Source organism: Myroides oncorhynchi (genome assembly GCF_020905415.1).
Taxonomy (GTDB): Bacteria; Bacteroidota; Bacteroidia; order Flavobacteriales; family Flavobacteriaceae; genus Flavobacterium; species Flavobacterium oncorhynchi_A.
In genome coordinates this window covers 1473529-1704214 of sequence record NZ_JAJJMP010000001.1, presented here as the reverse complement: position 1 = coordinate 1704214, position 230686 = coordinate 1473529, and the positions used below count along the sequence as shown (strand labels likewise).

The window sequence follows — 230686 nt, the reverse complement described above, 5'->3', positions numbered from 1 at the left end:
TGTTATGGAAGCTGCTATCAAAGCATGTGAGGCAGTTGATCAGTGTGTCAAAGAAGTAATTACTACTGCTCTTGATAACGGTTACACCACTATCGTACTTGCTGACCATGGTAACTGTGAGGTAATGATTAATCCTGATGGTACACCGAACACAGCTCATACAACTAACCCTGTGCCGATTATCATCGTAGATAATGACATCAAAGAAGTAAACCATGGAGTGCTCGGAGATTTAGCTCCAACAATACTTAAATTAATTGGAATACCTCAACCAGAAGAAATGACTAGACACTCGTTAGTCTAACATATATTTAAACCCAGATTACGCATTAGCCAAATACTGCAAAGCAATTCTACTTAATAGCTCTTTCATTAGCTCTAAAACCATACTATAGTATGCTTGTATCACTAATTCAGACCTACCTTGTACAATTACTTTTCGTTTATATGCCTATCGCGTAATTTGGGTTAAAAAGCCACTCGATGAGTGGCTTTTTCTATTTACCTACTTTCCAGTAAGCATCTTTTTTTTCATCTTACTAAAAAACTCAGGAGTAACCCCTAGATACGATGCTATTTGCTTCTGTGGCAAACAATATTTAATCTCAGGAAAACGCTCTAAAAAACGAGTATAACGCTCTTCTGCTGGTAAAGATAAGTTATCCATCAGACGTTGCTGAGTAGCTACTAACGATCGCTCTATAAGAATCCTAAAATATCTCTCTATCTTAGGCACCCTATCAAATAGAGCTAACTGATGATCTCTACTTATAGTCATCACTATAGCATCCTCTACAACCTCTAAGTAAGAATTACCAGGTTTCTGTGATAAAAAACTATACATATCTGCAATCCACCATCCTTGTGCTGCGAAACTTACCGTATGGTCTACTACCTGATCATCTAGACAGTAATTACGTACAATACCTGATAATACAAAAGAAGAATTAATGCATACCTCTCCTGCTTCTAATAATTTTGTTTTTGCTGGATAACGAGTAACCGTAAAAGAATCTAATATGATCTGTTGCTCCTCTTTAGTTAGAGATACATGCTTTGCTATACTTTGTAATAATATATCCACAGTAATGAGTTTTTGGAAATATAAAAATAAGGAATAAAGCCAAAAAAAGCCTTATAAATAAGGCTTTTTTAACTTTTATGTTTATGCTAATGCTTCTTTAATACGCTTAAATGCTTCGATTAACTGATCCTCACTTGTCGCATAAGACATACGAATACAATTAGGATTTCCAAATGCATCACCTGTCACAGTAGCTACATGTGCCTTCTCTAATAAATACAGAGATAAATCATCTGCGTTATTAATCTTTACTCCCTGAAGGGTTTTCCCAAAAAAAGAAGCAATATTTGGAAACACATAAAATGCTCCCTCTGGTACATTAATTCTAACACCTGGTATATCATTTAACAATCCTACCACCAAATCTCTTCTACTCTTAAATGCAGCCACCATTTCTTTTAAAACACTTGGATCAGCTTCTACTGCAGTGATTGTAGCACGTTGCGCTATACTATTTGCTCCTGAAGTAACTTGTCCTTGCATCTTTGTACAAGCCTTAGCTATAAACTCAGGTGCTCCTATGTATCCTATACGGTATCCAGTCATTGCAAAAGCTTTAGCTATACCATTTACAGTAATAGTGCGATCTATTAAATTACCTATGGTACCAATGCTGCAATGATTACCAGTAAAATTAATATGTTCATATATCTCATCAGAAAGAATATATACATTAGGATATTTTTCTAATATCTTAGCGATAGCTTCGAATTCCTCTTTACTATATACTGATCCACTTGGATTACATGGTGAACAAAACCAAATCATCTTGGTCTTAGGTGTTATAGCAGCTTCTAATTGCTCAGGAGTAATTTTAAAATCCGAATCAATTGTAGTTGGTACTTCTACTGGAATCCCCTCAGCAATCTTAACAATCTCAGCATAACTTACCCAATATGGAGCTGGTATTACTACCTCATCTCCAGGATTTATCATTACTTGTGCTACATTGTATAATGATTGTTTGGCTCCTGTAGACACAACTATTTGACTAGGTGAGTAATTTAGGTTATTATCTCTTTTAAACTTTTTGCTTATAGCTTCTTTTAACTCCTTATACCCATCCACTGGAGGATACTTGCTATAATTATCTTTAATTGCTTGAATAGCTGCTTCTTTAATAAACTCAGGAGCATTAAAATCCGGTTCACCAAGACTTAAACTAATAACGTCTATGCCTTGTTCTTTTAATTCTCTAGCTTTCGCAGCCATAGCTAATGTCTGCGAAGTAGTTAAACTGTTTATTCTATCAGATAGAAATTGGTTGCTCATGTGTTAACTATTTTAATGAAACTTTAATTCCAAAGATAATTATTAAATCTCTATTAATCCGTGTTACCTTTTATTTATTAACAATAAAAAGCCTACTTTTGTCAAAATTTACGACATGGAAGAAATCTTAAAATATTTCCCTAATTTGACTCCTGAACAGATCGCTCAATTTGAGAAATTGGAAGAAGTATATACGGATTGGAATGCTAAAATTAACGTTATTTCACGTAAAGACATTCACGAATTATACACTAAGCACGTACTACACTCTTTAGGCATCGCTAAAGTAATGGAGTTCTTACCTGGTGCTAATATATTAGATGTAGGTACTGGTGGAGGATTTCCTGGAATTCCCTTAGCTATTCTATATCCAGAAACGAACTTCTACCTAGTAGACATCATCGCTAAGAAAATACGCGTGGTGAATGAAGTAGTTAATGCATTAGACATTAAGAATGTCAAAGCGGAGCAGAAACGAGCTGATACAATTAAGGAGAAGTTTGACTTTATCGTGAGTAGAGCAGTGACTAATATGCCTGACTTTGTAGAATGGATTAGAACTAAAACGAAAAAAGAAAACAAACACGAGTTTGACAATGGTATTCTATACCTAAAAGGAGGTGACCTTACTGAAGAACTAAAAGACTTTCCTAAAGCCGTTCAGTTTGATCTAGCAAATATCTTCTCAGACGAATTCTTTGAAACCAAAAAGGTAGTTTATCTTCCTCTGAAATATAAAGCATAATAATAAGGCTGTCTAAAAGGACAGCCTTATTTACTTTTACTTACCTAGTTTACTCTGTTTGACGAATAATAAACAGGTACGAGTAGGTCGATGTAGTAAGTGATTTGCCACACTACCTAAGAATATTTCCTTAAACCCTGTCGTTCCCTTTACCCCTAATATCAATAAATCCGCATCCTTGTTTCGAACATACTCTATAAGTGAAGCAGAAATATTACGTTCCCCAGCAGGTACTATATCAATATCAGAATAAGTCGCATAGCGTTTATTCCATTTCTCTTGTTTCTCTTTTATATCTTCTTTTGTTACTTTTTCTAATTCTTTGTTAGTCATTGTAGGATAGAACCCCATATATGACTTAGAAATATGAACAGCAGAATGCGCTATCTTTTGTCCTTTCGAATTGTTCTTAAATCGATCTGCCCAATTCATTATATCTACAGTATATTTTGAAAAATCAATAGCATCTATAATAGTTGTAATAGGCACTTTATAAGTATCGGGTACTAAAAGAATAGCGGATGGAAATATACGAACTAACTTATCTGCCAAAGCACCTGTCCCTTCCAATTCTTGCTTATTACCCAATACTAATAAATCATAAACTGATTTTTTAGATAAGTTCATAAATGCCAATTCTGTATAACCTTCAACTGTAACAACAATATCAAAATCATAACTCACTCCCGCTTCCTTAAAATACTGGCTTAACTTACTTGTAATCTTTTCTTTGATCAGATATATTCTATCGGGTTGTAACAATTCTTTAGGTAACTCTCCCAATTTTAGATTGTGAATATAAGTAACTTTATTAATATCTAATATTTGATCTAAAACTTGCATATATTGCAATAGATATTGATCCATTGTAGATAAATCAAGTCCTACTGCGATATTTAATTTTTGATTCTTTTCCATCATTACTTATTTATAGGTTCATCTAATAACTCAGCTATAATCTCTTTATAACTCTTCTCCTCCTTTGACTTTGCCTTCTTAGTTGTTTTTGCCAATTCTTCTCTAAGTCCTTTCTGTAGACTATAACACATAATCAACAGAATAACAGCAAAGGGAAGTCCCGTAATAATCACCGCTGTCTGAAGCGCATCTAATCCTCCACCCCACAACAGTACAATAGCAATAATCCCTTGTGCAAAAGACCAAAATACTCTTTGCCACACTGGCGATTCTCCATTACTACCTGAAGTAATATTATCGACTACTAATGATCCGGAATCTGATGAAGTAATGAAGAAAGAAAATATCAATATAATAGCTATAACTGATAAAAACTTAGAAAAAGGAAAGTTCTCTAAAAACACAAACAGCGCAGTAGACACGTCTTCCTTCACAGCAGCTATCATAGTTACATCTCCTGATAAAATAGTATGTAATGCACTTCCTCCGAAGACATTCATCCATAGCAAAGTAATCAATCCTGGAACAATAAGTACTCCTAAAATAAACTCTTTAATAGTTCGTCCTTTTGAAATACGCGCTATAAAACTTCCTACAAAAGGTGACCATGCAATCCACCATGCCCAATAGAAAATAGTCCAAATATTTTGCCAACCTGAACCAACATAAGTATCATTCCATGTACTAATATCAATAAAGTTAGCCAAATAAGCACCCGTATTTTCTACATATCCTTTCATGATAAATAAGGTAGGTCCTAAGATAAAGATTAACAACATAAAACTCGCAGCTATATACATATTAGCATTACTCAGGAATTTCACACCTTTATCTAACCCTGAGAATACAGATATAGTAGCAATACTTATCACAAATAAGATAATACCCGCTTGCATCATAGGGGTAATCTCCCACCCATATAAATATTGTAACCCTGCTGTGATCTGTATTACACCTAATCCCAGTGAAGTAGAAAGACCAAATACAGTAGCTAAGGCAGATAAAATGTCTATGATATGTCCCCACCATCCATGTATCTTCTCACCCCAAAATGGATAAAAAAGGGATCTGAATGTCATAGGTAATTTACGATTAAAACCAAAGAATGCTAACGCTAATCCTACCATCGCATAAATACCCCATGCATGTAATCCCCAGTGAAGACTAGTAAACTCCATAGCTTGTACAGCAGCTTCTATATTGCCATCTACTGCTCGTGGTGTATTAAAAAAGTGAGAAACAGGCTCTGCAATACTAAAGAACATAATACCAATTCCCATTCCCGTACTAAAAAGCATAGCAAACCAAGAAGCTTTTGTAAATTCTGGTTCTGCATCATCTCCTCCTAATCGAATCTTACCGAATTTACTAAAAGCAAGATAAATAGCAAAGACTAGGATTACATTAACGGTTAGTACAAAAAACCAACCGAAATTAGCTGTTACTGCCAATTGTGCTTTAGGAAACCAAATACTTACTTTTTCTGGAAAAAGTATGCAACTAAGGATTAAAGCAACTATTAATACTATTGAAGTGATAAAGACTGGTGGATTAATTACCAAATTTTTATTGTCAAGTAATTTTTTAAACATGAGTTATACTATTTATAATTAATAATTATAACCCAGTACTTTAAAGATAAAAAAGGATCATTTTTCAGTAATCGAAAAATAATAAAAGCAAAAAAGATAATAGTTTTTACTCAGTCGTTTATAAGTGTACTATGAAAATCATGTTCTCTTAAAAAACGATCCTAATAAAAAGGGACTTTTTTCTATTGTCGAAAAAAGATAAAAGCAAAATAGATAGTGTATTCTTACTTAGTAGTATACCTAGACAACGTAACTATGTTGTCTTAAAATCGGTCATACATCCCCAATAAAAAGCACTGAATTGTATTCAAGTGTAAATTAAAAAAGGTGGTTAGCTCTTTTGCAACCACCTTTTCTATATAATTTTTTATCCTAAGAAAGGATATTTATAATCAGTTGCTGGAATGAACGTTTCTTTAATCGTTCTAGGTGATACCCAACGAAGTAAGTTCAAGATAGAACCTGCTTTATCATTCGTACCAGAAGCTCTTGCCCCACCGAATGGTTGTTGACCTACTACTGCTCCTGTTGGTTTATCATTGATATAGAAGTTACCAGCAGCATTAACTAATGCCTCGGTAGCCTCTGCGATAGCGTAACGACATCCAGAGAAGATAGCTCCTGTTAATGCATAGATAGAAGTTTCATCTACTAATTTTAATGTTTCAGCCCATTTAGCATCTTCATATACATAGATAGTTAATACAGGTCCAAATAACTCAGTCTCCATAGTAGTGTACTTAGGATTAGTAGTTAAGATAACTGTAGGCTCAATAAAGTATCCAACAGATTTATCATACTTACCACCTAAGATTACTTCTGCATCAGCATCAGCTTTCGCTTGATCGATAGCTTTCGCTAATTTATCAAATGAACCTTCTGAGATAACTGAAGATACATAGTTAGTAGGATCTTCTGGAGATCCCATCTTAATAGTAGCCAAATCAGCAGTCATATACTCTCTAACTTGGTTCCACATAGAAGCAGGAACATACGCTCTAGATGCAGCAGAACACTTCTGACCTTGGTACTCAAAAGACCCTCTAGTAAGTGCTACAGCTACTTCTTTAGCGTTAGCAGAAGGATGAGCTAATACGAAATCTTTACCACCAGTCTCACCTACGATACGAGGGTAAGTTTTATAATTACTGATATTTTGACCGATTTGAGCCCACATGCTGTTAAATACACCTGTAGATCCAGTGAAGTGGATACCTGCAAAGTCAGGACTAGCTAACAATGTATCAGTGATCATACCTGAGTTACCATACACTACGTTGATAACACCATCAGGAAGACCAGCTTCTTTAAACACCTCAACAATAACTCTAGCAGAGTATATTTGCGTTGCAGCTGGTTTCCATACCACTACATTCCCCATCATAGCAGGGGCAGAAGGTAAGTTACCAGAGATAGCTGTAAAGTTAAAAGGGGTAATCGCGTAAATAAATCCTTCTAATGGACGGTGCTCTAATCTATTCCAGATACCATTCTCAGAAGCTGGTTGCTCAGAATAGATTTGAGTCATATATTGTACGTTAAAACGTAGGAAATCAATAAACTCACATGCAGAGTCAATCTCAGCTTGGTGTAATGTTTTAGCTTGAGCGATCATTGTTGCAGCGTTAATCTTAGCACGGTAAGGACCAGCTAATAATTCAGCAGCTTTTAAAAAGATAGATGCTCTGTGTTCCCATGGCATTGCAGCCCATTTAGTTTTAGCTTCTAAAGCAGTAGCTACTGCTTTCTCTACTAAAGCTTTATCAGCCTCATGGTAAACACCTAATTTATGTTTGTGATCAAATGGAGGGAATAAATCTTTCGTGTTTCCAGTTCTGATTTCTTCTCCACCAATATATAATGGAATATCAACTGTTGTGTTGTATTGTTCTTTGAACGAGTTCAAAGTCAATTCTCTTTCTGTTGTTCCAGGCGCATAAGACTTAACTGGCTCATTGTACGCAGTCGGAACTTGATAGAATCCTTTTGACATATTACGTTTATAATTTATGTAGTTTCTAAATGAATAATTACAAATATAATCAAAAAAATCGGAAACACTTTTGACCTATTTCTTAAAAACAATCATTTAACACAAATAAAACATTGAATATCAACCCTCTATTTAATTAATAACTATATTTTCTAATTTAGAACAAATAACTAATCAACATACAAAAGTTTATACTGTCTAATAGTTATAAATAACGCACTGTGATTTTACAATAATTAAAGAGATTAAAAAACAAATACTACTTCAACGCTATATCCTTGCTGAAAACATGAGGTATCTCTGCATATTTCCTCTAAAAACGGCTATTTATTCGAAACATTGTTCTTCCATTCTCCTACCAATATTCAATCATTTTTTGCCCTAGATAAATTCATATCTTAACAAGTTAAGAAAAGAAGTCTTCAAATAATCTTATCCTCTTAGGCAACTCTCTCAACAGCAATTATAAAAAAACCTATCAAGCTGCCTTAGCACACTTGATAGGTAATTCAACATCTCAAATATAAATATCGCCTATGAAAGCGAATGAATCTCTTACTCTAATTCAGCACAAAGGGAGTTGATAGTTTAAAACTTGGTATTTCTACTGTAAAAAACTTATTATCACTTAAATTCATTATCTCATAATACCCTTTCATTGCACCTAATGGAGAATTAAGTAAACATCCACTACTATATGAATACTTTGCCCCTGGTTCTATAATAGGTTGCTCGCCTACAACACCTGCTCCCTGTACTATTTTGGTACTATTAAGAGCATCATATATCTCCCAAAATCGACTCCATACTTGAACATAATTAGTCGTATTGTTTTCAATAGTAATAGTATATGAAAAAGTATAGCAAACTTTCTTTGCTCTAAAAAAGCTTCCTTCATATTCAGTATTCACTGTGATTTTTATTCCCTTTGTTGTTTGTGAAACCATCTTCTCCATCTTATTATTAACTATTAAAACATTTTAATTAATATATACCAAAAATAATCTACCTACTAGTAAACAATGTTCTCAGCACTTGCTTCTCCGATACCTATTACTCTATCATATAGATCGTTATTGCCACGATAATATACCAATACTTGATACTTATTAGTCGTTAATGCAAAATTACCGTCTGGAGCTAACTCTGGACTTACTACTCCTTTTTGCAAAACAGTATAACTAAAATTAGTAAACCCTTGTTTTACTAAAATCGTCTGTTCATAAGTTCCTTTTTCCTCATTATACTTCATCTTATTCTCGGGAATCAAGGCATAATCATTGAACATTCCTGTGACATAATAGTCTAAGCCACTTACTGTATCTTCAGCTGGTTTATAACTAAAATAAATCCAACTATACTCTGCCTCGGTTTGAGAATTTCTTCCATTGATAGTTCTAGGATAAAAACTTCCATTGATATCTGGGAAGTATGTATATCCTTTATTCTTTCTACTTTCATTAGTATAGAGATAAGTATTATAAATCCCGTTATCAGTAGTGATAGATCCTATCATATTATTAACCTGTTTAATATCACTATTATCAAAGTTTAGAAACTGGTTACCCGCCCAAAACTGTGTCTGTTCTTCATATTTATAAATAAGATCATTCCCCATGGTATATTGCGGTTTGATATTATTCAGGAAAGAGTCCCATCTACCATTTTGGAATATTGCAATTTTAATATTCTGAACAGGGTTCTGATATATTGCATCTCCTAAAGCTACAGTAAGCTCCACATTCTGTTTGGTCTCAAAATAATCTAAATTACGCGTCCTTTTAATCTGTATGGGAACATTCACTACATTCTCATAAAGAACGAACTTGCGTCTAATGACAACCTCATTACTTTGGTTATAAATCTCTAAAACATAATTTCCACTTTTCAATATGCGATATCTACTGCTAGGCAATGTCAATTTATAATGTGTGTAATTCTGTAAAGTATTAAAAGAATTTTCATAATCCAACATTCTTTGTCTATCAAGACCATCTATATACTCTATTTGCTTCAGTTTAGAAGGCGTCCAATCATAATTATAAGCCTTAACACGATAATAATAATCACTATCATCACCATACAAATCATCAAACTCAAGTGTAAAGCTATCCCCTAACTGAAAGAAAGGGTTAACAGCTCTATTGCTACTCATAAAGCCAACAGTCTTGATATAATCCGCTGTAAAGTTCTGCGGTGCCTGCGCTTTTACGCTGAAAACCCCAATCAAACATAGGATCAAAAAAACGATCTTACTTCGCATAATTACTGTTTTTAAACTTTGCTAAACTATCTCCTTTATATTACTGCAAAAAAGATACAATTTTTTCATTTAATAAAACCATACTCTTCAATTTAAAGTCTGTAATATCAAACCTCTCTTGATCGTATTGTTCCTTATCGGGAATAGCGATGACTATCATATTCGCATTCTTACCAGCTGTAGCTCCTGTAAACGAATCTTCAATAACAATACATTCACTAGGCTGACTACCTAGATTAGATGCTGCTTTTAGATATACATCTGGCGCTGGTTTACCCTTCTCAACGTGTTCTACAGATACAATAGTCTGAAAGAAATCACGAATACCAAGACGTTCAAGTGCTGCATTAATTAAAACTTCTGGTGAATTAGTTGCTAATCCTATCTTGACACCTCTTCCTTTTAAGAATGTTAAGGTCTGTACTACTCCTTCTTTAATCTGCCCCTCAGCGCGAATTAATTCTTCTACTCTATCTATGACTGCTTGCTCTACTTCTTCAATAGTCTTACCTTTCCAAGGAAACAGTTCATACCACAGTTCAGTCACCGCTCTAGTTGTCTTCCCTTGTGTCTGAAGTGCAATTTCCTCATCCCATATAGCTCCAACCGAAGTAAATACTTCCTCCTCTGCTTGTTGCCAAAATCCCTCCGAGTCAATTAAGACTCCATCCATATCAAAAAGTACTGTTGTTATCACTTTATTCTCCATAATATTTCTTAATAAGTACGAAGATAACCATTCGTCTACAGATAGAAAAAGAGTTTTTAAGACGAAATACCTATTCTACTAAATATGTTCAAACAAAAAAAATACCTATATTTATATTTTTAACTAAATATGCAAAAATAAAACATATTCACTTTTAAAAAACACATATATTCACACAAACCAACTAAGTTTGTTCACTATAGAAACATTTATTGCTATATGACAAGTATAAGGTATGTCAATATTGGCAGTTAAATGTATAAATATTGGCAAGTGTACCTAGTTATCTATTTTATTAAGGAAGTGCTTTAACTAAAACTCTTATAAGTCAGTGAATACAAACACTTACTTAAAACACACAGGTATAATCTCTCCTTCTGCTAGACAGTATTTAGTTACTTCTTCAGGAGTAAGTTTATGTATGAAGTCTTCTTCTATAACGGTAAATCCGACTGCTCTAAGCTTGTCAAAATAGTCACGACCGTAGACACGCACGTGGTCATACTGACCGAAGATAAGCGTGCGCTCTTTAGGATCTGTGATAGAATCATCTTGAAAGGTTACTGCTCTAGACATATCTTGTGGAATCTGGAATATCCCCATACCACCAGGTCTAAGGATACGATACAGTTCTTGCATCGCTTTCGTATCATTTGGGATATGCTCTAAAACGTGATTACAAAGAATCATATCAAAGCTATTATCTTCAAAAGGCAGATTACAGATATCTGCTTTAACATCAGCTAAAGGAGATTCTAAGTCTGTAGTAGTATAGTCAAGGTTAGGTTGTTTCTTGAAGCGCTTATAGAACGCCTGTTCAGGTGCGAAGTGTAGTACTTTCTTAGGCGTACTAAAAAAGTCTGTCTCACGCTGTAAATAAAGCCATAAGAGGCGGTGTCTCTCTAGTGAAAGTGTACTAGGAGAAAGAACGTTATTGCGTTGCTTAGCATATCCATAAGGTAAGAAGGTCTTAAAACTCTTCCCATCAATAGGATCCGTAAAGGTATCTCCCTTTAGGTACCATGCCATCATAGGACGAACAACGTAACTCAACCGAATTAATATCGGTCGAGGTACTATGTTCAATATTGTTTTGAATAACTTCTTCATTAATAAGAATGAGTGATTAAAGAACTAATGCTTTAGCTCTAAACTCATCTTCTTCATTACTAGTGATACCTAATGCTTGATAGATATACTGGAATGTAGAAAGTAACTCAGGTTTACCATTCACTAATGCCACATCGTGTTCGAAGTGTGCAGATGGTTTTCCATCACGTGTTACGATAGTCCATCCGTCATTAAGTTGCTTGATATTACGAGTACCTAAGTTGATCATAGGCTCTATAGCTACCACCATACCTTCTACGAATCTTTTACCATTACCAGGCTTACCATAGTTAGGCATTTCAGGATCTTCATGCATTTTAGTACCTAATCCGTGACCTACTAGCTCGCGAACTACAGTGTACCCTTCTTTCTCACAAAAGCGTTGGATAGCACTACCTACGTCTTCTACTCTATTTCCTAATTTGAATTGTCTGATACCTACGTATAGCGATTCTTTTGTAATCTGTAATAACTTCTTAGTAGCTGGATCTACATCTCCAATCTCGAATGTATAAGCGTGATCTCCATAAAATCCGTTCATCACTGTACCGCAGTCTACAGATACTATATCACCCTCTTCTAAAGGACGATTAGTAGGTAATCCGTGTACAATCTGTTCGTTCACACTAGTTAACAACGTAGAAGGACAACCGTAAAGGCCTTTAAATCCTGGTACCGCTCCGTGATCTCTAATAAATTCTTCAGCTTTTGCATCAAGCTCTAAAGTTGTTACTCCTGGTTTTAGCTCTGTAGCTATCATTCCTAATGTTTTAGAAACAAGCAATGCGCTCTGTCTCATCAACTCGATTTCTTCAAGAGTTTTTGGAATTATCATACCTTAAAATTTTATATCCTACAAAATTACACTATTACAACCAATGAAAAAATGATTATACATACTTTTTGTTTGCCTTGTAGATAGTAATGCTGTACATTTAATGAATAATAACGTGTTGCTAAACAAAAAACACACAAAGAAATGAATTACACAACTGCACAAGAAGCCGCTAAGCTTATCAAATCTGGTGACCGAATCTATGTACATGCTGTAGCATGTACTCCTAACCACTTAATAGACGCTATAGTAGAACGGGCGCACGAATTAAGAAAAGTAGAGTTCTGTCATATTCACACATTAGGTAAAGCTCCTTATGCAGATCCTAAATACAGAGAAAGCTTCTTTGTAAATTCTTTCTTTACAGGTGGTAATGTTAGGCATACTATTAAAGAGGGTAATGGTACATATACACCGATATTCTTAGGTTCATTACCAGAAGCTTTTGACAGTGGTCTGGTACATCTAGATGTAACTCTAATACAAGTATCACCACCAGATGAGCACGGATTCTGTTCTTTAGGTACTTCTGTAGAAGCAACACCTGCAGCGATACGCTCCTCTAAGATTGTGATTGCGCAAGTGAATAAATACATCCCCCGTACTTTCGGTGATGCTGCTTTACATATCTCTAAGATAGATGTACTTGTAGAACATCATACTCCTTTATTAACAGAATACAGTGATAGCTATGATGATATCGAAGATAAAATAGGTGGATATATTGCCGAATTAATAGAAGATGGTAGTACTTTACAGATGGGGATTGGATCTATCCCTGAAGCTGTATTACAAAAACTAAAAAATCACAAGCACTTAGGATTACACACAGAGATGTTCGCTGACGGAGTGATCGACTTAATTGAAGCAGGAGCATTAGATTGTTCTCAACAGACGTCTTCTAACAATAAAGCTGTCTCAACATTCTGTGTTGGTACAGAACGTATATACAAGTACTTAGACAACAATCCTTTCTTCGAATTTAAAGAGTGTTCTTATACGAATGATCCTTTCATTATTCGCCAAAATCCTAAGACCATAGCGATTAACTCTGCTGTAGAGATAGACCTAACAGGGCAGATATGCGCTGACTCTATCGGTCCTAATATTTACTCGGGAGTAGGTGGGCAAGTAGATTTTATGCGTGGAGCTACTCGTAGTAAAGGAGGGAAAGCGATTATAGCAATGTCTGCTACAACCAAAAAAGGTGGTAATAAAATAGTACCCTTCCTAAAACACGGTGCTGGAGTAGTGACCTCTCGCGCCCATGCACAATTTATCGTGACAGAATATGGAGTCGCTGATCTTAGAGCCAAGTCTATAGTAGATCGAGTACATGCACTAGCGAATATCGCTCATCCTGATTTTAGAGAAGAGATACTACGAGAATACTTTGACACTACTAGAAATAAGCAGTAAAGTACTAGTACATAGCATTCTTAACCTACATTAAGGATAATAGCACATGGTGTAACTTATCTTTGTAACACAAAATAATAAAGCTATGAACACAAAAATATTATACACAGCAGACAGTAGAGGTTACGCTAATCACGGATGGTTAAAATCTCATCATACCTTTAGTTTCGCTAACTATAGAAATAACGATAGAGTACACTTCGGTGTACTTCGAGTATTGAATGATGACAATGTAGCTGCTGGAATGGGATTCGGCACTCACCCTCATGATAATATGGAGATTATCTCTATTCCGTTATCGGGGAGCTTATCTCACAAGGACAGTATGGGAAATGGAACAATCATTAATGAAGGAGAAATCCAAATAATGAGTGCAGGTACAGGTGTACAACATAGTGAGTTTAATCCTAACGAAAATCAAGAAAGTCAGTTCTTACAGATTTGGATATTCCCTGATAAGCTAAATGTAAAACCACGTTATGATCAGCTAAAATTAAACAAAGAAGATAGAGCAAATCAATGGGATCAAATTCTTTCTCCTAATCCAGATGATAAAGGGGTGTGGATACATCAGAATGCTTGGTTTCACATGGCAGATTTAGAACAAGGCAAAGAGCTTAGCTATGAACTAAAAGACAAGTCAAATGGGGTGTTTATGTTTATCCTAGAAGGTGATATCACATTAGGAAGCGATGTCTTACACAGAAGAGATGCTATAGGCTTCGATGGCGAAGATACTTTCACTATTAAGGCTAATGAAAACAGCCAAGTGTTACTTATGGAGATTCCTATGGAACTTCCAAGCTACTTACAATAATAAGATAACTACAATAAATACATGGAAGTGAACAGATAAGTTTCTGTTCACTTTTTTTATAATTATAAGGCAGACTCACATTTCCCCCTCATTTAACCCGGATTCCGCGATAGACATATAAACGAAAAGTAATTATACAAAATAGCTCTGAATTAGTGAGTAAAGCATACTATAGTATGGTTTTAGAACTAATGAAAGAGATATGAAGTAGAATTGCTTTGTAGTATTTGGCTAATGTGGAATCAGAGTTAATATTAATTATCTTTACTAAAAAAGAAATGACTAGAGGAACACTACTATTGAGTCTACTATTAATGTTAGCTCTTTCTTGTAAAATGGAAGAAAAGGAATACAAAATAGAAGATAACATAGTTACTAATACTGATAAGGAGGTTAAGAAAGAAGAGGATTTACCTCCCGTTTCAAAACTATCCAAAGAAAACAAACACAGTAATGAGGAAATTCAAAAAGCAGAATACCCCGGAGGTATGTCAGCTTTTAATAACCAGTTTATCTCTAAGTTTAGAGTGCCTAATATAGGTTCGCATAGTATACAAATAATCATACAATTCACAATCGAAGCAGATGGTAGTATTACAGATATAGAAGTAGTTAAAGATCCAGGATATGGCGCAGGTAAAGAAGCGATTAGAGTCCTTAACAACATGTCTAGATGGATACCTGCAGAACTTAACGATAAAAGAGTTAGGTCACAATTTACTCTACCTATAGTGATACAAGTACAATAAACACCAATAAAAAAGCTCGCTATCATCTAGCGAGCTTTACATTTATATTGTAGTCTTATTTACTATTCTTAAGGTTTCTTACTTCCTCATCCGTTAGGTGTCTCCATTTACCTCTAGGAAGGTTCCATTTAGTTAATTGACCATACATTACACGGTCTAACTTAATAACATTATATCCTAAAGACTCAAAGATAGCACGTACCAACTTAACGTTAGATGCTTTTAATTTAATACCAATCTCAGTCTTAGGTTGATCATCTACATAAGATACCTCTTCAGCAAATACACGACGCTCGTCGATATACACACCTTTTTGAACTTTTTCTAAGTCTTCGTACTTTAAGTTTTTATCTAAAGATACATGGTATAACTTAGAAGAACGTTGTTCTGTAGAATTCAATTTTTGAAGTAAATTAGTGTCATTTGTGAATAACAATAAACCAATAGTTGTCTTATCCATTCTTCCGATAGGTACTAATGGATATTTAGAAGCTCCTTTAATTAATGACAATACGTTCTCTTCAGTAACAACAGGCTCATTAATTGTAGCAAAACCTTTTGGTTTGTTTAATAACACATAAGTAAGTTTCTCAGGAGTAAGAATAGTCCCGTCAAAGTTAACTACATCCGTCTTCTTTACCCTATATCCTAGCTCAGTGATAACCTCACCATTTACTTTTACATTCCCTGATACGATATAGATATCAGCCTCACGTCGTGAACATACACCTGAGTTACCAATATATTTATTTAAACGCAATTCATCAGAATCCTTAGGAGTATTTTTTACTCTTGGTTTACTATCGTATTTTTTAGTAGTATTAGCGCTAAAAGGTTTTTTGACTTCTTTATTAGCGACAGACTTCTTGTTTGTATCATTATCTCCATACGTCTTTTTTGGTCCTTCTTTAGGTCCAAAAGACTTCTTATTACTATCATTCCCACCATACGTCTTCTTTGCTCCGTCTTTAGAACCAAAAGACTTCTTACCCGCTGTATTTCTACTTCCTGAGCGATTCGATTTATTATTTCCTGAACTCGACTTACCGTTATTCATATCAAAAGATTTTTGCAAAGATAGTTTTATTCTAAGCATTAATTATTAAAACTCTAAAAGTTTACACAACTTTTAGGACTTATAAGTTTTCCTCCAATAGAGTTTTACCATTTATCAACACCTCAGGGTCAATTAAAACAATAGAAAACACTCCTAACAAAATTAATAACTTCAGGCTAATATGTAAACTATGATATTGCATGACTGTCTTAGAAGTCCACAATCTATATAAGAAGAGAATCAGTACTATAATACTGAGATAGAAGTAATAAGTCATATATCCTAAATTCAGATTATTTACCAAAAGAAAGATAGGTATTAAAGTTAGCAGCGTGACCAAAGTAATTAATTCCTTTGCTTTCTTCTCTCCAAATCTCACAGGAATAGTCTGATAATTATTTGCAAAATCGCCTTTAATATTCTCCATATCTTTTATTAGCTCTCTAATTAAAATGATTAGATACAAAAAGGATGCATGCAAAAAAATAGATGGATAATAAAACCTAAAATACATCAGAATACTAAAAAAAGGCAATATAGCTAAAAGAGATGCTGTTAGATTCCCGATAATAGGATACTTCTTTAATTTATGAGAATAAAACCATAATAAAAATATGTATCCCGAGAAAAATAGAGAGGCATGCCATGACACAGGAAATACAATTCCTACAGCTAAAAAATTAAGTGCAAAATAAACACGTAACTTCGTAGTTTGACTAACTAACCGATCTAACATTGACTTAAGTGGTCTGTTAATTAGATCTTTTTCTGCATCGTAAAAATTATTAATTATATATCCTCCAGCAATAGCTAACGAAGATCCAAAGATGATTAGAAACAGCTTCCAATCCAAAATAACATCTAATGCCCTAAGATCAGGAGCAAATATAAAGATAGATGCTAGGTACTGTGCTAGTACTATAATAAAAATGTTATAACCTCTCACTACTGAGAACAAGCTAAATATTTTTGCTAAGAGCAACTTATTTTTCCTAGACAACATTATTCTTGTTTCAATTTTGTTTCGCAAAAGCGAAAGGTTATAACATTTACATATTTTTGATTAGAACTGATAAACCACTTCTAATTTATAATCCTTTAATGACTCTTTAGCCTTGTCAATATCAGGAGTAAATCCTAAGATATATCCCCCTCCACCTGAACCACATAGTTTCAAGTAGTAATCATTTGTTTCGATACCTTTTTGCCAAATACTATGAAATTGCTCAGGAATCATCGGTTTGAAGTGATTTAAAACAACATTAGACAATAACTTTGTGTTACTAAACAACGACTTTACATCGCCCTTAAGGAAGTTCTCAACACATGCATCCGTATACTTTACAAACTGATCTTTCAACATCTGACGGAAACCTTGGTCTTTTAAACTCTCCATAAAAATCGTAATCATTGGTGCTGTCTCTCCTACGATTCCAGAATCAAGTAAAAACACAGCTCCCTTACCATCTACACTTTGAGAAGGAATACCTGCAGGTTCAATATTGTCTTTTGAATTGATTAAAATAGGTAAACTTAAGTAGCTATTTAGTGGGTCTAAACCTGAACTAGTCCCATGGAAGAAAGCTTCCATTTTTCCAAAAATACCTTTAAGCACAAGAAGCTTGTCTTTTGTTAGGTTCTCAAGAACAGTTATCTTATTGTAAGCATATTGATCATAAATAGCCGCTACAAGTGCCCCACTACTTCCCACTCCATATCCTTGAGGAATACTTGAATCAAAGTAAAGTCCTTGTTCTATTTCAGAATCTAATCGCTCTATATCAAACTTCACTAATGAAGGCTCTTGCTCCTGCATATCACTTAGATAAGCTGCAAAGTTTTTTAAACTTTGATTAGATTTTAAAGCTACTCCTTCTAAATGTTCAGACATCTTTAATGCTCCCTTATAAAAATTATAAGGAATAGATAGTCCTTTAGAGTCCTTAATAATTCCATACTCACCGAATAAAAGAATTTTTGAATAAAATAATGGTCCTTTCATAGCTGTTATTATAAATTCACGATGCAAAAATACACATTATATCTGCACACACTCTTTTTTACCTCTTAATTTTTATAAATATCTGTTTTTAAAGCCATAAACGCAATGTCTACATCCGTTTTGGCAGCATTGCCCTTTCAACATGTGATATAGCTCTGTAAAGACAAAATACTCATTCTCCATATAATAATGCAATCCTTCTTCCATCTCACTTCTTCGCTTTGGCAATTCTTTTCCTTGACATGAAGATATCATCTGGTCAAACTTAACCAAACACTCATTACACAAACACTTGTGAAAAGACCCTGCCAAAAAAATACGTGTTTCATTAGATATATTAACATTAGAACAATCACAGTTTTGAATATCTACTGTATTACACAGTATTGGCCCTTTACAATGCGTACAGACTCTATCTTTACTCATAATCTCTTTTTAATTCATTGTAGCAAAGTTATAGAATTTCATTCCTCCTGCTCCCTCTATATCTACATTATGTTCTACACGTTGACCATTTGGACGTTGCATAGTAATCTTTAGTTTATTTTGTCCTAACTGTAGTGGTACTCTTGTATAATTAATTTGAGCAGGAAGTGTTTGCCAATTTCGCGTATCTGCTTTCTCAGAAAACAAATTAAATAACTGAACTCCTAAACCGATTCCTTCTAAAACTGCATTATTCTCACCATTTTTACCATTTGATTTAGCTGCAGCTTTGACTGCGTATTCAGCAGCTTTTTTTACAGCCATTCTAGTCAGTATTTGCCCCAATTCTTTACCTGCCCTTTCTTTTAAAGTTAGCACAGCTAATGCATCAATATCTTCAACTTTCTCAAAACTATTATTATGTGAATCATTGGCTAATACAGTTGCATTTGTATAAGGTACTGGTTGAACTATATATTTAGGATAAGCTATATTAACACTGTGAACATCACTTAAATTAGTCTTCCCTGCTATCCCAAAATCAAGTGGAATCATAATACCTAACGCATTAGTAAAAACTAAACTTCCTGATTCTCCTTTCACTAATGAAAAGAACAAATCCTCTTGTTCCTTAATTGGAGCACGGCCATTCTCCCAAAAGATAACAACTTCACCACCTGGTCCAGCAGGTTGATCTTTTAATTTTAGCTTAAAGTCACGTTCGTATTTTGACAACTCACTATTAAAACCATTCTTTGCAGCCATACGCATTACATCATACTTTAAACTCGCAGGCATAGTTACACCGTAGTAAGTCAAATCTTTAGAAGACTGATAGGTCTCTACTGCATTTCTGTATGAAATAAAAGAATCATTATAATTACCACTATACTCATAAATTAAACCTTGAAGGTTTAACGAGAAAGCATCCTTAGAGTAGCGTGTAGTTTTATCTTTGTACTTATCACCCTGAGCGTAATTTTGCAGAGATATACGTCTAGCCTCTACTATAGCCTCATTAGTCTTTCCAAGATACATATAATTCAAAGCCTTATAATAATGTAGCATAAAAATTTCAAACTCTTCTCCCTTGTAATTTTGAGACATTGAGTTCAAAAACAATCCTACAGCTAAATCACCTGTAGTATTTAATCCATCTTCTACTAATAAATCAGCTTGATTTAAATACTTATTACTTTCTTCGTATGCTCCTTTTAAATGTGCTACTCTTCCTTTCTCCATATAAAAAAGAAGAAGGTTCCTAGGTTTCTGCAATAGTGCATTTTTGTCTAAAGCTTTCTCAGCCTCATCAAATTCTGAAGCCCCTAACTTCTGATAATAATCTGTTATTCTATCGTGATAAGTAGCACATCCAAACACGAAAAACATCACCGCAAAAAGCAGTGATGTTTTTATAACAGAATATATGGCTCTATTTGAAACCATCTATTTCCTTTTAAATTAGTTCTTTACGTACTTAGCGATTTTCTTTTCACCTATCCATACCACTTCACTTGTTTGGATATTTGTCAACTCTAAGTTAACTTGGTAATAAACCACTTTTTGTTTTTTATGCGCATCTACAATAGAATTAATAGAACCTTGCAACATAAAGTCAGCTCCTTGCTCTAAACCGAATTTTTTCATAGACGATTCTGATGCATTTGTTTGCTGATCAGCACGTTCTCCACGTAATTCGTCACGTTTTTTTCCACCTTGTACTAAACGTACTCTTTGCGATTGAATAAAAGCTTGTTCTACATCCTTAGTGAATGTTTCTGCTTCAATATGTTCATGGCTTTTATTATAAACCATTCCAACAATCACTACAGGCTTTTTACCTTCATTTTCTTCACGGAAATTAAAAATCCAAGGCTCTTCTAATATTTGTTTTGTCATGGCTTGAGCCACTTCTCTAGAATCAGAATTATTCCATCTCCCACTAAGGTCAATAGTTTCTTCTGTACTTACACGTGTCACTTGACGTCCACATGATGTAATTGCCAATCCAGATACAGCTAATACTATAGCTAATGCTATTCTTTTAATTTGCATAATTCTATTTTTTTTTCATATTATTTTTTTCGTACTAGATAGAGAACCACCAATTACCAGTTTTAAAACCTATTTGCGGTCTCCAATTATTCCAATTACCCCAACCTGAATTATATCTATTGTAGTAATTTCCATAATAGCCATTGTCATAGCTAGAATATGATCTACCATGTTTAGCACGTTCCATGCGCTCTTCATGCTTCCATTGTTTTTTCTGAGCCTTGCGTTCCATTTTTGCTTCGTACCAATCGTAAGCTTTATAAGTATCTTGAACTGTTGTTCCTAATGTACTTGTCAACGAATCTTTAGCTGCCATATACTTAACCATACTTACCCTATAATTAGGATTCTGATCCGGCGCTAAATCTTGTGCATAAGTTGCTTGAGTAATAAACAAACTACTTAATACTAAACCAAAAATTGTTATTAACTGTTTCATGTCTTTAAATTTTAAGTTCTCAATATGCAATTAACATACCGTTATATAAAATTACAAAAAATTATTTGATTATTAACGATCCCTCTCCTATTTCATCATCTATATATTGTCCATTTTGACAGTACTCTACTAATTCCTGTCTTATAAATGTCTGAACAAAATCCTTATCTCCGACTGGGTAAAGAACGTGGACATTTGCCCCAGCATCTAAAGTAAAGCACACTGGTATAGAAGTTTTTTCTCTAAATGCCCATATTTTTTCAATTATTTCAAGAGTATTGGGTTTCATCAATATAAAATAGGGCATTGATGTCATCATCATTGAATGCAGTGTCAGAGCTTCACTCTCTACTAACGCGACAAAGTCTACTAAATTCCCTTCACTCAATATATTTTTCAACTTAGCCAAATTCTCATGTGCTTGACTAAAGCGTTGCTCAGCATAAGGATGATTGTGCATCAGATCATGTCCTACAGTACTTGATACTTTCTTCTCTCCTTTATCGACAAGCAATATTGTATCACAGTAATTCTTAAACATAGGATGTACCTCATATGGAAATTCTATACCGTATAAATTCGAGCTACCTGTAATATCAGCTTGTTCTCCCCACACCACTACACTACCTGTAATACTTCTACACGCACTTCCAGAGCCCAAACGCGCTAAGAAAGAAGCCTTCTGATTAAAGTATTCAACAGTCATATCTGCGTTTAACAACTTTTCTAATGACATAATATTTACAGCCATAGCCCCCATACCAGAAGCAGAAGATGCTATACCTGAACTATGTGGAAAAGTATTCTTAGTATCTATAACAAAGTGGTAATTCTCTATATAAGGACAGTATTTTACTATTCTCTCGAAAAACTTCTGAATCTTTGGTTTAAAATCTTCCTTAGGCTTTCCCTCAAATAAAAGATCAAAACTTATCCCTTTATCAGATTTTGCCTTATATGTTAACGAAGTCTCTGTCTTACAATTCTTCAACGTAAAACTTAATGAAGGATTCGCAGGTATCTGATTATCTTTCTTTCCCCAATATTTAACTAATGCTATATTACTAGGTGTACTCCATGAGAAACCACCCTCCATAGTCAAATTAACATCTACTACTTGGTCAAAAATAAAGTCTTCTATATTCATCATTCTGTTATTTCTATGACACAAAAATAACATCTTTTATTGATAGCTACTCCATTCTTTAAGAAAGTTATTATTTTTAAAACTGACTGAATACAAAAAAAGCTACTCCCTCCTATAAAAGATAGTTTGGCTGCATACTTAATCTTATCTAACATCGTTTACTAAATCACACTTGATATTATCTAGTAAAAAGGATAACCCCTATCACTATCCAATGATAAACTATTATGGTCCAAAAAAACTGTGAAGATGGTGCAGCAAATTCCTTAATCACATCTAATACTCTTGTTTTAATTTCAGAGCGCACATTAAACTTAGGATCATCAAAAGGGATGTCTTCTAACTTTAATTTAGAGAATCCTAACACCAAGAGATACCTCAGCCATCTATTACTTGTCTCTTGCTTCACATTATTAATCGTCTGAAGCTTCAATACAGAATAATCTATACCGCGTTGTACCATATTTTGTTTTTCAGCATCATTTATTTTCCCCATTGTTTTGTCCATCGCCTTATCCATAATAGGTTCTAAGAATGACTCTGCCCTATCATCTAAAATACGACTTGCTACCTTTCTCATAGCATATTGACTAGAAAAAGAAAAAAGAAAAAAGATACTAATTAAAGTCAAAAAAAGCAAAATAGACTGATATGGATAATCGCTTATAAACGTACTAAAAGAACTTTTGTAGACATTACCATGTTTATCAACCAATAAACCTTTAGACAAAAGAACTATACCAGCAATCAAACTGATAACAGCACTGCCAATCCCTACAAAAGCAAGTTTCATAAAGTTAAAAACCCCAAAACCTGAGAGCTTTAATCCATACTTTACATTATCTATCATAAAAAGTAATTTTTAAATAAATATAATACATTATATAAACATATTTAACAATAAAACGAAACAAATACATAAAACAATGCATTCCTACCTATCCCTATAATTACTATAAGTATAAATACAGCAATATAAATGGTCTTCAACTCTCATTAATGACCTTTTATGTTTTCTCACTTTTATGAATAATTACTTCGCATAAACAAGTGTACCCGGATTATACGTCTTACTGAAGTTGTCTAGACTTCTATAAAAGAACTCTTTTTAAGTCTAACTCCTTCTTATACATTCTTTTCAAATTCGTAACTTAGTCTCAGACTCCAATTTCTATCTAACTAGAAATCAACAACTTTAATTCGCCTAAGAATTATTCATTTATCTCAATAAAAAAGTAACCTCCTTATTTAGCAGTTCCAGCCCAAGAAGCTACTACATGACTTTGTATGAAAGTATATTGATAACATCGTGTATCCATATTGAGAGCATTAAAAATGCCTTTTTAATGGACTGGCTATGGACTCACTATGGACTCACTCGAACCAAAACTGCATAAAAATGCCTATTTCATCCTATTCACGTAAGTTCTGATTATTTTCAAATATTAGCCTCGAAGATTGGCCTAAAAAAAGTATTAAATTCTAATATTCAACACTTTGCAAGTATACAAAATAAAAACTGACTATTTTGCTACTCTTTTGTTTTTTACTGTAGTTTTAAATTTATACAACAAGGTTCAGTTAGAGATCCTAATATCTGGGTTACATTCTATTTTTTATGTAGAGACAAATTTAAGAAGTAAAGTTGGCATCATTTTATAAATCCTTAATCACAAATACCAAAAAAAGGTAGTAAAACTTGAGTTCTACTACCTTTTTTAATATTGTTAATCTTGCTTAACGATACTTTTCTATTGCTTGTTTTATACTTGGTCGAAACTGTACACTAATGTAATCTTCTCCTGTTGGTGCACTAAACATAAACATCGGATTCTCAGGAAAACCTTCTGTAGTTCTAAATAAAACAAAATAACTCTTGCCCGCCTTACCTGCTTCCATCCATTCGTTGAATTTATAATAATCAGGAAGTGAACGACGCTCACGTACCACAATCAATACATCCTTCACCTCATCCCAATTAAGATGCTTATTTTTTAGAGGGCTAACATAGGTAATCCCCGATTTATCAATATTTACTTTGATAAAAAAACATTTGTAAATAAACACAATGAGTAAGAAAATCATAATCACACTCAGTGAAATCGCCAATACATTACCAACCTGCATAAAGAATATAATCATCCCAAGGAATGGCAATAAACAGAATACTGACAGTAAGATCTTACTTGTCAAATTATAATAACTAAACCTCATCTTATTTACTTTCTATTTTAGCAGTAATAGCTTGAGAAGCTATATACCCATTTGTCCATGCATTTTGGAAGTTAAAACCTCCTGTAATCGCATCAATATTTAATATCTCTCCAGCAAAATACAAGTTGTCTTTTACTTTGCTTTCCATCGTTTTAAAGTTTATCTCCTTTAGATCAATACCTCCCGCTGTCACAAATTCATCTTTAAATGTACTCTTTCCATTCACTTGGTACTCTCCTTGAGTCAATTCTCCGCATAAAGCATCCAACTGCTTATTCGTTACATCTGCCCACTTTGTATCTTCTGCTATACCTGACACCACAACCATACGCTCCCATAAACGGTTAGGCAACTCTAGTTCTATACGCTTAATTGCATTCTTCTTAGCGTGTTCCTTTCTGATATGCTGAAGTTCTTCTTTAAGGGATGCAAAGCTGTGCTGTGGCATCCAATTTACTGTGATATGAAACTGATAATTCTTCTCTGCTAAGATTCTCGCTCCCCATGCAGATAGACGTAATATACCAGGTCCACTCATCCCCCAGTGTGTGATCAGTAAAGGACCTGCCGCCTCTAGCTTAGTCCCCTTAACACTTACCTCAGCAGGAGTAGCAACTCCCATTAAATCCTTAATACGCTTGTCATTAATATTAAACGTAAATAAGGATGGTACAGGTTCTATGATCCTATGTCCTAAATCAGACATCATATTCCACATCTTCGGATTACTACCTGTAGTCATTATTAGGTATTCACACTCATAGTTACCTGTAGTAGTATCTAACTTCCAACTATTCTCTTTCTTAAAAATCCCCTGTACACTACTACTCGTGATAACATCTATCTTTAGTTCACGTACAGCTTTCATAAAACAGTCTATAATCGTCTGTGATGAATCTGTATCAGGAAACATCCTTCCATCTTCTTCTATCTTTAACGTCACTCCATGGCGATCAAACCACTCTATTGTATCCCCTGAGCAGAACTGATGAAAAGGGCCTAATAATTCTTTAGCTCCTCTAGGGTAAAACTGTGTCAACTCCTTCGGATCAAAGCATGCGTGTGTAACATTACATCTCCCTCCTCCTGATATTTTCACTTTAGACAATACCTCTTTTCCTCGTTCTATAATAGCTACTTTTAGCCCTTTATTCTGTTCGACTAAATTAATAGCAGTAAAAAAACCTGCCGCTCCACCACCTACTAATATGACATCATAATTCATTGAAAAACCTATTTTAACGTTTAAGACTCTCTCTTACAGTTTTTTTATTGGCTGTAAAAATTTATCTTTACGGCAACAAAGATACTTACTTACGATCGCATCCCTATCATTGTTAAATTAAGAATATGAAAAAATTACCTTTCTTAGCTTTAATCGTCTTATTCTCCATGTGTAAATCTGCTTCACATGTAGCAACTATTACACCACCTAAGGAATTGACTGTTGATGAGCGAATCGAAAAAATCAAAGAGGAAGAAAGACTTCCTGAAGAAAAAGACGTAATCGACTTACCTGATTATGCACAAGTGAGAGATGACTTTAGATCTGTAACAGATAAAACGAAAGATAACTATCTCAAAAACATTAAAGCTACAGGAGATAATTACTCTGTAGTGATCTTAACCAAAGGCTTTAAAGGAGAGAATATCTCTGTTAAAGGAGAGAATAAATCCTACTACTACGGTATGACAATGAGCGACCTTAGAACTGGTATTGCTAAATCTATCCGTGTAGAGAATAGCCAAGACATCCTATTAAAAGACAGTTATACGGGGGGATCACTGACGATAGAAAGTGATCATGCCAAGATGTTCAAATTCATCTATGTGATGAAAAACAACGGAAACAAAACAACTCCTTTTAAAGTTACATTTAGTAATACCTTACGACCAGTACGCTAATTAATTTTTATGGAAAGAAGAGATCTCGTACTTAGAATGATACAACAAACGGCTCAATTACTAAGAGCCGTTTTTAATTCACTTCCTATTGATGACTTCGAAACGGAGCAACAGGTACAAGACTTCACTTCTTCCCTTAAAGAGAGTTTTAATATAGATAAATTTATCCTGCTTACAGATGAAGAAGCTCTAGTATCTTTATTAACCATAGAGGGAATGGATATCGAAAATATAGAATTACTGGCTGACATCCTAAGACTACTAGCTCTCAAAACTCAAGATTCTTTAAACGAAAAAAGTGCTCTCCTGAATAGCAAAGCACTCCTGTTATTTCAATATGTATCAGATACATCTAAGACGTATGATTGGGGTAGAGAGAATAAAATCAGTTCTCTACAGAATCGCCTAGCTTAGTTCTTAGAAGCCCTCTTTTCTTTTATGCCGATTACTAATGCAAAAAGCAAGACCACGACTGCCGAAATAAGTAGAAACAATCCTATTTGAACATTTTTCATTGATATTAAACTTGTCCCTATTGATATCATAAATAGCCCAATGTATAATAGTACTTTTCCTTTTTTCATATTCTTTTATATTTAATAACTAACTATCTCTACCCCTCCTAACACTTCATTACTTGATTCTAAATGGAAATCAACATTATCTTTTGATTTACCAACTCGAACCTTTACATCATTCATTCCAACAAAACTAGCAACTAAAGTTAGTCGTTTAGTATCATATTTTTCAGGAACAACTAATTCATACTCTCCTTGAAGATTGGTTTGAGTACCTATATCAGTCCCTTTTATCATAATTGTTGTCCCAGGTAATTCTAATCCTCCTTCATAAACCTTTCCTCTGATCACTCTAGTATTTTCATTCTTAGCATCATTCTGAACAACTGTTGCTATAGGAGTACTCGCCTTAGCATCTTTACATACAGTTTCTACTTTAGGTTTTTCTTGTGCTACAGCCGTACTTATAGTCGTTAGTGCTAATAAATTCACCATCGTAGCAACCATCCCATTTAGTCCAAAAGACTTTCTGATCTTCTCTTCTTCTAAGTCCACACCTACATACTGAAAAGGTACTCTACCACATATCTTTCCTTCTTTCTTGATATGATTAATGATATCTCGCTTACTATATTTACTAAAGTCTACTACCACTTTATCACATACATCACAGTGCCTCCCCTTATCCTGAGGAGTCATCTTATTCCAGTCTTCATGACAAGGTTCTTGTATCTCGATTCTGTATTTCATAGGTATTAAGGAATATGATTGTTATCAAATATAAACAAATTTAAAAACTACTGACTAAAATACTCTTTCTATAAAAAAAACCTCAGAGCATACACTACGAGGTTTTTCAGTTATTTAAAATTCTTCGCTATTTTCTTCCAGCCCTCTTCTACTGTTTTAGAGAATACTTTTTTCATCTTATCATCACGTTCAATCACGGGTTTATCTATTTTACCCTCATTTGGAATAAGTTGCCCCTTTGCTACTACACTCTCATTGCCATTATATAAGACTACCTTGAGGTCATATTCTCCTTCCTCCCCATCATTACAACTGGAGATATAAGAAACAATAACTTCTGTAACACCGTCATTATCAAGATCTGTAACTACAGTCCCTTGAGGAACATACCCAATATATGAGCCAGTACTTTTTTCTCCACAAGCAACGTGATCATACATCTTAAGTGTCATAATATAGTCTTCTTCAGCGCTTTTCTTCATGAACATATAGGTGTAAATCTCACCTTTAGTCCCTGAAGAGTATTGCCCAAATCCTTTATTAGCAAAGTCTCTATATGGAAAATATCCTGTAGTGGTAAGAATCAAGATCTTCTCACCTTCTTTATCCTCCCATTTGATAGCCTCCATCACTGTTCCTTTAAAATCAAGAGTCTTGGGAATCTCATTATAAAGTAAGTTCTTTGCTTTTATTGGAGATTCTTTATCATAAACTACCATCTTCCACTTAGGCTGTATCGTGCGTTCTATAGAACGTGTATTTTGTGCCACTATTACTGTACTGAACAATAAAGCAAGGCAAGCGAACCAAAAAATATTATTTCTCATTATAAGTATTCCTGTTATACACGTGTTATCTTTTCTTTATCCCAAGATACGACTATCACACCGTCTGAATATTGAGATGCGATTACATCTGCTTCTGTCAAGTGTAGATTTCCTATCTTATACTCTAACTCCAGATTCTCAAATAATATTGCCTTAACAGGCCATTCTTTATGATGTATTTCATATCTAAACAATTCCTCATTAACATATACATAAAGACAGTAACGTTCCGTTAACCATTTTTCTAAAGTGGTTTTAGATTGTACTAAATCGCCTACATTAAACTTTAAACGCAAGAAGAACTTCTTCTTTTCGTTTAAAGACAAATAAGTATCTGCTGTCCTCTTCATCTCAGCCTTTTCATAAGGAAGTCCTGATACCGTACGCGAGACAAAAGCGGAAAGACTCTTCCCTACTTCAATGTTTAAAAAATACACACCTGGTTTGTCATTTATTTTGACATAAGTACGCACATTAAGTTCATCAAAGTCTGATATCATACTAACTGCTGGTAATTGACGAGGACGAATATTCTCCATCGTGAATGGCACTATAGATACATAACACTTACCTTCTAACTGATCTAATTCGATTTCCTCAGGTACTAAAGGTCTTAGTACATCATACGGAACCTCAAAATGAAGAAAGATAGCTCTGTTCCACTCTTGATAAAACATCCATTGCCCTTCAGGTAATTCCCAAGGTCTGTGAGATACCGATTGTAATACATCTTCTACACTATTCATATCGTAATTTTAAAAGCAATTTACGCAATTAATTATTCAATATAAATATACTCTATCGCTTTTTCAATCGTTGCCAGAACTATCTTCTTAACTTATCAATTAGCCTCAACAGTCCACTGTAGTCCACTCACATCTATAAGCCGAATGACAACACCTTTGCTTGGGCGTTCTACAGTTGGAATAAAAGTGACATCTGCTTTTGCTCCTAATGGAATCACAAGACTGTGTTTACCAGGGCCAATTTTAGCAACATAATGATTACTAATATTCGCTTTATCCATTTTAGCTAATGCATCACCGTCCCACTTCTGAAGTACTTCTCCATCGTTAGTTTCTAATTGTATTCCGATAAGGAAAGAGCCATATACATCTGCTCCCTCTACGCGATATACTTCAAAAGCAACTTTTCCATCACGCCAAGTGGCATTAGATAATTCAAGTTTTGGCTTAACAGATTTATTGTGTAACGTGCCCAATACCCCTCCATGAAACACTTGATTAGTATATAAAGTCAATAATAGCACTCCAAAAGATCCAATGAATACGATAGGCTTCAAATTCTTAATTGGCAGCTCACCTGATCCTATGAATCTAAACCATTTTTTCGTTGTAAACGTCTTCTCTTTTTTAATGAAGTAATAATCTAAAGAGCCATAACCTCCACCTGTCAAGAACAACATAAAACCAGTAGATACACCAAGCACACCGATCTGCCACTCATCAAGACAAGTAGTACCTATCCATCCTGACCCTAATAATATTCCCATCGCTAACATAAATACCCCTACTGACATCAGTCTAGTAAAGAGCCCTAGCATAATAAATAACCCTACGATTGCTTCAACAATAGTGAAGATAACCATCGACCACCATAATGCCTCTGGATGAGTAACGAGATATTCGATCAATGGTTTTATTCCCAAAGCATTAGGCAGAAAGTGATTGAACTTCACCCCTATATATCCAGCTTCAGTTTCGATAAGTTTGTTTTCTAAAATAAGTCTGCGCCAAAAAGCCGAAAAGTAAGTCCACCCCACTACTAGTCGAAGTCCTAGAGTAAAGAACCCAGCCGTAGTATACGACTGTTTATTAAATAATTGCATAGTTTTAAATTAAAATAGTGTAATCAATTTGTTTTAGACCGATACACTTTCAGAGTGTATTGAATATTTCAAATCAATTATATAATAGCTAATTTAAACTGCTGATATAACACATATTTAGGAGGATCAGTACCAGCTACATTAAGAATATAATCTCGCTGTACATCACTAATATAATAATATCGTGCCAAGTCTACTTTACTTGAGTAAAATAAAGATGGTAAGGCAAGTCCTTTTACACGTTGTTTTAATTGTCTTGAAGATACTGTTGTAGAAGAAGATTCTATTTCACAGGTAATAGAAGTATTGCTTCCTAACGCTTTGTTAGCGTTTAAAGGTCGCTCTGTAGTCATACCTGATACTTCAAAGAAAGCTTTCTTCGCAGAACAGCCCACTGTTGTGAACATCAACAGAGCTATCCATAGATAACATTGTATTTGTACCGCTAACTTTCTTTTTAAAGTTGACATTTTACTTTTACTTTTCCTTTTTCTTTTAAAGGTTCAAAAATAGTTCTTTAAGTTCAATTTTAACAATTCCAATTGACAAAGTATTGTTAAGTTCGCATTATCTTGCAAATTATCGCCCCCTAATCAACACCAAATCTAGTGCAAAAAAAAGAGGTTTCTTGTTACAGAAACCTCCCTAATTGTCTTTCTCTCCAATTTGCTCATCAAGATTCAGACACTCTTTACTTAAACCTACATTAAGCATTAGTACAATCTAATAAATCACTTCATTAGACAAATACTCAAAACATAGCACTATGCCTTTTCTCTAACTTATGACAATCGCTCTTTACTTCCTAGTTAAACAATACTAATGAATACAGTAAGTTTGTTTAAAAAAACATTATATTATGAATGTCTAAAGGTAAGGCATTTACTCAACACTTAGTAGTAAAACTTCTAAAAAAGCAACATATCTTTGAATCTTATAAGTATTTTATATCCTCTTGAGATAAAATAGTCGTTTGGATCTACTGTTGTAGCTACCATCACAAAGTCTCCACCCCATCCTCCAAGACTCTTAATCGAACCCTCGAAGTCACTAAACAACTCTTGTTTTACTGTAGGTACATCTAAGACATCACTCATAATTTGTTCATGTTCATTCATAAGCGACATAAAATCAACTAAATTCGAACACTCACTCATTTCTTGGCTAATCACAGAGATACGCTTCACTTGTTCATTAATCAAAGGTTTCTTGCTTTTAAAGTTCGCTATTGCCTCCTTACTACTCTTCTTTTGATTGAGATAAACGAAATAGATATCATCCACAAAAGCAGGAGTAAAATCAACCAACTCTACTTTTGGATTATATTTATCCGTTAAGGTATAGAATACTCCTCTGTCATATTGCGCACAAGCAATATCATATCCACTTCCTCCAAAAGAGTCTTGAAGCAATTGATATGGATTAATAGCGAACCACTGTGCTACGTTATTAATCCAAGTAGATGAAGTTCCCAATCCCCAAAGTCTAGGAAAGGTTAACTTACACGTTACTTCATATCCTTTACCACTTTCAAACACATTAGGATTCTGAGAATGTGCAGCACGTAGTACCTGCACTAATGTTTTACAATACTCACTACCTTCAGGTATAGCATCCCTATCAATAATATCAACCAAAGCAACTTCTTCTTCCATCCACACCTTTCCATCTACATCATAGCTAATCCATGAGATACGATCATCTTCTGTTTCGCTTACAATCATAGATTGCCCAAATTTAGTGGGCATAGCGAATGCTTTAGCACCATTTAGTACGACATATTCTCCAGATAAGAGAAGTTTACCATTGCTATAATACTCTTTTATCATTATTGACGTAAACTTTCTAATAACTCAACTACCGCGCTATGTGATACTACATTCTTTTCGAAATGTGCTACTACTTTTACACGTTCAGCATCTGTTGCTTTAAATTGGTTTAGAATATTCATCAAGTGCATCTTCATATGTCCTTGTTGAATCCCCGTTGTAGTAAGTGATTTAACAGCAGCGAAGTTTTGTGCTAATCCAGCTACTGCCACGATCTGCATTAACTCAGTTGCTGATGGGCTTTGAAGCATCTTTAACGCTACTTTTACCATTGGATGAAGAGAAGTAAGTCCACCAACAGTTCCCAGTGCTAATGGCAAGTCTATCCAAAACTTGAATATTCCATTCTCAATACTAGCATGAGATAAACTACTGTATTTACCATTACGTGCTGCATAAGCGTGCACTCCAGCTTCTACAGCTCTAAAGTCATTACCCGTCGCTAATACTACTGCATCCACTCCATTCATCACCCCTTTATTATGTGTTACCGCTCTAAATGGCTCTACCTCTGCAATACGTACAGCCTGTACAAACTTCTCAGCGAATAACTGAGGTTCTTTGATATCTTTTCCTTTTAAGTCAGCTATTGGACAGCTAACTTCGGCTCTCACGACACAGTTAGGTACATAATTAGACAGAATACTCATAATTACATCGATTACCTTCTCTTCGTCAGTAAACTCAGCGTATATAAGCGCTTCTGATTTAAGTGTCTTTGCTATTATCTCAAGACACGAATTGATGAAGTTTGCCCCCATACTATCCTTCGTTTCAAATGTCACGTGTAGCTGATAGTAGTTGTCTACTTCAGTAGTTTTATCTCTAAGTTCTATAGCAGAGATACCTCCACCGCGCTTTTCCATATTTTGAGTGATAATACTAGTATCCTCATAGAATCGTCTATTTTTCTTATTAATAAAAGAAACTAACCTATCTTTATCTCCTTTGTATATAAAATGTACCTGTCCTATCTTCTCTGTCCCTAAGATTGTAGTTTTAAACCCGCCTCTTTCAGACCAGAATTTAGCTGCTTTAGAAGCTGCAGCTACTACAGAACTTTCTTCAATAACCATTGGTATAGTATACCACTTCTCGTTTATCTTGAAGTTAGGTGCAACACCTAAAGGCAAATAAAAATTCGTAATTGTATTCTCAATAAACTCATCGTGTAGCTTCTGTAATTCTTCATCAGAATTCCAGTATTGTTCTATCATTTCTACAGTATCTGCAGAATTAGAAAAATAGGTTTGTGCTATCCAATTGATTTTGTCACGTTTACTCAGCTTAGAGAATCCATTAATATTACTTTCCATCTTTATTTTTGTTTATGCCACAAAGATAACTCATTCTTTCAAGGTTAAAAAAACTAAAAAAACAGCTATTAGTACTTTTTGTTTATCTAATTATGAAAAACATTATCAATATAGCGTCAATAGAATTAAGCTTTTTTTGGCTTATTCGAAAAATAAATTGGTGTAAATCATATTTTTTCATTAAAATTGGAAGTTTTTTCGATTAAATATATAATGAAACACCTTAACCTAACCTTACTATTTTGTATCATCGCTACTCAATTTGGAGTTGCGCAGAAACAAATCGCTCAAGAAGAAATCTGGAACGGTACATTTAGAACCAAAGCTATGCAATCTGTCAATTCGATGGAGAAGTCTAATCAATACTCACGTATTGAACGCATTGGCAAAGACCACCAAGAGATTAATCTGTATAATTTTGAAACACTTGAAAAATCCAAAACGATCTTCTCTACTAGTGTTTTCGAAAATATCAAATCGATAGATACTTATGTTTTTGACCACAAAGAAGAGCAAATCTTAATTGGGACAAACTCAACTGCTATCTTTCGTCGTTCGGCTTTAGCTGATTTTTACTTGTTCAACCCAACTAAAAATAAGCTGACTAAAATAGCTGATCACAAGATAATGGAGCCTACTTTTTCTAACGATGGTTCTAAAATAGCTTATGCTTATCAAAACAACCTTTATCTTTATGATATCGCTTCTGCAAAAACACAACAAATTACTAATGATGGTAAGAAAAATCATATCATCAACGGTATATCTGATTGGGTATATGAAGAAGAGTTTGGTATCGTACGTATGTTCGACTGGAACAAGGATGGTGATAAACTAGCTTACGTAAAATTTGACGAAACTGAAGTGCCAGAATATTCTATGGATATATACGGTACTGGACTATATCCTACACAAGACAAGTTTAAATATCCGAAGGCTGGTGAGAAAAATTCTCTAGTGTCTATCCATATTTATGACTTAAAGTCTACTAAAACGAGTAAGGTCAACCTTAGCGAGTTTAATGACTTCTATATCCCAAGAATCAAATGGACAAATGACAGCAAGTACTTAAGTGCCCAAGTAATCAATAGACATCAAAACGATCTTAAAGTATTCTTTATCGATGGTACCACATTAGATAAGAAGCTTATCCTTAATGAAACGGATAAAGCTTATGTAGATGTCAATACATTGTCTTTCCTAGATAACAACGACTTCGTATGGCAGAGTGAAAGAGATGGTTACAACCACCTTTACTACTATAACAAAGAAGGGAAGTTAGTAAACCAAATAACATCAGGAAAATGGGAAGTATCTGACTACTACGGTATAGATACTAAAACTAAGAAGTTATACTTCCAATCTGTAGAAGAAGGTTCTATCTATAGAGGTATTTACTCAATAGACTTAACAGGTAAAAACAAACAAAAGTTATCTGATAAATTAGGAACAAATAGCGCTATCTTCAGCCCTAACTTCCAACAATTTATCAACATATACTCTTCTAATAAGGTAGCTCCTACTTATACACTTAAGAATTCTAAGACTGGTAAAGTCGTAAAAGAGATCTTAAACAATCAAGAACTACAAGACAAATTAGTAGACTATAACATACCTACTAAAGAATTTATTCAAATCCCAACAGTTGACGGTTTACAATTAAATGCGTGGATGATGAAGCCTAAGAACTTTGATCCTGCTAAGAAATATCCTGTATTTATGTATCAATACAGTGGTCCAGGTTCACAATCTGTAGCTGATAAATGGTTAGATTCTAACGATTATTGGCACGCTATGCTTACACAAAAAGGGTATATAGTAGTGACTGTCGATGGTAGAGGAACAGGATTTAAAGGAGCTGAATTTAAAAAAGTAACCCAAAATAAACTTGGTAGATATGAAGTAGATGATCAAATCATCGCTGCTAAATACTTAGGTAGCCAGTCTTATGTAGATGCTAGTAGAATAGGTATCTGGGGATGGAGCTACGGAGGTTTTATGTCTTCTAATGCTTTACTACAAGGAAGCGATGTGTTTAAAATGGCTATCGCAGTAGCTCCTGTTATCAACTGGAGATACTATGACAGTATATACACAGAGCGTTATATGACTACTCCACAAGAGAATGCTACAGGATATGATGATAACTCACCTATCACATATGCAGATAACTTAAAAGGACGTTACCTACTTATTCATGGTACTGCAGATGATAATGTACACGTACAGAATGCAATGGCAATGATACAGTCATTAGTACAAAAGAATAAAGATTTCGACTGGTTAATCTACCCAGATAAGAACCATGGTATCTCAGGAGGAAACACTAGATTACAACTATACACTAAGATGACAAACTTCATCTTAAACAACTTATAAGCCAAAAAACCTTACACCTATCAACCAATCAAAGTACTATATCACCAACAGTACGAACTAAAACAACTAATATTTACTTAAATGTCAGCAGAAACAGCTAACTCAGACTTGTTTAAATCAAAGGTGCTTGGTCACCCAGCAGGTCTTTTCGTTCTGTTCTTTACAGAAATGTGGGAACGTTTCTCTTTCTACGGAATGAGAGTCTTATTGATCCAATTCTTAACAGCTAAAGTTATCTTTGGAGATGCTTTCTCAGGATGGGGATGGTCAGCAGAACAAGCAGGTGCTTTATATGGTACTTATGCTATGTTATTATATCTTACACCTATTCTAGGAGGAGTTATTGCAGATAAATACATCGGTTCACGTTGGGCCGTTATTGTGGGAGCTATCATCATGACTTTAGGTCACGCATCGATGGCAGCTGAGGGGATCTCTAAACTATGGTTCTTTGTTGGACTTGCATGTCTTGTGATTGGTACAGGTTTCTTTAAACCGAATATGCCTTCAATCTTAGGAGAAATGTACAAAACCTTACCTGACAAAAAAGATGGTGCTTATACTATTTTCTACATGGGAGTTAACTCTGGTGCATTCTTCGGAATGATGCTTTGTGGATATTTAGCAGAAACACAAGGATGGCATTTTGGATTTGGATTAGCTGGTATTTTTATGCTTCTAGGTACTATCCAATTTTGGTTAGCTAAGCCATTATTAGGGGACCTTGGAGAACTTAAGAAAGTAGATACAACAATAACTAAAACTCCAGAACAACTAAAAGAGGATGAGGACACTAAAAACCCTTATACATTAATCGATTATATCCTAATTGGAGTAGTATCTGTAATTGGTTTACTATATGCATTCAATGACCCGTTATCTAAAAATGGAGTATTTGACTTATTTGCACCACTTGACACAGCAGCATTAAGAGGTCAAAACATAATGGCTATTATAGCGCTTATTACCTTCCTATACTTAGTTATTTCTCGTATTCTACGTTATGGTAAAATCATTAGAGATAGAATGTTTGCAGTTATTCTGTTAGCATTTTTCTTAATGTTCTTCTTCATGAGTTTTGAACAAGGTGCCACTTCACTTGTGTTAGTCGCAAGAGATTACGTAGATAGATCATTAGAAGGAACAGCATTAATGGCTTTCAACATTATCAATACATGTCTAACAATTATCCCATTGCTTATTATATCATGGGTTCTAATCAAGTTAGCTAAAGTTACATGGTCTAAGATAGCGATGTCAAATATTATATTATTCATTTGTTTTGCAGGTATTTGGGCAATGGCAATCTATATGCTAAATGCAGAATTTAATAAAGAAGTATCAGAAATTACGGTTTCATGGTTCTCTATCTTAAACTCATTCTTTATTATTTCATTAGCATCTACAGTGTCTAAATTATGGGACTCTAAATACAATCCACCAGCAGCATTCAAATATGGTATTGGATTAATATTTGTAGCTATAGGATTCTTAATCTTAGGGTTAGGATCTATGGGAGCTACTGACGGGGTAAAAATGTCGATTATATTCTTAATATTAACGTACTTATTCCATACCTTAGGAGAATTATTTATCTCACCTGTAGGGCTGTCTTATGTTTCTAAATTAGTACCAGGTAAGATGCTTGCATTTATGTTTGGTATGTGGTATTTAGCGTTAGCTATTGCACAGAAATTTGCAGCTATCCTTGGGGGACAAATTGAAAACATTAAAGAAGAGTACTCTCTTAGTCACTTCTTCTTCTTATTTACATTAATACCAGCTGCTGCTGCAATCCTGGTAATGTTAGTAAACCCATTATTGAAAAAACTAATGCACGGTGTTCGATAAGAACACGGTGCATTGCACAATAATAAATTAATAAAAAAATGAGTCAAACACAGACATTAGAAGAGATTCAGAATTTCTCCGGTAAATATCCGAAGCAAATATGGAGCTTATTCTTCTCAGAAATGTGGGAGCGTTTTAGCTTCTATGGAATGAGAGGTATGTTGGTTTTCTTTATGATTGACCAACTAAATTTTGGAGAAGCACAAGCTAACTTACAGTACGGAGCAACACAAGCATTTGTTTACGCATTTACATTCCTAGGAGGGATTTTTGCAGACAAAATATTAGGTTTCCGTAAATCTCTATTCTGGGGAGGCTCAATGATGATCTTAGGTAGTATTATTCTTGCTATAAACCCTCATGATTACTTCTTTATAGGTATTGCATTTACTGTAATAGGTACAGGTTTCTTTAAACCAAATATCTCTACTATGGTAGGGTATTTATACAAAAAAGGGGATGAACGCACGGATGCTGGATTTTCACTATTTTACGCAGGTATTAACCTAGGAGCTCTAATCGGAGGCTACTTATGTATTGCTATTGGTAAAGGTCATCTATTCCAAGATTCTATTGGCGAGGCACACCGTTGGAGTGTTGCTTTCGGATTAGCAGCATTCGTGATGTTAATCAGTTTAATCAACTTTATCTTTACGAAGAGACATCTAGGTCCTATCGGGCTACAACCAATGGAAGTTGCTAAAGATGGAACTGAATCTAAAATGCCTCTGTGGAAAGAAGTAGGAACTTATATCTTGACTTTTGCCATGGTTCCTGTAATTGTCTTTATGATTGACAATACAGACTATACTGCATACTTTATGTACACAGTAGGACCATTAGCATTAATCTATCTATTTTATGAGATGACAAAATTGACTAGTGCTGAGCGTAAGAAAATTATCGCTGCTCTAGTATTTATATTCTTCTCTATTCTATTCTTTGGTATCTATGAGCAGGCTGGTGGATCACTAAGTATCTTCGCTGCTAAGAACTTAAACTCTGATTTATTAGGGATGCATTTAGACCCAAATGGTGTGAATAACTCAGGAGGTGCATTCTTTATTATCTTCATTGCTCCGATATTAGGTCTACTATGGATCTGGATGGCTAAAAAGAAAATAGAACCAAATACAGTAATGAAGTTCGGTTTAGGTTTTATCTTACTTGGAGCTGGATATTATGCTTTATTTGCTACTAGACTATTTGCTAATGCTGCAGGTATGACTTCTTTAGACTTCTTTACATTTGCCTTATTAATCATTACTCTTGGAGAACTGTGTTTGTCACCTATTGGTCTATCAATCATGACTAAACTATCGACAGCTAACTTACAAGGAATGATGATGGGTATGTGGTTCCTTGCTAGTGCTTACGGACAATATGTAGCAGGTATTTTAGGAGCTGCTATGGCTAAAGATCGTTCAGAAATAGCTACTGGTAACCATCCTAACTATGATGCATTACTATCTTATACAGATGGATATAAAGACTTAGGTCTATATGCAGTAATCGCAGGGGTAGTGTTAATCGCACTTTCTCCATTAATGAAAAAACTAATGCAAGAAGTTAGATAGTCCACTATCTACACTACTATACAGAAGCGTCTTAGGTAACTAAGGCGCTTTTTAATTTAAAGAAAACTATCTATATAGATTTATACTTGATTAGCTATAAAAACAATAAAAAAACATTGGCTAAATAAATTATACAGACTACCTTACGCTACTCAATTTAAATTATCCTTAAAACTATGTCTGAGAATAATAAATCATTCGTACAAACCTTAACTTCATTTAACAAAAACTTCTGGATAGCCAGCTTTATGGAGCTGATGGAACGCTGGGCTTGGTATGGAATATACACCCTATTAGGTCTATATCTAGTAGGTTCTACAGATACTGGAGGTCTTGGTTTTGACCACGTACAGAAAGGAAATATTATGGGGAACATTGTAGGTATTCTATACTTTCTTCCATTAGTATTTGGGGTTATTGCTGACCGTATCGGATATAAAGTATCGTTAACTATCGCCTTTATCATTATGATTACGGGATACTATCTCCTAGGAGAAGTAAGTAGTTACTGGAGTGTATATATGGTATTCTTACTTGTAGCCATTGGAGCTGCATTCTTTAAGCCTGTTGCTTCTGCTATCGTAGCTCGTAACACAGACGAATCCACTGGTACACTAGGTTTCGGTATTTTCTATATGATGGTAAACATCGGAGGATTTATTGGCCCAGCTATGTCATCAGGACTTCGTACTACCTATGGATGGAAGATTATCTTTATACAGGCAGCAGTAGTTATCGCTATAAACCTAGTGATTTTACTTTTATTCTATAAAGAACCGAAGGTAGAGAAACCGAAAGATTCTATTGGTAAAGCAATCAAAGACTCTATAGTTGGTATTTTTGAAGCATTAAAAGACGTTCGTTTAGGTATATTATTATTATTAATGGTTGGTTTCTGGACGATGTTTAACCAACTATTCAATACGTTACCTAACTTCATCGAAGATTGGGTTAACTCATCAGCTATCAGTAATTGGCTTAACAACAACATTCCTTTATTAGGAACATTAATGACACAAGATGGACAAGTGAAACCAGAGTGGTTCACTAATATTGATTCATTTATGATCATTATTTGTCAGATTAGTATCTCATATTTTGTAACTAAAATGAGACATATTAATGCAGTAATCAGAGGAGCTGTAATTGCAAGTATTGGTATTGCTCTAACATTCTACACACATAACCCTATCTTCACCATCGTAGGTACAATGGTGTTCTCTGTAGGAGAGATGATGTCTAGCCCCACTGTATCTTCATTCATTGCATTAATTACACCTAAAGGAAAAGAAGGGCTATACCAAGGTACATATTTCTTACCTGTAGCAGCAAGTTATTTTGTGACGAGTGTTATCTCTGGAAGTTTATACCAATCTTGGTCTGATAAACTATCGTTACTAAAACGTGAGATGGGTACTCGTAATATTGAGATGCCTGAAGTAGTAACACATGAACAGTTTATGGAACAAGGAGCTAAAATACTAAACATGTCATTATCTGCTTTTGAAAAACAGTTTAATCTAAAAGCAAACTCAGTAGACTGGCAACAAGTTGCTATATCGTTTAAAGAGTATGCTTCTACAAAAAGTATTGACATTAGTCAAGTTCACTTTCCTTTTTCTAAGAACGAATATTTTGCTTTAGCAGAACAGAAACTAGGGATGTCTCACTGGGATATGGTCGATATGTTATGGAACACTTACAATCCAAATAAAATATGGTATATTATTTTTGGAATCGGTATGTTCTCTGTCATCACATTGATAGCTTATGACAGATTAGTTATCCGTCCATTAGAAAGAAAAAAATTATAACAATACACTTATAATATAACAAAAGCGTCTTAGGAAACTAAGGCGCTTTTGTTATATTAATACTACTGTTTCTGAACAGCTGTCTTTTTTGAAAGCTTCCCTACCTTCTTCTCTATTTTAAGAATTAAATATCTCCTTTTTCCAAATTAGATTCAATTACACTTTAAGCCGAATTCTAAGGTAGTCGTAAGTCACCTATCAATACTACATAAATTCTACGTTAATAATTTCTCTAGTGAACTAATTTACAGTTAATACACGAGAAGTTTTCGAGTACCTGAGAGTAGAGGCTGAATATCATAGGGATTGAGAAGACACAAGCTAATATAGCCTTTTTGACAAAAAATTAAATACCTAAAAATAAATACATAGTTGTTGTTTATAGACATGTATTCTAAAGTGGCCAAGAATTTTCATAGCGAAATACCGTTTATGCATAGCTCCACTACTTTGATAATAAAAAAATCACACTTAGAAATTTATACGAATAACAATCTAAAAAGCCTCATTGTATATTTATTCCACAAAAAAACCATAAAGAACAAATCTACTACTGATAATATTCAAACAAAACGCATTCCTATTACTATTCTTCTAATAGAATTAAGCTATTTTTTTTGTACAAGCAAAGAAACTTAACTTTATTTTACTATTTTTAGCCTTTATGATTTTGTTGTTATCATAATTTCAACAAATTAAACCACTAACTAGACATTAATTACAATTATGGAAAACACTACTTCTGCCCAGCCGAATTTCTTCGACAGCAAAGTTCTAGGGCATCCTTCAGGACTCTTCGTTCTATTCTTTACAGAGATGTGGGAAAGATTCTCTTTTTATGGGATGCGCGTATTACTTATACAGTTCTTAACAATGTCCGTAATTGGACTTAACCCTGGTTGGGAAATGAGTGTAGTAGATGCTGGAGCTATCTTCGCTACCTATGCTATGTTATTATATATAACACCTATTTTCGGAGGAATATTAGCGGATAAATATATCGGATACCGCTGGGCAGTAGTGATAGGATCACTAATCATGACTCTAGGTCACGCTTCTATGACATTCGAGACAGAGTTCTTTATGTACTTAGGTTTAATATTATTAGTAGTAGGTACAGGATTCTTTAAACCTAATATGACTTCTATCCTCTCAGAAATGTATAAGTCATTTCCAGAAAAAAAAGATGGTGCTTATACAATTTTCTATATGGGAGTTAATGCTGGTGCATTCTTCGGTATGATGTTATGTGGATATATAGGTGAACGCATCGGATGGCACTACGGATTCGGACTAGCAGGTATCTTTATGTTATTAGGAACATTGCAATTTTGGTTTGCTAAACCTATCTTCGGAGCTATCGGTGATGTACCTAATAAAAGCACTGAAGTTAAAGTAGAAGACACTGTTAACCCTAAAGATTTAACAGAGGAAGAAAAAGAAGATCTTAAGCGCAATCCATTTACTACAGTAGATTATATTCTTATAGTGATTACGTCTATCATTGGCTTTCTATATGCTTTTAGTGATGCTTTTTATATTGTAGGTAAAATCAGATTATTCCCAGAGCAGATCTTTGGAGTGGATGGAAAAAGTGTTGTTGTTGTAGCAGGACTATTAATCTTATTATGGTTAATTATCTCTCGAATCCTAAGATATACAAAAGTAATTAGAGATCGTATGATCGCTGTTATCATATTTGCGTTCTTCACAATCTTCTTTTGGATGTCGTTTGAGCAAGGAGCTACTTCATTAATTATTTTCGCTCGCGATAATACTCAGAGAGTTCTATCGGGAGATAAGGCATTATTATTTAATATCTTCAATACATTGCTAACAGTAGTACCATTACTAATTATATCATGGGTACTGATACTTCTTGCAAAACAAACAATCAAGAAAGCTTTATTCTCTAATATCATCCTAGCGATCACATTCGTAGGAGTATGGGGTGCAGCCATCTGGATGCTAAACAGAGACTGGTCATCACATGCTTATGAATTAACGTATGAAGCTATCCAAATCCAAAAAGTAGATAAAGAAGGAAAGCCTATTTTAGACAAACATAATGAGCCGACTTATGATTATAAAGCAATACATGCAGCCAACTTACCTAAAGAGGGAGACAATGTCGTAAAACATACAGCCATTGTATCGCAATTAGATGTATTAGCAAAAGGTGATAAAGTAGAAATCTATGAAGAGTTAGGTAATTTTAATATTCTAGATACTAAGAAAAAAGAATATTTAATAGCTGAGTTTTCTAAAGCAGAAAAACAACCTGAGATAGTACAAGCTGAAATCACGGAGATCAAGGATAATCAAGTAGAAATCACGGCATCGTGGTTTTCTATACTTAACTCATTCTTTATTATCGCATTAGCCTCTATTGTTTCTAAACTATGGGACTCTAGATTTAATCCTCCAGCCTCAATAAAATATGGATTGGGATTAATCATTATGGCTATTGGATTTGGAGTTCTAGCGTATGGTTCTCATGGTATTACAGAAGGAACAAGAGTTTCTATGATGTGGTTAGTTTTTGCTTATTTCTTCCATACATTAGGAGAATTATTCTCTTCTCCTGTGGGATTATCGTATGTTTCTAAATTAGTTCCAGCTAGAATGATTGCACTAATGTTTGGAATGTGGTATCTTGCCATCGCAATTGGAAACAATTTAGCTGCAAAATTAGGAGGTCAGATCGAGACCATCACTGAGCAATACTCATTATCAGTATTCTTTTTGATATTCACTGTAGTACCTATTGTAGCTGGCTTGTTAGTTATTGCTTTAAATCCGGTGCTTAAAAAACTGATGCACGGGGTCAAATAACATCAATATTAAAAGACGTATGAAAAAACTGTTTTTATTACTTACCATTACTTTCTTAGGATTAACAGCTAATGCTCAAGAAATAAAATGGATGACATTTAATGAAGCTATAGCCGCACAAAAAAAAGAGGCTAAACCTATCTTTATGGATGCTTTCACTGATTGGTGTGGCCCTTGTAAAATGCTTGACCAGAATACCTTCAGCGATGCTAAAGTAATCGAGCATATCAACAAGAACTACTATGCAGTTAAATTTGATGCTGAGGGTAATGAGGAAATAAACTATAAAGGTACGAAGTACACTAATCCTGGATACAACAGTGAAAGAAAAGGCAGAAATGCTACACATGACTTCACTATGTACTTAAGAGTCCCAGGATATCCTTCTATGATTATCTTCAACACTAAAAGTGATACACCTAAGGTAATCGTAGGATATCAGACTCCTCAACAGCTATTAAGCAAAATATAACTTAGTCTGTATTCAACTATAATAAAGAAGACCAATATCCCTTTTCATATATATCGTGAAAAGGGATATTATTTTTAAGACATAGAGTGATACACTTCTTTTTAAACCAAAAAGGGACAGAGTTGTGAAAAATAACAAGCTCTGGTTTGTTCATAATAAGCATTCTCTCAAAGTTTATCTTAGGATGTTGTGCTATTAAAACAATCTCAGTACTAAATGGTAAAATATAATCAATATAGTCAGAGTTAAGAATTAATAGTGTCTTATTCTGCATAGGAATAATTCCTTCTACTTGATGATATCTCGATTTACTAATAGCATATTCGTCCTTATACTTATTAAGGTCATAAATAGATCTACTCACTGTATCCCATTGATTACTTATTATATTTAGATCCTGACCTTCCCTAAGCCACACAGTCATTCTATTTCTACTAGAAGATTGATAAGGCACAATTACTTCTCGATCAATATTGGTCGTTTTTTCTTCTTGAAACAAAATCGTCAATTGAAAACCAACTAATAATAGTAGGGCAATTACTACATACCTCACCTTTTTCTGATAGTAAGCTAGTGTCATCAATACTATAATACCTATAATAGTTGAGAACAAGCTATCACTTAGTTTAACTTGGTTAAATGAAAAGTAATCTCTCCTACTAATATACTCTACACACAAATAAATAATATCCGTAAAAAAATTAAAAATCCTTCCTATCCAAACAGAGACAAAAGAAACTCCTAATGACATTAAATATACAATCCCTAAAACAACTAACACAGTGATTAAAGGGATTACCACAAGATTAGCAACTAGAAAAAGAAAAGAAAACTGATGAAAATAATATAACTGAAGTGGCACAAGACCAATCTGTACACTTATCGAAACATATAGAATCCCTTGTATATATTTCATTATTATATTCTTAGCATAAAGGTTTTTAAACAAAGGAAGAAAATAAACAATACTAATAACAGCTAAATAACTAAGTTGAAAACCAATATCATATACCCAATAAGGGTAAATACATAAACTAAAAAAAAGAGCTAATCCAATATTGTGCTCTAAGGTTTGATCTCTTCCTATAAGTTTACAAATAGTAAACATACTAAACATAAATACAGCTCTAAATACAGAAGGCGAAAATCCAGAAATAAAAACAAAAAGCCATAGAGAAACTATTACCACTGCCCATCTAAAGCGTCTAGGTATAAAAAAGAACACTTTCACCAGCACCAAATAGATAAGCCCGACATGCAAACCTGAGATAGCTAGTACATGCATAACTCCAACTTCTTTAAACTGACTTATTCTATCATCCTCTATAAAAGATTTCTCTCCTAACAATAAAGCCGTTAAAAGTGCCTTAGAAGGCTCATGGAGCGATGAATCCTGAGCATGAATCTTCTCCATAAGTTTTCTTCTCCAATCTAACACCTTAGATCGCCAATTAGAAGTTGTACCTATAAAAACATATTCATTGACATAACTCTGTACATAGACCTCCTTCCCTTTCATATATTTTTGGTAATCAAACTGCCCAATATTCTTAGGAGGAGTTATTCTTTTAATAGTACTATAATACGTTATAACATCACCTACTTTTAGTTCATATTGACTAGAATTAAAATAAAGTGAAATCTTACCATTAATAAGTGAATCATTAACTCTAACTAAGTCAGCCAAAAAACGTTTACTTTCTTTAGTTTTTACTATTTCAGTTATCACGGCATCTACCGTCACTTTCTTTTGTTCTACAACATAGGTTTCCAACTTCTCTAATACTTCATTATGTTGTACTTCCACAATACCTTTAAAACTAATTCCTACAAAAAAGAAAAGAATTCCAAATACTGCTACATCTTTTAAGAATAGAAATAAAGTAGGATAGATAAAGAACTTCTTCACAGCACTTCCTAGTAGTACTGTCAATAAAATAATTATAATACCTACTGCAACACAATAGCGAATAGGATAATCTATATATATTCCTATAAATAAGAATACTGAATAGAATAGAAAGGAGATTTTAAGTGGCTTCATATAAAAACTAAACAACAATATGCTTACCACTAATTGTCAAATTATGAATAATAACCTTATCTTAATATAGCCAACTCACAACTATACAATAAAAAAAATCTGCTTAAGCTATATTATATAACTTAAGCAGATTTTTTATTAAGACGAACTATCTATCTCTTGATATTTGATACTGTTTAGTTCAAACTTTCAGTATCAGTAAAAACTCTATTGATTTGAGCAAATGTTCTACTATAGTAATTTTCTTTTGTAGAAGAAACTATTACCCCTCTACTCGTTGATGAATGAATGAACTTTATTTCATCACTAAGAACTTCCGTGATAATACCTACATGACTAATCCTATTGCCACGTGTTTTAAAGAATATTAAATCTCCTATTTGAGCTTCAGATTTTCTTACAGTCTCACCTACTTGAGCCATTTCACTTGAACTACGAGGAAGTTTAATGTTCGTGTCTCCGAACGCATTAGAAACTAAACCAGAACAATCTATTCCACTTCTACTCATTCCTCCATATCTATAACGTACACCTTGATAATCAAATGCCGTGCTAAGTACTTGGCTTGTCAAATCACTTGACTCAACCTTAATAGCTCTGTTTTCTTCTGGTATATCTGTACCTAACAGCGCATCTATATCACTCTGAATGTCAGCATCTACACTTCTACTCTCAGCTATAACTGTGACTGGTTTCTTCTTTACAGGTTTCTTAGCAACACTATGTGTTTTTGACTTACTCGGTTTTGCTTGTACCGCCTGCACACTGGTCAGCCCCAGAATGGCGATTAATAAAAATGTAAACTTCTTCATAATTTCTGTTTTGGTGGTCGTTGGGTAATCTAGTTTTTTACATGATTGTTTATTATTTCAGTGGCAGTATGATCACTCGCCCCTTCACCGCCCAAATTACGAATTAATTTGTTATATTTTAACAAAATGTCATTTCTTTTTTTGCCTTCTATGATTTTTGCGAATTCTTCTTCTATCCTTTTAGCATTACAATCACCTTGTATAAGCTCTACAACCACATCATCATCCATAATTAAGTTGACTAAAGAAATATACTTTAACTTAATGATTCTCTTTGCTATCTCGTATGAAATCTGGTTTCCTTTATACAACACAACCTGTGGAACATTAAACAATGCTGTCTCTAAGGTAGCTGTACCAGATGTCACTAATGCTGCATGCGCAATATTCAATAAAGCATACGTTTCATTGAAAACAAATGAAATATTCTGATCTTTTATAAAAGATTCGTAAAAAGTAGCTTCTTGTCCAGGAGCACCTGCAATGACAAATTGATATTGTGGATAGTGGTGAACCACAGATAACATCTCATTTAATAGCTTACTTATCTCTTGTTTTCTACTTCCAGGCAGCAGGGCAATCACTGGTCTCTCGTCTAAATTATACTTTAACTTAAAGTCTATTTGTTCTTGAACACGATAATTCTCAATAGCATCTATTAATGGATGACCTACAAATGTAACGGGGAAGTTATGCTTACCTTCATAAAAGTCTTTTTCAAAAGGAAGAATAACATACATAAAGTCAATATCTCGCTTAATATCATTAATACGACTCTCTTTCCAAGCCCAAATTTGAGGAGAGATATAATAATGAGTTTGTATTCCCATTCTTTTTGCCCACTTAGCTATACGCATATTAAACCCTGGATAATCAATAAAGATCAATACATCGGGTTTAAAAGTCGCTATATCTTTCTTACATTGCTTAATATTACGCAGAATAGTGCCTAGATTTTGTACCACTTCTACAAACCCCATGAATGCAAGATCCTTATAATGCTTGACAAGTTTACCTCCCACATTTTGCATTAAATCTCCACCCCAAAAACGGATATTAGCTTCAGGATCTTTTTTATATAAAGAACGCATCAAATTAGATCCATGTAAATCTCCCGACGCTTCACCTGCTATTATGTAATATTTCATCTACACTATTTGTGTTACTATAGTTAAAATTATAACCGCTAAAATACAACCTATCGCTAACAAATCTAACTTGCGATTAATAAAATAAGTAAATAATAACAAATTAAATAGGCTCCCAATTGCTGTAAGTCTACCTATCAATCCGATAGATGCAATAAACTCATAGTCTCCTACTAATTCATAATTAGTAAATAACAAAAGATAAAACTCTATACCTATGATAGTAGCAATAATTCCTGCTATAAATCCTAAAGAGACGTTCAGTACTTTATCTTTCATCTCTATAGATCCCATCTATTTATTCTTTCTAATACTTGATGTGCTGTCAAATCAAACTGAACAGGAACAATAGAAATATAGTCATTTCTCAATGCCCACTCATCTGTATCCTCTCCTTTATCTTGATTGACGAATTCTCCTACTAACCAGTAGTACTCTTTGCCATGAGGACTTACACGTTTATCAAAGTTCTCTACCCATGTAGCTTTAGCTTGTCTACATACTTTTATACCTTTTATATCCTGAGTTAATAATTTGGGGAAGTTTACATTTAAGACAACATCTTTTGGGATACCGTGTTTTAAAGCTTCTATCGTTATTTTTTTAATATACGGTTTTATTTGTTCAAAATCAGCACTCCAGCTAAAATCTAATAGGGAGAACCCTATGGCTGGTATACCACTCATACCCGCCTCCAAAGCTGCGCTCATGGTTCCTGAATAAATAACATTAATAGAAGAATTTGATCCGTGATTTACACCCGAAACACATAAATCAGGTGTGCGATCCAATATTTGTCCTAGAGCAATTTTCACACAGTCTACTGGTGTACCTGAACACGCATATTCAATCTCTATTTCTGGATCTATATTAACCTTTTCTAAAGTCAAAGTATTATTTATTGTAACTGCGTGCCCCATTCCTGATTGTGCACTATCAGGAGCCACTACTACTACTTCTCCAATCTCTTTCATCACGCTGATAAGTGCTCTCATACCTGGAGCCGTTATACCATCATCATTGGTAACAAGTATCAAAGGTTTTTGCATCGTTTATTTTTTTTAATTACATTCGCTAATGTAAGGATTATATGTCATTTAGTCAGTAATATTACCTGTTAATCATGAGTAAACAATTGCGTTTTTTTTGCTAATTATGTGTTTTAACAAATAATTATCGACTTGCCTATACAAATACCTACTTTTTTAACTACTTTAGTTCAAAACTAATTAATGAATACTTTTAAGCTATTTATGAAAAGAAATTATAAGGTTATACTTCTACTTATCGGAGTGTCGGCTCTTCTATGGAGTTTTATGCCTAAGCAAGAGAAAGAAACCCCTGAGAAAGACCAACTCTTATTAGAGTTAATAACGTATATATTAGAAAACACACACTACTCACCAGCGAAGATAGATGATAAGTTCTCGGCTACTGTCTATAAAGAGTACTTGAAGGCACTAGACCCAATGAAGAGATATTTCTTGCAGTCTGACATAGAAGAGTTCTCTAAATACGAATATCTGATAGACGACATGATACAATTAAAAGAACTTTCTTTTTTTAATTTGACTTATGAACGTATCACTCAACGTATGAAAGAAGCTAAAGGAATTTATTCTGAAGTTTTAGACAAGCCTTTTGAATTCAAGTCAGAGGATACATTCGACGCTGATTATGATAATCTTGGATACGCTAAAGACACTGCTGAATTAAAAGAACGTTGGGCAAAGCAATTAAAGCTAAATGTACTTTCTACAGTGACAGACAACCTAAAAATTCAAGAAGGTAAAGATACTGTTGAAGAAGAAGTTGATGAGTTTGGTGACCCTATCATTACTGAAGATAAAAAAGATAGCAAAAAGAAAAAAGACAAAAAACCTATTGAGAAAAAGTCTTTTGAACAGCTAGAAAAAGAAGCTCGTGAGAGTGCTTTAAAATCACTTGACGAATACTTCGACGTACTAAATGATCTAGAACGAAAAGACTGGTTCTCTATCTATCTTAACTCTATTGTAGAACGTTTTGACCCACATACATTTTACTTTGCTCCAGAGGACAAAGAGAAGTTTGATGCTAGCATGAGTGGTAGCTTCGAAGGCATAGGTGCGGTATTAAGAAAGAAACCTGAAGGAGTCGAAATCAATGAACTTGTACCAGGGGGTCCAGCATGGAGAGGTAAAGAAATTGAGACAGGAGATATCATTCTTAAAGTAGCTCAATCTAAAGATGAAGAACCTATTGACATAGTAGGTATGCGCCTTGATAATGTAGTTAAGTTAATTAAAGGTAAAAAGAACACAACGGTTTACTTAACAATGAAAAAAATAGACGGAACTATTAAAGTTGTGCCTATTATGCGTGAAGTTATCGAAATGGAAGAGACGTATGCTAAATCTAGCGTTATCGAAAATGGCGATAAAAAATATGGTATTATACACTTACCTAAATTTTACATCGATTTTGAGAACAAAGATAGTCGTAATGCTTTTACTGACGTAGAGAAGGAAATCAAAGAACTTAAAAAACAGAATATCGATGGTATCATCATGGACCTTAGAAACAATGGTGGTGGATCACTAGAAACTGTTATTAAGATGGTAGGTCTATTCTCTAAAGAAGGCCCTGTAGTACAGGTGAAATCTTCTAGAGGCAAACAAAAAGTATTAGATGATAAAGATACGCCTATCGTATGGGAAGGTCCATTAGTAGTACTAGTAAATAACTTCTCTGCTTCTGCTTCTGAAATATTTGCTGCTGCTATTCAAGATTATAAACGCGGAGTAATAATCGGTAGTAAACACACTTATGGTAAAGGAACGGTTCAAAACTTAATAACGCTAAACGACTTATTGAGAAAACAACCTTATGGCGATCTAGGTGCACTAAAAGTAACATTACAGAAGTTCTACCGTATTAATGGGGGATCTACTCAGCGTGAAGGAGTATTGAGCGACATCATATTACCGGACAGATACTCTTATATCGATATGGGAGAGAGAGATATGGACAACGCTATGCCTTGGGATAAAATAGACAGAGCTGTATATACTCCATACAACAATGATTTCTCTAGTATAATCAAGTCTAGTAAAGAGCGTATCGCTATTAACGAGCAGTTCAAATTAATAGATGAAAATGCAAAGTGGATTAACGAAAGAAAAGACGAAAAGCAATTCTCTTTAAACCTTGAAAAATATCAAGCCAGACAAAAAGAAGTAGAAGAAAAAGCGAAGAAATTCAAAGCTATTTCAAAATATAAAAATAGTCTTAAATTCTCTTCTCTTCCTAGTGAATTAGCACGTATAGAAAAAGACACTTTACTTAAGAGCAAGAGAGACAGCTGGCATGAAATGCTAAACAGTGATATCTACATCGAGGAAGGTGTTAAAATCTTGAAAGACTTAGACACTAAGAAAATTCACAAAGTAAGTGGTGATAAAAACACCTTGAATTCTAAATTATAGAATGTCTCATTCAAGCAAATCATATACGCAAATTGCGCTCCAAAGATTCAAAAAAGATTTTTGGGGCGTTTTGTGTTTTTGGATAATAATCTGTATGACTGTAATTGCTACATTTGCCTACTACTTCATACCTGACGATTCTAAGAATGCAAATGCAGGAGATCTAGCACTCCGATCACAGTCTCCTGGTTTCAAAGTTACTTCTATAGTTATGCCAACTACTATTAATAGGACGTGGAGTGAACTATGGTTCGGAAAGGAAGAAGCTACTAAGTTTATACCTATCTCAACCTACAAGATAGAGAATGACACTATTTATTATATAAACTATAGTAGCCAACCGCAATTAGAAGATGTGAAGAAAATTGCCTTAAGTCAATTTGGCAATACTAAAGAATCTAATATCATTAAAGAGAAAAAATACTGGTTAGGGACAGATAACCAAGGAAGAGATTATCTAAGTCGCCTAGTTATAGGGGCACGTGTATCATTATCTATCGGCTTTGTAGCTGTAATGATATCACTTGCTATAGGAATAACATTAGGGGCAATAGCAGGCTACTTTGGTGGTAGAATAGACGCCTTTATTCTATGGTTAATTAATGTGTTTTGGTCTATACCAACTCTCCTATTAGTAATAGCCATTACACTAGCGTTAGGAAAAGGCTTCTGGCAAGTATTCATTGCTGTAGGACTAACCATGTGGGTAGAAGTCGCACGTGTAGTAAGAGGTCAAGTAATCAGTGTAAAAGAACAACAATATGTTACAGCAGCACATGCTTTAGGCTATTCTAACTTTAGAATTATCACTAAACATATCCTTCCTAACTGTATGGCTCCTGTTATTGTAATATCAGCAGCTAATTTTGCTTCAGCAATACTAGTCGAAAGTGGCTTGAGCTTCTTAGGATTAGGAACACAAGTACCTACTCCAAGCTGGGGAGCCATGATTAAAGAAAACTATAATTACATACTATTAGGTAAACCATATCTAGCCCTTTTACCAGGTTTCGCTATGTTTATTCTAGTAATAAGTTTTATGTTAATAGGAAATGCTCTTAGAGACGCACTAGACGTAAGAAAATAATTATTGATATTTTTATAAAAGGAATGTTCACACTAAGAATATTCCTTTTATAAAAATATCAACACACACACTTCAGTGCGCTTAAAAAAGCTTATTATTGTACTTAAATTTAATTATTAGCTAAGGAACATATAATTAGTCTAAAATACTTCTTTATCTTATTTTCTCTAAATTGAGTCAAAAATGTTTATGAACGACAAAATAGCGTTTGGCTTGCGCTTTCTAGGGGAGTGTTAGCGGGTTCCTAGGGATTTACTTGCCAAGAAGAGGTTTTTCACCAAGAAAGGTGCAAAAAAAGTGCAAGTAAACCACAAGAAAAGGCGTGTCCCCCCTCTTCTCTACAGATATATTCCTAAAAGAATAGATTTCATAATTTGTTATTTATATAAGCGGCAGGATATCCTGCTATTTAAGGATTATCCTGTGCATTTTATCTCAAATGTCTTTTTAAATAATCACATTAAGATAACAGCTATTTTATGGCACTAATAGATCTCGTATATCAGCTTTGCTTCCATTGTAAATATTCAAATCCACTTTACCGTCAATTCCTTCGATTATTCCTTTCTCAGTAAATTGCCAAAAATGCCACTCGGGTTTAATCTCTTCTACAAAAAAATTATAATTAGCAATCCATAAAACATAATCAGGAAACCATTCCTTAAGATGATGGGTATAAAAATTCTCTCCAGAATAAAGTATAGGCTTTACCTTATAATGAGTCTCAACAAGTTTAATCCAGTTCTGAAGACCTTTTCTAAGATTTTCCATAGACTGCTCTTTAGGCATATCTTCGATATCTAAAACAGGAGGAAAATCACCCTCAGATATTTTGACATTTTTTATAAAGTTCTCAGCTTGTTCAGTAGAGTTTTCGTCAGGACGGTAATAGTGATATGCCCCACGTATAAAATGATTTGCTCTAGCTCCTTTCCAATTTAATTTAAACGCTTTATCCCTTCCATCTTTCCCCATAGTAGCGCGAATAAATACAAAATCTAATGATGCTTTACCAGCAACTGAATCAACAACTTTCCAATCTATCACTCCTTGGTAATGAGAAACATCAAACCCAACTAACATATCATTATGTCTATTCAAGACTTCAACTGTCCGCACATCAAAAAGAGACTTACCTTCAATCTTACTATCTCCATTAAAAAAATAGCGAATACCCTCTTTAAAACTAATACCAAACCAAATACCTATTCCTACAAAAAAAGTTATAATAACGACCCACTTGATCTGATTCCAAGTATTAGTATTACCTTCATTTTTCTTTGTAGGTTTACGTTTAATAGGAGTTTTCCTCTTAGGTCTAGCTCCCACAGCTGACATAGGATTTGAGTTTGATTTATTAGATGCCATTTGACGATATAAAGCAACAAAAATAATTCTTTTATTGACTTATCAGATGAATACACACAGATAAGTTATATCAAATTATTCTATCTTATTTAACTTCAATACAGGTACAGGTAGTTCAATACTATTAAGTTTAAACTTCTTATCTATCTCAAAGCGAATACTACTCGCTATACGATCATTGTCGAATGCATTATCTATAAAATAATACAAGTAGAAACGAATAGATGATTCTCCAAAGCTATCAATAAACACAATTGGATGAGGATCTTTTAATACTTCTTCATTATTCTCTACACAAGATAGCAATACAGATTTAACCAACTCTACGTCTGTCCCTATAAAAGCTCCGACTTCAATCTTTGCACGTACAACAGGATCTTCATGAGTCCAGTTACTCATAATATCATCAATCAATTTTCTATTAGGAATAACTATTGATTTTAGATTACGTGTCTCCACAATAGTACATCTAAGATTAATCGCTCTAACTCTTCCAACTTCACCTTTAACATCAATTACATCACCCACATTAAGCGTCTTATCAAATAAGATATAAATGCCAGCAATTAAATCTCTAAAGATATCTTGCAATGCAAAACCAAGACCAACAAATAAAGCAGCAGAAGTAGTTAAAAACATACTTATATTAATCCCTACTACGTTCAAAATAAAAAAGAACATAATAAGATAAATGAAGTAATTTATAAAGTTAAATACACTCCTTAAACGAGCTGCTACATCAGGAGTAGCTGTTCGAATAAATGCTTTTCTTAACAATCTTAATCCTACATTAGTAATCATTAACGTAAAAGCGATAAACAACAGTGTACCAATAGTGATAGTTATAGACTTACTAGCATATAACTCATATTCTAATACAGTAGAAAAAAGGTTTTTTAAATCCATTATTAAATATTAATTAATATAAGATACCACAGTTTAGACCTTTAATATCTCAAAAGTCACATCACTATAAGATATCCTTGATACAAGTATGTAATTTAATACAAAAACAAGACTATTCAACAATATTCAAATTAGGAAACTTTTCTCCAAAATATTTAAGATCTCTATCGCTCATATCATTTTTCTCAATAATACCATTATTCGTATCTAGATATATTTCTCCAAAATAAGTCACTTTTCCTTTCTTTATTTCGAATGGAAAATCCAATGTCTTCTCAAATGACTTTAAGTAAATTGGAGCTGCATTATCATTAAATTTGACCAAAGAAAATTGATAATTTCCAGCAAATTCTTTTACAGAGAATAGATAAACAGCTTTACTGCCGTCTACATAATCTGCATCATGCTTCTTTTTTATCATTTGGTTAGGATAAATCCAAATTCTACTTTCATAAACATCGAAGCTATCTTCTAACACTTTATTATAATGGAAAAAATAGCTATTATAAATAGGAGATTTCATCTCAACGCTAATAGTACCCACAATTATACCTTCTGTAGAATTAGGAAGTAAATTTGTAATCACATTTTTAGAAGGTTTACTAGCACAAGAACTAATAACCATAACAACTAGGGTGGTCAATACTAAGGATCTCATACTTAAGAATTTTAAAGACATAAAAAAAGCCTCTTCAATCGAAGAGGCTTACTGTGCGGGTAAAAGGACTCGAACCTTCACACCTTGCGGCACCAGATCCTAAGTCTGGCGTGTCTACCAATTTCACCATACCCGCGTATTTGGTAAGAGATATGATAACTACCTCTTTAAGACGTGCAAATATAATGCTTTTTATTATTTAATTACAAGCTCTATGATAAAAAAAGACCAATAATTATTTTATCTATTTCCCTCAGTTGCTCAATAAAACATAATTTATTAATACTAAATATTTTAAGATCCACTCGTGAATTTTAGAATTAGTATAAACAAATAAACCTTAACTAATGTTAAGGTTTATGCAGAGCGGAAGACGAGGCTCGAACTCGCGACAACCAGCTTGGAAGGCTGGAGCTCTACCAACTGAGCTACTTCCGCAATTGATGTGCTTTTAAAACCTACATCAGGTTTATATAGAGCGGAAGACGAGGCTCGAACTCGCGACAACCAGCTTGGAAGGCTGGAGCTCTACCAACTGAGCTACTTCCGCAATTGATGTGCTTTTAAAACCTACATCAGGTTTATACAGAGCGGAAGACGAGGCTCGAACTCGCGACAACCAGCTTGGAAGGCTGGAGCTCTACCAACTGAGCTACTTCCGCAATTGATGTGCTTTTAAAACCTACATCAGGTTTATGCAGAGCGGAAGACGAGGCTCGAACTCGCGACAACCAGCTTGGAAGGCTGGAGCTCTACCAACTGAGCTACTTCCGCTTTTGTGGATGCAAATATAATGCTATTTTCAAACTATACGCAAGCATTTTTTGTGTTTTTTTTTCAAACAGCATAGGATACTCCATTTTCTATCAGATAATCAAATAGATGGAAAAAACAACAAGTTTAAAAACTTATTATATAGATGCCATCTAAATAATTAAGAAACTTTTAAGTTTGGTTGGTTCGGTAATTACAAAACTAACCGTATATTTGCTTCATTAAAATTTTAACATATAATGCAATACGACCAAGATTTAGTAGATTTATTCCAAGACTTCTGTGCACATCATGAGCTTGTTTACCATCTGTCACCTCTCACAGCACAGATATATACATACATCATGTTTAATAATAACAGAGATGGCGTGACTTTTGATGAGTTAGTTGAAAGATTAAATGCAAGTAAGAGTTCAGTTTCTACTAGTTTGAATCTGCTAATATCAAATAATCAGATTGAGCATTTCAATAAAATTGATGAAAGAAAAAGGTTTTTTAGGTTAAACCCTAATTATATGACTTTAAGATTACAAATAATACGAGATGTCTTAGAACGAGAACATGCTTTAAGCCTAAGACTAATCAAATGTGTTGATGAAGGTACCTTAAAAGCAAACAACTGCAATAATAAAATGGAACTATACATAAACCATTTAGAAAAAAGCAAGAATCACATCGGAGATACAATAGAAAAATTAAAAAGTACAAATTAAGTAATTATATGAAACGTTATTTACAATCGATCACTTTCGCTGCAATCGCTATCACTGTAGCGTCATGCGGAAACAAAGATCAACAACAAGGAGGGCCTCAAGCATTACCTTACAAAGTAATCGAAGTACCTACTCAAAATGTAACAGGTTATAAAAACTACCCTACTACTATTCAAGGGAAAGTTGCTAGTAGCGTTCGTGCTAAAATAGCGGGGTACATTCAAGAAGTTTATGTAGACGAAGGTGCAATCGTTAGAAAGGGACAACCTCTATTTAGACTTGAGACCAACACTTTAAACGAAAGTGCTGATGCGGCTAAGGCAGCAATCAGAACAGCTGAAGCTCAAGTAAATGTTGCTCAAGTAAACGTTGATAAGTTGGTACCTCTTGTAACTAAAGGGATTATCAGTAAAATCCAGTTAGAGACTGCTGAAGCGAATTTAGCTAGTGCAAAAAGTCAAGTAGCTAATGCTAAAGCGCAACACAAAAGTATAGTTGCTAATATTGACTACGCTGTAGTAAAAAGTCCTATCGATGGTATTGTAGGTCAAATTAACTTCCGTGAAGGAGCTTTAGTAAGCCCTAGTGACCCACAACCATTAACAGTGGTGTCTGATGACAGTGATGTATTTGCTTACTTTACTCTTAACGAAAAAGAATACTTCGATTTCTTAGAAAAAATAGATGGAAAGTCTTTAAAAGAGAAATTAAGTCACTTACCTACTGTAAAACTACAGTTAGCTAATGGACAAGTGTATGATGAGTCTGGTAAAATCGAGACTATCTCAGGTCAGATTAACCCTACGACAGGTACAGTACAGTTAAGAGCAGCTTTTAACAATCCTAACAGATTGCTAGCAAATGGTAATAGTGGTACATTATTACTTCCTAACGAATATACTAATGTATTAGTCGTTCCAGAATCAGCTACATTCGAACAACAAGGTCAAGTATATGTATATACTGTAGCAAACGATACAGCTAAAGCTACTAAGATCGAAGTAATCGATAGAATCAACAAGTTGGCAATCGTAAAAGAAGGTGTCAAAAAAGGTGAAAAAATCATTGGTACAGGATTAGGTACACTACGTAGTGGATCACCTATAACTCCAGTACCTGAGAAATTTGAAAAAATTAACGAAGACATCAAATCAACATTCTAAAGTATGTTAAAAACATTTATTGAAAGACCTGTATTATCTACAGTTATTTCTATACTTATAGTAATACTAGGGGTACTGGGGTTAACAGTACTTCCAGTGACGCAATATCCAGATATTGCACCTCCTACCGTACAGATTGCTGCTTCATATCCTGGGGCAAATGCTGAGACAGTAATGCAATCTGTTGTTATTCCTATCGAAGAACAGGTGAATGGGGTAGAAAACATGGACTATATTACATCTACTGCATCGAATGATGGTAGTGCTAGTATACAAGTTGTATTCAAACAAGGTGTTGACCCAGATATCGCTGCTGTAAACGTACAAAACCGTGTGGCACGTGCTACACCTCTTTTACCAGCAGAGGTTACACGTTCAGGAGTAACTACACAGAAACAACAAACAAGTGCATTAATGTTCTTGTCTTTCTATTCGACAAGTCCTAACTACGATGCTATTTACATCCAGAACTACATGAATATTAACGTTATTCCTGTACTTAAACGTGTAAGTGGTGTTGGAGATGCATCTGCTTTTGGTTCTCGTAACTATTCAATGCGTATCTGGATTGATCCAGCTAAGATGAAAGCTTATGGTTTAGTACCATCTGACGTAGTTAGAGTATTAAACGAACAGAGTTTGGAAGCTGCTGCAGGTCAGTTAGGTGAAAACAACGCTGAAGCATTCCAATATGTAATTAAATATAGTGGTAAATACAAAACTCAAGACCAATACGAAAACATCGTAGTAAAATCTTTGGGTAATGGTCAAGTATTGTACTTAAAAGATGTGGCTAAAATAGAGTTAGGCGCTATGTCTTATGTAGGTAGTTCTGAACAGGACGGATATCCAGGAGTAGCAATGGCGATTTACCAAACTCCAGGTTCTAATGCGCAAGAAATTATTCAGAACTTGCATACTGAACTTGAGAAAATGAAGGTGACTTTCCCAGAAGGTGTTAATTATACTGTATTAATGGACACTAACGAGTTCTTAGATGCTTCTATTAGTAAAGTAATTCACACCCTTATAGAAGCTTTCTTACTAGTATTCGTAGTAGTTTATATCTTCTTACAAGATTTCCGTTCTACATTAATTCCATTGATTGCTGTACCAGTTGCCATTGTAGGAACATTCTTCTTCTTGAGTGTATTTGGATTCTCAATTAACTTGTTAACATTGTTCGCACTAGTATTAGCTATTGGTATTGTGGTGGATGATGCCATAGTTGTAGTAGAAGCTGTACATGCTAAAATGGAAGAAACTGGGCAAGATGCGAAAGAAGCGAGTTTAAATACCATGAATGAAATATCAGGGGCTATTATCTCCATTACTCTTGTAATGTCTGCCGTTTTTATTCCAGTAACATTTATACCTGGTCCAACAGGGGTATTCTATAAACAGTTTGGTATCACACTTATTGTAGCAATTTTAATTTCTGCTGTTAATGCCTTGACTTTGAGTCCTGCACTATGTGCGTTATTTTTAACACAACATGATCATAACGAAGAAAAGAAAAGAAACTTTGTTCAACGTTTCTTTGATGCTTTTAATGCAGGATTTAATAGTTTAACGAATAAATATGGTAACTCATTTAAGTTCTTATTAAAACACAAATGGGTAACATTCTTAATCTTAATTGCTTGTTTAGGAATAACTTATTATTCATCTAAAACAATGCCTAGTGGATTCGTTCCAAATGAAGACCGTGGATTTATTATGGGTAATATTGAATTACCTGCTGGGGCTTCTCAAGATCGTGTAACAAGTTTACAAAAAGAGTTCTCTAAAGTAGTTAAACAAATCCCAGGAGTAGAAGGAGTAACTATCGTATCTGGATTCTCATTCATCAATGGACAAGGTTCTAACTATGGTATGGCGATGATCAAATTAAAAGACTTCGCAGAAAGAACTACCCCAGAATTAGCTACAGATGCTATTATTGGAAACTTATTTGGTATCGCAGCAACTCAATTCCAAGATGCTAGAATGATTTTCTTCCAACCTCCAAGTATACCAGGTTTTGGTATGTCTTCAGGTTTTGAGATGAAATTATTAGACAAAACAGGAGGTGCGCTTACTGACTTTGACCAAAAATCAAAAGAATATCTTGGAGCATTAATGCAACGTCCTGAGATTATGTATGCACAGTCTTCGTTTAATACAAACTATGCACAATACGAACTAGATCTTAATATTCCTAGAGCAAAAGAATCAGGAGTATTAGTAAGTGATATATTCTCTGCTTTACAAGGTTACATTGGAGGTATATATGCAGCTGACTTTACTCGTTTTGGTAAACAATACCGTGTAATGGTTCAAGCACTACCAGAATACAGATCTGACAAAAACAGTCTAAACGAAATCTATGTTAGAACAGCTTCTGGAGAAATGGCACCAGTAACTCAGTTTGTAGATTTGAAAAAAGTATATGGTCCACAATCAGTAAACCGTTACAACTTATTTACATCTTCTAACATCGCTGGAGCACCTAAACCAGGATTCAGTTCTGGGGATGCAATTAAAGCAGTGCAAGAAGTAGCTGCACAAACCTTAAGTGCAGACTATGGAATTGACTTTACAGGTCTATCTCGTGAAGAAATTAGTTCTGGTAACCAAACTGTAATGATCTTTGCTTTATGTATTATTTTCGTTTACTTCTTATTATCTGCACAATACGAAAGTTATTTATTGCCTTTAGCAGTAATCTTATCATTGCCTACAGGTATCATGGGAGCTTTCATTGCACAGAAATATGCGGGATTAGAAAATAATATTTACTTCCAGATTGCACTGGTCATGTTGGTAGGACTTCTTGCCAAGAATGCTATTCTTATTGTAGAGTTCGCCTTACAAAGACGTCAACATGGAGAATCAATAGCAGAGTCTGCTATAAACGGTGCTAAAGCTCGTTTAAGACCAATCTTAATGACATCTTTTGCCTTTATTCTAGGTATGATGCCATTAGTATTTGCTAAAGGTGTTGGAGATGTTGGTAACAGATCTATCGGTACTGGTGCTGCATTTGGACTATTGATTGGTACAATATTAGGAGTATTCGTAATTCCTGTACTTTATGCTATCTTCCAGTACTTACAAGAAAAAATTAAACCGATTAAATTCGTAGAGCACAAGTCAGAATAATATGAAAAAACAAACTTTATATAGAGCTTTACCTATTGCCGCTTTAGCAATTACAATGCAATCTTGTATAGTTTCAAAAAACTATGACAGACCAGAAGTAACAAACGAAGCGCAATTCCGTACTGATAAAATATCTCAAGATACTCTTTCTATGGCAGCAATGTCATGGAAAGAGCTTTTCTCTGATCAGATCCTTATTCAGCATATCGAAAAAGGTCTTGAGAATAACCTAGATATCAGAATCGCATTACAAAACATTAATGCAGCTCAAGCTTATATGCAACAAGGTAAATGGGGATACGCTCCTACATTAAACCTAGGTGCAAACTATACACATTCTGTATTATCTAAAAACGGTTCACAAGGGCAAGCTTTTGGAGATACTAGAGTGAAAAATGACATGTATGATATTACAGGACAATTCTCTTGGGAACTAGATGTGTGGGGTAAAATCAGAAGTGACAAAAGAGCTTTTAGTGCAAGTTACTTACAAACCCTTTCTGCTCACCAAGCTGTAAAAACTCAACTAATATCTACTATCGCTACTACGTATTTCCAACTAGTTGCTTTAGATGAACAAAAAAGAGTGACTGAACAAACTATAGTCAACAGAACAAATAGTTTAGAAACCATTGAAGCTTTAAAAGATTCAGGACAAGTTAATGAAGTTGCTGTTAAACAAACACAAGCTCAATTATTAAATGCAAAAGCTCTTCTAGTTGATATCCAAAATAATATCAAACTAACTGAAAATGCTTTTAGTATTTTGTTAGGGGATAACCCTACAGCTATTAATAGAGGTGATCTTAAAACACAAAAATTAAATGCAGATTTAACAGTAGGTGTACCTCTTCAACTTCTTAGCAATAGACCTGATGTAAGAGCTGCTGAATACAGCTTAATCAACGCATTTGAAATGACAAACGTTGCACGTGCAAACTTTTATCCTTCTTTTAGATTAACAGCTAATGGAGGTCTGCAAAGTTTAGATTTTGATAACTTATTCAATACTAGTTCTCTTTTTGCAAATTTCATTGGAGGTTTGACTCAACCTATCTTAAATGGTAGAAAGATCAAAACTGCCCACGAAGTAGCCAAAGCAAAACAAGAGTCGGCATTACTAAGTTATAAAAAGTCGATTTTAACAGCTTCTAAAGAAGTTTCAGATGCTTTATATACATACCAAAGCTCAACAGATAAACTAGTGCTTAAAAAACAAGAGTATGAAGCATATAATTTAGCTACTGAATATTCAGAAGAGTTATTAATCCAAGGTATGGCTAACTACCTAGATGTATTAACAGCTAGAGAAAGTGCTCTTGCAGCTGAATTAAGTTATATTAATACTGAATTAGCTCAACTTACTTCTGTTGTTCAGCTTTACAGAGCTGTCGGAGGTGGTATAAAATAATATTATAGTTAATTGTTATTCATTAAAAAAGAGTAGTTAACTTAATAACTACTCTTTTTTTATACATTTGAGTTATGAATATATCTAAAATCATACTTCCTTTCTTATTTCCAAAATATACTTGGAAGCGCAAGACGAATCAGAAGACAGTTTATCTAACTTTTGACGATGGTCCTATTCCCGATGTTACAGAATGGGTATTAGACATACTAAAACAGTATGATGTTAAAGCTACTTTTTTTTGCATTGCAGATAACGTACGTAAACACCCTCATATATTCAAAAGAATCATCAACGATGGGCACCAGATAGGCAACCATACTTTTAACCACTTAAACGGTTGGAAGAATGAAAATGAATACTATTTAAACAATATTCAATTAGCAAAAGAAGAAATGTCTAAACACTTATCTATAGATAGACAGACATTACTGTATAGACCTCCTTATGGCAAAATAAAGAAATCTCAAGCTAATAAAGTACTTAATAAGGGACATGAAATTATTATGTGGTCACATCTAACGAAAGATTATGACAAGACTATAACACCAGAAGAGTGTTATAAAAGAGCCATAGCAAGTATGGCTCCAGGAAGTATCATTGTATTCCACGATAGTATTAAAGCTAGTCATAATCTATATTATGCACTTCCCAAGACTATCGAACTTTTATTATCACAAGGTTATTCCTTAGATATATTATAACGTATTTGCTACATTAATAAGAGAGTTAGCATCCATGACACCACTTTGACGCCAGATCATACTTCCCTTTTTATACAACATCATGGTAGGCACCTGTTTGATACGAAGCGCTTCTACTAATTCACTATTTTTCTCTACATCGATTTTCACTATACACAACTTATCACCCATAGCCGCTGCAACATCGATTAAAACTGGGGTCATAGTAGCACATGCTTCATTCCATTGAGCATAAAAGTGAACTAAAACTGGGATATCCGCCGTTACTAAATCTCCAAATTTTGACATATATTAAAAATTATCTTTTATTAAATTTACTTTATTAAACCTTCAAAATATGAGTAATACATTTACATGGATCATAATAAAAGTCATCTTATAGAACATCTATAATTAACATTGAATATCCTTCCATATTGATTTATAGGTTTAATATACAAAAATATTAATTTAATACAATATTTCTTGTTTTTTTTAGCATTAATCGTTCTTTTTTCTCCTCAATTCGATTACTGTAATCTCTGGCCAAATCCCTGTTCTTCCCTGATAAGCATGATACCCAAATCCTCTATTCACATAAATATATTTTCCTAACTTCTCATATAGTCCTGCCCATTGCTTATATACGTATTGTATAGGACTCCATTTGATCAATCCTGGTATCTCTATACCAAACTGACTACCATGTGTGTGACCTGATAAAGTAAGCTGAAAGTTCTTTGGATGATCTAATACTTTTGCTTCCCAATGTGAAGGATCATGACTCATTAATATCTTAAAATCCTTAGTTTCTATACCTTCTGTTGATTTGTCTAAATCACCAAACTTTTGGAAGTGACCTCTCACACCCCAGTTCTCGACTCCCACCACAGCTATGCGTTGTCCATCTTTCTCAAACCATACGTGCTCATTACGCAATAACCTAAACCCTAACTTAGAACTAATGTCGCAAATACCTTCAAAATTAGCCTCTCTATCTTCCTCATTATCCCAACGCGCATAATCACCATAATCGTGATTACCTAATATAGAATATTTACCATATTTATACTTGCGTATTTTACCAAATACATCATACCAAGGCATCATCTCATCCGCTAGACTATTTACAATGTCTCCTGTAAATAATAAGGCATCAGACTCCTGACTATTGATTAAATCAACTGCATATCTGATTTTTTCCTCATTGTCAAAACTCCCACTGTGTATATCAGAGATTTGTGTAAACTTAAATCCGTTGAAAGCCTCTGGTAAGTCTTCGTATTCTATAATCTGCTTTCGTACTTCAAATTTATATCTGCCGATAGTTATCCCATGAAGAACAGAAATAAAAGGTATAGATGCCACACCAAAAGCGACTGTCGAAACAAACTTTCTTCTACCTGGCACATAGCTTTCTCTATCATCCTTCTTGATTGTAATGCCTTTCGCGTAATTAACAACCCCTCTAACAATCCTAACAATATCCTCCACCATTAGCAATAAAGTAATAATGACTTTTGGTAGATAAAATAATATAACCAATGCTCCAGCTACTAATGCCTGATGATTTTTACCATGATTACGATCAAACTGTGAAAATCCATAAATCATGTATACTATACCTAAAATGGACACGATAACATATCCCCATCTTAATATTCTATTTTTGGTTACCTGACGAACTGCTTGAAAACAATAAAACTCTGATAAAACAACTACTAACAGTAACACTATAAGTCCCCCCATTTCAATAATCTATAAACAACAAATTTAATTTTTTATAAAAGCATTCAAAGTATCTTTAACAATATTTATTGATATTTTCAATAATCGCATCATATAAAACTTAGTAACCTCTCAACTCCCCTACTACAAAATCACTATCTTTGAGCATCAGTAAATAATTACCTTTAATAAAAAATCAAAGTATAAATGGCTAATAAAAATCGTCTTTTCTTACTTGATGCATATGCTCTGATCTTCAGAGGATACTATGCATTCATTAAAAACCCTCGAATTAACTCTAAAGGACTTGACACTTCTGCTATTCTAGGTTTTATGAACTCCTTGATAGACGTTATTAAAAGAGAATCACCTGATCACTTAGCTGTTGCATTTGATAGAGGTGGTAGTACATTAAGACTAGATCTATTCCCTGAATACAAGGCTAACAGAGATGCTACTCCTGAAGCCATCAAAATAGCTATACCTTACATCAAGCAAATCCTTGAAGCCATGCATATTCCTATCGTTGAAGTGAGTGGCTTTGAAGCTGATGACTTAATAGGAACATTGTCTAAACAAGCTGAAAAAGAAGGTTTCCAAGTATATATGGTAACTCCTGATAAAGATTATGCTCAGTTAGTATCTGAGAATATCTTCATGTACAGACCTGCTCGTATGGGTAATGGAATAGAGATATGGGGAGTTGATCAAGTAAAAGAAAAGTTTGAAGTAGACTACCCTGAGCAAGTGATAGACTTCTTAGGTATGATGGGTGATGCCGTTGATAATATCCCTGGATTACCGGGTGTAGGAGAGAAAACAGCAAAGAAATTTATCAAAGAATACGGCTCTATGGAAAATCTATTAGCACATACTCATGAGCTAAAAGGAAAAATGAAAGAGAATATTGAAGCCAATAAAGAAAAGGGATTACTATCTAAAAAGTTAGCTACTATTATATTAGACTGCCCTGTGCAGTTTAATGAGAAAGACTATGTACTAGAATGTCCAGATATTGAGAAATCAGAAGCTTTATTTATCGAACTTGAATTCAGAAGAATGAAAGAGCAATTCGATAAACTTTTTAACAAAGGTAAAGAAGTCATCCCTACCACTAGTACGCCAACGGCTACTACAACAGGTAGTGATGAACAGTTCTCATTATTTGGAGATGCTTCAAACAACACTGATTCTCCATCAGAACAATACTTTGGTACATTAAGTACAACTAACCACGTATACCAACTGTGTACTAGCGGCATGGCAGTGCGTCTATTAATACAAAATTTACTCAATCAAAAATCTGTATGTTTTGACACAGAGACTACTGGCCTAGATCCTTTCACTGCAGAACTTGTGGGTATCGCATTCTCATTTGAAAAAGGAACAGCATTCTATGTACCTGTGCCAGAAAATCAAGAAGAAGCCAAAGTATTCGTACAGCAATTCAAACCATTCTTTGAAGCGCAAAATATAGAAAAGATAGGGCAAAACCTTAAATATGATATCAAAATATTAAAACAATACGATATTCAAGTACAAGGTCCAATGTTTGATACAATGATAGCCCATTATCTAATCAATCCAGATATGCGCCATAATATGGATGTTTTAGCAGAGACCTATCTTAGATATACACCTCAACCAATAGAAGACCTAATCGGTAAAAAGGGGAAGAACCAAAAGACAATGCGTGACATTGATGTAGAACTAGTGAAAGAATATGCTGGTGAAGATGCTGACATCACGTTCCAACTTAAGGAGAACTTTGCCCCTCAATTAGTTGAAACACATACACAAGAACTATTTGACACGATTGAAATACCATTAGTAAATGTACTTGCAGATATGGAAACAGAAGGTATTCGACTTGATACAGATTATCTAAAGACATTATCTGAGACACTCTCTGTAGATATCAAATTGTTAGAGGAAAGAATATTCCTTGAAGCTGGAGAAATTTTTAACCTAGCCTCTCCAAAACAATTAGGAGACATCTTATTTGAAAAGCTTAAAATAGGAGGTGCTAAACCTAAGAAAACAAAGACAGGGCAATACGCTACAGGTGAAGAAATACTAAGTGATCTAGCTCCTAAACATGAGATTGTACGTGATATTCTAGACTGGAGACAGATGGTCAAGCTACAAAACACGTATGTAGATGCATTACCAGATCAAGTAAATATAAAGACTAATCGAGTACATACAGAATATATGCAGGCAGTAGCTGCTACAGGACGTCTAAGTTCTAATAATCCTAACCTACAGAATATTCCTATCCGCACAGAGAGAGGTCGCCAAGTAAGAAAAGCTTTTGTAGCACGTGATGAAAACTACGTACTATTAGCAGCCGATTATTCGCAGATAGAACTTCGTATCATAGCAGCACTAAGTCAAGAACCTAATATGATGGAGTCATTCCAGCGTGGAGAAGATATTCACCGTTCTACTGCCGCTAAGGTATTTAATGTACCACTAGACGAAGTAACTAAAGAACAGCGTAGCCATGCCAAGACTGTTAACTTTGGTATTATCTATGGGGTATCAGCATTTGGACTGAGTAACCAGACTAATCTATCTCGTTCAGAAAGTAAAGAGCTTATCGATGCTTACTACGAGACATATCCTAAACTAAAAAGCTATATCGCTACTCAGGTAGACTTCGCACGAGAACATGGATATGTACAGACTATCTTAGGACGCAGAAGATACCTTAAAGATATTCACTCACATAATGCAGTAGTAAAAGGAGCTGCTGAGCGCAACGCTGTCAATGCGCCGATACAAGGTAGCGCAGCTGATATCATTAAAATAGCAATGATTAATATCAACAAAAAACTGAAAGCTGAGAACTGGAAGTCTAAGATGTTACTACAAGTACACGATGAGCTTGTCTTTGATGCATATAGAGAAGAACTTGATGCACTGAAGACAATGGTTAAATCTGAAATGGAGAACGCTTATAAGCTAGATGTACCATTAATAGTAGATCTAGGTACCGGTGAGAATTGGCTAGAAGCACATTAATTAAAACATATAAACACATCCAGTTAAATATTCGTTTAACTGGATGTGTTTTTAAATAAAGAGAATAATACAAGATGTAAACTCTAAAATATTATTTACATTTACTACAAGCCAGCATAAATATCATTGATTAAGAGACCGCCATAAACACAAAACGTTCTTCATACTTATCATAAGGACAATAAAGATCTCTATACTTCCTAAATTCCACTTCAGTTAGTATGCCATTATATCTAAATGATTCTTCTCCTTTATAATTATAAACAATAATCTCTTTACTTTCCTTAGAATCTAAGCTTTCTAAGAACAAGACTTGTTCAGTAGTCATATACTTACTATGACTACGTAGTGTTGCTTTGTAATTATCCCAATATTCAGCTAACTCAATCTGTTCAATTGGAACCTCTATTTCACTCAGATCATAAAGTATACGTATAAAGATATATTCATTAAGATTCTTTGCTAAATAAACACCTTCATCTTCTACATTCTCAATGTATACTATAGGAATATCTTCACCAACCTGTCCATTAAAATAAAAACAATACAAATCATGTGCTCCAGTCATACCAAATGGCACTATCTTTATATCTGATAGTACATGGCGATACTTATCTTCACGATAGAACATTTCTAATTCTTCTTCAATAATTTCAGTTGAAAAATGTAATTCCAAATCATAACAATGTAAAAATAACGGAGGATAATCTTTAATTGCAGGGTATACAACTGTATTCCACCCCTCTGAAAGATCGCCATAACTAAACATTCCATCTTCCCACAATTGGTTAAAAATGTGAGGATACTTAAAGCCCCATTTCTTCTCTATATCAGTTAAAGTCATAATCATTCTCTTTGTTATATTGTGTTTTTATCTATGAAGACATCTTCAACTTACTGTTGAATAGCCCCAATATTTCTCAATTTCTATGATGTTTTGGAGCTTTTTACTATCTACTGTTTACAGATCGGTTCTATCTTTTACTTTTGTATTTCTTTTAGCTCTACTAGAGCCTTTCTCTTCTATAGACCATTCCGTATTTTTATCTTGATACATCTTATAATCTATGTTCTCAAAAGTAGGCGCATCAGCACCTGCTAGTATCGCATAATCCTCTCTTTCAGTAGCTCTAGCATTATCAGACTCTACATTTCTAGTTAAATAATACACATGAGCTGAATCTTTAGCGACACTGTTATCAACCAGTTCAAAAGTAGCGACATCTATATCTGTACAAGGCCTTACATCCTCCCAGCTTAAAAAATATACTCGATTCTTATCTTTAGCCCAATTAGAATTCAAAACCTCAAATGATGCGACATCTAAGTCTTTTACTTTTACTTTAAATAAAGGTGTCCCTTTATCACTTGAAGACACTTTAAAGTGATAAAGATTATTAACATCTTTAAACAAAGTAGCATTACCTAATGCTTTAAAAGTAGCTTTATCATAATCTCCTTCCAAGGGTCTAATCTCATGTTTACTAAACCACCCTTGTGATTCATAATAAATACCATTCTTATCTTTATAAAACAACCTGTCTAAACTACCAAAAGTAGGTCGATCTACCCCTTCTAACACCCTACCTTTATAATAGACATGAGTAGAATCTATAAGAATATTCATATCTAGTATACGGCACGAATCGGGGATTACACCTACTAATTCTATATCACTATAATACATCTTATCTTCTCGCTGTTCATAACGCCCTTTTTTATTAATCAAAAAAGGAATAATAGCAAAGGCTATTAATGCGGCAAAGGCTCCTATACAAGCAAGAACAATCTTCCACTTAGTTCTAGATTCTATTTGTTTAGCTATTTTAAATGCTAATTCATTAGATTGAACAATATCTTTATTGTGATATTCTGTCCACCTCTGCCCCATTTTACCATCTCTTTGCACTATCGTATACTCCTGGTTTTGTTCTAATGTTCTTATCAGAGTATTAATCAAAGTACTATCAGCAGATCCAAAATCAATAATAGGCTCAAACTTACCTACTAAATAGACTGAGATAAACTCCTCACGCACACCGAAAAGCCTCTTCACCATTACAACATCTTTTAACAATATCTTCTTCGTTTTACCCTTATATTCTACTTTAATTGAACTTCCATCTATGCTAACAATAAATTCATATCTTAGCTTTGCCTTCAAAAAGATAATTAGCAAGACAGCTCCTACTACCACACCTAAATACACATAAGCCATCATACTCCAATTATTGAAAGCTGTTACAACTTCCAACAGATTAGCGAAACTTATAATACCTATCAAACCAAACAGGCTAATGACAATACTCATATAAACTTTCTTATCGAGCACCCTAAACTTTAATGTATTCATTTATAAAAATCTATTATTAATATTTATTCTAACACCCTTAGGATTACCAACTTATGAAGTAGTAGAAGTCTATAGTGTATATAGAGCTAACATTTGTTACACTACTAACTGTTCTACCCTTTTTTACTAAACATTGTTACTTCATCACTATAATTCTCAGGCTTAGTGAGAAGTGAAATCTCACCTTGTTGCACTATTTACATATTTTGTTTTACACATAAAGTATAACCTTCGTTTTCAACAATATACATAGAGGTTTTATCTACTTTATCTAACTCCTAGAAAATAGACTTCCTATAAACATATTTCTTATATCGTCTATCCTCTAATTTGAAATGACTTATTATCATCAGTGTTATACTAATCAGTGCAATCAATCCTAGCATACCGAACCCTCTAAAACTAATTCAGTGAAATGACGCTTTCTCAGCCTCATCTAATATTTCTAAGAGGACATTAACTCGTTTGACAAACTAAACATCTTACGTCAACACTCTTCTTATTGCTATAAAGAGGAACATACATAGCATGACACTTCATCCTAGACACATATACCTAGATAGAAGCATTACATTTATGACATACATAATGTACCTTCAAAAAATATCCCTTATAATATGATAATTATAAGCACTAATAAAATTGCTTACTTCCTTTTTCAAACTCCACAAGACAAAAACAATTATAGTAAAACTAAAACAAAATATTAACACAATATGAGTATTATTTTAATTATAATTACAAAAAAACATAACTTCACAACAACAAAAGCTTGAACAAAAACAATACTATCTACATAAAGATTAGTTTAATAACACTAATCTAATAATTTGTACACGATTAATACAGTACTGATATGGTTTTAATAAACAACTTATCCGTTTTATTCTATCTTTGTCACTGATATTTAAAGAATAGCAAGATGAAAAAATTACTAGGAAAAATAATGTTAGGTGTTACAGGATGGAAGTACGTTCCTAACAACTTTGACCCTAAGCAAGAGAGAAAGACTGTGTTGATATGTGTACCTCACACTTCTAATTGGGACTTTTTCTATGCAGTAGCTTGCTTCTGGATAATGGGGATGCCTATCCGTATGTTCATTAAAGACTACTATACAAAAGGTTTGTTCGGATTCTTCTTTAGAGGATTGGGATGTATCGGTGTAGATAGAACTAAAAGACAAAATCTAGTAGAATATGCAGTCAATGTCATTAATACAACTGACGATATCGCTATTATTAACACACCTGAGGGTACGCGTGGATATTCTGACAAATGGAAACAAGGGTTTTATCACATCGCCAAATCTGCTAATGTACCCATCGTTCTTGCTTACGCAGATTATAAGAAAAAAGCATGTGGAATTATCAAACTTGTCAATGTAGAGGATAAAACCTTTGAACAAGTACTAGATGAAATAGCACCTTACTATAGTCCTGAGATGGCAAAGTTCCCAGAAAACTACAATCCAAAACTATACTAGACCAAAATACTAAAATAAACAAGCATCCTGATAGGGTGCTTTTTTTGTTGCCTCCATAACAAAAACTCAAGTCATAAAAATAAAGTAACCTCAACTCTAGATGATAGAGCACTACTAAAGTACCTAGTCATACATATAGTCTTGCTCTCTATTACCTTCCTAGAAGAATACTACGTCAATGATAAGACCATTCATGGACAAACATCCCCTTAGCTCCACCATTCTCCCGGAATTGTCCATGAATTGTCCAACAAACCACGCATAAGCCTTGTATTTACTAGTATCAAGAGGTGTACTAGACACTAACAAAAATAGACGAACTACACACTAACTATTGAATACCAGTGAATTATAAAATATATTAATTTAAAAAAAGGGTTTCTTTTTAGCGAAAAGAGCTGTAAAAAAGAATTTAAAGGTATTTAAGAGAAAAAAATCGTTTTTTTTCGCTATAAAATAATTATTTGAATCTATTTTTTATCTTTCAGAGTAAAAAACAGGTGAAATTTTTAAGCAAAAATAAGAATGAGATGAGAATGCTTCTATGTAAAATCCTTTTCTTTTGTAAAGAATTACTTTACAAAAGAAAAGCATTTATATATATTGAAATGAAGTGAACCAAAGAAGCATGTAATATTAACGAATTAAAATAATCTTTGAGAATACTGTGTTTATAGCTGGATTAGAACATAATATACAATAGCAGTCCTTAGAATATTGTCTTATCGCAGTAATCTTTACTATTTACAGAATTCACTATCTTTTAATATTAGTTTAAAGCATTCAGAGCTCAGTTTAGAGGTGTAAGAGATATTGATTTCTTTTTATACAGATTGACTAAGCTTTATGCATAAACACAACTTTTGAGATTGATCCGTTTATTCTTGAACAATTCGTAGAAATTAGAAGTATAAAAAAAGCCTCTTCGATTGAAGAGGCTTTGTGCGGGTAAAAGGACTCGAACCTTCACACCTTGCGGCACCAGATCCTAAGTCTGGCGTGTCTACCAATTTCACCATACCCGCGTAATCAGTGGAACATCCTGTTCCTTTAAGACGTTGCAAATATACAATAGGTTTTTTTATCTGCAAGAAAAAAATTGTATTTTTTTATTCTTAGCTTTGTGAGTAACAAAATCAATGTATCCTTTTATATTATGAAAGATTCAAAACAATTTGTTCAAGGAAACAAGCAACGTCTTTTAGATGAGCTAATTGAACTATTAAAAATGCCTTCTATCAGTGCTGATAGTGCGTATTCACAAGATGTAATCAATACTGCTGAAGCAGTTAAAAAAAGTTTAGAAGTAGCTGGATGTGATATAGTAGAATTATGCGAAACACCAGGTTACCCTATTATTTATGGTGAAAAAATCATTGATCCTTCATTACCTACGGTATTAGTATATGGTCATTATGATGTACAACCAGCTGATCCTATTGAGCTTTGGACATCTCCTCCGTTCGAACCAGTTATTAAAACAACAGAATTACACCCTGAAGGTGCTATCTTCGCTCGTGGTGCATGTGATGACAAAGGTCAAATGTTTATGCATGTGAAAGCTTTCGAATACATGGTGGCTAATAATACGCTTCCTTGTAACGTGAAATTTATGATCGAAGGTGAAGAAGAAGTAGGTTCTGTAAGTTTAGGTTGGTTCGTTAAGAGAAACCAAGAAAAACTTAAGAATGATGTTATCCTAATCTCTGATACAGGTATGATCTCTAATGAGCAACCTTCTATCACAACAGGATTAAGAGGATTAAGTTATGTAGAAGTAGAAGTTACTGGTCCTAACCGTGACCTACACTCAGGTTTATATGGAGGTGCTGTAGCTAACCCAATCAATGTACTGACTAAAATGATCGCTTCTCTACACGATGAGAATAACCATATCACTGTACCAGGTTTCTACGATAAAGTAGAAGAATTATCTCGTGAAGAAAGAGACGAAATGGCTAAACGTCCATTCTCGTTAGATAATTACAAAAAAGCTTTAGATATCGACGAGGTATACGGAGAAGCAGGATACACTACGAATGAGCGCAACTCTATCCGTCCTACATTAGACGTTAACGGTATCTGGGGTGGTTATACAGGTGAAGGGGCTAAAACAGTTATCGCAAGTAAAGCATTCGCTAAAATATCTATGCGTTTAGTACCTAACCAAGAGTGGGAAGAAATCACTGAACTATTCAAAAAACACTTCGAAAGCATCGCTCCTGCAGGAGTACGCGTAGAGGTAAAACCTCACCATGGAGGTCAAGGATATGTGACTCCTATCGACTCTATCGGATACCAAGCAGCTGCTAAAGCCTACACTGATACATTTGGAGTAGCACCTATTCCTGTTCGTTCAGGAGGAAGTATTCCTATTGTAGCTTTATTCGAAGAAGAATTAGGATCTAAATCAGTGATGATGGGATTCGGATTAGATACCGACGCAATCCACTCTCCTAATGAGCATTTCGGAGTATTCAATTATCTTAAAGGTATTGAGACTATTCCATTGTTCTACAAACACTATACAGAAATGATGAAATAATCATCTTCTCATGCATATAAAAGCGGGTAAGTATTTACTCGCTTTTTTTCATTAATCCAAAATTGTGGGTTGACTACTTATTTTTCTCTTGTATCCACATTCCAAAAAACTTACTACTCTGGGTAGTATGGTGTTTTAGTATTTCTCCTAAGAAATTCACTCTACGAGTAGCTTTTAAGTCTTTAGCTAAACTCAACACAGTTTGTAACAATACCTCAGCATAATATGTATAATCATAGTTAGTAATCATCAGTTGGATACCGTATCGCTGTTTCTCTTCCCACAATGCTTCATTAGTATACACGACAATTGCTTTATCTATAAAATCAGCCACCTCATCAGCAACAAAACCACACCACTCTAACTCCCCTTTCATTGATTCGACACCTACTGACGAAGATACAGACGGTGTTCCTACACGCATAGCATCTACAAACTTCCCTTTAATACCTGCACCGAATGGTATAGGTGCCAAAAGCACTCTTGCTTTACCAAGTACTTCTAAGGCATCGTCTGCTCTCCCGTGAACTAAGAACCGCTCACGATCATTGTTTAACTGCATTACTTTAGGTGAAGGATAAGCACCATAGATATGCATATTTACTTGTGGTAATCGTTTGCGCAATAGAGGCCATATTTCTTTCTTTAAATACAACACCGTTTGCCAATTTGGCTCGTGAATAAAGTTCCCAATAAACACAAAGTCAGCTCTATCCTCATAACTTCTCCACTTCCTAACTTCCTCTTCACTAATACCATGCTCCATAAAAGGCAGAAATAACAGGCTATTGGGATGAATATGGAATGTATCTGTTAGCAACTTAAACTCGTATTCAGAAATAATCAACGTCAAATCACAACGCAATATACTTGCTAATTCGCGCTTAGTACGCTCTGTATATAGATACTCGGCAATATCCTCTCCTCCTTTTTTCTGCATCTCTTGACGTGCGAAACGCAAGAAATGCAAATCCTCTGTATCTAATATAGTCAATGCATTAGGACACTGTTCCGTCACGCGCCAACCAAACTGTTCCTCTATTATAAAACGATCATACATCACCATATCAGGCATTAAGCCAGATAATACCTCATCAGTACGGATATCATTAAGCCAAAGCTCTACTTCCTGTACATCATAAATAGCTAGATTATCACTTACATCTGACTTCTTCGCTGTACTACCAAAATAGAGCTGCATACCCCAATCCTTAAAACATTGGAGTAGTTGAAGCATACGTTTGCCTGCTGCTGAGGATTTAGACTCTGGCCATACGGAGCCTATTACTAATATTTTCTTTCCTGATAGATTCTGTCCCATTGTACAAAAATAGATTATAATATCAATACATAAGCCAATCATCATCATCGACAACGATTTTTTATCTATCTAATAATTACTACTTTTGTATCAAACGAAAAGGAATTATGTTAGGATTAAAATTATTAACTGACCCACGCTGGGCGAATATCGCTGAGGCTAACTTAGAAGAGATATTAACGGATCACTGCTGGTGTGAACAAAAGGCAGCTACGAACGCTATAACTATTATCGCATATAATTCGGAACACGAAGACTTAGTTACTGAAATGACAGAGATTGCTATAGAAGAGATGCAACACTTCCAAATGGTACATAACATCATTAAGGAGCGTGGATATACTTTAGGTAGAGAGCGCAAAGACGACTATGTAGGTCAACTGTATAAGTTCTCTAAAAAGGACGGTAGTCGCAACGAATGCTTTATAGATAAACTTCTATTTGCTGCAATGATTGAAGCAAGAAGCTGTGAGCGTTTTAGAACACTATCTCAGAATATCAAAGATGAAGAACTTGCTAAGTTTTACCACGAACTAATGATATCAGAAGCGAATCATTATACAACTTTTCTAAAGTTCGCACGTAAATACACAGAACGTGTAGATGTAGATAAGCGCTGGCAAGAATGGCTTGAATTCGAAGGAGAACTTATTCAGTCTTATGGTAATAAAGAACATATACATGGGTAATTATAAAGAGTTTCAGTTGATTTGCTGAAACTCTTTTTCATGTTTCACAATATTCTAGAAGCCTATTTTTAACTTTGGATATACATTATCATTACCACTAATACGTATTTTTATATTCAAATTAAAACCCTTAATTAAAGGGGCTTTATCATTACTAAAAGGAATAGCATACCCCAGACCAATATCTATCAGATTTAATAAAGATACTCCCACTTGTGGTTGTACATGTCGCGTAGAAGCTTTTGCCCCATAGGACAGTAGACCATTTCCTTTTGTGATATCCACATACGGTAACCAATGCCATTCTTTGTGATAAGGAGTTGTCATCACACCTCCACCAAGAAATAACCAGTGTTTATCTGTATTAATCACATCATATTCCATTCCTACCTGTAACATACTATGTGTTCCTTGAGTATATCCAACATTAAATATTGGCTTATAACTCGAATCCCTAGTTTGTCCCCATCCTATCATAGTGATAAAACAAAAATACAACGTAATTATCTTATAATTATTCAAAACTCTAAACACAGGCATAGTGAACAAGATGTTATTTTTAACTTTCTCCCTATCAACACTCAATACCTTTTTAAGAAAATAAAAGATTCCCATATATTCAAAGTTTAAAACCTTATACTAAGATAATTTAAATAACGTGAAATTATACGTTTTCAAATTTTAATAAATAGCCTCTTACATATATTCTATACTTTAACCCAGTATTATTGGTAGACAGATAAGCGATTAGCTCTAATGCAAGATAGATCTGTATTTGATAAAAATACATCCTAGTATAACTATAGAGTTAATAAAAGAACTGTGAAGTAGATTTCTTTATAGTATTTAGCTACTGATGATTCTAGGATTAAACCTTTCGGTCAACAAAAATAAATCTAGTACTCAGCTATAGCCTACAACATTTAGATTCCCTAACGCCCTACTATTTCATCTCTTACAAAATGAACCTCTTTATGTTAAAAACGAACATTACAAAACACATATTTATTAACCATAACTCATAAAAATCTTGTGCATTAAATGTTAATTATCCGTACATTTACTCAATAAAACAATACTAATTTACTCACCTATGAAGTTTATCCCTCTTGCAGAGATAAAGCACTTATTACCAAATGATTGTTGGTATAAAAATGAGACTACTGATTTACCAATACTGTACTATGAGGGACACCAACATTGGGACACCCCTCTAGATCTAGACACTATCGCATCGGAGCAATATCCAAATGACATTATACCTTTTATTCTTATAAATGGCAATCTTACAGTGCCTCAAATTTTTAATGGGGAAATAGATGGCTCTACTGGGTTAGTAGTGCTCGGTCATCTTACAACAAATAATATGGTTGTAGGAGGACAAGAAATTTATGTAAAAAGAGATTTGACTGTCTCTGAATTATTTTGGGGAGATTATAACCATGGTTCTTTAGTTGTAAACGGGACTATACGCAGCCGTTTGTTTATTAATACTGATTATGGTGTTGACGACTATCGTTTTAGTATGAGGGATCGTATAGATGTAGATTTTTTATTAAATCATGATTTAGAACGAGATGTAGCAGAGCCAATAGTACTCTTTCATTTGATTAAACCTGAATTTCTATATACTAGAGAAGAACTTGACGATACTATATACTCTTGGAAAGACTGGTTACACACACCTGCAATACTAAGAGCATTAGCAAATAATCAATCTATTCTATTAGAAACTCCTAACTCTACTTATGCAGATAGAGCTTATCCTTTCGTTTTCCCTAATAAGGAACTCACAGTAGATAACCTTATCAAAATGAGTAGTGGTAACACCTTTGATCAACATCTTCTTCCTAAAGGAGAAGAGATAAGTATTGAATATTGGGAAGGAAAGATGTTTAAACGTATCTACTTTGTCAACGGAGATCCATACAGCACTATTTTATATTTCCAATATGAAGAATTATATGCTATGCTTATTAATATAGATAAAAAGAAATCATTACTTCCTTTCTCTAAAGACTATATTATTAATACGCAATACTGTTACCCAACAGAAACAGATAACTCTTGGAAACCAATGGTTAATACAAGTATAACTGAATCACTTGCGTATGAATGGGAAACTATGCTAACGCACTACAGTGAGATGATAGGTATAGCAAATAGGAAAAGAGAAGTTCTTACTCCAAAAAACTTTAATGCTATCATGCAACAACCGATAGTACAGAAACTAGGAAAAAGATACTATGAGGACGAAGATTCTACTATATTTTACTGTGGTCAACAGTGGCAATTCAGAGTAGAAAACAAAGAACTAGGTCATACCCCTCGTATAACGATTCTTAATTATCTAGGTAAAGATGAACATGATGAGATACAATATGAGTATTTTCATTATGAACTAGAACTTGATACTAAAGGTGTACCATTCGTACAACTATACTACCAACGTGAAAGTGGCTATGATGCAGATGTGTATTTCTTAGAAGTATGTACTCGCCAACGAATGCTTAAAGCAATTAACTACTTTATCTACCTACAAAAATACATAGAACGCGTCTACATCAAAGAAGAAGCTATCTTAACAGAAGAGGAAATCAAACTCCAAGAGGCTATCGATAAAGGAAATTCGTATCTAAAAGGAATACTAGGACATAGATAATTAATTACGAATTATAAACCTAAACTTATAAAGACATATAACTAAAAACGAGATCTAACAGTCTCGTTTTTTTTATCTCTAACAACACACCATCACTCACCTACCCTCACCTTGAGTGTATAATCCTTCTGTACTTGCTTACCATTAACAGAAGCAGGAATCCAAGCATTCATCGTTACCTTATCTATAAACTGAAGAAAATGAATAGTATACTCCTCATTAAAGTCACTACGAATGACCTCTATATGTGAAGCTGTCCCATCAGCATCTATCACAAAATAAAATATGACTGTTCGCTCATAAGGCACTATTCGATTAGGAAACTTTTCATTAAATAACTTCATAAAGTTACGAGAGAGCTGAACGATGCTGATACGAGAACGTACAGCAGTAGCATCCTCGCTATAAACATTAACTGCTTTCTCTTTCTCCTGTTCTTGCCCATACAACTGCACTATACTAGTCAGTGATAATGCTACTAATAGCGATAACAACCTATTTCTCATTATACCTTAATCAATAATCTTAACTATATAAAATATTAGCTTTTTTATCCACGATATTAACAACCTAAATTTCAATACAATATACAAAAATACCAGAAGAATTCTTCAAGTTCTATCTGATTCTTTAGCATACCTCTTATCACGTACACTTTAAGTACGAACTTTAAACTGAGTAAATCACTGGCACTATACTGACAAATAAAGGTTCTAATCTGCGTCACAGCCCATCCTACAACATCAATAGAGATTAGCTCTAGGAAACGAATTTGCAAAACACTACAACCACACCTCAAGTACATTCATAAAAAAGCGTGATATACTAAGTATATCACGCTCATACATGTTTTAATACATTTATTTTTTCAGTACTAATGTTGCTTTCTTAGTTTCTTTATGATCTTTAAACTTCAAGTCATATTCTATATAAGGATCACGCACTCCATCTAGTTTAAAGCCATACTTTCTAGAAGTTCCATAACGAGTATCTTCTAATTCGTTATTCTCAAATATTACTTTGCCTTCTTTACTAAATACACGTACTCGTGTAACCTGAAACCAATTAGGATTAGTATAAACAAAACCAGCATTAATACTATTATCTTTAATCTCCAATGTAGCATGACCATTAGCTGCTCCATCTACATAATTTAATCCACTTACTGTAGTAGAAACTGTTATTTTGTCAAAAGGAGCCATAATGTTCAGCTTAGATTCAGCATTTATATTTGGATCTTTTTTGCTAGAGGCTGTGATAGTCACATTTCCTTTTTTATTAGCAAATGTAGTTACTACACCTTTCTCGTCTACCGTAGCGATAGAAGGATTACTAGAAGTAAACACTAACATACCAGGTTCTATTCTCTCTGGAGTAGTTATTACTTCTAATTCGAAATTAGTACCATATATAACATCATATTCTTTCGGTAACATAGCAATAAGCGTAATATCAGGTTTTATAACCTCTACTTCAACGGTAGCCTCTTTTCCATTAGGAGATTTTACACTTATCAAAACACTTCCTAATGCTACTGGCTCTGCTAATCCCGTTTGACTAACCTTAACAATCTTCTCATTAGAACTACTCCATATTAATCCAACAAGTTCAGCATCTTGAGGATATGCAGCTGCTTTTAGTTGTTCTTTTTTATTTAGTAATAATACTCCTCCAAGCCCTACAATCTGTAACTCACTTATCTCAGCTGGTTTAACAACAACCTTGATAGTTGCTTTGACTTGTTTATTAGTTGCAGCCGCAGTAATGTTCACTTCCCCTTTAGCAAAACCTGTTACTACTCCATCTTTTATTTTAGCAAAGTCATTATTATCCATTGACCATGTCAACTCATCTTTCGCCACATTCTCTAAGGTTAATAATTCGTTTAGGTCAATAGTATTTCCTCTATGAATCTCTACTTTCTCTTGTTTAAAAACGACCTTAACATCCGCTACTATCAACTTTAGGCTAGCTTTCTTATCACTGTTCTTTACAGACGCAATAAGCGTGGTCTCTCCTTTAGCTGTTGCTTTAATCGTTGTACCTGATAGGGTAACAATTTTATCATTATATCCAGTCCATTGAATAGTCTTAGTATCGATATTCTCTAATATGAGTTCATCTAAAAGATTAAAACTCTCGTTAACCAAAAGCTGTTTTTCTTTTGTCTTGAATTCTATTTTACTCGGCTTAACTGGTGTACCTCCGTTGTCATCACTAGAAGAGCAATTAAACAGAAATAATGAACAAGCTACAAATAGTATACTCTTTAATTTCATAATAATAGTGGTGTTTTATATTTAATGTAAATTAACATAAATAAATCAAGGTTATAAAATAAAGTTTTCATTATTTAATCGCTAATCCAAACAATATTATCACCAACAAAAACATCACTTTAAAAAAGTACTATACCCTCCAATATTTACTAATTCGTTCCAAGAAAAATATCTTATAAAATTCTATCACCACTTTATAGAAACACCATTATTCCATCATATTAAAATCTCTATGCAAAATAGCTACCGCATTCAAGAAGATTAAACAAAGAATAAAAAGACTATTCTTGGAAAAGAATTACTTTCATTATCTATATTATCTTAAATAAAAGACGATAACGCTAAAAAAGCACAAGTGTTTATTTTAATTTTTAGGGATGAAATTAAGCAGTTAAATAAAATACCTGATCGGCAAATTCTAATAAGAAGAAATAAACTACTAATCTATCTCACGAAACTAAATATTAATTCCCTATAAAAATTGTTACTTTGTGATTCATATAAAAACCAATAGTAAAAATGATGGGAAACAAACCTCGTATAGCCTTATTTATAGGAATCATCTGTATATCTATCTTCCCAGTGATAGTGAAGTTAAATCTAACACCTAGTTTGATATCAGCATTTTATAGAATGGCGATAGCTGCAGTGTTCGTAGTTCCTTATGCTATCTTTACGAGACAGATCAAGTTATATGATACTAAAACAATGGGATTGATCGTGCTATGTGGAATATTCTTTGGATCTGATATCGCTGTATGGAACTACGCAATCCAGGGTTCTTCTGCTACTCAAGCTACTTTACTAACTAATCTAGCACCAGTATGGGTGGGTATAGGAAGTTATCTATTCTTAAGTACTAAGCCTACGTCTAACTTCTGGATTGGAACGGTATTCGCTATTCTAGGAATGGTCGTTCTTATTGGAGTAGAGGTATTTATGGATTTCTCTTTTGATCTACCTTTTGCATTTGGGATATTGTCAGGGATATTGTATGCGTGTTATATCTTGATGAGTAAAAAGGTTCTTTCTACAGTAGGGGTTATCCCTTTTATGACGTATAGCTTACTAGTCTCTTCTGTGTTCTTAGCCATAGTGAATCTAATAGCGGGTTCGCCTTTTACAGGATGGCCTGCAGAGGGATGGGTGACGCTAGTGATACAAGGTATTATCTGTCAATTATTAGCTTGGTTATTAATCAGCTACTCTACTCAGCATATGCGAGCAACTCGTGTATCACTAAGTCTTCTTAGTCAGGCTCTACTAGCAGCTATACTTGCTTGGGCATTCTTAGATGAACAAATCACGATGCAAATGATCATTGGCGGGATGATTATCTTAATAGGAATAGCTATTACATTTAGAGAGAAACCATTATTAGGAAGTAAAAAATAATTAAATAAATAGATATTATATGTTGTGTCGTAGACGCAATGAGTTGCCTCTACTGTTATGTCGTGAATGATACAGTATATCACCTTGACGATAGGAAAGGTCTCATTCGAGAGTCCTTATAGTATGGGATGCTTCCTTCGTCAGCATGACATTGTTTTTGGATAAATAGTTAACAATTATCCTAGAGCCACACTGAGGCGTTGTTCCAAATAATCTTTATCCCTAAGCCTATGAAAATAATAGAGACTACTACTTTCATAAAGGTCGATGCTAAGAATCCTATTAGAGAACCTGTTGCAGCTTTAAGCGCTCTACGCTGATCACTACTATTATAGATTAGTTCTCCTACTAATGCTCCTACAAATGGTCCAATTATGAAACCAAATGGAATAGGTGCAAAAATACCAACTACTAATCCGATATTAGTCCCCCATACACCGTATTTACTTCCACCGAACTTCTTCGTTCCTTGTGATGGAATGACATAGTCTAAAATAGAGACAGCTATCATCACTATAAAACTCACCCATAGAATAGTATGATTCATCTCTACGCCTTTAGTCAAGTATAGACATAGAATTCCCAACCAACTAACTGGGAGTCCTGGCAAGGCAGGAAGAACACTACCAACTAGCCCTCCGATTAATAAAAACATACTGAGCATTAATAATATATATTCCATCTCTATTTTTCGTATTTTTGATGATTCAAGATTCAATAATCTAAGTTATGAAAAAATTGCTTTTGTTTGTCTTCCTATCTGTCTTTATCTTAAGCTGTCAATCTAAGGCTAGCCAACGATTAGACGAGGAGGTTCTGTTACAAGAAGAGTTAGAAAAGATAGACTGGTCTAAGGTGGATACGTATCCTACGGTAGATTCGTGTGACACCATTGCAGATGAAAAGCTAAAGAAAGATTGTTTCTTTGAGTATGTCACTCAAAACCTACAACTGAGATTAAATCAAGATACTATAACTGGTAACTTTGATAACCTAGAAACATTGAAAATATTAGTGACTGTGCAGCCTGATGCAAAAGTAAACTTTCAGCTTTATGAGATACCTGATAGTTTACAAGGGATGACTAAGGCTATTGATGAATTTCTAATTAAACAAAGTAAAGACTTTTCAGTAGTTCATCCTGCTCTTAAAAGAGGGGTACCTGTAAAGAGTCAATTTGTAGTTCCTGTACAGCTGAATAAACAGTAGACGCTACGCTTTAATTAAGAATTTAAAATTGTTGCCTTTCAGGCATGATATACTTGGATTATGTGATGTACTAGTGGGGTCCTTCCTTCGTCAGGATGACATATTTTGAGGGACGTGTTTTGCGTGACGTAGGGTGATGTGGACTGTAGTTACCTATTGTGTCTCTACTTTTGTTTCTTGTTCCCTGTTCCTTGTTTATCCTTTATTTTTCCCTTTATCTACTTTAAAAGTCAGTACAAAATAGCTTCCTATACTGATGGGCAATACGATATTTAGTATCCATATTAAAGTAGCTACTAATGCTACAGCCCACTGATTAACGCCTAAAGCAGTGAAGATAAACATAGCTATACTCCCTTTGACAGCGAACTCTAAAAACTGAAAGTTAGGCAGTGAGGATGCCATCAAATAAATGGCGGATACAGCACATAACAACTCAAAATAAGGTATCTCTACTCCCAATAAATAGTATAAAATCACATACTGATGGGTAAAAGAGGCATAGCGAAGTAATGCTAAAAAAAGATTCTTACGATGCTTCTTCTTTGGTATTTCATTAAGCAAGTTAATTATCGTCTGTATAGAATATCCCTTGATAGCGAAGTTTCTGACAGTAAATAACAGGGTTAGCACCACTGCTATAACGCCATACACGATATATAAATAAGTGTTAGGAATAATCTCGTGGAATTGGTTAAGAATAGATAACCCGATTAGCCCAAATACAATTGCATAGATGACTTGGACACCATTACAAACCATATTCAGAAAGATTACTCTAGGAGCATCTTTTTTATCAAAGTAAAGCGCTTTACCTGCGTACTCACCAATTCCATTAGGCGTAAATATCCCTAGTGTTAATGCGCTTAATACTTGCTTAGTCGCCTGCCCTACTGAAACTGGCTTGATAAGAGAAGATAGATTTTGCCATTTGAGTATCTCGACAAAACGGTTAGAAAAAGTCAAACACAACAGGGCAAAAATAGCTAGGTAGTTCTCTGGTTTAGAGATTACCTCACTTAGGATATGAAAGTCTAGTGTCTCATCATTAGACAACTGGTTATAGATATAATAAAAAGCAGCACTTACAACCAATATTTTAATTAGAAGTACGAGATATTGCTTAATTTTGTCTGATAGTATCTTCATCAGTGCAAAGTAAATGAATATTTTTACCTGATAGAAGCTTTACAAAAAAAATAAGAATAGTTTGACAATAGAAAAAATCATATTAGGTATAGATCCAGGAACTACTGTAATGGGATTTGGGGTAATCAAAGTAGTAAATAAGAAGATGGAGTTTCTTCAACTTAATGAATTGCTACTGGCTAAATATGAGGATCGTTATACTCGTCTGAGGTTGATATTTGATAGAACAATAGAATTGATAGAAACATTTCATCCTGATGAAATTGCTATAGAGGCGCCATTCTTGGGTAAAAATCCTCAGTCTATGCTAAAACTAGGACGTGCTCAAGGGGTAGCAATGGCGGCTGCCTTATCTCGTGATATCCCTGTGACAGAATATGAACCTAAGAAAATCAAGATGGCTATCACTGGTAGTGGTAATGCGAGTAAAGAACAAGTGGCTAAGATGCTACAACAGTTACTCCCAGGACTAAAAGAGCTTCCTAAAAACCTAGATAGTACAGACGGATTAGCTGCTGCGGTATGTCACTACTTTAATAGTGGTAGAATAACGACTACCAAGAGTTACAGCGGATGGGATGCATTCGTCAAACAAAATCAAGAAAGAGTAAAGAAATAATGGCAGGTATCTATATACATATTCCGTTCTGCAAGCAGGCGTGTCACTACTGTGACTTTCACTTCTCGACTTCCTTAAAGAAGAAAGAAGATATGCTCGACAGTATTAAACGAGAGCTATACTTGCGCAAGGACGAATTAGCAGGTGAGATCATCGAAACTATCTACTTCGGTGGTGGTACACCTAGTATATTAGAAGTCAGTGAAATTAATGATTTGATCCAAACGGTATACAACTTGTTTGAAGTCATTGATTCCCCTGAGATAACGTTAGAAGCCAATCCTGATGATTTGGATAAATCAACTATATACAAACTAGCCGAGTCTAAAGTAAATAGATTAAGCATTGGTATTCAGTCATTCTATGAAGAGGATTTGAAGATGATGAATAGAGCTCATAACTCTACTGAGGCTATCGAATGTCTAGAGTTAGCAACTACGCTGTTTGACAATATTTCGATTGACTTGATATACGGTATTCCCAATATGACCAATGAGCGCTGGTTATCTAATGTACAGCGCATCTTAGATCTTGGTATTTCACATATATCGTGCTATGCATTGACTGTAGAGGAACGCACTGCATTAAATAAGTTGATTAAAAAAGGGGTTATCCCTAGCCCTGAGGAAGAGGTGGCACATCAGCACTTTATGCTACTTATAAAAACCTTGAAAGCTAATGGATATATTCATTATGAGCTATCTAACTTCGCTAAACCTGGTTACTTCTCTAAGAATAACTCAGCATATTGGCTTGGGAAGAAATATCTAGGTATAGGTCCATCAGCACATAGCTTTGATGGGGTATACCGCAGTTGGAATATCGCTAATAACAGTCTTTATATCAAAGATATCTCTGAGGATAAACTTCCTCTAGAGTTAGAAAAGCTAAGTGTCACAGACCGCTATAATGAATATATTATGACTGGGCTACGCACCATCTGGGGAGTAGATCTATCGCGTGTAGAACAGGAATTCGGGACAGTATATCACGATTACTTGGTCAAATTATCTGCTGGATTTATAGGGGATGAATTGATGAGAAATGAGCATAATATACTTACGATTACAGATAAAGGAAAGTTCTTAAGTGATGGTATTGCCTCTGATTTGTTTTATATCGCTTAAGCAATAGCTATAATTCGGAGCAATAAATTTCAATTATTTTATTTAGCTTTGAAATAAAACAATGAGAGCTACGATAACCTATACTGGTAAGGAGTACCTAATCGACTTAAATAAAGCAATAGATATCTCTATACCTCTAGTCAATACAGAGGCTAATCCTATCGCGTGGTATCTCGATACTCCTGAGATATCTCCTGTAGTGATGGATGACTGGATAGGAAAAGTCAGTGAAGGAAAGTCTTCAACTAACTTTAATAATATCGCGTTTAACCCTCACGCACATGGTACGCATACAGAATGCTTAGGACATATCACCTATGACTTCTATAGTGTAAATGATAGCCTGAAGAATTACTTCTTCTTCGCTCAGTTAATCACAATCAGCCCAGAACTTCAAGAGAAGGGAGATTATATAATCACACTAGAACAGGTGAAAAAAATATGGACTGCTAATAATCAAAAAGCTGTTATCATCCGTACTATTCCTAATGAAATAGCTAAGACACATACCAAGTACTCTCATACTAATCCACCTTATCTAGAGGCTCAGGCAGCTACATTCTTCAGAGAACAGGGTGTAGATCATCTGCTTATAGATTTACCTAGTGTAGATAGAGAACAAGATGAGGGACAACTACTAGCTCATAAGGCATTCTGGAATGTAAAAGACACTCACCATCTTAATGAGGATGCTCGATTAGAAGCTACAATCACAGAGATGATCTACGTGCCAAATGAGATAAAGGACGGGATGTACTTCTTAAATATTCAGTTGGCTTCTTTTGTAAATGATGCTAGCCCTAGTAAGCCTGTATTATACCAAATCATCTAGCTATGGAACTAGACGAGTTATACGAATATTGCTCTACATTACTACATGTAGATAGTGGATTCCCCTTTGATAAGAACTTACTTACTTTTCAAATAGGAGGAAAGATATTTGCTATGATTGCATTACACTATTGGGAACAAGGAGACAGAAATATAATTCTTAAATGTCCTCCTGATTTAGCAATAGAACTACGTGAACAATATGAAGATATCACTTATGGCTATACAATGAACAAAAAGCACTGGAATACTGTCTATATGCGAGGAGGTTTCACTCCTACGCAAATCAAAGAATGGATAGACCTCTCGTATGACCTAATATATGATATGTTCACAAGAAAAGAGCTTTTAAACTTACCTAAAAAGAATTTGTAATATGGATATAAATGTGATATATGATTACTGTCTAAGCAAAAAAGGAACAACAGAGGAATTTCCTTTCGATGAAGAAACACTAACCTTTAAGATAGGAGGTAAGATATACTTGCTTTTAAACTTGACAAAGTGGGAACAAGGGAATCGTTTTATCAATCTTAAGTGCAATCCCGAACGTGCGGAAGAGTTACGTGCAGACTATAACGAGATATTACCTGGATACCATATGAGTAAGAAACACTGGAACAGTGTGATATTAGGAGGTTCGGTACAATGGGGACTATTAAAAGAACTGATAGATCATTCGTATGAATTGGTATTTAATAGCCTAACCAAAAAACTAAAAGAGGAGATTAACGCTCAACAATAAACACAAACAAAGAAGATGAAAGTATTTATAGAAACAGATAGATTATTAATACGCCAATATAAAGACAGTGATTTGCCTGCTATGATAGCAATGAATCAAGATGATCAGGTGATGGAGTTCTTCTTAGGTAAGAGAACTGCTGAAGAATCTACAACTACTTTTCACAGTTTTAAAAACAAGATAGATAAACAAGGATACGCATTCTTCGCTGTAGAAGAAAAGAGCAGTGGCGAGTTTATAGGGTTTGTTGGGTTATTAGATATTACTTTTGATGTAGACTTCGCTCCCGGAGTAGAGATAGGATGGCGTATACTACCACAATATTGGGGTAAAGGATATGCTACTGAGGCTGCTAAAGCCTGCTTAGTATTTGCGAAAGAGACTTTAGGTTTAAATAAAGTATACTCATTCACTACGACTACGAACATTCGCTCTTCTAATGTAATGCAAAAAATAGGAATGAAGTATATAAAGGATTTTAACCATCCCTTAGTTCCTATAGATCACCCTTACTGTACACACGTGCTATATGAAATAGAATTATAAAAGCAGAGAGTGAGTTAAGATAAGCACTTTCTATTTTTGTTGTTACTTCTAAAGAGTAACTTGATATAGCAACTAACTATAGAAGCCTATTCTTTACTTTTCTTGCTTGCTTTCTTCTAATAACTTATTTGAATTAATAATAAAATCACTTCCCTTAATAGAGAATGGAATAGTCACTTGAGACTTAACAGATTGCCCTTCTTTTATTTGAGGAGTCCAGGTACCTAAACTTTTTGCAATAGTCTTCATTCTCTCCTTTACATTACTATTATCAATACCTAGTACAATCACCTCATCTATGTCCCCTGTATCGCTTAACACAAGACTAAGAACAAACCTCAGTTCTGATCCATTATACACAATCTTACCACTCTCCTTAAAAAAGGTTTTTAAAAATTCTATTTTAAAATCTCCTTGATAAATAGCTACCGTATCGTGAAGTGGTGTGATAACTTCTGTTACCTCCTTACTCTGCATCCTTTTATTTTTTCTCTGTGCTAGGTTGTCCTGAGTACCTAATGTAAACAAGAGAAAAACAAATATTAATCTTACGATTCTATGTATCATTCTATTTTCTTTTTTAGCAAGCTCAAGATAAACAAAAAAAGAGAGCCTATAGCTCTCTTTTTTGATTTCGTTATACTTCTAATATCGATACATTATTTGTAAATGTAAAACTCATCTTGCTACGAATCGGTTTACTATCATACATAGCTGGGAACCATTTGGTCATCTTTTCTATTATTTCCATAAATTCTGCTAATACCCTCTGCTGATGTCTATCATTGTCAATTCCTTTTACTTGAGGACTAGTCAGCGTACCGTCTTTCTCGATAGTCACTGTAATTGTATATTTTAGTCTATCTCCAACAAAATTAGCTTCTCCACTAGGGCCTCTTTTCTTATTATATTCGTTCCAAAACGCATCTATACCACCTGGATAAGTTGCCATCTGATATAAACTATCCTCTTTCTTCGCATAATATACAGGCTTACTATTTCCTGATTTAACATCTGATAAATTGATATAAAAAGGCACAGAATACCTCGCTGCTACTGTTTTACCATCTTCTGTAGCCGGTTTCCATTTTTTTAAAGACTTAATAAGTGTTGTACTCTGTTCCACTATTGTAGAATCATCGATACCAGGTAATGTAATATTATCAATTATACCTGACTCAGTAATGGTAAAGTTAATTGTAAAAGTAAGTTCTACCTCTGTTGTACTATTGTTTTTAAACTGTTTATAAAAACCTTTTACGAAATCATTCATAAAGTGACCAGGATACTTAGCAGGTACTTTATTTGCTACTTGCTGGAGTTCGATTACTTCTCTATTCACTTTAGCAAAAGTTTCTGTTGAAAGCGACACAAAAGAATTGAAGATCAAAGCTGATACTAATAGCTTTTTGTTAATTATATTTAGCATTTGTAGGGTGTGTGTTTTAAAGTAGGACAAATTATTACTTATAATCCATTTAAAAAAGCACTGCTAAACATTGACATTAAATATCATTAACCTCTGTCAATAGTATAATCGGCAATGTATATTGTGATGTAATCTTCTCTCCGTTATAAGAAGCAGGAATCCAAATATCTACTGTTATATGATAAAGAATCTCTTTTAGTTTATCGTTCTCTCCAGATGTGAAATTACTGCGCAATACACTAATCCCATTAATAGATCCGTCTTTCTCAATGGTTAATTCAAAAACAAGGCTAATATTACTATTCACCTTTTTATCAGGAAAAGCTTGATAAAAATGCTTAGAAAAGTTAATAGATAATTGATTAGAGCTTAAACGTGCCTTAGCTGGTCTAAACTGTTTATTATAAGTAAATTCAATAGTATCCGTATTAGACCTAGCACAGATCAAGGCAGACTTAGCTGTATGCTCATGAATAACTACTCTTTCTTGTGCAAACGAGTCAATAACTAATATAGCTATACAAATAGTGAAGAGGTATTTAAAATAATTAGTTCTCATTTTTTGTTTTAAAAATACAAATTATTCAAGTGGTAGTATAAAAAAACCTGTCTTTTAAAGACAGGTTCGATATGAATTTATTCTTACTACGAAGAGAGTACAAAAGGCAGTACATCTTTATTCTGCTCATATTCATCTTCTAATAGCTTCATCAGTTTATCACTCTGAAGCATCTGTATAAAAAGGGCACCCAGAGCACGGAGTAATCTTTCGTCTTTATCAACACCTAGATTTAACTTATAAATACTCCTTATTGAATCTATAAAGTAATTATATACATCATACTGTTCATTTCTCAGATTCTTCATAATAGCATGGAAAGCAAAAGCTTCTACAAAGGGCATGCGTATATCCTCTGTATTTTTAATACTATTTAGTCCTACACATATCCTCGCCGAGTACTCTCCCTTTGGTGTAATCTTCTCTATACTAAAGAACTTAACTGCAATATTAAGTACTTCATCCATAGAGATAGTATCCTTTGTACTATTCCTCTTTACCACTTGTGAGCTATATCTTTCTACTAGGGGACTAAAAATAGTATCCGATACCATCATAGATAGAAAGCTATCCTGTGATAAACTAATCTCTTTATTCGGGGAAAATGTATTCTCCTCTAAAGGCTCAGAAAAATTCACTACAAGATAGTCCCAAAACAAACGATGTTTATTAATATACTCTGCTCCTTTAATATTAGAGTCCACTTCTTTTACCGTTTTTAAAAAACGCACTTTACCTGAAGATAGCTCAACTTTTTCAAGTGCTAGAAAGTTATTATAATCCTCTAATACCTCTTGTCCCATACTTGTTAGCATACCTCCTAATAGAGTAGCTACACAGGTAAAATAAAGTCTAGATGATGAAAAAATTGTTGCTATTGATCTCATGGTGCTGTTCTTTTAAAAGTTATTGGCAAAGTAAATATCGTACTGACTACCTCTCCATTATGTTGTGCAGGAAACCATTTGGGCATACTCTTTAAGGTCTTAACTATCTCTTCTCCTACTCCAAGTGGGTCTCTTAAAACCTTTATATTCTCTAATGACCCATCTATCTCAACGGTAAACTGCACTACTATTTTAGCTTCGTCCTCTTCTGAATATGGATATGGATCTGTAAACTTCAAAACAAAATCATTCACGAACTTATTCATTCCTCCTGGATATTGAGCTCGCGTATCCGTCACCTGAAAAGGTCTACTAGCTGTATCTGATGCCACTTTCTGATTAGTTGTCTTAGCATGAATAGCAAGTGTACTAACTAGTAAAAAAAGAATGCAAGACATACTAATACCTACTGTATTTCTCCATGGTCTATTCGTTTTTGTAATCATGATGAAACGCTTCTTTGTCAAATTGAAATTAAAAGAGCTTGTTACATGTAACTCATGTTGTTTATACGTCTGAGTTAATAATAACTGTAAATATGCCCCTACCTCTTCTTCTGAAGAAACGCTCAAGCCATCTGCTAAAAACTCGTGATTTAAAGAAATACAAGTCTTATAATAATAGAATATAGGGTGAAACCAAAAGAAAGATTTTAGTACTTCTATCAATATAATATCTAAACTATGTCTTTGCTGTATGTGTACTATCTCATGTAGTAATATTTTGTTCTCTTCTGACAACTCCTCTGTTGTAGGAAAGTATACTGTATTTCCAAAAGAGAAAGCATTGGTGATTTGGCTAGACAAAAGTATAGTCACATCATTGAAATCTATAATTGTTCCATTTCTCTTTAATCTTTTAATTTTGATAGTCTCAACAGCTAACTTAGATAATGAAAACAATATACCTATCAGATATACCACTACTATTCCATAAGACCAATCTATAGTAGAATTATCAATCACTTCATCTTTATGAGATTTAATAATAACTTCATTTAACTCTTCTAAAGTTTGATTCCATGATACAATTTCCACATCTGTAGAAATAGTAACAAAAGGTAAAAAAAGTCCGATAATCAATGTTCCTAGTAGATAATATCTCTTAAAGTAATGTGCTTTACTATTCTCTAGAAACAGCTTATATATCCCAATTGAAGCAATGAGAATGAGTGTGATTTTGGTTAAGTATAATAACATGGCTATCTAGTCTTTAACTGTTCATCTACTATCTTTTTTAATTCTTCTAACTCGTGTTTAGTCATCTTACTTTTTCTAGTGAAAAAAGAAGCAAATCGCAAAGCAGAATTATCAAAGAAATTCTCAACCATATTATTAATATGTTTCTCAAAATAATCCTCTTTCTGTACTAATGGATAATACTCTCTAGAATTACCATATACTTGATAGTTTATAAACTCCTTATCCACAAGTCTCTTTAACAGCGTTGCTAAAGTAGTTTGAGCTGGTTTAGGTTCAGAGTATTTTTCCATAATATCTTTAGCAAAAGCCTTTTCTAACTCCCATATATACTCCATTATTTGTTCTTCTGTCTGCGGTAATTTTATCATTTTCTAACTAATGTATAATGTTCTAATACTCCTTCTTTATAATGCTTGACTTCTATTAAATCACCTTTGCGATTATAAACAAACCAAACTCCCGTATAGTAATAATGTAATCCTTTTTCTCTTTTTGTAAAAACAATCTGTCCCAGTGATTCTATCTTTCTATTGGGATAATAATATGTTACTTCTGCTAAAGAATCCCTAAACACCTCCTTTTTATACAGTTTGCCGTTTTTCTTATATCTCCAAGTTCCCTTCTGAAAACCATCTTTCCTATACCTACCACGATGTACTTCCTCTATGCCTTCTACAGTGTTTTTATAAACCCATCTTCCTACTTTCTCTCCATCTATTTTCTGATTCACTTTACATGAACTTGTAAAGAGTAGCAATATTATAAACGCGATTAATTTAGTGTATCTCATATAGACAATTGTAGATGTTGTTCTACAAATATAGAACAATAAATATAACAACCAAATAAACAGTCATTTAATCCTAATAAAAACTAACTTTTATTTATCCCGAAAACCATTCATATAACCACAACAACAAACATAAAACAACTAATAGCCTTTATAGAAGTTATTGATAATTTGAATACAGTGGAATCATATACCGATGATCAGTACAACTATCCTACTAAGGAATGCCTATTAATATAACACTGCTCTATATTAACACTACCTCTTTCGATATTATGTATTACCATAAACAAGTCACTATATAAAAACAGGAATGCCTCATCTGTTGATGAGGCATTCCTGTTTATTTAAAACTTGGCAAATGAATAACCAATAGTAAACGACATACTATTAAATGAAGAATCCCAGTAACTATAGTTCTTCGTTAACGAACGTTTTGTATTTATACGATACTCAAAACTAAATCGATTATACTTATATCCAACTCCAAAGAAAGCATTATTCCCTGACTTGACATCTAATTCTTTAGTCTGACTAAGTTTTAAGGTGGAACTCATATCAAAGCTAAATTGAACACCTACATTAATAAACAATTTAGACTTATCGCTGATAAACATATAATACCTTGCTCCAATAGGAAGTTCTAGCATATTATATTTCAATTCTTGTACTAGAGTTTCATTTACAACAGTTTGAGATTTACTAAAACTATAGTGTTTATAAGTAGGTTCTATAAACATTCCCCACTTCTTATTATTAAAAGGAAATGTATATTCTATTTCTAAACCTAATCCATATCCTACAGCTGAACCTAAGTCATAATTTGCATTTGATATCTCACTATTATCAAATTTAAAATTAGCAGATGATAGCTGTCCTTTTAATGCCAGTGCAACACTCTTATAGGAACCTTTAGAATAGACTTCCACTGTAGTTTCACCTTCACACTCATTATAATTTTTAAAATACTTAACAAGATCCTTCTCGTTATATTCTAAGCTTTTAATCTTATTTCTTGATTGTATATCACAATTAAACTCTGTCCAAATCTGTCTTTTATACATTTCATTCTTTGCCGTATTACCATCATTCTTCCCTCTTTTAGTATTAGTCTTCATATACTTTTTAAAAACTAATGGTTCAATACTGTTATCCTTCAGATAAAAGAAACGATGTCCTATTGCACTACTGTATCTAAATAAAGTAGCCTTACCTTCTACCAATACTTTTAAGAAAACTGTCTCTTCTTTATATTCAGGCAATGAGTCAGTACTCATATTCTGTAAGTATTCACTAGACATATCTACTTTAACTTTTCCTCTTAAGTATTTTGCTTTTCCACTTATATAGAATTCCTTAGCATCAGCTAATACTACATCACGGACTTCTCCTTCCTCACTATTTTTAAAAGCGAAGCGGACAGGATTATTCTTCCAGTCCATATCTCGAATTAACCCACCTACTTTGTTACCATTATTATCTATATAATATCCTACATCAAACTTATTCTGAGAAAAAGACAAAGAACAAATACAAAAAACTAAAAAACACAAAAATATACGCATAAACATCTATATATTAAAAACAACATAAACTTAATATAGTTAATTTTAACATAAAAATATTTAATAAAAATAATAACCCTTACACAATATAAAAACACATCTGTACTATTTAGCATAATATACAGATCTCACCAATCAGTATTCAAAAAAGGCCCCCATAATAATGGAAGCCTAATATAAATTAACTATTTTGAAACAACTAAATCTTTCACTGTAAAATATGCCGGAGTATTTACTCCCCATTGTCCTTTATCTGATGAATCAACATAGAACACTAAATACTTTACTTTACCTAGTACTTTCAAACTAACCTTTTTCCAATTAGTATCAACCTTCACAACACCATTTCGATAATCAATCAGATAATGTTCTACAGGTGAATTAATAATAACTTTATTCTCATCTAATCCAAAAACTACAACTTTAAAGAAGTCTCCTTTCTCAAATTTCTTTGACATCCCAGGGTCACCTCGTTGAGTAGAATGATAGGTATAAGAGCTTAACGCCAATTCTACTGCTACTGGAGAATAATTATCCTCTAAAGTAACTACTGTATATGCTTCTTTAATATCAATACTCTTACCCTTAACCAAGACATCAGAAACTCCTTCGGTAAAAGCCACTAAGAATGGCATATTATTAGTCGTCTCGGCCATAGTCCCATACATCAACTTGTTAAAAGCACTGCCTTGATCTTTTTTATCAGTACTATTTGAAACTGTAAATCCTCTCCAATATTTATCTGCCCCAAAAGTAGATACATTATGACTAAATGTATATGGAGCAGTTATTAAAGGTGTATTCTCTTTAAATGTCTCACTCCATATCTTTCCTCCTTCTGTAGGAATCTCTAAAGAAATCTTAGATAAGTCTAATGATAACTCATTAGAAGAGTCTGAACTATTATCATCACTAGAACAGCTAGTGAACACAGATGTTGTTAATAAGGCTAATCCTAATATGGCATAGCTACTTATTCTTGTAATTGTTTTTTTCATTGTTAGTTTTATTTTCTTGTAGTAATAGACGTCCCCTCTATGTGCAAATCAACTGCTCCTGCTACCTCAGTAGAGACTTCACCTAGCCAACCTGATTCTTGATTTATACCTGTATACACTTTTATAAAATCAACTCCAGGCAAATTCACCTTATTTCCAGTTTTATCAACAGCCCAATTTATATCAATAGCTGACTCATCATCATTATTAGGTGCATTGTCAGCATATCCCCAAGGATAAGAATAAAGAACCCAATAAGATCCTGTACCACTTTCATCTTTTGAATTGTTAGCTAACCTAGTCCCTTTAAATGTAATTTTATCGCCGTTATACCACTCTGGAAAATAGCTTTGTCTATGAAAGGTATTCTTAGGTTTCCATCCCTTATCTCCTTGATTATCTTCCCATCTGATATATTCTAAATCTGTAGCCCAACTTAGTTTAGGATCTACTACAGGAGCCTTCTTAGGATCTGGTCTGTAATAAGTAATTCCATAATCCTTAATTGTTTCTTTCTTATAATATTCACTACCTGCTATTTCATACCATTCATCATCATCTGGTTTTCCATTTTTATTCTTATCATAAGCAACCATAATAATACCAGGTTCACAACTACCTCCTCGACCTGGCGCATCTGGATTTGGATTTGCAGCCGCCCAAAAAGCATTACCTAAAACCCTAAAATCCCTCTTGCCTGGAACATTAGCTATAGTATGATCAAAGCCAAATACTACATATCCACCAAACCCTCCTAATGAAATCATACCAGCTTTTTCTTTTGCTATTGCTGCTTCAGCTTTTGCAATCATTTTCTCTCTTGTATCTCCTACTACATATTTTGGCAAGTCATTAGTAAACTGTCCATAAGATGGCATAAAATCAAATACTTTGGTAATAAACTTCTTATATGCATTTTCTTCTTTTGCTACTTGAACATCAAATTCATAATTAGTTTTATAAACCTTATCTTTTATATCAACAGAAATTCTATAGACACCTTCTTTCAATGAAATAAAGTCTAAATACTGTGCTGTACTTAATAATGAGTCTTTATCGATATTATTTGCTTTGACAATTTTCCACTCTAAACTTGGATTAGTAAATTTTGCCAATTCAGGAGCCACAGTAACTACCCTACTTCTATCCACATTATAGCTTGACTGTATTTTTAAGTCAGTATCAATTTGCACTAGCTCAACTGGTATAGTGTATGGCACACTATCATCACTAGAACACCCAGTAAACAGTGTCCCCGTAATTAAAGTAATTCCAAAGAGTAAGAAAGTACTTACTCTTATTAAACTTTTTTTCATAATAGATAATTTTGGTTAATTAATCGGTTGTTAGTTTTGGAGGGTAGTGGGGATTGATTAGTTTGAGTATATTATCTAGTTGGTATGTTTACTTTGGCTTTATGAAGATCTATAATACCCATTACCTCAGTAGAAGTCTCTCCTAGCCTTCCTGCGTCCTGATCCATACTAGTATATATCTTAATGAAGTGGATCTTATCTAACTTCACTTTATTTCCTTTGCTATCTACAGCCCAGTCAATATCCATAGCTGCATCTGCCTCACCATTAATATGGTTATCCGCATACCCATATCCTAAAGCAGGTAATTCCCATAATTCACTAGTGCTATTTATAAAAGCATTGTTTGGCAACCTCACTCCCTTAAATACTAACGAGTCTTCCTTAATCCACATAGGATAATAGCTTTGATCGTGAAACTGATTCTTAGGTTTATACCCTTCCTCGCCTTGGTTATTCTTATACTTGATATAGTTTTTTATATTACCTAAAGGTTCACTAGTTGGTCTAAAGAAGGTCATCTCATAATCACGTACTGTCTTAGCATTCTTATACTCACTACCAGCTATCTCATACCATTCATCATTAGGTAATCCGTCTCCATTTTTATCAAAAGACACTAATATTATACCTGGTTCTGAGCTATTAGTAAACGCATTACCTAATACAGAGAAGTCACGTTGTCCTTTGACATTATTTATAGGCTCTGCAAACCCCATCACGATATACCCTCCAAATCCTCCTAACGATATTACATCCGGTTTTTTACCCGAGATAGCCTTAAGAGCTTTGCCCTTCATCGTCTCTTGTGTATCTCCTTCTTCATATTTAGGTAATATATTAACGAACTGACCTGGAGCAGGATGGAAGTCAAACACCTTAGTTACATCACTATAATCATAACTTATAGATCCTCCCTCACCTTCCGGTTCCTTTACATCAGAGCTACTATCACTAGAACATCCGATAAATGTAATCGCAGATAAGCATAATGTCGCCATTAAGCTTAATCTAATTTTTGTTGTCTTCATTATTTAGTTGTTGGTATTATTTCTTTATAAATGCTATATGAGCAGGAATATTCCCACCAGTTGTTTTCCATTTCAACATCCCCTCAGGAGAGAAACAGTACACAAAACCTGTCCCAACATAATCCTGAGCATCTGTCATAAATATCTCCTTTGTCTCAGGATTCACAGCTATACCATAAGGTATCTGTATCTTCTTATCTGTACCGTCTTTAATGATATTGTCTGTAATCACTTTTTTAGTCAGTGTATTCAGTATTCCATAGGTAACCCTATTAGCACCTGTATTGTGTTTATAAGACGTAGCATAGTAATAAAGCTTATCATCATCCATCGTCATGTTAGATACTGGTATATCGAGCTGTTGCTTCACCTTATCTGTATTCGAGTCTATCACATATAGATTAGGTTCTGCATTATAATAATCCCCCCTTGATGACACATAAATATCTCCTGCCTTATCTATCTGCATACGATGTAAGTTTATCGCTACATCAATCTTCTTTGTCTCTGTGAAGCTAGGTATATCTATCACGGACACGGTCGTATCATAGTTTGGCACGCGATATCCTCCCGAATTAGCTACATAAAGTTTATTGCCTTTAATAACAATCTCTTCAGGTTGATAACCTACAGTTACTCTTCTCGTAACTTCTAAGGATAAAGTATCTATCTCAGCAACGAATCCCTTCTCTGCATTCGGATTTATCTCTACCTTACCTGCATACGAACTCACATAAGCCTTACCATCCTTGAAAGCCAAGTAACGACAGTTAGGCACGTGTATTTGCTTAATATGTTTACCTGTCTCTACATCGAATACCTCGATGAAGTTAGACACATTGATAGTCGCATATACTTTCTTACCGTAGATCTTGATATCATTACCTACATCTCCTAGTTCTTTTGTTATATTGGGATTGCGCTCTGAGAATATATCCCTCGTATACGTTCCTGTATGATATTCAAACATATCTATAGAAGCTCTGTTCATACCCATATTCCCTTCATTCAACAAATAGAATCCACTGTATCTCTCAGTGCTAACAGGGATAGACACATCAGAACTATCTGATAAGAATATCATCTCATCTTTTCGACAACTTACCACTGCTAACAAAACAGTAGTGAGCATAATTATATTTTTAAATCTCATATATCAAAGCTTAAAGTGAAACGGAAGTTGCGCCCAGGCATAGGGAAGTTGCTCACTACCTCATAGTACTGATTAGCGATATTGTTAGCTTCTACACTAGCCTTAAATCTATAATCACGCCATTTGAAACTTTTTAATAATGACACATCGTGTGTGTACCAAGGTTGTATTTCGTTTCGCTTAATATTATTTTTATTACCATTATAACGTTCCCCTACATAGATAAAACTATAGTTAAGAGACCAATCTTTATAATCTAAACTCACGATAGAAGAACCAGAATGCCAAGGAGCATAGGGTATTTGATCTCCATAGTATGATGGCTTACCATATAGCGTTTCGCTCTTGTCTTTCGCTACTGTGTATTCATACGTCAGATTAACACCTAATCGCAAGTCTTCCATTAACCTCACAGTAGTTCCTACATTTGTCTCTATCCCATAGTTCTCCACCTTACCTAGATTAGTCATCATCCATCTCATCATACTAGAAGTAGGTGTAGCGATAATCTTATCCGTTATATTAGCGAAGTAAGATTCTAATGACAAATGCACCTCTTCAAACAAAGCATTGTTAAACTGTTTATTATAAGTGAATCCTAAGTTTATCTGCTTAGAAGCCTCTGGTTTTAAGTTAGCAGTACCTAGCTGTGTGTAGTACAAATCATTAAACGTAGGTAATCTATAGATGTACTTATAAAATGAGTGAACCACAAAGTTCTCATCATCCCACGGCTTATAACTCAAGAAGATAGATGGCGCCCAAAATTGACGATCTGGCGCTTCATAATTATAACGTACCTTCTCTTTAGTAAATGTTCCTAAGATATTAGCCTGAGCTTTCACCTTACCTAGATTCACAGAAGTCGCTAACGAAGTTAAAAAGGTATAACGTTCAGGATAAGTAAACGGAGTTCCTTGTCCTATACGAGTAGCATTAAGTTTATTGTATTGTAAGTCCGTAGCTAGAGCCACATCCCATATATCAGTTATCTTATACAGATGTGCAGCTGAGACATAATACTCTTGTTGGAAGTAAGTGTTATCAAATTGAGGATTATAGGTAACCACTTCTCCTTCGAAAGCCACTGTCTTACGAGACAGATAGTGCATCTCATCATAAGCATACTTCCCTTTCAGTTGAAACTGATATCGATCAGAAACAAATCTAGTCCACTCTCCCTGCGCCATAAAGTTCTTATCACTCTGACGTTCATTGATATTTTCAGTCTCTAAAGTGACATCACTCTTCTTAATTACAGCACCTGGAAGACCTCTATCTGATTGATAGTAATAAAGGTTAGCCTGCCAAGTATCTTTATCTGTCTTACCGAACCAACTATTCTCTACACGATAAGCTTTTATATCACTATTCTGCCTGTGACCTATAGTATCATAAGCCACTGTACCATCTATATTATGACGTTTTTGCCTAAACTTATAATCACCATTCGAATAGATATATTCAGCACTGATAGATGTACTAACATTGTCATTAACTTTAATATCTGTACGTACAGATGGATTGACTAACTGTATAGACCCTGCCTTGTATTTAGCTGATACATTTATATCTTTCCCTTCTTCGAATATAGGTTTCTTTGTTTGTAGATAAACTGTAGATGCAGAAGCAAACTCTCTTGCTGATTGGAAGATAGCACTGCGTTGACCATTATATAGTTTTACCGTTTCTATATTATCTAGAGAAAACTTTCCTAAGTCTACTATACCATTCTGAGCATTGCCCACTTGTACCCCATTATAAAACACCCCTACATGATGCGTCCCCATATTACGGACATCTACTGTCTTAAGTCCTCCCATACCACCATAATCTTTAATCTTAACTCCAGCGAAGTATCTAAGAGCATCAGCTACACTATGGCTATTTAAGCGCTCTAGTTTAGCACCATCTAAAGTTTGTACAGGGATTAAATCTTTAAAAACCTCTTTCTGTATCACGATTTCTTTAAGAGAAGTGATACTGTCTTTAGGGCTCTGAGCATATACAGCATAGCTAGCTACACACATCAGAGTAGTTATTGATAGTAATTGCGTTTTGGTCATAATTGTTTTTGGCTTGTTAATCTTGACGATCCAAGAAAACATAAACGCACCAAAACACACTGTCACCAATGTCTAACCTTTTGAACGCTTAATGTCTTATTCCTCGAAAACATCAAAACTTATTGTAGATTGGCGGGTATCCTGACTTGCTCTTAACGAACTTCCTCCTCTCCATAACGACAGAGGATGACTTGATTCATTACATTTATAAGCTTACAGTAGCGGGTCTGTCTAGGATTCTCACCTAATTCCCCCTTAATATCAATTTGATAACCAGTCTTATTGCAAATATATAAAAAAAGGTTAATGGAAAGTATTTAATCTGTTAATGTGTTTTTATTGAAGATAATTTAAACTTTATAGAAAAAAGACATTTGAGATTGATAAGTTTTCAATGCTTGCTTATTCATCCCTTCTTCTAGATTAGGATAGATACGCATTCCACGCTTACCCTCCTTTGTCTCGGTAGAGATAATACCAAGATTCACTAATATCACCTTCGGAAATAAGAAATAGCCCAAATCAGTATCTGTCTTCACACCGATCATCATATAGTCAAACTCATCCCCCACATGATAAGGCACTGTTACTCCTATCTCATTGCGTTGCCAAATAGCAACGAAAAATCCAATCTTCTTAGAAGTAACCTTTGCTTCCCTATAGATAATTCGCTTATCTCCTAATATAAAGCTACACGCACTATACTCATTCTTTTCAGACATCATCTGAACTGAACTAATTATAGTATCATTGCTATAACAGAATACTTTATTTAATGAAGTAATAAGTGATCTGACAAACATATCAAGATATTTATTAATTATTACAAATCTAAATAATCTAAGACTTAATCAATCTCAAAAAGTTTTAGAATAGACTTATTTTCAGAAATGCTATAAAAATAAAAAAGCTCCCCTGCACTAGGAAAGCTTTTCATTGGTCTAACTACTAAACCTTTAGTGCTTGCGCACTTAACAACACAACTACTTTTAGATCCTCTAATTGATGAACATTTAGAGGCCAAAAAAAACCTCCCAACTACATGAGAGGTTCTCTTCTTATTGGCGGTCTGGACGGGACTCGAACCCGCGACCCCATGCGTGACAGGCATGTATTCTAACCAACTGAACTACCAAACCAATAATTTCTTTTCTGTATCGCGTTTATTAGTTAAAACCATCAATCTTGACAATTTTTTAAAAAAAGCTCTCCCGCACTAGGAAAGCTTTTCATTGGTCTAACTACTAAACCTTTAGTGCTTGCGCACTTAACAACACAACTACTTTTCAACCCTCTTTTACAAAATTTTAGAGGGCAAAAAAAGCCATCCCACGTTGTGAGAGGCTCCTTTTAACTGGCGGTCTGGACGGGACTCGAACCCGCGACCCCATGCGTGACAGGCATGTATTCTAACCAACTGAACTACCAAACCAGTATTTTATTCTTAAAAGCATTAATTCTTTAACGGCGACAAAGGTAACTCTTTTTTCTAAACCTCCAAACTTTTTAAAGTTTTTCTTTTTTAAGAGTAGATAAATTAGCGCCTATTTAATCAAGACGCTAATCTCTCTTTTGCGGTCTGGACGGGACTCGAACCCGCGACCCCATGCGTGACAGGCATGTATTCTAACCAACTGAACTACCAAACCTTCGTCATTATTGCTCTAATGCGATGCAAATATACAACCATTTTCTACAGTACCAAATCCACACAATAAAAAAAACAATCTTTTTCTAGCCAATTCCTTTACTAAACTAAAAATCAACCATCTAAAAAGTGATTTATTTTTAATTATTTTTTCACCCTAATCACACAAGTACGCTTTTCACTCAAAAAACCCCCTGATTCCACAAAACCAACTCTCCAAAAAAAACCGTTTCACTAGTAAATTCAATACTTGCACATATTTTATATTACAAAATACACCTTCAAATGTTATAAATAAGCTATATCTCCCTTCGAACTTAATTTATGCCGTCCACTTCTACATACTAACACAACTTTTTTATTGCATATCTCTTCTAATAATTAGATATTTAACTAAATATTGCAAACAATGAATAAAGTACATTGGAAGAAAATAGAGGAGTTTCAATTAGATAAATGGACTGACGAATATGGTTTTACACTCCGACTAGCAAAAGAAAATAAGTGGACCAAAAACTTCACCACTCAAGCTATATTAGAATATAAGAAGTTTATGTACCTCGCTGCAACTTCTGATAAGATGGTATCACCCTCTGATGTCGTTGATGTCGTTTGGCACGAACATTTAGTCTTTACTAAGTCATATAAAAACTTCTGTCTTATACTTGGCAAAACCATAGAGCATATCCCTTCAACACATAATCGTGAAGAATATGATATATTCAAGCAAGCCAAAGAGCATACTACACTAATATATAGCCAAGTCTTCGGTGAACAACCTAAAGAGATATGGGAATACCAATCTATGTATGACAGTTTACACTTGCCTAAAACCAAATATAAAATGAGTACTAAACTACTTATAGGAATATTTGTAAGTCTAGCTGCCATCCCCTTTCTTCATTATCCCTTAACCCTTATATACAGTAATATTAGTAGTAGTGCATTCCTATTCGGACTAACGCTCATATTTATTGGCACTATTGCATTCTTAAATGAATACAATAAAAGTGTACTACATGACATAATCAGAAACAGTAGTGAGAACAGCTTTATCCGCAACCTTCATCCTTATGAGATGATGTACTTAAAAAACAAGAATGTAAAAGATGGTATCATTGGTACTTTTAATGAACTTATCGAACAACATAATATCAAGACAGGGCCTAACTATACACTAGAGCTGATCCAAGATACTTATATAAAAAACCGAGAACAAGCTTATATCTTACGTAAGTTAAAACAATTCAAAACAAGAAAATTCACAGAGCTAATACCAAAACTTATAGGTAGACCACTCTTTACTAACCAAGTAACTACTATCCAAGGCATAAATAAATACATCAACAGATCTGCTAAGTTTAACAAGCTCTTTATAACGAACTACGCCATCCTATTAAGTATAGTATTCTTTGCTTTTATGCGCATAATCACTGGAAGTGAACGTCATAAGCCTGTTTTATTCATCACTATATTAACCTTAGTCATCGTCATTAGCTCACTATTTTTCTTACAGAGACTAGCATCAGAAAGTATCCATAAGACGATAATCAGATATTACACACAGCGAGTTAAATTCTCTAAACTGAAAGAAGACAACTGGCAGTGGTCTTACTTTCTGACAGGTAATGCGGCTTTAGGAGCAGCACTCACTACGATGGTGATATTAGCTAACACTCCAATCCCACACATATCATCTAGCTCAAACAACAGTAGCTGTAGTAGTGACGGTAGTAGTTCTAATAGTAGCTGTGGAAGCTCTAACAGCAATTCTTGCGGTAGCTCATGTGGTGGTGGAGGCTGCGGAGGTTGTGGTGGAGACTAAATAATTACGAATTAGGACCACATGCCGTCTATATCCACAATACACTTCCATCCATTAAAAGAATAACATATCCCCTAATGCCGAAGGCAACAATTCTGAATTCCCAATTAAAAAAGGCTCCCATTACTGAGAGCCTTCATATATACATATATTTATTCTTGTGATTACAATAGAGCATCTATTGCCTCAGCATAAGTTTTCTTTGGTGCTACACCTACTTGACGTCCTACTACTTCCCCGTCTTTAAAAATTAATACAGTCGGGATATTTCTTACACCATATTTAGCAGCGAATTCTTGATTTGCATCAACGTCTACTTTACCAACTACAGCTTTACCATCGTATTCTGCACTTAATTCTTCAACTACTGGCCCTAACATTTTACAAGGTCCACACCATACTGCCCAAAAGTCAACCACTACTGGTTTGTCTGATTTTAATACTACTTCTTCAAAAGTAGCATCTGTTATTTCTAATGCCATTATTCTTTGCTTTTTATATTATATCAACAAACTTAATAAATTTATTATACTTTATTATATAGTAGTAATTTTTTTTATCTATAAAACCATTACCAAAAAGTATCACATTGATTAGTTTAATTTAAAATCTACTTGTAACCCTTCTAATTCCTCTAATAATTCCGCTGTAATATTCACTCTACTACTGCGACTAGACATCTCTAATCTATTTACAACTCTAAACTCAGGCACATCTACAGTCGTCATATCTTCTTCAGCAAAACCTTCTATTTCACTTTCTTCATCCTCTGGTTCTCTAAGGGTAATTTGAGATGTACTCAGTGACAATTCCTTCTGTATACGCTCTATTTCTAGTATCTCAAAATTCACAAAACTATCACCTTGATATCGACTAAACGCATCTTTTATTAACTCTACCTGTCTAGAAGCAATATCCTTCACATTCATAACTACTGTCAACTTCTTCGCAAAAGTAGGAATAACCTCATGTAGCAATTTCATTTCCATAAATTGTATACGTGGTTCAGTCTTTTCTCCCGTCTCTTTCTTTATCCATCCTTCTTTAACCAAGATCTTAATAAAGACAAACGTATTATTCAACAAGAAATGTCTAAATTTTAGAAACTCTTCATTAAACATTCTAAACTCAAAACTCTCATCATACCCCTCAACAGTAAACATAGCCCAATCTTTTCCTTTTGCTGATGTGCGAAATTGCACATCACTAATCATACCTCCAAACATAACACTACGTCCTGTAAATGGTACTAGATTAACTAACTCTTCTACTTTTACATTACAGAAGTATTTCATCTCAAATCTAAAGTCATCTAATGGATGTCCTGAAATATAGATTCCAACCACCTCTTTTTCTTTTGCTAACTTTTCCATTGTACTCCATTCCTCACAGATAGGTAATAATGGTTCTGCAATCTGCACTTCACTACTCTCTCCAAACAAACTAAACTGTGATGAATTATCATTTTCCTGAGATTTTGCCCCAAAGCGAATCGCTTTTTCTAAAAACACTATATTATCACTTGGATCCATGTGGAAATACTGAGCTCGATGTGTATTTTTAAAGCAATCAAATCCCCCAGCTAATGCTAAGTTTTCAAAGGCTTTCTTATTCGCTGATCTCAAATCTATACGTTTAGACAAATCAAATACAGAGGTATATAATCCATCTTTTCTATTCTCTACGATAGTATTCACAGCCCCCTGACCTACTCCTTTAATAGCTCCCATACCGAAACGCAAATCATAGTTGTCATTTACTGTAAACTTATAGAATGACTCATTTACATCTGGGCCTAATACCTGTAACCCCATTCGCTTACACTCTTCCATAAAGAAGGAAACAGATTTTATATCATTCATATTATTAGACAATACGGCAGCCATATATTCAGCAGGGTAATGCGCTTTAAGATAAGCTGTCTGATAGGCTATCCACGCATAACAGGTTGAGTGAGATTTGTTAAATGCATAAGAAGCAAATGCCTCCCAGTCTTTCCATATCTTCTCTAACATTGGTTCTGCATGACCTTTCGCCGAAGCTTGTGCTACGAACTGCGGTTTCATCTTATCTAGTACCTCCTTCTGTTTCTTACCCATTGCCTTACGCAGTACATCGGCCTCACCTTTAGTAAATCCAGCCAACTTCTGTGACAGAAGCATTACCTGCTCTTGATATACTGTAATACCGTATGTTTCTTTTAAATACTCCTCACAAGCATCTAAGTCATAAACGATAGGTTCCTCACCGTTCTTACGGCGAATAAACGATGGAATATACTCTAAAGGTCCTGGACGATATAAGGCATTCATTGCAATCAAATCGGCAAACACAGTAGGTTTTAGCTCTCGCATATACTTCTGCATACCTGCAGATTCATACTGAAACACCCCTATAGTCTCTCCTCTTTGGAACAATTCATAAGTCTTCACATCATCAATAGGTATCTTATCAGGATCTATCTCAATTCCTGTACGATACTTAACTAATTTGATAGTATCTTTAATCAGAGTCAATGTTTTCAACCCTAAAAAGTCCATCTTCAGCAGTCCTGCACTTTCCGCTACTGAATTATCAAACTGAGTAACATACAAGTCTGAATCTTTAGCTAACGTCACGGGTACAAACTTCGTAATATCATCTGGAGTAATAATAACCCCACAGGCATGTATACCTGTATTACGCATCGAACCTTCTAATATTTTAGCTTGCTGAATGGTCTCTGCTGCTAGCGAACCATCCTGAGCTAGAGCAATTAATTCTTTTACTTTATCAAACTCCTCTGAACGCAACACTGCTTTCACAGCATTCTCATCTTCTGTTAAGAACCTATTTAAGTTCCACTTAGAAGGCATCATACCAGGGATAAGCTTAGCTATTCTATCTGCTTCGAACAATGGTAAATCCAATACCCTAGCTGTATCTCGAATAGCAGACTTAGTCGCCATCTTACCATAAGTAATGATCTGCGCTACTTGACTAGCCCCATACTTATTGATCACATAATCCATCACTCGGCCTCTCCCTTCGTCATCAAAGTCAATATCAATATCGGGCATCGATACACGGTCAGGATTAAGAAAACGCTCAAAAAGAAGGTCATACTCAATAGGGTCAAGGTTAGTGATCCACAAACAATAAGCTACTGCTGATCCCGCTGCTGATCCACGACCTGGTCCTACAGACACGCCCATATCTCTAGCTGCGGCAATAAAATCTTGTACAATCAAGAAGTAACCAGGGTACCCCGTTTTCTCAATAGTTGCCAACTCAAAATCTAAACGCTCACGGATCTCATCTGTTATCACTGGATATCTCTTCTCTGCACCAATATAAGTAAGGTGCTTTAAGAAATTATTCTCTCCTCTCTTTCCACTTCCATCACCTTCTAAATCTCGTGCATCTTGAAACTCCTCAGGTATGTCAAATTTAGGAAGTAATACATCACGGTGAAGCACGAATGGCTCTACCTTATCCACTATTTCCTGTATATTATAAATTGCATCCGGCAAGTCTTCAAACAACTCCTTCATCTCGTCAGTAGACTTGAAATAGTACTCCTGATTAGGAAGTCCATATCTATATCCCCGACCTCGACCTATAGGAGTTGATTGTTTCTCACCCTCTTTTACACATAACAAAATGTCGTGTGCATTTGCATCTTTTTTATCTAAATAATAAGCATTATTAGTCGCTATTAATTTCACATTATGTTTACGAGCTAACTCAACTAATGCCTTGTTCACGCGATTCTCATCTTCTTGATTATGTCGCATTAATTCTACGTATAGATCTTCACCGAACTGCTCTTTCCACCACATTAAGGCTTCTTCAGCTTGGCGTTCTCCTACGTTTAATATCTTCCCAGGCACTTCTCCATATAAGTTACCTGTTAACACAATAACATCTTCTTTATACTGCTCCACTACTCCCTTATCAATACGAGGTACATAGTAAAAACCATCTGTATAAGCGATAGATGCCATCTTTGCTAAATTGTGATATCCAGCCTTATTTTTAGCAAGTAATACCACTTGATATCCATTGTCCTTTTTGGTTTTATCTGTATGGTTTTCGCAAACAAAGAACTCACAACCTACAATAGGCGTAAGTGTCTGTAATGGTTCTTCACCATTCTCAATACGTTCTTTATTCTTTGCTTCAACTCCTTTATTATGATTATTCACAGCCATAACGAAGTGGAATGCCCCCATCATATTACCGTGGTCTGTCATCGCTACAGCAGACATATCGAAGTCACCTGCTTTCTTTACTAAATTATTAATCGCTATTGTAGACTGTAAAATAGAAAATTGAGTATGCACATGTAGATGGGCAAACTTAGCATTATCAAGTAATTCTCTAGCATGGTCTGATACTTCTACTGAAGCACCACTCTCTTGTTTAGCTAACTTCTTTCTAATCTCTTCAGAAGCTTTCTGTAAATTGATATGTTTAAGCCCTACTAACTGAAATGGTTCAGGATTAACCTCGCGATAACGTTTTACATAATCTTCATCTTGGTGCAATTCTTGAGCAGAAAATGTACCATGCTTAATCAATTCTAAGAAACAACGTGTTGTTGCCTCCACATCAGCAGTAGCATTATGTGCTTCTCCAAATGGTACTCCAAATAAAAATGTATGCAACTCAGTAAGCGTAGGAAGTTTAAAACGCCCCCCTCTACCTCCAGGTAGCTTAAGCATCTCTGCTGTCACTTCTGTACAAGTATCTAGTACAGGTAGTTGATCCATGATACTATCCACGCCTTTACGGTAAAACTCACATCCCATAATATTCAAGTCAAAACCAAGGTTCTGACCTACGATGAATTTCGTCTTGGACAGTGCAATGTTGAATTGTGCTAAAGCTTCTTCTAACGCCACACCTTGCTGCTCCGCTAACTCAGTAGAAATACCGTGTATACGTTCAGCATCATAGGGAATATTATATCCTTCAGGCTTAATCAAATAATCTTGATGCTCTATCAAGTTCCCATACTCATCGTGTAACTGCCAAGCGATTTGTACACATCGAGGCCAGTTATCAGTATCAGTAATAGGTGCTTGCCAACTTTTAGGAAGTCCCGTTGTTTCGGTATCAAAAATTAAATACATGCTTGATTATATGAATGTTAACCTAAATAAAGGTAGAATAGTCTAAAACACAAAGTTACAAAACTTTTATGATTCTGTTCTTTTGTTCTTCTGTGAAGTTGTGATATCATAAAGTTGTTGTTGGCTTGTTGTGATATCACTCTTTTGTTTTGTGAATAAAAAAAAGACCACCCGTAAACGAGTAGTCTTCATATATTTTATTCCTTCAAAACGCTGTCGCAGATTTGAAATCTGTGACTTCATGCCGAAGGCAAAAAATTCGTAATTAAATTATTTTCCAGCACTCACTGGCATTCTATAAATCATACCATCTTGGAATGATTTCATAGGTTGAAGTTTTTCATAAAACTCTTTCTGTTTATCGCTTAATTTATCAAAGCCTTCGGGTTTCCCCTTCTCCATATTAGCGTAAAAACTAGCCGTAATAGTTCCTGGTACCTGCTTTGTATCATCAATATACTTGAATCTACCAGTATTAGTAATACTTTCAGCAGTTCTATAAACAGCTATTTGAACTTTAGTATTCATATCAAAAACTATATATTGCGCAAAAGCAAGAGTATCTCTTACACCACTCTCCTCAAATTGCTTAACATCTCCAAAATAAAAATCCCTTTTTGGCTGATTCTCAAATAGTGTATAAGGTACACGCAAAGCAAACATAGTAGTATCAGTCTCAGCCTTCATGAAAAAAACATTTTCATTAGCTACTTTCAAATCCTCATATTGAGGTCTCCATGTTTCAAACTTTACACCACTCGCACCAGATTGTATTGTATATTGTTCATTATTAACCATAGCAATAATACTAGGATCCCCTGTCTTCGTCTCATTCTCACAAGCGATGAAGCACAATCCTAAAATCAATAAAAATATACCTATTATCTTTTTCATATTTCTTAACTATCTTCTTTAATAACAGCGTTTACAAAAATATAGTATTTTACTCACACAAAAAAGCTTTATTTTAATATAATATTAACTTTTAATAATTACTGAATAACCTAGAAATACAACAAACTATACTTAACATTCTAACTAGTATACAGAAACAAACTTCCTTTTAGTCTATCACTTTCTATATCTACAATTTAAATTTGTATCTTTATAAGTATATATTTATTTCAATTTCACTAGAAATCAAGGATCCTATCTCTTAAGAATTAAATCTATTTTACTCTTTCCAAATCCAAAACCACTTTAGCAATAACTACTTTTAAAGATGTTCTTATCTCCGTTCACATGACTGTATACTGACAACATAGTAAGGCCATAGTGAATCTATTAAAAAGGCTGTTTTAATGGAGTCACTATGGACTCACATGAACCAAAACAGCATAAAAACGCCTAAATTATCTTTACTTATATCTAATCTGATTATTTTGAAAATTGACCTCGAAAATTGGTCTAAAAACATACTAAATATTGACATTCAATACTTTCCAAATATACATATTAAAAACCAACTATTTTTACTACATCTTTATATTTTGTTATCAAGTAAATAACCTCACAATAAGCTTACTGAATTCTCATTATTCAACCAATTAGTAATCTAACTAATAATTAGAGTAAATAATAACTTAAAATGACTTCATTCAATAGATCTAATGTACTCGAATTTTGAAGATAAAAAACAGTACAGTTTTGCAGTTACGCAACTAATGAAAACCAATACTTATGACAGTAGTCTAAGTACTATCTACCAAAAAACAAACATAGCAAAAGTGACATCCACAGAAAAGAACACATAATCAACACAATAGAAGTTTAAAAAAGTTATTATTATCTCTCATTACATCAAAATAAATATTACCTTTGCCGGAATTATAAAACCGAGGTCGGGTACCTCAACTAATTAAATTAATTATGTCTGTAAAAATTAGATTACAAAGACACGGTAAAAAAGGAAAACCTTTTTACTGGGTAGTAGCTGCTGACGCACGCGCTAAAAGAGATGGTAAATTCTTAGAGAAAATCGGAACTTACAATCCTAACACTAACCCTGCAACTGTAGAATTAAATGTTGATGCTGCTGTTAAATGGTTATTCAACGGTGCTCAACCTACAGATACTGCTAGAACATTACTTTCTTACAAAGGAGCAATGTTAAAACACCACTTACAAGGTGGAGTTAACAAAGGAGCTTTAACTCAAGAGCAAGCTGACGCGAAATTCGCTGCTTGGTTAGAAGAAAAAGCTGCTAAAATCAACGCTAAGAAAGATGGTTTATCATCTAACAAAGCTGCTGACAAAGCTGCAAGATTAGCTGCTGAGAAAGAAGTAAACGCAAAACGTGCTGCTGCTGCTCAAGCTAAAGCTGCTGCTGCTGTTGCTCCTGCAGAAGAAACTGCTGAAGTAGCTGCTGAAGAAAGCAACGAAGAAACTCAAGCATAATTTATTAGCGAGATGCGTAAAAAGGATTGTTTCTATTTAGGCAAAATCGCAAAAAAATTTAGCTTTAAAGGGGAGGTACTTATTTATTTAGATACCGATGAACCTGAGTTATACGAAAACTTGGAATCAGTGTTCGTCGACTTCGACGGACAACTGGTTCCTTTTTTTATGGAACAAGCTTCATTACATAAAAGCGATTTTCTAAGAGTTAAATTTGAAGAATCTAACTCAGAAGTAGATGCTGACCGACTAGTCGGATCAGAGATTTACCTACCTTTAACGATGCTTCCTAAATTAGAAGGAAACAAATTCTACTACCACGAGATCACTGACTTCGATGTAATAGATACTACTGAAGGAAATATAGGTACATTAAAAAGAGTAAATGATAGTAACTACCAACCGATATTCGAAATAGACTTTAACGGAACTGAAATATTAGTACCGATGATCGATGAGCTTATACATAAAGTGGATCGTGAAAATAAAAAGCTATATCTACATGTACCTGTTGGACTATTAGATATCTACTTAAAAAGATAATATCTATCTTAATATACAAAACCTCGAATCAACAGATTCGAGGTTCTTTTATTTTTATATTTGTCGATTATGGTAGCACTACATCACTTAGGTAATCGCATCTGCATCATTGGGCTTAGCTCTTCTGGCAAGTCTACTCTAGCACAAGCTTTAGGGAAGAAACTGAATCTAAATATCCTTCATTTAGATCAGATAGCTCATATCCCTAATACAGACTGGGCACCTCGTGATAAAGCACTTATGACAGCTGATCATCAGGCATTCTTAACGGATCATACATACTGGGTGATAGAAGGTAACTATAGCTTCTTAATGCCTGAGCGATTTAAAGAGGCTACGTGCATTATCTGGCTAGACTTCTCTCCTATCGGAGCACTGTATAGATATATAAAGCGCAGTATCACGCATAGAGATACTCGCCCTGGCAACTTAGATGGTGCCAAGGGTCAATTTAGCATGAAGATGGTCAAGTATATCTTATTCGAAGCTCCTAAGAAAAGTACTAAATATCTAGAAATGATTAACAATAGCTCAGCTACCTTCATCCATATCAGAAGCTTTAAAGAGTTGATAAGGTGGTATAGGGTGTGGGAGATATAATATTTTATAAACACAATCTTGAAATAAAATCAGTATATTAGATAAGTTATTAACTTAATTTATCCCAAACAACCATCCTTATGACTAAGTATTTGTTCTTTTTATTTCTAGTATTCACAACTCCTCTAGTAGCACAAACGCCCCACATAGAAATAATGCGATATAATTATAAGATTAGTGTGGCTAATGGTGCAAAGAAACTTGTACGTGATGGTGTAGCTATCTTAGATGTAAATGAGAATAAGAGTCGTTTTACTGATTTGAAAAACTATGAGTACTTAGAATCACTGAATACAGATACTCCACAGAAAAACAATCAATCTATTATTAAATGGACTGTCTTTACAGATGGTAAGAACACAACATTCTACGATAAGATAGGGCTAGATTTAAGCTATTATGAAGAAGATAAGAATGTAATAAAATGGACAATACAACCAGAAGTAAAAACTTGGAATGACTATAAAGTACAAGAAGCAACTGCATCTTATAAAGGCAGAGAGTGGACAGTACTGTTCACACAAGATATACCTGGGCAAAATGGTCCGTATAAATTCGTTAATCTACCAGGGTTTGTTGTTAAAGCTTGGGATAGCGAGAATCACTTTATTGAGTTATCTATTTAGTTTCCGCTAATCATATTTAAAGTGGTTGGTTTCGCTTTAACCATCTTTACAATTGTGTTATGAAAAATAGTTTCCTTAAATAAGGATCTATTTAATCTATATACGAACTCATTAAAGTAAGCTTGGATGTATTTCTTATTGATATGTGAAGGTACAGTCCTAATCCAGGATTTAAGTTGGTGAATTATCACGTGTAATTCTTTAAAATTAGCACCTTTATCACTTTCTTTTTGAGTGATGTTATACTTTTTTTTCAAGGGATTGTATCCCCTCCATTTATCTGTAACTACATTAGCATCTTCTGAAATGTGTTGTTCGAATATAGTAGTTAATGACTTAGCAGAGTAATCGTCAATACACTTAACATAGGCTCTTTTTACTTTTCTTTCAGTATTTAACTCTACAGCTATCACTGCTTTAGCTTTTTTGGTGTCGTAACTTCTTCCTGGTTTTCCTTGTTCGTATCCCCCTACAACAAACTCATCAACATGGACTGTCTCAGTCATAGGAGATTGCTCGCTACTTTGCATAGCTAAACGAACTTTATGCATAAAGCCCCACGCTGTTGGCTGGCTTATACCATAGCGTTTACCCATTTGAATACTAGATATGCTTTTGGTAGAAGTTGTCATTTCAAACACAATCATAAATGCTTTATGTAAACCAAATTTGACTTTGTGAAATAAGGTATTAGCTGTTGAGCTTTCAACATGTTCACAGTTATAGCAATAGTATGAATGATTAGATTTTAAGCAACCTTTTTTGTGTCCACATTTTACACAAGTAAAACCGTTTGACCACTTTATTTTACTTAGATAAGCTTTACAAGATTCGTCATCTGGTAGTTCTTTTACTAAGTTAAGAATGTTTTGACCCTTAAAAATTTCCATACTGTTGATTTTAAGATACTAATATACGGATGTTAAATTAATAACTCAATCACTTTATATTCGAACTCTAAGTACACGACAAAAAACAAAATACATTGATATTTAGTTGATTAACTTTAGAATGAAATAGTCTAGCCAAGTAATCAAGGCCTAATTTTACTACACTAATACTTCTATTTCTATGTTTTTTGAAGGATATAGGTTTAATGTATGTATCGATATAATCTCCAATTTTATAGCACCAAACAAGTGCAAGCATTACTAGCATAATGAGCTGTTCAAGTTTTTTCATACACTTTAAATGCGTGTCTTCAATATTAAAACCACTTGACTTCATTGCTCTAAATAATGTTTCTATTTGCCATCTTTCTTTATATTTTTCAGAAGCATTTTCGGGTTTATTAAAACTTACAATTATACAATAATCAGTTTTGCCATCTGTCATTATCTTTGTGGCTGACAGATAACATAGTTGTCCATGTAGATACACAATTTTTTCATAAGCTCTAAACTCTCCAACTTTTAAATTGTAAAACAGATGATATGCATATTTATCTTCTTGCTTATGAGGTAGATAAACTTTAAAATTGTTTCGAATACGTATATAATACCTAATTCTTTCGTTATTCAAATATTCTATCCAACGTTCTCCAATAAACTCTCTATCAGCTAATAAGCACTCTATACAATCTTTTCCAAACCATTCTATAAAATCATTAATGAGTTCTTTTCTCTCATTGGTATTTGAGTTTCCTTTTTTATCTAACATCTTAAATATTAAAGGGAAAGCAACATTTTTGTAACAAACACCAAGCATCAGTATGTTGATGTTTTGATTTCCAAACTTCCAGTTTGTACGATCTATAACAAGGGTATATTTATCTTGTTTAGGAAGAATAGCAAAGATGAACTTAGCTACAAGTTCAGATGTTAACTTAGCATCATAAACAAAACGTTGAATACGCCTACAGTTACTTTCTGCTTTAACTGAGTTGTCAAATGCTATAGATATATTTGTAAAATTGACTGACTTTACTTTGCATAGAGCCACGATAAATAAGGAAATAAAACTGATCCTAGCTAAATTGAGTTTATCCTTAAAACCTCCTTTTAATATCGTTAAAAGTTCTGTACTTTTGTAATCTAGGCTGTTGTTCGTTTCTAAAGGCATTACGTGAGAATTTTTCCTTTAAGATACTGAATATCAGCCTTTTTTACAAATATATGTCTCGCCTATTTTGTTGTAAATCAGATATTTAACATTTTTGTCGGGTACTAAGATTCGAACTAACTAATAGTCAAAAAAAAACTACAAATTGGGATATACTTGCCAATGAGAAATATACTAAGTACACTAAAGACCAAACCACCAAAGCTCGTAAAATAGCAGCTAACAAAACCTATGCACAATTATTAGAAGAAAAGGGAACTGTCTTAAACCAAACTACTGCTGAATACTTCAATAAAAAAGTAGGTGATAGTAAGAACGCTATTGAACGTGATTTTAAAAAAAAAACAAGTAATCTAATAACATCACTATCAGTAGTTTATTTTTTATTATTATCTTTGCATAGAATCTTTAATACAACGATATGATGACTAATACTCTCAAAGTAATAGACCCTAATATCATAAAAGCAGAAGACAATACTTCTGTTGATAGTTCATGTATTGTTGATAATATAGCAGACTCTCTACTTTCCCCGTCAGAGTTAAATAAAACTATAGATCTAATTTCTATTAAAGCTTTTGCTAAAGAGTGGGAGCAGGAAAATGATGAATATTGGAATAGTTATTAATTCTATATAATAATGAATTACAAGCAGCGTGACTTAGTTCTTGTGAAGTTTCCTTTTACTGACCTAACCTGCTTTAATAATTTCTAATAGTTCAGTCCACAAAAGTAAAGACTATATCATTATGATGGTGACTACTCAGGTAATAGGAGGTTCTTTTGGAATAGCTTTTGACAATACTGACTTAATTACCCCACTGAAACCACCTGTGACTAAAGGATATATTTACACTAAGAAACTTGCAGTATTAGATGAATCACTTATTTATAAAAAGATATCAGAGTTTAATAACATAGTTAAGTTTCAGAGTATATTAGATCAGCACATTAATAGCATCGCTTTAGAAGAATAATTTTTACTCACTGAACAACATAGATAAAACCATAAATTTCTGCACCTTCCTCTATTAGGTCACTACATCTCCTTTTTGTACTTTTGTAAAAAGAATAAACAAGATGTTTGAGTTTAAACAGTTCACAATACAGCAGGATAAATGCGCGATGAAAGTAGGTACAGATGGAGTGCTATTAGGCGCTTGGACACCTGTAGATCACAATCCTTATAGTGTATTAGACATTGGGTCAGGCACAGGACTATTAGCCTTAATGATGGCTCAGCGTACTTATGCTGAACAAATAGATGGAGTAGAAATAGATGAGAGTGCACATGAACAAGCGATAGACAACTTTGAGAACAGCCCTTGGGGAGATAGACTATTCTGCTACCATGCTGACTTAGAGACTTTCGCTAATGAGATGGAAGAAGAGTATGACTTGATTATCTCTAATCCTCCATTCTATAGTGAAGACTATCAAACAAATGATAAACAGAGAGACATGGCACGCTTTCAGGATGCTATGCCTTTTGACTTATTAGTTGAAGCTGTAGAATACTTCTTGTCTGAGAAAGGGGTATTTAGTGTGATTATTCCAGCTAAGGAAGAAGACACTATGATCCGTTTAGCAGCTGAATTTGGTATCTATCCGTTTAAGGTAACTCGCGTTCGAGGGAACGAACAAGCCGAAATCAAGCGTAGCTTAATTGCTTTTTCACGTCAATTAGTAGATAAAATACCGTTAGACGAGCTAACTATCGAAGTACAGAGACATCAGTACACCCCAGCATTTGAGGCACTTGTAAAGGATTTTTACTTAAAATTATAAAAAAAGTTATTTTTATTTTGTTTATTCCAAAATAAATTACTGATATTTGTAACAACAAAAACAAAGAAGAAATAATGAATACAGTTTATACAATGATGATGACAATGATGATGTGGAGAAATCCGCAGGGCTTGTTATTTGCATAAACTTAAATTCAAAATAACATATATAAAGCCCTTGCAATAGCGAGGGCTTTTTTTTTACACCAATTTCAACAGTATATAATTAGAATAAAAACAATACCATGATTTACAATACTAACACAATGATGATGGCAATGATGATGATGAACATGATGATGTTCACACCGCCCTATTGCCTAAAGTCTACGAGTTAGTCATAATCTAAAAACAAGATTAGAATACTTGAAGTCCTTTCGGCAGTGCCGAAGGGACTTTTTTTATGCCCACAAATTAGTAACCAAAACATTTAAAATATAATCAACCATGAGCAATTTAAACTTTTCAACACAAGCATTACACGCAGGACACAATGTACAAGCAACAGCAGGAACAAGAGCAGTGCCTATCTATCAGACTTCATCATATGTATTCGAAAATGCGGATCATGCAGCAGGTGCATTTAACCTATCTATCCCTGCATATATCTATACAAGATTAAACAATCCTACTAACGATATCTTAGAACAACGCTTAGCAGCACTTGAAGGAGGTATCGGAGCAGTAGTAACAGCTTCAGGAGCATCAGCTATCTCTACAGCGTTCTTAACATTGCTAAAAGCAGGTGATCATATCTTATCATCTAATAGCTTATACGGTGGAACATATAACTTATTCAATGTGACGCTTCCACGTTTTGGTATCAACACTACATTCGTTGATCCCTCTAACATAGACAACTTCAGAAACAATATTCAAGACAATACAAAAGCAATATTCGTAGAGAGTTTAGGTAATCCGAAGTTAGACATCATTAACCTTAAAGCAGTAGCAAAGATCGCTAAGGAGTTTAACATACCGTTTATCGTAGATAACACAGTAGCGTCACCTGCTCTTCTTAATCCAATACAACACGGTGCTAATATCGTTATTCACTCACTTACGAAATACATCACAGGAAATGGTACTTCATTAGGAGGAGCAATAATTGATGCAGGAACATTCGATTGGTCAAGTGGTAAGTTCCCAGAGTTTACAGAGCCATCACCAGGATATCATGGTCTTGTTTACCACGAAGCTTTAGGTAATGCAGCATTCATAGCTAAGGTAAGAGTAGAAGGATTAAGAGATTTAGGCGCGGCACTTAGCCCACTTAATGCTTTCCAAATCATCCAAGGATTAGAGACATTGCCTATTAGAATCCAAAAACACAGTGAGAACGCGCTTGCATTAGCAGAGTGGTTAGAGAAGCAAGACACTGTAGCATGGGTTAATTATCCAGGTCTAAAGTCAAGTGCTTACTACGATTTAGCAAAAGAGTACTTACCTAAAGGACAAAGTGGTGTAGTTACATTCGGATTGAAGAAAGGGTTTGAAGCAGCGAAGACTGTTGCTAACGACACCAAGCTTTTCTCTTTAGTAGCAAACATCGGAGATACCAAGTCATTAATCATCCACCCTGCTTCTACTACACATCAACAATTAAGCGTAGCAGAACAAAAAGCAACAGGAGTAGCACCTGACTTAATCAGATTATCAGTAGGAATAGAAAACATCGAGGACTTAAAAGCAGATTTAGCTAACGTATTTAAAACATTATAAAATGAGTACCCAAACAGATATACTAAAACACATTCCGATAGACCCACATACAGGAGCTATAGCAGTGCCAATCTATCAGACCTCAACGTTCGGTCAAGAAGCACCAGGTGTTAATAAGGGATTTGATTACGGCCGTACTAATAACCCTACACGCCAAGTACTTGAAGATTTAATCGCTTCTTTAGAAAACGGAGCAAAGGGATTTGCTTTTGGAAGTGGGCTTGCAGCGATAGATGCAGTGTTTAAAACATTAAGTCAAGGAGATGAAGTCATTGCAGTAGCCAATATTTATGGTGGGACTTACAGACTGTTGAATGAGGTATATGCAAAGTTTGGGATCAAGACACATTATGTAGATACAACAGTGGTAGAGAATATAGAAAAGGCAATCAATAATAAAACCAAGTTGATTTGGATAGAAAGCCCTACTAACCCAACCCTGCGAATATCAGATATTCAAGCCATCGCTACTATTGCTAAAGAACACAAGGTTTGGCTATGCGTTGATAATACTTTCGCTACCCCAATAGCACAGAAGCCATTAGACTTAGGAGCTGACCTTGTCGTACACAGTGCCACTAAGTATATCGCAGGGCACTCAGACGTAGTAGCAGGCTTAGTTATCACCAAGACAGAAGAGATTGGTAAGATTATTAAGTTTCATCAGAACTCTACAGGAGCAATCCTTAGTCCTTTTGATAGCTTTCTTACCATAAGAGGGATTGAAACACTGCTGTTAAGATATAAGGGATATTCAGAGAATGCCTTACAGATAGCAGAATACCTCAGCACACATCCTAGGATAAACAAGATATATTATCCAGGATTAAAAAGCCACGAAGGACATGAGTTGGCTAAGAAGCAACAGAAGTACTATGGAGGAGTCATCAGTTTTGACTTAAAAGACAATACTAAAGAAGCTGCCTTAAAGTTCATTCAAGGATTAGAACTATTCATACTGACTGAGGGCTTAGGAGGAATAAAGAGTTTAAGCAACTACCCTTTTGAGATGTCACATGGATCAGTTCCTAAGGAAACAAAAATACAAGCAGGTATATCAGAAAGTCTAATACGACTATCTATAGGATTAGAAGAAACAGAAGATTTAATAGAAGATATCAAACAAGCATTAGCACAATAAATAACAATAGAATACCATGAGTCGCTTACAAGAAATAACAATCACTAATCACACACTACCAAACGGAACTACACATACTTTTCACTTCACCTATCAGGTGGTGGGACAACCCTTACACAGTGCTCCAATTGTGTTGGTGAACCACGCCTTGACAGGAAATAGTCAAGTGGCAGGAGACAACGGATGGTGGAATAGCTTAGTGGGTTATGATAAAGTAATCGACCTTAATAAATACACTGTTATCGCTTTTGACATTCCAGGAAATGGATACAACAAACAAGAGACTCACCTCATCCAAGATTATAAAGCAATAACTACTAAGGTTATCGCAGAAGTGTTTTGGAAAGCGTTAGACAGACTACACGTTAGTCACTTATACGCTGTCATCGGTGGAAGTTTAGGAGGAAGTATCGCTTGGGAATTAGCCTTCTTAAGACCAACAGCTGTAGATCATTTAATCCCTATCGCTACAAGTTGTAAAGCATCAGATTGGTTAATAGGAAATGCCTTAGTACAAGATAGCATTCTGAATAATTCGACTCGACCTATAGAAGATGCACGTATGCATGCTATGCTACTCTACCGTACTCCTGCATCGCTCCAGCAGAAGTTCGCCAATGGTTTTAAAGAAAGTGAAAACCAATACGCTATAGAGAGTTGGCTAAAGTACCATGGGCAGAGTTTAGAAGATCGCTTTAAACTACCCGCTTATAAGTTGATGAATCACCTTCTGAAAACAATAGGCCAAGAACAAACACAAGATAGTTTAAAGGCTTTTGCTCAACAAACAAGTGCACAAATACACTGTATAGCAGTAGATACAGATTATATGTTCACAAACAAAGAACAAGAGCACACAGTAGCCTTATTAAAAGACTGTTGTAAACACATTACATACCAAGAGATTCAATCAATACACGGCCACGATGCCTTTTTAATTGAATACGAACAATTAAACAATTTACTAAAACCATTATTCTAAAATCAGCACATCATGAAAGTATTAAAGTTTGGAGGAAAATCTCTTGCATCAGGACAAGCTTTTGAAAACGTTATAAACATTGTCAAAAATAAAATAAGTGAAGGACCTATCACTATCGTTGTTTCTGCTATCGGAGACACAACAGATACCCTTGAAAACATATTAGACTTAGCTAAGACTAAACAAGATTACACAACTGCTTTTGAGGCATTCAAAAACAGAACATACCACAATGAGGCAGATATACTTACTGAAATAGAAGTATTGAGCAAATTATATGAAGGAGTTTCTTTAATTGAAGACTATGGAGTAAAAATTAAAGACCAAGTATTAGCACAGGGGGAATTAATATCGAGCAAGATATTAGCTGCTCAGTTAAATGCAAAAGGCATTAAAGCAACTTCAGTAGATAGCCGTCAATTCTTTATCACAGACAACAACTTCGGTAGCGCACAAGCGATAGATGAAATATCAAAACAAAAAACTAAAGCTTACTTTGACAACTTAGACAAAGGAACAATAGCTGTAGTGACAGGTTTTATTGGGGCAACTGATAAAGGAGAAACTACTACACTTGGACGCAATGGTAGCAACTACTCAGCGGCTTTATTAGCAAACTTCATTCAAGCAGATGAATTGCAAAACTATACACACGTTGATGGTATTTATACTGCTAACCCTGATTGGGTAAAGAACGCACAGAAGATAGAAGAACTTCACTTTGACGAAGCTAATGAGTTGGCAAACTTCGGAGCATCTATCTTACATGCTAAAACGATATTGCCTTTAGTAGAGAATAATATTCCGCTTCGAATCTTAAACACACTAAACCCTGAGAACAAAGGAACATTGATATCTAATAAATCAACAGCTAAGGGAATCAAGTCACTTTCTGTTCAGTCTAATGTTGCTTTAATACAATTCGAAGGACGTGGATTATTAGGTATCGTAGGGATTGATGCCCGTGTATTCACAGCTTTAGCTAACGAAGGAATTAGCATAGGAGTTATCTCTCAAGGTTCTTCAGAGCGTGGTTTAGGATTTATAGTTGAAGACAAAGACGCTGATAAAGCAGCTGATGCTTTAAATAGAGAATTCTCTAATGACTTCTATACTCGTGATGTAAACAGTATCTCTATTATCAGAGACTTAGCTGTTATCTCGATCATCGGACAGAACTTAAGCACTTTTGACAAACCTTATGCTGCATTGGTAAAGAATAAGATCGTCCCTATCCTATTCAACAATACAGTAACAGGTAAAAACGTAAGCTTAGTTGTTCGAAAAGAAGAAGCTAAAAAAGCACTAAACGTTATACACGGACAGATATTCGGTATTGCTAAGAAGATAAATATCGCTGTGTTCGGACATGGATTAGTTGGTGGAACATTGATAGATCAAATCTTACACTCTGCTCAATCAATCGAAGACAAGAAGAACATATCACTGAACATCTTCGCTATTGGAAACTCTAAAAAAGTACTCCTTAACGATGGCGGTATTAACTGTAACTGGAGAGATGACTTAAAAGAGAAGAGTGTAGCGTATTCTATACAAGAAGTAATAGACTATGCAAATGCAAATCACTTAGAGAATCTAATTGCAATTGATAATACAGCTTCGGGCGAGTTTATCAAGAACTATATCCCATTAGTAGAGAATGGTTTTGACCTTATCTCTTCTAACAAAATAGCGAATACAATATCATATAGCTTCTACAATGAACTTCGTCAAACACTAAAAGCGAATCACAAAGAGTATCTGTATGAAACGAACGTAGGTGCAGGTTTACCCTTGATTGATACGATTAAACTTCTTCACTTATCAGGAGAGAATATCACGAAGATCAAAGGAGTGTTTTCAGGAAGCTTAAGCTACATCTTCAACAACTATTCTATTCAAGATAGGCCCTTTAATGAAGTGCTAAAAGAAGCAATAGAAAAAGGATATACAGAACCTGATCCACGTGAAGACTTATCAGGTAATGACGTAGGGCGTAAGTTATTAATCCTTGCACGTGAGTTAGACTTGCAGAATGAGTTCGAAGAAATAAACATACAGAACCTTATTCCTACAGAATTACAAACAGTAGATACACCGACATTCTTAAACAGCTTAGAGAAGTTAAACCCTTACTTCGACAAGATAAAACAAAGCTTAGCACCTGACACTGTACTTCGCTATGTAGGAGAACTATCAGGAGACTTACAAAAGGACAAAGGTGTATTAGAAACCAAACTAATTGAAGTACCTACTAGCTCTGCCTTAGGACAGTTAAAAGGCTCAGATAGTATATTCGAAATATACACAGAGAGCTACGGAGACAATCCTATCATTATTCAAGGAGCAGGAGCAGGAGCATCTGTTACAGCACGTGGAGTGTTTGGAGATATCTTAAGATTAGCTGATAAATAATAAAATAGTTTACAGTGAACAGCTTACAGTTAACGGACTAACCAACGTAACTGTAAAAGTGACACAAAATATTGTGTCAAACACACTGTTAACCGCTGTCGCGGATTTGCAATCCGTGACGAGATTAATTTATAAAAACCAAAAACAAGATGAGTACAACTAACAATGAAGAAGGATGTTGTTTTGAGACACAAGCCATAAGAACACAGACAGAGCGCTCCCAATACAATGAGCATTCTACACCACTTTACCTAACCTCAAGCTTTGTCTTTGACGATGCTGAGAATATGCGTGCCGTATTCGCAGAAGAAGTAGACCAATATTCTTACTCTCGCTTTACTAATCCTAATCAGACAGAACTTGTAGAGAAGATAAGACTATTTGAACACGCAGAAGCAGGATACGCATTTGCAACAGGTATGGCAGCTGTGTACTGTAGCTTGTTCCCTTTATTAAAAGCCGGTGACCACATTGTTTCTTGTTCTAACATCTTTGGTTCTACGAGGGGGTTGTTTAGTACTATGTTTCCTGAGTGGGGAGTTGATACAAGTTACTTTGATCTAAACCAGGTTTACGATGTAGAGCAATTGATTCAACCCAACACGAAGATACTCTTTGCAGAAAGTCCGACTAATCCAGGGGTTGATATATTAGACTTAGCCCACTTAGGAGAGATAGCGAAGAAGCACAACCTTATTTTTATTGTTGACAACACCTTTGCTACACCCTACCTACAGAACCCTATTCTCTTAGGAGCACACGTAGTGATACACTCAGCGACTAAGTTAATCGATGGTCAAGGTAGAGCTTGCGGAGGAGTGACAGTAGGTAATAAAGAATATCTAAATAAGATATACCTATTTGGTCGTACCATCGGCTCGAGCATCTCTCCCTTTAACGCATGGGTGTTATCGAAGAGCCTTGAGACTTTAGCTGTGCGAGTAGATAGACATTGTGAAAATGCCTTGACCATAGCGGAGTATTTAGAACAACACCCAGCGGTAGAGTTTACTAAATACCCTTTCTTACCAAGTCATCCACAATACGAAATAGCAAAAAAACAGATGAAACAAGGAGGTAACATCATTGCCTTTGGTATCAAAGGAGGACTTGATGCAGGTAGAGCATTCTTAAATGCCTTACAGCTATGTAGTCGTTCTGCGAACCTTGGAGATAGTAGAACTATCGTTACACACCCTGCTTCAACAACACATAGTAAAGTTCCTGCAGAAGAAAAACTTGCCACAGGTATTACAGACAACCTGATTCGTCTATCTGTAGGCTTAGAGAATACAAAAGATATTATCCGTGACTTAGAACAAGCATTAGCTGCTGCACAGTAAAATGTACGTAAAGACACTTCAAAACAAATTGATTAAAAGAGAAAATTATGTCAACAACACTTATACAGACTGATATCAGAAGCCTATTAAAAGAACGCACTTTAGTACTCGATGGAGCCATGGGTACTATGCTTCAGGCTTACCGATTCTCAGAAGAAGACTTTAGGGGTGAGCGCTTTGCTGATTGTGCTCATTCACTAAAGGGAAATAACGACTTGTTGTCAATCACTCAACCTGAAGCTGTTAAAGAAGTTCACAGACAATATCTTTTAGCAGGAGCTGATATTTTATCGACTAATACCTTCTCAAGTACTACCATAGCTATGGCTGATTACCACCTTGAAGATATAGTATATGAATTAAACTACCAATCGGCTAAAATAGCAAGAGAAGTAGCAGATGAAGTAGAAGCATTAAATCCAGATAGACCCCGCTATGTAGCAGGAGCTATCGGACCGACTAATAAGACTGCAAGTTTATCTCCTGATGTTAATAACCCAGGATATAGAGCTATTACTTTTGAAGAACTTCGCAAAGCTTATAAACAGCAAGCTGAAGCCTTACTAGACGGAGGATGTGATTTACTTTTAGTAGAGACCATATTCGACACGCTAAATGCTAAAGCAGCTTTATTTGCCATAGACGAAATACAAGCAGAGCGAGGGATAGATATTCCGATAATGATATCAGGGACTATTACTGACGCATCAGGACGTACCTTATCAGGGCAAACAGTAGAGGCATTTCTTATTTCTATTGCACATATTCCTTTATTGAGTATTGGATTTAACTGTGCCTTAGGAGCGGAGCAATTAGAGCCGTATATCAAACAGCTAAGTCAACATGCTGCTGTCAACATCTCTGCTCATCCTAATGCAGGTTTGCCTAATGCCTTTGGTGAATATGATCAAACGCCTACGGAGATGAAGCAACTTATCGATAGCTTCCTTAGTCAAAACTTAGTGCAAATCATCGGTGGGTGCTGTGGTACTACACCAGAGCACATCAGGTTGATTGCTGACGCAGTAGAGAATAATAAAGCTGCGAGAAAGACACACCCTCGTAGCACACCTAAACCTGTGCTTGCCTTATCAGGATTAGAACCGCTTTACGTGACTGCCGAAGCTAATTTTATAAACATCGGTGAGCGTACTAACGTTACGGGTTCTCGTAAGTTCCTTCGTTTGATTAAAGAAGAACTATTCGACGAAGCACTTGCCATCGCAAGAGAGCAAGTAGAAGGAGGGGCTCAGGTTATCGATATCAATATGGACGAGGGACTGTTAGACGGTGTACACTGTATGACTAACTTCCTAAACTTGATCGCATCAGAACCAGACATTTCTAAAGTGCCTATTATGATTGATAGTTCTAAATGGGAAATTATAGAAGCCGGTCTTCGCGTTGTACAGGGTAAGGCTATCGTTAACTCTATTAGCCTTAAAGAAGGAGAAGAGTTATTTATCGAACACGCTAAACTTATCAAACGCTATGGCGCTGCTACAGTAGTGATGGCATTTGACGAGAATGGACAAGCGGATTCCTTAGAACGAAGAATAGAGATATGCAGACGCTCTTATGATATATTAGTTAACCAAGTAAATTTCGCACCTCAGGACATCATCTTTGACCCTAACATATTTCCTGTTGCTACAGGGATGGAAGAGCATAATAACAATGCTTTAGACTTTTTTAATGGAACCAAATGGATTAGAGAGAACCTTCCTTATGCCAATGTAAGTGGTGGTGTAAGTAATGTCTCTTTCTCCTTTAGAGGGAACAATAAAGTACGTGAAGCAATGCATGCTGCCTTCCTTTACCACGCTATACAGCACGGTATGAATATGGGGATAGTGAATCCTGAGATGTTAGAAGTCTACGATGAGGTGGATAAGGATCTAATGATACATGTAGAAGACGTTCTTTTAAATAGACGACCTGATGCGACGGAGCGATTACTTGACTTTGCGGAGAGCATTAAGAACGAGAATAATCCTCAAATAACAGAAGCTAAGATACAAGAATGGCGCTCAGGTAGTATCCAAGACCGTTTGACTCACGCTTTAGTGAAGGGTATCGAGGCACATGTAATCGAAGATACTGAAGAAGCCCGCCTTAGCGTACCTCAACCTATCCAAGTGATAGAACAATATCTAATGAATGGGATGAACGTAGTCGGTGACTTATTTGGCGCAGGAAAGATGTTCTTACCTCAGGTAGTAAAGTCTGCCCGTGTGATGAAGAAAGCCGTAGCATATCTGTTGCCTTATATTGAAGAGAGCAAAAAGCAGAATGCAGAAGCACACATCGGTAACGCAGGCAAAATACTAATGGCTACCGTTAGAGGGGATGTACACGATATCGGTAAGAATATAGTAGCGGTAGTATTAGCGTGTAATAACTATGAGATTATCGACCTTGGCGTAATGGTGTCTCCTGAGAAGATCATTGAAACAGCTATTAAGGAGCAAGTAGATATCATCGGATTAAGTGGGCTTATCACACCGTCATTAGATGAGATGGTTCACTTAGCTAAAGAGTTAGACAAGGTCAACTGTACTATCCCGATTATGATCGGTGGGGCAACTACTTCACGTGTTCACACTGCTGTGAAGATAGCACCCGAGTATAAGAACTGTGTCGTACATGTACACGATGCTTCCCGTTCTGTAACTATTGCTAACCAACTTTTACAAAAAGAAGTAGAAGCTACGTTTAAGGGCAATATCAGAGCAGAGTATGATCAGCTGAAACGTGATTACTTAGGAAGAGCAAGAGACAAAAGTTACATCACTATTGACCAAGCTCGTGCTAATAAAGTCAAGGTAGAATGGGATGCTAAGGACATTGTCAAACCTAATTTTATAGGAACTAAAACAGTCACTGTAGAGTTAGACGAGTTATTGCCTTTTATCGACTGGGCACCTTATTTCCGCTCATGGCAGTTATATGGTAAGTTTCCAGAGATATTGACAGATGAGGTAGTCGGACAGACAGCTACACAGGTTTACGACGATGCACTTATTATGTTAGACAAGATTATAAACGAGCGTTGGTTTGAAGCAAGAGGTATCTTAGGTATTTTCCCTGCAAATCAAGTTAACGATGACGACATCGAAGTCTATAACGAACAAGGTGAGGCATTAGACAAGTTACTAACACTGCGTCAACAGTCATTAAAGAATGTAAAAGCACCGAATATAGCACTTGCAGACTTCGTAGCACCTAAAGACAGTGGATTAGAAGACTACATCGGACTGTTCTGTGTAAGCACAGGCTTCGGTGTAGATGAGAAAGCTAAGCTATACGAAGACGACCTTGACGATTACAGTGCGATTATGGTTAAGGTATTAGCAGACCGCTTAGTAGAAGCCTTTGCAGAGTACCTACATCACCGTGTCCGTAAAGAGATTTGGGGATATGCATCAGATGAACGTCTTAGCAATGCAGAATTAATCAAAGAAGAATACCAAGGTATCAGACCTGCACCAGGATATCCAGCTTGTCCTGATCATTTAGAGAAAGGTACAATATGGAAAGTACTACAAGTAGAAGAACGCATCGGTGTAAGCTTAACAGAAAGCTATGCGATGTACCCTGCCTCGTCTGTATCAGGTTATTATTTTGCTCATCCACAAAGTAGATACTTTGGATTGGGAAAAATAGAACAAGACCAATTAGCAGACTATGCAGAAAGAAGAAATATAACGACAGAAGAAGCAGAGCGTTGGTTATCACCCAACTTAGCTCAAAACAATAAATTAACGACTAACGAATCATGAAAGTAACAGAACATATCCAAAAAGCAAATGGTAAAACTCAATTCTCATTTGAGATATTACCTCCGTTAAAAGGGCAAAACATTCAAGGAATATTTGACTCTATCGAACCGCTAATGGAGTTTGAACCTCCTTTCATAGACGTGACGTATCACCGCGAAGAATATGAGTACAAAGAAGCAGGCAACGGACTGTGGGAAAAAAGAGTTGTCAGAAAAAGACCAGGAACTGTCGGCATTTGTTCGGCTATCCAAAATAGATTCAAGTTGGACGCCATACCGCACATCTTGTGCGGAGGCTTCACCAAAGAAGACACCGAAAATTTCCTTATAGACCTTGACTTCTTAGGCATTGACAACGTCGTTGCCCTAAGAGGAGATGCTGTAAAGAACGAAACTTACTTTAAACCTGAACATAAAGGAAACAAGTACGCCTCTGAATTAGTAACCCAAATAAACGAACTAAACCAAGGTATCTACTTAGACCCAGAACTTGAGAATACCAGTAAGACGGACTTTTGTATAGGAGTAGCGGGCTACCCTGAGAAACATATGGAAGCTCCTAACTTTGACACTGACCTAAAGTACTTAAAGCAGAAAATAGACAATGGTGCAGAGTATATCGTTACTCAAATGTTTTTTGACAACAGTAAGTTCTTTGCCTTTGTGGACAAGTGTAGAGCCATCGGTATTAATGTACCTATTCTACCCGGACTTAAACCATTAGCTACACTAAGTCAACTAAATCTATTACCTCAACGCTTTAAAGTTGACCTACCAGACGACTTAGTGGCTGAGGTCTTAAAAGCAAAAGACAATGTAGCCATCCGTGAGATCGGTATTGAGTGGTGCGCTCAGCAGTCAAAAGAACTAATAGAAGCAGGCATCCCTATCGTACACTACTACTCTATGGGTAAATCTGATAATATAAAAAAGATTATCAAGATTGCTACTGCTTAGTTAACAGTGATGAGTAATGAGTGAGCAGTGATGAGTAATCAGACAGTAATAAGCTGTCATTATTTATAAATTGGTTGTAATCAGAAACCTCTTGTCTATATAGCAAGGGGTTTTATGTTTTTATACAGGTTATAATTCCATACAGTAATCACCATCTACATCCACCATCCATGTCATGCTGAAGGATGAAGCATCTCACATATAACTCCACACAGCATAAAACATCTAAAGATATTTTATGTGGGCGTAAAGTGTTACGCCCCTACCGTAGTGCGCAAACATAACGCAATCATTATCGACAATCTGCATCCGCAATAGTACAGGCGTATTACTATACGCCGCGCAACGTACATCCACCATCTATGTCATGCTGAAGAATGAAGCATCTCACATATAACTCCACACAGTAACCACAATACTTGCGTTGGCGCAGACTTGTAATCCGTGCCGTGTATGTCCACACAGTAACTACCATCATTATCGACAATCTACATCGACAATAGTACGGGCGTATTACTATACGCCCCCCAATGTACGCCTACACATCAAAACACCTTGTCAATCAAAAACAACCCTTTTTGATTGACAAATAAGATTATTGTTTACCTCTCTCTCCACATAAACAAATATTTAAACCTCTACTACATTATATACCTAACATCTATTACATTTGTCTATAAAAACATCAAATACTATGAAAAAGACACTTAATCTATTAACCTTAATGCTATTTATAGCCGTAGCCTCTTGTGCTAAATCAGGAGAGCTTAGCGAGGCGTCTGTCGCATCCCTTCAAGACATTAGTACAACAGATGCTGCTGCTGAATCTGCAAGTGACAACACTACGGAAGTTAAACAAAATCAAGATACAGCTGAAGAAGTAACAGCTCCTGAACGCATGATCGTGAAGCAAGGAAGCATACGCTTTGAAACTTCTAATGCACAAGAAACGAGAAAAAACATTGCTACAAGCATTAAAAAACTAAACGGATACCTATCACAAGATAGCTCTACAGTATATGGCAATCAAACAGAATATACTATAGAAATACGTATCCCTACTAAGAACTTCGAAACCTTATTAGAAGGTGTAACTGCCACTGCAACTAAAGTAGATAATAAGAATATCAGTGCCTTAGATGTAACAGAAGAGTTCATCGATGTAGAAGCGAGAATCAAAACAAAAAAGGAAATAGAAGAACGCTATAAAGAGTTGCTAAAACGAGCGAATTCTATTGAGGATATTCTTAAAATAGAAAGTGAATTAGGAACTTTAAGAGCTGATATAGAATCGTTCGAAGGACGTTTAAAATACCTAAAGAGTAGAGTTTCACTAAGCACACTCTCTGTTACTTTTTACGAAAAAGGAGAATCTACCACAGGCTTTGGATACGAGATCTCATCAGCCTTTGGCTCAGGTTGGGAAAATCTATTGTCATTTGTCATCGGAATATTCTATATATGGCCATTCATCCTTATCGGTACAGGACTATTCTTTGTGATAAGACGCATCCGAAAACGCAGAAAACAGAATAAAGTAAATTAGTATAAAGCAAACGCCCTTCCATACAGAAGGGCGTTGGTTTTTTATAACTATAGATAGAAACAAAACTCTACTTCATCAACGCTCTCAACTGTTCTTCGAAGTCATCTTCTAACCCTTGATCAAATATCTTTAGCACTCTGCCTTCTAGATTAAATAACACATAATAAGGAGTTCCTCTCATCCTATATTTAGCTATGGTTGAGCTCATCATTCCTTTTTTATCCCAAACAATTACTCCCTTATCTCCTTTTAAATCTTTATACTGTTTTGCACTAACTAAATCATTATCTATACAATAAGTCACATGTACTAGCTTATCCTCTAATGCTTCCGTTATCTTAGTCGTTATAGGAACAGCCTGACGACAAAACCAACAATATGGAGAAGAAAAGTCAAGTAACACATACTTACCTTTAAAATTGTCACTAAACTTACTCTCTTTTTGGTTTAAATCTAAAGCTATAAAATCATAATACTTATCTCCTTTCACTAATGGTTCTTTATCTAACAAGGTTTTTAAAAATACCACAGCATCAGTATTTAGATATTGATTATCGACTAAATTATACAGTTCTTTATGATGATTAGTATTGTCATCATTAATTATAAATCCCAATATATAACGTCCATAATCAGTATTAATATTTTTCTTTAGAAACTCATAATCTAAGTCTTTGATATTTTGCTCCATACGTAAATATTCCTCCTTGTAAGAAGCCATAACACTATCTTGAGACATCCCCTCTTCTACAAGTTTAGATATTTTACTTTCTATTACATCTCGTGCTATTCTAACATCTTTAGTTAACAACTCACTCTCATATCTTAAACCATCATAAGCAGACCCCTCCGCTTGTAGATATTTTAAATTATTTACATTACCTTCAATAGTAACAGACTCATTCCCCAAGAAAAAAGAAGTGTACTTAAAATCTTCTCCATTCTTGATAAACAAATAGACGGAAGTAGGTGCTTTAATAATCTGAGTTTCTACTTCAAATACTCCATCTACTGCTTTAAACTCTATTTCTTGCTTATCATAAGAAAGACTCAAAGTAGCCTCATTAGGTATCCCTTCTATCTTACCCTTTATTCTAAGTTTATCTTGTGCTATTACTCCTATTGAACAAAACAATAAAAGCATATATAGTAACTTATTAGTCATAATCTACTCCATTTAGCTAGCTAAGATAACAAAACATTAGAAAAATAAATATCATAAATCAAACGGTTATAACGGCATCACATTAAACCTAAAATCTACATAGTGCTTTTTGTACTGACCCGGCCTGAAATAGGGGTGGTCGGCTTGTGATCGGCATATGATAGGCAGGTGGTCGCCTTAAAATATGCTATTTTAAGCCTATCATATACCGATAACTTAACTACCACTTACTGACCATTACCTAATTAAATCAATAAGAACAATATTTTTTACGATGCTGTAAATAGAGTTTTTATGAATACAGTGTTCGTAAAAAGAAAGGATAATCAGAATTAAATTATCTAAAAATTGGTCAATTCGAAATATTGTCTATTTTTGTTATACAACCAAAAAAAAGATATTGATATATGAAACCAGATTTATTTCAGGCACCTGATTATTACCTATTAGACGACTTGCTTACAGACGAGCATAAGTTGATTAGAGATACAGCTAGAGCATGGGTAAAGAGAGAGGTAAGCCCTATCATCGAAGACTTCGCTCAACGTGCAGAATTTCCAAAACAGTTAGTACCAGGGTTAGCCGAGATAGGTGGATTCGGTCCATATATCCCTACAGAATATGGAGGTGCAGGCTTAGATCAAATTTCGTATGGTCTAATCATGCAAGAGATCGAAAGAGGTGATTCAGGTATCCGTTCTACCTCTTCTGTTCAATCTTCATTAGTGATGTATCCGATATGGAAATACGGAAATGAAGCACAACGCATGAAATATCTGCCTAAGTTAGCGAGTGGAGAGTTTATCGGATGTTTTGGATTGACAGAACCAGATCACGGATCTAATCCAGCAGGTATGTTGACTAACTTTAAAGATATGGGAGACCACTACCTACTTAACGGAGCGAAGATGTGGATCTCTAATGCACCATTTGCTGACATCGCTGTTGTATGGGCAAAGAATGAAGAAGGACGTATCCATGGGCTTATCGTAGAGCGTGGTATGGCAGGCTTCACTACTCCTGAAACACATAACAAATGGTCACTGAGAGCTTCAGCTACAGGTGAACTAATATTTGATAATGTAAAAGTTCCTAAAGAAAACTTACTTCCTAATAAATCAGGATTAGGTGCCCCACTAGGGTGTCTTGATTCGGCTAGATATGGTATCGCTTGGGGTGCTATAGGGGCAGCAATGGACTGTTATGACACTGCGCTGCGCTACTCTAAAGAGCGCATACAGTTTGACAAACCAATCGGGGCTACTCAACTTCAACAAAAGAAATTAGCAGAGATGATCACAGAGATTACTAAAGCACAGTTACTAACATGGAGATTAGGAGTACTTCGAAATGAAGGAAGAGCTACGTCTGCCCAAATCTCTATGGCAAAGCGTAATAATGTAGCTATGGCATTAGACATCGCTCGCGATGCTCGTCAGATGCTAGGTGGTATGGGAATCACTGGAGAATATTCTATCATGCGTCATATGATGAACTTAGAATCTGTAGTAACGTATGAAGGCACACATGATATTCACCTGTTAATCACAGGTATGGATGTAACAGGATTTGCAGCATTTAAGTAATAAATACATCAATAGATAAACTTTATATAAAGAGCTTCGCCTTTCGGTGAAGCTTTTTTACTTTTGCACCAAATTAAGTAGATATGACTATTCAAGAAATCAATGTACAAATCGCTGAAGAAAGAAATGCTTTACTTCAACACCCACTTTATAATAAGATAAAGACAATACCAGACTTATGTGCTTTTATGGAAGGGCATGTATATGCGGTTTGGGATTTTATGTCCTTACTTAAAGCGTTACAACAGCAATTAACTTGCACAACGACTCCTTGGTTTGCATCCCCATATCCACAGACACGTTATTTGATAAATGAAATCGTCTTGGCAGAGGAATCAGACTTGGCTTATGATGGTCAACGTCTTAGTCACTTCGAAATGTATCTAGATGCAATGTTAACAGCTAATGCTGATACTACAGGTATCACAGCTTTAATCAACAATCTAAAAGGAGGTACACCTATCTTCGAAGCAATTGCAAAAACAGATCTAGATACAGGAATTAAAGAATTTCTAGACTTTACGTTTAAAACTATCGAGACAGGTAAATCACACGAGATAGCAGCGGCCTTTACTTTCGGACGTGAAGACTTAATTCCGTCGATGTTTAAAGAGATTCTAAAAGGGTTTCAACAGAACTTCCCTGAAACAGACTTAACAAAACTAGTATATTACTTCGAACGCCATATCGAATTAGATGGAGATGAACATGGCCCAATGGCTATGAAAATGATTTCTGAGCTATGTGGTGAAGATGAACAGAAGTGGAATGACGTAGTGGTAATCTCAAAACAAGCGCTAATAAAACGCTATAATTTGTGGAATTCTATCAAAAAGTTTATAGATAAGAATTAAATTTAACATTAGGGAAACACTAATTTTCTAATAAATTACATATCTTTACATTAAAGCATTAAAAACATGAAATTGAAAGGTAAAAACGCAATTATCACAGGTGGTGGAAGAGGATTAGGTAAAGCAACAGCAATCGCTTTTGCTCAAGAAGGGATAAACGTAGCTATTACTGGTAGAAACGAAAAAACATTGCAAGCGACAGTTACAGAATTAGAATCATTAGGAGTGAAAGCTACTTATGCAGCATTTGATGTAACTGACAAGGCAAAAGTAAAAATAAAGATAGCAAATATTATAAATACATTAGGAGGAGTAGATATATTAGTGAATAATGCTGGTATATCAGAGTTCGGAAAGTTTACAGATATGTCCGCTGAGCGTTGGGAAGAGATTCTATTAACTAACGTAATGGGAGTATATAATGTTACTAAAGAAGTACTACCTCATCTAATCGACCAGAACGAAGGAGATATCTTTAACGTAGCTTCTACAGCTGGTCTTAACGGAAATGCAACTACGTCTGCATACTCTGCATCTAAATTTGCAGTGATTGGAATGTCTGAATCACTGATGAAAGAAGTACGTAAGAATAATATCAGAGTGTGTACACTAACACCAAGTACTATCGCTTCAGATATGTCGATAGATTTAGGTCTTACCGATGGTAATCCTGATCATATCTTACAACCTGAAGACTTCGCCGAACTTATCGTAGCTACATTAAGATTACCTAGAAGAGCCATGGTTAAAACAGTATCCCTGTGGACAACTAACCCTCAATAAATTAAGGGAAGAGACGTATGTCTAATTTCTTATTACTTATTATGATTACAACCTAAACTCGCTACTATGGCGAGTTTTTTATTTAAATAGTATAGGCTAACCAAATAAACAGACATTAATACAAACAAATTATGTATCAACCAATTAACAACCTTTAATCAGTATATTTAATATTCTATTAATCAAGAAATACATTAAATCTATTTTTTGAAAAATGAACCATTATTTTAATTACTTTTGCTCCGTTTTTTAACCCTCTTCTTTCGTTATGATAAGAAAAATAACACGATTTATCTTTAAGGCTATTCTAGCTTTTTTCATATTGAGTTTAACTTCAGTAATTTTCTTTCGCTTTGTGCCGATTCCTTATACTCCGTTAATGTTCATCAGATTATATGAACAAGTTAAGGATGATAACCCCATGACACTCCAACATAGCTGGGTACCGATGGAAAACATCAGTACTAACTTACAGAAAGCCGTTATCACTAGTGAAGATGGTACATTTCTTCAACACAATGGATTTGACTTTAAAGCCATTGAAAAGGCAATGAAAAATAACGAGAAAGGAAAGAAAATAAAAGGTGGAAGTACAATATCACAACAAACGGCTAAAAATGTATTCTTATGGCCTGGTCGTAGTTATATCCGAAAAGGATTTGAAGCATACTTTACTGTTTTAATAGAATTAATTTGGCCAAAAGAAAGGATACTAGAAGTATATCTTAATAGTATAGAAATGGGTGATGGAATATACGGTGCCCAAGCAGCAGCTCAACATTGGTATAAGAAAGATGCTAAAAACTTAACTGCAAGAGAAGCAGCTGGTATTGCAGTAATCTTACCAAACCCACGTAGATATAAAGCTAATAACTCTGGTCCATATATCAACAGAAGGAAAAACACAATAACACAATACATAAACGGGTTTGGCTCTTTAAATTTCAAAAAAGAGGATTCATTACAAAAGAAGAAAGATAAAAAATAACATTTTATAAGTGAAAAACACAATTGTATATTTATTTTTTCTAACTTTGATATGAACTAAAATAGAATTACTATGAAAAAAGTATTGTTATCATTCGCTGTTGTAGGACTATTATTCGCTACATCATGTAAGGACAAAGTAGAAGGAGAACCTTCTACTGAATCAGTAGAAACTACTACAGAAACACCTGTTGAAACAACAGAAGCTACTGCTGAATTCGAAAAAGCTAAAACTGACGCTGAGACTAAATTAGCTGAAGCAAAAGCTGCAGTAGAAGAAGCAATCAAAAAAGGAGATAAAAAAGCAGAAGAACAAGCTAAAAAAGCTTTAGAAACTGCTCAAAAAACTTGGGATGATGCTAAAGCCAAGGTAGAAGAAGTAGCAGGTAAGACAGGTAAAGCTGTAGAAGACGTTACTGAAGCTACTAAAGAAAAAGCAGCTGAGGTAAAAGAATCTGTTAAAGAAGCAACTGAAGCTACTAAAGAAAAAGCGGCTGAAGTAAAAGGTAAAGCTGAAGCTATATCTGATATAATAAAAAAATAATATCAAAATGGTATGTAAAAGGAGTTCTTAGGAACTCCTTTTTTTATACATTTTAACCAATTAATCATCCCAAGTCAATAATAGTTTTCAATAGTCACATAAACACAAACAATTGTTTATCAATATAATTCACACAGATACTTAGTAAATTTACATTGTAATAAAAACTAATTAAGTATCAAAAAAAATAGAACTATGAAAACAAATATTGGACTTACAGACAAAGCTAGACAATTCAATGCAGGAGTATTATCTCAATTATTGGCAGATGAATTTATCTTATATACAAAAGTTAGAAACGCTCATTATAATGTAACAGGAGTTGACTTTCATTCTAAACATGTGTATTTTGAAGAGCTATATACTGAATTAGCAGTAAATGTAGATGCCATAGCTGAGCGTATCAAAACATTAGGACACTATGCTCCATCTTCTCTAAAAGATTACTTAAAACTTACTCATCTAACCGAAGAGAGATCTACTACTAATACAGATAGTAAGTCTTGGATTAGTGAATTATTAATAGATTATGAAATCATTGTTAGTTTTATTAGAGAGAACATCGATGCTATCGAAGAGTCTAATGACAAAAGTACAGCTGACTTTTTAATTGGGTTGATGGAAGCACACGAGAAAACAGCATGGATGCTACGTGCTCACTTAGGATAATAACACATTACCATAATAAAATGATAAAAGACTTGCCATTGTGATGGCAAGTCTTTTATTTTATACCTATTAAACAAATTATAAGACATGAAGAAACTTATTGCCCTTGCATTCATTGCTTTTTTAGGTATAAGCTGTAATAATACACCAGCTAATGAAGCAGAAAAAGCTGTAGTATTTCAAAAAAATCTTAATAAAGAATTTAGCGATATGGAGAGTTCACCACTTCCTAAAGATGCAATTAAGAAGTTTAAAGGTCTAGATTTTTTCCCTATAAGTAACGATTTCGTCATACAAGGTAAATTAGAACGTACACCTAACGAAAAACCTTTTGAGATGCCTACTACAACTGCAAGAAGACCAACTTATATAAAATACGGCGTAATAACTTTCTCCTTAAAAGATAAAGAGTATAAAGTCGATGTGTTTCAAGATTTGACTGTTAGAGAGAAAGAAGAATATGTAAATCATTTGTTCCTACCCTTCACAGATTTGACATCAGGAGTTACTTCGTATGGTGGTGGTAGATATTTAGATCTACAAATACCTGATGGAGATAGTATAACGATTAACTTTAATCTAGCTTATAACCCTTACTGTGTGTATAACCCAAAATTCTCATGTCCTATTCCACCAGAACAAAACTTTATAGATGCAGAGATAAACGCAGGTGTCAAAGATTATAAATACGAATAATACCAAAAACTAATAAATACAAAAAGGCGAGCCAACTCATTGACTCGCCTTTTTTACTATCTAGAATAAGCTATTCTTATTTTAATTTCTTGATTCCCATATTGTATAATGTGAACGCTTGTAAGTCTACATGCTCTTGAATTTGTTGAGCGATAGATTTACCTGCACCATGTCCAGCATTTGTTTCGATACGGATAAGCATAGGGTTCTTACCTGTATTTTTAGCTTGTAACTCAGCAGCAAATTTAAAGCTGTGAGCTGGTACTACTCTATCATCATGATCACCTGTAGTAACCATCGTAGCAGGATATGCTACAGCTTTTACATTGTGTAATGGTGAATATCCTTTTAAGTACTCGAACATCTCTTTACTATCTTCTGAAGTACCATAGTCATACGCCCATCCAGCTCCAGCTGTAAAAGTATGGTAACGAAGCATATCTAATACTCCTACTGCTGGTAAAGCTACTTTCATAAGATCAGGACGTTGAGTCATTGTCGCACCTACTAATAAACCACCATTAGAGCCTCCTTTAATAGCTAAGAAATCAGATGAAGTATATTTATTATCAATTAAATACTGACCTGCTGCGATAAAGTCATCAAATACATTTTGTTTTTGTAATTGAGTACCTGCTACGTGCCATTCTTTACCATACTCTCCACCACCTCTAAGGTTAGGCACAGCATATACACCACCATTCTCTAACCAAATAGCATTAGCAATACTAAATGAAGGAGTCAAGCTAATATTAAACCCTCCGTAAGCATAAAGCATAGTAGGATTCTTACCATCTAACTTAAGGCCTTTTTTATGTGTGATAATCATTGGTACTTTAGTTCCATCTTTAGAAGTATAGAATACTTGTTTAGACTCATACTTAGACGAGTCAAACTTCACCTTAGGTTGTTCATATACTTTAGACGTTCCATCTACTGGATTGAATGCATAGATACTACCTGCTGTAATATAGTTAGTGAAAGAATAGTAAATAGTAGTATCCTCTTTCTTTCCTCCAAAACCACTCACTGTACCAATACCTGGTAGTTCAACTACTCTTACTTTCTTACCAGTGTAATCATACTGCTCTACATAAGCTACCGCATCCTTTAAGTAATTAGCATAGATATATCCTGCACCTGTAGAAGGCGTTAATACATCTTTTGTCTCAGGAATAAAATCAACCCAATTCGCCTGTGCAGCATTCTTAACGTCTGCTGTAACCACCTTCATATTAGGTGCTTTATAATCAGTAGCAATAAATAACTTACCGTCTTTACTATCTAATATACCATTACTGCTATCGAAGTTATTAACTAACATCACGATAGGGCTGTTCGCTACTGAAAGATCTTTTAAGTAAAGTTCATTTCCATACGTAGAGTTAGCTGCTGTGATAACTAAATATTTGTTATCAGCAGTTACTGATCCTCCTACATAACGTCTCTTTTGATCTTTACCAAAGATAAGAGTATCCTCTTTTTGAGCTGTCCCTAACTTGTGGTAATATAACTTGTGTTGATCTGTCTTAGCAGATAGCTCACTTCCTGTAGGTTTATCATAACTAGAATAATAGAATCCATCATTCCCAAACCAAGAAACACCACTAAACTTTATATCTACTAATGTATCTCCTATTACTTTCTTTGTTTCCGCATCTAATACAATAACCTTTCTCCAGTCACTACCCCCTTCTGAGATTGCATAAGCTACTTTAGATCCATCTTCTGAGAAGTCTACACTACCTAACGAAGTAGTACCATCTTTAGAGAATGTATTAGGATCTAAGAATACTTCTTCTTTCCCTGCAGCATCTTTGCGATATAAGATAGATTGGTTTTGCAACCCGTCATTCTTAAAGAAATAAGTGTACTTACCTTCTTTAAAAGGAGCTCCTATTTTCTCATAATTCCATGCTTCTTCCATTTGTTTCTTTAGGTCATCTCTAAAAGGTATTTGCCCTAAATAATCAAAAGTAACTTGGTTCTCAGCTTTTACCCAAGCAGCAGTTTCCTCAGATCTATCATCTTCTAACCATCTATATGGGTCAGCTACTTCCACACCGAAGTAAGTGTCTTTTACATCACCCTGCTTCGTTTCAGGGTATTTTAAGTCTACCACTGCTTCCTCAGTAGTTCCTTGTTTACAAGAAACAATGATCGTAGCAACGAGTAAGGTCATAAGTGTTTTTTTCATAAATGTTAAGTTAGTTATTCTTACTTTAAATAATAAGATAGTAAATATATCTATTAAATAACAAAGAGCAAGGAGGAATCCCCTTACTCTCTATTAATTAACATTATTTCCTATTATTAATGTTTGTGTTCATGGTCTCCCTCTCCAGGGTTTACAATATTCACAGTTCTAAATTCCATAGCTTGGTTACCCGCTTTATCTAATACTTTTACAACAAAGTGGTATTCACCTCTCTTAGCATCTTTATCTATTACGATTTCATGGTGATGTATATGTGCATTACGCTGTCCATAGATATCATCCCAACTGTTTTTATACTTGAATGATTTGCGGTGTGCATTCTCTGGATCTTCCTCATGATCATGATCATGGTCTACCTCTTTAATAGTTACGCCATGAGTATGCGAATGTCCTTCAGCAGAATGTATATCTATATCATAAGATCCTAAAGCGATATTATCTGATAAATCCATATCAAAATGAATGTCTTTCCCTGCTTCTAATTTTGCACCTTCTACTGGTGCATTAAGTTTTATTACTGGCTTTTCAGTATCTATATCCCCATCACTTTTTAAACATGATGTGAACAATACGCTACTTAATAATGATATGCTTAATATAAATTTTAATTGTTTCATTTTCTTAATGTGTTAAACCCACAATCCGCATTAGTCAAATACTGCAAAGCAATTCTACTTCATAGCTCTTTCATTAGTTTTAGAACCTACTATAGTATGTTGATATCACTAATTCCTACCTATCTTATATCATTACTTTTGGTTCATATATCTATTGCGTATTTTAGGTAAAACTAGATTGTGCTGTACTAAATACCATCCACAATCTAGTTGTTTAATAATTTGTCTTTGTTTCTTCCTCTTGCAAAATGAGTATTGGGGGTACTAATTAGCAGGAGGACCTCTTAACCAATAAAAGGGAAATAGACATTCTTTATAGCTGGCTACTACTTCGACTAATATTACATCACATAATCTCTCTATCCAAAAGTCTATAGGTTCTACTAGGTTTTCTATAGATGAAGAGAGTTTACACAGATACTGCTCACAATAGTGAATAGTACTACTATCAACAAATTCTAATGCATTGGATTTATTTCCAAAATGATGATCAATGATGACATAGTGAAGAGTATTGTTCAGTAATGGTACTAAAAATAAAGTGCACCATAATGAACATACTATAGCACGTATGTTCTTATCTGTCATATTAGAAAGGTACTTGGATCATTAATTGTATTGAACGTCCTAGCTCAGGTATGCCTAACGGTCTATAGAAACTAGTGTGATTAAGTATCTTCGTATCGAACATATTAGTAACAGAAAGCGTTGTACGCGCTTTCACTTTACCTAACTGCATTGTAGATGACACCCCTGCACCAAAACTCTGGCTACTAGGTGTAATTTCTTCTCCTTGTGCGATACGCTCTTGTTTAGCATACCATTTACCATTAAAATAAATATCAGACTCTTTAAACAGATTAGTATCTCCGAAAGTATATCTCACCTCTCCGAATACATTCATCGGAGGTGTAAATGGCAGTGGGTAAGCCCCATTCTGTCCATTCGATACCTGTTGATTATAGATATACTCTAATACCGCTGATACATTTAAGCGTTCGAAGAAACGCTTCTCTACTTTCCATTCAAAACCACCGATGACAGCCTCTGACTGTGTGTACTCGTATATCTGCCCACTATCCGGTAATATAGAGAACTTCCCTGATGGTTTAAGATATATATAGTTAGAGAAGTAATACAGATATGGACTAAAAGTAGTGTTAAACGTCTCTGTCTTAAACTCTGCTCTAAAGTCAAATGCGATACCTTTCTCTGGATCTAAATCAGGGTTTCCTTTCTCATGTCTAAAAGCTCCGTGGTGTACACCATTAGATGCTAACTCGATAGCAGTGGGGAATCTAAAGTTAGTACCCACGGTAGCTCCAAAATTAAACTTATTATTAAGAGCGTACTTCGCTCCTATCATTCCATTGACACTTGTAAAATCTCTATTAGTAGTTGTACTTCTCTGTGCATATTTATTAGCTAACTGATCAGCATATCCCTGCTCTTTTAAATAGTCAAAAAGAAACTGATCATAGAAAGGCTTAATATGTACACTTGCATAATCAAAACGAGCTCCTCCTTCTATTGTTAGCTTATCATTTACAAAGTATTCATATAACCCGAATACTCCCGTACCCTGCTTATTATACTTTGGCAATAAGAAACCATATCCATCAATGATGTTATTTTGAAAATTCTGTTGAACTCCTAAAGTCAACTTGTGATTGTTATCAAACAGGTGTTCATACTTTACAGAAGCATCTACTGTGTTTAACACAAATTGCAATTCAAGATTTGGATTTGAAATAGGTGGAGTCTGATCATCAAAGTGAGAATGAAACAGACTGTGCTCTTGTCTTCTATTATTTTGATACGCTACCATAAACGTCCACTTATCTTGCAGTGAACTATCCCAAGTAGTAGTATTTACTACTTTAAAGTGATTTACATTTTGACGTGGATATTCTATATTGCGGTGATTTCCATCAGCTGCTACAGCTGCTACATTAGGCAACCCGTGCGATCCAGGGAAAAAACCACTCTTATCATACACATTGCTAATACTCAGTATATTCTTAAAATTGTCATCCACATAGCCTATCTGCCCATATAACGCAAAGTTCTTAGAGGCCGTATTCTTCATTCTATTCCCATAGATAGGGATAATTGTATTTAGGTAGTCTATCTCAGATACTGGTACACGATAGTCACCAGCGTCCTGTCCCGTAGCTTTAAACTTATAGAAGAACTTCTCTCCTCTACCCTTTATTTGTACTGAAGCACCATAAGAATCATTTACAGTCTTGCCAAACATCGTAGCACTACCACTAAATGAGTGTACTTCAGGTACTTTCTCGTTATTGATCTTGATCACGCCACCGATAGCATCACTACCGTACTCGATAGTACCTACCCCCTTAATCACCTCAACTTCCTCAGTACTAAATGCATCTATCTCTAGACCGTGATCAGCACCCCATTGTTGTCCTTCTTGTTTAGCTCCGTTCTCAGCCACTGCCACACGGTTAAATCCAAGACCGCGAATGATCGGTTTAGAAGCTCCAGCTCCTATTTCCATAGCGTTTACTCCAGGCACAGATGTCAAAGTCTTGGCAAATGATCCTGAGAAATTCTCTACTAGTTTTTTATTGGTAACTACTTCTGTGTTAGCTACAGTTTTTAAGCCATGAGTAGACACTACTACTTGATCTAGTAGCGTGTTATCTGACTTTAAATGCAAGTCTAAATACAGATCTGACTTAACATTAAGTAACGTATCCACAGATACATACCCTAAGTATTCTACTAATAAACGGTGTTGTCCTGCTGATACAGGTGTAGATATAAATTGTCCTTTCAGGTCAGTTCCAGACTGTAATCCTGCAAAAGAAATATTACTCCCTACTAACGCTTCTCCATAAACATCTGATACTTTAGCTTTCACAACATACTGCTGTGCATAAGTACCAATAGAAGTCATCAGTGAAAGTACAAGAATAGTAATTCTCATATAATCGCTAAATTTTAATTGCACATAAATAATCTATCTCACTACGAATAATGTAGAAGATTTTATCGATAGTTTATGCCAATGTAGGGGGTGCCCTAAGCGAAAAGAATATTTGAGATAGAGGAACAACTGATAGTGACACAACGTCCTGTACACCTTTAACTATATCAAAAGGCATAAAGTCTAATGATAAAATATCAGTACTAATAGCTGGATTAAGTATTGTATCACATACAAAGCACTTGTCTAGTTGACTATGTGCTTCCGCAAAAGTAACTTGCCTTGTATGATCTCCTCTTTTTTCTGTGAAGTGAGCATGTGTGCTATGTTCTTTCTCATATTCGAAAGAAGCAGAGATATGCTCATAACTATGTACAAACTGAAAAACAATGGTAAATAGAATGGCTACCACCAATAGTATTCTCGCTATGTTTTTCTTTGCTTGCATATTGCAAATATAGACAAGAATTAAAGATATTGACAAAAGTGATAAAATAATTTAATGATTAGTTCACATTACAAAACTTTCTTTAATAACCAAACAATGACAGTAACTAACACTTTTACTACTAATTATCAAATAAGAATACAAGTTTAAAATAGAATACAAAATAAAACAAAAGACTTAAAACTTCCACTTAAGGTAACTTTCACTATCATACAACTACCTGTCTACTTCAAATTTTAGAAAACTTTTTTTAGTTTACCATTCATAAATTCCCCTAAAAATGAAATAATACAGTTATAAAGACTCCTTTTTCTTCCAAAATCCTTCAAACAAACTTGATAACAAACTCAAACTGCATTTTTTTATACATCTTTTTTTAATCAGTTTTACAACAAAACACTATTATTCAGTACTTTATACTAATAACATAAAATATGCACTATATCTAATACCATGCTTCAAGCCAATAAATACGGGCATTGCTTTGTGATCCTTGGACAATTCTTGGAGAATAATAGGACTATAATTGGGTAAAACGGACTTTTGTCCAAGAGTACTCCTTTTATTCATCCGCCATTCTTCTTCTTTCAAACAATAAAACTCAAATTGCTTTCACATAGATTATAATGAAAACTCACTAAAACTGAAGTGAGTTCACTTATTTACTTTCTTTGATAATGGAGTGAGTACTGAACTACTATTAATCGTATTTTATCCTTGATTTAACCCAGATACTACTAGCCAAATACTACAAAGTAATTCTACTTCATATCTCTTTCATTAGTTCTTAAACCATACTATAATATGCTTTACTCACTAATTCACAGCTATTTTATATAATTACTTTTCGTTTTTATGTCTATCGGGAATCTGGGTTTAAAAAGTATAAGAGGTATATTCTTGACCTTTATATATTACTACAATTCTACACCTCGTTATATATGTCACAAATAATCAATTGTGTTTTTGTTACCTTTGTTCTTCTAAAAACAGACAAATGAATAGCAGACTATTAGGAAGTATATTGATTATAGCAGGTTCTTCTATAGGAGGGGGGATGTTAGCTATGCCTATTACCTCAGCTGGAGTAGGGTTCTTAGGAGCCACTCTACTGTTATTTGTTATTTGGTTTGCCATGTGTTATACAGCATTACTAATGGTTCGTATTTACGATTTTAATAGTTCTAAAGATGGGTTTGACACATTGACTAAAAAGTATGCTGGATTATTAGTCAATAGAATAGCTGGTCTAAGTCTTATGTTTTTAATTTATGGGCTTACTGCTGCTTATATGTCTGGAGGAGGTACTATTCTTAAAACCAATATTGACCTACTATTCGACACTAATATAGATGACAGGTTAACTGTGTTAGCCTTCTCTCTAGTCTTTAGCGCCGTGGTTATTATTGGAACGAGATGGGTAGATTGGTTCACACGTATCTTATTTGGTGCTAAAGTAGTCTTCTTAGTACTATTAGTGATTTTAATGACCCCGTTAATCAAGTGGGCTAATCTACTTCATATGCCGTTATCACAAGGAATAGTGATTATGTCTATCCCAGCTATATTTACCTCTTTTGGTTTTCACGGTAGTATCCCTAGTATAGTAGATTATCTAGATGGAAATAAGAAGATGCTTAGAAAAGCATTTATACTAGGCAGTCTACTTCCCTTAGTTATCTATTTAATTTGGCAAATAGTTATTTTAGGAAGCCTAGATCAGACTGTGTTTATGCAAATTCTAAACGAGCATTCTGAAGTAAAAGGATTATTATTAAGCATTAGAGAATTATCTCATTCTACATCTATAGAAACCTTGTTTAGTTTCTTCGCTGCGACAGCTTTAGGTACTTCATTCTTAGGAGTGAGTATCGGTCTATTCGATTACTACCGAGATTTATTTAAAGATAGAAAAAAAAGCACTATAAGACCACTAGCAACTATCTGCACATTTGTACCCCCTTTGATGTTTGCATTATTTTATCCAGAAGGTTTTATTCTTGCTTTAGGATATGCCGCTATAGCAGGTGTAATCTTAGCTCTCGTTATCCCAATCATCCTGTATCTAAAAGCGATGAAATTTCACAATATTAGGATTTCTTCACTTCAATATTTTATTATAAGCTTTATATTACTACTTTCTTTATTAATCGTTTACGCGCAACTATTAGTCGTTAGCAACAAGTAAAGCTTAAGGAAAGGTAAAACTTTCTAAAAGTTAGTTAATAAACGCTTAATCTCATTGTTTATTAATGTAGTTCAAGTCTCTTAAAGACGTAAATTATGTAAATTTGCATCCTTAGAACATAATATGATAAAACACTACTCACTAACAATATTAAGCATTATCTTTTTGATAACAAGCCAGATAACACTTGCTCAAGAACGTGCAGGTGATTTACCTAATGAAGAATCGCGGGATAGTACAGCAGCAAAAAAGAAATTCTTTGACCGTGTAGTTTCTTACTTTGAAGAAGCTAAAAAAGACAAATCACAAAGCAAGTTTGACTTATCTTTTATAGGAGGACCAAGTTACTCTGTAGACACTAGGCTTGGCTTAGGCATCGTCTCTTCAGGATTATACAGAATAGATAAAGAAGATTTAAGTTTACCTCCTTCTGATGTAGCTATTTATACTAACTTTACTACTAGTGGATTCTTTTCTATTGGAGTAGAAAACACTACTATATTCCCAAATGATAATTATCGCTTTCACTATGACATGGCTTTTAAGTTTATGCCTAGTAAATTCTACGGAATAGGATATGAAGCTGGAGATTTAGGAGAATACACTAAATATGATGAATACCATCTAGGTCTAAAATTTGATGTACTGAGAAAAGTATTGCCTAATACTTATGTTGGATTAGTATTCTCCGCACAAAATATTCAGAGCAGAAATTTTCAGACAGACGAAATAAGACCTAATACTGACAACAAGAATACTGCTGTAGGTGGAGGTTTTATTCTTTCTTATGACAGTAGAGACTTTATCCCGAACCCTAGTAAAGGATTATTTGTGCAATATGAACAAACATTTTACCCGAAGACATTAGGTAGTAATAAGCATTTTGGAAATATTAAATTTACTACACGTGCTTATCAGGAGATATGGAAAGATGGATTGATTGCTTTTGATTTGAATGGGGAGTTTAACAATGGTGAAGTACCTTGGACTATGCTATCTAAGATAGGTGGTTCTAGGCAAATGAGAGGATACTTTATGGGTCAATATAGGGATAGAAAACAGCTAAACACTCAAGTAGAATTAAGACAAAAAATCTATAACCGCCATGGTATAGCGGTATGGGGTGGGGCTGGAAATGTATTCAAGAATATGAAAGAATTTGATTGGTCGCACACATTACCTACCTACGGTATAGGATATAGATGGGAGTTTAAAAACAGGGTGAATGTACGCCTTGACTATGGATTTGGTAAGGGGCAGAGCGGATTCTACTTTAATATATATGAATCGTTTTAATTAGAACTATGGAAAACAATATCCAGACTAAGGGATTATTCAGCAAAATTATTACTAATCCGATAGCATTATTTTGGTTCTATATTCTAGTGAATATGGTACCTAGCTTTTATTTCGCCTTTACACAACCAGTAGATCTACTAGGTAAAATAGTTGTAATCTTATTCCCATTAGGATTATTTATGACTATTTTCTCTGCATTTAAGAATTCAGGAGCGTGGCTATTGTTGTGTTTCCCTCTAATGTTCTTACACGCATTCCAGATTGTACTGTTCTATCTATTTGGAGAAGATGTTATTGCAGCCGATATGTTCTTAAATGTCGCTACAACAAATACCTCTGAGATTAATGAACTATTAGGTAGCTTATTACCTTCTATTGCATTCGTATGTTTTTTATACATCCCACCTATCATATTGGCTATTCGTCAATGGAAACAAAAGAATTACTTAGATTGGAGTTTTAGAAGACAAACATTGTTACCAGCTGTATTGCTATTAATAGCATCACTAGTTTTGTCTTTCTTTAGTGCAAATAAGAATACGAATACCTTTGCTTTTAATCAAGATGTTTATCCTATAAATGCATTACACAACTTCGGTTTCGCAGTTAACAAATGGGACAAAATAAAACGCTATCCCGAAACTTCAAAAGACTTCTCTTTTAAAGCTTATAGAGATAGTATACCAAGTAAGGAGAGACAAATATATGTACTAATCATAGGAGAAACAAGTAGAGCAGATAACTGGTCCTTATATGGCTATGACAGAGAAACTAATCCTAACTTAAAAAATCAAGAGAATCTAGTTGTATTTAAAGATGCATTGACTCAGTCCAATACGACTCATAAGAGTGTATCTATGATACTCTCAGATGCAGAAGCAGAAAACTATAATTCTATCTATCGCAAAAAAGGTATTGTACACGCTTTTAAAGAAGCAGGATTCAAAACAATCTGCCTTTCTAATCAAGCAGAGAACTCTTCATTCATCGAATTCTTTACTAAAGAAGCTGATGTGTATAAGACGATACGATCTACAGATAGTAAAACACGGATGACTGAGAATCACTATGACGAGGAACTTGTAACATTAATGCAACAAGAAATAAAGCAAAGTGCTGGAGATTTATTCATACTTCTACACACCTATGGTTCGCACTTTAATTATATGGAACGCTATCCAGAACAGTTTAGAAAGTTTACTCCTGACAATGTAGGTGGGGTGAAAAAGTCTGAGAAACAACAACTGGTAAATGCTTATGATAATACCATTGTTTACACAGATTATTTCTTATCACAAACGATTAAAGCACTAGAGCAGACTAATGCAGAAATAGCGATGTTATATACATCTGATCACGGTGAAGATCTGTTCGATGACAATAGAAATAGATTCTTACATGCCTCACCTAGTCCTACCTATTATCAGCTGAGAGTACCGTTCATCATGTGGTTTTCTAATCAATATATAGCTAACAATGAAAAGAGAATGAAGGCTATCTACGATAATAAAAATAAGCCTATCGCTACGAATGCAGTATTTCACACTATGATCAACGCAGCACATATCCGCACAGCTTATCTAGAGAAAGACTTATCATTAGTCAATAGAGCATTCAATGTAGAAGCGCGTATGTATCTTAATGACCATGATATAGCTGTACCATATACAAAGATGAACTTGAAGAAAGAAGACTTCGAGATGCTTAAAAAGAACAATATTAAAGACTAACAAAACAACAATATGACAACAAAGCCAAAACTTAACATACTTACTTTACTACTACTTGCCTTGCCTTTCGCAGCAACAGCTCAAAGTGAAAAAATAGAATCCATTCGCTTAGGTAATATGGATCATTGGATGGTACGCGAGATAAAAGAATCTTTCGTGATCGGTGGTAAAACACAGTATCTATATGAGATAACAGAAACAAAAGATACTTTAAAAGACAACACTCCTTATAAAAACAAAAAATCTCCATGGGCTACCTCGTCTGTACTCGCTACAGTAAGTGGTATTACCAAAGGTAGCGTAACAGTGTTTCCAGAGAAAAGAGACAATGGATATGCTGCTCGTTTAGAAACTCGTATTGAAAAAGTAAAAGTATTAGGAGTTATCAACATCAATGTATTAGCAAGTGGTACTATCTTTTTAGGAGAAATGCTAGAACCAATTACAGATACTAAAAATCCACAAAGCAAATTAGTAACAGGTATTGCTTTTACCAAAAAACCTAAAGCACTCCAGTTTGATTACAAAGTTATCACTGGTGGTCAATCCAAGCATGTAAATGGTATGGGAAGCGGAACCGATGCCAAGAGAACAGATAAAGCAGAGGTACAGATTTTACTCCAAAAAAGATGGGAAGACAAAGATGGGAACATACATGCTAAACGCATAGGTACAGGATGGGAACTTATGGACAAATCTATTAAAACATGGCAAAACAAGCATCGCTTAACTGTAAACTATGGAGATATCTCTAAACAGGGTTACTATGCTTCACACATGGCATTAAGAAGTGGAAGTAATGCCTACTACGCTAGAAACAGTAAAGGTAAAATGGTGCCAATCAAAGAAGAAGGATGGGGGACAGCAGATGATGAAGTCACACACTTAATCGTACAGTTCTCTTCTAGTAATGGAGGTGCGTACATCGGTAATACAGATAGCCGACTATGGGTAGATAATGTGGGATTGGTATACTAATATATATAAAAAGGTGCTTAAGACAAAAACTTAAGCACCTTTTTATATTACCCACTTAAAGTAAACTATTTCACTCGTGTACTATCATGACTATGCGTCTCTATACCATCATTCCACAGTGTAAGAATATCTGTAGCGACTGCAGCTCCACTACCAGCAGCTATAGCTAACTGACTTCTATGTCCAGCCAATGTCCCTACTACATAAATTCCATCTACTACTAGATGATCATTATTCTTAAGTTGTATTCGATTCTTACTAGCCAATGATTTTTTATGAGGCTCTACGAATTCTAGCAAACCTCCTATATCAAAAGTAGGACTAGAATTAACAGCCACGACTACTAATCTAGTAGTGAATATCTCTTTATTCGTATGTACTTCATACAATTCATTTGTTCTATTAATAGAGGTTACTTTCACTCCAAAGATTTGAGTCAAATGATCATAATAATTCAAGTCTTCTATAGACTGAGCTAACAAATCACTCCCTAATGTTCCCTGTTTAATACCATAAGCATTATAAAAAATTGCATCTTGGAGCATAGAAGCCTTTTGGTGCATGATTATTCCTACTTTCTTATCTGCTACAAATGGCTTTTTTACAGCACTACCAAGTACTTGCGCACATGATACTCCCGAAACGCCCCCTCCAATAATAAGAACATCAAATACTTCCATCTGATTTATTTTGTCTTATCGTTTATCATTTTTGACGTACGATAGATCAGTATAATACACACTGCACAAAGCACTGCCACAATACCAATCAATGCTATAAGACTATCTCCTTGAAAAAGGTTATTAAAGTCTAATTTAGTGGCGTTTAACACGACTAATGCTACAGCAAATACAATAATTATGTAACTAAATATTTTCATTTCTAATGATAAAGAATTTGATTTCACCTCCCGAAAGTACAAAAAAACCATCACTAGGGCAATCCTTTAACATACATGCTAATTATTTTAACAGCACTAATATCAACCACTAAATTCCATTATCAGATAAATATTATAAGGAACCCAGACTTATAATTACAATACTTTAATTCTAAACAAGGTAAATAGGCTTATTTAGAATCAAAACATTAACACTATAAACAAATTTATAATTAACAATTAGAGTCATCAAATAAACAACTAACTCGCTTCAAGTGTTTTATATTGAAACTAAATAGTAGTTCTAAAAGGTTAAACTAAAAGCAAAAGAAATTATTTGATTAAAGATTCGTAATTTTGCACCCAATTATATATAATATTCAGATGTTTCAAATAGGAAAAACAATAGTATCAGAAGAAGTTCTTGAAAAAGAATTCGTGTGTAACCTATCAGCTTGTAAAGGAGAGTGCTGTATTGATGGAGATGCAGGTGCTCCTGTGGAAGACGGTGAAGTAGAAATACTTAGATCTGTATATGATAAAGTAAAACCCTTCTTACGTCCAGAAGGTATTGCTGCTATCGAAGAACAAGGTACCTCAATATATAGTGATGATGAAGAATATGAAACTCCATTAATAGAAGGAGGAGAATGTGCTTATGTAATCTATGAAAACGAAATGGCACTTTGTGGTATTGAGAAAGCTTATAATGAAGGATTAATTGATTGGAAAAAACCAATCTCTTGTCACTTATACCCTATTCGAATTAAAGAATTCTCTTCATTTTCTGCTGTTAACTATCATAAATGGCATATCTGTAGTGATGCATGTACATTAGGTCAAGAGCTAAGTGTACCTGTATATAAATTCCTTAAAGCCCCGCTAATTCGCAAGTATGGAGAAGACTGGTATAAAGAGCTAGAACTAGTAGCTGAAGAATGGAGTAAGTCTAAGCGATAATCACTTATTGTAGATAGAGAATTTGCTCTTTATAATCTATAATAGCATTTCCATTAAGTAACACATCAGAGCCTATAATACCATGTACAGTTTTGACCTTATACTCTACTAAGGCCACATTGACATGCGTAAGATCTAGTATTACTAAATTAAATGACATACTAGACCAGCGACTCATTTGTAATTCGTTGTGATAGGCTACTTGAGTGTGCATCCCATTCGCACCTGCACCAGATGCTTTAGTAGAAGAATGCTCAGGACTAATCTTAAAAAAATCGACATAACTAAAGTCAATACAACTATTAGAAGCTCCTGTATCAATGATAAAATCTCCAGACACACCATTTATCTTTGCAGAGACAAAAAGGTGATTTGTTTTTGATACTTTAAACCTAATTTTCTTATATCTCTTCTTTTTTAATATTTCCTTCATGTTTTCCATCAATCAAATGTAGTTTAAATTCTTTTTAAAAGGTACTTTTGTACCATTAATCTAGCAATTTAGAAAAACACACTATTCAAAATGATTTTTACTGATACGCATACACACTTATATTCAGATGCTTTTGCAGATGATCGTAAAGAAACAATAAATCGGGCAATATCTAGTGGCGTTACACGTTTTTTTATACCAGCTATAGATTCGAGTTATGCAAAAGCAATGTTCGAATTAGAACAGGAATTTCCTGACAATATTTTCCTTATGATGGGATTACATCCAACAGATGTAAAACTAGACAGCTATAAGCAAGAACTTGCCTTCGTAGAAACAGAACTTACACGAAGAAGATATTATGCAGTAGGAGAAATAGGAATAGACCTATACTGGGATAAAAGTACATTGTCAATACAACAAGAAGCTTTTCAGTATCAAATACAGTTGGCTAAGAAACATAAACTTCCTATTAACATCCATTGTAGAGATGCATTTGATGAAGTGTTCGAAGTACTAGAAAGAGAAAAAGGAGATGATCTAAGAGGTATTTTCCACTGCTTTTCAGGGAATGAAGAACAAGCTTTAAAAGCAATTTCATATAACTTAAAGCTAGGTATAGGAGGAGTTGCTACCTTTAAAAATGGTAAAATAGACCAATTTTTAAACAAAATAGCATTAGAGCATATCGTATTAGAGACTGATTCTCCGTACCTTGCACCTGTTCCTTTTAGAGGTAAAAGAAATGAAAGCACATATATTGTAAATATTGCAGAAAAATTAGCCGATATTTACGCACTTCCTTTGGAAGAAATAGCAAGACAAACTACAGCAAATTCAATAGCTGTGTTTGGAATATAACATAAGAAACAACATTAACTTGTTCATAATAACACATTACACTAATGTCTAAGTTTGATTCTATACGCCACTACCACGATCACGAGGTAAATGAAGTCTTATACCAGATTTCTAAGCACCCTATGATAAAAGCGCTAATGGCTTATACTTTTCCTAACAAAACAGAAGAAGAATGGATGACTTCTCTAAGAGAGGTTAAATCAATTCAGCAATTTCAAGATGATTTTGCTTACTATTCAATTCAAAAAATCTTAGAGAAAAGCTCAAATGGCCTAACCACTTCTGGATTTGACAAATTAGATAAAGACACAGCTTATCTATATGTCTCTAATCACCGAGATATTCTCATGGACACTTCTCTTTTGAATGTTGCCCTTAAAGATAATGGTCTAGTCATGACGGCTTCTGCAGTCGGAGATAACCTAGTACAAAAATCATTCTTACTAGCTCTAGCTAAAGTAAACAGAAACTTCTTAGTTAAACGTGGATTACCACCTAGAGAATTATTAGAAAGTTCTAAACTGATGTCTGAATACATACAGTATTTACTTACTAAAGAAAACAGATCTGTATGGATAGCACAGAGAGAAGGTCGTACTAAAGATGGAAATGATGCAACTCACCAAGGGGTTCTTAAGATGATCGGAATGGCATCTGATGAGTTTAATCTTATGGATTACTTTAAGAAAGTAAAGATTGTACCTGTATCTATTTCTTATGAGTATGATCCTACTGATGCTCTTAAAATGCCTCAATTACTAGCGAAGGCAAATGACGAAGTTTATATCAAAGATAAAAACGAAGATTTTATCAACTTATACAGTGGTATCATCGGTCAAAAAAGAGGCATACACATCGCTGTAGGTAAAGTACTTGATACAGAACTTGAGTATATAAAACAAACAGAAGATAAAACAAATAAACAAATGCAGGCTGTAGCTACGGAAATAGACAAATCTATCATCGCTAACTACCACTTGTGGCCTACGAATTATATTGCATATGATATCGTATATGGTACAAATAAATTTGCAGATAAATACACCGAAAAAGAGAGGCAACTATTCGAAAGACGCCTTGAGTTACGTGTAGATAAAGAGAATAAGATAGTAGTAGATGGTTTCTTAGCTATGTATGCTAACCCTGTTGTCAACAAATTAAAACAAAACAATGAACAATAAACCTACTATTCTTTTAATCTATACTGGTGGTACCATCGGTATGGTTAAAGACTTCAAAACGGGTGCTTTGCGCGCTTTTAACTTTGATCAATTAGTAGAACGCATACCTGAGTTACATATGCTAGATTGCTCGATAGAGACATACTCATTCGAGACCCCTATAGACTCTTCTGATATGAGACCTGAGTTATGGGGACAAATGGCTACAGTGATAGAGGAGAATTATGATAAGTTTGATGGGTTTGTGATATTACACGGTTCTGATACGATGTCTTATTCTGCTTCAGCCTTAAGCTTTATGCTTCAAAACTTGCGCAAACCTGTTATTCTTACAGGTTCACAGCTACCTATAGGCGACTTGCGAACAGATGCAAAGGAAAATCTAATCACTGCTATTCAAGTGGCTGCTGTACAGGAAAACAATGTACCTGTAATACAAGAGGTATGTCTATACTTTGAGTACAAACTATATAGAGGAAATAGAACTTCTAAAGTAAGTGCTGAGTTATTTAATGCGTTTACTTCCCCTAACATCGCTCACCTAGCGGAGTCAGGAGTTAACTTGCGTATAAACAAACATTTGCTAAACTATAGTACAACTGAGTTACCATTTACAGTACATAAAGAAATGTCTACTAATGTGATGATTCTAAAGATGTTCCCTGGTATTCAAAAAAATGTACTAGAAGCTATCCTTAATATTAAGGGCCTAGAGGGTATCGTACTTGAAACTTATGGAGCAGGGAATGCACCTACTGAGTCATGGTTCCTTACTACTCTAGCTGATGCCATTAAGAATGGACTAAAAGTAATCAACGTTACTCAATGCTCTAGTGGAAGTGTGCACATGGGTAAATATGAGACGAGTACTGAACTTAAGGAAATAGGCGTAATCTCTGGTAAAGATATTACTACAGAAGCGGCTATTACTAAACTAATGTTTATGCTTAAGCAAAAAGACATTACAGACTTTAAAACCACCTTCGAAACTCCACTCTGTGGAGAAATGGAAGAATAAAAATAACAAAAGCTCTTAGAGGATATCTAAGAGCTTTAATTTTATCTCGTTATTTAAGTTCAGGAAGACTTTCTAGCATACGAAGATTATACATCATCATTGCTTCTGTTTTCCATAGTTCTGGATTTTCTATAAACTTATAATCAACTAAAAGAAAGTCCTTACCTCCTAGTGTTATTTTCTTAATATAGCTATAGGTAGAATGACTTAATGTTTTATACTTAAAAATAATAGTATTGTGATCTTTATAAATTACTGAGATATTATTTTGTCTATTGTACCAATAATCTACTTCCTTAAAATCAAACTTGTAGTTATTGCTATCAAAAATAAACTCTTTATTTACAGCTTGTTTATGTAACCTATCCCAAACCTTATTAGTATCCATTGCTAAAGGTATTGAGATATACTGTTGCCCACTGATTACCACTTTTCCATCTACAATATCAGACACCACCTTAGATACATACTGTCTTTGTTTTTCAACTGCCTGTAACATACTCGGACTAAAACTTTTCATATAGTCGTCCCATGTTTTAAAAGAAGTTAACTTATTCTGACTAAAAAAAGCCTTAACTATCCTTAGGTCATCTATGATGAAATCAAGCTTAACAGGTAAGTACTCACCTCTCAGTTTAAAGAATGTATCTGTATAAAACACAGCATAAACACCTTCGGTAGCAAAATACTTAAAAAATTGTGCATATATATTTTCGCCTTGTTGGTAAATAACACATTCTTTATCAAAATATAATACTTGGTATTCAATACCTTCTAGTAAATCATCTACAGTTATGGCTTGAGGGTCTTTACTACGAATAAAAAACAAATCTCCAGCCCTCATATTGCTTTCCTCTTTAATTGAGAATATATGATTGAATTGAATATTTAGTTCACTATCAGTTATACTTAAATCACCTACACTTAAATGCATAGCTCTATTCTCATCTTGTTCCCATATATCACATGAATACATAAATGGTATCTGCTTCTCGACACCATTTATGAAAACAGGAGTAGTTGGTAATCGAAGACGTAATCTCTCTCCTATAGTGGTAGTATCCATAGTTATCGTATGACTAAAGAACTCTTTCTTAGCTTCATTAATACTATCAAAATAACTTCTAATTTCATCCCTTGAACTACCCTTCTTACAACTACTACATACCAAGACCAATCCTATCAACAGGGATATATACACTCTTAAATCCATAATCTAATTCACTACTGCTCCATTCTTAAACGTCTCTTCTTTTCTCACTTCACCTCTAGAAGTCCATTGAGTCCACTTGCCGTCTTTCTGCCCGTTTACATATTTGCCTTTTACTTTTGGTTTCTTAGAATCAGCCCATTCTTCAGTATAATCTCCATCCTTATTTCCCTTGTCATTATAGCTACATGTTATTAGGTAATCACCATTATTAGACGATATCAGAGATACCTCTTTACCGATCTGCTTCCCATTGACGAAAGTCTTCTCGTATTTCATCTTCCCTTCATTTGTAAAAGCCTTAGACACACCATCTTCTTTCCCTTGTTTAAAGTTGCGCTCCTGCTCTACTTGACCACTTGTATAGTAGGTTACACGTTTTGTCATACTATCATCTGCATAGACCTCCATACAGGTAACATCATACACAGTAACGACAATGCAATTTTCTTCATAATTATAGCTTTTAATTAACACTTAGGAGAGGTCACCACCCTCTAATTAACATAAAAATAATCATAAATTATTAATTATCAGTAACTAAAAAAGATATAATAATCTGATCAACATATAAACTAATTATAATGATGGTATCCTAAACGTTTAAAAAAAGGCAAAAAAAAGCAGTTTGCTACTACTACAAACTGCTTTTAAACTAAAATTGATAACTAAATAACTATCTTATTGAATTCATCAGATTAGTAATCAATCGCTACGCGCTCTGTTACTACTGATTTAATAAAGTCAACTACTTTTAAGTGTTCTGGGTGTTTAGCATAAGCATCTAACTGATCAAAATCTTTAAACGTTGTATGTAAGATCACCTCAAAGTTTTTAGGATCTGCTTGAGCATCGTTAAATGACACAGCAATAGACTCTAATGCATCTACTTTTCCTTTAAGATCTTCTAAAAGTCTTTTCATTTCTAACTTGTTGGCTTCTTTATTTTCATCTTTCAGCCTCCACATTACTATATGTGTTATCATAATTTATATCTGTTTTAAACAAACAATGTACTCAAAAACATTGTTTTATCTAACATTTATATCTTTATTTTTTTAATTTGTCTTTTATGCGATTGGCTTCAGCAATAAAGCCCGCAAGATTCTTTGTATCTCCTTGTTCTAAATAAGTCTTAAACTCAGTCAACTTATCTAAATAAGTATCTAAAATAGGTAAAATATGTTCTGCATTTTGTTCAAAAATAGGCAACCACATATCTACGGAACTCTTTGCTAACCTAACAGTAGAAGCAAATCCCCCAGCCGCCAAGTTAAAGATAGCTGTATCATCCTTCTCTTTATCCAATACTGCTACAGCCAATGCATAAGAAATCGCATGTGATAAATGGGATACATAACCGACATGCTCATCATGTGAATTAGAATCCATTAATATCATGCGTGTCTCTAAGTGATAATATAATTCAGATATCGCATTCAGTGCTTTAGGATTAGATTTTTCAGGGTTACATATAATGGCTACCCTATCTTTAAACAAGCCCCTAAAAGCTGCCTCAGGTCCACTAAATTCGGTACCTGTCATCGGATGTGTTGCCACAAACTGATCTCTACGAGGATGTCCGTCTACCTCTTTATCCAATAATGACTTAGTAGATCCTACATCCATCACATACTGTCCTTCACTAACTCTATCTAATACATACGACACTAACTTCACGCTCGCATTCACTGGAGTCGCTATAATTATTATATCTGATCTTTCTATTAATACATCTAAGTCAGTTATCTCATCTGCGATACGCAACTCTAATGCTTTATTTGCATTGCGTTCAGATAGATCTGATACCAATACTTTAGTAGCGAAGCCTTTCTCTTTCAAATCTAATACAATAGATCCACCGATAAGACCAACACCTACTAATCCAACTATTTTTGCCATATTACTTCTATTGTGTTTAACAAAGCTATTAATACCTACTCTGTTTTCACACAAGTAACTCTTATTTTTATAAAAAACTTTCCAATTCTAGTCTCCTAGTTGCGCAGTCTCGCTGCGCTTAACCACATTTTCGTAACAATATAACTAACCAAAAAACTAAAAATAATGAAACTAGAACTGAAAAAGTTATAACCTATTTATCTGATGTTTCTACTAAAGCATAGAGGTAGGACAGACAAAGTCTGTATGGTCTAATGCACTCTCTTTACTGATAGCATTATATCCTCCTATTACATCTACTAGATTAGTAAATCCATATTTATAAAATATAGATGCCGCCATCATACTTCTATACCCTCCAGCACAGTAGATAATGTACTTAACATCTTTAGACAATGTATCTATTTTATCTTCTAATGCATTAAGTGGTAAACTTTTCGAATCCTCTAGATGTTCTGATTTAAACTCGTTGATCTTGCGTACATCTAATAATATCCCTTTACCTTCAGAATATAACTTATCCATCTCAGCAGGTGTAATACGTTTGATAGTTTGCACTTCTTCTCCTGAAGATTTCCAAGCTTCAAAACCTCCATCTAAATACCCGATAGTATTGTCATATCCTACTCTAGACAAACGAATCATACTCTCCTCTTCCTTGCCTTTTTCAGTAATCAATACAATGGGAGCTTTAATATCTTTAATCAACTCACCCACCCATACAGCAAATTGTCCATTTAATCCAATATTTAAACTTCTAGGAACAAATCCTTCTGAGAATGACTGAGGATTGCGTGTATCTAAGATAATAACCTCATCCCTCTTCATTAACTCTGTTAACTCACTTACAGACAAAGGCTTATTACCACGCTCTAAAATAGTGTCTAAATGCTCATATCCTGTAATGTTCATCAATACATTTTTAGGAAAATACTGAGGAGGAGTTGCTAGTCCTGTTAGTAATTCAACTACAAACTCATCTTCTGTCATATCCGCTCGAAGTGCATAGTTTGTTTTTTTCTGGTTACCTAGGGTATCCACTGTTTCCTTACTCATATTCTTCCCACAAGCTGACCCTGCGCCATGATTAGGATAAACAATTACATCATCAGGCAATACCATTACCTTAGAACGAAGCGATTGGTATAAATGTCTGGCTAGAATCTCTTCCGTTACAGCCGAATTAACTAACTGTACTAAATCAGGACGTCCGACATCACCGATAAATAGAGTGTCTCCGCTAATTATAGCGTGTTCTTTTCCATTTTCATCTATAATAAGATAAGTACTGCTCTCCATAGTATGACCTGGAGTGTGTAATACTTTAATCTCAATATCACCCAACTTAAAAATCTGATTATCTACAGCGATAATAGCGTCATAACTAGGTGTAGCTGTAGGTCCGAAAACAATCTTTGCCCCAGTTTTTTGCATTAAGTCAAGGTGACCACTTACAAAGTCAGCATGAAAGTGTGTCTCAAAAACATACTTCACTACAGCATGATCGCTATTAGCTCTTTCTAAATATGGTTCTACATCTCTTAATGGATCGAATATCGCTACCTCACCATTACTCTCTACATAATAAGCTGCATGAGCTATACATCCTGTATATATTTGTTCTATTTTCATATTTATAACACTTCTTTTGAAACATTAAAAGTACTAACCATCAACAAGTTAAAAAATGACAATTATCATAATTAGAAACAATATAGATAATACTAATATCGCGCTGAATGTTACAGTACTTCTAGGAAAACAACACCCTAAATCAATATTCTGAAAATAAAAAAAAGCATCATTAACTAAAAATGATGCTTTTGATTGACTTTATACAAATCCTTCTTTAAGTACTAATTGAATTAAATTTGCCGTATCTGAAACGCCAAATACATGCTTCATTTTAGCCAATCTTTTCTTTATGGCTGGATTAGAAAGTGGAATATGATTCTCTAACTCTTGTAGTTTATAACCTTTAGATAACAGAACTAAGATCTCTCTATTATAATCATCATACATAACTTCTTTCCTAACGATTTCATTGAGGCAATGCTTCACTATATCACTCTGATAACGCTCACCATTCAACACACGCTTTACAATATCTAATAAATTATCAGGAGTTATCTCATGCTTACTTACCAATCCATCTGGTCTTATATTTTTGACTATATTATAAATAGTAATAACCTCTGTGTGGCCTGTTAAAATAATAGTTCTACAATTAGGCATTAACTTTTTAATATAGCCCACGATATCACCACCATCTTTTAATAAGGAGTTCTCTTTGTTTGGAAGTGAAAAGTCAATAATAGCAAGATCAAATTGTTCAGAATCTTGAACAGTTTGATCAATAATTTCCTTAGCATTACAACAGTCAAACGACTTTTCGAATTCTAAACTCCCCAATTGAAGTTTCTCTTTTGAAAGAGCTAATACATAGCCCTCTACAATAAGGGGGTGATCATCCACTAAAAGCACTTTACTCATAAAATCTTGTTTTGAGAATTATAATTCAAATTTACAACATTATGTCACTAATTAAAAACACTAACAAAGCCAAATATTCACAACTTATACAGTTGTTATTAACACTTGTGTTAAAAAATAAAACATAATATTCCTAAAAATACTACATTATGAACTAATCTCACACATTATACGCAAAAAAAGCATTAGATATACTATCTAATGCTTTTTTTAAACTAATATTTAGTACTAAACTAGCTTATTTTCAATTAAATATTCGGCAATTTGTACTGTATTTGTAGCAGCTCCTTTGCGCAGATTATCAGCAACAATCCACATATTTAAAGTATTCTTTTGACTCTCATCTCTTCTAATACGACCGACAAACACATCGTCTTTTCCTTGTGCATACAATGGCATAGGGTACGTATTTGTATCATTATTATCTTGTACTACTACTCCAGGAGTATCGTGTAGTACACGACGTACCTCAGCCAGATCAAAATCATTCATAAATTCAATATTCACAGCCTCACTATGCCCTCCTACTACAGGAATTCTTACAGCCGTAGCAGTTACTAATACAGTATCGTCTCTAAGAATTTTCTTAGTCTCTTTCACTAACTTCATTTCTTCCTTAGTGTAACCATTATCCTCAAATACGTCACAATGAGGAATAGCATTGCGGTGAATCGGATAATTATAAGCCATATCACCTTTTATTCCCTCATACTCATTTTCTAACTGTTGTACTGCTTTAACGCCTGTACCTGTAATAGATTGATAAGTAGAAACAACTACTCTCTTTATCCCATATTTTTTATGTAAAGGAGATAATGCCATCACTAACTGTATCGTTGAACAATTGGGGTTAGCAATGATTTTATCGTCTTTAGTTAGAGAATCAGCATTTATTTCAGGGACAATTAATTTTTTAGTTGGATCCATTCTCCAAGCTGAAGAATTGTCAATAACTGTGGTTCCAACCTCTGCAAATTTAGGTGCGCAATCTAGAGAAATACTTCCTCCTGCAGAAAACAAAGCAATATGTGGCTTCATCATAACAGCTTCTTCCATGGACTTTATAGTATACTTCTTACCTTTAAACTCCACTTCCTTACCTACAGACTTCGCTGAAGCTACAGGAATTAATTCTGTTACAGGAAAATTTCTCTCCGCTAATACTTTTAGCATGATCTCACCTACCATACCGGTAGCGCCTACTACTGCGATTTTCATTTTTATAAAATTAAGATTGTTAAATAGCTTTATATTTGATAAAAATAACACTTTATTCAATTACCATGACAATTGCATGTCTTTTATTTGCAATTGAATAGTCCTTTTATTTCTCCAGTTATTCTCTTCTATAGCGTAAATTATGTCAAAAAGATCTTTTTCTTTAATCCTTTCATAATAAGTCGTACCAAAATTAAAACCAATAGCATTAAACTTAAAACCACTAACCCCTCTCTGTTTAAAAGAGGCCTTAAGATGTTCGCCTTTCAATCCAGCTAATTTAGCGTAACCTGTATCAAAAACACTTTTACTTAAAAAGAGAGGATTAGGATTATTGGGACCAAATGGCTCAAATTGTTTTAAAATACGAATAAACTGATCTGTTATATCTGAAAAATTAAGCTTAGCATCAATCTCTATTTCTGGTATTAAATCCGTCTCTTCAATAGTATTAGTAACGACTTCTTCAAACTTTTGAATAAAAGGTTTTAGATTTTCTTTCTTGATTGTTAGACCTGCTGCATACATATGTCCACCGAACTGTACAATATATTCTGAACATGCCTCCAATGCCTGATATACATCAAAATTCTTTACTGAGCGAGCAGAAGCAGCTAAATACTCTCCACTATCTGTAAATACAATCGTAGGTCTATAATAGGTGTCAATAAGACGAGATGCTACGATTCCAATTACTCCTTTATGCCAAGAGGAACTATAAACTATTGTACTTTTCGAATTGATCTGTTTAGTCTCTATAATCTGTTTTAATGCCTCTTCAGTAATACCCTGGTCAAGAGACTTCCTCTCTTCATTAATACCAACAATTTTTTGGACAGCTTCATTAGCTTCATTTTCAGTAGAAACTGTCAATAAATGGACTGTAAAATTTCCATGCTCTATTCTCCCAGCAGCATTTATCTTTGGAGCTAATTTAAATACTATGTCATTCATAGTATAATTAGATAAATTATATAGTTTCATTAACGCTTTTATACCTTCGCGAGGAGAAGCATTCATAACAATCAAACCGTAAAAGGCTAATATTCTATTCTCACCTGTGACTGGTACAACATCCCCTGCAATAGCGATGGCAACCAAATCTAAATATGACTGTATATTATCAAATGGCTTATTCAAGTGTTGATTAATACCTTGAATCAACTTAAAGCCAACTCCACAGCCACATAGTTCTTTATATGGATATAAACAATCAGAGCGCTTAGGATCTAATACAGCTATTGCAGCTGGTATAATATCTCCTGGGAGATGGTGATCGCAGATGATAAAGTCAACTCCATGATGCTTAGCATACTCAACGTGTTCTATTGATTTAATTCCACAATCTAAAGCAATAATAAGCTTAATACCATTCTCTTTGGCATAATCTATTCCTTGAAAAGAGATACCGTAACCTTCATTATAACGATCTGGAATATAAGAATGTGTATGAATACCAAGCTCATGTAAATAGGAAGACATCAATGCTACTGAAGTAGTACCATCGACATCATAATCACCAAAAACCAATACTGACTCGCAAGTATCTTTAGCTATGATGATACGGTGAACAGCCTTATCCATATCTGCCATCAGAAAGGGGTTGTGCAAATCTAAAAGAGAAGGTCTAAAAAACTTTTTAGCATCCTCGTAGTTAGTAATACCTCTCTGTGCCAATAACCTAGCAATAATGGCATTAACACCTAAAACCTCTTGTAAATGAGCAACTATGTTTTCGTCTGGATCTTCTTTTAAATACCAGCGCATTAATTACTCTTTATGATAATAAATATTAGTTTTAACTTCCGAAAATTCTCTAAACATATCCATTACTCCACAATACTTCTCAATAGATAAATCAACAGCTCTCTTTAATTTATCTTCCTCTAAGTTAGCACCTGTAAAGTGGTAATCTACTATAACAGTATGATAAGTAGCTGGATCAGTATCTGTAAGCACCCCTTCCGTTTCTATTTTAAAATCAGAAACTTCTAATCTCATCTTTTTTATTAAATGCGCAATATCTAGTCCAGAACATCCTGCAAGTGCTGATAACATAAGAGCTTTTGGTCTAAGTCCCATATTATCTCCTCCATTCTCAGGTCCTGCATCTATTCTAATCGTTCCTCCACTAGGATTAGTAGATTCGAACTGCATATTTTCTATCCAACTTGTAGTTACTTTATGTGACATAATGTTCTGTTTTTACCAAATGTATCAAAAAAAATTCAATGTTCACTTGTTAAAGAAGCTGTAAAAAATGAACCTAGCACTAAACTTATACCCCACACCATAGATCTATTAGACTTAAACTGTTTATCAGTATTATCTAAGAATCTATATTAGACAATCTCTTTACTGAATATAAATATCCAACATTTACAGTACAATTAATTTCTTCAACACTTCCTTAACATCTCCTCAACAATACCTCTCTACAAGTTCTCTTTCTTGGAGAAATATTAAAGCAATCTAGAGATAGTGTTGAAGACATATAATCTAACCAATCTATATCCCCGTAGAGCTTTTGATAAAAAAATGCCCATAGCAATATCTATGGGCATTATTCTATATTATAATAGTCTACTATATAAAGCAATAATCTATCTTCTATTTACTTTTTCCTGCTACAATCACTACAATCTCCCCTTTAGGTGGCTTTGCTTCGAAATGGGCATGTACCTCTGTTACTGTTCCTCTCACTGTTTCTTCATGTAATTTTGACAACTCTCTTGATACAGAAACCTGTCTATCTTCACCGAAATATTCTTTAAACTCTACGAGTGTCTTAACTAATTTATGTGGAGAGACATATAGAATCATTGTTCTTGTCTCTTCTGCAAGTATTAAGTATCTCGTTTGTTTTCCTTTCTTATCAGGTAAAAAGCCCTCAAAAACAAACTTATCATTAGGCAAACCGCTATTCACTAAAGCTGGTACAAATGCTGTTGCGCCAGGTAGACATTCAACATCTACTCCCTGTTCTACGCATGCACGTGTCAATAAAAATCCAGGATCTGAAATCGCAGGTGTTCCAGCATCTGAGATAAGTGCAAAGGTTTCTCCAGCCTGCATTCTCTTAACTAATCCCTCTACTGTCTTATGCTCATTATGCATGTGATGACTAAACATTGGAGTAGTTATTTCAAAGTGTTTTAATAATTTACCACTATTACGTGTATCTTCTGCTAAAATATAATCTACCTCTTGCAATACTTTGATTGCACGATAAGTCATATCTTCAAGATTTCCAATTGGCGTAGGTACCAAATAAAGTTTCCCCATAATTATATAAAGCGTTTTTCTACTAACGCCATAAAACGTTCTGCATATTCTTCTTTACCATCCCAGTTATTGTATTCTGGTTTTACTAAATGTTCAATTAAGCTATTCGCTTCATCAAAAGAACTTACTGTATTTAATTGAGACAACACTCTATTAAAATCCTCTGCACTTCCATTAAACAAATGTCTTTCAAAAGCAATTCTATCATTAAGTCCTACTACTATAGTAGTATTATAAATGTCGTTTAACGATTTTGACTTTAATATTTTAGGCTCGCGTACTGATGTGCTCTCTACATTAAACAATGTACTTTGCGCGGCAGTCACCTCTACTTTTTGAGTCGAAACATCTCCTAAAGGCTGAATAATCTTCTCTTCTGCTTTAGGTAAGTCTTTTTGAGTTTCTATACTTTCAAATTGATTATCAAACTTACTCACCGTATTTTCGTCAAGACTTTCAACACGTACAAACTCTACATCACTAAAATCAAATCCAAAAAAAGGATCATCACTTGATTTCTTTTGTCCATCTACACTAGTACGTTCTTCAATAACCTTAGAAAATGGTTCTTGAACTAAGTCTTGTGTAGGCTCATCAATTTTAGCTGATGCAAACTGCTGATTAATACCCTCTAAAGTATTCTCAAGACTTCCCACTTCTACATGTACATTGTCTGAGTCAACAAAGTGATTATCATTCAAACTATCTTCAACCGTTATAACCAAATGCTCCTCTACTCCAGGTTTTTCTACTAATGCACTGTCAATAATAATATTATCTTCTCCTTCTAACTCAGAAACACGCTTATCCTCATAAATAGCTGTAACCTCAACATCATCCATCAAATCTTCTTCAGTTTCTACCGAAGAATCTACTCTATTTATTAGATCTATATTACGCTCTTCTACCTGCTTCAGCATTGCTTCATGTTGATCTAAGTAATTATGGAGTTGAGCATCGTCTTCAGCAGTTGTACTCTCGTCAATATACACATCTGTAATAAAAGGTTCATCATACGTAACAATCTTTGTTACTACAGGAGTTTCTTCTACTACCTCAGGACTTATCTTGATTATACTATCAGCGATCAAATGACTGTCTAATGTGCTGACAACTTCCTTTTCCGCTTCAGCAACTATTGGGTAATCTTCCTCTATTAAATCAATAGGCATTTGATGACGTATATTTTCATCTACCTTAGATTCATTAAGATTACTAATCGCCAAAGCTTTTAACGCGTCATTTAACTGCTCAGGAGAAACGTCTTTTATTCTTCCCTCATCTAGATGATCTTGATAAAACTTCAGCACTAAGAGCTTTTCGTATAATTCTTTAGCTTCCTTAAAAAGACTATCTATCTCCTTATCTTTCAATTGTAATACACGATGAGCGAGACTTAACAACTCTCCTTCTAAGACTTTCTTCATAACTTTTATTTTGCATTAGTAAATTGACGAGCTTTTTTTGATAAATTTGCTCATTACAAAAATAACAGAAAAAACCGCTGGTTTCAGCTTGAAATTTACAAAATGTTTCTCGAAAATCCCGTTAATCACAAAGAACAATTTGGTTGGATCGAAGTAATCTGTGGTTCTATGTTCTCTGGCAAGACAGAAGAACTAATTCGCAGACTTAAAAGAGCCAAATTTGCTAAACAAAAAGTCGAAATTTTTAAACCGGCTATTGATACAAGATATCACGATGAATTCGTTGTATCTCATGACTCTAATGAAATAAGGTCTACACCTGTCCCTTCTGCAGCCCATATCAGACTACTAGCTGATGGCTGTGATGTCGTAGGTATAGATGAAGCTCAATTCTTTGATGATGAGATTGTAAGTGTTTGTAATGATCTTGCTAATTCTGGAATCAGAGTAATAGTTGCTGGATTAGACATGGACTTCAAGGGAAATCCTTTTGGCCCAATGCCTTCTTTAATGGCAACTGCAGAATATGTAACTAAAGTACATGCTATATGTACGCGCACTGGAAATTTAGCTAACTACAGTTTTAGAAAAGCAGCAAGTGAGGATATTGTTATGCTAGGAGAGACTCAAGAATATGAACCCTTAAGTAGAGCTGCATATTATAATGCTGTACGAGGAATAGAAATAAAAAAAGCTGAAATACAGAATACAATACCACCAGAACAAATAGAATAGAATAAAATAAACGCCCCAATATACATGAAGAAAATAGCTCAAATCTACATCGACTCTTACAAAGGTTTATCTACAGCATCATGGATGCTAGCAATTGTAATGTTAATTAATAGGTCTGGGTCTATGGTATTACCTTTCTTAGGGGTGTATATGACAAAAGAGCTTCATTTTAGCCAAGAAGAAACGGGTTATGTATTAGCTTGCTTTGGAGTTGGATCTATTATTGGTACAACATTAGGTGGATGGATAACAGATAAAATAGGAAACTATAAAGTACAATATTTAAGTCTTCTAGGTAGTATCCCTGTTTTTATCATGTTGCCACACTTCACTTCTGTGATAAGTTTAGCTTTAATGATGTTATTACAGAGTGCAGTAAGTGAAATGTTTAGACCAGCAAACTCTGTAGCCATAACGATGTATGCAAAACCAGAGAATATCACACGTGCATTTTCTCTTAATAGAATGGCTGTAAATCTTGGATTCTCAATAGGACCAGCGATGGGAGGAATACTTGCAGCTGTATCTTATGCTTTATTATTCTACGTAAATGCTACAGCAGCTTTCTTAGCAGCTATAGTGTTCATATACTTCTTTAAAGGTAGAAAAACGAATAAAGAACTTTTACTAGAACAGAATGACCTAGAAGAGTTAAACGAAGTAAAAGATGTTTCTAATAAATCTCCTTATAAGGATAAGATGTTTCTTATATACAGTTTCTTTTGTACTCTATATGCAATTGCTTTTTTACAGTTATTAAGTACACTTCCTATCTTCTATGAAAAAGCTGTTGGTCTTGATGAAATTCAGATTGGTCTAATCTTAGGTTATAGTGGACTGTTGATTTTCTTAACCGAGATGTTACTAGTATATGTAGCTGAGAAATACTTCACTATAAGACAAACTATCGTATATGGTGTAATGATTAGCGCACTAGGTTACGGTATGTTAGCCTTTGACCATGGGTATATTGCCATATACATTTCTATGACCATTCTATGTGTTTCTGAGATGTTAGCAATGCCTTTTACCTCAACAGTAACCGCTATGCGAGCTGGAAGCAAAAACAAAGGAGCTTATATGGGGGTAAATGGACTTACATTTGCCATTGGATTTATTATATCTCCTATTTTAGGAACAAAAGTTGCGACGCACTTAGGTTATGATATTCTTTGGTTAGGAACAGCTATATTAGTTGTTATAGCAGCAATAGGACTTAACTACTCAGTTAAGAAAATGGAATAGTTGTTCCTATTGTTTTTTCCATTTTTAAAAAAGTATGTGTACCACCATTAGTTTGGTTTTTGAACTTACCTACATTTATAAAGCCTAGTCCTTCATAAAAATCAATACACGACTTATTAAAAGCGGCTACTGCAACAGCTATTTTTCTTACAGCCTTACGCTCTGAGAGAGCCTCTTCAGCATACATAATAATTTCTTTGCCATATCCCTTATGAAGGTGTTTAGGGCTAATGGCTAGAATTATTTCCGCAGTATAATTATCTACTAAATAGTAGTAAAAATACGCTATCATATCTTCTTCTCGTTGAGTCCTTACACTAAAGGTATTTTGCCCACGTGCATTATCATCCAAAAAAGTTTTTAGATCGTCTTCATCCGAAGTCATATTATAAAAACTTAATTCCCCTTCATATTTCCAGTTATAGGCAATCTCAAGCGCCTCATCATGGCTCATAACTTCAAAAAACAGTTTTTTCTCTTCCATCATTTAAAATGTTAAAAAACACCCACCCTTTAACAACTATGTTTAATATTAGCTAGAAACAAATATATTTGTCCCTATATGAAATTTTATACTAGACATATAGCCTGGCTATTTATTTTAATGTTTGCCATCTTCGGAATAGAGAAAATAAACTTCTCTAGCGAACCTATATGCAGTAAGAATCTAAAGTTTTGTCCGAATGCTACTATGTATATTTATAATACATATAGTATCACAGGTAATAATCAATCTTCAGAAAAGTCTAAAGAAACTAACTCTAGTAAAATAACAACTATCTCTTGTGAAAGCTATTTCATTAATCAAAGCCAAGTAACTTTTTATTCTAAAGAAAACACTTCTAATAACTTAAGTCTTTTCTATTACAAACCTGTCATCCATTCAACACCATATATACCATTAGTAGATCCTCCCCCTATAGTTTAGCGTTCTTTATTCTTATACAAATGTACATCGCACTCAATAAACATAAAAGATACTTTTTCTTAATTTATTATTATAAAAAACAAATATTTAACACTCTAAATTCCTTATTACCCTCATCCAATCAGTTCTTTTACGTTATAATATTAACACAACAAAAAAGAGCTAAAATATAATTATTTTAGCTCTTCAAGATTACGGTAAGTAATATAATCAAAATCGATAAAGTCTTCACTTTTATAGTAACCCTGCTAAAAGCTACACCCTCTATCTATTCTAATTAATTTGTTTCTAGGTGTAAATAACCTGTTTTCTTAATCATGCGACTGCCTGATTTATCATTATACTCATATGATACAATGTAGTAATATGTACCAGTAGGTAATTGCTCTCTTTTATTAATTGTAATACGTCCTTCTGAATACCCTTTGAATACATTACCATGCGTATCATAATTCGCAGTTTCATATACCTTTACCCCCCATCTATTAAAAATCTCAACCTTATTATTAGGGAAGCGTTCTATATTATCTATTCTGAAAAAATCATTCTGTCCATCACCATTTGCGCTGACTAGATTATAAATCACAACATCTCCTTTAAGCATCTTATCAGTCTTAACTGTTCCAAGCGTAAAGAATCCATAGCTATCTAATGAAGCTGGAGTAGTAACTGTCTTATTTTCTACATCTACAATACCGCCTTCATCTACCCAAAGTTGTTCTTTAGCATCCCATCTTAGGATATGTAGATTCTCTTTTGCCTTAGCATATATCTCTTTAGGTGTGGTGCGTTCATCCCAACTCAATGTCAAAATAACATTACTCGATGTTGATTTAGAATGTTCGATTACCCAATACTCTTTAGTATTCACTTTATCTACTATACCAGCAGCATTAGGCCTAATCTTAAAGAATTTATGATCATCTAAACTATATCTTCCTACATAGATATCCTTAGTACGTAATGGAGCAGATATACTCGCTTGTCTATAATATCCTTTATCTCCCTTAGGATAAGTAAACTCCTCATTTCCTTCTTTCTCTACTTCACCTTCTATATGACTGTGATCTCCTACATGAACAACTTTAGAGTGATTAAGAAATGTAAATGCACCTTTGACAGAATCCACTTTTGCTATTCCATCTAAAAACTCAACATTTCCAGCAATACTCAAAGGTGCTTTAATATCAAATGCCTTATACTTAGACGGATTATTTAAAATCAGAGAATTAAAGTTAGTTATAGTCGCTCCTTCAATCAGTTGAAGTTTATTACCAACAAGATAAGTTCTACCTTGAGGACTATTTCCTTTATAATCAAATATCTTTCCGTTATTAATAAGATTATCATGAAGATAGAGTTCTCCATTGTTCTCAAATACCCCTTCTCCTTTATTCTCTAACGGATAATACACTGAGACTACAGAACCTGGTTTGATATAAAATATACCTTTATTAACTGCCTGACCATAAGATATAGTTGGTAGTAATCCGATAAGCATTAGTAATCTAGTATATATATTCATCTTCATAAATAGCTATTGTTAGTCTTTTACTACGAATACGATATTCATAATCGTACAGTCTGTGGCTGCTGCCTTTACATCATAAGTCATTATTCCTTCTTTAGTAATAGACTTGATGGTAAAAACATCCTTGTCATAACTGGTTACATAGTAATATAAATCAGTTGGTTTCTCAAAGTAAGGAATCCCTGACGTAGGCGCCCCTTCGCTAATAAAATGACTAGTATTCGTTAAAGCAAATTGCTTTTTATACTCTTCAAATAAATTAATCTTTACACCTGTACGATCTTCTGAGGTATCAAACAATATCGATGGCATATAAAAAAACTTCACAGCTTTATAATCCTTCGTTACCATCTGCTGCCACTTATTTCCATCGTTGTAATAAAACCCTACAACAACATCGTTCTGTGCCTTTGTGTTATATACAGTCATACCAGCGACATGAGCACTTAAAGGTGCAAATGATTTAGTAGATGTCAACTCTACTCGAGGTAATAATAATCCTTTATTAGAAGACTCTACCTCAAACATTGCATCCGCATTTATCTCAGGTGATGTACCAATTTTAGTTTGTGCAAAACTCAGAGCGCTAAAAAGCACAGCAAGCATTGCGAAATATAATTGCTTCATCATTTATCTTTAAATTCATTGAAAAAAAGTGCGAGTCTTTATTCAAGACAAGACTCGCACGGTGTGAGTTGATTGAATTCTTGTTGTTTACTTTTATAGCTCTTATTATTCCGTGAACTCAACGATAACATTGTAATCCCCAGAGCCTATCATATAGTATTGATTACCTGAACCAATATTAAACTCTAACTTGTTTCCTACCACTTTAATGTCAGTTGTAGAAGTCGTCTTAAGCATCTCTCCTTTTAATACTTGGATACTTACTACAGAACCCACTTTAGCCCCCTCAGGAATAATTACTCCTGATGTCTTAGCAGAATTTACTTTCTCAATATTAGTAGTTCCCATAAACTTGTATACTTTGTGTCCGTTTATTGTATTACCAGTATTAATTATCGTCTTGCTTGTACTTGAGATATGATCTCCTAAGATGTTTTTAATCTTCTCTACATTATTAGTAATATAGTTAGAAATAAAGTCAAAGTTGATTTCTTTCTTCCCACCATTCTCGTCGATTTGGTAGAATACATCTCCTTTACCTTCAGCTATAGCACCGTAGTACACATTACCTCCTTTATTAATATACTTAGAGATTAGGTCTCCTACTTTATACGTTTTATCCCCTTCTTTTACTTCTTGGTTTAAGATATTATTGAAGTTATTCACAATATTATCTACTACATCTACTAATATTCCACCTTCTGTATCGCCTTTAATATCAGCTGCTGTTTTACCACTATTAGCTGCTAAGAATGCTTTTACAGCTACCTCATTGAAGTATTTATACCCTACAGTCTTACCGTTCTTTTCAACAGGTACAACTACAGTAGTCGTTTCTGTACTTGAGATTAAATCTTTAAGATTAATCGATTCGTACTTCCCATTGTTGTAAAATTGAAACTCCCAATTGTCGCTTCCTTCTTTACCTACATTTTTATAGATTACGTTACCATCAACCTTCGTAGACATATTTTTAATCAACTCTTCTACTGTATAATATTCAGTTGTACTACTGTCTTTTAGAACAGTTGTCTTACTCGTAAAGAATTGATTGATATTTCCTGTGATATCACCTATTACATCTATTGATACTACTCCAGGCGCATCATTAGGCACATCTTCTTCTTTTTTTCCTTCATTTCCTTTTAGCGCTAACCAATTCTGGATAGTCGTTTCTGAGAAGAATAAATATTTCTTTGTTTTGTTATCACCAGAAGCTTCTAATATGCGGAAGAATGTTTTAGTCTCTTCTTTAATAACCATATCTTCCATATCCACGTCTTTCGTCTCGTATTTATTCTCAGTTGAATTATACGTTACATACTTGAATTCATTTTTCACAGGATCAAAAACAATAGTTGTATGACCTTGTTTAACTCCATCTTTATTATCTGGATTAGATGGCACGATATAGTTAATCACATCTTGAATATTCTTCACATCTCCTTCTAACTTAGTAACATTCCCTCCCAAACCTTCTATAACAGTGTTTAGCTCTGTTTTACTAACTATTCTATTCCACTGTCCACCTTTCTCTGTTGTCCAGTAATAGAATCCTTTTAGAATATCTTTATCTTTTACTTCGTTCGTATTATAAATCAATAGACTTTCTACTTTCTCACCGTCAATAGGAGCAAACACAGTTAAATCTGTTAAATTAATACGCGGAATAAGTACCCCTCTATTTGTTGAAAGAATTTCAAGTTCTGCAGAAGTAGCAGGCTCTGGTGTTCCGATACCTACCTGAGCAGAAGCTGTGTACATTGATCCTAATAAAGTGGCTAAAATTGTAATCTTTTTCATCTGTTGTAATTTCTATTGTTTATTGTTTTATTATTCTATCTTTTTACTTGGTAACATTGGGTTAGAGAATATTCCATCTCTATATCCTTTTAAGAAGGACAAATCATATATCTGAGAGGTACTACAGCCTGCAAGGTTTGTTATCGTCAATCTGATTTTACCTTTCTTCTGATTCCAATTCTCTCCATTTACTATTGCGTTCTTTGGGAAGTTTACTGTGGCAATACCTGTACTTACTTTGGTAATGAATACCCCACCTTGCTGTTTGATAACTAGGTTGCCTTGTTTATCAAATACAACATTTCCTTTTGCATCACGCTCCACAATGGTTTTTCGAACTTCAACCACTGGGTTATCAACAGTCATAAATGGCAAGCTCTTCCACTCTCTCTCTGAATCAAACAGATACTCCCATTCATATAATTGTATCTCACCTATGACAGTTGGCAACAATTGCAATTGTTGCCCTCCTTTAATCCTTATCTCTTTACCAATGATGCTTTCCTTTCCTTTTATATCCATCGTTACAACTTTTACAATAGAAGGCATCTCATTAATCTTTATCTTAATTGGTGTTTTTGTTCCTATCTTACATCCATTTCTATTAGCTTGTACATATACTGTAAACTCTTCACCTACTTTATATTGTTTTGAAAGGTCTACAGTAAACATATCACCTAATGACGGCAATCTATTTCCTCCTTTTTCACTTGTATATACTTCATAAGTCGTACAGTGATTATTTTGTGGTTTTATTCGAAGCGGTTCACCAGCACATAATTGAAGTACTTGTTCTAACTCGTACCCATATTCATCTACCTCTAATTGCATTCCTACATCCACTGTTGGCACTAAATCCACATTATAGATATGTGTAAAGTCACCTAATACACCTACTACTGATCCATATGAAATTTTGACTCTATCAAAAGGTTCTTTAGAAGGAGCAACTATAATACGATATCTATCTCTACCTCCTATTCCCAATAATCTTAAGCGCAAGGCTCCATTAGATTCTGTCAACGGATCACCTACTTTCTTATCTCCTAGGTAACGCTGGATCTTAAATCCTTTGACTAACTCTAAACTCAGTATACCAGGGTTCTTATTTTCTGCTGTAATATGTAACTCATCACCTGGCATAGCAGTCTGCTTAAAGACTACAGTCAGGCTCGCCATATTAGCTACTGCAACTCCCCTGCTTATCACCGCATAGCTATCAGGATTATCATCTACTGCATTCCACGGATGACTAACAGATGCTGTAGCACTTGCTACCCCTAACCCTATATCTTCTACTCCGTGTAACACATCTAATACATTCGGATTGATATTAGGCAGTACTGGTGCGCAACTTGGGTTATCAACAGCTTTATTCACATAAGCACCATAAACCTTAGCATTCTGAGCCACTCCTAATGTAGATCCTAAGACTACTTGTACCCCTAAGTACTTCTGTGGCCCTTTTTTATTAGAAGGAACAAAAGTGTATTCAACTACATTATCTGCTGATAATAAATCTACCAAACCTCCATCTACACCTTGTAAGGAACCTATTACCTTTCCTCGTGCATCTAATCCTGCTACCGTTAATCCTCCTAAAGCTACTAAACCACTGTATTCTTTACCTAACTTAATCGTTACAGGTGTTCCTGGTTCTTGTTCTTCAGCGAAGTATAAATTCTGCCATGTAGTTCCCAATCCTAATAATCCAACTGCTACTGTAATCGTAGAATAGGTATCAGGTCGTCCATCTATTGCATTTCCTTTATTAGAAACACCTCCAGTCAATGCAGAATACCATGCCGTATAGTCTGTCGCCCATTCGCGTTGATAAGTAGGTGGGCATAAACTATCGTCAAATACATTAATTTGTACTGTTTTTACATCTGAGCACTCATTCTTATTTGCTCCTACTACAGTGTAATTATATACACCAGGAGTATTAAAAATGATAGGTTGTGTTCTATCGCTTATCTCCTTACCTTTATGATCATACCACTGTACCTTATCTGTCGAATTAACGATTACCACTAACGGCAATACCATCGCTTCCCCTACATTTAGATTATAAGTAAAAGAATCAGTAGGGTTCTTCAGTACTAACTTAGGTGTTGGCAGCGTAGTTACTTTCACTTTGTTTGATTCATCAGAACTCACCCCGTTAAAGACATATACTACAGTATATACTCCAGGTTCTGTCACAGCTATCTGATTCGTAGGCAAAAGTTCTTCTATTACCTTGCCGCCCTCTAGTATTTTATTAGGTTCTGTGATTTTAAATAAATTACCATCCCTAAACCATCGGTATGAATCAACTTTTAACAAGCCTCCCAAAACAGGTTCTTTCGCCGTCAAGACTGCTTCATCACCTTCACATATCACAGCGTGATCTACTCTTATTGTAGTAGCTTCATGTGGTTTACCAATAATCTTGGTCTCAGCGATAGCACTTAATTTAGTAGGATCTACATAAGGCAACCTAAGGTTGGTTACATTTAAAGAAGCTTCATTTGATAAAACTCCCTTCCCTGGATAACCTATTACTGTTCCTCTAATAATTACTCTCGAAGATGAATGTGTATCTAAAGACACTTTCCAATTGACAATATTCTTTGCCATAAACATACTTGTAACCTCTTTCGGTGGTGTCAGCGTATTCTTTGTATTTCCAAGATTATCAAATGACACTTCCTCTACTCTGAAAAAATCCTTAATAGACTCGAGATAATCACTTAACAAAAAGTCTTTATATAGATCCGAAGAGTGATTAGACATCTCTATCGTATAGGTCAGCTTATCCCCTTTTTTGGCTTCTAATAGATCAACTGTTTTATTTATTACTAATCCTTCAGGAGTCGTTACATTTAAGTTTCTGATTTCGTGTATATTTACAGCATCTCCAGTAGATGCCGCAAAACCAATTTTTAAATTTTCATAAGGAAGTTCATTATAAGTATAACTTAATACCTCTTGCATTTCTCCCTTTAGTGAGATTTGGTAACGAACTTTTATAGTATAAAATCTATGTATAAAAGGTGTTCCATCTGGATTCTTTCTATACGGATCTTCAATATTATAAGGTTTCATCTCAATCTGTGCTCTTCTATAATAATTAAAGTCATCTGGTCTCGTTGGACTTGTATAAAAATTATCTATAGTTGTTCTTAAAGGCATTGTAGTATGCTTCAAATATGACGCAGAAGAGTAAACATCATTAAATATCTTTCCTCTGATCGAAATATTCTGAGAGAAATCTGTTCCCTTAGGTTTGTTGTTTGCTAATCCAACAAAATTTCCAAACTCATCAAAACCAACAGCTATATATCCACCTGTAACTCCATTAGTACCACTTCCTGATCCATAACCTAAAGCTCCTCCATAACTACCCAGCTTAAAGGTTTTTGCATTATACTTTGCATCAAATAGAAACACTGATATACCATCTCCTCCCGTGTTAATTTTACCATTCTTTTTACGCCAAGTTTTATACTCAAAATCTATCAAAACTCCTCTATTAGAAGGAAAACTCTCGTCTATAATAGCATACCCCTTTTGCTTCATCGCATCTGATGTTAATCTAAGCCAGCCGTTTCCATAAGAATCAGTTCCATTAGCAGCTGTTAACAATGCATTGTCTCCTAATTTTACTTTACTGTTTACAGATCTATGACTAAAACTTTCTTGTATATTAAACTGGGCATATACAGGTGAGAATACACCAAGTACAACACTGACAACAACTAATAAAATATGTAACATTCTTTCACTCATTTCTTACTTAATATTTATACATAACAATCACATATACAAACAAATAAACATTAAAAATGGACTATCAAATATTTAGAATAAAGACGAGTACTCCCTACTCGATAAATACTGTTCTTTATCAAGTTTGTCCTATTGACATTACTTTATTCATCTTATATGTTAGATGAACTAAATCCGTTAAACTTCAATGCAGTTTGCAACCAAAGGAAATGTTGCTATTTTATTTTATTCTTTCATTCTCTCTTTTTAGATAGTGTGAGCGGATCAACTTAAAGTAGTTACCCCAACTATACTATTAAACTTACTCTATCTGTTAATTACAAATACCACGCCATAGTGACTTATTAATTAAAAAAAATCACCTATCGTGATGTGCACAAAAACATAAACAACTGTATTAAAATCAATTAACAACAAATAATTTGTTACAAAATATTTTAATTTCACTGCAAAAGTAATACAAATAATTCTCAATAATAACACACTTTACAACAAGACAATCAATAACAATTCTTAATGTCAAGTGAAAAATTATTATTTTATCATAAATAATCACGTTAATGTAAAAACAAACTTATCAAACAATAACATCTACAATACAAAGCCTATTTCACTAGCAAAAAAACACAGCTAATATTCACATTACGTGACTGTTAAATTTCACACAATGAAAGGTTATACTAAAAAACAAGTAGTTTAATACTATATTTATTACATTTAAGAAAAATACACAATATGAGCCAAGACCTAAACACACCTTTTATAACAGAAATAATTACTGAAAAAGTAGCTACATTGTCATTTTATAGTCCCGCAAGCAACTCTTTTCCAAGTACTCAACTAGCGAGATTAACAGAAATGATTGATACCTTAAGTAAAAATACTACTATAACTACCATCATTCTAAAAAGTGAAGGAACTGGTGCTTACTGTGCTGGTGCTTCTTTCGATGAATTACTTTCTATAAAAGATACTACTACCGGACAAGCTTTTTTCTCTGGTTTTGCTAATGTAATCAATGCCATGCGCAAAAGCCCTAAAATATTTATTGGTCGCATCCATGGTAAAGCTGTAGGAGGGGGAGTCGGATTAGCTGCAGCATGTGACTATTGCTTCGCAACATCAAATGCTGCAATAAAGTTATCAGAGCTTGCTATAGGCATAGGACCTTTTGTAATCGAACCAGCAGTTTCTCGAAAAATAGGGAAGACTGCCTTTACTAATATGTCCTTAAATGCTCATGAATGGAAGACTGCCAACTGGGCACAGATACACGGGCTTTATGATGAAGTATATGATACTGTAGACCGTATGGATCTAGAGATAAGTACTTTCGCTGCTAAGATTAGTGCTTATAATCCAGAAGCATTGTATGAAATGAAAAAAATATTCTGGGAAGGTACTAATCATTGGTCAGAGCTACTACTAGACCGTGCTAAAATATCAGGTAAATTAGTATTATCCGAATTTACAGTCAATGCTTTAAATCAATTCAAAAACAAAAAATAGGCATTCAATTATAACGCTTATATAGAGCTCGTTAGGCATTATTAAATATTCATTTACACATATCAAATTCATAGACCTATTTACTAATCCCTAAGATCAAAGCTAAATCTGTAGACTTCATAAAGACAAATAACAGAAGCCTTTTAGCATTCAATTATTAAAAATAACTTTACAAAACACATTTTTATACATAAAAATAGCGTATACATCAACAAATATTCATTTTAATACTTAAATTAAAACAAATTAACTTCATATCTTATCTTTGTTAAAAAAATATGATTATGAAAAAATTAAACTATTTAATTCTAGTTTTATTAATTAGCAGTAGCGTATTTGCATCTAAATCAACTATGATAGAAGATCATGACAAGGGTAGATACAGTACCTCTCATTATGATGGAGTGTTTCTTAGTCACTTAAATGTAGCTGCAGGAGTATCAACATTAGGCTTTACTATAGAAGCTGCTACACCCCTATCGGAACGCTTAAAACTAAGAGCAGGAATTGACGTGTTTAACTTCAATACCAAACAGTATGACTTTGATATCGATGATACTGAAGGCACTTTACACGAGGCTTTCGGATTTACACCTACTTATGAGTCAAAAGGATCTTTAAATGCTGTTCACGGACATGCATTAGTAGATTTCTACCCTTTTAAAGGAGGAATACTCCACTTAACTGCTGGAGCATATATAGGTAGTAATAAACTAAAGGCTAAGGGCATCCTAACAGATGGCAATGGTACTCTAGTAGAACTTAAGCCAGGTTATGAATGGCCAACGATAGACTTCGATGGAAAAGAATTAGATATAAACCACGGTCGTCTAGATGCAGAACTAACACTAGGACAAACTATCAAACCGTATATCGGTATCGGACTAGGTAGAGCTGTATCTAAAAAACGTTTAGGTGTTAAATTTGAGATAGGCGTAATGTACCAAGGTGATTATACCTTAAAACAAAATGGGAAGACAGTCGCTACTACTACTGATATAAATGCATCTATAGAAGATGCTGATAAAGTAACCAAATGGCTTAAATGGTGGCCTATGGTTAATCTACAACTCAACTACCGTATTTTCTAAAACTTTCTGAAGTGAAACATCTAATCTTAATTTTAATAGGTAGTTTTTTTTTATGCGCGAACAACTTATGTGCACAAGAGAAAGAAGAGACTATAGTGTCTAAATTACAACCTGAAGAAGATATTAAAGCATCCGCTGAAAAAGAAGAAAAAACGTCTAAAGACAAGAAAAAGAAAAAGAAATCTAACCCTACATTGCCTCCTAACAACTCTACTGCATTCCTTCAACATTTAGGAGGCGAAGAGTTCACACGTGATAATATAGCAAAGCACTACTCTGACGAGTTCTTTTATGACTGGACGATAAGTGCAGGACTTTCTACTATGGGATTAACAATAGAAGCATTAACCCCTATTAATAAATCACTAAAGTTTAGAGCAGGTATAGATCTTTTCTACTATAACTCTAAACATTATGAAGTGGGTATTGATGATCCTAATGGAGACTTATCAAAAATATTTGAATACAAACCAAACCTAGCTATCAAAGGTAAAACACATATCATACACGCGCACGCCTTGGTTGATTACTATCCTGTTACTGATGGATTATTCTTCCTTTCAGGTGGTTTTTATATAGGAGAGAATAAAACTAACTTAGATGGCTATCTTATCAATCACCAAGGAGAAAGAGCTGTCCCAGTTAATGGATGGCCAGAACACATTGACTTCCAAGGAAACCAAATCAAAATTACTGACGGTAGTAACGTAAAGGCAAATGTAACATTAGGTAGCATTATCAAAACTTATCTAGGAATTGGTATGGGAAGAGTAGTAACCAACAAGAAGTGGGGCATCTCAGTTGAAATGGGGATGATGTATCAAGGGGATTATACTATAAAACAAGATGGTAGTAAAATCGTCTATAATCTAGATAATTCTTTTGAGTACAACGAAAAAGCAGAGAAATGGTTAAATCGCATCAAATGGTGGCCTAAGCTATCCGTCCAAGTTAGATATAGGTTATTCTAATTGTAGATTGTATACAATGGTCTTCTGTTAAACCAAGCCTTTATTTTATGAGGGCATCTATATTTTTATGTACCTTTGCCAAAATTTTTAGTTATGCCTAAGATTAGAATTACAAAACAATTCACATTTGAGACAGGACATGCACTATATGGTTATGATGGTAAATGTCGTAACGTACATGGCCACAGTTATAAACTAGCAGTTACTGTTATTGGTACTCCTATTGAGGACACGACTAATGTGAAGTATGGTATGGTTATAGATTTTGGAGACTTAAAAAAAATAGTGAAAGGAGACATCGTTGATGTATTCGATCACGCTACTGTTTTCAATAGAAATACCCCTCATATAGAATTAGCAAAAGAGCTAGAAGAACGCGGACACCACGTAATTCTTGTAGATTACCAACCTACTAGTGAGAATATGGTAATTGACTTTGCACACAAGATTAAAAGCAAATTACCACAAGGTATTGAGCTTTACTCATTGAGATTACAAGAGACAGAATCATCTTATGCTGAATGGCATCAATCTGATAATTTATAAGCCTTGAATTTTACGATTAACACACCTAAGAGCATTTACTTTGCTTCTGATCAACACTTCGGCGCACCTAGCCGTGAGAAGAGCCTTCCTCGTGAAGAGATATTCTTACAATGGTTACGCGAGAAAGAAGAAGATATGGGAGCCTTATTCATACTTGGAGATCTTTTTGACTTCTGGTTTGAGTATAAAACAGTAGTGCCTAAAGGTTTTGTCAGAATATTAGGTAAACTAGCTGAGATTAAAGATAAAGGAATACCTGTATATTTCTTTGTTGGTAATCACGATCTATGGATGGGAGACTACTTCAAGACGGAGCTAGGCATACCAGTATATCACGAGCCTAAAGTATTTGACATTAATGGTAAGAAGTTCTTTATAGGACACGGAGATGGATTAGGTCCTGGTGATATGGGATATAAGAGAATGAAAAAAGTATTCACTAATCCCTTCTCTAAATGGTTATTTAGATGGTTACACCCAGACATCGGAGTTAGACTAGGTTCATACCTATCTGTAAAGAATAAACTAATCTCAGGTGATGAGGACATTAAGTTCTTAGGTGAAGATAACGAATGGTTAATCTTATATGCAAAGCGCAAATTAGAGACTACACATTATGATTACTTCGTTTTCGGACACCGTCATCTACCAATGATTATTGACTTAAATGAACAATCTAAATATATCAACCTTGGGGACTGGATCAACTACTTTACGTATGGAAAGTATGATACTAGCCTTCATCTGATAGCATATAAAGATGAATTAGCAAAAGCTAACAAATAACAAAAAACGCATACTTCTAAGTATGCGTTTTTTGTTTATATCTTTTTAAACCCAGATTCCGCGATAGACATATAAACGAAAAGTAATTATACAAAATAGCTCTGAATTAGTGAATAAAGCATACTATAGTATGGTTTAAGAACTAATGAAAGAGATATGAAGTAGAATTGTTTTGTATATTTGGCTAATGCGGAATCTGGGTTAAATCAACTAAAATGGCTTCTCTAATATCCATCCACAATGACCAAAGTAATCCCAACTCACTGCCCCCAAATCTACTGTTGAATCAACAAAATTGCTTAACTCTCTATTATTAATAGACACATAACTCTCGGCATATACAGCTACATCTTCACCTTTAGCCTTGTATTCATTCTTAATACGTTGAGCCATCTGCCAGATCATATCTGGAGAAGATAGACGCGCTAATTGCTTCTGAGACAACACATCTTCTATATCATAATATTTGCGTTCTCCTGTCTTTTTATTCTCTGTAATATAGTTGGTATATCCTCCACGAGATCTCAACATCATACGCCAACTTAAGCGATGTCCTTCATCTGTCCACAACACATCTCCTTTTATAAAATAATGTCTTAGAGGTAATACAAATTGTATAAACATGAAGCATAATAAGAAATACGTAATACCAGGTCTTAACGAAAAAGCACTAGGCTGTACAGTCAATAAAGTTGTCTCAGCTAGAACAGGTTTCTTCTTAAAGAACCAGCCTCGTACTTGCCCCGGTTCATAAAAAAACACAGCAAAACTAAGTGCAAAATAGGGGAAAATACCGATATGTAAGGTGATAGAATTAAATAAATGGAATATTAATGATGCTATAACTGCCAATGTACGTGTACGTTTATTTAACAACAAGAACACAACTAATCCGTCAAATATAATTCCCAAATAAGCTATCGTGATAGCAAACCAATCTTGTGTAAATATTTCTTTAAATACATCAGGAATATTTGCACCTTGATACATTAGTTTAGTAAAGGTACCATCTAGCCAATCCGGGTAGAACTTAGCTACTGTTCCATAGATATACAACATCCCTACCTGAAAGATAAAGATCCACGATATATACGTTGGCATTGATAATTCTTGTTCTACTCTATTGTGTTTAACATCTAGTGAAGCATATCTGTTCGCTGGTAAGAAACACATATAAACACAAATCACTAATAACATATAATAGTGATTATTATAAGACGTCTTTTGAAGAAAATAGGCTCCAGCCCATAGCACTGTTAATAATGGCATTGTCCATTTATAGCGGTAACCTAACATTACTGCTATTGAAACACATCCCATCAAAAAGAAATATGCATACATCTGAGGTCCTACTAAAACCTGCAAAAAATCCATATAGATATGAGAAAAGGTAAACTTTACATCTACGAGATTGTCCCTTACCCATCCTGTAGCAATCGCACCAAACGACTCACAGGCAAATAACAAACCAAATAAAATACGGAAGATAATTAACGATGAATTATCTATCTGTTGGAACAGTTTTTCTTTCATAACAACTAAAGAACTCTCTAGTCACACGTTCATCATCATTTAACTTCGCAACTAACTCATCAAGTCCACTAAACTTTAATTCATCTCTTATTCTGTCTAAGATACGAACTTTTAGCCTTTGGTCGTATAAATCACCAGACCAATCTAGATAATTAACCTCTATTGTATAGGGATGATCTGCAAACGTAGGATTAATCCCTACACTCATCATTCCTTTCACCTTCTCACCATTTAGTTCAGATTCTACGACATAAACTCCATTCTTTGGTATCAGTTTATAATCTTCATCTACTACGATATTAGCTGTTGGGAAACCAAGTGTACGACCTAACTTCTTACCGTGTACCACTACTCCAGAGAAGTAGTATTCATAACCTAAGAACTCATTTGCCAACGTCATATCTCCTACTTCCTCTAATGCGGTGCGTATCTTCGTTGAGCTAATAGATACGTGATCTATCTCTTGAGCAGAAATCTCTTCTACTTCGAACCCATACTTCTCTCCGAATGCTTTTAGATCATTGATGTCTGCTGTTCTATTTTTTCCAAAACGATGATCGTGACCGATGATAATCTTAGAGATATTAAATTTTTCAACTAATATCTGCTTCACGAACTCCTCAGCTGTCAACTGTGAAAACTCAAAATCAAACTTTTGAATAACCAAATTATCCAAGCCTAATCCTTTTAAAAGCTCTTTCTTCTCCTCTATTGTATTGAGTAATCGTATCGTGTTATCCTGCTTTAAAACCATACGTGGATGTGGAAAGAATGTCAATACCAGACTTTCTCCACCCGTTGCATTTGCAGAATCTACTAGCTTCTTAATGATCATCTGATGACCGATATGTACACCATCAAATGTTCCTAAAGTTGCTATTACTCGTTTCTCACTTTCAAAATTTGATATAGAAGAAAATGTTTTCAATTTTTAAAGTTTATATCAGTTACATTACTAATTTTGTCACCCTTTTCTAAAGAGGTAGGATGCAAAATAAAACCGTGTAAAAATACATCATTTTTACAAAAGCCTCTTTATAAAAACAATATAATGTAATCCCTTTAACATAATTCAATATGCCTAGTACGAGATTTTTAAAAGCCTTATTACTTCTATCTACTACCCTATTCTTATCATTCACTATCCAAGCACAAGTAAAGATTATGACTTGGAACCTACTTAATATAGGAAAAAGCAAAACAGAGGAACACATAGAATACATCGCTAAAATCATTAAACAAACAGATATTATCGCTATCCAAGAGGTTGTCACTAACCCATCAGGTGCACAAACCATCGCTAAACTAAACGAGGAGCTAAACAGATCTTCAGGTGCCAAATGGGATTATTCAGTAAGTGATCCTACCATAAGTTCTCCTTATCGCTCAGAGCGCTATGCTTATATTTGGAGAACAAACAAGGTTAAACTTAAGGGAAAACCATTCTTAGAACCAACCTACCAAGAAGAAATAGAAAGAGAACCTTATATAGCAACCTTTATTTATAAAGGAAAGGAGATAACGATAAGCAGCATTCATACTTTGCCTACTAAACATCAACCAGAAACCGAAATAAAGTACTTGAAGTTCTTTCCTGAAATATACCCAGAACACAATCTTATATTCTTAGGGGACTTTAACCTACCTGAGAGACACACTGTATTTAATCCCTTAAAGAAACAAGGATATGTAGCGAGTTTTACTGATCAAAAGAGTAGCCTCAGACAGAAGTGTATAAAAGGAGATTGTCTAGCCTCAGAATATGACAATATATTTTATCACAGTGAAAAAAACGAACTAGTAAAAGCGACACCTATTCTCTTCTTTGAAGATTTTGAAGACATTACTATTGCAAGAAAAGTCTCTGATCATATCCCCTTAATGATTACTATCAATCCACTATAAAAACAAGAAACGCCTTCTGTGTAGAAGGCGTTTCTTGTTTTTATATCTTTATTATCTTCGATTCATATAGATCATCACATAGTATAGCAACGTAGCTAATGAACTTATCGCTGCTACTACATAGGTACGTGCAGCCCACTTAAGCGAATCTTCTGCCCCTGCATATTCCGCTTGAGTTACCATATTCTTTGCTTTTAACCACTTTAAAGCGCGATTACTAGCATCGTACTCCACTGGTAAAGTAACAAAAGAGAATATTGTCGTCATTGCAAATAAGATAATCCCAATTAACAATAACTGTGGAAAACTATTTAACATCAATATTCCTCCTAATAGTACGAATGACATAATAGAAGAAGTGAAGCTAACGATTGGTACTAATTTAGAACGCATTGTCAGCCAGTGATAAGCTTCAGCATGCTGTACAGCGTGTCCTACTTCATGTGCTGCTACTGCCGCTGCCGCTGCATTACGCTCATTGTATACTGCCTCACTTAGATTCACTGTTTTATCCATCGGATTATAGTGGTCTGTTAATCTGCCTGGAGTAGAGATTACTCTTACATCACGGATACCGTGATCCATTAGCATCTTCTGTGCTATCTCAGCACCACTCATACCATTTTGTAAATGAACCTTAGAATAAGTTTCAAACTTCTTCTTTAAACGATTACCAACTAACCAGCTGGCTCCCATTATAGCGATCATCAAAATCCAAATCATACTAATACTTTTTTATTGCTTTGTAATATGTGTGCAAAATACAAGCCAATTTTAAAATAAGACAACTTGGCAGAAATCTTTACCACAAACTTAACAATTAACCCAGAATCAGCGCTAACCAAAGACTACAAAGCAATTCTACTACACAGTCCTTTTCATGAACTCTTAAACTATAGTATACTAAAATCAATGATTTGACCTAGTTTTCATAATTCCTTTTCATTTATAAGTCTATCGCGTATTCTCGGATTAACTGACGAACACAGTCAACAAATACTATAGCGATTTTTAATCAAAAAAAAAGCTTGTCATCACTGACAAGCTTTTTCTAAATTATATTTTGATTATTTAAGTTTCTTCTTAACCTCTACTTCTTGGAAAGCTTCGATTACGTCATACTCCTTAATATCATTGTAATTTTTGATTTGAATACCACAGTCATATCCTTTAGATACTTCTTTAGCATCGTCTTTGAAACGTCTAAGAGCAGTTAACTCACCAGTGTAAATTACAACTCCCTCGCGGATTAAGCGGATTCTAGAGTTACGGAAGATCTTACCATCTGTAACCATACATCCAGCGATAGTACCAACTTTAGAAATTTTGAATAGCTCTCTAATCTCAGCAGTACCAGTAACCTCTTCTTTCAACTCTGGAGATAACATACCTTCCATTGCATCTTTAAGGTCATCGATAGCAGCATAGATAATAGAGTAGTTACGGATATCGATTTCTTCTTTATCAGCTAATTGTTTAGCAGACGCCATCGGACGAACGTTAAATCCAATAATAATAGCATCAGAAGCAGAAGCTAACAATACGTCAGACTCTGTGATCGCACCAACTCCTTTGTGGATAATGTTGATTTGAATTTCTTCTGTTGATAATTTAGAGAATGAATCTGATAATGCCTCAACAGAACCATCCACGTCTCCTTTTAAGATAATGTTCAACTCTTTGAAATCTCCTAATGCAATACGACGTCCAATCTCTGCTAACGTAATGTGACGTTGAGCACGTACTGATTGTTCGCGGATTAACTGAGTACGTTTAGATGCAATTTGTTTTGCTTCTTTTTCCTCTTCGAATACGTTAAATTTATCACCTGCAGTAGGTGCTCCATCTAATCCTAATACTGAGATTGGTGTTGATGGTCCAGCCACTTTAATTGATTTACCACGCTCATCATGCATAGCACGAACTTTACCATGGTTACATCCAGCTAATAAATAATCACCTACTCTTAATGTACCAGCTTGAACTAATACAGTAGATACATATCCTCTACCTTTATCTAAGAAAGCCTCCACTACAGTACCTACTGCTAACTTATCTGGGTTAGCTTTAAGGTCAAGCATTTCAGCTTCTAATAACACTTTTTCAAGTAATTCAGCCATACCAATACCTTGCTTAGCAGAGATATCTTGAGATTGATAAGTACCACCCCAGTCTTCTACTAAGAAATTCATTGAAGCTAATTTCTCTTTAATTTTCTCTGGATTAGCCGTAGGCTTATCCACTTTATTGATAGCAAAGATGATTGGTACACCTGCCGCTTGAGCATGGCTAATAGCCTCTTTCGTTTGTGGCATAATGTCATCATCCGCAGCGATTACGATAATAACGATATCTGTTACTTGCGCACCACGAGCACGCATTGCAGTAAACGCCTCGTGACCTGGTGTATCTAAGAAAGTAATCTTTTGACCATTTTCTAATGTTACCCCATAAGCACCGATGTGTTGTGTAATACCTCCTGACTCACCTGCGATAACGTTAGCTTTACGAACATAATCCAATAAAGACGTTTTACCGTGGTCAACGTGTCCCATTACAGTAACAATAGGAGCACGAGATTGTAAATCTTCTGGATTATCTGGTGCTTCTTCAATAGCCTCTTCAATAGCAGCTGTAGTAAAGTCAACTTCATATCCGAACTCATCAGCTACGATAGATAATGTCTCAGCGTCTAGACGTTGATTCATCGTTACCATAATACCTAATGACATACAAGTACCAATAACTTTAGTAATAGGCACATCCATCATTGTAGCGATTTCTCCTACAGTAACGAACTCTGTTACCTTTAACACCTTGCTTCCTGCCTCTAATGCTTTTTGTTCATCGTCCGTTTTCTTACGGTGAACATCACGCTTATCACGACGGTATTTAGCAGATTTAGACTTATTACCTTTACCTTGAAGACGTTCTAAAGTCTCCTTAATTTGGTTTTTCACTTCTTCGTCAGTAGGCTCAGCCTTAACGATAGGTGTTGTAGTGTTACGTCTTTGGTTTCTATTACCAAATTTGTTACCACCACCATTATTGTTATTATTAGGACGTTGTCCTCCACCTTGGTTTCTGTTGTTATTCCCACCAGTATTATTAGCACCTCCAGTATTGTTGTTAGTACCTCCAGTAGTATTACCACCCTCACCAGGTTTAGCTATACGTTTTCTCTTATTCTTATTAGCAGCATTACCAGCACCAGGCTTAGCATTGTTACCTGCATTACCACCTTTCTTAGGTTCTTCTTTTTTCTTTTTAGGCTTATCGAATTGAGATAAATCGATAGTCTGTCCAGTAAAAGTAGTACCTGATAGTTTTTGGTAATTTGTCTTAATTGTCTCATCTACCACCTCTTCAGTCTTAGTTACTTCAACTGCTGGTTTGGATTCTACTTTCTTAGCATCCTCTTTTTTAGATAAAGCATCCTTACTTCCTGTTACAGATTCTTTCTGTTTTGGTTTTTCTACCTCTTTTTTAGCTTCCACTTGTTTACTTGAGTTCGTTACTTTAGATGCTTCCTTCTCAACCACAGGTTTAGCGACAGACTCTTTCTTATCCTCTATAACCTCTTTAGATTGCTTTTGTTTATTCTCTTTAGCAGGAGCCTGAGCATCTTTTTCAAAAGATTTATTTTCCTTATTTGAATCGTCTGAAGAAGCTTTAGTCTTTTTAGGTTCTAAGTCGATTTTACCCACAGGCTTGATAGCTGCTATTTCTTCAGCTTTAGCACGGATAACTTCTTGCTCGCGTTTAATACGAGCTTCCTCTTGCTTTTTCTTCTCTTCTAATTCTTTATCGCGCTCCACTTTTAAGGCTTCTTTCTCTTTCTTCTTCTCCTCACTTACTTCAATAGATGCCTCTTTCTTACCTTTATCAGCAGAAAATTGTTTAGTCAAAACACTATATTCTTGATCAGAAATTTTAGCATTAGGTGTTGCGTCGATATCGAAACCTTTACCTTTTAAAAAGTCAACGGCTCTATCGAGAGAAATATTCAATTCCCTTAAAACTTTATTAATTCTTATTGCTCTTTCTTCAGACATATTATCCTTTTAGTGTATTAATTGTGTTGTGTTGTTAACCTGTATTCATTAGTCTTCGAATTCTTCTTTCAAGATTCTAAGGACATTCTCAATTGTTTCCTCCTCAAGATCAGTACGTTTCATTAACTCATCAACACTTAGGCTTAAAACGCTTTTAGCTGTATCTAAACCGATTCTTGCAAATTCTTCAATTACCCAATTTTCGATTTCGTCACTGAATTCTCTTAATTCAACATCGTCATCCTCTGGGTTCAATTCACGCATAACATCAATATCATAACCAGTTAACATACCAGCTAGTTTAATGTTTTGTCCACCACGTCCTATCGCACGTGATACCTCTTCTAACGCTAAGTAAACATTCGCTTTCTTAGTCTCTTCATTTATAACTACCTTGTTTACGTTAGCAGGTGCTAATGCACGCTTTATAAACAACTCAGTATTATTTGTAAAGTTAATTACATCGATATTTTCGTTACCTAATTCACGTACGATACCGTGGATACGAGAACCTTTCATTCCCACACATGCTCCTACTGGATCGATACGATCATCAAATGTATCTACTGCTACTTTCGCTTTCTCACCTGGGATACGCACTACTTTCTTAATAGTGATATGACCATCAGCAATCTCAGGAATCTCTTGCTCAAATAATCTCTCTAAGAACTGTTGTGATGTTCTAGACATAATGATTTGTGGTTTCGCTCCTTTTAATTCTACTGCCTCGATAATACCTTTGATAGTCTCTCCTTTTTTAAAGAAATCTGATGGAATCTGTTTATCTTTTGGTAAAACGATTTCATTTCCTTCCTCATCCATCAAAATTACAACTTTTGGACGGATGTGGTGCACTTCAGCAGAATAAACTTCACCGATAATGTCTTTAAACTGTTTGTATAAAGTAGTGTTATCGTGCTCAGTCACTTTAGAATTTAAGTTTTGGCGCAATGCTAAAATAGCACGTCTACCTAACTCCTCTAATTTAACTTCTTCTGAAACTTCCTCTCCTACCTCAAAATCTGGTTCGATTTTGCGTGCTTGAGATAATGAAATTTCATAGTTCTCATTCTCTACTTCACCATCATTTACTACGATACGGTTTCTGAATATCTGACAATCTCCTTTATCTGGGTTAACGATAATATCAAAGTTATCATCATTCCCAAATCTTTTTTTCAATGCATTTCTAAATACATCTTCTAAGATTGCCATCAGCGTTACACGCTCAATATCCTTTTCGTCTTTAAATTCTGAGAATGAATCTACTAAATCTCTATTCTCCATGTGCTTTTTTTATTTTAAAATGAAATTATAACATTCGCTTCTTTAATATTCTCGAAAGGTATAACAGCTTCTTTATCCACTGTTACTTTTCCTTTTCCTACTGGCTTAGCTTCTCTCGCTTTCCATTTTAGGACAATCTGATTATCGATAACATTATCTAGAGTAGCCTCATATTTCTCTTGATCTAGAGTCACTACTTTCAGTTTTCTACCAATGTTTTTATGGTACTGACGTAGTAACTTAATAGGTGCTGTAGCTCCTGCTGACGCCACCTCTAGTCCGAAATCTTCTTCTTCTCTGTCTAAATTATGCTCTATAGCTCTACTAAAATTGATACAATCTTGTAGTGTCACACCCTCATCCCCATCAATAGTAAGAAGAATCTTATTATCTGGAGACACTGTAAAATCGATAACAAAGATAGACGTATACTCTTCTAAAGCCTTATCTATTAATTCTTGTACTTTACTTTTTAATGCCATATGCTATAAAAAGAGGGGACTACATGTCCCCTCATTATTTAACTTTTTTAATAAATAACAGTGCAAAGATATTAATTTTTTTATTACAAATAAAACTTTTGCCTATTGATAATTATATTCTTAACTTTAAATCACGTAATTAAATTGAAATAAAACAACAAATATCACTATGAAAAAAATACTAGTACCTACAGATTTTTCTACACAAGCCTATAATGCTATCAAAGTAGCATCGTGTATTGCCAAAAAATCAGAAAATGCAGAAATACTATTATTACACATACTTGACTTACCACAACAAGGAAATGATAGTATCCAAAAAGGAACTCCTGCACCTGAAGTTATGTTCTTTAAAAATGCTGCTGAAGAAAAACTTAAAGAACTAGCTCTATCAGAAACATTTAATGGGATCAAAGTATCTACCAGTTTAATATTAGACAGAACTTCTTACGGGGTAACTAAAACAGCAGAAACCAACGATGTAGACCTTATCGTAATGGGATCTCACGGTGCTAGTGGTGCTAAAGAATACTTCGTAGGATCTAACACTCAGAAGGTAGTAAGAACCTCTGATGCTCCTGTCTTAGTAATCAAAGGGGAGGGTGATGATTTTAAAGTAAATGATTTAGTATTTGCTTCTGATTTTACAGATAACATGAAGGAACCTTTTAAAAAGATACTTCGTTTACATACAATGTTTAATACGAAACTACACCTTTTAATGGTAAACACTCCGAATAGCTTTAAACCTACTCATGTAGCTGAAGAAGTATTTGAAGAATTCCTAGAAGATATCACTGAGACCGAATATGATCTTTCTATCTATAATGACCTAACTGTAGAAAAAGGAGTACTAAACTTTGCTAAGAAAGTAGATTCTAATCTTATCACCATAGCTACACATGGACGCACAGGATTATCACATTTCTTTAATGGAAGTATCAGTGAAGACCTAGTAAACCACTCGCCTATCTCTGTACTGACTCTTAAGATAGACTAGTATTTAAAATCACAATATAGAATACAGCTGACTACTAACAAATAGTCAGCTTTTTTTATAGTATAAACCCTATCAGACACAACTATTCTCATTAACTTTTTCCACAAAGTAAATTCACCTTACTTCCTTAAAACACTCCTCATCACTCATTCTGTTCTTTACTTCGTTTTAATGCTTCTAAGATAGATTGTGGCTCGTAATCCTCTATCTTCTTAAACACCTCATGATTTATAAGATTTGAGGAGTCCATATTTTCTACTGCTTGAGTTTCTGCCTTTGCACTATCTACATCGTCTATTGTCCCTATTTCTATACTATCCAACTTAATAGTTTCTTCCTTTACTCCTTCAAAAGAAGTAAATACCCCTTTTCCTGTTTTCTCTACACCATTTTCAGCTTCTAATTTTCCACTAACTGTGTTCACCTCCACACTTTTTTCCTCCGATTCTGCATTCTCCACTTCCACAATTTCATTCAGTTCTGTGACTCCATGGTAAGCACTCGTGCTAACTAGCTTACCATCTGCAGATTTCCATACACTCCAGAAATGTACATTACCTTCTACCCATTCGTTAGGCAAATCAAAGTGTACATATTTATCCTCACGCTTAGCAATAGATTCTATCTCTTTAAATTCAAGTAACTTTTCGCTGTAAGCGATTATAGTCAGACGATCTGAATCCTTTGTCAATATATTCATAATCGCATTATCCCATTGCACCTTAATTTTCCCAGTCTTAAGTTTACCTATTTTCTTAATCACAGCAGGAGGCAGAGTCCCAATAGACAATAATACGCTAGCAATATCTAGGCACAGTTCTCCTTCTATCTTCAAAATCCCTTCCTTCATCAGCATCGAAATCAATTGTTCCTTACCAGTAGCCATCTTATCATTAAGCATCGTCAGTGGATAATTTGCATTGACAAAGTCCTTGACTTTATTAGCAAAAGTCGATACCAAACTCAACTTACTACGTTGCGCTATCTGCTTCTCAGAAGCACTCTTATTTGACTTACTTGGTGTAGAACGCAAGAAATACCTTCCTCTCCACATAAACCCAACTACAGGTCCAATCTTACCGTGTACACCCCCTAATATTCCATCTTTAATTTCTGCCATAATTGTAATTATTTTTCGCTGTGATTTACTTTTTCACACACTACCCTTTTTATACAACCACAAGATATAAAACACAGTAATACAATTATTTAATTATTCAAAGAGCTTTCAAAAAAAGTAGAAATATAAGCATACACCCACCATTAGCATAAACTCACTATCAAAAATGAAAAATATCAAAGCATCACTTTACCTCACTTTAGGAGTAATCTCATTTCATTTATCATTTTCAATTAAAGGAAAGTACTATATCAATACCAGAAGTATTCATTGATAAAGACACCTCTAGCTCCACTATATATGGCTTATTATCCACGAACTGTCGACCAATTTTACATCGAGTTAGATTCTACATAGCTTCTAGAGTAGTCCTCTAAAACTAAAACAGACACTATCCATATATAATCTATTGAAATGCAAATATTTATACTTTTAACGAGAAAAAAAACAGGGTGTAATTTTTTTCATAATCCTCCGATATAGGGTAAATCGGCTAGCTATTAAGGAAAAAAGAGATCAAACAGAAAGAATAAAGCCACTTTAGGAGTAGCTACGGAAGTAAAATAAAAAAAGCAGTCAGCTAATTTTATCTAATTCAGTTAACTATAGTTAAAATCTGCTAGTCTACAAAAACTTCTTCTTCATATTAAGCATCAAAGATATGTTTAAAATAAAAATAATTATTTAGCTTTGAGATAATTATCCACTATGAAGAAGCAAACAGAACAGCTATTATTAACTCTTGAGGGAAAAACAATAAATATAGGAGAGTTGCATATAGCACTTCATTCTATCAACACAAGCAAACAACATCCTTATCTATATAGAGGAGATGTGACCTTAGATAGCAATGCACCACCTGAAGCCTTACACTGCTTATTAACTGAAAAAGTTGTGGCAGTAAATACCTATGTGTTCTCGGCAATTGACACTTTAGATATTGCGATAAATAAATACCAATTAACTCTCGCTAATAATAACACACGAGTGTACAATATCTACATCGAAGAGAATAATATCGAAATAGAATGTGACTTTCCAATAAAAAAGCAAGTAATAGAATAAGAAAAAGGCGAATACTCTAAATGAATATTCGCCCTCTATATTTTAACACAGATAAGAAGTATCTGTTATTTAACTATTTCGATATGACTTTCTGATACTTTAGCAATAGGAAGGTAATGTTTCTTCCCTTCTACTAATAAACACAAATAGATATTGTCTATAGAAATTACATATCCCTCTAGCCCATCTATGCGTATTAACTGACCTAATTCAAGATTCTTACGTGCATAAAAAGAAAACAACAATCTAGTCACTACATCTTTAGATCCCAATCCCAGCGACAATGCCACTGTAAGTAAGATCGCTCCTACAATGATAGAGATATTATTAGTTATGATATCCGTATTGATTCCCATCTGATTTAGTGTAGTGATAAACACAAACACAAGGATCAGATAAAACAAAATATTACCTATCATACGTGCTCCACTGAAATCAACAGCTTTAAGCACTTCCACTACTGCTTTTTTAATCCAAGTAGCAAAATAAAGCCCTCCAACAAAAATCAATAATGCTACGAATACTTTAGGAATATATAACATCAGATTACCAATCTCACGAGAGACAATCTCTAACCCAAACAATTCGGCTCCTACTACCACTATTAAGAATATCAAAAAAACCTTTACAAAAAAGATTAAAACACTTGATACACTAATTTTAATATTAACTTTATTTAAAAAGTCATTTTCACTAAGTAGATTTTGTACCTTCTCAAGGCGTATTACTTTAAATAGTTTCTTTAATAGATAAGAGCACACTCTAATTAACAACCAAGAAACTAAAATATAGCCTACTAAAAAGACAAAGCCTACTAACCCCTGCAACAACGAATTCAACACAGAATTTATCATCTGACTCGGATATTCAAAGTTATATTGTTCCATCATTTTTACTATTTTTAATTTTATTGATTATTTCATTTTCTTTTTTCAAATCTTTCTCACCTATTAAACTCCCAAGAGTTTGAGGAACCTTGACAGTGTATAATTCAGACACGTCAAGTGATAACTTAATAAAGTTGAGATTATCTATTACCCGATCTTTTAAGTAATCTGGTAATTTTTCATCCTGAAGTATTTTTTTGAACGGATTTTCCATAATTACAACGAGTTATAAATTTCTACAATCTTTTTCTTAGCCCTATGGAGTCGCATTTTAACTGCACTTTCTCCTAAATCTAATAGATTAGCTATTTCCTTTATTGACTTGTCATCTTGATATTTCATCAACAAAACAATCTTATCTTCCGGATCTAATCTAACCAATGATTCTTGTAATCTATCCACACTCAAAGAAAATATTTCTTCATCTGAGATTTCGTCTTCTATAGATAATGCATATTGATTCTCATCATCCAATACTTCTTCATTTCTCTTCTTCTTAAGAACTAACCTAGAATAATTGACACAGTGATTATACGCAAAAGAATACAACCAAGTAGAAAACTTAGATTCTCCTCTAAAATTCTTCAAGTTTAAGTATAACTTCACAAAAATATCCTGAGTCAAGTCTTCAGCCACATCTTTTGATTCAGCAAAACCTAAACACTTACCATATACTTTCTGTGCGTACCGATCATAAAGTATCCCAAACAAGTTAGTATTGCTACTCTGAACGATGAATTGCACTAACTCCTCATCGGTCATTGTTGCAAAATTACTATTTTGCGAATTAAACTTCATATTATTATTTTTCAGGTGCAAAGTAAAGTATTTTACACCAATAGATAACTCAAAATTCTCAGTTTTTAATTTAACCCCCTCACTTTCATCAATTTAGACACGTACTTTCCTACCACGTCAAACTCAAGATTCACAACGGTTCCCACCTCATATTGCTTAAAAATCGTATGCTCTATGGTATATGGAATAATCGCCACTTTAAAGGTGTTAATACCAGAATCAACAACTGTAAGACTAGTACCATCAATGGTAATAGATCCTTTTTCTATAGTTACATGCTGTGAAGTTTTTTTATATTCAAACCCAAAATATGTACTTCCTCCTGCTTCTTCGATACTCACACAAGTAGCGATGTGATCCACATGGCCTTGTACAATATGACCATCTAAACGACCATTCATTAACATAGCTCTCTCTAAATTCACAGCTTGTCCTACTTTCCAAAAGCCTATACTCGTTACATCAATAGTTTCTTTAATCGCAGTGACAGTATAAAACCCCTCTCCTAAAGATACTACCGTAAGACAAATACCATTGTGTAGTACACTCTGATCTACTTGTAACTCATTCGTAAAAGTACACTCCACAGTAATATGTAAATTTTCTTGATCTTTTACTATACTTTTTATATTTCCGATGTTTTCAACTATACCTGTAAACATAACTCCATTTATTTTTATTAAATTTGCTTTCAAAAATAGGAATAATTTAGACGATACTATGAGCCAGAAGGAAGAAATTATAAAAGTAGGAATCTCTATAGGGGACCTAAATGGGATAGGCAGTGAAGTCATACTCAAATGTTTCGAAGACAATAGAATGCTAGAAATTTGCACCCCTGTTATTTTCGGAAACTCAAAGCCTCTATCTTACGTCAAAAAGATAATAAACAGCAATACTAATATACAAGGAATAGACAGTTTAGATCAAATCATACCTAACAAGTTAAATGTTCTGAACCTCTGGAAAGAAAATGTCAATATCACTTTTGGTCAAAACGATCCTCAAATAGGGAAATACGCTATCAAATCTTTTATAGCAGCTACTGAAGCGTTAAAAAATGGACAGATAGATGTATTAGTAACAGCTCCGATTAACAAGTATAACAGTGTAGATGAAGAATTTAAATACCCTGGGCACACTGATTACTTAAACGAACAGCTAGAGGGACAAGCTCTAATGTTACTCGTTAGTGAAGATTTAAAAATAGGTCTATTGACAGATCACCTACCTATCCAGGATGTTGCTAAAGCAATCACCCCTGCATTAATACAGCAAAAGGTGAAAACAATCAATACCTCGTTGATTCAAGATTTTAACATACTTAAACCGCGTATCGCTATCTTGGGGTTAAACCCACACGCTGGCGATGGAGGTGTAATAGGCAAAGAAGAATTAACAATCATAAAACCAACAGTAGAGAAACTAAATCAAGAAGGTATTTTAGTATCTGGTCCATTCCCAGCAGATGGGTTCTTCGGATCAGGAACACATAAACACTTTGACGCAGTTATAGCATGCTATCACGATCAAGGTTTAGCTCCTTTCAAGGCACTTTCTTTTGGCAGTGGAGTAAACTACACTGCAGGTTTGGACAAGATAAGAACATCTCCAGATCACGGAACTGCTTATGAAATAGCTGGAAAAGGCACAGCAGATGAAACATCATTCAAAGAAGCACTATACTTGGCTATTGATATTTATACCAATAGAAGTAGAAATCTAGAAGCATCTGCAAACCCATTACAGCCTCAAGAAAAAGATTTTAGTACAAAAAAATTTGATAACTAGCTTGTAATTATAATAATTTTTTATCTTTGCACGCTCAAATCATGTATTTCATGAATATTGAAAAAGACTTTTTAATACCTTTCACAGGATTAAAAAACGGCAAGCATTCGTTTGATTTTAAAGTAGATGATCGTTTTTTCGAAAACTATAACTACAGCGATTTCAATCATATAAATGCTGAAATAAACGTTCTTTTAGACAAGAAAATCAATTTATTTGAGTTGCATTTCACTAGTAAAGGGTTCGCAAATGTACCTTGTGACGTGACAAATCAGGATTTCGACTTACCAATAGATAGTGAAATTGACTTGGTAGTTAAATTCGGAGAAGTTTATAATGATGACCACGATGAGATACTCGTTATTCCATATACGGCACATCAAATAAATGTAGCTCAATATATCTATGAAATGATAGCTCTGGCAATCCCACAAAAAAGGGTTCACCCAGGAGTAAAAGACGGGACATTAGACTCAGAAGCTTTAGACTATCTAGGTTACGTTCACGAAGAGGAGAAAGATGAAGACGATGACTTCGGAGGTTTATTTGATGATGAAGATGATGAAATCTTCGGTTTAATAGACGACCTTGAGAACGATGAAGAAGAAGAGACAGAAGAAGAGAATACAAACAAAGATATTGACCCTAGATGGGCAGAATTAAAGAAACTATTAACGGATAAATAATATAGTAAAATGGCACATCCTAAGAGAAAAACCTCGAAAACAAGAAGAGATAAGAGAAGAACTCATTACAAAGCTGTAGCTCCAACAATTGCTACATGTCCTGTAACAGGAGAAGCTCACTTATATCACAGAGCTTACTGGCATGAAGGAAAAATGTACTACAGAGGGCAAGTTGTAATTGACAAAACAACTCAAGTAGAGGCATAAGCTTTAAACAAAGTACAAATTAACTCTCACAGTGTGTGAGAGTTTTTTTTTGGTATATAACCTATTTTAGAGAAACATAAAACACACGTTAATCGTACTTCATATTGCTAAACATTGTTATAAATCTATACTATAGTATACTTTTTATTATGTTCACGTATGTTTTACTCAATAAATTGTAGTTTATTCGCTTTTCAGAAATTTGTGTTTTAGCCCAAAAAAAGTACTTTAGAGCACGAAAGAACCGTTAATTCGTTTTTTTTTTGTAATTTTCGCTTCTTTTTGGAATGTTTTTATAAAGTAAAGCAATACCATATGACAAAAATACACGCAGCCATTACAGCGATTGGATGTTACCTACCAGAAGACAAGTTGACGAATGTTGACCTAGAAAAACTGGTAGACACAAACGACGAATGGATAACGAGCCGCACAGGAATTAAAGAAAGAAGAATTCTTAAAAAACCTGGAGAAGGTGCTTCATATATGGCTATTAAAGCCGCAGAAGATTTATTACGCAAATCTGGTACAGATCCTAAGGATATAGACTGTGTAATACTATCAACAGCTACACCAGATATGCCTGTAGCAATTACAGGAGTGTATGTTGCCTCAAAAATTGGAGCAACCAATGCATTTTCATTTGATTTACAAGCAGCTTGTTCTAGCTTTTTATATGGTATGTCAGTAGCTTCTGCATATATAGAATCAGGTAGATATAAGAAAGTGTTATTAATCGGGGCAGATAAGATGTCTTCGATTATTGATTATACTGACCGTGCTACTTGTATCATCTTTGGAGATGCTGCAGGAGCAGTTTTATTCGAACCTAATACTGAAGGTTACGGAGTACAAGACGAATACTTAAGAAGTGACGGCGTAGGTCGTGAGTTTTTAAAAATAGAAGCAGGTGGATCTATCCTACCAGCTAGTGCAGAAACAGTTGTAAACAAACAACACTACGTATTCCAAGATGGAAAAACAGTATTTAAATATGCTGTATCTAATATGGCTGATGTAAGTGAAAAAGTAATGCAACGCAACAATCTTACTCAAGAAGATGTGACTTGGTTAGCTGCACACCAAGCAAACAAGCGAATCATCGATGCAACAGCTCACAGAATGGGATTAGATGATTCTAAGGTATTAATGAATATCGAAAGATACGGAAATACAACGTCTGCCACTTTACCATTACTACTTTGCGATTACGAAAAACAACTTAAAAAGGGTGATAATATAATTTTCGCTACTTTTGGAGGTGGTTTCACGTGGGGTGCAATGTACTTAAAGTGGGCGTACACAGCGAAATAAAAACAACTAACCAATACATAGGTATGGACATTAGAGAGATTCAAAACTTAATCAAGTTCGTAGCGAAATCAGGTGCTACAGAAGTAAAATTAGAAATGGATGATTTTAAAATCACCATCAAAACAACTGAGGCAGGTAATACTGAAACTACTTACATCCAACAAGTACCAGTAGGTTCAGCTTTAGCTCAAGCACCGTTAGCTCAACAAAATGTAGCACCAGCTGCACCAGTAGCTGCGACAGAACCAGCTCAAACTGAAGATTCGAAATACATCACTGTAAAATCACCAATTATTGGTACATTCTACAGAAAACCTGCTCCAGATAAAGAACCTTTTGCAGAAGTAGGTAAAACGATCAAAACAGGAGACGTAGTTTGTGTAATTGAAGCAATGAAACTATTCAACGAAATAGAATCTGAGATTTCTGGTAAAATCGTTAAAGTATTAGTTGACGATGCTTCACCAGTAGAATTTGATCAACCATTATTCTTAGTTGATCCATCTTAAGAAATTTACAATATACCCATTTTACTTTCTAACAAAGTAAACACACTAAAGTTAAATTAAAGTTTCAAGAGATGTTTAAAAAAATATTAATCGCTAATAGAGGTGAAATTGCCTTACGTGTTATCAGAACATGTAAAGAAATGGGCATAAAAACTGTAGCAGTTTACTCTACTGCGGATGCAGATAGCTTACACGTACGCTTTGCGGACGAGGCTGTATGTATCGGACCCGCTCCAAGTAACTTATCTTATTTAAAGATTTCAAATATTATAGCTGCTGCTGAGATTACGAATGCAGATGCTATACACCCAGGATATGGATTCTTATCTGAGAATGCTAAATTCTCTAAAATCTGTCAAGAGCACGGTGTTAAATTCATCGGTGCTGGACCAGAGATGATCGAAAAAATGGGAGACAAAGCTACAGCTAAAGAAACAATGAAACTAGCTGGAGTACCAACAGTACCAGGATCTGAAGGATTACTAGAATCACTAGAACACGCTAAAAAAACAGCAAAAGCTATCGGTTACCCAGTAATGATGAAAGCAACTGCTGGTGGTGGAGGTAAAGGAATGCGCGAGATCTTCAAGGAAGAAGAATTAGATAAAGCATGGGAAAGTGCACGTCAAGAAGCTGCTGCTGCATTTGGTAACGATGGTATGTACATGGAGAAATTAATCCTTGATCCACGTCATATCGAAATCCAAGTAGTGGGAGATTCATACGGTAAAGCTTGTCACCTTTCTGAGCGTGATTGTTCTATCCAAAGACGTCATCAGAAATTAACAGAAGAAACACCTTCTCCATTCATGACAGATGAATTGAGACAAAAAATGGGTGATGCTGCTGTAAAAGCTGCTGAATTCATTAAGTATGAAGGTGCTGGTACTATCGAATTCTTAGTAGATAGAGATAGAAACTTCTACTTTATGGAAATGAACACTCGTATCCAAGTAGAACACCCAATAACAGAACAAGTAATTGATTACGATTTAATTAGAGAGCAAATCCTAGTTGCAGCTGGTACACCAATTTCTGGTAAAAACTACTTGCCAAAAATGCACTCTATAGAATGTCGTATCAATGCTGAGGATCCATTTAACGACTTCCGTCCATCTCCAGGTAGAATAACTACTCTACATACTCCAGGTGGTCACGGTGTACGTTTAGATACTCACGTTTATTCTGGATACTCTATTCCGCCTAACTATGACTCTATGATTGCTAAATTGATCACTACCGCTCAAACTAGAGAAGAAGCGATTAATAAAATGAGAAGAGCATTAGACGAATTTGTGATTGAAGGAATTAAAACGACAATCCCATTCCACAGACAATTAATGGATGACCCAAACTATATTGCTGGTAATTATACAACAGCATTTATGGAATCATTTGTAATGAAACCATTAGAAGAGGTTTAATCTTAATTTCTTATAAAAAAAAGGCTATTCTACATAAACAGAATAGCCTTTTTTTATTCCTTAATCACTCTACTAATCATTCACTAACAGTACTCATTTTGAAATAAAATCGGATAAAAAGAACAATAACTAGCTGTATTACAGACTACCTATAATCATCTATCGGGAAGATCACTTTCGTTAAAAAAGCTAAATAATCCAAAATCACTACTATATCTTTACAACTAATTAAAGGGATTAGAAAGAAAACAAAGCTCCTGACTTGTCCGCTTTTTATATGTTAAAATATAAAGTAATGATATTTAAGTAGTTGGTTTGTTTATTTTCGTATTTTGCTGACCTAAAGTGCATGAAATGTATAAAATCAGGAAAATTAAGTATTCTCAGGGATCTGTTTCAGTACAGGTATATAAGATTGAAAATCGCAAGCGTGTGATTGTTCGTCATATTGGTACTTCTCGTGATGAACAAGAATTAGAAAATTTACTGATTTTAGCCAGAGACTTTATTCAAAAGCTTTCAAAGCAGCTATTCCTTTTTACAGGAGACACTAATAATCAGGTTGTAAATTTAGCTCAGGTTGAATTTTTGGGTGTTTACTATAATTTCTTTTATGAGTTGATGCATAAAATAGTTATTTCAGTAGGTTTTGATAAACTTCAAAGTAGTTTCTTACTTGATTTAGCTATCATACGTATGTTAGAGCCTAGTTCTAAACTACGCTCAATATCTTTGTTAGAAGAATATTTTGGAATCAAGTATAGACGTCAAAAATATTATGATTTTGCACCAAAATGGCTTGAATTACAGAAAAAAGCAGAGCAAATCGCGGTTAGTTTTGCTCAGTTACATTACAATTTTGATTACAAATTGGTATTTTATGACGTTACTACTCTTTATTTTGAAACCTTTGAGTCAGATGAGCTTCGCAAAAATGGCTTCTCTAAAGATAATAAATCACAACAGCCACAAATTTTAGTTGCTTTAATGGTAACTAAAGATGGACTTCCTATTTCTTATGATGTGTTTGCGGGCAATACTTTTGAAGGACATACCTTTATTCCGATGATTGAACAGTTTATTCGAAGAAACCAAATTCAAACATTTACAGTGGTTGCTGATGCTGCAATGATCAGTTTGGAAAATAGCATTGCATTAAATAAAAAAGGAATAAATTTTATCGTTGGTGCTAGATTAGCTAATCTACCTAGTACCGTTATTCAAACCATAGATTCACAACTACCAAGAGAAGATGGTAAAACCTTGAGAATTAAAACTGTGACAGGAGACTTAATTTGTAGCTTTTCATCTGTACGGTTCCGTAAAGATAAATACGAGATGGAAAAGCAGTTAAAACGAGCAGAAGACCTAGTTAACAATCCAGGTCAAGGTAAAAAACTAAAATTTACGAAATCATCTGGTGAGAACATGGAAATAAATCAAAAACTCGTAGCTAAAACAACTAAACTACTTGGTGTTAAGGGCTATTATACTAATCTACCTCAAGAAAAGGCTAGCGATAAGCTTATCATAGAGCAATACAAGGAGCTGTACCGCATTGAGCAAGCTTTTAGAATATCTAAAAGTGATTTACAAACTAGACCTATTTTTCATTATAAAGAAGAACCTATAAAACTTCATATACTAATATGCTTTATTGCTTTAGTACTCTCAAAACATATAGAATTACAAACAAATTCATCAATAAAAACCTTTATACATGAATGTAAAAAGATAACAGATGCCCGATTAAAAAATAAATTAACAGGAGAAGAATTTAATATGAGAGCGTCTAGCAATCCTAAAATAGAGGATATCTTATCCAAACTAGAAGTGCTGACCTAAAACGGACAAGTCAGGAAAAAGAACAATAACTAGCTGTATTACAGACTACCTATAATCATCTATCGGGAAGATCACTTTCGTTAAAAAAGCTAAATAATCCAAAATCACTACTATATCTTTACAACTAATTAAAGGGATTAGAAAGAAAACAAAGCTGAATGATTAAATAAAAGACAAAATTTAAAAAAAAGTCCAAAAAAACTAAACTTAGTTCGAAACAAACATTATATTTGAAGATAATTTTATTTATTTCAATACAATGCATACAGGCGTAATTAAGTTCTTCAATGAAGACAAAGGATTTGGTTTCATCACTAATGAAGCTACAAAACAAGACATTTTTGTTCACATCACAGGTTTAAAATCTAAAAATGTAAACCAAGGAGATCACGTTTCTTACAACGAAGAAAAAGGTAAGAAAGGTATCATCGCAATCGATGTAGAAGTGATAGGAAATTAATTTATTTTATATAAATTTTCAATTACTAAAAAAGCCAACCATGTCATAATGGTTGGCTTTTTTTATTACAGCACCTTCTATTTATAATTAATCCAAATACATATTAAGCCAAACAAGTCAAAGACTACAACACCTACAGTTCCAAAACTTTGTAAAACGAGAACTCGAATGTATATTTGTATGTTGTATTAATATAAATACCTTACATATGCAGGCAAGTCAACTTGATTTTATCCCAATTTTGATGCAAATAGCTCTAGCGGCTGGTTTTGTATCGATGACTATTTGGGTATCTGGCAAATTAGGACCAAAGAAATCTACTAAGATTAAAGACAGTACTTGGGAATGTGGTTTAGAGTCACTAGGAAGTGCACGTATTCCATTCAATGTAAAATATTTCCTTGTAGCTATATTGTTCGTATTATTTGACGTTGAAGTAATTTTCCTATACCCTTGGGCAGTTAACTTCCTTGAATTAGGATGGGACGGTTTACTAAAAATGGGAATATTTTTATTTGTGATTCTTATAGGGCTACTATACGAATTTAAGAAAAAAGGTCTTGAATGGGACTAATAAATTAGAGAGAGAGATGAGCGATAATAAATATAACACAGTACAAGCTCCTGAAGGATATGTGGGAGAAGGATTCTTTGCTACTAAATTAAGTTCAGTAGTAGGGTTAGCACGAGCAAATTCGATGTGGCCTCTTCCATTCGCAACATCTTGTTGTGGAATTGAGTTCATGGCAACTATGGCAGCTACGTATGACGTAGCTCGTTTTGGTTCAGAGCGTATGAGTTTCTCACCAAGACAAGCTGATATGTTAATGGTTATGGGTACTATTTCTAAAAAAATGGCCCCTATATTAAGACAAGTATATGAACAAATGGCTGAACCTAAATGGGTAATCGCTGTTGGTGCATGTGCATGCTCTGGAGGGATTTTTGATACATACTCAGTACTACAGGGAATAGATAAAGTAATTCCAGTAGATGTTTATGTTCCCGGATGTCCACCAAGACCTGAGCAAATCCTAGATGGCGTTTTACGTTTACAAGAGATAGTAAAATCAGAATCAGTTAATCGCAGAGGTTCTCAAGAATATGATGAATTATTAAATTCATACAACTTAAACAAATAGTATGGCTTTAGATAACACTACAATACAAAAGAAGCTAATTGACACATTTGGTTTGTCAGTGAGTGAGTTTCATGAACAACATGGGATGTTGTCATTTGAAGTTGCAACTAATGCTACACATGATGTGCTTAAGTTCTTAAAAGAAGATGACGAGATGAATTTTAACTTCCTAACGGATGTTTGTGGAGTTCATTACGCAGATTTACCTTCAGAAAAACAACTAGCAGTAGTCTATCATATGCACAACTGGATAGATAACGTTAGAATCCGCTTTAAGACTTTCTTAGATATCAAGAATCCTGTGGTTGATTCAGCTACAGATTTATTTAAAAGTTCAAACTGGCAAGAAAGAGAGACGTATGATTTTTATGGAATTATCTTTAAAAATCACCCTCAACTAAAGAGAATTTTAAATATGGACGAGATGGAATCTTTCCCATTAAGAAAAGAATTCCCTATGGAAGATGCAGGAAGAACAGACAAAGACGATAGATTCTTCGGAAGAACAGTTCACAATTCTTAACTTAAAGCAGTAACTATGTCAGACTTATTATTACCTCCTGAAAAGCGCTACGCTAAACTTATTGAAGAAAAGTTTCAAGAAGACGGGACAGAATTACAGATACTTAACTTAGGACCTACACACCCTGCTACTCATGGTATTTTCCAAAACATCATATTACTTGATGGAGAGAAAGTAGTAGAAGGAGAAGGGACTGTCGGATATATTCATAGAGCATTTGAGAAAATCGCTGAAAACAGACCTTTTTATCAAATCAATGTTCTAACAGATCGTTTAAACTACTGTTCATCTCCAATCAACAATACTGCTTGGTGGTTAACTGTAGAAAAGGCACTTGGTATTGAGATTCCTAAAAGAGTACAATACTTACGTGTAATCGTAATGGAACTTGCTCGTATTGCTGACCACATCATTTGTAGTTCAGTTATGGGAGTTGATACAGGAGCCTTAACAGGTTTCTTATACGTATTCCAATACAGAGAAAAAATATATGAAATATTCGAAGAAATTAGTGGTGCACGTTTAACTACTAATATGGGAAGAATAGGTGGATTCGAAAGAGAATGGTCACCTAAAGTATTCCAACTTATCGAAGAATTTCTAAAAGAATTCCCTCCTATTTGGTCTGAATTTGAAGGTCTACTTACTCGTAATAGAATCTTCATGGACAGAACAATCAACGTAGGTGGTATCTCTGCTGAAGAAGCTATAAACTTCGGGTTTACAGGTCCAAACTTAAGAGCTGCAGGTGTTGACTATGATGTACGTGTAGCTACACCATACTGTTCTTACGAAGACTTTGATTTCGAAATACCAGTAGGTACAAGCGGAGACTGTTACGACAGATTCTGTGTACGTAATGCTGAAATCTGGGAAAGTTTAAAAATCATAAGACAAGCTTTAGATAAGATGCCAGAAGGTCCTTATCATGCAGATGTACCAGACTACTATCTTCCTCTTAAAGAAGATGTTTATACAAACATGGAAGCCCTTATATACCACTTTAAAATTATCATGGGAGAGGTACCTGTACCAGTTACAGAACTATATCACCCAGTAGAAGCTGGTAATGGAGAATTAGGTTTCTACTTAATCACTGATGGTAGTAGAACTCCTTATCGTTTACACTTTAGAAGACCTTGTTTTATCATCTACCAAGCGTACAATGACATCGTAAAAGGTGGTATGCTATCAGATGCAATTATCACTCTGTCAAGTATGAATATTATCGCAGGAGAATTAGACGCTTAAGACTATGGAAGTAAAAAAATACAAACAAGACATAAATATCACACCAGAGTTGCAACAACGCATTGATGAGTTGATTAGCCACTACCCTGCTGATAAAATAAAATCTGCCTTATTACCAGTATTACATGAAGTACAAGATGCTCATGACAACTGGCTAAGTGCAGAGTTAATGAATAAAGTAGCTGAAATATTAAACATAACACCTATCGAGGTATATGAGGTGGTTACATTCTATACAATGTACAACCAAAAACCTGTAGGTAAGTATATGTTCGAATTCTGCTTAACATCATGCTGTGGTATCAGAGATGCTGATGATATGATGGAATATACTTGTGAAAAACTTGGAGTAAAACCTGGAGAGACAACGCCTGATGGTATGTTCTCTGTAGTAGGTGTTCAATGTTTAGGTGCTTGTGGATATGCTCCTATGATGCAATTAGGGGATTTCTATAAAGAACACTTAACAAGAGAAAAAATAGATAAAATCATCGAAGATTGTAAAGCTGGCAATGTAATTCTTCACGACAAATAGTAATATGGCAACAAAAATATTATTAGATAAAATCAATATTCCAGGGATTAAGTCTTACGAGGTTTATCGCCAAAATGGTGGTTATGCTTCAGTAGAAAAGGCTCTTAAATCTATGACTCCTGATGAAATAACAGAAGAAGTAAAAGCTTCTGGTCTAAGAGGTCGTGGAGGTGCAGGATTCCCTGTTGGATTAAAATGGAGTTTCATCGATAAAAAGTCTGGCAAACCAAGACACTTAGTTTGCAATGCTGATGAATCTGAACCAGGTACTTTTAAAGACCGTTTCTTAATGGAACATATTCCTCACTTATTAATTGAGGGAATGATTACATCAAGTTTCGCTTTAGGGGCTAACCTATCTTACATCTATATTCGTGGAGAATATATGTGGGTATTTAAAATCTTAGAGAGAGCTATCAAAGAAGCGTATGCTGCTGGATGGCTTGGTAAAAATATATTAGGAACAGACTACTCATTAGATTTACATGTGCACTGTGGTGCAGGAGCGTATATCTGTGGTGAAGAGACGGCTCTAATCGAATCACTGGAAGGTAAAAGAGGTAACCCTCGTATTAAACCTCCATTCCCTGCTATCAGTGGATTATGGGGTAATCCTACAGTAGTAAATAACGTAGAATCTATTGCTAACGTGCCTTGGATCGTTAATAATTCAGGAGAAGCTTACTCAAAGCTTGGGTTAGGTAGATCTGCTGGTACAAAGCTAATCTCAGCTTCAGGTCATATCAAAAAACCAGGAGTATATGAGATAGAAATGGGAATCACTGTACACGAATTTATTAACTCTGATGAATACTGTGGTGGTATGATTGATGATCGTCCAATTAAAGCATTAGTACCTGGAGGTTCTTCAGTGCCAATCTTACCAGAACATTTAATCTACAAAACAGCTAACGGAGAAGATCGTCTGATGACATACGAATCACTATCTGATGGAGGTTTTGAAACAGGTTCAATGTTAGGTTCTGGAGGTTTCATTGTATATAATGATACTGCTTGTATCGTTAGAAACACTTGGAATTTCGCTCGTTTCTATGCTCATGAGAGCTGTGGACAGTGTTCACCATGTCGTGAAGGTACAGGATGGATGGAAAAAGTATTACACCGTATCGAAACAGGTAATGGTACTATGGATGATATCGACCTATTATGGAACATCCAAAGTAACATAGAAGGAAATACAATTTGTCCATTAGGAGATGCTGCTGCTTGGCCAGTTGCTGCTGCTATCAGACATTTTAGAGAAGAATTTGAATATCACGTTTTATACCCAGAGAAAGTTAAGAACAGAGACCATTATGTCAACGAACCTTTCTCAGCAGTAAAACACTTGATCAATAAATAATATACGCTGACTATATATTCAGCTTAAACAAAGCACAGTTTATGAAAGTTACTATAGACGGACATGAAATAGAAGTAGAACCAGGAACATCCATTCTACAAGCGGCAAGAATGATAGGAGGCGAATCAGTACCTCCAGCAATGTGCTACTATTCTAAATTAGAAGGTACAGGAGGTAAATGTAGAGCTTGTTTAGTAGAAGTTTCTAAAGGAAGTGAAGCTGATCCACGTCCGATGCCTAAACTTATGGCTTCTTGTAAAACAGGAGTTATGGATGGTATGGAAGTGAAAAGTATTACTTCTCCTAAAGTACTTGAAGCACGTAAAGCAGTTACTGAGTTTTTGTTAATCAATCACCCTCTTGACTGTCCAGTATGTGACCAAGCAGGTGAATGTGACTTACAGAACCTTGCTTTTACTCACGGTAAAGAACAAAAGAGATTTAAAGAAGAAAAGAGAACATTCGCTCCAGAGAATATCGGAGAGAATATCCAACTTCACATGAATCGTTGTATCCTTTGTTACCGATGTGTAAAAACTGCTGAGCAACTTACAGATAGTCGAGTACATGGTGTATGTGGACGTGGAGATCACGCACAAATATCAACATACATCTCTGCTGCCATAGATAATGAATTCTCAGGAAACATGATCGATGTATGTCCTGTGGGAGCTCTAACAGATAAGACATTCCGTTTTAAATCACGTGTTTGGTTTAACAAACCATATAATGCACATAGAGACTGTCCTACATGTTCAGGAAAAACTACAGTATGGATGTTCGGAGAAGAAATTCAAAGAGTTACTGCTCGTAAAGATGAATTCCACGAAGTAGAGGAATTTATCTGTAACAGCTGTCGTTTTGATCACAAAGACACAAAAGATTGGGTTATAGAAGGACCTCGTAAATTCGAGAAATTCTCAGTTATCAATCAAAATAACTACACTAGAAAATTAGATACTGTAGTTATGAAAACTGAAAAACAAATCTTAGAAGGTCGTGAGCAAGATCGCTTAAAGATTAGTATGAAGGAGATTCCTTTTACAGATAACGAATCAAAAGAATAAAACGGCATAAGTATGGATAAAACTATTATTATAGATAAAGCAGTTATTATTGTAGTTGTGTTTGCAGTTACAATGCTTATGGCGATGTATGCTACTCTTGCTGAACGTAAGATTGCTGCTTGGATACAAGACCGTATAGGTCCTAACCGTGCAGGTAAAGGTGGTTTATTACAACCTTTAGCAGATGGTTTAAAATTATTTGCTAAAGAAGAGACTCAACCAAATACACCGAATAAATTCTTATTCAAATTTGGTCCTTTCCTTGCGATGACATTAGCACTTATGACAAGTGCTGTTATTCCATGGGGAGATAAGTTTCATTTATTTGGAAGAGATATAATTCTTCAAGCAGCTGACTTAAATGTTGGTCTACTATACATAATCGCAGTACTTTCTGTAGGAGTTTACGGTATTATGATTGGAGCTTGGGCTTCTAATAATAAGTATTCTCTTATGAGTGGTATTCGTGCAGCTTCTCAGATGATTTCTTATGAGATTGCAATGGGGCTTTCATTAATAGGTCTTCTATTAATGACACAAACACTAAGTATGCGCGAAATAGCATTACAACAAGCAGGAATGAACTGGAACGTATTCTACCAACCAGTTGGTTTCTTAATCTTTTTGATTTGTTCTTTTGCAGAGACTAACCGTGCACCATTCGATTTAGCAGAATGTGAGCAAGAGCTTATCGGAGGATTCCATACAGAATATTCTTCTATGAAGATGGGATTCTTCTTATTCGCTGAATATGCTAACTTATTCATCTCATCTACTATCATCGCTGTTTTATACTTCGGAGCGTATAACTATCCAGGTATGTCATGGGCAGTAGAAAATTGGGGTGTGAATATCGCAAACGTAATCGGTATTTTTGCTTTATTTATTAAGATCTGTTTCTTCATATTTGTTTATATGTGGGTGCGTTGGACTTTACCACGTTTCCGTTATGACCAATTGATGAACTTAGGGTGGAAGTCATTAATTCCACTTGCATTGTTAAATTTAGTGGTTACAGCTATTGTAATCCTACTTATAAAAGGTTAAGCATGTCGACAAATACTTACTCATTATCAGGAAGAAAAAAGGAAGTTTCTAATAAGACACTTACTTGGACTGAGAAGATCTACTTAGTAGCTATCTTCAAAGGAATGATGGTTACTTTAAAACACATGTTTAAAAAGAAAGTAACGATCGCTTATCCAGAAAAAACACGACCATTCAGTGATGTCTATCGTGGTAGACACACATTAATGCGTGATGACGAAGGAAGAGAGCGTTGTACAGCTTGTGGTTTATGTGCTTTATCTTGTCCTGCGGAAGCTATCTCTATGAAAGCAGCAGAACGTACAGCAGATGAAATGCACTTATATCGCGAAGAGAAATATGCAGAGATATATGAAATCAATATGTTGCGTTGTATATTTTGTGGTTTATGTGAAGAGGCTTGTCCAAAACAAGCTATCTACTTGACTAAATCTAAACAAATAGCTAAAGCTGATACTTCTCGTGATAGCTTTATCTTCGGAAAAGACAAATTAGTTATGCCTCTTGATGCGGCAATTGCAAATACGAAACAACAGAATCAAGCTTAATCATGGTAGAAATATTATTTTATATCCTTTCGACTATTACACTCGGGAGTGCAGTCCTTACCCTATTGAGCAAGAATCCTATCCATAGTGCACTATGGTTAGTTGTTAGTTTCTTTTCAATAGCTGGTCACTATATTCTTTTGAACTCTCAGTTCTTAGGTATGGTACACATCATGGTATATTCAGGAGCGATTATGATCTTAATGTTATTTACGATCATGTTGATGAACCTTAATATTAGCCACGAGGTCTCTAAGCCGATTATCACTAAAGTAGTTGCTACTATAGCATTCTGTTTAGTAGGTTTATTGTTACTTTCTATTACTATGCGTGGAGCTCAAACTTATGAATTACAATATGCAAATCATGGTCAAGACTTCCAATCTGTACAAGTATTAGGTAAAGTATTATTAAATGAATACGTAATGCCTTTCGAAATGGTATCAGTTCTATTATTGTTAGCAATGATAGGTGCTGTACTAATCTCTAAAAAGGACAAAACCGATAAAGAAGCATAATTATGGAGAATGTAATTGAAATAATTGGTATTGACAGATACATTTACCTATCGATCATCTTATTCTGCATCGGGGTATTTGGTATTCTATATAGACGTAACGCAATTGTGATGTTTATGTGTATCGAGATTATGTTGAACTCAGCTAATATGTTATTAGTAGCGTTTTCAACTTATCATCAAGATGCACAAGGACAGGTATTCGTATTCTTTACTATGGCAGTAGCCGCAGCAGAAGTAGCTGTAGGTCTCGCTATCTTAGTAACGATATACAGAAATATTGGATCAATTGATATTGATAAATTAAAAAACTTAAAAGGATAATTCCGCATGGATACGAACGTAATTTTACTTTTATTATTGGCTCCTCTAGTAGGGTCACTAATCAATATTTTCTTCGGAAAGAAATTAGGTAATAGTGCTGGAATGATTGCTACCCTTGCAGTTTTAGTTTCATTCATTATTACAATAATTGCATTTGTACAAGTAAATGGTACAAATGAACCGATACAAGTTGACTTGTTTAACTGGATCGCTACAGAGAGATTTAATATCTCTTTTGGATTCTTACTTGATCAGCTTTCTTTATTATGGTTATTGTTTGTAACAGGTATTGGTACGCTTATACACTGGTACTCTACTAGCTATATGAAAGGCGATGAGAACTATGGAAAGTTCTTTGCTTACCTTAACCTATTTATCTTCTTTATGGTGGTATTAGTAACAGGTAGCAACCTTCTTATTACATTCATTGGATGGGAAGGAGTTGGACTATGTTCATACTTACTTATCGGATTCTGGCATAAGAACCAATCTTACAATGACGCAGCTAAGAAAGCCTTCATCATGAACCGTATAGGGGATTTAGGATTCTTAGTAGGTGTATTTATCTTAGCTTTCTTATTCCAGTCATTAGATTATATGACTATTAAGCAAGCTATTTTAAGTGGAACTAACTACCAAGTGAATACTTGGATTGGTTTTGCTGCATTAGCGTTATTCATTGGTGCTGTTGGTAAGAGTGCTCAGATTCCATTATACACATGGCTACCAGATGCGATGGCAGGACCAACTCCTGTGTCTGCATTAATCCATGCTGCTACAATGGTTACAGCGGGTATCTTCTTAATCACAAGACTTAACTTTGTATTTGACCTTGCACCACAAGTGCAAAACATCATTGCTATCGTAGGAGCGTTCACTGCTCTATTTGCAGCAACGATTGGTCTAGTACAAAACGACATCAAAAAAGTGTTAGCGTACTCTACAGTATCTCAATTGGGATTAATGTTTATGGCTATCGGTTTTGGTGCTTACGAGATAGCAGTATTCCACGTGATTACACACGCTTTCTTTAAAGCATGTTTATTCCTAGGTTCTGGATCGGTAATTCACGCAATGGGTGGAGAACAAGATATGCGTAGAATGGGTGGTTTACAGCCATTCATGAAGGTTACTTATCTTACATTCTTAGTTGCTACTCTAGCAATATCTGGATTCCCTCTAATGTCAGGTTTCTTCTCTAAGGACGAAATCTTATTGATTGCTTTTAATCACAATATCGTTCTTTACGTTATTGCTTCATTAGCGTCTATTATGACAGCATTCTATATGTTCCGTTTATTCTTCTTAACATTCAAAAAGAACTTTAGAGGAACACAAGAACAAAAGAATCACTTACACGAAAGCCCTTCTTCGATGACTACACCATTAGTTATCTTAGCTGTTCTTTCTATCTTCGGTGGATTAATCAGCTTACCTAATGGGTACTCTTGGTTAAACGAATTTTTAAAACCTGTTATTGTAAATACAGTAACTAAGCATACTCACGCCTTAGGTATTTTAGAATACTCATTAATGGGAGTAGCTACTATCGGATTCATCATCGGACTATACTTAGCTTATAATAAATATATCCAAAAAGGTGAAGTACCTCAAGAAGACGACAAAATCGTTGGTTTCCACAAAGTACTTTATAACAAGTACTACATCGATGAGATTTATCAAAAAGTCTTTATCAACCCTATATACACTCTTGCGACATTCCTAAGAGACGTAGTAGAAGTAGCATTATCTGGAACTATATTTGGTTTAGGAAAGATAGCAGACGGGTTATCATTACAAGGTAAAAAAGCGCAAAACGGTAATATCGGGTTGTACTTATTCGCTTTTGTATTCGGAATCTGTTTGATTTTATATTATTTATTCATTGCAAGATAACTTAGAGAGATGAACGTAACTATATTATTATTAACGTTATTAGTCGGAGCTATTGCGACTTACTTTGCAGGTAAACAATCTGCTGCTAAAGTTGCTTTGCTATTTGGACTAGTTGCTTTTGTAGAGACTTTAGTTTTAATCTGTTCACATACTTCTGGAGTTGACACAGGATATGTAACGCAATGGATGACTAACCCTAATATTCATATTGCTTTTAGAGCAGATGGATTAGGTTTAGCTTTAGTTTTATTAACAACAGCATTAACTCCAGTGATTATACTAACATCACTAGGAGATCACATAGAGAAATCTAATACATTCTATGCCTTAGTAATGTTTATGTCATTCGCTATGACAGGAACATTCTTAGCATCAGATGGATTCTTATATTACATCTTCTGGGAGCTATCATTACTACCGATATACTTTATTGCATTATTATGGGGGAATGACACTTTCGAAGCACGTAAAAAAGCTATTTTCAAGTTCTTTATTTACACCTTCGCAGGTTCTCTGTTTATGTTAGTTGGGTTTATATACCTATACCAACGTGCAGGAAGCTTTATGCTTTTAGACCTGTATAACGTACAGTTATCATCTAAAGAACAGTATTGGATATTCTTATCATTCTTTATTGCTTATGCAATTAAGATTCCAGTATTCCCATTCCACACTTGGCAGGCATCTACGTATGAGAAAGCTCCTACAGTAGGTACTATGTTATTAGCAGGTATTATGCTTAAAATGGGATTATACTCTATCATCCGTTGGCAATTGCCTATTTCGCCTATCGCTGCGAAAGAAGTAATGCCTACTATCTTAGTATTGTGTATCATCGGTGTGGTATATGGTTCTATCGTAGCTTTAAAACAGTCGAATATCAAAAGATTCTTTGCATATTCTTCATTAGCTCACGTTGGACTTATCGCTGCAGGTGCATATTCATTAACACTAGATGGATTAAGAGGAGCAGTATTGCAAATGATTGCACATGGTTTTGTAATCGTAGGTTTATTCTACGTTGCAGACATTATTTATAAGCGTTACCAAACTAGAATGATTGGTGAAATGGGAGGTATTAGACAACAAGCGCCTAAGTTTGCATCACTATTTATGATTATGATGTTTGCATCTATCGGTCTTCCTGGTACATTCAGTTTTATCGGAGAGTTTAATCTGCTTTTAGGATTATCTCAAGTTAACATCTGGTATGCTATCGTAGGAGGTACTTCTATTATTTTAGGTGCGTTCTATATGCTTAGAATGTTCCAAAAATCAATGTTAGGAGAAACTAATGCAAAGCCTTTTGCTGATGTGACTACTAAAGAAGCAGCAGTATTAGGTGTATTAGCAGTAGCTGTCATATTCTTCGGTATATTTCCACAGCCTTTATCTGACTTAATCACACCTAGTTTGATCGAGATAATGACTTATATTAAGTAATAAAATAGTAAGGAGTCAGTACAACTGATGAATTTAATTCCAAAATAGAACAAATGAATACATTAATAGCAATTGGAGTATTAGCGGTCTTAGTCCTTGTACTAGAGATCATCAATTTGCGCAAAGTAGTCATTCCTGTGACACTTTTAGGACTACTAGGTATCCTTGGATACACAGTATGCAACATTGATGTGATTCAAGCATATTATAATAATATGTTTGTAAGCACTAAGTTTACTACAGCATTTTCAGCTTTATTTATCGCCTTAACTATTTTCTTAGTAGCATTAAGTAAAGACTTTTATAAAACAGAATTTTCAAAGATATCAGATTATATCTCACTGAAGTTATTCTTACTAATGGGAGCCATCTGTATGGTAAGCTTTGGTAATATGGCGATGTTCTTCTTAGGTCTTGAGATTCTTTCTATCACACTATATATCTTGTGTGGTACAGATCGCAAGAACATAAAAAGTAACGAAGCGTCAATGAAGTACTTTCTATTAGGTTCTTTCGCTTCAGGAGTAGTACTATTTGGTATTGCACTAGTTTATGGAGCTACAGCATCATTTGATATCGCTACGATTAAAGAAATATCTACAACTACTTCACTACCTATCTGGTATGCATTAGGGGTAACAATGATCATCATCGGTATGCTATTTAAAGTAGCAGCAGTACCATTCCACTTCTGGGCACCAGACGTATATCAAGGAGCACCTAGTCTAACTACAGCACTAATGAGCACATTAGTTAAAGTAGCAGCAGTCGCGACACTATACAGAATAAGTATATTCTTATTCGGAGGATTACCAGGAGTGTTCATTAACGTTATCGTTGTAGTAGCTATCTTAACAATGACAGTAGGTAATATTATGGCTATTCGCCAAGATAATATGAAACGTCTATTAGCATACTCAGGTATCTCACACGCAGGTTTTATGCTGATGGCTCTTACAGCTTTAGGTTCTGCTTCTGCTAACCTATTCTACTATGCTTCGGCTTATGCTGTAGCTGGTATAGCAGCATTTACAGTGCTTATCGCAGTAACAAAGAATAAAGACAACGAACTAATCTCTAACTTTAAAGGATTAGGGAAGAAAAACCCACTATTAGCATTAGTGCTATCTATAGCATTACTATCTATGGGAGGTATTCCTATCTTCGCAGGGTTCTTCGGTAAGTTCTTCCTTTTCCAACAAGCGATTAGCAATGGATTTATAGCCTTAGTGATCTTCGGGGTTATTAACTCATTCATAAGTATCTATTACTACCTTAAAGTGATCGTAACGATGTACACAGCGACAGAAGAAGAAACTGCTAGCATCGAAGTACCACTAGCGTATAAAATAGTAGGAGTTACAGCAGTAGCAATCAATATTATCATGGGACTATGTCCATCGATCCTATTGAATCTATTCAACTAGAACAAATATATTACAACTCAATACCCAAAAAGCTGGTCTTAAACTTTTAAGACCAGCTTTTTTTTGTGTCTATATCTAAGACTCAATATACAAACACCCTACTCACAAGAGGCAAAAGACAATCTATTCACAACTATTTTACAACGAAGCAATACTCTACACTTTTTTAAAACTAAAATGATAAATAACAATATTTTAATATTTAATATACATATAATACAAAAGTAAAATAAACTTAATAACCAATATTCCAACTATTTACAGATTATTAAAACAAGATATTTAATATACAATACTCAATATAATTTCAAACAAACCGCTATTATTACAATAAACTAAACTTAGAACAGTTAAATAGTAGTTATAATTATATCTTTTAATATTATAAAATTGACCACAAAAATAACTTAAAGAAAACACTATCAATTAATTAAGATTTAATTACTACAAATCTAGTTTCTATATTATTATTTACATTAGTACTATTAATTGTAACTACTTTTTAAATGAAAAACCTGAAAGTAAGTGCGATGATACATCCTCAATTCAAAAATCAAAAAGAAGAATTAACTAACATTATTAAAGCCTATGATCAACTAACTACTTACATTGCAAAAGGCACGCGAAATTCAATAAAGTTAACAACGTTATCCAATGGAAAACAAATCGCTATAAAGTCTTTTAAAAAACCAAATTTCATAAATAGATATGTTTATACGTTCCTTAGAAAATCAAAAGGATTAAGATCATTTGAACATGCACAGAGACTTAGTGAACTAGGAATTAAAACTCCTTACCCTATTGCATACTTTTTTTACACTAATAAAGGGGCGCTAAAAAACTCTTACTATATCTCAGAGTATATTCAAACTGACATAACATATAGAGATCTAGACAATAACCTAGACTGTCCTGAACGAGAATTGTTACTACAGAAATTTATAGAATTCACCTATAAACTTCATGAACAAGGAATAAACTTTCTAGACCATTCTCCAGGGAATACACTAATAAAAACAACAGAAAAAGGTACATTAGATTTCTATCTTGTAGATATTAATCGCATGAAATTTGATCAAAAGATGAGTTTTTCAAATAGAATGAAAAATCTTTCTCATTTGACTACTAATATAAGTGACATTGAAAAGATGGCTACACATTACGCCAATCTCATTGGAAAAAACTCTAGAGATGTCTTCATCAAACTATGGTTAGAAACCATAAAATTTCAATACAAATTCTACAAAAAGAAATCTATTAAAAATAGAGTAAAGAAAATGTATTACTAATCGCACCTAAACACTCCTATTAATTAGGAGTGTTTTTTTATATAAGTTCAAATATTTAGCCCATCTTGTTCTCAATAATAAAACATCAACAACAATATTACTAACGTCATTTAACATTATTGAGGATTTTTGTATCTTAGTGAAGTCAAATTATTTATAATAATAAAGCTATATGTTAGATAATACTCAGAAACCTCTAGTAGTGTGTTTTGGTGAAGTGCTGTGGGATATTTTTCCCACGTATAAGAAGATTGGTGGTGCTCCTCTTAATGTTACTTATCACCTGCATAAGATGAATATAGATTCGCACATCATTACGAAACTAGGTAATGATGACTTGGGTCAAAAGATAATCACAAGACTTAAAGAGGTAAAAGCAGATATAGATCATATACAAATAGACCCTACTCAAAAAACAGGAACAGTATTCGCAACATTCGATGACAGAAACGAAGCGAGCTATGAGTTTCTTAAGAATAGTGCTTGGGACTTCATAGACTTTAAACAAGAAGATTGTGATCTAGTTGCTAAATCAGATGCATTCGTCTTCGGGACATTAGCAAGTAGAACACCGCATACCCGTGAGACATTACACAAGTTACTCGAAGCAGCTAAGTATAAAGTCTTCGATGTTAACTTTAGACCTCCGCACTATGAGATATCATTTGTAGAAGAGCTAATGCATAAGGCAGATTTATTAAAAATGAATAAATTCGAACTTAAAGAAATCTTAGAGCATATTGATAAGCCATACACAACAGAAGAAGATGCTGTCAGATATATTCAAGATCACTTTAAATGTGATGAGATTATCGTTTCTAAAGGAAGTAAAGGAGGTATCTATCTAGATAAAGAAATGTTATACACTTTCCCAGCTGTGGATATTGTGATTAGAGATACAGTAGGAAGTGGAGATTCTTACTTAGCAGGATTCTTATCTGCTAAACTATTAAGAGAAACGCCAACAGGAATACTTAAGAAAGCAGCTTCATTAGGTGCCTTCGTAACTTCACATTCAGGAGCTAATCCCGAGTATGAAATGGAAGATTTCGAGATATTCTATTGCGATACGATATTCGAGGATGAACAAATCACCTGCAAAAACATATTGGAATCACCTGAAAACACTAAGAAATAGAACAAAATAATATATTTTTTATAAAAAAGTAATAGATGTTAAAAAAAATTATAATTTAGCACTATAACAAAAGAACAAAAATGAATACTCAATTTTTAAATACTAATTGGTGGTGGCTTACTAAATCCTTACAGGGTTCGGTTGGTCGTACGATGTATTTAAATTGCGGTATATTATAGATAGATTATATACACATTATATATACAGTAAGCCTGCTAGGATCCCCTAGCAGGCTTTTTTTATTCCCTTAACTCAAATAATATTTCATTATGAAACTACACATAAATCACAAAAAGATACTTGGAGACCTATATACTCCTATAGAAATTTACCTTAAGCTTAGAGATAAATACTCTAATAGCTTTTTACTAGAGAACTCGAGTAACCACTCGAGAGAGAATAGCTGTTCATATATCTGCTTTGACCCGATGATGTCATTCAGTGTAGAAGCTGAGATTACAACTGTACAAGACTTAACTGAAACAAAAACATACCCTACTGCTACTATTAATGTCCTTGAACAGTTACAACTCTTCATTGATACGATACAGGTAGAGAACTCTACATCACCTGATTTCATCAAGGCTGGAGTCTATGGTTACACGAGTTATGACAGTATCCCCCTCCTACACGATATTGCCTTTAAGCCAGCGGATCTAACCTTGCCTGTAATGCAATATCACTTCTTTAGATACATCATAGTATATGATCATTATAAGAATGAATTACACTTAGTTGAGCACACTTTGCCTAATGAAGATAGCCAATTAGATAAGATACACAGCTACCTCAACACGAATAGCATAACTCCTTATCCCTTTAAGACTACTAATGAGCCGACTACACCATACACAGATGAGGAGTTCTTAGAGATAATCCAACAAGGAAAAGAGCACTGCTTCCAAGGAGATGTATTCCAACTAGTGCTGTCTCGTAAGTATAAACAAGGATTCACAGGAGATGAGTTTAACGTATATAGAGCCTTGCGCTCGATTAACCCTTCTCCATACCTATTCTACTTTGACTACGGATCGTTTAAGATTTTCGGATCTTCTCCTGAGGCACAGGTGGTCGTTAAGGATGATAAGGCGTATGTGAATCCCATAGCAGGTACGTTTAAAAAGACAGAGGATAAAAGACAAAATGAGTTACTAACAGAACAACTTCTAAATGACCCAAAAGAAAATGCGGAACACGTGATGTTAGTTGACCTTGCTCGTAACGACTTAAGTATTACTGGTAAGGAAGTAACAGTAGAGGACTATAAATCAGTAGAACAATACTCTCACGTCATCCACCTAGTTTCTAAAGTAAGTGCTGCGATAGATATGAAGCGAGATGGTCTAGCAGTGTTTAAAAACACCTTCCCTGCAGGTACATTATCAGGAGCGCCTAAGCATAAAGCGATGGAACTTATCGATAAGTACGAGCCTGAGAACAGAGGTTTTTATGGAGGTACAGTAGGATTTATCAACCTCGAAGGGGGTATTAACCACGCCATCTTTATCCGATCTGCCCTAAGTTATCAAAACGAGATACACTATCAAGCTGGGTGCGGTATAGTGACCAAATCTGATGATCTATCAGAACTAAAAGAAATAGAAAACAAGCTGGGTGCAATGACTCTTGCCATTAGCCAAGCTCAAAATATATAAGCTATGAAAGTATTAGTAATCGATAACTATGACTCGTTTATTTATAATGTGATTCACATCCTTAAAGAGCTCGGAATAGAGACTGTCGATGTGGTAAAGAACGACAAGGTAAATCTATCTCAGATAGATCAGTATGATAAGATCATCTTATCACCAGGTCCAGGTATCCCATCAGAATCAGGCAAGCTAATGGAAGTCATTGCTTATGCCGCTGCGCATAAAGACATCTTAGGTATCTGCCTAGGTCATCAGGCTTTAGGGGAATATTACGGACATCCGCTGAAGCGACTAGAGACTCCTCTACACGGTATCTCTTCGCCTATTATATTAGCACAGCCTGATAACCTGTTTGATAACGTGCCTGACCACTCTCCTATCGCACATTATCACTCGTGGGTAATCGAGGAGAATGACAGCCCACTCGCAGTTACAGCCTATGACGAACAGCAGAACATTATGGCGATCAAGCATCGCGAGTTAAACATAAGAGGAGTACAGTTTCACCCAGAGTCGATCCTTACCACTTATGGCAAAGAGATTATTAAAAATTGGATTAAAAACTAACGTTATGAAAGAGATATTAAATCATCTGATACAACATAAAACACTGACCTCTGACCAAGCCAAATCTATCGTAATCAATATGGCAAATGATAAATATACAGATGCACAAATGGCTTCCCTATTGACGACATTCATTATGAGATCTATTACTTTGGACGAATTGAGAGGATTCAGAGAGGGATTATTAGAACTAGCCAATAAAGTAGATTTATCACTATACAACCCAATGGATCTATGCGGTACAGGAGGAGATGGTAAAGACACTTTTAATATATCTACCCTATCGTCATTCGTGACAGCAGGAGCTGGTATTCCCGTTGCCAAACACGGCAATTATGGTGTATCGTCTATCTCAGGATCTTCGAGTGTGATGGAGACTCTTGGTATTCCGTTTAAGAGCACAGAAGCAGAGCTGAAGACACAGTTAGGAGAGGCGAATATATGTTTCTTACACGCACCATTGTTTCACCCTGCTATGAAGCGCATCGCTCCAGTGAGAAAAGCTCTTGGAGTGAAGACGTTCTTTAATATGCTAGGCCCACTGACTAATCCAGCTCAGCCTAAGGTACAGTTAGTAGGATTATTTAACCTAGAGTTACTGCGTATGTATAAGTACTTCTTACAGGCTGAGAACACACAGTACAGCATCATCCACGCATTAGATGGATATGATGAATGTAGTCTGACTAAGTCCGCTAAGCTTGTGAATAATAAAGAGGAGAAGTTAATAGATGCTTCTTACTTTAACAGCCCAGTGCTACATCCCGAAGATATTAAGGGTGGAAAAACAGTAGAGGAATCAGCTTATATCTTTTGGCAAATACTAAAAGGACAAGGTACTTCCTCTCAGAATGAAGTAGTCCTTGCTAACAGTGCATTAGCTATTAATACCTACTATCCTGAACTAAGCATCTTAGAAGCAAAAGAAAGAGCAAAAGAATCACTATTAGGTGGAAAAGCAAAAGAGAAGTTTGAGATACTAAAAGAGATACGATGAAAATATTAGAACAAATAAAAGCACATAAGCTTATTGAAATAGAACAACGCAAGGCTATAAAGAGCATTAGTACTCTGAGAAACGCTCCTTTATACAGCAGAACACCTATTGACTTTAAGTCTGCCATAACAGTTAAGAACTGCAGAGCTATAATTGCTGAGTTTAAGAGACAGTCACCTTCTAAAGGAATCATTCATCCTAATGCAGATATTCACAGCATAGTGAAAGGATATGAATCTGCAGGAGCTGCTGCCTTATCTATATTAAATGACAATCACTTCTTTGGCGCTTTAGCTACAGACTTCGCTGACGCAAGAGCAACGGTAAGCTTGCCTTTACTACAGAAAGACTTTATCCTAGATGAATATCAGCTGGAGGAGGCTAAATCTATCGGAGCAGATGCTATTCTATTAATTGCAAAGATGCTTCCCGTAGAGCGCGTGAAGGTATTGACAGACTATGCACATCAGTTGGGCTTACAAGTATTGTTAGAAACGCATACAGAACAAGAGATAACGGATCACCTGCATACAGCATTTGACCTTATCGGGATCAATAACCGTGATCTAAACACATTCGAAGTGAATATACAGCACAGTATTGCCTTGGCTAATCTACTACCTCAGCAGGCAGTGAAGATAGCAGAGAGCGGAATCCAAGATGCTGCTACTTTATTAGAATTGGCTGACAACGGATTTGCAGGTTTTTTAATGGGAGAATACTTTATGAAGCACACTAATCCTCCTGAACAATTACGATTATTACAACAGGAGATAAAGAGATAAGAGAGCTATGAAGAAGATAAAAATCTGTGGAATGTTTAACCCTGATAATATCAATGCAGTAGGGCTATCGGATATTGATCTAATGGGATTCATCTTTTATCCGAAGTCAAAGCGATTTGTAGCAGAAGATATTAACACCACTGTTGATAACCTACCTTCTCATATTAAGAAGGTAGGAGTATTCGTTAACGCGACAAGAGAAGAAGTAATAGAAAAGGTACAACAATATCACTTAGACTATATTCAACTTCACGGTGATGAGACAGTAGAGGAATGTCGCTTTTATACAGAAAAAGGAATCAAGGTCCTTAAAGCTTTTTCTATCGGGACAACAGAGGATTTAGACAAGACAAAGCCATATAGCCCTTACTGTGAGCTATTCGTCTTTGATACGCCTACGGCAAACTATGGAGGTAGTGGGCAGTCATTTGATTGGCGTGTGTTACATCATTATCATGGAGAAACACCTTACCTACTCAGTGGGGGACTAGGAATACACAATATAAAACAAGCTCTACTGCTAACAGAAGAGAAGTTAATCGGCTTCGACATCAATAGCAAATTAGAGAATAATCAATATCAAAAAGACATCAATCTAGTACAACAACTAGTTAACAACATAAGAAAACATGAAAGAATTTAACCCAAACGAACAAGGATATTACGGAGAATATGGAGGTTCATTCATCCCTGAGATGCTGTATAAGAATGTATCTGACTTACAGGAGAATTACCTAGACATTATACAGACAGAAGAGTTTCAACAAGAACTAAACCTTCTACTAAAAGACTATGTCGGGAGACCGACACCCCTATTCTACTCTGCTAATCTATCTGCAAAGTACAAGGCAAAGATTTACCTAAAGAGAGAAGACTTAAATCATACAGGAGCACATAAAATCAACAATACCATAGGACAAGTACTACTAGCAAAACGCCTTGGTAAAAAGAGAATTATAGCTGAGACAGGTGCAGGACAGCACGGGGTAGCAACTGCGACTACATGTGCCTTACTAAACCTAGAGTGTACTGTATTTATGGGAGCGCACGATATCGAACGTCAGAAACCTAACGTAGAGCGTATGCGCATGTTAGGAGCTAAAGTAGTAGCTGCACAAAGTGGTAGCAAAACGCTTAAAGACGCTACTAATGAAGCGATTCGCGAGTGGATTAATAATCCACAAGAGACTTATTATGTGATAGGGTCAGTCGTAGGTCCACATCCTTACCCGGATATGGTAGCGAAGTTTCAATCTATCATCAGCAAGGAAATCAAGACGCAGTTAGTAGAGCACGAGGGTACTCCTAATCCTAATTATGTAGTAGCTTGTGTAGGTGGAGGAAGTAACGCTATGGGGGCATTCTACCACTTTATAGATAACGGTCATACGAAGTTAGTCGCTGTAGAAGCAGCAGGCTTAGGAGTAGAATCAGGTCAAACTGCGGCTACCATTGCCTTGGGAAAACAAGGAATTATACACGGTAGCAAAACATATCTTATACAGACAGAGGACGGACAGATTATCGAGCCTTATTCTATCTCAGCAGGATTAGACTATCCGGGTATAGGGCCAGCACACGCTTATCTAAGTGATACGGGTAAAATCACAGTGGGTAGTATCACAGATGACGAAGCGATCAAGGCTGCTTTTGAACTAACGCGTATAGATGGTATTATCCCTGCTCTAGAATCAGCCCATGCGTTAGCTTACTTAAATAAAATGGACTTAAAACCTAGTGATATCGTAGTAGTGAACTTATCAGGACGTGGAGATAAAGATATGATTACGTACTCTAAATACTTTAATGATGAACAATAGAATAAACACACTCTTCGAACAGAAGAAGTCAGATATATTATCGATTTACTTCACGGCAGGTTATCCTGCGATAGACGACACATTGACTATTTTAAAGCACCTAGACTCAGCGGGTGTAGATATGGTAGAGATAGGGATGCCGTTCTCTGACCCTTTAGCTGATGGACCTGTGATACAGCACAGCAGTGAGCAGGCTCTTTTAAACGGCATCACGGTAAGTAAGCTTTTCGAGCAATTAAAAGACATGAGACAGCATATAAAGATGTCTATTGTCTTAATGGGGTATCTTAACCCTATATTGCGTTATGGTATAGAAGCCTTCTTAGTGAAGTGTGCAGAAGTAGGTGTAGATGGTATCATCCTACCTGATTTGCCTATGGATTATTACCTCTCTCACTTTAAACCACATTGTGTAAGCCACAATATCAGTAATATTATGTTGATAAGTAATGATACTTCAGAGGAGAGAGTAAGACATATAGACGAGCAGACAGAAGGGTTTATCTACTTAGTATCTTCTAATGGTACGACAGGGTCTAACAAGACACTAGAAGACCAACAGGTATATTATAAACACATCCAAAGTCTAAACTTAAAGAACCCTTCGCTAATCGGATTTGGTGTAAGAGATAAGCAAACGTATGACTTGACTAATCAGTATAGTGCAGGAGCGATTATAGGAACAGCCTTTATGAAGCATATAAATGAATATGGTATAGATCAAGAGAGCATTCATAACTTCGTCAAGAGCATTAGGCAAGTATAGCCCTAATTATGGCGAATTCGCCACATTTAAGATTTGACGATATATACTTATACAAAATAGGCAACTCACATGAGTTGCCTTCTTTGTTATAATTAAGAATACTATACTAAGAACATCCACAGCTACCTCCGCCACAAGAACCTTTCTTATTACTATTATTCTTCCAGAAACCTTTTTTAATGATATACCCTAATGCAATAATTACAATTGCATAGGCAATTATTTCTTGGTATCCCATATTGTTTTATTTTAAGAGTTGATATGCTATAAGTGCAGCGACATAAGCGAAGACCGTCATAAATACCAATTGGTAAATAGTCCACTTCCACGACTTAGTCTCTCTACGTACGATGGCTACTGTAGCAGTACACTGCATCGCAAAGGCATAGAAAAACATCAGAGAGACCCCACTCGCAAGAGTGAATACAGGCTCTCCAGTATCAGGCCATATTTCAGCTGCCATTTTTTGTTTAATACGTCCATCTTCATCATTCTCATCCCCAGAACCTACGTTATAAATAGTTCCAAGTACTCCGACGAATATCTCACGTCCTACGAATGATGATAGTACAGCGATACCTACTTTCCAGTCATACCCTAGAGGTTTAATAACAGGCTCTATGGCTTTCCCTAGAATACCGATATATGAACTCTCTAATTTATAACTTGCTATATGTTCGCTAAGTTCTTCTTCACTTACTCCTTTATCTTTATATACTTCAGTGATGTGTTCTTCTGCTTTTTC

Annotated in this window: 209 protein-coding genes, 9 tRNA genes and 1 riboswitch (2 of these 219 running past the window's edge); of the genes, 106 read left to right on the top strand and 112 right to left on the bottom strand. The window is 34.6% G+C overall.

Features of this window, described 5'->3' with window-relative positions; translation table 11 throughout:
- Window positions 1-304 carry the 3' end of a 2,3-bisphosphoglycerate-independent phosphoglycerate mutase gene (gpmI, locus tag LNQ81_RS07570; protein WP_229945595.1) on the top strand. 1214 nt of this gene lie to the left of the window's left edge, so 304 of the gene's 1518 nt are visible here — the last part of the coding sequence; its start codon lies beyond the left edge, outside the window; the stop codon is at window positions 302-304.
- A gap of 201 nt (window positions 305-505) precedes the next feature.
- Here the strand turns inward: gpmI and LNQ81_RS07565 are convergent, their stop codons facing one another.
- Together LNQ81_RS07565 and LNQ81_RS07560 are read right to left on the bottom strand one after the other, a co-directional pair.
- Complete coding sequence (locus LNQ81_RS07565) at window positions 506-1084, bottom strand: Crp/Fnr family transcriptional regulator (protein ID WP_229945593.1); 579 nt, start codon at window positions 1082-1084, stop codon at window positions 506-508.
- Between the two features lie 81 nt (window positions 1085-1165).
- Entirely contained in the window at window positions 1166-2356 is a 1191-nt protein-coding gene (locus LNQ81_RS07560; RefSeq protein ID WP_229945592.1) for a pyridoxal phosphate-dependent aminotransferase, read from the bottom strand.
- A 115-nt stretch (window positions 2357-2471) separates the two neighbouring features.
- Between LNQ81_RS07560 and rsmG the strand changes: the two genes are divergently transcribed.
- Window positions 2472-3101 (top strand): 16S rRNA (guanine(527)-N(7))-methyltransferase RsmG, encoded by a 630-nt coding sequence (gene rsmG / locus LNQ81_RS07555; RefSeq protein WP_229945588.1) that lies wholly within the window; start codon window positions 2472-2474, stop codon window positions 3099-3101.
- 36 nt (window positions 3102-3137) lie between these two features.
- Here the strand turns inward: rsmG and LNQ81_RS07550 are convergent, their stop codons facing one another.
- The 8 genes from LNQ81_RS07550 to map all read right to left on the bottom strand — a co-directional run bounded on the left by LNQ81_RS07550 (window position 3138) and on the right by map (window position 12521).
- Window positions 3138-4019, bottom strand: coding sequence for a universal stress protein (locus LNQ81_RS07550; protein WP_229945585.1), 882 nt, complete (start codon window positions 4017-4019; stop codon window positions 3138-3140).
- A 2-nt stretch (window positions 4020-4021) separates the two neighbouring features.
- Window positions 4022-5611, bottom strand: coding sequence for a trimethylamine transporter TmaT (gene tmaT / locus LNQ81_RS07545; protein WP_229945584.1), 1590 nt, complete (start codon window positions 5609-5611; stop codon window positions 4022-4024).
- Window positions 5612-5978: 367 nt separating this feature from the next.
- Entirely contained in the window at window positions 5979-7604 is a 1626-nt protein-coding gene (gene pruA, locus LNQ81_RS07540) for an L-glutamate gamma-semialdehyde dehydrogenase (protein ID WP_229945582.1), read from the bottom strand.
- 560 nt (window positions 7605-8164) lie between these two features.
- Window positions 8165-8560: a Co2+/Mg2+ efflux protein ApaG gene (apaG, locus tag LNQ81_RS07535; protein WP_229945581.1), complete on the bottom strand. Its 396-nt coding sequence runs from the start codon at window positions 8558-8560 to the stop codon at window positions 8165-8167.
- 56 nt (window positions 8561-8616) lie between these two features.
- The gene (locus LNQ81_RS07530; RefSeq protein ID WP_229945579.1) at window positions 8617-9867 is read right to left on the bottom strand and encodes a type IX secretion system plug protein; all 1251 of its coding nucleotides are present in this window, start codon (window positions 9865-9867) and stop codon (window positions 8617-8619) included.
- Window positions 9868-9907: 40 nt separating this feature from the next.
- Window positions 9908-10576 carry a hexitol phosphatase HxpB gene (hxpB, locus tag LNQ81_RS07525; protein ID WP_229945578.1) on the bottom strand — a complete coding sequence of 223 codons (669 nt, stop codon included), beginning with the start codon at window positions 10574-10576 and terminating at the stop codon, window positions 9908-9910.
- Between the two features lie 345 nt (window positions 10577-10921).
- Window positions 10922-11686, bottom strand: a complete 765-nt coding sequence (locus LNQ81_RS07520) for a class I SAM-dependent methyltransferase (RefSeq protein WP_229945576.1) — start codon at window positions 11684-11686, stop codon at window positions 10922-10924.
- Window positions 11687-11702: 16 nt separating this feature from the next.
- Entirely contained in the window at window positions 11703-12521 is an 819-nt protein-coding gene (gene map / locus LNQ81_RS07515) for a type I methionyl aminopeptidase (RefSeq protein ID WP_229945574.1), read from the bottom strand.
- Between the two features lie 144 nt (window positions 12522-12665).
- Between map and LNQ81_RS07510 the strand changes: the two genes are divergently transcribed.
- From LNQ81_RS07510 to LNQ81_RS07500, 3 genes are all read left to right on the top strand, one after another.
- Window positions 12666-13940 carry an acetyl-CoA hydrolase/transferase family protein gene (locus LNQ81_RS07510; protein ID WP_229945572.1) on the top strand — a complete coding sequence of 425 codons (1275 nt, stop codon included), beginning with the start codon at window positions 12666-12668 and terminating at the stop codon, window positions 13938-13940.
- Window positions 13941-14025: 85 nt separating this feature from the next.
- Window positions 14026-14757, top strand: coding sequence for a pirin family protein (locus LNQ81_RS07505; RefSeq protein ID WP_229945571.1), 732 nt, complete (start codon window positions 14026-14028; stop codon window positions 14755-14757).
- 278 nt (window positions 14758-15035) lie between these two features.
- Window positions 15036-15506 carry an energy transducer TonB gene (locus LNQ81_RS07500; RefSeq protein WP_229945569.1) on the top strand — a complete coding sequence of 157 codons (471 nt, stop codon included), beginning with the start codon at window positions 15036-15038 and terminating at the stop codon, window positions 15504-15506.
- Window positions 15507-15561: 55 nt separating this feature from the next.
- Here LNQ81_RS07500 and LNQ81_RS07495 read toward each other — a convergent pair whose 3' ends face one another.
- The 11 genes from LNQ81_RS07495 to LNQ81_RS07445 form a co-directional block, all read right to left on the bottom strand.
- On the bottom strand, window positions 15562-16563 hold the full coding sequence (locus LNQ81_RS07495) for a pseudouridine synthase (RefSeq protein WP_229945567.1): 1002 nt from the start codon (window positions 16561-16563) through the stop codon (window positions 15562-15564).
- Window positions 16564-16642: 79 nt separating this feature from the next.
- The gene (locus tag LNQ81_RS07490) at window positions 16643-17566 is read right to left on the bottom strand and encodes a geranylgeranylglycerol-phosphate geranylgeranyltransferase (protein WP_229949266.1); all 924 of its coding nucleotides are present in this window, start codon (window positions 17564-17566) and stop codon (window positions 16643-16645) included.
- A 60-nt stretch (window positions 17567-17626) separates the two neighbouring features.
- Entirely contained in the window at window positions 17627-18565 is a 939-nt protein-coding gene (locus LNQ81_RS07485) for a mevalonate kinase family protein (protein WP_229945565.1), read from the bottom strand.
- 72 nt (window positions 18566-18637) lie between these two features.
- Window positions 18638-18991: a cysteine-rich CWC family protein gene (locus LNQ81_RS07480; RefSeq protein WP_229945563.1), complete on the bottom strand. Its 354-nt coding sequence runs from the start codon at window positions 18989-18991 to the stop codon at window positions 18638-18640.
- A 9-nt stretch (window positions 18992-19000) separates the two neighbouring features.
- Window positions 19001-20437 carry a COG3014 family protein gene (locus LNQ81_RS07475; protein WP_229945561.1) on the bottom strand — a complete coding sequence of 479 codons (1437 nt, stop codon included), beginning with the start codon at window positions 20435-20437 and terminating at the stop codon, window positions 19001-19003.
- A gap of 15 nt (window positions 20438-20452) precedes the next feature.
- Window positions 20453-21046, bottom strand: a complete 594-nt coding sequence (locus LNQ81_RS07470) for a penicillin-binding protein activator LpoB (RefSeq protein WP_229945559.1) — start codon at window positions 21044-21046, stop codon at window positions 20453-20455.
- Between the two features lie 34 nt (window positions 21047-21080).
- Complete coding sequence (locus LNQ81_RS07465) at window positions 21081-21485, bottom strand: hypothetical protein (protein ID WP_229945557.1); 405 nt, start codon at window positions 21483-21485, stop codon at window positions 21081-21083.
- Between the two features lie 61 nt (window positions 21486-21546).
- The gene (locus tag LNQ81_RS07460) at window positions 21547-22632 is read right to left on the bottom strand and encodes a diphosphomevalonate decarboxylase (protein WP_229949264.1); all 1086 of its coding nucleotides are present in this window, start codon (window positions 22630-22632) and stop codon (window positions 21547-21549) included.
- Between the two features lie 178 nt (window positions 22633-22810).
- Entirely contained in the window at window positions 22811-23482 is a 672-nt protein-coding gene (locus LNQ81_RS07455) for a hypothetical protein (protein ID WP_229945555.1), read from the bottom strand.
- Between the two features lie 887 nt (window positions 23483-24369).
- Window positions 24370-24846 carry a PH domain-containing protein gene (locus LNQ81_RS07450; protein WP_121965406.1) on the bottom strand — a complete coding sequence of 159 codons (477 nt, stop codon included), beginning with the start codon at window positions 24844-24846 and terminating at the stop codon, window positions 24370-24372.
- A 1-nt stretch (window position 24847) separates the two neighbouring features.
- Window positions 24848-26071, bottom strand: coding sequence for a BaiN/RdsA family NAD(P)/FAD-dependent oxidoreductase (locus tag LNQ81_RS07445; RefSeq protein ID WP_229945552.1), 1224 nt, complete (start codon window positions 26069-26071; stop codon window positions 24848-24850).
- 125 nt (window positions 26072-26196) lie between these two features.
- On the opposite strand from LNQ81_RS07445, the gene LNQ81_RS07440 reads away from it, so the two are divergent.
- Both LNQ81_RS07440 and LNQ81_RS07435 read left to right on the top strand, forming a co-directional pair.
- Window positions 26197-26751: a hypothetical protein gene (locus LNQ81_RS07440; protein WP_229945550.1), complete on the top strand. Its 555-nt coding sequence runs from the start codon at window positions 26197-26199 to the stop codon at window positions 26749-26751.
- Between the two features lie 9 nt (window positions 26752-26760).
- Entirely contained in the window at window positions 26761-27165 is a 405-nt protein-coding gene (locus LNQ81_RS07435) for a hypothetical protein (protein ID WP_229945548.1), read from the top strand.
- 182 nt (window positions 27166-27347) lie between these two features.
- Here the strand turns inward: LNQ81_RS07435 and LNQ81_RS07430 are convergent, their stop codons facing one another.
- The 7 genes from LNQ81_RS07430 to LNQ81_RS07400 form a co-directional block, all read right to left on the bottom strand.
- A complete protein-coding gene (locus LNQ81_RS07430; protein ID WP_229945546.1) occupies window positions 27348-28019 on the bottom strand; it encodes a carboxypeptidase-like regulatory domain-containing protein in 672 nt (223 codons plus the stop codon).
- A gap of 110 nt (window positions 28020-28129) precedes the next feature.
- Window positions 28130-28846 (bottom strand): M949_RS01915 family surface polysaccharide biosynthesis protein, encoded by a 717-nt coding sequence (locus LNQ81_RS07425; protein WP_229945544.1) that lies wholly within the window; start codon window positions 28844-28846, stop codon window positions 28130-28132.
- A 14-nt stretch (window positions 28847-28860) separates the two neighbouring features.
- On the bottom strand, window positions 28861-29592 hold the full coding sequence (locus LNQ81_RS07420) for a YqjF family protein (protein ID WP_229945542.1): 732 nt from the start codon (window positions 29590-29592) through the stop codon (window positions 28861-28863).
- Between the two features lie 95 nt (window positions 29593-29687).
- The gene (locus LNQ81_RS07415; RefSeq protein WP_229945540.1) at window positions 29688-30695 is read right to left on the bottom strand and encodes a TQO small subunit DoxD; all 1008 of its coding nucleotides are present in this window, start codon (window positions 30693-30695) and stop codon (window positions 29688-29690) included.
- A 77-nt stretch (window positions 30696-30772) separates the two neighbouring features.
- Complete coding sequence (locus tag LNQ81_RS07410; RefSeq protein WP_229945538.1) at window positions 30773-31165, bottom strand: hypothetical protein; 393 nt, start codon at window positions 31163-31165, stop codon at window positions 30773-30775.
- Between the two features lie 438 nt (window positions 31166-31603).
- Entirely contained in the window at window positions 31604-32524 is a 921-nt protein-coding gene (locus LNQ81_RS07405) for a GYDIA family GHMP kinase (RefSeq protein ID WP_229945536.1), read from the bottom strand.
- On the bottom strand, window positions 32524-33840 hold the full coding sequence (locus tag LNQ81_RS07400) for a hydroxymethylglutaryl-CoA reductase, degradative (RefSeq protein WP_229945534.1): 1317 nt from the start codon (window positions 33838-33840) through the stop codon (window positions 32524-32526). The genes LNQ81_RS07405 and LNQ81_RS07400 overlap by 1 nt, the downstream gene beginning before the upstream one ends.
- 213 nt (window positions 33841-34053) lie before the next feature.
- Here LNQ81_RS07400 and LNQ81_RS07395 point away from each other — a divergent pair, with 213 nt between their 5' ends.
- The 6 genes from LNQ81_RS07395 (at window position 34054) to LNQ81_RS07370 (ending at window position 44768) form a co-directional block, all read left to right on the top strand.
- Window positions 34054-36219, top strand: a complete 2166-nt coding sequence (locus tag LNQ81_RS07395) for a S9 family peptidase (RefSeq protein WP_229945532.1) — start codon at window positions 34054-34056, stop codon at window positions 36217-36219.
- An 81-nt stretch (window positions 36220-36300) separates the two neighbouring features.
- A complete protein-coding gene (locus LNQ81_RS07390; RefSeq protein ID WP_229945530.1) occupies window positions 36301-38070 on the top strand; it encodes a peptide MFS transporter in 1770 nt (589 codons plus the stop codon).
- Between the two features lie 38 nt (window positions 38071-38108).
- The gene (locus LNQ81_RS07385) at window positions 38109-39647 is read left to right on the top strand and encodes a peptide MFS transporter (RefSeq protein WP_229945529.1); all 1539 of its coding nucleotides are present in this window, start codon (window positions 38109-38111) and stop codon (window positions 39645-39647) included.
- A 176-nt stretch (window positions 39648-39823) separates the two neighbouring features.
- The gene (locus LNQ81_RS07380; protein ID WP_229945527.1) at window positions 39824-41461 is read left to right on the top strand and encodes an MFS transporter; all 1638 of its coding nucleotides are present in this window, start codon (window positions 39824-39826) and stop codon (window positions 41459-41461) included.
- Between the two features lie 726 nt (window positions 41462-42187).
- Window positions 42188-44296, top strand: coding sequence for a peptide MFS transporter (locus LNQ81_RS07375; RefSeq protein WP_229945526.1), 2109 nt, complete (start codon window positions 42188-42190; stop codon window positions 44294-44296).
- A 19-nt stretch (window positions 44297-44315) separates the two neighbouring features.
- Window positions 44316-44768 (top strand): thioredoxin family protein, encoded by a 453-nt coding sequence (locus LNQ81_RS07370; RefSeq protein WP_229945524.1) that lies wholly within the window; start codon window positions 44316-44318, stop codon window positions 44766-44768.
- 16 nt (window positions 44769-44784) lie between these two features.
- Here the strand turns inward: LNQ81_RS07370 and LNQ81_RS07365 are convergent, their stop codons facing one another.
- From LNQ81_RS07365 to surE, 5 genes are all read right to left on the bottom strand, one after another.
- Entirely contained in the window at window positions 44785-46812 is a 2028-nt protein-coding gene (locus LNQ81_RS07365) for a ComEC/Rec2 family competence protein (protein WP_229945522.1), read from the bottom strand.
- A 176-nt stretch (window positions 46813-46988) separates the two neighbouring features.
- Entirely contained in the window at window positions 46989-47624 is a 636-nt protein-coding gene (locus LNQ81_RS07360) for a C40 family peptidase (protein ID WP_229945520.1), read from the bottom strand.
- Between the two features lie 29 nt (window positions 47625-47653).
- Window positions 47654-48772: a lipid-A-disaccharide synthase gene (gene lpxB / locus LNQ81_RS07355; RefSeq protein ID WP_229945517.1), complete on the bottom strand. Its 1119-nt coding sequence runs from the start codon at window positions 48770-48772 to the stop codon at window positions 47654-47656.
- Window positions 48773-49066: a hypothetical protein gene (locus LNQ81_RS07350; protein ID WP_229945515.1), complete on the bottom strand. Its 294-nt coding sequence runs from the start codon at window positions 49064-49066 to the stop codon at window positions 48773-48775.
- On the bottom strand, window positions 49054-49821 hold the full coding sequence (gene surE / locus LNQ81_RS07345; RefSeq protein WP_229945513.1) for a 5'/3'-nucleotidase SurE: 768 nt from the start codon (window positions 49819-49821) through the stop codon (window positions 49054-49056). The genes LNQ81_RS07350 and surE overlap by 13 nt, the downstream gene beginning before the upstream one ends.
- A gap of 183 nt (window positions 49822-50004) precedes the next feature.
- Between surE and LNQ81_RS07340 the strand changes: the two genes are divergently transcribed.
- On the top strand, window positions 50005-52239 hold the full coding sequence (locus tag LNQ81_RS07340; protein ID WP_229945511.1) for a carboxy terminal-processing peptidase: 2235 nt from the start codon (window positions 50005-50007) through the stop codon (window positions 52237-52239).
- Between the two features lies 1 nt (window position 52240).
- Window positions 52241-53326, top strand: coding sequence for an ABC transporter permease (locus tag LNQ81_RS07335; protein WP_229945509.1), 1086 nt, complete (start codon window positions 52241-52243; stop codon window positions 53324-53326).
- 477 nt (window positions 53327-53803) lie between these two features.
- Here LNQ81_RS07335 and LNQ81_RS07330 read toward each other — a convergent pair whose 3' ends face one another.
- The 8 genes from LNQ81_RS07330 to LNQ81_RS07295 form a co-directional block, all read right to left on the bottom strand.
- Window positions 53804-54694 carry a glycoside hydrolase family 25 protein gene (locus LNQ81_RS07330; protein WP_229945507.1) on the bottom strand — a complete coding sequence of 297 codons (891 nt, stop codon included), beginning with the start codon at window positions 54692-54694 and terminating at the stop codon, window positions 53804-53806.
- A 75-nt stretch (window positions 54695-54769) separates the two neighbouring features.
- Window positions 54770-55600 (bottom strand): mechanosensitive ion channel family protein, encoded by an 831-nt coding sequence (locus tag LNQ81_RS07325; protein WP_229945505.1) that lies wholly within the window; start codon window positions 55598-55600, stop codon window positions 54770-54772.
- A 112-nt stretch (window positions 55601-55712) separates the two neighbouring features.
- Complete coding sequence (locus LNQ81_RS07320) at window positions 55713-56258, bottom strand: hypothetical protein (RefSeq protein ID WP_229945504.1); 546 nt, start codon at window positions 56256-56258, stop codon at window positions 55713-55715.
- A 54-nt stretch (window positions 56259-56312) separates the two neighbouring features.
- A tRNA-Leu gene (locus LNQ81_RS07315) sits at window positions 56313-56394 on the bottom strand.
- A gap of 229 nt (window positions 56395-56623) precedes the next feature.
- Window positions 56624-56696, bottom strand: a tRNA-Gly gene (locus LNQ81_RS07310).
- Between the two features lie 39 nt (window positions 56697-56735).
- Window positions 56736-56808: transfer RNA gene (locus tag LNQ81_RS07305), tRNA-Gly, on the bottom strand.
- 39 nt (window positions 56809-56847) lie between these two features.
- Window positions 56848-56920 (bottom strand) — tRNA-Gly (locus tag LNQ81_RS07300).
- A gap of 39 nt (window positions 56921-56959) precedes the next feature.
- Window positions 56960-57032, bottom strand: a tRNA-Gly gene (locus tag LNQ81_RS07295).
- Window positions 57033-57271: 239 nt separating this feature from the next.
- On the opposite strand from LNQ81_RS07295, the gene LNQ81_RS07290 reads away from it, so the two are divergent.
- The 5 genes from LNQ81_RS07290 to LNQ81_RS07270 all read left to right on the top strand — a co-directional run bounded on the left by LNQ81_RS07290 (window position 57272) and on the right by LNQ81_RS07270 (window position 64167).
- Window positions 57272-57745: a GbsR/MarR family transcriptional regulator gene (locus LNQ81_RS07290; RefSeq protein WP_229945503.1), complete on the top strand. Its 474-nt coding sequence runs from the start codon at window positions 57272-57274 to the stop codon at window positions 57743-57745.
- Between the two features lie 8 nt (window positions 57746-57753).
- Window positions 57754-58908, top strand: a complete 1155-nt coding sequence (locus tag LNQ81_RS07285) for an efflux RND transporter periplasmic adaptor subunit (protein ID WP_229945501.1) — start codon at window positions 57754-57756, stop codon at window positions 58906-58908.
- Between the two features lie 3 nt (window positions 58909-58911).
- Window positions 58912-62052, top strand: coding sequence for an efflux RND transporter permease subunit (locus LNQ81_RS07280; RefSeq protein ID WP_229945499.1), 3141 nt, complete (start codon window positions 58912-58914; stop codon window positions 62050-62052).
- Window position 62053: 1 nt separating this feature from the next.
- On the top strand, window positions 62054-63463 hold the full coding sequence (locus tag LNQ81_RS07275; protein ID WP_229945498.1) for an efflux transporter outer membrane subunit: 1410 nt from the start codon (window positions 62054-62056) through the stop codon (window positions 63461-63463).
- 74 nt (window positions 63464-63537) lie between these two features.
- On the top strand, window positions 63538-64167 hold the full coding sequence (locus LNQ81_RS07270; protein ID WP_229945496.1) for a polysaccharide deacetylase family protein: 630 nt from the start codon (window positions 63538-63540) through the stop codon (window positions 64165-64167).
- Here LNQ81_RS07270 and LNQ81_RS07265 read toward each other — a convergent pair.
- Together LNQ81_RS07265 and LNQ81_RS07260 are read right to left on the bottom strand one after the other, a co-directional pair.
- Window positions 64162-64455, bottom strand: a complete 294-nt coding sequence (locus LNQ81_RS07265) for a thioredoxin family protein (RefSeq protein WP_229945495.1) — start codon at window positions 64453-64455, stop codon at window positions 64162-64164. The two genes, LNQ81_RS07270 and LNQ81_RS07265, sit on opposite strands and share 6 nt — an antisense overlap.
- A gap of 192 nt (window positions 64456-64647) precedes the next feature.
- Entirely contained in the window at window positions 64648-65895 is a 1248-nt protein-coding gene (locus LNQ81_RS07260; protein ID WP_229945492.1) for a metallophosphoesterase, read from the bottom strand.
- Window positions 65896-66081: 186 nt separating this feature from the next.
- Here LNQ81_RS07260 and polA point away from each other — a divergent pair, with 186 nt between their 5' ends.
- A complete protein-coding gene (gene polA / locus LNQ81_RS07255; protein WP_229945491.1) occupies window positions 66082-68901 on the top strand; it encodes a DNA polymerase I in 2820 nt (939 codons plus the stop codon).
- A 130-nt stretch (window positions 68902-69031) separates the two neighbouring features.
- On the opposite strand, the gene LNQ81_RS07250 is transcribed toward polA, so the two are convergent.
- The gene (locus LNQ81_RS07250) at window positions 69032-69745 is read right to left on the bottom strand and encodes an SMI1/KNR4 family protein (protein ID WP_229945489.1); all 714 of its coding nucleotides are present in this window, start codon (window positions 69743-69745) and stop codon (window positions 69032-69034) included.
- A 117-nt stretch (window positions 69746-69862) separates the two neighbouring features.
- Window positions 69863-71254: a DKNYY domain-containing protein gene (locus tag LNQ81_RS07245; protein ID WP_229945488.1), complete on the bottom strand. Its 1392-nt coding sequence runs from the start codon at window positions 71252-71254 to the stop codon at window positions 69863-69865.
- A gap of 922 nt (window positions 71255-72176) precedes the next feature.
- Here LNQ81_RS07245 and LNQ81_RS07240 point away from each other — a divergent pair.
- Complete coding sequence (locus LNQ81_RS07240; protein ID WP_229945485.1) at window positions 72177-72740, top strand: 1-acyl-sn-glycerol-3-phosphate acyltransferase; 564 nt, start codon at window positions 72177-72179, stop codon at window positions 72738-72740.
- A gap of 943 nt (window positions 72741-73683) precedes the next feature.
- Here the strand turns inward: LNQ81_RS07240 and LNQ81_RS07235 are convergent.
- A tRNA-Leu gene (locus LNQ81_RS07235) sits at window positions 73684-73765 on the bottom strand.
- Between the two features lie 131 nt (window positions 73766-73896).
- On the opposite strand from LNQ81_RS07235, the gene LNQ81_RS07230 reads away from it, so the two are divergent.
- Complete coding sequence (locus LNQ81_RS07230) at window positions 73897-75285, top strand: dipeptidase (protein WP_229945484.1); 1389 nt, start codon at window positions 73897-73899, stop codon at window positions 75283-75285.
- 73 nt (window positions 75286-75358) lie between these two features.
- On the opposite strand, the gene LNQ81_RS07225 is transcribed toward LNQ81_RS07230, so the two are convergent.
- Window positions 75359-76606: a glycosyltransferase family 4 protein gene (locus LNQ81_RS07225; RefSeq protein ID WP_229945482.1), complete on the bottom strand. Its 1248-nt coding sequence runs from the start codon at window positions 76604-76606 to the stop codon at window positions 75359-75361.
- 107 nt (window positions 76607-76713) lie between these two features.
- On the opposite strand from LNQ81_RS07225, the gene LNQ81_RS07220 reads away from it, so the two are divergent.
- Window positions 76714-77295, top strand: a complete 582-nt coding sequence (locus LNQ81_RS07220) for a MiaE family protein (RefSeq protein WP_121965374.1) — start codon at window positions 76714-76716, stop codon at window positions 77293-77295.
- Between the two features lie 54 nt (window positions 77296-77349).
- On the opposite strand, the gene LNQ81_RS07215 is transcribed toward LNQ81_RS07220, so the two are convergent.
- Entirely contained in the window at window positions 77350-77910 is a 561-nt protein-coding gene (locus tag LNQ81_RS07215; RefSeq protein WP_229945480.1) for a hypothetical protein, read from the bottom strand.
- 478 nt (window positions 77911-78388) lie between these two features.
- Between LNQ81_RS07215 and LNQ81_RS07210 the strand changes: the two genes are divergently transcribed.
- Window positions 78389-79957: a hypothetical protein gene (locus LNQ81_RS07210; protein WP_229945479.1), complete on the top strand. Its 1569-nt coding sequence runs from the start codon at window positions 78389-78391 to the stop codon at window positions 79955-79957.
- Window positions 79958-80049: 92 nt separating this feature from the next.
- Here LNQ81_RS07210 and LNQ81_RS07205 read toward each other — a convergent pair whose 3' ends face one another.
- Together LNQ81_RS07205 and LNQ81_RS07200 are read right to left on the bottom strand one after the other, a co-directional pair.
- Entirely contained in the window at window positions 80050-80463 is a 414-nt protein-coding gene (locus tag LNQ81_RS07205) for an energy transducer TonB (RefSeq protein ID WP_229945476.1), read from the bottom strand.
- 354 nt (window positions 80464-80817) lie between these two features.
- Window positions 80818-82236 (bottom strand): Ig-like domain-containing protein, encoded by a 1419-nt coding sequence (locus tag LNQ81_RS07200; protein WP_229945475.1) that lies wholly within the window; start codon window positions 82234-82236, stop codon window positions 80818-80820.
- Between the two features lie 522 nt (window positions 82237-82758).
- Here LNQ81_RS07200 and LNQ81_RS07195 point away from each other — a divergent pair.
- The gene (locus tag LNQ81_RS07195) at window positions 82759-83631 is read left to right on the top strand and encodes a DMT family transporter (RefSeq protein ID WP_229949262.1); all 873 of its coding nucleotides are present in this window, start codon (window positions 82759-82761) and stop codon (window positions 83629-83631) included.
- A gap of 181 nt (window positions 83632-83812) precedes the next feature.
- Here LNQ81_RS07195 and LNQ81_RS07190 read toward each other — a convergent pair whose 3' ends face one another.
- On the bottom strand, window positions 83813-84313 hold the full coding sequence (locus tag LNQ81_RS07190) for a DUF456 domain-containing protein (protein ID WP_229945473.1): 501 nt from the start codon (window positions 84311-84313) through the stop codon (window positions 83813-83815).
- 47 nt (window positions 84314-84360) lie between these two features.
- Here LNQ81_RS07190 and LNQ81_RS07185 point away from each other — a divergent pair, with 47 nt between their 5' ends.
- Entirely contained in the window at window positions 84361-84840 is a 480-nt protein-coding gene (locus LNQ81_RS07185) for a hypothetical protein (protein WP_229945472.1), read from the top strand.
- Window positions 84841-85035: 195 nt separating this feature from the next.
- On the opposite strand, the gene LNQ81_RS07180 is transcribed toward LNQ81_RS07185, so the two are convergent.
- On the bottom strand, window positions 85036-85989 hold the full coding sequence (locus tag LNQ81_RS07180; protein WP_229945470.1) for a hypothetical protein: 954 nt from the start codon (window positions 85987-85989) through the stop codon (window positions 85036-85038).
- Window positions 85990-86050: 61 nt separating this feature from the next.
- Here LNQ81_RS07180 and ruvC point away from each other — a divergent pair, with 61 nt between their 5' ends.
- The 6 genes from ruvC (at window position 86051) to LNQ81_RS07150 (ending at window position 89857) form a co-directional block, all read left to right on the top strand.
- Window positions 86051-86608 carry a crossover junction endodeoxyribonuclease RuvC gene (ruvC, locus tag LNQ81_RS07175; protein ID WP_229945468.1) on the top strand — a complete coding sequence of 186 codons (558 nt, stop codon included), beginning with the start codon at window positions 86051-86053 and terminating at the stop codon, window positions 86606-86608.
- Window positions 86608-87735 (top strand): radical SAM family heme chaperone HemW, encoded by a 1128-nt coding sequence (hemW, locus tag LNQ81_RS07170; RefSeq protein WP_229949258.1) that lies wholly within the window; start codon window positions 86608-86610, stop codon window positions 87733-87735. The genes ruvC and hemW overlap by 1 nt, the downstream gene beginning before the upstream one ends.
- 61 nt (window positions 87736-87796) lie before the next feature.
- Window positions 87797-88567, top strand: coding sequence for a cyclase family protein (locus LNQ81_RS07165; RefSeq protein ID WP_229945466.1), 771 nt, complete (start codon window positions 87797-87799; stop codon window positions 88565-88567).
- A 2-nt stretch (window positions 88568-88569) separates the two neighbouring features.
- Entirely contained in the window at window positions 88570-88941 is a 372-nt protein-coding gene (locus LNQ81_RS07160) for an MmcQ/YjbR family DNA-binding protein (RefSeq protein WP_229945463.1), read from the top strand.
- Between the two features lies 1 nt (window position 88942).
- Entirely contained in the window at window positions 88943-89311 is a 369-nt protein-coding gene (locus LNQ81_RS07155; RefSeq protein ID WP_229945461.1) for an MmcQ/YjbR family DNA-binding protein, read from the top strand.
- A gap of 15 nt (window positions 89312-89326) precedes the next feature.
- Window positions 89327-89857: a GNAT family N-acetyltransferase gene (locus LNQ81_RS07150; RefSeq protein ID WP_229945460.1), complete on the top strand. Its 531-nt coding sequence runs from the start codon at window positions 89327-89329 to the stop codon at window positions 89855-89857.
- A gap of 93 nt (window positions 89858-89950) precedes the next feature.
- Here LNQ81_RS07150 and LNQ81_RS07145 read toward each other — a convergent pair whose 3' ends face one another.
- The 17 genes from LNQ81_RS07145 to LNQ81_RS07065 form a co-directional block, all read right to left on the bottom strand.
- A complete protein-coding gene (locus LNQ81_RS07145; protein WP_229945458.1) occupies window positions 89951-90424 on the bottom strand; it encodes a hypothetical protein in 474 nt (157 codons plus the stop codon).
- 70 nt (window positions 90425-90494) lie between these two features.
- A complete protein-coding gene (locus LNQ81_RS07140; protein WP_229945457.1) occupies window positions 90495-91286 on the bottom strand; it encodes an energy transducer TonB in 792 nt (263 codons plus the stop codon).
- Between the two features lie 76 nt (window positions 91287-91362).
- Window positions 91363-91845: a hypothetical protein gene (locus tag LNQ81_RS07135; RefSeq protein WP_229945456.1), complete on the bottom strand. Its 483-nt coding sequence runs from the start codon at window positions 91843-91845 to the stop codon at window positions 91363-91365.
- Between the two features lie 86 nt (window positions 91846-91931).
- Complete coding sequence (locus LNQ81_RS07130) at window positions 91932-92732, bottom strand: hypothetical protein (RefSeq protein WP_229945455.1); 801 nt, start codon at window positions 92730-92732, stop codon at window positions 91932-91934.
- Window positions 92729-93931 (bottom strand): M56 family metallopeptidase, encoded by a 1203-nt coding sequence (locus LNQ81_RS07125; protein WP_229945454.1) that lies wholly within the window; start codon window positions 93929-93931, stop codon window positions 92729-92731. Before LNQ81_RS07125 ends, LNQ81_RS07130 begins: the two co-directional genes overlap by 4 nt.
- 2 nt (window positions 93932-93933) lie before the next feature.
- Entirely contained in the window at window positions 93934-94302 is a 369-nt protein-coding gene (locus LNQ81_RS07120) for a BlaI/MecI/CopY family transcriptional regulator (protein ID WP_229945453.1), read from the bottom strand.
- Complete coding sequence (locus LNQ81_RS07115; protein ID WP_229945452.1) at window positions 94299-94724, bottom strand: hypothetical protein; 426 nt, start codon at window positions 94722-94724, stop codon at window positions 94299-94301. Before LNQ81_RS07115 ends, LNQ81_RS07120 begins: the two co-directional genes overlap by 4 nt.
- A 347-nt stretch (window positions 94725-95071) precedes the next feature.
- Complete coding sequence (locus LNQ81_RS07110) at window positions 95072-96289, bottom strand: outer membrane beta-barrel protein (RefSeq protein ID WP_229945451.1); 1218 nt, start codon at window positions 96287-96289, stop codon at window positions 95072-95074.
- Between the two features lie 185 nt (window positions 96290-96474).
- Window positions 96475-97287 carry a DUF4465 domain-containing protein gene (locus LNQ81_RS07105; RefSeq protein ID WP_229945450.1) on the bottom strand — a complete coding sequence of 271 codons (813 nt, stop codon included), beginning with the start codon at window positions 97285-97287 and terminating at the stop codon, window positions 96475-96477.
- Between the two features lie 8 nt (window positions 97288-97295).
- The gene (locus tag LNQ81_RS07100; RefSeq protein WP_229945449.1) at window positions 97296-98603 is read right to left on the bottom strand and encodes a cell surface protein; all 1308 of its coding nucleotides are present in this window, start codon (window positions 98601-98603) and stop codon (window positions 97296-97298) included.
- 71 nt (window positions 98604-98674) lie between these two features.
- Window positions 98675-99634: a PKD domain-containing protein gene (locus LNQ81_RS07095; RefSeq protein ID WP_229945448.1), complete on the bottom strand. Its 960-nt coding sequence runs from the start codon at window positions 99632-99634 to the stop codon at window positions 98675-98677.
- A gap of 16 nt (window positions 99635-99650) precedes the next feature.
- On the bottom strand, window positions 99651-100787 hold the full coding sequence (locus LNQ81_RS07090; RefSeq protein WP_229945447.1) for a YncE family protein: 1137 nt from the start codon (window positions 100785-100787) through the stop codon (window positions 99651-99653).
- The gene (locus LNQ81_RS07085) at window positions 100784-102853 is read right to left on the bottom strand and encodes a TonB-dependent receptor (protein WP_229945446.1); all 2070 of its coding nucleotides are present in this window, start codon (window positions 102851-102853) and stop codon (window positions 100784-100786) included. The genes LNQ81_RS07090 and LNQ81_RS07085 overlap by 4 nt, the downstream gene beginning before the upstream one ends.
- A 114-nt stretch (window positions 102854-102967) precedes the next feature.
- A riboswitch (cobalamin riboswitch) is annotated at window positions 102968-103146 on the bottom strand.
- Window positions 103147-103203: 57 nt separating this feature from the next.
- Entirely contained in the window at window positions 103204-103656 is a 453-nt protein-coding gene (locus LNQ81_RS07080; protein WP_229945445.1) for a MepB family protein, read from the bottom strand.
- Between the two features lie 259 nt (window positions 103657-103915).
- Window positions 103916-103992: transfer RNA gene (locus LNQ81_RS07075), tRNA-Asp, on the bottom strand.
- A 216-nt stretch (window positions 103993-104208) separates the two neighbouring features.
- Window positions 104209-104285: transfer RNA gene (locus LNQ81_RS07070), tRNA-Asp, on the bottom strand.
- Window positions 104286-104428: 143 nt separating this feature from the next.
- Window positions 104429-104502, bottom strand: a tRNA-Asp gene (locus LNQ81_RS07065).
- A gap of 408 nt (window positions 104503-104910) precedes the next feature.
- On the opposite strand from LNQ81_RS07065, the gene LNQ81_RS07060 reads away from it, so the two are divergent.
- Window positions 104911-106326 carry a DUF1399 domain-containing protein gene (locus LNQ81_RS07060; RefSeq protein ID WP_229945444.1) on the top strand — a complete coding sequence of 472 codons (1416 nt, stop codon included), beginning with the start codon at window positions 104911-104913 and terminating at the stop codon, window positions 106324-106326.
- Between the two features lie 164 nt (window positions 106327-106490).
- Here LNQ81_RS07060 and trxA read toward each other — a convergent pair whose 3' ends face one another.
- The 3 genes from trxA to LNQ81_RS07045 all read right to left on the bottom strand — a co-directional run bounded on the left by trxA (window position 106491) and on the right by LNQ81_RS07045 (window position 112337).
- Window positions 106491-106808 (bottom strand): thioredoxin, encoded by a 318-nt coding sequence (gene trxA, locus LNQ81_RS07055; RefSeq protein WP_121964441.1) that lies wholly within the window; start codon window positions 106806-106808, stop codon window positions 106491-106493.
- Window positions 106809-106919: 111 nt separating this feature from the next.
- A complete protein-coding gene (dnaE, locus tag LNQ81_RS07050) occupies window positions 106920-111443 on the bottom strand; it encodes a DNA polymerase III subunit alpha (RefSeq protein ID WP_229945443.1) in 4524 nt (1507 codons plus the stop codon).
- A 270-nt stretch (window positions 111444-111713) separates the two neighbouring features.
- Complete coding sequence (locus LNQ81_RS07045) at window positions 111714-112337, bottom strand: hypothetical protein (protein WP_229945442.1); 624 nt, start codon at window positions 112335-112337, stop codon at window positions 111714-111716.
- Between the two features lie 975 nt (window positions 112338-113312).
- Between LNQ81_RS07045 and LNQ81_RS07040 the strand changes: the two genes are divergently transcribed.
- From LNQ81_RS07040 to LNQ81_RS07025, 4 genes are all read left to right on the top strand, one after another.
- Entirely contained in the window at window positions 113313-113840 is a 528-nt protein-coding gene (locus LNQ81_RS07040) for a 30S ribosomal protein S16 (protein WP_229945441.1), read from the top strand.
- A 12-nt stretch (window positions 113841-113852) separates the two neighbouring features.
- Complete coding sequence (gene rimM / locus LNQ81_RS07035) at window positions 113853-114383, top strand: ribosome maturation factor RimM (protein WP_229945440.1); 531 nt, start codon at window positions 113853-113855, stop codon at window positions 114381-114383.
- 69 nt (window positions 114384-114452) lie between these two features.
- A complete protein-coding gene (locus tag LNQ81_RS07030; protein ID WP_229945439.1) occupies window positions 114453-114983 on the top strand; it encodes a P-loop NTPase family protein in 531 nt (176 codons plus the stop codon).
- An 80-nt stretch (window positions 114984-115063) separates the two neighbouring features.
- Window positions 115064-115609, top strand: coding sequence for a GLPGLI family protein (locus tag LNQ81_RS07025; protein ID WP_229945438.1), 546 nt, complete (start codon window positions 115064-115066; stop codon window positions 115607-115609).
- On the opposite strand, the gene LNQ81_RS07020 is transcribed toward LNQ81_RS07025, so the two are convergent.
- Window positions 115606-116499 (bottom strand): IS1595 family transposase, encoded by an 894-nt coding sequence (locus LNQ81_RS07020; protein WP_229945071.1) that lies wholly within the window; start codon window positions 116497-116499, stop codon window positions 115606-115608. The two genes, LNQ81_RS07025 and LNQ81_RS07020, sit on opposite strands and share 4 nt — an antisense overlap.
- Before the next feature lie 67 nt (window positions 116500-116566).
- Window positions 116567-117670 carry an IS4 family transposase gene (locus tag LNQ81_RS07015; protein WP_229945437.1) on the bottom strand — a complete coding sequence of 368 codons (1104 nt, stop codon included), beginning with the start codon at window positions 117668-117670 and terminating at the stop codon, window positions 116567-116569.
- Window positions 117671-118091: 421 nt separating this feature from the next.
- Here LNQ81_RS07015 and LNQ81_RS07010 point away from each other — a divergent pair, with 421 nt between their 5' ends.
- The 11 genes from LNQ81_RS07010 (at window position 118092) to LNQ81_RS06960 (ending at window position 133344) form a co-directional block, all read left to right on the top strand.
- Window positions 118092-118298, top strand: a complete 207-nt coding sequence (locus tag LNQ81_RS07010; RefSeq protein WP_229945436.1) for a hypothetical protein — start codon at window positions 118092-118094, stop codon at window positions 118296-118298.
- A gap of 121 nt (window positions 118299-118419) precedes the next feature.
- Window positions 118420-118647 carry a hypothetical protein gene (locus LNQ81_RS07005; protein ID WP_229945435.1) on the top strand — a complete coding sequence of 76 codons (228 nt, stop codon included), beginning with the start codon at window positions 118420-118422 and terminating at the stop codon, window positions 118645-118647.
- Window positions 118648-118750: 103 nt separating this feature from the next.
- Window positions 118751-119458, top strand: coding sequence for a tRNA1(Val) (adenine(37)-N6)-methyltransferase (locus LNQ81_RS07000; protein ID WP_229945434.1), 708 nt, complete (start codon window positions 118751-118753; stop codon window positions 119456-119458).
- Between the two features lie 446 nt (window positions 119459-119904).
- Window positions 119905-121179, top strand: a complete 1275-nt coding sequence (locus LNQ81_RS06995) for an O-acetylhomoserine aminocarboxypropyltransferase/cysteine synthase family protein (protein ID WP_229945433.1) — start codon at window positions 119905-119907, stop codon at window positions 121177-121179.
- A 1-nt stretch (window position 121180) separates the two neighbouring features.
- Complete coding sequence (locus LNQ81_RS06990) at window positions 121181-122320, top strand: trans-sulfuration enzyme family protein (RefSeq protein ID WP_229945432.1); 1140 nt, start codon at window positions 121181-121183, stop codon at window positions 122318-122320.
- A 16-nt stretch (window positions 122321-122336) separates the two neighbouring features.
- The gene (locus tag LNQ81_RS06985) at window positions 122337-123302 is read left to right on the top strand and encodes an alpha/beta fold hydrolase (protein WP_229945431.1); all 966 of its coding nucleotides are present in this window, start codon (window positions 122337-122339) and stop codon (window positions 123300-123302) included.
- Between the two features lie 12 nt (window positions 123303-123314).
- Complete coding sequence (gene thrA, locus LNQ81_RS06980) at window positions 123315-125717, top strand: bifunctional aspartate kinase/homoserine dehydrogenase I (RefSeq protein ID WP_229945430.1); 2403 nt, start codon at window positions 123315-123317, stop codon at window positions 125715-125717.
- 149 nt (window positions 125718-125866) lie between these two features.
- Window positions 125867-127060 carry a trans-sulfuration enzyme family protein gene (locus tag LNQ81_RS06975; protein WP_229945429.1) on the top strand — a complete coding sequence of 398 codons (1194 nt, stop codon included), beginning with the start codon at window positions 125867-125869 and terminating at the stop codon, window positions 127058-127060.
- 47 nt (window positions 127061-127107) lie between these two features.
- Window positions 127108-130842: a methionine synthase gene (gene metH, locus LNQ81_RS06970; protein WP_255669426.1), complete on the top strand. Its 3735-nt coding sequence runs from the start codon at window positions 127108-127110 to the stop codon at window positions 130840-130842.
- On the top strand, window positions 130839-131798 hold the full coding sequence (metF, locus tag LNQ81_RS06965; protein WP_229945428.1) for a methylenetetrahydrofolate reductase [NAD(P)H]: 960 nt from the start codon (window positions 130839-130841) through the stop codon (window positions 131796-131798). The genes metH and metF overlap by 4 nt, the downstream gene beginning before the upstream one ends.
- A 694-nt stretch (window positions 131799-132492) precedes the next feature.
- Window positions 132493-133344 carry a DUF4349 domain-containing protein gene (locus LNQ81_RS06960; RefSeq protein WP_229945427.1) on the top strand — a complete coding sequence of 284 codons (852 nt, stop codon included), beginning with the start codon at window positions 132493-132495 and terminating at the stop codon, window positions 133342-133344.
- A gap of 67 nt (window positions 133345-133411) precedes the next feature.
- Here the strand turns inward: LNQ81_RS06960 and LNQ81_RS06955 are convergent, their stop codons facing one another.
- Window positions 133412-134509: a redoxin family protein gene (locus LNQ81_RS06955; protein WP_229945426.1), complete on the bottom strand. Its 1098-nt coding sequence runs from the start codon at window positions 134507-134509 to the stop codon at window positions 133412-133414.
- Between the two features lie 407 nt (window positions 134510-134916).
- Between LNQ81_RS06955 and LNQ81_RS06950 the strand changes: the two genes are divergently transcribed.
- The 7 genes from LNQ81_RS06950 to LNQ81_RS06920 all read left to right on the top strand — a co-directional run bounded on the left by LNQ81_RS06950 (window position 134917) and on the right by LNQ81_RS06920 (window position 140628).
- Complete coding sequence (locus LNQ81_RS06950; protein WP_229945425.1) at window positions 134917-136095, top strand: acyl-CoA dehydrogenase family protein; 1179 nt, start codon at window positions 134917-134919, stop codon at window positions 136093-136095.
- 83 nt (window positions 136096-136178) lie between these two features.
- Window positions 136179-136949, top strand: coding sequence for a DUF3050 domain-containing protein (locus LNQ81_RS06945; RefSeq protein WP_229945424.1), 771 nt, complete (start codon window positions 136179-136181; stop codon window positions 136947-136949).
- Between the two features lie 66 nt (window positions 136950-137015).
- Window positions 137016-137732 (top strand): 3-ketoacyl-ACP reductase, encoded by a 717-nt coding sequence (locus tag LNQ81_RS06940; protein WP_229945423.1) that lies wholly within the window; start codon window positions 137016-137018, stop codon window positions 137730-137732.
- A gap of 268 nt (window positions 137733-138000) precedes the next feature.
- The gene (mtgA, locus tag LNQ81_RS06935; protein WP_229945422.1) at window positions 138001-138720 is read left to right on the top strand and encodes a monofunctional biosynthetic peptidoglycan transglycosylase; all 720 of its coding nucleotides are present in this window, start codon (window positions 138001-138003) and stop codon (window positions 138718-138720) included.
- Window positions 138721-138792: 72 nt separating this feature from the next.
- Window positions 138793-139263, top strand: a complete 471-nt coding sequence (locus tag LNQ81_RS06930) for a hypothetical protein (protein ID WP_229945421.1) — start codon at window positions 138793-138795, stop codon at window positions 139261-139263.
- A gap of 195 nt (window positions 139264-139458) precedes the next feature.
- Entirely contained in the window at window positions 139459-139932 is a 474-nt protein-coding gene (locus LNQ81_RS06925) for a Dps family protein (protein ID WP_229945420.1), read from the top strand.
- A gap of 87 nt (window positions 139933-140019) precedes the next feature.
- Window positions 140020-140628 (top strand): DUF1684 domain-containing protein, encoded by a 609-nt coding sequence (locus tag LNQ81_RS06920; RefSeq protein WP_229945419.1) that lies wholly within the window; start codon window positions 140020-140022, stop codon window positions 140626-140628.
- Between the two features lie 76 nt (window positions 140629-140704).
- Here the strand turns inward: LNQ81_RS06920 and LNQ81_RS06915 are convergent, their stop codons facing one another.
- The 5 genes from LNQ81_RS06915 to LNQ81_RS06895 form a co-directional block, all read right to left on the bottom strand.
- The gene (locus tag LNQ81_RS06915) at window positions 140705-142810 is read right to left on the bottom strand and encodes a prolyl oligopeptidase family serine peptidase (protein WP_229949254.1); all 2106 of its coding nucleotides are present in this window, start codon (window positions 142808-142810) and stop codon (window positions 140705-140707) included.
- Between the two features lie 131 nt (window positions 142811-142941).
- The gene (locus tag LNQ81_RS06910) at window positions 142942-143463 is read right to left on the bottom strand and encodes a DUF4625 domain-containing protein (RefSeq protein WP_229945418.1); all 522 of its coding nucleotides are present in this window, start codon (window positions 143461-143463) and stop codon (window positions 142942-142944) included.
- A gap of 264 nt (window positions 143464-143727) precedes the next feature.
- The gene (locus tag LNQ81_RS06905) at window positions 143728-144051 is read right to left on the bottom strand and encodes a hypothetical protein (protein ID WP_229945417.1); all 324 of its coding nucleotides are present in this window, start codon (window positions 144049-144051) and stop codon (window positions 143728-143730) included.
- 1 nt (window position 144052) lies between these two features.
- The gene (locus tag LNQ81_RS06900; protein WP_229945416.1) at window positions 144053-146419 is read right to left on the bottom strand and encodes a TonB-dependent receptor; all 2367 of its coding nucleotides are present in this window, start codon (window positions 146417-146419) and stop codon (window positions 144053-144055) included.
- 73 nt (window positions 146420-146492) lie between these two features.
- On the bottom strand, window positions 146493-146867 hold the full coding sequence (locus LNQ81_RS06895; RefSeq protein WP_229945415.1) for a hypothetical protein: 375 nt from the start codon (window positions 146865-146867) through the stop codon (window positions 146493-146495).
- Window positions 146868-147864: 997 nt separating this feature from the next.
- Between LNQ81_RS06895 and LNQ81_RS06890 the strand changes: the two genes are divergently transcribed.
- From LNQ81_RS06890 to LNQ81_RS06875, 4 genes are all read left to right on the top strand, one after another.
- Window positions 147865-149055: an aromatic amino acid transporter gene (locus LNQ81_RS06890; RefSeq protein ID WP_229945414.1), complete on the top strand. Its 1191-nt coding sequence runs from the start codon at window positions 147865-147867 to the stop codon at window positions 149053-149055.
- Window positions 149056-149178: 123 nt separating this feature from the next.
- Window positions 149179-150351, top strand: a complete 1173-nt coding sequence (locus LNQ81_RS06885; RefSeq protein ID WP_229945413.1) for a BamA/TamA family outer membrane protein — start codon at window positions 149179-149181, stop codon at window positions 150349-150351.
- 8 nt (window positions 150352-150359) lie between these two features.
- A complete protein-coding gene (locus LNQ81_RS06880; RefSeq protein ID WP_229945412.1) occupies window positions 150360-152084 on the top strand; it encodes a phosphoethanolamine transferase family in 1725 nt (574 codons plus the stop codon).
- Window positions 152085-152096: 12 nt separating this feature from the next.
- Window positions 152097-153062: a PCMD domain-containing protein gene (locus LNQ81_RS06875; protein ID WP_229945411.1), complete on the top strand. Its 966-nt coding sequence runs from the start codon at window positions 152097-152099 to the stop codon at window positions 153060-153062.
- Window positions 153063-153127: 65 nt separating this feature from the next.
- Here the strand turns inward: LNQ81_RS06875 and LNQ81_RS06870 are convergent, their stop codons facing one another.
- Both LNQ81_RS06870 and LNQ81_RS06865 read right to left on the bottom strand, forming a co-directional pair.
- Window positions 153128-153742 (bottom strand): FAD-dependent oxidoreductase, encoded by a 615-nt coding sequence (locus LNQ81_RS06870; protein WP_229945410.1) that lies wholly within the window; start codon window positions 153740-153742, stop codon window positions 153128-153130.
- Window positions 153743-153747: 5 nt separating this feature from the next.
- Window positions 153748-153942, bottom strand: a complete 195-nt coding sequence (locus LNQ81_RS06865; RefSeq protein ID WP_229945409.1) for a hypothetical protein — start codon at window positions 153940-153942, stop codon at window positions 153748-153750.
- 384 nt (window positions 153943-154326) lie between these two features.
- Here LNQ81_RS06865 and LNQ81_RS06860 point away from each other — a divergent pair, with 384 nt between their 5' ends.
- Entirely contained in the window at window positions 154327-154902 is a 576-nt protein-coding gene (locus tag LNQ81_RS06860) for a DUF3109 family protein (RefSeq protein ID WP_229945408.1), read from the top strand.
- A 4-nt stretch (window positions 154903-154906) separates the two neighbouring features.
- Here LNQ81_RS06860 and LNQ81_RS06855 read toward each other — a convergent pair whose 3' ends face one another.
- Window positions 154907-155344, bottom strand: coding sequence for a retropepsin-like aspartic protease (locus LNQ81_RS06855; protein ID WP_229945407.1), 438 nt, complete (start codon window positions 155342-155344; stop codon window positions 154907-154909).
- 81 nt (window positions 155345-155425) lie between these two features.
- Here LNQ81_RS06855 and LNQ81_RS06850 point away from each other — a divergent pair, with 81 nt between their 5' ends.
- The 3 genes from LNQ81_RS06850 to LNQ81_RS06840 are packed head-to-tail and all read left to right on the top strand — an operon-like array spanning window position 155426 to window position 158395.
- Window positions 155426-156196 carry a TatD family hydrolase gene (locus LNQ81_RS06850; RefSeq protein ID WP_229945406.1) on the top strand — a complete coding sequence of 257 codons (771 nt, stop codon included), beginning with the start codon at window positions 155426-155428 and terminating at the stop codon, window positions 156194-156196.
- 44 nt (window positions 156197-156240) lie between these two features.
- Window positions 156241-157377 (top strand): 1-acyl-sn-glycerol-3-phosphate acyltransferase, encoded by a 1137-nt coding sequence (locus LNQ81_RS06845; protein ID WP_229945405.1) that lies wholly within the window; start codon window positions 156241-156243, stop codon window positions 157375-157377.
- Window positions 157367-158395, top strand: a complete 1029-nt coding sequence (locus LNQ81_RS06840; protein ID WP_229945404.1) for an asparaginase — start codon at window positions 157367-157369, stop codon at window positions 158393-158395. Before LNQ81_RS06845 ends, LNQ81_RS06840 begins: the two co-directional genes overlap by 11 nt.
- A 49-nt stretch (window positions 158396-158444) precedes the next feature.
- Here LNQ81_RS06840 and LNQ81_RS06835 read toward each other — a convergent pair whose 3' ends face one another.
- From LNQ81_RS06835 to LNQ81_RS06785, 11 genes are all read right to left on the bottom strand, one after another.
- The gene (locus LNQ81_RS06835; protein WP_229945403.1) at window positions 158445-159608 is read right to left on the bottom strand and encodes a hypothetical protein; all 1164 of its coding nucleotides are present in this window, start codon (window positions 159606-159608) and stop codon (window positions 158445-158447) included.
- Between the two features lie 3 nt (window positions 159609-159611).
- Entirely contained in the window at window positions 159612-159992 is a 381-nt protein-coding gene (locus tag LNQ81_RS06830; RefSeq protein ID WP_229945402.1) for a toxin-antitoxin system YwqK family antitoxin, read from the bottom strand.
- Between the two features lie 311 nt (window positions 159993-160303).
- Window positions 160304-160591, bottom strand: coding sequence for a Dabb family protein (locus LNQ81_RS06825; RefSeq protein WP_229945401.1), 288 nt, complete (start codon window positions 160589-160591; stop codon window positions 160304-160306).
- Between the two features lie 64 nt (window positions 160592-160655).
- Entirely contained in the window at window positions 160656-161507 is an 852-nt protein-coding gene (locus tag LNQ81_RS06820; RefSeq protein WP_229945400.1) for a prephenate dehydrogenase, read from the bottom strand.
- Between the two features lie 213 nt (window positions 161508-161720).
- On the bottom strand, window positions 161721-163139 hold the full coding sequence (locus LNQ81_RS06815; RefSeq protein ID WP_229945399.1) for an MBL fold metallo-hydrolase: 1419 nt from the start codon (window positions 163137-163139) through the stop codon (window positions 161721-161723).
- A 201-nt stretch (window positions 163140-163340) separates the two neighbouring features.
- On the bottom strand, window positions 163341-164000 hold the full coding sequence (locus LNQ81_RS06810) for a response regulator (protein WP_229945398.1): 660 nt from the start codon (window positions 163998-164000) through the stop codon (window positions 163341-163343).
- Between the two features lie 228 nt (window positions 164001-164228).
- A complete protein-coding gene (locus tag LNQ81_RS06805) occupies window positions 164229-165218 on the bottom strand; it encodes an aspartate-semialdehyde dehydrogenase (RefSeq protein ID WP_229945397.1) in 990 nt (329 codons plus the stop codon).
- A 60-nt stretch (window positions 165219-165278) separates the two neighbouring features.
- Window positions 165279-166985 (bottom strand): single-stranded-DNA-specific exonuclease RecJ, encoded by a 1707-nt coding sequence (gene recJ / locus LNQ81_RS06800; protein ID WP_229945396.1) that lies wholly within the window; start codon window positions 166983-166985, stop codon window positions 165279-165281.
- 3 nt (window positions 166986-166988) lie between these two features.
- Window positions 166989-167411, bottom strand: a complete 423-nt coding sequence (locus LNQ81_RS06795; RefSeq protein WP_229945395.1) for an OsmC family protein — start codon at window positions 167409-167411, stop codon at window positions 166989-166991.
- Between the two features lie 417 nt (window positions 167412-167828).
- Window positions 167829-168503, bottom strand: coding sequence for a 16S rRNA (cytidine(1402)-2'-O)-methyltransferase (gene rsmI / locus LNQ81_RS06790; RefSeq protein ID WP_229945394.1), 675 nt, complete (start codon window positions 168501-168503; stop codon window positions 167829-167831).
- Between the two features lie 2 nt (window positions 168504-168505).
- A complete protein-coding gene (locus LNQ81_RS06785) occupies window positions 168506-169930 on the bottom strand; it encodes a hypothetical protein (protein ID WP_229945393.1) in 1425 nt (474 codons plus the stop codon).
- Between the two features lie 102 nt (window positions 169931-170032).
- Between LNQ81_RS06785 and LNQ81_RS06780 the strand changes: the two genes are divergently transcribed.
- Both LNQ81_RS06780 and LNQ81_RS06775 read left to right on the top strand, forming a co-directional pair.
- A complete protein-coding gene (locus LNQ81_RS06780) occupies window positions 170033-170665 on the top strand; it encodes a thymidine kinase (RefSeq protein WP_229945392.1) in 633 nt (210 codons plus the stop codon).
- 24 nt (window positions 170666-170689) lie between these two features.
- Entirely contained in the window at window positions 170690-171910 is a 1221-nt protein-coding gene (locus LNQ81_RS06775; protein ID WP_229945391.1) for an MDR family MFS transporter, read from the top strand.
- Here the strand turns inward: LNQ81_RS06775 and LNQ81_RS06770 are convergent.
- Window positions 171894-172397 carry a GNAT family N-acetyltransferase gene (locus tag LNQ81_RS06770; protein ID WP_229945390.1) on the bottom strand — a complete coding sequence of 168 codons (504 nt, stop codon included), beginning with the start codon at window positions 172395-172397 and terminating at the stop codon, window positions 171894-171896. The two genes, LNQ81_RS06775 and LNQ81_RS06770, sit on opposite strands and share 17 nt — an antisense overlap.
- 75 nt (window positions 172398-172472) lie before the next feature.
- Between LNQ81_RS06770 and LNQ81_RS06765 the strand changes: the two genes are divergently transcribed.
- Complete coding sequence (locus tag LNQ81_RS06765) at window positions 172473-172838, top strand: hypothetical protein (protein WP_229945389.1); 366 nt, start codon at window positions 172473-172475, stop codon at window positions 172836-172838.
- A gap of 277 nt (window positions 172839-173115) precedes the next feature.
- Here LNQ81_RS06765 and LNQ81_RS06760 read toward each other — a convergent pair whose 3' ends face one another.
- The 4 genes from LNQ81_RS06760 to LNQ81_RS06745 all read right to left on the bottom strand — a co-directional run bounded on the left by LNQ81_RS06760 (window position 173116) and on the right by LNQ81_RS06745 (window position 180573).
- On the bottom strand, window positions 173116-174369 hold the full coding sequence (locus LNQ81_RS06760; RefSeq protein ID WP_418887948.1) for a gliding motility-associated C-terminal domain-containing protein: 1254 nt from the start codon (window positions 174367-174369) through the stop codon (window positions 173116-173118).
- A gap of 12 nt (window positions 174370-174381) precedes the next feature.
- Window positions 174382-174999, bottom strand: a complete 618-nt coding sequence (locus LNQ81_RS06755) for a hypothetical protein (protein ID WP_229945388.1) — start codon at window positions 174997-174999, stop codon at window positions 174382-174384.
- Between the two features lie 102 nt (window positions 175000-175101).
- A complete protein-coding gene (locus LNQ81_RS06750; protein WP_229945387.1) occupies window positions 175102-176799 on the bottom strand; it encodes a hypothetical protein in 1698 nt (565 codons plus the stop codon).
- A gap of 30 nt (window positions 176800-176829) precedes the next feature.
- Window positions 176830-180573, bottom strand: a complete 3744-nt coding sequence (locus LNQ81_RS06745) for an L-type lectin family protein (RefSeq protein WP_229945386.1) — start codon at window positions 180571-180573, stop codon at window positions 176830-176832.
- 735 nt (window positions 180574-181308) lie between these two features.
- Here LNQ81_RS06745 and LNQ81_RS06740 point away from each other — a divergent pair.
- The 5 genes from LNQ81_RS06740 to LNQ81_RS06720 all read left to right on the top strand — a co-directional run bounded on the left by LNQ81_RS06740 (window position 181309) and on the right by LNQ81_RS06720 (window position 185476).
- The gene (locus LNQ81_RS06740; RefSeq protein ID WP_229945385.1) at window positions 181309-182082 is read left to right on the top strand and encodes an enoyl-CoA hydratase/isomerase family protein; all 774 of its coding nucleotides are present in this window, start codon (window positions 181309-181311) and stop codon (window positions 182080-182082) included.
- Between the two features lie 284 nt (window positions 182083-182366).
- A complete protein-coding gene (locus LNQ81_RS06735; RefSeq protein WP_229945384.1) occupies window positions 182367-183173 on the top strand; it encodes a hypothetical protein in 807 nt (268 codons plus the stop codon).
- An 11-nt stretch (window positions 183174-183184) separates the two neighbouring features.
- A complete protein-coding gene (locus LNQ81_RS06730) occupies window positions 183185-184144 on the top strand; it encodes a hypothetical protein (protein ID WP_229945383.1) in 960 nt (319 codons plus the stop codon).
- A 93-nt stretch (window positions 184145-184237) separates the two neighbouring features.
- Window positions 184238-184690: a 6-pyruvoyl trahydropterin synthase family protein gene (locus LNQ81_RS06725; RefSeq protein ID WP_229945382.1), complete on the top strand. Its 453-nt coding sequence runs from the start codon at window positions 184238-184240 to the stop codon at window positions 184688-184690.
- Between the two features lie 3 nt (window positions 184691-184693).
- Entirely contained in the window at window positions 184694-185476 is a 783-nt protein-coding gene (locus LNQ81_RS06720) for a UDP-2,3-diacylglucosamine diphosphatase (RefSeq protein WP_229945381.1), read from the top strand.
- A gap of 210 nt (window positions 185477-185686) precedes the next feature.
- Here LNQ81_RS06720 and LNQ81_RS06715 read toward each other — a convergent pair whose 3' ends face one another.
- Window positions 185687-187009 carry an HTTM domain-containing protein gene (locus LNQ81_RS06715; RefSeq protein WP_229945380.1) on the bottom strand — a complete coding sequence of 441 codons (1323 nt, stop codon included), beginning with the start codon at window positions 187007-187009 and terminating at the stop codon, window positions 185687-185689.
- Window positions 186978-187937: a bifunctional riboflavin kinase/FAD synthetase gene (locus LNQ81_RS06710; protein ID WP_229945379.1), complete on the bottom strand. Its 960-nt coding sequence runs from the start codon at window positions 187935-187937 to the stop codon at window positions 186978-186980. Before LNQ81_RS06710 ends, LNQ81_RS06715 begins: the two co-directional genes overlap by 32 nt.
- A 149-nt stretch (window positions 187938-188086) precedes the next feature.
- On the opposite strand from LNQ81_RS06710, the gene LNQ81_RS06705 reads away from it, so the two are divergent.
- The gene (locus tag LNQ81_RS06705; RefSeq protein ID WP_229945378.1) at window positions 188087-188914 is read left to right on the top strand and encodes an endonuclease/exonuclease/phosphatase family protein; all 828 of its coding nucleotides are present in this window, start codon (window positions 188087-188089) and stop codon (window positions 188912-188914) included.
- 51 nt (window positions 188915-188965) lie between these two features.
- Here LNQ81_RS06705 and LNQ81_RS06700 read toward each other — a convergent pair whose 3' ends face one another.
- From LNQ81_RS06700 to rimP, 4 genes are all read right to left on the bottom strand, one after another.
- Entirely contained in the window at window positions 188966-189637 is a 672-nt protein-coding gene (locus LNQ81_RS06700; protein ID WP_229945377.1) for a zinc metallopeptidase, read from the bottom strand.
- Between the two features lie 344 nt (window positions 189638-189981).
- The gene (gene infB, locus LNQ81_RS06695) at window positions 189982-192969 is read right to left on the bottom strand and encodes a translation initiation factor IF-2 (RefSeq protein ID WP_229945376.1); all 2988 of its coding nucleotides are present in this window, start codon (window positions 192967-192969) and stop codon (window positions 189982-189984) included.
- A 48-nt stretch (window positions 192970-193017) separates the two neighbouring features.
- Entirely contained in the window at window positions 193018-194256 is a 1239-nt protein-coding gene (gene nusA, locus LNQ81_RS06690) for a transcription termination factor NusA (protein WP_229945375.1), read from the bottom strand.
- Window positions 194257-194270: 14 nt separating this feature from the next.
- The gene (gene rimP, locus LNQ81_RS06685; RefSeq protein WP_229945374.1) at window positions 194271-194738 is read right to left on the bottom strand and encodes a ribosome assembly cofactor RimP; all 468 of its coding nucleotides are present in this window, start codon (window positions 194736-194738) and stop codon (window positions 194271-194273) included.
- A 169-nt stretch (window positions 194739-194907) separates the two neighbouring features.
- Between rimP and LNQ81_RS06680 the strand changes: the two genes are divergently transcribed.
- Window positions 194908-195738: a universal stress protein gene (locus LNQ81_RS06680; protein ID WP_229945373.1), complete on the top strand. Its 831-nt coding sequence runs from the start codon at window positions 194908-194910 to the stop codon at window positions 195736-195738.
- Window positions 195739-195880: 142 nt separating this feature from the next.
- Here LNQ81_RS06680 and LNQ81_RS06675 read toward each other — a convergent pair whose 3' ends face one another.
- On the bottom strand, window positions 195881-196858 hold the full coding sequence (locus tag LNQ81_RS06675) for a DUF6266 family protein (RefSeq protein ID WP_229945372.1): 978 nt from the start codon (window positions 196856-196858) through the stop codon (window positions 195881-195883).
- Between the two features lie 708 nt (window positions 196859-197566).
- On the opposite strand from LNQ81_RS06675, the gene LNQ81_RS06670 reads away from it, so the two are divergent.
- Complete coding sequence (locus LNQ81_RS06670; RefSeq protein WP_229945371.1) at window positions 197567-197923, top strand: hypothetical protein; 357 nt, start codon at window positions 197567-197569, stop codon at window positions 197921-197923.
- 65 nt (window positions 197924-197988) lie between these two features.
- Here the strand turns inward: LNQ81_RS06670 and LNQ81_RS06665 are convergent, their stop codons facing one another.
- The 4 genes from LNQ81_RS06665 to LNQ81_RS06650 all read right to left on the bottom strand — a co-directional run bounded on the left by LNQ81_RS06665 (window position 197989) and on the right by LNQ81_RS06650 (window position 200270).
- Window positions 197989-198813 carry a mechanosensitive ion channel family protein gene (locus LNQ81_RS06665; RefSeq protein ID WP_229945370.1) on the bottom strand — a complete coding sequence of 275 codons (825 nt, stop codon included), beginning with the start codon at window positions 198811-198813 and terminating at the stop codon, window positions 197989-197991.
- On the bottom strand, window positions 198797-199024 hold the full coding sequence (locus LNQ81_RS06660) for a hypothetical protein (RefSeq protein ID WP_229945369.1): 228 nt from the start codon (window positions 199022-199024) through the stop codon (window positions 198797-198799). Before LNQ81_RS06660 ends, LNQ81_RS06665 begins: the two co-directional genes overlap by 17 nt.
- 2 nt (window positions 199025-199026) lie before the next feature.
- Complete coding sequence (locus LNQ81_RS06655; RefSeq protein ID WP_229945368.1) at window positions 199027-199608, bottom strand: RNA polymerase sigma factor; 582 nt, start codon at window positions 199606-199608, stop codon at window positions 199027-199029.
- 65 nt (window positions 199609-199673) lie between these two features.
- Window positions 199674-200270 (bottom strand): riboflavin synthase, encoded by a 597-nt coding sequence (locus LNQ81_RS06650; protein ID WP_229945367.1) that lies wholly within the window; start codon window positions 200268-200270, stop codon window positions 199674-199676.
- Window positions 200271-200328: 58 nt separating this feature from the next.
- Between LNQ81_RS06650 and pdxA the strand changes: the two genes are divergently transcribed.
- The 31 genes from pdxA (at window position 200329) to trpA (ending at window position 229941) form a co-directional block, all read left to right on the top strand.
- Window positions 200329-201399 (top strand): 4-hydroxythreonine-4-phosphate dehydrogenase PdxA, encoded by a 1071-nt coding sequence (gene pdxA / locus LNQ81_RS06645; RefSeq protein WP_229945366.1) that lies wholly within the window; start codon window positions 200329-200331, stop codon window positions 201397-201399.
- Window positions 201400-201449: 50 nt separating this feature from the next.
- Window positions 201450-202085 carry a YceD family protein gene (locus LNQ81_RS06640; RefSeq protein ID WP_229945365.1) on the top strand — a complete coding sequence of 212 codons (636 nt, stop codon included), beginning with the start codon at window positions 201450-201452 and terminating at the stop codon, window positions 202083-202085.
- A 9-nt stretch (window positions 202086-202094) separates the two neighbouring features.
- A complete protein-coding gene (rpmF, locus tag LNQ81_RS06635; protein ID WP_229945364.1) occupies window positions 202095-202292 on the top strand; it encodes a 50S ribosomal protein L32 in 198 nt (65 codons plus the stop codon).
- A 315-nt stretch (window positions 202293-202607) separates the two neighbouring features.
- On the top strand, window positions 202608-203606 hold the full coding sequence (locus LNQ81_RS06630; protein WP_229945363.1) for a beta-ketoacyl-ACP synthase III: 999 nt from the start codon (window positions 202608-202610) through the stop codon (window positions 203604-203606).
- Between the two features lie 23 nt (window positions 203607-203629).
- Window positions 203630-204115 carry an acetyl-CoA carboxylase biotin carboxyl carrier protein gene (gene accB, locus LNQ81_RS06625; RefSeq protein ID WP_229945362.1) on the top strand — a complete coding sequence of 162 codons (486 nt, stop codon included), beginning with the start codon at window positions 203630-203632 and terminating at the stop codon, window positions 204113-204115.
- Between the two features lie 71 nt (window positions 204116-204186).
- Window positions 204187-205539 (top strand): acetyl-CoA carboxylase biotin carboxylase subunit, encoded by a 1353-nt coding sequence (accC, locus tag LNQ81_RS06620; protein ID WP_229945361.1) that lies wholly within the window; start codon window positions 204187-204189, stop codon window positions 205537-205539.
- A gap of 354 nt (window positions 205540-205893) precedes the next feature.
- Window positions 205894-207384 carry an IS1634 family transposase gene (locus LNQ81_RS06615; RefSeq protein ID WP_229945360.1) on the top strand — a complete coding sequence of 497 codons (1491 nt, stop codon included), beginning with the start codon at window positions 205894-205896 and terminating at the stop codon, window positions 207382-207384.
- A 259-nt stretch (window positions 207385-207643) separates the two neighbouring features.
- Window positions 207644-207844, top strand: coding sequence for a cold-shock protein (locus LNQ81_RS06610; protein WP_121964527.1), 201 nt, complete (start codon window positions 207644-207646; stop codon window positions 207842-207844).
- 208 nt (window positions 207845-208052) lie between these two features.
- The gene (locus LNQ81_RS06605; RefSeq protein ID WP_121964528.1) at window positions 208053-208418 is read left to right on the top strand and encodes an NADH-quinone oxidoreductase subunit A; all 366 of its coding nucleotides are present in this window, start codon (window positions 208053-208055) and stop codon (window positions 208416-208418) included.
- A gap of 16 nt (window positions 208419-208434) precedes the next feature.
- On the top strand, window positions 208435-208986 hold the full coding sequence (locus LNQ81_RS06600; RefSeq protein ID WP_229945359.1) for an NADH-quinone oxidoreductase subunit B: 552 nt from the start codon (window positions 208435-208437) through the stop codon (window positions 208984-208986).
- Between the two features lies 1 nt (window position 208987).
- Entirely contained in the window at window positions 208988-209509 is a 522-nt protein-coding gene (locus tag LNQ81_RS06595; RefSeq protein ID WP_229945358.1) for an NADH-quinone oxidoreductase subunit C, read from the top strand.
- Between the two features lie 15 nt (window positions 209510-209524).
- Window positions 209525-210760 carry an NADH-quinone oxidoreductase subunit D gene (locus LNQ81_RS06590; RefSeq protein ID WP_229945357.1) on the top strand — a complete coding sequence of 412 codons (1236 nt, stop codon included), beginning with the start codon at window positions 209525-209527 and terminating at the stop codon, window positions 210758-210760.
- A gap of 4 nt (window positions 210761-210764) precedes the next feature.
- Entirely contained in the window at window positions 210765-211295 is a 531-nt protein-coding gene (locus tag LNQ81_RS06585; protein ID WP_229945356.1) for an NADH-quinone oxidoreductase subunit NuoE family protein, read from the top strand.
- Between the two features lie 4 nt (window positions 211296-211299).
- A complete protein-coding gene (gene nuoF, locus LNQ81_RS06580) occupies window positions 211300-212658 on the top strand; it encodes an NADH-quinone oxidoreductase subunit NuoF (protein ID WP_229945355.1) in 1359 nt (452 codons plus the stop codon).
- A 41-nt stretch (window positions 212659-212699) separates the two neighbouring features.
- Window positions 212700-213725, top strand: coding sequence for an NADH-quinone oxidoreductase subunit G (locus tag LNQ81_RS06575; RefSeq protein WP_229945354.1), 1026 nt, complete (start codon window positions 212700-212702; stop codon window positions 213723-213725).
- Between the two features lie 12 nt (window positions 213726-213737).
- Complete coding sequence (gene nuoH, locus LNQ81_RS06570) at window positions 213738-214772, top strand: NADH-quinone oxidoreductase subunit NuoH (protein WP_121964535.1); 1035 nt, start codon at window positions 213738-213740, stop codon at window positions 214770-214772.
- Between the two features lie 2 nt (window positions 214773-214774).
- Window positions 214775-215320 (top strand): NuoI/complex I 23 kDa subunit family protein, encoded by a 546-nt coding sequence (locus LNQ81_RS06565; protein WP_229945353.1) that lies wholly within the window; start codon window positions 214775-214777, stop codon window positions 215318-215320.
- Window positions 215321-215322: 2 nt separating this feature from the next.
- Window positions 215323-215838, top strand: coding sequence for an NADH-quinone oxidoreductase subunit J family protein (locus LNQ81_RS06560; protein ID WP_229945352.1), 516 nt, complete (start codon window positions 215323-215325; stop codon window positions 215836-215838).
- A gap of 2 nt (window positions 215839-215840) precedes the next feature.
- Window positions 215841-216161 (top strand): NADH-quinone oxidoreductase subunit NuoK, encoded by a 321-nt coding sequence (gene nuoK / locus LNQ81_RS06555; RefSeq protein ID WP_006257701.1) that lies wholly within the window; start codon window positions 215841-215843, stop codon window positions 216159-216161.
- 6 nt (window positions 216162-216167) lie between these two features.
- Complete coding sequence (nuoL, locus tag LNQ81_RS06550) at window positions 216168-218057, top strand: NADH-quinone oxidoreductase subunit L (RefSeq protein ID WP_229945351.1); 1890 nt, start codon at window positions 216168-216170, stop codon at window positions 218055-218057.
- A gap of 9 nt (window positions 218058-218066) precedes the next feature.
- Entirely contained in the window at window positions 218067-219500 is a 1434-nt protein-coding gene (locus LNQ81_RS06545; RefSeq protein ID WP_229945350.1) for a complex I subunit 4 family protein, read from the top strand.
- Between the two features lie 53 nt (window positions 219501-219553).
- Complete coding sequence (locus LNQ81_RS06540; protein WP_229945349.1) at window positions 219554-220927, top strand: NADH-quinone oxidoreductase subunit N; 1374 nt, start codon at window positions 219554-219556, stop codon at window positions 220925-220927.
- Window positions 220928-221433: 506 nt separating this feature from the next.
- Entirely contained in the window at window positions 221434-222216 is a 783-nt protein-coding gene (locus LNQ81_RS06535) for a lipopolysaccharide kinase InaA family protein (RefSeq protein ID WP_229945348.1), read from the top strand.
- Between the two features lie 172 nt (window positions 222217-222388).
- Entirely contained in the window at window positions 222389-223354 is a 966-nt protein-coding gene (locus LNQ81_RS06530) for a carbohydrate kinase family protein (protein ID WP_229945347.1), read from the top strand.
- 269 nt (window positions 223355-223623) lie between these two features.
- Window positions 223624-225009, top strand: coding sequence for an anthranilate synthase component I family protein (locus tag LNQ81_RS06525; protein WP_229945346.1), 1386 nt, complete (start codon window positions 223624-223626; stop codon window positions 225007-225009).
- 3 nt (window positions 225010-225012) lie between these two features.
- Window positions 225013-225573, top strand: a complete 561-nt coding sequence (locus LNQ81_RS06520) for an anthranilate synthase component II (RefSeq protein WP_229945345.1) — start codon at window positions 225013-225015, stop codon at window positions 225571-225573.
- Window positions 225574-225577: 4 nt separating this feature from the next.
- Window positions 225578-226570 carry an anthranilate phosphoribosyltransferase gene (gene trpD, locus LNQ81_RS06515; RefSeq protein ID WP_229945344.1) on the top strand — a complete coding sequence of 331 codons (993 nt, stop codon included), beginning with the start codon at window positions 225578-225580 and terminating at the stop codon, window positions 226568-226570.
- Complete coding sequence (trpC, locus tag LNQ81_RS06510; protein WP_229945343.1) at window positions 226567-227355, top strand: indole-3-glycerol phosphate synthase TrpC; 789 nt, start codon at window positions 226567-226569, stop codon at window positions 227353-227355. Before trpD ends, trpC begins: the two co-directional genes overlap by 4 nt.
- Window positions 227356-227362: 7 nt before the next feature.
- Window positions 227363-227998, top strand: coding sequence for a phosphoribosylanthranilate isomerase (locus tag LNQ81_RS06505; protein WP_229945342.1), 636 nt, complete (start codon window positions 227363-227365; stop codon window positions 227996-227998).
- Window positions 227985-229175 (top strand): tryptophan synthase subunit beta, encoded by a 1191-nt coding sequence (trpB, locus tag LNQ81_RS06500; RefSeq protein WP_229945341.1) that lies wholly within the window; start codon window positions 227985-227987, stop codon window positions 229173-229175. Before LNQ81_RS06505 ends, trpB begins: the two co-directional genes overlap by 14 nt.
- On the top strand, window positions 229165-229941 hold the full coding sequence (gene trpA, locus LNQ81_RS06495; protein WP_229945340.1) for a tryptophan synthase subunit alpha: 777 nt from the start codon (window positions 229165-229167) through the stop codon (window positions 229939-229941). The genes trpB and trpA overlap by 11 nt, the downstream gene beginning before the upstream one ends.
- A 106-nt stretch (window positions 229942-230047) precedes the next feature.
- On the opposite strand, the gene LNQ81_RS06490 is transcribed toward trpA, so the two are convergent.
- Together LNQ81_RS06490 and feoB are read right to left on the bottom strand one after the other, a co-directional pair.
- A complete protein-coding gene (locus LNQ81_RS06490) occupies window positions 230048-230179 on the bottom strand; it encodes a FeoB-associated Cys-rich membrane protein (protein WP_229945339.1) in 132 nt (43 codons plus the stop codon).
- A 6-nt stretch (window positions 230180-230185) separates the two neighbouring features.
- Window positions 230186-230686 carry the end of a ferrous iron transport protein B gene (feoB, locus tag LNQ81_RS06485; RefSeq protein ID WP_229945338.1) on the bottom strand. The gene runs 1608 nt beyond the window's last position, so 501 of the gene's 2109 nt are visible here — the last part of the coding sequence; the start codon falls outside the window, past its right edge; it ends in the stop codon at window positions 230186-230188.

Excerpts from the sequence above, each read along its gene's own strand:
- LNQ81_RS07560 (WP_229945592.1), bottom strand. The coding sequence starts at position 2,356 with ATGAGCAACCAATTTCTATCTGATAGAATAAACAGTTTAACTACTTCG.
- rsmG (WP_229945588.1), top strand. The coding sequence starts at position 2,472 with ATGGAAGAAATCTTAAAATATTTCCCTAATTTGACTCCTGAACAGATC.
- LNQ81_RS07550 (WP_229945585.1), bottom strand. The coding sequence starts at position 4,019 with ATGGAAAAGAATCAAAAATTAAATATCGCAGTAGGACTTGATTTATCT.
- tmaT (WP_229945584.1), bottom strand. The coding sequence starts at position 5,611 with ATGTTTAAAAAATTACTTGACAATAAAAATTTGGTAATTAATCCACCA.
- pruA (WP_229945582.1), bottom strand. The coding sequence starts at position 7,604 with ATGTCAAAAGGATTCTATCAAGTTCCGACTGCGTACAATGAGCCAGTT.
- apaG (WP_229945581.1), bottom strand. The coding sequence starts at position 8,560 with ATGGAGAAGATGGTTTCACAAACAACAAAGGGAATAAAAATCACAGTG.
- LNQ81_RS07530 (WP_229945579.1), bottom strand. The coding sequence starts at position 9,867 with ATGCGAAGTAAGATCGTTTTTTTGATCCTATGTTTGATTGGGGTTTTC.
- hxpB (WP_229945578.1), bottom strand. The coding sequence starts at position 10,576 with ATGGAGAATAAAGTGATAACAACAGTACTTTTTGATATGGATGGAGTC.
- LNQ81_RS07520 (WP_229945576.1), bottom strand. The coding sequence starts at position 11,686 with ATGAAGAAGTTATTCAAAACAATATTGAACATAGTACCTCGACCGATA.
- map (WP_229945574.1), bottom strand. The coding sequence starts at position 12,521 with ATGATAATTCCAAAAACTCTTGAAGAAATCGAGTTGATGAGACAGAGC.
- LNQ81_RS07510 (WP_229945572.1), top strand. The coding sequence starts at position 12,666 with ATGAATTACACAACTGCACAAGAAGCCGCTAAGCTTATCAAATCTGGT.
- LNQ81_RS07505 (WP_229945571.1), top strand. The coding sequence starts at position 14,026 with ATGAACACAAAAATATTATACACAGCAGACAGTAGAGGTTACGCTAAT.
- LNQ81_RS07500 (WP_229945569.1), top strand. The coding sequence starts at position 15,036 with ATGACTAGAGGAACACTACTATTGAGTCTACTATTAATGTTAGCTCTT.
- LNQ81_RS07495 (WP_229945567.1), bottom strand. The coding sequence starts at position 16,563 with ATGAATAACGGTAAGTCGAGTTCAGGAAATAATAAATCGAATCGCTCA.
- LNQ81_RS07490 (WP_229949266.1), bottom strand. The coding sequence starts at position 17,566 with ATGTTGTCTAGGAAAAATAAGTTGCTCTTAGCAAAAATATTTAGCTTG.
- LNQ81_RS07485 (WP_229945565.1), bottom strand. The coding sequence starts at position 18,565 with ATGAAAGGACCATTATTTTATTCAAAAATTCTTTTATTCGGTGAGTAT.
- LNQ81_RS07480 (WP_229945563.1), bottom strand. The coding sequence starts at position 18,991 with ATGAGTAAAGATAGAGTCTGTACGCATTGTAAAGGGCCAATACTGTGT.
- LNQ81_RS07475 (WP_229945561.1), bottom strand. The coding sequence starts at position 20,437 with ATGGTTTCAAATAGAGCCATATATTCTGTTATAAAAACATCACTGCTT.
- LNQ81_RS07470 (WP_229945559.1), bottom strand. The coding sequence starts at position 21,046 with ATGCAAATTAAAAGAATAGCATTAGCTATAGTATTAGCTGTATCTGGA.
- LNQ81_RS07465 (WP_229945557.1), bottom strand. The coding sequence starts at position 21,485 with ATGAAACAGTTAATAACAATTTTTGGTTTAGTATTAAGTAGTTTGTTT.
- LNQ81_RS07460 (WP_229949264.1), bottom strand. The coding sequence starts at position 22,632 with ATGAATATAGAAGACTTTATTTTTGACCAAGTAGTAGATGTTAATTTG.
- LNQ81_RS07455 (WP_229945555.1), bottom strand. The coding sequence starts at position 23,482 with ATGATAGATAATGTAAAGTATGGATTAAAGCTCTCAGGTTTTGGGGTT.
- LNQ81_RS07450 (WP_121965406.1), bottom strand. The coding sequence starts at position 24,846 with ATGAGGTTTAGTTATTATAATTTGACAAGTAAGATCTTACTGTCAGTA.
- LNQ81_RS07445 (WP_229945552.1), bottom strand. The coding sequence starts at position 26,071 with ATGAATTATGATGTCATATTAGTAGGTGGTGGAGCGGCAGGTTTTTTT.
- LNQ81_RS07440 (WP_229945550.1), top strand. The coding sequence starts at position 26,197 with ATGAAAAAATTACCTTTCTTAGCTTTAATCGTCTTATTCTCCATGTGT.
- LNQ81_RS07435 (WP_229945548.1), top strand. The coding sequence starts at position 26,761 with ATGGAAAGAAGAGATCTCGTACTTAGAATGATACAACAAACGGCTCAA.
- LNQ81_RS07430 (WP_229945546.1), bottom strand. The coding sequence starts at position 28,019 with ATGAAATACAGAATCGAGATACAAGAACCTTGTCATGAAGACTGGAAT.
- LNQ81_RS07425 (WP_229945544.1), bottom strand. The coding sequence starts at position 28,846 with ATGAGAAATAATATTTTTTGGTTCGCTTGCCTTGCTTTATTGTTCAGT.
- LNQ81_RS07420 (WP_229945542.1), bottom strand. The coding sequence starts at position 29,592 with ATGAATAGTGTAGAAGATGTATTACAATCGGTATCTCACAGACCTTGG.
- LNQ81_RS07415 (WP_229945540.1), bottom strand. The coding sequence starts at position 30,695 with ATGCAATTATTTAATAAACAGTCGTATACTACGGCTGGGTTCTTTACT.
- LNQ81_RS07410 (WP_229945538.1), bottom strand. The coding sequence starts at position 31,165 with ATGTCAACTTTAAAAAGAAAGTTAGCGGTACAAATACAATGTTATCTA.
- LNQ81_RS07405 (WP_229945536.1), bottom strand. The coding sequence starts at position 32,524 with ATGATAAAAGAGTATTATAGCAATGGTAAACTTCTCTTATCTGGAGAA.
- LNQ81_RS07400 (WP_229945534.1), bottom strand. The coding sequence starts at position 33,840 with ATGGAAAGTAATATTAATGGATTCTCTAAGCTGAGTAAACGTGACAAA.
- LNQ81_RS07395 (WP_229945532.1), top strand. The coding sequence starts at position 34,054 with ATGAAACACCTTAACCTAACCTTACTATTTTGTATCATCGCTACTCAA.
- LNQ81_RS07390 (WP_229945530.1), top strand. The coding sequence starts at position 36,301 with ATGTCAGCAGAAACAGCTAACTCAGACTTGTTTAAATCAAAGGTGCTT.
- LNQ81_RS07385 (WP_229945529.1), top strand. The coding sequence starts at position 38,109 with ATGAGTCAAACACAGACATTAGAAGAGATTCAGAATTTCTCCGGTAAA.
- LNQ81_RS07380 (WP_229945527.1), top strand. The coding sequence starts at position 39,824 with ATGTCTGAGAATAATAAATCATTCGTACAAACCTTAACTTCATTTAAC.
- LNQ81_RS07375 (WP_229945526.1), top strand. The coding sequence starts at position 42,188 with ATGGAAAACACTACTTCTGCCCAGCCGAATTTCTTCGACAGCAAAGTT.
- LNQ81_RS07370 (WP_229945524.1), top strand. The coding sequence starts at position 44,316 with ATGAAAAAACTGTTTTTATTACTTACCATTACTTTCTTAGGATTAACA.
- LNQ81_RS07365 (WP_229945522.1), bottom strand. The coding sequence starts at position 46,812 with ATGAAGCCACTTAAAATCTCCTTTCTATTCTATTCAGTATTCTTATTT.
- LNQ81_RS07360 (WP_229945520.1), bottom strand. The coding sequence starts at position 47,624 with ATGAAGAAGTTTACATTTTTATTAATCGCCATTCTGGGGCTGACCAGT.
- lpxB (WP_229945517.1), bottom strand. The coding sequence starts at position 48,772 with ATGAAATATTACATAATAGCAGGTGAAGCGTCGGGAGATTTACATGGA.
- LNQ81_RS07350 (WP_229945515.1), bottom strand. The coding sequence starts at position 49,066 with ATGGGATCTATAGAGATGAAAGATAAAGTACTGAACGTCTCTTTAGGA.
- surE (WP_229945513.1), bottom strand. The coding sequence starts at position 49,821 with ATGCAAAAACCTTTGATACTTGTTACCAATGATGATGGTATAACGGCT.
- LNQ81_RS07340 (WP_229945511.1), top strand. The coding sequence starts at position 50,005 with ATGAATACTTTTAAGCTATTTATGAAAAGAAATTATAAGGTTATACTT.
- LNQ81_RS07335 (WP_229945509.1), top strand. The coding sequence starts at position 52,241 with ATGTCTCATTCAAGCAAATCATATACGCAAATTGCGCTCCAAAGATTC.
- LNQ81_RS07330 (WP_229945507.1), bottom strand. The coding sequence starts at position 54,694 with ATGGCATCTAATAAATCAAACTCAAATCCTATGTCAGCTGTGGGAGCT.
- LNQ81_RS07325 (WP_229945505.1), bottom strand. The coding sequence starts at position 55,600 with ATGGATTTAAAAAACCTTTTTTCTACTGTATTAGAATATGAGTTATAT.
- LNQ81_RS07320 (WP_229945504.1), bottom strand. The coding sequence starts at position 56,258 with ATGAGATCCTTAGTATTGACCACCCTAGTTGTTATGGTTATTAGTTCT.
- LNQ81_RS07290 (WP_229945503.1), top strand. The coding sequence starts at position 57,272 with ATGCAATACGACCAAGATTTAGTAGATTTATTCCAAGACTTCTGTGCA.
- LNQ81_RS07285 (WP_229945501.1), top strand. The coding sequence starts at position 57,754 with ATGAAACGTTATTTACAATCGATCACTTTCGCTGCAATCGCTATCACT.
- LNQ81_RS07280 (WP_229945499.1), top strand. The coding sequence starts at position 58,912 with ATGTTAAAAACATTTATTGAAAGACCTGTATTATCTACAGTTATTTCT.
- LNQ81_RS07275 (WP_229945498.1), top strand. The coding sequence starts at position 62,054 with ATGAAAAAACAAACTTTATATAGAGCTTTACCTATTGCCGCTTTAGCA.
- LNQ81_RS07270 (WP_229945496.1), top strand. The coding sequence starts at position 63,538 with ATGAATATATCTAAAATCATACTTCCTTTCTTATTTCCAAAATATACT.
- LNQ81_RS07265 (WP_229945495.1), bottom strand. The coding sequence starts at position 64,455 with ATGTCAAAATTTGGAGATTTAGTAACGGCGGATATCCCAGTTTTAGTT.
- LNQ81_RS07260 (WP_229945492.1), bottom strand. The coding sequence starts at position 65,895 with ATGGGGGGACTTATAGTGTTACTGTTAGTAGTTGTTTTATCAGAGTTT.
- polA (WP_229945491.1), top strand. The coding sequence starts at position 66,082 with ATGGCTAATAAAAATCGTCTTTTCTTACTTGATGCATATGCTCTGATC.
- LNQ81_RS07250 (WP_229945489.1), bottom strand. The coding sequence starts at position 69,745 with ATGACTTTAACTGATATAGAGAAGAAATGGGGCTTTAAGTATCCTCAC.
- LNQ81_RS07245 (WP_229945488.1), bottom strand. The coding sequence starts at position 71,254 with ATGAATACATTAAAGTTTAGGGTGCTCGATAAGAAAGTTTATATGAGT.
- LNQ81_RS07240 (WP_229945485.1), top strand. The coding sequence starts at position 72,177 with ATGAAAAAATTACTAGGAAAAATAATGTTAGGTGTTACAGGATGGAAG.
- LNQ81_RS07230 (WP_229945484.1), top strand. The coding sequence starts at position 73,897 with ATGAAAGATTCAAAACAATTTGTTCAAGGAAACAAGCAACGTCTTTTA.
- LNQ81_RS07225 (WP_229945482.1), bottom strand. The coding sequence starts at position 76,606 with ATGGGACAGAATCTATCAGGAAAGAAAATATTAGTAATAGGCTCCGTA.
- LNQ81_RS07220 (WP_121965374.1), top strand. The coding sequence starts at position 76,714 with ATGTTAGGATTAAAATTATTAACTGACCCACGCTGGGCGAATATCGCT.
- LNQ81_RS07215 (WP_229945480.1), bottom strand. The coding sequence starts at position 77,910 with ATGGGAATCTTTTATTTTCTTAAAAAGGTATTGAGTGTTGATAGGGAG.
- LNQ81_RS07210 (WP_229945479.1), top strand. The coding sequence starts at position 78,389 with ATGAAGTTTATCCCTCTTGCAGAGATAAAGCACTTATTACCAAATGAT.
- LNQ81_RS07205 (WP_229945476.1), bottom strand. The coding sequence starts at position 80,463 with ATGAGAAATAGGTTGTTATCGCTATTAGTAGCATTATCACTGACTAGT.
- LNQ81_RS07200 (WP_229945475.1), bottom strand. The coding sequence starts at position 82,236 with ATGAAATTAAAGAGTATACTATTTGTAGCTTGTTCATTATTTCTGTTT.
- LNQ81_RS07195 (WP_229949262.1), top strand. The coding sequence starts at position 82,759 with ATGGGAAACAAACCTCGTATAGCCTTATTTATAGGAATCATCTGTATA.
- LNQ81_RS07190 (WP_229945473.1), bottom strand. The coding sequence starts at position 84,313 with ATGGAATATATATTATTAATGCTCAGTATGTTTTTATTAATCGGAGGG.
- LNQ81_RS07185 (WP_229945472.1), top strand. The coding sequence starts at position 84,361 with ATGAAAAAATTGCTTTTGTTTGTCTTCCTATCTGTCTTTATCTTAAGC.
- LNQ81_RS07180 (WP_229945470.1), bottom strand. The coding sequence starts at position 85,989 with ATGAAGATACTATCAGACAAAATTAAGCAATATCTCGTACTTCTAATT.
- hemW (WP_229949258.1), top strand. The coding sequence starts at position 86,608 with ATGGCAGGTATCTATATACATATTCCGTTCTGCAAGCAGGCGTGTCAC.
- LNQ81_RS07165 (WP_229945466.1), top strand. The coding sequence starts at position 87,797 with ATGAGAGCTACGATAACCTATACTGGTAAGGAGTACCTAATCGACTTA.
- LNQ81_RS07160 (WP_229945463.1), top strand. The coding sequence starts at position 88,570 with ATGGAACTAGACGAGTTATACGAATATTGCTCTACATTACTACATGTA.
- LNQ81_RS07155 (WP_229945461.1), top strand. The coding sequence starts at position 88,943 with ATGGATATAAATGTGATATATGATTACTGTCTAAGCAAAAAAGGAACA.
- LNQ81_RS07150 (WP_229945460.1), top strand. The coding sequence starts at position 89,327 with ATGAAAGTATTTATAGAAACAGATAGATTATTAATACGCCAATATAAA.
- LNQ81_RS07145 (WP_229945458.1), bottom strand. The coding sequence starts at position 90,424 with ATGATACATAGAATCGTAAGATTAATATTTGTTTTTCTCTTGTTTACA.
- LNQ81_RS07140 (WP_229945457.1), bottom strand. The coding sequence starts at position 91,286 with ATGCTAAATATAATTAACAAAAAGCTATTAGTATCAGCTTTGATCTTC.
- LNQ81_RS07135 (WP_229945456.1), bottom strand. The coding sequence starts at position 91,845 with ATGAGAACTAATTATTTTAAATACCTCTTCACTATTTGTATAGCTATA.
- LNQ81_RS07130 (WP_229945455.1), bottom strand. The coding sequence starts at position 92,732 with ATGAGATCAATAGCAACAATTTTTTCATCATCTAGACTTTATTTTACC.
- LNQ81_RS07125 (WP_229945454.1), bottom strand. The coding sequence starts at position 93,931 with ATGTTATTATACTTAACCAAAATCACACTCATTCTCATTGCTTCAATT.
- LNQ81_RS07120 (WP_229945453.1), bottom strand. The coding sequence starts at position 94,302 with ATGATAAAATTACCGCAGACAGAAGAACAAATAATGGAGTATATATGG.
- LNQ81_RS07115 (WP_229945452.1), bottom strand. The coding sequence starts at position 94,724 with ATGAGATACACTAAATTAATCGCGTTTATAATATTGCTACTCTTTACA.
- LNQ81_RS07110 (WP_229945451.1), bottom strand. The coding sequence starts at position 96,289 with ATGCGTATATTTTTGTGTTTTTTAGTTTTTTGTATTTGTTCTTTGTCT.
- LNQ81_RS07105 (WP_229945450.1), bottom strand. The coding sequence starts at position 97,287 with ATGAAAAAAACAATTACAAGAATAAGTAGCTATGCCATATTAGGATTA.
- LNQ81_RS07100 (WP_229945449.1), bottom strand. The coding sequence starts at position 98,603 with ATGAAAAAAAGTTTAATAAGAGTAAGTACTTTCTTACTCTTTGGAATT.
- LNQ81_RS07095 (WP_229945448.1), bottom strand. The coding sequence starts at position 99,634 with ATGAAGACAACAAAAATTAGATTAAGCTTAATGGCGACATTATGCTTA.
- LNQ81_RS07090 (WP_229945447.1), bottom strand. The coding sequence starts at position 100,787 with ATGAGATTTAAAAATATAATTATGCTCACTACTGTTTTGTTAGCAGTG.
- LNQ81_RS07085 (WP_229945446.1), bottom strand. The coding sequence starts at position 102,853 with ATGACCAAAACGCAATTACTATCAATAACTACTCTGATGTGTGTAGCT.
- LNQ81_RS07080 (WP_229945445.1), bottom strand. The coding sequence starts at position 103,656 with ATGTTTGTCAGATCACTTATTACTTCATTAAATAAAGTATTCTGTTAT.
- LNQ81_RS07060 (WP_229945444.1), top strand. The coding sequence starts at position 104,911 with ATGAATAAAGTACATTGGAAGAAAATAGAGGAGTTTCAATTAGATAAA.
- trxA (WP_121964441.1), bottom strand. The coding sequence starts at position 106,808 with ATGGCATTAGAAATAACAGATGCTACTTTTGAAGAAGTAGTATTAAAA.
- dnaE (WP_229945443.1), bottom strand. The coding sequence starts at position 111,443 with ATGTATTTAATTTTTGATACCGAAACAACGGGACTTCCTAAAAGTTGG.
- LNQ81_RS07045 (WP_229945442.1), bottom strand. The coding sequence starts at position 112,337 with ATGAAAAAGATAATAGGTATATTTTTATTGATTTTAGGATTGTGCTTC.
- LNQ81_RS07040 (WP_229945441.1), top strand. The coding sequence starts at position 113,313 with ATGTCTGTAAAAATTAGATTACAAAGACACGGTAAAAAAGGAAAACCT.
- rimM (WP_229945440.1), top strand. The coding sequence starts at position 113,853 with ATGCGTAAAAAGGATTGTTTCTATTTAGGCAAAATCGCAAAAAAATTT.
- LNQ81_RS07030 (WP_229945439.1), top strand. The coding sequence starts at position 114,453 with ATGGTAGCACTACATCACTTAGGTAATCGCATCTGCATCATTGGGCTT.
- LNQ81_RS07025 (WP_229945438.1), top strand. The coding sequence starts at position 115,064 with ATGACTAAGTATTTGTTCTTTTTATTTCTAGTATTCACAACTCCTCTA.
- LNQ81_RS07020 (WP_229945071.1), bottom strand. The coding sequence starts at position 116,499 with ATGGAAATTTTTAAGGGTCAAAACATTCTTAACTTAGTAAAAGAACTA.
- LNQ81_RS07015 (WP_229945437.1), bottom strand. The coding sequence starts at position 117,670 with ATGCCTTTAGAAACGAACAACAGCCTAGATTACAAAAGTACAGAACTT.
- LNQ81_RS07010 (WP_229945436.1), top strand. The coding sequence starts at position 118,092 with ATGATGACTAATACTCTCAAAGTAATAGACCCTAATATCATAAAAGCA.
- LNQ81_RS07005 (WP_229945435.1), top strand. The coding sequence starts at position 118,420 with ATGATGGTGACTACTCAGGTAATAGGAGGTTCTTTTGGAATAGCTTTT.
- LNQ81_RS07000 (WP_229945434.1), top strand. The coding sequence starts at position 118,751 with ATGTTTGAGTTTAAACAGTTCACAATACAGCAGGATAAATGCGCGATG.
- LNQ81_RS06995 (WP_229945433.1), top strand. The coding sequence starts at position 119,905 with ATGAGCAATTTAAACTTTTCAACACAAGCATTACACGCAGGACACAAT.
- LNQ81_RS06990 (WP_229945432.1), top strand. The coding sequence starts at position 121,181 with ATGAGTACCCAAACAGATATACTAAAACACATTCCGATAGACCCACAT.
- LNQ81_RS06985 (WP_229945431.1), top strand. The coding sequence starts at position 122,337 with ATGAGTCGCTTACAAGAAATAACAATCACTAATCACACACTACCAAAC.
- thrA (WP_229945430.1), top strand. The coding sequence starts at position 123,315 with ATGAAAGTATTAAAGTTTGGAGGAAAATCTCTTGCATCAGGACAAGCT.
- LNQ81_RS06975 (WP_229945429.1), top strand. The coding sequence starts at position 125,867 with ATGAGTACAACTAACAATGAAGAAGGATGTTGTTTTGAGACACAAGCC.
- metH (WP_255669426.1), top strand. The coding sequence starts at position 127,108 with ATGTCAACAACACTTATACAGACTGATATCAGAAGCCTATTAAAAGAA.
- metF (WP_229945428.1), top strand. The coding sequence starts at position 130,839 with ATGAAAGTAACAGAACATATCCAAAAAGCAAATGGTAAAACTCAATTC.
- LNQ81_RS06960 (WP_229945427.1), top strand. The coding sequence starts at position 132,493 with ATGAAAAAGACACTTAATCTATTAACCTTAATGCTATTTATAGCCGTA.
- LNQ81_RS06955 (WP_229945426.1), bottom strand. The coding sequence starts at position 134,509 with ATGACTAATAAGTTACTATATATGCTTTTATTGTTTTGTTCAATAGGA.
- LNQ81_RS06950 (WP_229945425.1), top strand. The coding sequence starts at position 134,917 with ATGAAACCAGATTTATTTCAGGCACCTGATTATTACCTATTAGACGAC.
- LNQ81_RS06945 (WP_229945424.1), top strand. The coding sequence starts at position 136,179 with ATGACTATTCAAGAAATCAATGTACAAATCGCTGAAGAAAGAAATGCT.
- LNQ81_RS06940 (WP_229945423.1), top strand. The coding sequence starts at position 137,016 with ATGAAATTGAAAGGTAAAAACGCAATTATCACAGGTGGTGGAAGAGGA.
- mtgA (WP_229945422.1), top strand. The coding sequence starts at position 138,001 with ATGATAAGAAAAATAACACGATTTATCTTTAAGGCTATTCTAGCTTTT.
- LNQ81_RS06930 (WP_229945421.1), top strand. The coding sequence starts at position 138,793 with ATGAAAAAAGTATTGTTATCATTCGCTGTTGTAGGACTATTATTCGCT.
- LNQ81_RS06925 (WP_229945420.1), top strand. The coding sequence starts at position 139,459 with ATGAAAACAAATATTGGACTTACAGACAAAGCTAGACAATTCAATGCA.
- LNQ81_RS06920 (WP_229945419.1), top strand. The coding sequence starts at position 140,020 with ATGAAGAAACTTATTGCCCTTGCATTCATTGCTTTTTTAGGTATAAGC.
- LNQ81_RS06915 (WP_229949254.1), bottom strand. The coding sequence starts at position 142,810 with ATGACCTTACTCGTTGCTACGATCATTGTTTCTTGTAAACAAGGAACT.
- LNQ81_RS06910 (WP_229945418.1), bottom strand. The coding sequence starts at position 143,463 with ATGAAACAATTAAAATTTATATTAAGCATATCATTATTAAGTAGCGTA.
- LNQ81_RS06905 (WP_229945417.1), bottom strand. The coding sequence starts at position 144,051 with ATGACAGATAAGAACATACGTGCTATAGTATGTTCATTATGGTGCACT.
- LNQ81_RS06900 (WP_229945416.1), bottom strand. The coding sequence starts at position 146,419 with ATGAGAATTACTATTCTTGTACTTTCACTGATGACTTCTATTGGTACT.
- LNQ81_RS06895 (WP_229945415.1), bottom strand. The coding sequence starts at position 146,867 with ATGCAAGCAAAGAAAAACATAGCGAGAATACTATTGGTGGTAGCCATT.
- LNQ81_RS06890 (WP_229945414.1), top strand. The coding sequence starts at position 147,865 with ATGAATAGCAGACTATTAGGAAGTATATTGATTATAGCAGGTTCTTCT.
- LNQ81_RS06885 (WP_229945413.1), top strand. The coding sequence starts at position 149,179 with ATGATAAAACACTACTCACTAACAATATTAAGCATTATCTTTTTGATA.
- LNQ81_RS06880 (WP_229945412.1), top strand. The coding sequence starts at position 150,360 with ATGGAAAACAATATCCAGACTAAGGGATTATTCAGCAAAATTATTACT.
- LNQ81_RS06875 (WP_229945411.1), top strand. The coding sequence starts at position 152,097 with ATGACAACAAAGCCAAAACTTAACATACTTACTTTACTACTACTTGCC.
- LNQ81_RS06870 (WP_229945410.1), bottom strand. The coding sequence starts at position 153,742 with ATGGAAGTATTTGATGTTCTTATTATTGGAGGGGGCGTTTCGGGAGTA.
- LNQ81_RS06865 (WP_229945409.1), bottom strand. The coding sequence starts at position 153,942 with ATGAAAATATTTAGTTACATAATTATTGTATTTGCTGTAGCATTAGTC.
- LNQ81_RS06860 (WP_229945408.1), top strand. The coding sequence starts at position 154,327 with ATGTTTCAAATAGGAAAAACAATAGTATCAGAAGAAGTTCTTGAAAAA.
- LNQ81_RS06855 (WP_229945407.1), bottom strand. The coding sequence starts at position 155,344 with ATGGAAAACATGAAGGAAATATTAAAAAAGAAGAGATATAAGAAAATT.
- LNQ81_RS06850 (WP_229945406.1), top strand. The coding sequence starts at position 155,426 with ATGATTTTTACTGATACGCATACACACTTATATTCAGATGCTTTTGCA.
- LNQ81_RS06845 (WP_229945405.1), top strand. The coding sequence starts at position 156,241 with ATGTCTAAGTTTGATTCTATACGCCACTACCACGATCACGAGGTAAAT.
- LNQ81_RS06840 (WP_229945404.1), top strand. The coding sequence starts at position 157,367 with ATGAACAATAAACCTACTATTCTTTTAATCTATACTGGTGGTACCATC.
- LNQ81_RS06835 (WP_229945403.1), bottom strand. The coding sequence starts at position 159,608 with ATGGATTTAAGAGTGTATATATCCCTGTTGATAGGATTGGTCTTGGTA.
- LNQ81_RS06830 (WP_229945402.1), bottom strand. The coding sequence starts at position 159,992 with ATGACAAAACGTGTAACCTACTATACAAGTGGTCAAGTAGAGCAGGAG.
- LNQ81_RS06825 (WP_229945401.1), bottom strand. The coding sequence starts at position 160,591 with ATGATAACACATATAGTAATGTGGAGGCTGAAAGATGAAAATAAAGAA.
- LNQ81_RS06820 (WP_229945400.1), bottom strand. The coding sequence starts at position 161,507 with ATGGCAAAAATAGTTGGATTAGTAGGTGTTGGTCTTATCGGTGGATCT.
- LNQ81_RS06815 (WP_229945399.1), bottom strand. The coding sequence starts at position 163,139 with ATGAAAATAGAACAAATATATACAGGATGTATAGCTCATGCAGCTTAT.
- LNQ81_RS06810 (WP_229945398.1), bottom strand. The coding sequence starts at position 164,000 with ATGAGTAAAGTGCTTTTAGTGGATGATCACCCCCTTATTGTAGAGGGC.
- LNQ81_RS06805 (WP_229945397.1), bottom strand. The coding sequence starts at position 165,218 with ATGAAAATCGCAGTAGTAGGCGCTACCGGTATGGTAGGTGAGATCATG.
- recJ (WP_229945396.1), bottom strand. The coding sequence starts at position 166,985 with ATGCGCTGGTATTTAAAAGAAGATCCAGACGAAAACATAGTTGCTCAT.
- LNQ81_RS06795 (WP_229945395.1), bottom strand. The coding sequence starts at position 167,411 with ATGTCACATAAAGTAACTACAAGTTGGATAGAAAATATGCAGTTCGAA.
- rsmI (WP_229945394.1), bottom strand. The coding sequence starts at position 168,503 with ATGGGGAAACTTTATTTGGTACCTACGCCAATTGGAAATCTTGAAGAT.
- LNQ81_RS06785 (WP_229945393.1), bottom strand. The coding sequence starts at position 169,930 with ATGAAGAAAGTCTTAGAAGGAGAGTTGTTAAGTCTCGCTCATCGTGTA.
- LNQ81_RS06780 (WP_229945392.1), top strand. The coding sequence starts at position 170,033 with ATGTTTCTCGAAAATCCCGTTAATCACAAAGAACAATTTGGTTGGATC.
- LNQ81_RS06775 (WP_229945391.1), top strand. The coding sequence starts at position 170,690 with ATGAAGAAAATAGCTCAAATCTACATCGACTCTTACAAAGGTTTATCT.
- LNQ81_RS06770 (WP_229945390.1), bottom strand. The coding sequence starts at position 172,397 with ATGATGGAAGAGAAAAAACTGTTTTTTGAAGTTATGAGCCATGATGAG.
- LNQ81_RS06765 (WP_229945389.1), top strand. The coding sequence starts at position 172,473 with ATGAAATTTTATACTAGACATATAGCCTGGCTATTTATTTTAATGTTT.
- LNQ81_RS06760 (WP_418887948.1), bottom strand. The coding sequence starts at position 174,369 with ATGAAGATGAATATATATACTAGATTACTAATGCTTATCGGATTACTA.
- LNQ81_RS06755 (WP_229945388.1), bottom strand. The coding sequence starts at position 174,999 with ATGATGAAGCAATTATATTTCGCAATGCTTGCTGTGCTTTTTAGCGCT.
- LNQ81_RS06750 (WP_229945387.1), bottom strand. The coding sequence starts at position 176,799 with ATGAAAAAGATTACAATTTTAGCCACTTTATTAGGATCAATGTACACA.
- LNQ81_RS06745 (WP_229945386.1), bottom strand. The coding sequence starts at position 180,573 with ATGAGTGAAAGAATGTTACATATTTTATTAGTTGTTGTCAGTGTTGTA.
- LNQ81_RS06740 (WP_229945385.1), top strand. The coding sequence starts at position 181,309 with ATGAGCCAAGACCTAAACACACCTTTTATAACAGAAATAATTACTGAA.
- LNQ81_RS06735 (WP_229945384.1), top strand. The coding sequence starts at position 182,367 with ATGAAAAAATTAAACTATTTAATTCTAGTTTTATTAATTAGCAGTAGC.
- LNQ81_RS06725 (WP_229945382.1), top strand. The coding sequence starts at position 184,238 with ATGCCTAAGATTAGAATTACAAAACAATTCACATTTGAGACAGGACAT.
- LNQ81_RS06715 (WP_229945380.1), bottom strand. The coding sequence starts at position 187,009 with ATGAAAGAAAAACTGTTCCAACAGATAGATAATTCATCGTTAATTATC.
- LNQ81_RS06705 (WP_229945378.1), top strand. The coding sequence starts at position 188,087 with ATGCCTAGTACGAGATTTTTAAAAGCCTTATTACTTCTATCTACTACC.
- LNQ81_RS06700 (WP_229945377.1), bottom strand. The coding sequence starts at position 189,637 with ATGATTTGGATTTTGATGATCGCTATAATGGGAGCCAGCTGGTTAGTT.
- infB (WP_229945376.1), bottom strand. The coding sequence starts at position 192,969 with ATGTCTGAAGAAAGAGCAATAAGAATTAATAAAGTTTTAAGGGAATTG.
- nusA (WP_229945375.1), bottom strand. The coding sequence starts at position 194,256 with ATGGAGAATAGAGATTTAGTAGATTCATTCTCAGAATTTAAAGACGAA.
- rimP (WP_229945374.1), bottom strand. The coding sequence starts at position 194,738 with ATGGCATTAAAAAGTAAAGTACAAGAATTAATAGATAAGGCTTTAGAA.
- LNQ81_RS06680 (WP_229945373.1), top strand. The coding sequence starts at position 194,908 with ATGAAAAAAATACTAGTACCTACAGATTTTTCTACACAAGCCTATAAT.
- LNQ81_RS06675 (WP_229945372.1), bottom strand. The coding sequence starts at position 196,858 with ATGGCAGAAATTAAAGATGGAATATTAGGGGGTGTACACGGTAAGATT.
- LNQ81_RS06670 (WP_229945371.1), top strand. The coding sequence starts at position 197,567 with ATGAAGAAGCAAACAGAACAGCTATTATTAACTCTTGAGGGAAAAACA.
- LNQ81_RS06665 (WP_229945370.1), bottom strand. The coding sequence starts at position 198,813 with ATGATGGAACAATATAACTTTGAATATCCGAGTCAGATGATAAATTCT.
- LNQ81_RS06660 (WP_229945369.1), bottom strand. The coding sequence starts at position 199,024 with ATGGAAAATCCGTTCAAAAAAATACTTCAGGATGAAAAATTACCAGAT.
- LNQ81_RS06655 (WP_229945368.1), bottom strand. The coding sequence starts at position 199,608 with ATGAAGTTTAATTCGCAAAATAGTAATTTTGCAACAATGACCGATGAG.
- LNQ81_RS06650 (WP_229945367.1), bottom strand. The coding sequence starts at position 200,270 with ATGTTTACAGGTATAGTTGAAAACATCGGAAATATAAAAAGTATAGTA.
- pdxA (WP_229945366.1), top strand. The coding sequence starts at position 200,329 with ATGAGCCAGAAGGAAGAAATTATAAAAGTAGGAATCTCTATAGGGGAC.
- LNQ81_RS06640 (WP_229945365.1), top strand. The coding sequence starts at position 201,450 with ATGAATATTGAAAAAGACTTTTTAATACCTTTCACAGGATTAAAAAAC.
- rpmF (WP_229945364.1), top strand. The coding sequence starts at position 202,095 with ATGGCACATCCTAAGAGAAAAACCTCGAAAACAAGAAGAGATAAGAGA.
- LNQ81_RS06630 (WP_229945363.1), top strand. The coding sequence starts at position 202,608 with ATGACAAAAATACACGCAGCCATTACAGCGATTGGATGTTACCTACCA.
- accB (WP_229945362.1), top strand. The coding sequence starts at position 203,630 with ATGGACATTAGAGAGATTCAAAACTTAATCAAGTTCGTAGCGAAATCA.
- accC (WP_229945361.1), top strand. The coding sequence starts at position 204,187 with ATGTTTAAAAAAATATTAATCGCTAATAGAGGTGAAATTGCCTTACGT.
- LNQ81_RS06615 (WP_229945360.1), top strand. The coding sequence starts at position 205,894 with ATGTATAAAATCAGGAAAATTAAGTATTCTCAGGGATCTGTTTCAGTA.
- LNQ81_RS06610 (WP_121964527.1), top strand. The coding sequence starts at position 207,644 with ATGCATACAGGCGTAATTAAGTTCTTCAATGAAGACAAAGGATTTGGT.
- LNQ81_RS06605 (WP_121964528.1), top strand. The coding sequence starts at position 208,053 with ATGCAGGCAAGTCAACTTGATTTTATCCCAATTTTGATGCAAATAGCT.
- LNQ81_RS06600 (WP_229945359.1), top strand. The coding sequence starts at position 208,435 with ATGAGCGATAATAAATATAACACAGTACAAGCTCCTGAAGGATATGTG.
- LNQ81_RS06595 (WP_229945358.1), top strand. The coding sequence starts at position 208,988 with ATGGCTTTAGATAACACTACAATACAAAAGAAGCTAATTGACACATTT.
- LNQ81_RS06590 (WP_229945357.1), top strand. The coding sequence starts at position 209,525 with ATGTCAGACTTATTATTACCTCCTGAAAAGCGCTACGCTAAACTTATT.
- LNQ81_RS06585 (WP_229945356.1), top strand. The coding sequence starts at position 210,765 with ATGGAAGTAAAAAAATACAAACAAGACATAAATATCACACCAGAGTTG.
- nuoF (WP_229945355.1), top strand. The coding sequence starts at position 211,300 with ATGGCAACAAAAATATTATTAGATAAAATCAATATTCCAGGGATTAAG.
- LNQ81_RS06575 (WP_229945354.1), top strand. The coding sequence starts at position 212,700 with ATGAAAGTTACTATAGACGGACATGAAATAGAAGTAGAACCAGGAACA.
- nuoH (WP_121964535.1), top strand. The coding sequence starts at position 213,738 with ATGGATAAAACTATTATTATAGATAAAGCAGTTATTATTGTAGTTGTG.
- LNQ81_RS06565 (WP_229945353.1), top strand. The coding sequence starts at position 214,775 with ATGTCGACAAATACTTACTCATTATCAGGAAGAAAAAAGGAAGTTTCT.
- LNQ81_RS06560 (WP_229945352.1), top strand. The coding sequence starts at position 215,323 with ATGGTAGAAATATTATTTTATATCCTTTCGACTATTACACTCGGGAGT.
- nuoK (WP_006257701.1), top strand. The coding sequence starts at position 215,841 with ATGGAGAATGTAATTGAAATAATTGGTATTGACAGATACATTTACCTA.
- nuoL (WP_229945351.1), top strand. The coding sequence starts at position 216,168 with ATGGATACGAACGTAATTTTACTTTTATTATTGGCTCCTCTAGTAGGG.
- LNQ81_RS06545 (WP_229945350.1), top strand. The coding sequence starts at position 218,067 with ATGAACGTAACTATATTATTATTAACGTTATTAGTCGGAGCTATTGCG.
- LNQ81_RS06540 (WP_229945349.1), top strand. The coding sequence starts at position 219,554 with ATGAATACATTAATAGCAATTGGAGTATTAGCGGTCTTAGTCCTTGTA.
- LNQ81_RS06535 (WP_229945348.1), top strand. The coding sequence starts at position 221,434 with ATGAAAAACCTGAAAGTAAGTGCGATGATACATCCTCAATTCAAAAAT.
- LNQ81_RS06530 (WP_229945347.1), top strand. The coding sequence starts at position 222,389 with ATGTTAGATAATACTCAGAAACCTCTAGTAGTGTGTTTTGGTGAAGTG.
- LNQ81_RS06525 (WP_229945346.1), top strand. The coding sequence starts at position 223,624 with ATGAAACTACACATAAATCACAAAAAGATACTTGGAGACCTATATACT.
- LNQ81_RS06520 (WP_229945345.1), top strand. The coding sequence starts at position 225,013 with ATGAAAGTATTAGTAATCGATAACTATGACTCGTTTATTTATAATGTG.
- trpD (WP_229945344.1), top strand. The coding sequence starts at position 225,578 with ATGAAAGAGATATTAAATCATCTGATACAACATAAAACACTGACCTCT.
- trpC (WP_229945343.1), top strand. The coding sequence starts at position 226,567 with ATGAAAATATTAGAACAAATAAAAGCACATAAGCTTATTGAAATAGAA.
- LNQ81_RS06505 (WP_229945342.1), top strand. The coding sequence starts at position 227,363 with ATGAAGAAGATAAAAATCTGTGGAATGTTTAACCCTGATAATATCAAT.
- trpB (WP_229945341.1), top strand. The coding sequence starts at position 227,985 with ATGAAAGAATTTAACCCAAACGAACAAGGATATTACGGAGAATATGGA.
- trpA (WP_229945340.1), top strand. The coding sequence starts at position 229,165 with ATGAACAATAGAATAAACACACTCTTCGAACAGAAGAAGTCAGATATA.
- LNQ81_RS06490 (WP_229945339.1), bottom strand. The coding sequence starts at position 230,179 with ATGGGATACCAAGAAATAATTGCCTATGCAATTGTAATTATTGCATTA.